The sequence below is a fragment of the Jiangella alkaliphila genome (assembly GCF_900105925.1).
Taxonomy (GTDB): domain Bacteria; phylum Actinomycetota; class Actinomycetes; order Jiangellales; family Jiangellaceae; genus Jiangella; species Jiangella alkaliphila.
Genome location: NZ_LT629791.1, coordinates 3,113,878 through 3,344,563, shown reverse-complemented (window position 1 = coordinate 3,344,563; position 230,686 = coordinate 3,113,878). Strand labels below are relative to the sequence as shown.

The 230,686-nt window shown below is 72.3% G+C and carries 192 protein-coding genes, 1 tRNA gene, 3 rRNA genes and 3 pseudogenes (2 of these 199 running past the window's edge); 91 read left to right on the top strand and 108 right to left on the bottom strand.

The annotated features are described in order from the left end of the window. On the bottom strand, positions 1 to 497 hold the 5' end (the start) of the coding sequence (gene hrcA / locus BLV05_RS15370; protein ID WP_046769873.1) for a heat-inducible transcriptional repressor HrcA. The gene continues 526 nt to the left of window position 1, outside the view; only the first 497 of its 1,023 coding nucleotides appear in the window; the start codon lies at positions 495 to 497; its stop codon lies off the left edge, out of view. A gap of 357 nt (positions 498 to 854) precedes the next feature. On the opposite strand from hrcA, the gene BLV05_RS15365 reads away from it, so the two are divergent. The 3 genes from BLV05_RS15365 (at position 855) to BLV05_RS15355 (ending at position 4,050) form a co-directional block, all read left to right on the top strand. Further along, positions 855 to 1,499 carry a TetR/AcrR family transcriptional regulator gene (locus BLV05_RS15365; RefSeq protein ID WP_046769874.1) on the top strand — a complete coding sequence of 215 codons (645 nt, stop codon included), beginning with the start codon at positions 855 to 857 and terminating at the stop codon, positions 1,497 to 1,499. Between the two features lie 71 nt (positions 1,500 to 1,570). Then, complete coding sequence (locus BLV05_RS15360) at positions 1,571 to 3,070, top strand: MFS transporter (RefSeq protein ID WP_046769966.1); 1,500 nt, start codon at positions 1,571 to 1,573, stop codon at positions 3,068 to 3,070. A 140-nt stretch (positions 3,071 to 3,210) separates the two neighbouring features. Further along, positions 3,211 to 4,050 (top strand): DUF3097 domain-containing protein, encoded by an 840-nt coding sequence (locus tag BLV05_RS15355; RefSeq protein ID WP_046769875.1) that lies wholly within the window; start codon positions 3,211 to 3,213, stop codon positions 4,048 to 4,050. Between the two features lie 14 nt (positions 4,051 to 4,064). Here the strand turns inward: BLV05_RS15355 and hemW are convergent, their stop codons facing one another. The 3 genes from hemW to BLV05_RS15340 all read right to left on the bottom strand — a co-directional run bounded on the left by hemW (position 4,065) and on the right by BLV05_RS15340 (position 8,395). Beyond that, positions 4,065 to 5,291 (bottom strand): radical SAM family heme chaperone HemW, encoded by a 1,227-nt coding sequence (gene hemW, locus BLV05_RS15350; protein ID WP_046769876.1) that lies wholly within the window; start codon positions 5,289 to 5,291, stop codon positions 4,065 to 4,067. 63 nt (positions 5,292 to 5,354) lie between these two features. Next, complete coding sequence (locus BLV05_RS15345; RefSeq protein ID WP_046769877.1) at positions 5,355 to 7,187, bottom strand: AMP-dependent synthetase/ligase; 1,833 nt, start codon at positions 7,185 to 7,187, stop codon at positions 5,355 to 5,357. Between the two features lie 59 nt (positions 7,188 to 7,246). Beyond that, positions 7,247 to 8,395, bottom strand: coding sequence for a glycosyltransferase (locus BLV05_RS15340; protein ID WP_046769967.1), 1,149 nt, complete (start codon positions 8,393 to 8,395; stop codon positions 7,247 to 7,249). 307 nt (positions 8,396 to 8,702) lie between these two features. Between BLV05_RS15340 and BLV05_RS15335 the strand changes: the two genes are divergently transcribed. After that, complete coding sequence (locus BLV05_RS15335; protein WP_083421325.1) at positions 8,703 to 9,446, top strand: hypothetical protein; 744 nt, start codon at positions 8,703 to 8,705, stop codon at positions 9,444 to 9,446. Next, on the top strand, positions 9,412 to 10,044 hold the full coding sequence (locus BLV05_RS15330) for a hypothetical protein (protein WP_052762650.1): 633 nt from the start codon (positions 9,412 to 9,414) through the stop codon (positions 10,042 to 10,044). Before BLV05_RS15335 ends, BLV05_RS15330 begins: the two co-directional genes overlap by 35 nt. On the opposite strand, the gene BLV05_RS15325 is transcribed toward BLV05_RS15330, so the two are convergent. The 13 genes from BLV05_RS15325 to BLV05_RS15265 form a co-directional block, all read right to left on the bottom strand. Beyond that, the gene (locus BLV05_RS15325) at positions 10,031 to 12,835 is read right to left on the bottom strand and encodes a glycoside hydrolase family 2 TIM barrel-domain containing protein (RefSeq protein ID WP_046769879.1); all 2,805 of its coding nucleotides are present in this window, start codon (positions 12,833 to 12,835) and stop codon (positions 10,031 to 10,033) included. The genes BLV05_RS15330 and BLV05_RS15325 overlap by 14 nt on opposite strands. Next, the gene (locus BLV05_RS15320) at positions 12,832 to 15,114 is read right to left on the bottom strand and encodes an FAD-dependent oxidoreductase (protein WP_046769880.1); all 2,283 of its coding nucleotides are present in this window, start codon (positions 15,112 to 15,114) and stop codon (positions 12,832 to 12,834) included. Before BLV05_RS15320 ends, BLV05_RS15325 begins: the two co-directional genes overlap by 4 nt. Before the next feature lie 8 nt (positions 15,115 to 15,122). Continuing rightward, complete coding sequence (locus BLV05_RS15315; protein WP_046769881.1) at positions 15,123 to 16,496, bottom strand: hypothetical protein; 1,374 nt, start codon at positions 16,494 to 16,496, stop codon at positions 15,123 to 15,125. An 11-nt stretch (positions 16,497 to 16,507) separates the two neighbouring features. Further along, entirely contained in the window at positions 16,508 to 18,646 is a 2,139-nt protein-coding gene (locus BLV05_RS15310) for a DUF6351 family protein (protein WP_046769882.1), read from the bottom strand. Positions 18,647 to 18,710: 64 nt separating this feature from the next. Continuing rightward, complete coding sequence (locus BLV05_RS15305) at positions 18,711 to 20,189, bottom strand: cellulase family glycosylhydrolase (protein ID WP_052762651.1); 1,479 nt, start codon at positions 20,187 to 20,189, stop codon at positions 18,711 to 18,713. Between the two features lie 81 nt (positions 20,190 to 20,270). Continuing rightward, positions 20,271 to 22,661 carry a glycoside hydrolase family 3 protein gene (locus tag BLV05_RS15300; RefSeq protein ID WP_046769883.1) on the bottom strand — a complete coding sequence of 797 codons (2,391 nt, stop codon included), beginning with the start codon at positions 22,659 to 22,661 and terminating at the stop codon, positions 20,271 to 20,273. A gap of 10 nt (positions 22,662 to 22,671) precedes the next feature. Beyond that, entirely contained in the window at positions 22,672 to 24,261 is a 1,590-nt protein-coding gene (locus tag BLV05_RS15295) for an FAD-dependent oxidoreductase (RefSeq protein WP_046769884.1), read from the bottom strand. 26 nt (positions 24,262 to 24,287) lie between these two features. Then, a complete protein-coding gene (locus BLV05_RS15290; protein ID WP_046769885.1) occupies positions 24,288 to 25,334 on the bottom strand; it encodes a LacI family DNA-binding transcriptional regulator in 1,047 nt (348 codons plus the stop codon). Next, on the bottom strand, positions 25,331 to 26,341 hold the full coding sequence (locus tag BLV05_RS15285; protein ID WP_046769886.1) for an ABC transporter ATP-binding protein: 1,011 nt from the start codon (positions 26,339 to 26,341) through the stop codon (positions 25,331 to 25,333). The genes BLV05_RS15290 and BLV05_RS15285 overlap by 4 nt, the downstream gene beginning before the upstream one ends. 5 nt (positions 26,342 to 26,346) lie before the next feature. Further along, a complete protein-coding gene (locus BLV05_RS15280) occupies positions 26,347 to 27,378 on the bottom strand; it encodes an ABC transporter ATP-binding protein (protein WP_046769887.1) in 1,032 nt (343 codons plus the stop codon). Next, a complete protein-coding gene (locus tag BLV05_RS15275; RefSeq protein ID WP_172860655.1) occupies positions 27,378 to 28,277 on the bottom strand; it encodes an ABC transporter permease in 900 nt (299 codons plus the stop codon). The genes BLV05_RS15280 and BLV05_RS15275 overlap by 1 nt, the downstream gene beginning before the upstream one ends. 6 nt (positions 28,278 to 28,283) lie before the next feature. Beyond that, positions 28,284 to 29,348: an ABC transporter permease gene (locus BLV05_RS15270; RefSeq protein WP_082155388.1), complete on the bottom strand. Its 1,065-nt coding sequence runs from the start codon at positions 29,346 to 29,348 to the stop codon at positions 28,284 to 28,286. An 89-nt stretch (positions 29,349 to 29,437) separates the two neighbouring features. Next, entirely contained in the window at positions 29,438 to 31,111 is a 1,674-nt protein-coding gene (locus BLV05_RS15265) for an ABC transporter substrate-binding protein (protein WP_152690844.1), read from the bottom strand. A gap of 207 nt (positions 31,112 to 31,318) precedes the next feature. Here BLV05_RS15265 and BLV05_RS15260 point away from each other — a divergent pair, with 207 nt between their 5' ends. The 3 genes from BLV05_RS15260 (at position 31,319) to BLV05_RS38210 (ending at position 32,351) form a co-directional block, all read left to right on the top strand. Further along, the gene (locus BLV05_RS15260; RefSeq protein ID WP_046769889.1) at positions 31,319 to 31,870 is read left to right on the top strand and encodes an NUDIX hydrolase family protein; all 552 of its coding nucleotides are present in this window, start codon (positions 31,319 to 31,321) and stop codon (positions 31,868 to 31,870) included. A 20-nt stretch (positions 31,871 to 31,890) separates the two neighbouring features. Beyond that, the gene (locus tag BLV05_RS37015; protein WP_197683665.1) at positions 31,891 to 32,046 is read left to right on the top strand and encodes a hypothetical protein; all 156 of its coding nucleotides are present in this window, start codon (positions 31,891 to 31,893) and stop codon (positions 32,044 to 32,046) included. A 170-nt stretch (positions 32,047 to 32,216) separates the two neighbouring features. Then, positions 32,217 to 32,351, top strand: coding sequence for a hypothetical protein (locus tag BLV05_RS38210; protein ID WP_267884887.1), 135 nt, complete (start codon positions 32,217 to 32,219; stop codon positions 32,349 to 32,351). Here the strand turns inward: BLV05_RS38210 and lepA are convergent. Beyond that, positions 32,348 to 34,207, bottom strand: a complete 1,860-nt coding sequence (gene lepA, locus BLV05_RS15250) for a translation elongation factor 4 (RefSeq protein WP_046769890.1) — start codon at positions 34,205 to 34,207, stop codon at positions 32,348 to 32,350. The two genes, BLV05_RS38210 and lepA, sit on opposite strands and share 4 nt — an antisense overlap. Before the next feature lie 283 nt (positions 34,208 to 34,490). Between lepA and BLV05_RS15245 the strand changes: the two genes are divergently transcribed. Beyond that, the gene (locus tag BLV05_RS15245; RefSeq protein ID WP_046769972.1) at positions 34,491 to 34,910 is read left to right on the top strand and encodes a type II toxin-antitoxin system PemK/MazF family toxin; all 420 of its coding nucleotides are present in this window, start codon (positions 34,491 to 34,493) and stop codon (positions 34,908 to 34,910) included. Positions 34,911 to 35,117: 207 nt separating this feature from the next. Next, the gene (gene rpsT / locus BLV05_RS15240; protein WP_046769891.1) at positions 35,118 to 35,378 is read left to right on the top strand and encodes a 30S ribosomal protein S20; all 261 of its coding nucleotides are present in this window, start codon (positions 35,118 to 35,120) and stop codon (positions 35,376 to 35,378) included. Between the two features lie 190 nt (positions 35,379 to 35,568). Here rpsT and holA read toward each other — a convergent pair whose 3' ends face one another. From holA to leuS, 6 genes and pseudogenes are all read right to left on the bottom strand, one after another. After that, a complete protein-coding gene (gene holA, locus BLV05_RS15235; protein ID WP_046769892.1) occupies positions 35,569 to 36,546 on the bottom strand; it encodes a DNA polymerase III subunit delta in 978 nt (325 codons plus the stop codon). A 146-nt stretch (positions 36,547 to 36,692) separates the two neighbouring features. Beyond that, positions 36,693 to 39,140, bottom strand: a pseudogene (locus BLV05_RS37685) (DNA internalization-related competence protein ComEC/Rec2); the annotation flags it as partial. Beyond that, entirely contained in the window at positions 39,137 to 39,790 is a 654-nt protein-coding gene (locus tag BLV05_RS15225) for a ComEA family DNA-binding protein (RefSeq protein WP_046769893.1), read from the bottom strand. The pseudogene BLV05_RS37685 and the gene BLV05_RS15225, both read right to left, overlap by 4 nt. 805 nt (positions 39,791 to 40,595) lie before the next feature. Then, complete coding sequence (locus BLV05_RS15220) at positions 40,596 to 41,054, bottom strand: VOC family protein (protein ID WP_172860653.1); 459 nt, start codon at positions 41,052 to 41,054, stop codon at positions 40,596 to 40,598. A gap of 44 nt (positions 41,055 to 41,098) precedes the next feature. Further along, on the bottom strand, positions 41,099 to 41,989 hold the full coding sequence (locus BLV05_RS15215; RefSeq protein ID WP_046769894.1) for a DegV family protein: 891 nt from the start codon (positions 41,987 to 41,989) through the stop codon (positions 41,099 to 41,101). Between the two features lie 6 nt (positions 41,990 to 41,995). Then, complete coding sequence (gene leuS, locus BLV05_RS15210) at positions 41,996 to 44,860, bottom strand: leucine--tRNA ligase (RefSeq protein ID WP_046769895.1); 2,865 nt, start codon at positions 44,858 to 44,860, stop codon at positions 41,996 to 41,998. 208 nt (positions 44,861 to 45,068) lie between these two features. Between leuS and BLV05_RS15205 the strand changes: the two genes are divergently transcribed. Beyond that, complete coding sequence (locus BLV05_RS15205) at positions 45,069 to 46,283, top strand: TerC family protein (protein WP_046769975.1); 1,215 nt, start codon at positions 45,069 to 45,071, stop codon at positions 46,281 to 46,283. Between the two features lie 16 nt (positions 46,284 to 46,299). Here the strand turns inward: BLV05_RS15205 and BLV05_RS15200 are convergent, their stop codons facing one another. After that, the gene (locus BLV05_RS15200) at positions 46,300 to 46,935 is read right to left on the bottom strand and encodes a vitamin K epoxide reductase family protein (protein ID WP_046769896.1); all 636 of its coding nucleotides are present in this window, start codon (positions 46,933 to 46,935) and stop codon (positions 46,300 to 46,302) included. 118 nt (positions 46,936 to 47,053) lie between these two features. Between BLV05_RS15200 and BLV05_RS15195 the strand changes: the two genes are divergently transcribed. From BLV05_RS15195 to BLV05_RS15175, 5 genes are read left to right on the top strand one after another with little or no spacing between them, the layout of a single operon-like run. After that, a complete protein-coding gene (locus BLV05_RS15195) occupies positions 47,054 to 47,779 on the top strand; it encodes a DUF4129 domain-containing protein (protein ID WP_052762652.1) in 726 nt (241 codons plus the stop codon). After that, positions 47,776 to 48,240 (top strand): hypothetical protein, encoded by a 465-nt coding sequence (locus tag BLV05_RS15190; RefSeq protein WP_046769897.1) that lies wholly within the window; start codon positions 47,776 to 47,778, stop codon positions 48,238 to 48,240. Before BLV05_RS15195 ends, BLV05_RS15190 begins: the two co-directional genes overlap by 4 nt. Continuing rightward, the gene (locus BLV05_RS15185; protein WP_046769898.1) at positions 48,237 to 49,214 is read left to right on the top strand and encodes an AAA family ATPase; all 978 of its coding nucleotides are present in this window, start codon (positions 48,237 to 48,239) and stop codon (positions 49,212 to 49,214) included. The genes BLV05_RS15190 and BLV05_RS15185 overlap by 4 nt, the downstream gene beginning before the upstream one ends. Further along, on the top strand, positions 49,211 to 50,542 hold the full coding sequence (locus BLV05_RS15180; protein ID WP_046769899.1) for a DUF58 domain-containing protein: 1,332 nt from the start codon (positions 49,211 to 49,213) through the stop codon (positions 50,540 to 50,542). The genes BLV05_RS15185 and BLV05_RS15180 overlap by 4 nt, the downstream gene beginning before the upstream one ends. Continuing rightward, positions 50,539 to 50,970: a hypothetical protein gene (locus tag BLV05_RS15175; protein WP_046769900.1), complete on the top strand. Its 432-nt coding sequence runs from the start codon at positions 50,539 to 50,541 to the stop codon at positions 50,968 to 50,970. Before BLV05_RS15180 ends, BLV05_RS15175 begins: the two co-directional genes overlap by 4 nt. Before the next feature lie 464 nt (positions 50,971 to 51,434). Here BLV05_RS15175 and BLV05_RS15170 read toward each other — a convergent pair whose 3' ends face one another. Further along, positions 51,435 to 53,162, bottom strand: coding sequence for an aminotransferase class V-fold PLP-dependent enzyme (locus tag BLV05_RS15170; RefSeq protein WP_046769901.1), 1,728 nt, complete (start codon positions 53,160 to 53,162; stop codon positions 51,435 to 51,437). Positions 53,163 to 53,322: 160 nt separating this feature from the next. Here BLV05_RS15170 and BLV05_RS15165 point away from each other — a divergent pair, with 160 nt between their 5' ends. The 3 genes from BLV05_RS15165 to BLV05_RS15155 all read left to right on the top strand — a co-directional run bounded on the left by BLV05_RS15165 (position 53,323) and on the right by BLV05_RS15155 (position 58,680). After that, positions 53,323 to 55,434 (top strand): PhoX family protein, encoded by a 2,112-nt coding sequence (locus tag BLV05_RS15165; RefSeq protein WP_046769902.1) that lies wholly within the window; start codon positions 53,323 to 53,325, stop codon positions 55,432 to 55,434. 248 nt (positions 55,435 to 55,682) lie between these two features. Continuing rightward, positions 55,683 to 57,818: a PhoX family protein gene (locus BLV05_RS15160; protein ID WP_046769903.1), complete on the top strand. Its 2,136-nt coding sequence runs from the start codon at positions 55,683 to 55,685 to the stop codon at positions 57,816 to 57,818. A gap of 127 nt (positions 57,819 to 57,945) precedes the next feature. Then, positions 57,946 to 58,680 (top strand): cupin domain-containing protein, encoded by a 735-nt coding sequence (locus BLV05_RS15155; RefSeq protein ID WP_046769904.1) that lies wholly within the window; start codon positions 57,946 to 57,948, stop codon positions 58,678 to 58,680. On the opposite strand, the gene BLV05_RS15150 is transcribed toward BLV05_RS15155, so the two are convergent. Beyond that, positions 58,669 to 59,553: an NAD-dependent epimerase/dehydratase family protein gene (locus BLV05_RS15150; RefSeq protein ID WP_197683664.1), complete on the bottom strand. Its 885-nt coding sequence runs from the start codon at positions 59,551 to 59,553 to the stop codon at positions 58,669 to 58,671. The genes BLV05_RS15155 and BLV05_RS15150 overlap by 12 nt on opposite strands. Before the next feature lie 101 nt (positions 59,554 to 59,654). On the opposite strand from BLV05_RS15150, the gene BLV05_RS15145 reads away from it, so the two are divergent. Next, positions 59,655 to 61,520 (top strand): glycerophosphodiester phosphodiesterase, encoded by a 1,866-nt coding sequence (locus BLV05_RS15145; protein WP_046769906.1) that lies wholly within the window; start codon positions 59,655 to 59,657, stop codon positions 61,518 to 61,520. 1 nt (position 61,521) lies between these two features. Here the strand turns inward: BLV05_RS15145 and BLV05_RS15140 are convergent, their stop codons facing one another. From BLV05_RS15140 to BLV05_RS37010, 3 genes are all read right to left on the bottom strand, one after another. Further along, on the bottom strand, positions 61,522 to 64,623 hold the full coding sequence (locus BLV05_RS15140) for a M14 family metallopeptidase (protein WP_052762653.1): 3,102 nt from the start codon (positions 64,621 to 64,623) through the stop codon (positions 61,522 to 61,524). A 141-nt stretch (positions 64,624 to 64,764) separates the two neighbouring features. After that, the gene (locus BLV05_RS15135) at positions 64,765 to 65,136 is read right to left on the bottom strand and encodes a DUF2203 domain-containing protein (protein WP_046769907.1); all 372 of its coding nucleotides are present in this window, start codon (positions 65,134 to 65,136) and stop codon (positions 64,765 to 64,767) included. 43 nt (positions 65,137 to 65,179) lie between these two features. After that, on the bottom strand, positions 65,180 to 65,344 hold the full coding sequence (locus BLV05_RS37010) for a hypothetical protein (protein ID WP_197683663.1): 165 nt from the start codon (positions 65,342 to 65,344) through the stop codon (positions 65,180 to 65,182). Between the two features lie 239 nt (positions 65,345 to 65,583). On the opposite strand from BLV05_RS37010, the gene BLV05_RS15130 reads away from it, so the two are divergent. From BLV05_RS15130 to BLV05_RS15120, 3 genes are read left to right on the top strand one after another with little or no spacing between them, the layout of a single operon-like run. Further along, the gene (locus BLV05_RS15130; RefSeq protein WP_046769908.1) at positions 65,584 to 66,090 is read left to right on the top strand and encodes a (2Fe-2S)-binding protein; all 507 of its coding nucleotides are present in this window, start codon (positions 65,584 to 65,586) and stop codon (positions 66,088 to 66,090) included. Continuing rightward, positions 66,087 to 68,501, top strand: a complete 2,415-nt coding sequence (locus BLV05_RS15125) for a xanthine dehydrogenase family protein molybdopterin-binding subunit (protein ID WP_046769909.1) — start codon at positions 66,087 to 66,089, stop codon at positions 68,499 to 68,501. The genes BLV05_RS15130 and BLV05_RS15125 overlap by 4 nt, the downstream gene beginning before the upstream one ends. Beyond that, entirely contained in the window at positions 68,498 to 69,352 is an 855-nt protein-coding gene (locus tag BLV05_RS15120; RefSeq protein ID WP_046769910.1) for an FAD binding domain-containing protein, read from the top strand. The genes BLV05_RS15125 and BLV05_RS15120 overlap by 4 nt, the downstream gene beginning before the upstream one ends. 118 nt (positions 69,353 to 69,470) lie before the next feature. Here BLV05_RS15120 and BLV05_RS15115 read toward each other — a convergent pair whose 3' ends face one another. Continuing rightward, positions 69,471 to 71,396, bottom strand: coding sequence for an HNH endonuclease signature motif containing protein (locus BLV05_RS15115; RefSeq protein WP_160312765.1), 1,926 nt, complete (start codon positions 71,394 to 71,396; stop codon positions 69,471 to 69,473). Positions 71,397 to 71,529: 133 nt separating this feature from the next. Between BLV05_RS15115 and BLV05_RS15110 the strand changes: the two genes are divergently transcribed. The 3 genes from BLV05_RS15110 to BLV05_RS15100 all read left to right on the top strand — a co-directional run bounded on the left by BLV05_RS15110 (position 71,530) and on the right by BLV05_RS15100 (position 72,964). Then, positions 71,530 to 72,018 carry an anthrone oxygenase family protein gene (locus BLV05_RS15110; protein WP_046769911.1) on the top strand — a complete coding sequence of 163 codons (489 nt, stop codon included), beginning with the start codon at positions 71,530 to 71,532 and terminating at the stop codon, positions 72,016 to 72,018. 58 nt (positions 72,019 to 72,076) lie between these two features. Beyond that, positions 72,077 to 72,565, top strand: a complete 489-nt coding sequence (locus tag BLV05_RS15105; protein ID WP_197683662.1) for a MarR family winged helix-turn-helix transcriptional regulator — start codon at positions 72,077 to 72,079, stop codon at positions 72,563 to 72,565. A 69-nt stretch (positions 72,566 to 72,634) separates the two neighbouring features. Then, the gene (locus BLV05_RS15100; RefSeq protein ID WP_046769912.1) at positions 72,635 to 72,964 is read left to right on the top strand and encodes a putative quinol monooxygenase; all 330 of its coding nucleotides are present in this window, start codon (positions 72,635 to 72,637) and stop codon (positions 72,962 to 72,964) included. Here BLV05_RS15100 and BLV05_RS15095 read toward each other — a convergent pair. Further along, positions 72,939 to 73,361: a DUF2000 domain-containing protein gene (locus BLV05_RS15095; protein WP_046769913.1), complete on the bottom strand. Its 423-nt coding sequence runs from the start codon at positions 73,359 to 73,361 to the stop codon at positions 72,939 to 72,941. The genes BLV05_RS15100 and BLV05_RS15095 overlap by 26 nt on opposite strands. Positions 73,362 to 73,410: 49 nt before the next feature. Here BLV05_RS15095 and BLV05_RS15090 point away from each other — a divergent pair, with 49 nt between their 5' ends. Next, positions 73,411 to 74,202, top strand: coding sequence for a helix-turn-helix transcriptional regulator (locus tag BLV05_RS15090; protein ID WP_046769914.1), 792 nt, complete (start codon positions 73,411 to 73,413; stop codon positions 74,200 to 74,202). A 34-nt stretch (positions 74,203 to 74,236) separates the two neighbouring features. Then, positions 74,237 to 75,310: an aldo/keto reductase gene (locus tag BLV05_RS15085; RefSeq protein ID WP_046769915.1), complete on the top strand. Its 1,074-nt coding sequence runs from the start codon at positions 74,237 to 74,239 to the stop codon at positions 75,308 to 75,310. Between the two features lie 12 nt (positions 75,311 to 75,322). On the opposite strand, the gene BLV05_RS15080 is transcribed toward BLV05_RS15085, so the two are convergent. Continuing rightward, a complete protein-coding gene (locus BLV05_RS15080) occupies positions 75,323 to 75,664 on the bottom strand; it encodes a YciI family protein (protein WP_231948850.1) in 342 nt (113 codons plus the stop codon). Positions 75,665 to 75,809: 145 nt separating this feature from the next. Here BLV05_RS15080 and BLV05_RS15075 point away from each other — a divergent pair, with 145 nt between their 5' ends. The 3 genes from BLV05_RS15075 to BLV05_RS15065 all read left to right on the top strand — a co-directional run bounded on the left by BLV05_RS15075 (position 75,810) and on the right by BLV05_RS15065 (position 78,685). Next, complete coding sequence (locus BLV05_RS15075) at positions 75,810 to 76,181, top strand: VOC family protein (RefSeq protein WP_046769917.1); 372 nt, start codon at positions 75,810 to 75,812, stop codon at positions 76,179 to 76,181. 590 nt (positions 76,182 to 76,771) lie between these two features. Then, positions 76,772 to 77,578, top strand: a complete 807-nt coding sequence (locus BLV05_RS15070) for a DUF5134 domain-containing protein (protein WP_082155393.1) — start codon at positions 76,772 to 76,774, stop codon at positions 77,576 to 77,578. A 252-nt stretch (positions 77,579 to 77,830) separates the two neighbouring features. Next, positions 77,831 to 78,685, top strand: coding sequence for a trypsin-like serine peptidase (locus tag BLV05_RS15065; RefSeq protein ID WP_197683661.1), 855 nt, complete (start codon positions 77,831 to 77,833; stop codon positions 78,683 to 78,685). A 75-nt stretch (positions 78,686 to 78,760) separates the two neighbouring features. On the opposite strand, the gene BLV05_RS15060 is transcribed toward BLV05_RS15065, so the two are convergent. Further along, complete coding sequence (locus BLV05_RS15060) at positions 78,761 to 80,092, bottom strand: 6-phospho-beta-glucosidase (protein ID WP_046769919.1); 1,332 nt, start codon at positions 80,090 to 80,092, stop codon at positions 78,761 to 78,763. Then, complete coding sequence (locus BLV05_RS15055; protein ID WP_046769920.1) at positions 80,089 to 80,841, bottom strand: DeoR/GlpR family DNA-binding transcription regulator; 753 nt, start codon at positions 80,839 to 80,841, stop codon at positions 80,089 to 80,091. The genes BLV05_RS15060 and BLV05_RS15055 overlap by 4 nt, the downstream gene beginning before the upstream one ends. A 196-nt stretch (positions 80,842 to 81,037) precedes the next feature. Between BLV05_RS15055 and BLV05_RS15050 the strand changes: the two genes are divergently transcribed. The 6 genes from BLV05_RS15050 to BLV05_RS15025 all read left to right on the top strand — a co-directional run bounded on the left by BLV05_RS15050 (position 81,038) and on the right by BLV05_RS15025 (position 88,928). Next, on the top strand, positions 81,038 to 82,135 hold the full coding sequence (locus BLV05_RS15050) for a PfkB family carbohydrate kinase (RefSeq protein WP_231948823.1): 1,098 nt from the start codon (positions 81,038 to 81,040) through the stop codon (positions 82,133 to 82,135). A 45-nt stretch (positions 82,136 to 82,180) separates the two neighbouring features. After that, on the top strand, positions 82,181 to 83,542 hold the full coding sequence (locus tag BLV05_RS15045) for an extracellular solute-binding protein (protein WP_046769922.1): 1,362 nt from the start codon (positions 82,181 to 82,183) through the stop codon (positions 83,540 to 83,542). After that, complete coding sequence (locus BLV05_RS15040) at positions 83,542 to 84,432, top strand: carbohydrate ABC transporter permease (protein WP_172860651.1); 891 nt, start codon at positions 83,542 to 83,544, stop codon at positions 84,430 to 84,432. The genes BLV05_RS15045 and BLV05_RS15040 overlap by 1 nt, the downstream gene beginning before the upstream one ends. Further along, the gene (locus tag BLV05_RS15035) at positions 84,429 to 85,232 is read left to right on the top strand and encodes a carbohydrate ABC transporter permease (protein WP_046769923.1); all 804 of its coding nucleotides are present in this window, start codon (positions 84,429 to 84,431) and stop codon (positions 85,230 to 85,232) included. The genes BLV05_RS15040 and BLV05_RS15035 overlap by 4 nt, the downstream gene beginning before the upstream one ends. A 38-nt stretch (positions 85,233 to 85,270) precedes the next feature. Next, the gene (locus tag BLV05_RS15030; protein WP_046769924.1) at positions 85,271 to 87,976 is read left to right on the top strand and encodes a sugar-binding protein; all 2,706 of its coding nucleotides are present in this window, start codon (positions 85,271 to 85,273) and stop codon (positions 87,974 to 87,976) included. Positions 87,977 to 88,076: 100 nt separating this feature from the next. Next, a complete protein-coding gene (locus BLV05_RS15025) occupies positions 88,077 to 88,928 on the top strand; it encodes an SDR family NAD(P)-dependent oxidoreductase (protein WP_046769925.1) in 852 nt (283 codons plus the stop codon). A 5-nt stretch (positions 88,929 to 88,933) separates the two neighbouring features. Here BLV05_RS15025 and BLV05_RS15020 read toward each other — a convergent pair whose 3' ends face one another. Then, positions 88,934 to 89,662 (bottom strand): TetR/AcrR family transcriptional regulator, encoded by a 729-nt coding sequence (locus BLV05_RS15020; RefSeq protein ID WP_046769926.1) that lies wholly within the window; start codon positions 89,660 to 89,662, stop codon positions 88,934 to 88,936. Positions 89,663 to 89,759: 97 nt separating this feature from the next. Here BLV05_RS15020 and BLV05_RS15015 point away from each other — a divergent pair, with 97 nt between their 5' ends. Beyond that, positions 89,760 to 90,755, top strand: a complete 996-nt coding sequence (locus tag BLV05_RS15015; protein ID WP_046769982.1) for an aldo/keto reductase — start codon at positions 89,760 to 89,762, stop codon at positions 90,753 to 90,755. Positions 90,756 to 90,909: 154 nt separating this feature from the next. Beyond that, complete coding sequence (gene mptB / locus BLV05_RS15010) at positions 90,910 to 92,403, top strand: polyprenol phosphomannose-dependent alpha 1,6 mannosyltransferase MptB (RefSeq protein ID WP_046769927.1); 1,494 nt, start codon at positions 90,910 to 90,912, stop codon at positions 92,401 to 92,403. Positions 92,404 to 92,406: 3 nt separating this feature from the next. Here the strand turns inward: mptB and BLV05_RS15005 are convergent, their stop codons facing one another. Continuing rightward, entirely contained in the window at positions 92,407 to 93,963 is a 1,557-nt protein-coding gene (locus BLV05_RS15005; protein WP_046769928.1) for a M28 family metallopeptidase, read from the bottom strand. 137 nt (positions 93,964 to 94,100) lie between these two features. Here BLV05_RS15005 and BLV05_RS15000 point away from each other — a divergent pair. Both BLV05_RS15000 and BLV05_RS14995 read left to right on the top strand, forming a co-directional pair. Continuing rightward, a pseudogene (locus BLV05_RS15000) lies at positions 94,101 to 94,328 on the top strand (transketolase C-terminal domain-containing protein); the annotation flags it as partial. A gap of 30 nt (positions 94,329 to 94,358) precedes the next feature. Next, on the top strand, positions 94,359 to 95,276 hold the full coding sequence (locus BLV05_RS14995) for an AEC family transporter (RefSeq protein WP_046769930.1): 918 nt from the start codon (positions 94,359 to 94,361) through the stop codon (positions 95,274 to 95,276). A gap of 15 nt (positions 95,277 to 95,291) precedes the next feature. On the opposite strand, the gene BLV05_RS14990 is transcribed toward BLV05_RS14995, so the two are convergent. From BLV05_RS14990 to BLV05_RS14975, 4 genes are all read right to left on the bottom strand, one after another. Next, positions 95,292 to 96,428, bottom strand: a complete 1,137-nt coding sequence (locus BLV05_RS14990) for a Y-family DNA polymerase (protein ID WP_052762656.1) — start codon at positions 96,426 to 96,428, stop codon at positions 95,292 to 95,294. A gap of 175 nt (positions 96,429 to 96,603) precedes the next feature. Then, a 5S ribosomal RNA gene (rrf, locus tag BLV05_RS14985) occupies positions 96,604 to 96,720 on the bottom strand. A gap of 193 nt (positions 96,721 to 96,913) precedes the next feature. Continuing rightward, positions 96,914 to 100,024, bottom strand: a 23S ribosomal RNA gene (locus BLV05_RS14980). Positions 100,025 to 100,430: 406 nt separating this feature from the next. Continuing rightward, positions 100,431 to 101,967, bottom strand: a 16S ribosomal RNA gene (locus tag BLV05_RS14975). The 16S, 23S and 5S rRNA genes sit together here, the layout of an rRNA operon. Positions 101,968 to 102,642: 675 nt before the next feature. Between BLV05_RS14975 and BLV05_RS14970 the strand changes: the two genes are divergently transcribed. The 10 genes and pseudogenes from BLV05_RS14970 (at position 102,643) to BLV05_RS14925 (ending at position 111,735) form a co-directional block, all read left to right on the top strand. After that, positions 102,643 to 103,290 (top strand): DUF4389 domain-containing protein, encoded by a 648-nt coding sequence (locus tag BLV05_RS14970; RefSeq protein WP_046767291.1) that lies wholly within the window; start codon positions 102,643 to 102,645, stop codon positions 103,288 to 103,290. Positions 103,291 to 103,339: 49 nt separating this feature from the next. After that, positions 103,340 to 104,059 carry a response regulator transcription factor gene (locus tag BLV05_RS14965; RefSeq protein ID WP_046767292.1) on the top strand — a complete coding sequence of 240 codons (720 nt, stop codon included), beginning with the start codon at positions 103,340 to 103,342 and terminating at the stop codon, positions 104,057 to 104,059. Further along, entirely contained in the window at positions 104,056 to 105,486 is a 1,431-nt protein-coding gene (locus BLV05_RS14960) for a HAMP domain-containing sensor histidine kinase (protein WP_046767293.1), read from the top strand. The genes BLV05_RS14965 and BLV05_RS14960 overlap by 4 nt, the downstream gene beginning before the upstream one ends. 75 nt (positions 105,487 to 105,561) lie before the next feature. Beyond that, positions 105,562 to 106,116: a hypothetical protein gene (locus BLV05_RS14955; protein WP_052762194.1), complete on the top strand. Its 555-nt coding sequence runs from the start codon at positions 105,562 to 105,564 to the stop codon at positions 106,114 to 106,116. After that, positions 106,113 to 107,249 (top strand): peptidoglycan-binding protein, encoded by a 1,137-nt coding sequence (locus tag BLV05_RS14950; protein ID WP_046767294.1) that lies wholly within the window; start codon positions 106,113 to 106,115, stop codon positions 107,247 to 107,249. Before BLV05_RS14955 ends, BLV05_RS14950 begins: the two co-directional genes overlap by 4 nt. Then, the gene (locus BLV05_RS14945; protein WP_046767295.1) at positions 107,246 to 107,983 is read left to right on the top strand and encodes an ABC transporter ATP-binding protein; all 738 of its coding nucleotides are present in this window, start codon (positions 107,246 to 107,248) and stop codon (positions 107,981 to 107,983) included. Before BLV05_RS14950 ends, BLV05_RS14945 begins: the two co-directional genes overlap by 4 nt. Then, the gene (locus BLV05_RS14940; RefSeq protein WP_046767296.1) at positions 107,980 to 109,173 is read left to right on the top strand and encodes an ABC transporter permease; all 1,194 of its coding nucleotides are present in this window, start codon (positions 107,980 to 107,982) and stop codon (positions 109,171 to 109,173) included. Before BLV05_RS14945 ends, BLV05_RS14940 begins: the two co-directional genes overlap by 4 nt. A 103-nt stretch (positions 109,174 to 109,276) precedes the next feature. Beyond that, the gene (locus BLV05_RS37005) at positions 109,277 to 110,791 is read left to right on the top strand and encodes a carboxypeptidase regulatory-like domain-containing protein (protein ID WP_083421324.1); all 1,515 of its coding nucleotides are present in this window, start codon (positions 109,277 to 109,279) and stop codon (positions 110,789 to 110,791) included. Between the two features lie 21 nt (positions 110,792 to 110,812). Further along, positions 110,813 to 111,163, top strand: a pseudogene (locus BLV05_RS14930) (DNA polymerase ligase N-terminal domain-containing protein); the annotation flags it as partial. Positions 111,164 to 111,243: 80 nt separating this feature from the next. Continuing rightward, positions 111,244 to 111,735 (top strand): VOC family protein, encoded by a 492-nt coding sequence (locus BLV05_RS14925; RefSeq protein WP_046767297.1) that lies wholly within the window; start codon positions 111,244 to 111,246, stop codon positions 111,733 to 111,735. Between the two features lie 224 nt (positions 111,736 to 111,959). Here BLV05_RS14925 and BLV05_RS14920 read toward each other — a convergent pair whose 3' ends face one another. From BLV05_RS14920 to BLV05_RS14865, 12 genes are all read right to left on the bottom strand, one after another. Then, entirely contained in the window at positions 111,960 to 113,093 is a 1,134-nt protein-coding gene (locus BLV05_RS14920) for a zinc-binding dehydrogenase (RefSeq protein ID WP_046767448.1), read from the bottom strand. Positions 113,094 to 113,104: 11 nt separating this feature from the next. Continuing rightward, positions 113,105 to 113,935: an amidohydrolase family protein gene (locus tag BLV05_RS14915; RefSeq protein ID WP_046767298.1), complete on the bottom strand. Its 831-nt coding sequence runs from the start codon at positions 113,933 to 113,935 to the stop codon at positions 113,105 to 113,107. 8 nt (positions 113,936 to 113,943) lie between these two features. Then, a complete protein-coding gene (locus BLV05_RS14910) occupies positions 113,944 to 114,810 on the bottom strand; it encodes an IclR family transcriptional regulator (RefSeq protein ID WP_046767299.1) in 867 nt (288 codons plus the stop codon). Further along, positions 114,807 to 116,396, bottom strand: coding sequence for an N-acyl-D-amino-acid deacylase family protein (locus BLV05_RS14905; protein WP_160312717.1), 1,590 nt, complete (start codon positions 116,394 to 116,396; stop codon positions 114,807 to 114,809). Before BLV05_RS14905 ends, BLV05_RS14910 begins: the two co-directional genes overlap by 4 nt. After that, on the bottom strand, positions 116,393 to 117,439 hold the full coding sequence (locus BLV05_RS14900; RefSeq protein ID WP_046767300.1) for an ABC transporter ATP-binding protein: 1,047 nt from the start codon (positions 117,437 to 117,439) through the stop codon (positions 116,393 to 116,395). Before BLV05_RS14900 ends, BLV05_RS14905 begins: the two co-directional genes overlap by 4 nt. A 23-nt stretch (positions 117,440 to 117,462) precedes the next feature. Beyond that, positions 117,463 to 118,479 carry an ABC transporter ATP-binding protein gene (locus tag BLV05_RS14895; protein ID WP_046767301.1) on the bottom strand — a complete coding sequence of 339 codons (1,017 nt, stop codon included), beginning with the start codon at positions 118,477 to 118,479 and terminating at the stop codon, positions 117,463 to 117,465. Then, positions 118,479 to 119,426 carry an oligopeptide ABC transporter permease gene (opp4C, locus tag BLV05_RS14890; RefSeq protein ID WP_197683659.1) on the bottom strand — a complete coding sequence of 316 codons (948 nt, stop codon included), beginning with the start codon at positions 119,424 to 119,426 and terminating at the stop codon, positions 118,479 to 118,481. The genes BLV05_RS14895 and opp4C overlap by 1 nt, the downstream gene beginning before the upstream one ends. Further along, positions 119,423 to 120,385, bottom strand: a complete 963-nt coding sequence (locus BLV05_RS14885; RefSeq protein ID WP_083421323.1) for an ABC transporter permease — start codon at positions 120,383 to 120,385, stop codon at positions 119,423 to 119,425. Before BLV05_RS14885 ends, opp4C begins: the two co-directional genes overlap by 4 nt. Before the next feature lie 67 nt (positions 120,386 to 120,452). Beyond that, positions 120,453 to 122,057, bottom strand: a complete 1,605-nt coding sequence (locus BLV05_RS14880; RefSeq protein WP_046767302.1) for an ABC transporter substrate-binding protein — start codon at positions 122,055 to 122,057, stop codon at positions 120,453 to 120,455. Positions 122,058 to 122,104: 47 nt separating this feature from the next. Then, positions 122,105 to 122,995 (bottom strand): fumarylacetoacetate hydrolase family protein, encoded by an 891-nt coding sequence (locus BLV05_RS14875; RefSeq protein WP_046767303.1) that lies wholly within the window; start codon positions 122,993 to 122,995, stop codon positions 122,105 to 122,107. Then, positions 122,992 to 123,942: a Gfo/Idh/MocA family protein gene (locus BLV05_RS14870; RefSeq protein WP_082154997.1), complete on the bottom strand. Its 951-nt coding sequence runs from the start codon at positions 123,940 to 123,942 to the stop codon at positions 122,992 to 122,994. Before BLV05_RS14870 ends, BLV05_RS14875 begins: the two co-directional genes overlap by 4 nt. Next, on the bottom strand, positions 123,939 to 124,985 hold the full coding sequence (locus BLV05_RS14865; protein WP_082154998.1) for a Gfo/Idh/MocA family protein: 1,047 nt from the start codon (positions 124,983 to 124,985) through the stop codon (positions 123,939 to 123,941). Before BLV05_RS14865 ends, BLV05_RS14870 begins: the two co-directional genes overlap by 4 nt. A gap of 188 nt (positions 124,986 to 125,173) precedes the next feature. On the opposite strand from BLV05_RS14865, the gene BLV05_RS14860 reads away from it, so the two are divergent. Then, positions 125,174 to 126,526: an aspartate aminotransferase family protein gene (locus tag BLV05_RS14860; RefSeq protein WP_046767306.1), complete on the top strand. Its 1,353-nt coding sequence runs from the start codon at positions 125,174 to 125,176 to the stop codon at positions 126,524 to 126,526. Between the two features lie 159 nt (positions 126,527 to 126,685). Here BLV05_RS14860 and BLV05_RS14855 read toward each other — a convergent pair whose 3' ends face one another. Together BLV05_RS14855 and BLV05_RS14850 are read right to left on the bottom strand one after the other, a co-directional pair. After that, a complete protein-coding gene (locus BLV05_RS14855) occupies positions 126,686 to 127,324 on the bottom strand; it encodes a hypothetical protein (RefSeq protein ID WP_052762198.1) in 639 nt (212 codons plus the stop codon). Between the two features lie 540 nt (positions 127,325 to 127,864). Continuing rightward, positions 127,865 to 128,680 (bottom strand): IclR family transcriptional regulator, encoded by an 816-nt coding sequence (locus tag BLV05_RS14850; RefSeq protein ID WP_046767307.1) that lies wholly within the window; start codon positions 128,678 to 128,680, stop codon positions 127,865 to 127,867. 234 nt (positions 128,681 to 128,914) lie between these two features. Between BLV05_RS14850 and BLV05_RS14845 the strand changes: the two genes are divergently transcribed. Then, complete coding sequence (locus BLV05_RS14845) at positions 128,915 to 129,745, top strand: amidohydrolase family protein (protein ID WP_052762199.1); 831 nt, start codon at positions 128,915 to 128,917, stop codon at positions 129,743 to 129,745. 4 nt (positions 129,746 to 129,749) lie between these two features. On the opposite strand, the gene BLV05_RS14840 is transcribed toward BLV05_RS14845, so the two are convergent. Genes BLV05_RS14840 through BLV05_RS14805 form a run of 8 tightly spaced genes read right to left on the bottom strand, consistent with a single transcriptional unit; the run spans position 129,750 to position 138,517 of the window. Further along, entirely contained in the window at positions 129,750 to 130,940 is a 1,191-nt protein-coding gene (locus tag BLV05_RS14840; RefSeq protein ID WP_046767308.1) for an NAD(P)/FAD-dependent oxidoreductase, read from the bottom strand. Further along, positions 130,937 to 131,131, bottom strand: a complete 195-nt coding sequence (locus BLV05_RS14835) for a ferredoxin (protein ID WP_046767309.1) — start codon at positions 131,129 to 131,131, stop codon at positions 130,937 to 130,939. Before BLV05_RS14835 ends, BLV05_RS14840 begins: the two co-directional genes overlap by 4 nt. Then, positions 131,128 to 132,345 carry a cytochrome P450 gene (locus tag BLV05_RS14830; RefSeq protein ID WP_052762200.1) on the bottom strand — a complete coding sequence of 406 codons (1,218 nt, stop codon included), beginning with the start codon at positions 132,343 to 132,345 and terminating at the stop codon, positions 131,128 to 131,130. The genes BLV05_RS14835 and BLV05_RS14830 overlap by 4 nt, the downstream gene beginning before the upstream one ends. Then, positions 132,342 to 133,340, bottom strand: coding sequence for a C-terminal binding protein (locus BLV05_RS14825; RefSeq protein ID WP_052762201.1), 999 nt, complete (start codon positions 133,338 to 133,340; stop codon positions 132,342 to 132,344). The genes BLV05_RS14830 and BLV05_RS14825 overlap by 4 nt, the downstream gene beginning before the upstream one ends. Continuing rightward, positions 133,337 to 134,266 carry a dihydrodipicolinate synthase family protein gene (locus BLV05_RS14820; protein WP_046767310.1) on the bottom strand — a complete coding sequence of 310 codons (930 nt, stop codon included), beginning with the start codon at positions 134,264 to 134,266 and terminating at the stop codon, positions 133,337 to 133,339. The genes BLV05_RS14825 and BLV05_RS14820 overlap by 4 nt, the downstream gene beginning before the upstream one ends. Further along, a complete protein-coding gene (locus BLV05_RS14815) occupies positions 134,266 to 134,829 on the bottom strand; it encodes a carbohydrate binding domain-containing protein (RefSeq protein ID WP_046767311.1) in 564 nt (187 codons plus the stop codon). The genes BLV05_RS14820 and BLV05_RS14815 overlap by 1 nt, the downstream gene beginning before the upstream one ends. Beyond that, on the bottom strand, positions 134,814 to 136,385 hold the full coding sequence (locus BLV05_RS14810) for a hypothetical protein (protein WP_046767312.1): 1,572 nt from the start codon (positions 136,383 to 136,385) through the stop codon (positions 134,814 to 134,816). Before BLV05_RS14810 ends, BLV05_RS14815 begins: the two co-directional genes overlap by 16 nt. Positions 136,386 to 136,399: 14 nt before the next feature. Beyond that, positions 136,400 to 138,517, bottom strand: coding sequence for a hypothetical protein (locus tag BLV05_RS14805; RefSeq protein ID WP_046767313.1), 2,118 nt, complete (start codon positions 138,515 to 138,517; stop codon positions 136,400 to 136,402). Between the two features lie 166 nt (positions 138,518 to 138,683). Between BLV05_RS14805 and BLV05_RS14800 the strand changes: the two genes are divergently transcribed. From BLV05_RS14800 to BLV05_RS14790, 3 genes are all read left to right on the top strand, one after another. Next, positions 138,684 to 139,904, top strand: a complete 1,221-nt coding sequence (locus BLV05_RS14800; protein WP_046767314.1) for a mandelate racemase/muconate lactonizing enzyme family protein — start codon at positions 138,684 to 138,686, stop codon at positions 139,902 to 139,904. Positions 139,905 to 140,028: 124 nt separating this feature from the next. Further along, positions 140,029 to 141,048 carry an NAD(P)-dependent oxidoreductase gene (locus BLV05_RS14795; RefSeq protein WP_082155003.1) on the top strand — a complete coding sequence of 340 codons (1,020 nt, stop codon included), beginning with the start codon at positions 140,029 to 140,031 and terminating at the stop codon, positions 141,046 to 141,048. Next, entirely contained in the window at positions 141,045 to 143,852 is a 2,808-nt protein-coding gene (locus BLV05_RS14790; protein WP_197683658.1) for an FAD-binding and (Fe-S)-binding domain-containing protein, read from the top strand. Before BLV05_RS14795 ends, BLV05_RS14790 begins: the two co-directional genes overlap by 4 nt. Here BLV05_RS14790 and BLV05_RS14785 read toward each other — a convergent pair. Beyond that, entirely contained in the window at positions 143,827 to 146,064 is a 2,238-nt protein-coding gene (locus tag BLV05_RS14785; protein WP_046767315.1) for a discoidin domain-containing protein, read from the bottom strand. The two genes, BLV05_RS14790 and BLV05_RS14785, sit on opposite strands and share 26 nt — an antisense overlap. A gap of 145 nt (positions 146,065 to 146,209) precedes the next feature. Here BLV05_RS14785 and BLV05_RS14780 point away from each other — a divergent pair, with 145 nt between their 5' ends. After that, positions 146,210 to 147,400: a sialidase family protein gene (locus tag BLV05_RS14780; protein ID WP_046767316.1), complete on the top strand. Its 1,191-nt coding sequence runs from the start codon at positions 146,210 to 146,212 to the stop codon at positions 147,398 to 147,400. A 37-nt stretch (positions 147,401 to 147,437) separates the two neighbouring features. Continuing rightward, on the top strand, positions 147,438 to 149,687 hold the full coding sequence (locus BLV05_RS14775) for an exo-alpha-sialidase (RefSeq protein WP_046767317.1): 2,250 nt from the start codon (positions 147,438 to 147,440) through the stop codon (positions 149,685 to 149,687). Between the two features lie 18 nt (positions 149,688 to 149,705). Here BLV05_RS14775 and rhmD read toward each other — a convergent pair whose 3' ends face one another. The 4 genes from rhmD to BLV05_RS14755 form a co-directional block, all read right to left on the bottom strand. Continuing rightward, positions 149,706 to 150,902 carry an L-rhamnonate dehydratase gene (gene rhmD, locus BLV05_RS14770; RefSeq protein ID WP_046767318.1) on the bottom strand — a complete coding sequence of 399 codons (1,197 nt, stop codon included), beginning with the start codon at positions 150,900 to 150,902 and terminating at the stop codon, positions 149,706 to 149,708. Next, positions 150,899 to 151,825 carry an amidohydrolase family protein gene (locus BLV05_RS14765; protein ID WP_197683657.1) on the bottom strand — a complete coding sequence of 309 codons (927 nt, stop codon included), beginning with the start codon at positions 151,823 to 151,825 and terminating at the stop codon, positions 150,899 to 150,901. Before BLV05_RS14765 ends, rhmD begins: the two co-directional genes overlap by 4 nt. Before the next feature lie 4 nt (positions 151,826 to 151,829). Then, on the bottom strand, positions 151,830 to 154,070 hold the full coding sequence (locus BLV05_RS14760; protein ID WP_046767319.1) for a sialidase family protein: 2,241 nt from the start codon (positions 154,068 to 154,070) through the stop codon (positions 151,830 to 151,832). A 135-nt stretch (positions 154,071 to 154,205) separates the two neighbouring features. After that, complete coding sequence (locus tag BLV05_RS14755; RefSeq protein ID WP_052762202.1) at positions 154,206 to 155,039, bottom strand: helix-turn-helix transcriptional regulator; 834 nt, start codon at positions 155,037 to 155,039, stop codon at positions 154,206 to 154,208. Positions 155,040 to 155,167: 128 nt separating this feature from the next. Here BLV05_RS14755 and BLV05_RS14750 point away from each other — a divergent pair, with 128 nt between their 5' ends. Further along, positions 155,168 to 155,953: a phytanoyl-CoA dioxygenase family protein gene (locus tag BLV05_RS14750; protein ID WP_052762203.1), complete on the top strand. Its 786-nt coding sequence runs from the start codon at positions 155,168 to 155,170 to the stop codon at positions 155,951 to 155,953. Here BLV05_RS14750 and BLV05_RS14745 read toward each other — a convergent pair. From BLV05_RS14745 to BLV05_RS14730, 4 genes are read right to left on the bottom strand one after another with little or no spacing between them, the layout of a single operon-like run. Continuing rightward, positions 155,921 to 156,730, bottom strand: a complete 810-nt coding sequence (locus tag BLV05_RS14745) for an SDR family NAD(P)-dependent oxidoreductase (RefSeq protein WP_046767320.1) — start codon at positions 156,728 to 156,730, stop codon at positions 155,921 to 155,923. The two genes, BLV05_RS14750 and BLV05_RS14745, sit on opposite strands and share 33 nt — an antisense overlap. Then, entirely contained in the window at positions 156,727 to 158,130 is a 1,404-nt protein-coding gene (locus BLV05_RS14740) for a hypothetical protein (RefSeq protein ID WP_197683656.1), read from the bottom strand. The genes BLV05_RS14745 and BLV05_RS14740 overlap by 4 nt, the downstream gene beginning before the upstream one ends. A gap of 7 nt (positions 158,131 to 158,137) precedes the next feature. Continuing rightward, entirely contained in the window at positions 158,138 to 160,171 is a 2,034-nt protein-coding gene (locus tag BLV05_RS14735; protein WP_046767321.1) for a glycoside hydrolase family protein, read from the bottom strand. A gap of 60 nt (positions 160,172 to 160,231) precedes the next feature. Further along, positions 160,232 to 162,466, bottom strand: coding sequence for an alpha-galactosidase (locus BLV05_RS14730; RefSeq protein ID WP_046767322.1), 2,235 nt, complete (start codon positions 162,464 to 162,466; stop codon positions 160,232 to 160,234). Positions 162,467 to 162,574: 108 nt separating this feature from the next. Between BLV05_RS14730 and BLV05_RS14725 the strand changes: the two genes are divergently transcribed. Genes BLV05_RS14725 through BLV05_RS14710 form a run of 4 tightly spaced genes read left to right on the top strand, consistent with a single transcriptional unit; the run spans position 162,575 to position 168,344 of the window. After that, positions 162,575 to 164,680, top strand: a complete 2,106-nt coding sequence (locus BLV05_RS14725) for an alpha-galactosidase (protein WP_052762205.1) — start codon at positions 162,575 to 162,577, stop codon at positions 164,678 to 164,680. Between the two features lie 57 nt (positions 164,681 to 164,737). Next, complete coding sequence (locus tag BLV05_RS14720; RefSeq protein ID WP_046767323.1) at positions 164,738 to 165,580, top strand: PIG-L deacetylase family protein; 843 nt, start codon at positions 164,738 to 164,740, stop codon at positions 165,578 to 165,580. Between the two features lie 5 nt (positions 165,581 to 165,585). Continuing rightward, complete coding sequence (locus BLV05_RS14715; protein ID WP_052762206.1) at positions 165,586 to 166,743, top strand: alanine racemase; 1,158 nt, start codon at positions 165,586 to 165,588, stop codon at positions 166,741 to 166,743. A gap of 35 nt (positions 166,744 to 166,778) precedes the next feature. Then, positions 166,779 to 168,344: a glycoside hydrolase family protein gene (locus BLV05_RS14710; RefSeq protein ID WP_046767325.1), complete on the top strand. Its 1,566-nt coding sequence runs from the start codon at positions 166,779 to 166,781 to the stop codon at positions 168,342 to 168,344. A 28-nt stretch (positions 168,345 to 168,372) separates the two neighbouring features. Here the strand turns inward: BLV05_RS14710 and BLV05_RS14705 are convergent, their stop codons facing one another. The 7 genes from BLV05_RS14705 to BLV05_RS14675 form a co-directional block, all read right to left on the bottom strand. Next, on the bottom strand, positions 168,373 to 169,377 hold the full coding sequence (locus BLV05_RS14705) for an EamA family transporter (RefSeq protein ID WP_046767326.1): 1,005 nt from the start codon (positions 169,375 to 169,377) through the stop codon (positions 168,373 to 168,375). Between the two features lie 14 nt (positions 169,378 to 169,391). Next, positions 169,392 to 170,003 (bottom strand): mismatch-specific DNA-glycosylase, encoded by a 612-nt coding sequence (locus BLV05_RS14700; RefSeq protein WP_046767327.1) that lies wholly within the window; start codon positions 170,001 to 170,003, stop codon positions 169,392 to 169,394. A gap of 9 nt (positions 170,004 to 170,012) precedes the next feature. Next, entirely contained in the window at positions 170,013 to 170,816 is an 804-nt protein-coding gene (locus BLV05_RS14695) for an alpha/beta fold hydrolase (protein ID WP_046767328.1), read from the bottom strand. A 98-nt stretch (positions 170,817 to 170,914) separates the two neighbouring features. Then, a complete protein-coding gene (locus BLV05_RS14690) occupies positions 170,915 to 173,578 on the bottom strand; it encodes a M64 family metallopeptidase (protein ID WP_046767329.1) in 2,664 nt (887 codons plus the stop codon). A gap of 160 nt (positions 173,579 to 173,738) precedes the next feature. Continuing rightward, complete coding sequence (locus BLV05_RS14685) at positions 173,739 to 174,143, bottom strand: type II toxin-antitoxin system VapC family toxin (RefSeq protein ID WP_046767330.1); 405 nt, start codon at positions 174,141 to 174,143, stop codon at positions 173,739 to 173,741. Beyond that, positions 174,140 to 174,373, bottom strand: coding sequence for a FitA-like ribbon-helix-helix domain-containing protein (locus BLV05_RS14680; RefSeq protein ID WP_046767331.1), 234 nt, complete (start codon positions 174,371 to 174,373; stop codon positions 174,140 to 174,142). The genes BLV05_RS14685 and BLV05_RS14680 overlap by 4 nt, the downstream gene beginning before the upstream one ends. 32 nt (positions 174,374 to 174,405) lie before the next feature. Further along, positions 174,406 to 176,340, bottom strand: a complete 1,935-nt coding sequence (locus BLV05_RS14675; RefSeq protein WP_231948821.1) for a primary-amine oxidase — start codon at positions 176,338 to 176,340, stop codon at positions 174,406 to 174,408. A 307-nt stretch (positions 176,341 to 176,647) separates the two neighbouring features. On the opposite strand from BLV05_RS14675, the gene BLV05_RS14670 reads away from it, so the two are divergent. Both BLV05_RS14670 and BLV05_RS14665 read left to right on the top strand, forming a co-directional pair. Beyond that, complete coding sequence (locus BLV05_RS14670) at positions 176,648 to 177,271, top strand: GOLPH3/VPS74 family protein (protein WP_052762208.1); 624 nt, start codon at positions 176,648 to 176,650, stop codon at positions 177,269 to 177,271. Between the two features lie 55 nt (positions 177,272 to 177,326). Continuing rightward, positions 177,327 to 178,817 carry an APC family permease gene (locus BLV05_RS14665; protein WP_052762241.1) on the top strand — a complete coding sequence of 497 codons (1,491 nt, stop codon included), beginning with the start codon at positions 177,327 to 177,329 and terminating at the stop codon, positions 178,815 to 178,817. Positions 178,818 to 178,880: 63 nt separating this feature from the next. Here the strand turns inward: BLV05_RS14665 and BLV05_RS14660 are convergent, their stop codons facing one another. From BLV05_RS14660 to BLV05_RS14645, 4 genes are all read right to left on the bottom strand, one after another. Continuing rightward, the gene (locus BLV05_RS14660) at positions 178,881 to 179,897 is read right to left on the bottom strand and encodes a fibronectin type III domain-containing protein (protein ID WP_046767334.1); all 1,017 of its coding nucleotides are present in this window, start codon (positions 179,895 to 179,897) and stop codon (positions 178,881 to 178,883) included. Positions 179,898 to 179,994: 97 nt separating this feature from the next. Beyond that, complete coding sequence (locus BLV05_RS14655) at positions 179,995 to 180,804, bottom strand: phytanoyl-CoA dioxygenase family protein (RefSeq protein ID WP_046767335.1); 810 nt, start codon at positions 180,802 to 180,804, stop codon at positions 179,995 to 179,997. A 68-nt stretch (positions 180,805 to 180,872) separates the two neighbouring features. Beyond that, positions 180,873 to 181,271: a type II toxin-antitoxin system VapC family toxin gene (locus BLV05_RS14650; RefSeq protein ID WP_046767464.1), complete on the bottom strand. Its 399-nt coding sequence runs from the start codon at positions 181,269 to 181,271 to the stop codon at positions 180,873 to 180,875. Between the two features lie 44 nt (positions 181,272 to 181,315). Continuing rightward, positions 181,316 to 181,552 (bottom strand): type II toxin-antitoxin system Phd/YefM family antitoxin, encoded by a 237-nt coding sequence (locus BLV05_RS14645; protein WP_046767336.1) that lies wholly within the window; start codon positions 181,550 to 181,552, stop codon positions 181,316 to 181,318. Positions 181,553 to 181,752: 200 nt separating this feature from the next. On the opposite strand from BLV05_RS14645, the gene BLV05_RS38205 reads away from it, so the two are divergent. From BLV05_RS38205 to BLV05_RS14635, 3 genes are read left to right on the top strand one after another with little or no spacing between them, the layout of a single operon-like run. Then, positions 181,753 to 181,887: a hypothetical protein gene (locus BLV05_RS38205; protein ID WP_267884845.1), complete on the top strand. Its 135-nt coding sequence runs from the start codon at positions 181,753 to 181,755 to the stop codon at positions 181,885 to 181,887. Then, positions 181,884 to 182,663, top strand: coding sequence for an amidohydrolase family protein (locus BLV05_RS14640; protein WP_052762209.1), 780 nt, complete (start codon positions 181,884 to 181,886; stop codon positions 182,661 to 182,663). The genes BLV05_RS38205 and BLV05_RS14640 overlap by 4 nt, the downstream gene beginning before the upstream one ends. Next, entirely contained in the window at positions 182,660 to 183,484 is an 825-nt protein-coding gene (locus BLV05_RS14635; protein ID WP_046767337.1) for an AraC family transcriptional regulator, read from the top strand. The genes BLV05_RS14640 and BLV05_RS14635 overlap by 4 nt, the downstream gene beginning before the upstream one ends. Before the next feature lie 407 nt (positions 183,485 to 183,891). Here BLV05_RS14635 and BLV05_RS14630 read toward each other — a convergent pair whose 3' ends face one another. Next, on the bottom strand, positions 183,892 to 184,290 hold the full coding sequence (locus BLV05_RS14630) for a winged helix-turn-helix transcriptional regulator (protein WP_231948820.1): 399 nt from the start codon (positions 184,288 to 184,290) through the stop codon (positions 183,892 to 183,894). A gap of 106 nt (positions 184,291 to 184,396) precedes the next feature. On the opposite strand from BLV05_RS14630, the gene BLV05_RS14625 reads away from it, so the two are divergent. From BLV05_RS14625 to BLV05_RS14585, 9 genes are all read left to right on the top strand, one after another. Beyond that, positions 184,397 to 185,191, top strand: coding sequence for an NAD(P)H-binding protein (locus BLV05_RS14625; RefSeq protein ID WP_046767338.1), 795 nt, complete (start codon positions 184,397 to 184,399; stop codon positions 185,189 to 185,191). Between the two features lie 87 nt (positions 185,192 to 185,278). Further along, positions 185,279 to 187,690: an ATP-binding cassette domain-containing protein gene (locus tag BLV05_RS14620; RefSeq protein WP_052762210.1), complete on the top strand. Its 2,412-nt coding sequence runs from the start codon at positions 185,279 to 185,281 to the stop codon at positions 187,688 to 187,690. After that, positions 187,683 to 188,378 carry a response regulator transcription factor gene (locus BLV05_RS14615; protein WP_046767339.1) on the top strand — a complete coding sequence of 232 codons (696 nt, stop codon included), beginning with the start codon at positions 187,683 to 187,685 and terminating at the stop codon, positions 188,376 to 188,378. The genes BLV05_RS14620 and BLV05_RS14615 overlap by 8 nt, the downstream gene beginning before the upstream one ends. Then, positions 188,378 to 189,466: an ABC transporter substrate-binding protein gene (locus BLV05_RS14610; RefSeq protein WP_046767340.1), complete on the top strand. Its 1,089-nt coding sequence runs from the start codon at positions 188,378 to 188,380 to the stop codon at positions 189,464 to 189,466. Before BLV05_RS14615 ends, BLV05_RS14610 begins: the two co-directional genes overlap by 1 nt. Then, a complete protein-coding gene (locus BLV05_RS14605) occupies positions 189,463 to 190,614 on the top strand; it encodes a sugar ABC transporter permease (protein WP_046767468.1) in 1,152 nt (383 codons plus the stop codon). The genes BLV05_RS14610 and BLV05_RS14605 overlap by 4 nt, the downstream gene beginning before the upstream one ends. A gap of 52 nt (positions 190,615 to 190,666) precedes the next feature. After that, the gene (locus BLV05_RS14600) at positions 190,667 to 191,833 is read left to right on the top strand and encodes an ROK family transcriptional regulator (RefSeq protein WP_046767341.1); all 1,167 of its coding nucleotides are present in this window, start codon (positions 190,667 to 190,669) and stop codon (positions 191,831 to 191,833) included. A gap of 296 nt (positions 191,834 to 192,129) precedes the next feature. Then, positions 192,130 to 193,215 carry a sugar ABC transporter substrate-binding protein gene (locus BLV05_RS14595; protein WP_046767342.1) on the top strand — a complete coding sequence of 362 codons (1,086 nt, stop codon included), beginning with the start codon at positions 192,130 to 192,132 and terminating at the stop codon, positions 193,213 to 193,215. Between the two features lie 80 nt (positions 193,216 to 193,295). Then, a complete protein-coding gene (locus tag BLV05_RS14590; protein ID WP_082155012.1) occupies positions 193,296 to 194,129 on the top strand; it encodes an ATP-binding cassette domain-containing protein in 834 nt (277 codons plus the stop codon). Beyond that, complete coding sequence (locus BLV05_RS14585) at positions 194,122 to 195,384, top strand: sugar ABC transporter permease (RefSeq protein ID WP_046767343.1); 1,263 nt, start codon at positions 194,122 to 194,124, stop codon at positions 195,382 to 195,384. The genes BLV05_RS14590 and BLV05_RS14585 overlap by 8 nt, the downstream gene beginning before the upstream one ends. A 25-nt stretch (positions 195,385 to 195,409) precedes the next feature. Here BLV05_RS14585 and BLV05_RS14580 read toward each other — a convergent pair whose 3' ends face one another. Further along, a complete protein-coding gene (locus BLV05_RS14580; protein WP_052762212.1) occupies positions 195,410 to 195,610 on the bottom strand; it encodes a hypothetical protein in 201 nt (66 codons plus the stop codon). A 99-nt stretch (positions 195,611 to 195,709) separates the two neighbouring features. On the opposite strand from BLV05_RS14580, the gene BLV05_RS14575 reads away from it, so the two are divergent. The 5 genes from BLV05_RS14575 to BLV05_RS14555 all read left to right on the top strand — a co-directional run bounded on the left by BLV05_RS14575 (position 195,710) and on the right by BLV05_RS14555 (position 200,691). Beyond that, complete coding sequence (locus BLV05_RS14575; RefSeq protein WP_046767344.1) at positions 195,710 to 196,054, top strand: VOC family protein; 345 nt, start codon at positions 195,710 to 195,712, stop codon at positions 196,052 to 196,054. Positions 196,055 to 196,169: 115 nt separating this feature from the next. Continuing rightward, the gene (mftG, locus tag BLV05_RS14570; RefSeq protein WP_046767345.1) at positions 196,170 to 197,675 is read left to right on the top strand and encodes a mycofactocin dehydrogenase MftG; all 1,506 of its coding nucleotides are present in this window, start codon (positions 196,170 to 196,172) and stop codon (positions 197,673 to 197,675) included. Between the two features lie 29 nt (positions 197,676 to 197,704). Next, positions 197,705 to 198,040, top strand: a complete 336-nt coding sequence (locus BLV05_RS14565; RefSeq protein ID WP_046767346.1) for an ArsR/SmtB family transcription factor — start codon at positions 197,705 to 197,707, stop codon at positions 198,038 to 198,040. Continuing rightward, positions 198,037 to 198,501 carry an SRPBCC domain-containing protein gene (locus BLV05_RS14560; RefSeq protein WP_046767347.1) on the top strand — a complete coding sequence of 155 codons (465 nt, stop codon included), beginning with the start codon at positions 198,037 to 198,039 and terminating at the stop codon, positions 198,499 to 198,501. The genes BLV05_RS14565 and BLV05_RS14560 overlap by 4 nt, the downstream gene beginning before the upstream one ends. A 132-nt stretch (positions 198,502 to 198,633) precedes the next feature. Further along, complete coding sequence (locus BLV05_RS14555; protein ID WP_046767348.1) at positions 198,634 to 200,691, top strand: glycosyl hydrolase family 28-related protein; 2,058 nt, start codon at positions 198,634 to 198,636, stop codon at positions 200,689 to 200,691. A 217-nt stretch (positions 200,692 to 200,908) separates the two neighbouring features. Here the strand turns inward: BLV05_RS14555 and BLV05_RS14550 are convergent, their stop codons facing one another. Next, complete coding sequence (locus BLV05_RS14550; RefSeq protein WP_063932502.1) at positions 200,909 to 203,368, bottom strand: lamin tail domain-containing protein; 2,460 nt, start codon at positions 203,366 to 203,368, stop codon at positions 200,909 to 200,911. 177 nt (positions 203,369 to 203,545) lie between these two features. On the opposite strand from BLV05_RS14550, the gene BLV05_RS14545 reads away from it, so the two are divergent. The 3 genes from BLV05_RS14545 to BLV05_RS14535 all read left to right on the top strand — a co-directional run bounded on the left by BLV05_RS14545 (position 203,546) and on the right by BLV05_RS14535 (position 205,907). Then, on the top strand, positions 203,546 to 204,508 hold the full coding sequence (locus tag BLV05_RS14545) for an NAD(P)-dependent alcohol dehydrogenase (protein ID WP_046767349.1): 963 nt from the start codon (positions 203,546 to 203,548) through the stop codon (positions 204,506 to 204,508). Positions 204,509 to 204,645: 137 nt separating this feature from the next. Further along, a complete protein-coding gene (locus BLV05_RS14540; RefSeq protein ID WP_052762213.1) occupies positions 204,646 to 205,176 on the top strand; it encodes a DUF1772 domain-containing protein in 531 nt (176 codons plus the stop codon). Positions 205,177 to 205,196: 20 nt separating this feature from the next. Next, complete coding sequence (locus tag BLV05_RS14535; protein WP_046767350.1) at positions 205,197 to 205,907, top strand: helix-turn-helix domain-containing protein; 711 nt, start codon at positions 205,197 to 205,199, stop codon at positions 205,905 to 205,907. On the opposite strand, the gene BLV05_RS14530 is transcribed toward BLV05_RS14535, so the two are convergent. The 4 genes from BLV05_RS14530 to BLV05_RS14515 all read right to left on the bottom strand — a co-directional run bounded on the left by BLV05_RS14530 (position 205,889) and on the right by BLV05_RS14515 (position 209,595). After that, positions 205,889 to 206,467 carry a dihydrofolate reductase family protein gene (locus BLV05_RS14530; RefSeq protein WP_046767351.1) on the bottom strand — a complete coding sequence of 193 codons (579 nt, stop codon included), beginning with the start codon at positions 206,465 to 206,467 and terminating at the stop codon, positions 205,889 to 205,891. The two genes, BLV05_RS14535 and BLV05_RS14530, sit on opposite strands and share 19 nt — an antisense overlap. Before the next feature lie 81 nt (positions 206,468 to 206,548). Then, complete coding sequence (locus BLV05_RS14525) at positions 206,549 to 207,670, bottom strand: baeRF11 domain-containing protein (RefSeq protein ID WP_046767352.1); 1,122 nt, start codon at positions 207,668 to 207,670, stop codon at positions 206,549 to 206,551. 12 nt (positions 207,671 to 207,682) lie between these two features. Continuing rightward, complete coding sequence (locus BLV05_RS14520) at positions 207,683 to 208,396, bottom strand: response regulator (RefSeq protein WP_046767353.1); 714 nt, start codon at positions 208,394 to 208,396, stop codon at positions 207,683 to 207,685. After that, the gene (locus BLV05_RS14515; protein ID WP_197683654.1) at positions 208,393 to 209,595 is read right to left on the bottom strand and encodes a sensor histidine kinase; all 1,203 of its coding nucleotides are present in this window, start codon (positions 209,593 to 209,595) and stop codon (positions 208,393 to 208,395) included. The genes BLV05_RS14520 and BLV05_RS14515 overlap by 4 nt, the downstream gene beginning before the upstream one ends. 174 nt (positions 209,596 to 209,769) lie before the next feature. Here BLV05_RS14515 and BLV05_RS14510 point away from each other — a divergent pair, with 174 nt between their 5' ends. After that, positions 209,770 to 211,077 (top strand): pectin acetylesterase-family hydrolase, encoded by a 1,308-nt coding sequence (locus BLV05_RS14510; protein ID WP_082155015.1) that lies wholly within the window; start codon positions 209,770 to 209,772, stop codon positions 211,075 to 211,077. A gap of 81 nt (positions 211,078 to 211,158) precedes the next feature. Next, positions 211,159 to 211,305: a hypothetical protein gene (locus BLV05_RS14505; RefSeq protein WP_157524255.1), complete on the top strand. Its 147-nt coding sequence runs from the start codon at positions 211,159 to 211,161 to the stop codon at positions 211,303 to 211,305. On the opposite strand, the gene BLV05_RS14500 is transcribed toward BLV05_RS14505, so the two are convergent. From BLV05_RS14500 to BLV05_RS14485, 3 genes are all read right to left on the bottom strand, one after another. Then, positions 211,295 to 211,651 carry a hypothetical protein gene (locus BLV05_RS14500; protein ID WP_152690618.1) on the bottom strand — a complete coding sequence of 119 codons (357 nt, stop codon included), beginning with the start codon at positions 211,649 to 211,651 and terminating at the stop codon, positions 211,295 to 211,297. The two genes, BLV05_RS14505 and BLV05_RS14500, sit on opposite strands and share 11 nt — an antisense overlap. 1,025 nt (positions 211,652 to 212,676) lie before the next feature. Next, positions 212,677 to 214,134 (bottom strand): MFS transporter, encoded by a 1,458-nt coding sequence (locus BLV05_RS14490; RefSeq protein ID WP_152690619.1) that lies wholly within the window; start codon positions 214,132 to 214,134, stop codon positions 212,677 to 212,679. Next, positions 214,131 to 214,868 carry an SDR family oxidoreductase gene (locus BLV05_RS14485; protein ID WP_231948819.1) on the bottom strand — a complete coding sequence of 246 codons (738 nt, stop codon included), beginning with the start codon at positions 214,866 to 214,868 and terminating at the stop codon, positions 214,131 to 214,133. Before BLV05_RS14485 ends, BLV05_RS14490 begins: the two co-directional genes overlap by 4 nt. A 93-nt stretch (positions 214,869 to 214,961) precedes the next feature. Between BLV05_RS14485 and BLV05_RS14480 the strand changes: the two genes are divergently transcribed. Beyond that, positions 214,962 to 215,567 carry a TetR/AcrR family transcriptional regulator gene (locus BLV05_RS14480; RefSeq protein WP_046767476.1) on the top strand — a complete coding sequence of 202 codons (606 nt, stop codon included), beginning with the start codon at positions 214,962 to 214,964 and terminating at the stop codon, positions 215,565 to 215,567. Here the strand turns inward: BLV05_RS14480 and BLV05_RS14475 are convergent. The 8 genes from BLV05_RS14475 to BLV05_RS14445 all read right to left on the bottom strand — a co-directional run bounded on the left by BLV05_RS14475 (position 215,507) and on the right by BLV05_RS14445 (position 220,512). Further along, positions 215,507 to 216,793, bottom strand: coding sequence for a tyrosine-type recombinase/integrase (locus BLV05_RS14475; RefSeq protein WP_152690620.1), 1,287 nt, complete (start codon positions 216,791 to 216,793; stop codon positions 215,507 to 215,509). The genes BLV05_RS14480 and BLV05_RS14475 overlap by 61 nt on opposite strands. Next, entirely contained in the window at positions 216,790 to 217,188 is a 399-nt protein-coding gene (locus BLV05_RS14470) for a helix-turn-helix transcriptional regulator (RefSeq protein ID WP_152690621.1), read from the bottom strand. The genes BLV05_RS14475 and BLV05_RS14470 overlap by 4 nt, the downstream gene beginning before the upstream one ends. A 22-nt stretch (positions 217,189 to 217,210) precedes the next feature. Continuing rightward, positions 217,211 to 217,283 (bottom strand) — tRNA-Ala (locus BLV05_RS14465). Between the two features lie 113 nt (positions 217,284 to 217,396). After that, a complete protein-coding gene (locus BLV05_RS14460) occupies positions 217,397 to 218,032 on the bottom strand; it encodes a histidine phosphatase family protein (RefSeq protein ID WP_046767358.1) in 636 nt (211 codons plus the stop codon). Next, complete coding sequence (gene rsfS / locus BLV05_RS14455; RefSeq protein WP_046767359.1) at positions 218,029 to 218,427, bottom strand: ribosome silencing factor; 399 nt, start codon at positions 218,425 to 218,427, stop codon at positions 218,029 to 218,031. Before rsfS ends, BLV05_RS14460 begins: the two co-directional genes overlap by 4 nt. A gap of 49 nt (positions 218,428 to 218,476) precedes the next feature. After that, positions 218,477 to 219,073: a nicotinate-nucleotide adenylyltransferase gene (gene nadD, locus BLV05_RS14450; protein WP_231948818.1), complete on the bottom strand. Its 597-nt coding sequence runs from the start codon at positions 219,071 to 219,073 to the stop codon at positions 218,477 to 218,479. 27 nt (positions 219,074 to 219,100) lie between these two features. Continuing rightward, on the bottom strand, positions 219,101 to 219,247 hold the full coding sequence (locus tag BLV05_RS35805; RefSeq protein WP_157524253.1) for a hypothetical protein: 147 nt from the start codon (positions 219,245 to 219,247) through the stop codon (positions 219,101 to 219,103). A 17-nt stretch (positions 219,248 to 219,264) separates the two neighbouring features. Further along, on the bottom strand, positions 219,265 to 220,512 hold the full coding sequence (locus BLV05_RS14445) for a glutamate-5-semialdehyde dehydrogenase (RefSeq protein WP_046767360.1): 1,248 nt from the start codon (positions 220,510 to 220,512) through the stop codon (positions 219,265 to 219,267). Between the two features lie 83 nt (positions 220,513 to 220,595). Here BLV05_RS14445 and BLV05_RS14440 point away from each other — a divergent pair, with 83 nt between their 5' ends. Continuing rightward, positions 220,596 to 220,931: a DMT family transporter gene (locus tag BLV05_RS14440; RefSeq protein ID WP_046767361.1), complete on the top strand. Its 336-nt coding sequence runs from the start codon at positions 220,596 to 220,598 to the stop codon at positions 220,929 to 220,931. After that, on the top strand, positions 220,912 to 221,487 hold the full coding sequence (locus BLV05_RS14435) for a TetR/AcrR family transcriptional regulator (RefSeq protein ID WP_046767362.1): 576 nt from the start codon (positions 220,912 to 220,914) through the stop codon (positions 221,485 to 221,487). The genes BLV05_RS14440 and BLV05_RS14435 overlap by 20 nt, the downstream gene beginning before the upstream one ends. A gap of 52 nt (positions 221,488 to 221,539) precedes the next feature. Here BLV05_RS14435 and BLV05_RS14430 read toward each other — a convergent pair whose 3' ends face one another. From BLV05_RS14430 to BLV05_RS14400, 7 genes are all read right to left on the bottom strand, one after another. Continuing rightward, entirely contained in the window at positions 221,540 to 222,748 is a 1,209-nt protein-coding gene (locus BLV05_RS14430; RefSeq protein ID WP_052762218.1) for an LPXTG cell wall anchor domain-containing protein, read from the bottom strand. A 126-nt stretch (positions 222,749 to 222,874) separates the two neighbouring features. Continuing rightward, entirely contained in the window at positions 222,875 to 224,017 is a 1,143-nt protein-coding gene (gene proB, locus BLV05_RS14425) for a glutamate 5-kinase (RefSeq protein WP_046767363.1), read from the bottom strand. After that, positions 224,014 to 225,357, bottom strand: coding sequence for a GTPase ObgE (gene obgE / locus BLV05_RS14420; RefSeq protein ID WP_046767481.1), 1,344 nt, complete (start codon positions 225,355 to 225,357; stop codon positions 224,014 to 224,016). The genes proB and obgE overlap by 4 nt, the downstream gene beginning before the upstream one ends. A 100-nt stretch (positions 225,358 to 225,457) precedes the next feature. Continuing rightward, the gene (gene rpmA, locus BLV05_RS14415; protein WP_046767364.1) at positions 225,458 to 225,718 is read right to left on the bottom strand and encodes a 50S ribosomal protein L27; all 261 of its coding nucleotides are present in this window, start codon (positions 225,716 to 225,718) and stop codon (positions 225,458 to 225,460) included. Positions 225,719 to 225,732: 14 nt separating this feature from the next. Next, positions 225,733 to 226,047, bottom strand: a complete 315-nt coding sequence (gene rplU / locus BLV05_RS14410; protein ID WP_046767365.1) for a 50S ribosomal protein L21 — start codon at positions 226,045 to 226,047, stop codon at positions 225,733 to 225,735. A gap of 125 nt (positions 226,048 to 226,172) precedes the next feature. After that, complete coding sequence (locus BLV05_RS37000) at positions 226,173 to 229,331, bottom strand: Rne/Rng family ribonuclease (RefSeq protein WP_052762219.1); 3,159 nt, start codon at positions 229,329 to 229,331, stop codon at positions 226,173 to 226,175. Between the two features lie 464 nt (positions 229,332 to 229,795). Beyond that, the gene (locus BLV05_RS14400; RefSeq protein WP_046767366.1) at positions 229,796 to 230,518 is read right to left on the bottom strand and encodes a TIGR03936 family radical SAM-associated protein; all 723 of its coding nucleotides are present in this window, start codon (positions 230,516 to 230,518) and stop codon (positions 229,796 to 229,798) included. A gap of 122 nt (positions 230,519 to 230,640) precedes the next feature. Between BLV05_RS14400 and BLV05_RS14395 the strand changes: the two genes are divergently transcribed. Next, on the top strand, positions 230,641 to 230,686 hold the start of the coding sequence (locus BLV05_RS14395) for an FAD-binding oxidoreductase (protein WP_046767367.1). It continues 1,337 nt past the right edge of the window; 46 of the gene's 1,383 nt are visible here — the first part of the coding sequence; its start codon is at positions 230,641 to 230,643; its stop codon lies beyond the right edge, outside the window.

Below are 230,686 nucleotides of genomic sequence, written 5' to 3'. Positions count from 1 at the left end.
GGGAGGTCGACGACGCGCTGCTCGACCCGGCCGGTGTCGGTGATGAGCACCACCAGCACCCGCGCCGGCGCCAGCATGACCAGCTCGACGTGGCGCACGGTGGACCGGCTCAGCGACGGGTACTGCACGACGGCGGCCTGGCGGGTCAGCTGCGCGAGCAGCCGCACCGTCCGCGACACGACGTCGTCGAGGTCGACCGCGCCGTCGAGGAAGGTCTGGATGGCCCGCCGCTCCGGCGAGGACAGCGGCTTCACCGTCGACAACCGGTCGACGAACAGCCGGTAGCCCTTGTCGGTGGGCACCCGGCCGGCGCTGGTGTGCGGCTGGGCGATGTAGCCCTCGTCCTCGAGCGCGGCCATGTCGTTGCGGATGGTGGCCGGCGACACACCGAGGTGGTGCCGGTCGACCAGCGCCTTCGACCCGACCGGCTCCTGGGTGGCGACGTAGTCCTCGACGATCGCCCTGAGGACGTCGAGCTTGCGATCATCGACGGACAACCGAGCACACCTCCCGCCGCGCTTTGGCACTCGACCCTGGCAAGTGCCAATTCTACGTGGTTGCGGCCCCTTCCGTCTTTCCTCGCAGGTCACGGGACAGGGCGGGTCGCACCGTCGCGTGCGGGCGCCGACTTTGTCAGTGGCGGCGCGTAGGTTGAAGGTGCTGGACATCCGGGTTGCGGCCCACCGCGGCGGGCCACTATCGGCAGATGTGATGCAGGTCACATCTGGCGCGGGAAATATGTGGGGATGCCTTCCCCGTTTGAGATTACGTCAGGCTGATCCGGGGATGCAGTCCCCGGTTCGGGAAACGGGGAGAAGATCTCCGTTTCGTCGGTACGACTCGAAAGGGGAATCATGGGCGGCATGGCGACAGCCGAGCGCAGGGGACAGCCGGCACGCGTCGACGCCACCCGCAACCGTGAGCGCATCATCGCCGCGGCCCGTGAGGCGTTCGTCGAGCAAGGCCCCACCGTGCCGCTGGACGCCATCGCACACCGGGCGGGCGTGGGCAACGCCACGCTGTACCGGCACTTCGCCGACCGGCACGAGCTCATCCATGTCGTCGCGTCGTACTCGCTGGCGCGCATCACCGAGCAGGCCGAATCGGCGCTGGCCGAAGAGACCGACGCGTTCGAGGCGCTGCGGCGCTTCGTGCACCGCGCCGCCGACGAGCGGGTCGGGGCGCTGTGTTCGCTGCTGTACGAAGGCTTCGACAAGAACGACCCGCACGTGGTGGCGGCCCGGCTCCGCATGGAGGCGGTGGTCACCGAGCTGATGGACAACGCGCGCGAGTCCGCTCAGCTCCGTCCCGACGTCGGCATCGGTGATCTCATGGTCGCGATCACCCAGCTGACCCGTCCCGTCGCCGGCACCGCATGCGTTCACGTCGAACGCTTCATGCACCGGCATCTCCAGATCTTCCTCGACGGCCTGCGTGCACCTGCCCGCTCGGAGCTGAGCGGCACCGCAGTCACGTTCGAGGAGCTCGAAACCCGATAGCTCGCAGCCGGGCCGACGACGGTCCCGACCCTCGATCAGCAACTTCTCGCACACCTTGATTGGACTTCGTCATGCCTGAAACACATCTGCCTGATCCCAGGCGGTGGAAAGCGCTCGCGTTCATCTCCATCGCGCAGCTGATGATCGTGGTGGACGGCACGATCGTGAACATCGCGCTCCCGTCCATCCAGTCCGACCTCGGCATCTCCGACGCCAACCGGCAGTGGGCCATCACGGCGTACGCCCTGGCCTTCGGCGGGCTGTTGCTGCTCGGCGGTCGCATCGCCGACATGTGGGGGCGTAAGAACACGTTCCTGGTCGGCCTCATCGGCTTCGCCGGCGCCTCGGCTCTCGGCGGCGCGGCGGTCAACGAGCTCCTGCTGTACGCGTCGCGCGCCCTGCAGGGTGCCTTCGGCGCGCTGATGGCGCCCGCGGCGCTCTCACTGCTGGCCGTCATGTTCACCGACGGCAAGGAACGCGCCAAGGCGTTCGGCATCTTCGGTGCCATCGCCGGTGGTGGTGCGGCCCTCGGCCTCATCCTCGGTGGCGCGCTCACCGAGTACCTCGACTGGCGCTGGGTGTTCTTCGTCAACCTGCCCATCGCGGCGGTCGCCTACATCGGCACTCTCGCTCAGGTGCAGGAGCCCGAGGGCACCCGGAACCGTTCGCCGCTCGACATCCCCGGCACGCTGCTGGGGACGCTGGGCCTGGTCGCGCTGGTCTACGGCTTCACCCGCGCCGAGTCCGAGAGCTGGACCGAGTCCGGGACCGTCGCGATGTTCGTCCTGACCGCCGTGCTGCTGGTCGCGTTCGTCCTGGTGGAGCGGAAGGTGAAGGCGCCGCTGCTGCCACTGCGGGTCGTCCTCGAGCGCAACCGCGGCGGTGTCTACCTCTCCCTCGGTCTGGCCATCATCGCGATGTTCGGCCTGTTCCTGTTCCTCACGTTCTACATGCAGGCCGTCAAGGGGTACAGCCCGATCCGCAGTGGCGTCGCGTTCCTGCCGATGGTCGCCGGCATGATCATCGGCTCCACCCAGATCGGCACCCGGCTGATGACCCGCGTGCCGGCGCGCTACCTCATGACGCCCGGCCTGCTGCTCGCCGCCGTCGGTATGCTGATGCTGACCCAGATGGAGGTCGACAGCTCGTACGTCGCGCTGCTGTTGCCGGCGCAGATCCTGCTGGGTATCGGCCTCGGCACCACGTTCATGCCGGCCATGAGCCTGTCGACCTATGGCGTCGAGCCGCGCGACGCGGGCATCGCCTCGGCGATGATCAACACGTCGCAGCAGGTCGGCGGCGCCATCGGCACGGCGCTGCTGAACACCATCGCGGCCAGCGCCACCACGGCCTACATCAGTGCGAACATCGGCGGCGCGACGTCGCCGGAGCTGGTGCAGCTCGAGGGCATGGTCGACGGCTACACGACCGCCATCTGGTGGGCCGTGGGCATCCTCGTGGCGGCCGCGGCCATCGCGTTCGCCGCGGTCAACGCCAGCCCTGACAGCGAGCAGGCGGCGTTCGACGAGCTCGACGGCGAGGGTGAGGCCGCGCCGGCCATGATCCACTGACCGGCACACCCACGCCGACCCAAGACTGGGGCCCCGCCGGATACCGGCGGGGCCCCTGCCATTCCTGGCGCGGTTCCCTGCCATGTCCGATACGTGTCGTTCCCCGCCCCGCGGCCGGCGAGCGGCTAGCGTCACGACCCGTGAGCCCCTTCAACGACCGCTACGGCCGCGACGTCCTCACGAACTCGCCGCACCCGAAGCGCCCGGTCAGCACGCCGGAGCCGGCCGTGCCCGGACTCGTCGTCGAGGACGTGCAGACGGGGTACGTCGGCGCCGTCGTCGAGGTCGACAAGCACGGCGTGATCCTGGAGGACCGGCACGGCAAGCGGCGCGCGTTCCCGCTCGGACCCGGCTTCTGGATCGACGGCAAGCCGGTCGAGCTGGTCCGCCCGACGGCGCCCGCGGCCACCGGCCGCATGGTGTCCGCCTCCGGCTCCGTCGCCGTGCTGGACCACAGAGCCCGCACCGCGCGGGCCAGCCGCATCTACGTCGAAGGCAAGCACGACGCCGAGCTGGTCGAGAAGGTGTGGGGCCACGACCTGCGGGTCGAGGGCGTCGTCGTCGAGGAGCTGGGCGGCGCCGACGACCTCGCCGCCGTTGTCGCCGAGTTCGAGCCCGGCCCCGGCCGGCGCCTCGGCGTCATGCTCGACCACCTGGTCGCCGGCAGCAAGGAGACCCGGCTGGCCGACGCGGTCCGCGGCGGCCCGCACGCCGCCAACGTCCTCATCGTCGGGCACCCGTACATCGACGTCTGGCAGGCGGTCCGCCCGGCGGTGCTCGGTCTGAAAGCGTGGCCGGACGTCCCCAAGGGCGAGCCCTGGAAGGAGGGCGTCATCGCCCGGCTCGGCTGGCGGCTGGAGTCGTGGGAGGCCTGGCAGCGCATCCTGGGCAAGGTCTCGACCTACACCGACCTCGAGCCGGCTCTGCTGGGCCGGGTCGAGGAGCTGATCGACTTCGTGACGGAGCCCGGCTCGGCCTGACCGGAGCTGGCCGGCTACGGCAGCAGGTCGCGGACGACGGCGTCGGCGAGGAGGCGGCCGCGGCGGGTCAGGACCAGCCGGCCGTCGGCGAACGCGCCGGGCTCGGCCAGGCCGTCCGCCACCACCTTCGCCGCCGCCTGCCGGCCGTCGTCGTCGAGAACGGAGAGGTCGAGGCCGGCGGCGAGCCGGACCTCGAGCAGCACCCGTTCGACCCGCCGGGTCTCGGGGTCGAGGACCTCGCGCGCGTGCGCCGGGCTCTCCTCCGCCGCCAGCCGGGCCGCCCAGGCCGCCGGGTGCTTGACGTTCCACCAGCGAGTGCCGCCGACGTGGCTGTGCGCGCCCGGGCCGGCGCCCCACCAGTCCGCGCCGGTCCAGTACAGCTCGTTGTGCCGGCACCGCCCGGCCGCCGTCCGCGACCAGTTCGACAGCTCGTACCACTCGAACCCGGCCGACGACAGCAGCGAGTCGGCCAGCACGTACTTGTCGGCCTGGTCGTCGTCGTCGGGCAGCGGCAGCTCGCCGCGGGCCATGCGGGCGGCCAGCCGCGTCCCCGGCTCGACGATGAGCGCATAGGCGCTGACGTGGTCGGGCCCGGCCTCGACGGCGGCCGAGACGCTGGCCCGCCAGTCGTCGGCCGTCTCGCCCGGCGTGCCGTAGATGAGGTCGACGCTGACGTGTTCGAAGCCGGCCGCCCGCGCCTCGGCGACGACCTGAGCCGGCCGGCCCGGCGTGTGCACGCGGTCGAGGACGGCGAGGACGTGCGGCCGGGCGCTCTGCATGCCGACGGACACTCGGGTGAAGCCGGCCGCCCGCAGCTCGGCCAGCGACCGCGCGTCGACGGACTCGGGGTTGGCCTCGGTGGTCACCTCGGCGCCGGGGACCAGCCCGAACTCGTCGTCGATGAAGCGCAGGACCTTGCCGAGATCGGCCGGCGGCAGCAGCGTGGGCGTCCCGCCGCCGACGAACACCGTCGACACCGGAACGTCGGCGTCGCCGAGGACCCGGCGGGCCAGCCGCAGCTCGGCGACGGCGCCGTCGGCCCAGGACGCGCGGGAGGCGCCGGGCGCGGCGCCGAGCTCGTCGGCGGTGTAGGTGTTGAAGTCGCAGTAGCCGCACCGCGTGGTGCAGAACGGCACGTGCAGGTACACGCCGAACGGGCGGCCGCCGACGCCGTCGAGCGCGCCGGCCGGCAACGCGCCGTCAGCAGGCGCGGGCGAGCCGTCGGGCAGGGTGGAGGGCACATCCCATTGTCCCCGCCCGGCGGCCCTGGAACGAAACCGCGAACGAAACGCCCTGCGAATCCGTCAGGTGTACATGCTGTCGAGGACGTCCATGTACTTCTTCTCGACCGCCTTGCGCTTCACCTTGAGGCTCGGCGTGATGTCGCCGCCCTCGACGGTGAGGTCGGCCGGCAGGATCTCGAACTTCTTGATCGTCTCCCACCGCTCCAGCCGCGCGTTGAGCTGATCGATCTGGCCCTGCAGCAGCGCCCTGACCTCCGGCGCCCGGGTCAACTCCTCGTACGAGCGGCCGGGCAGCTCGTGGTGCTCGGCCCAGTCGGCGATGGCCTCGGGGTCGAGCGTGATCAGCGCGACGCAGTAGTTGCGGGTGTCGCCGTGGACGACGATCTGGCTGGCGTGCGGGCTGACCGCCTTGAAGATGATCTCGATCTCCTGCGGTGCCACATACTTGCCGCCGGAGGTCTTGATGAGGTCCTTCTTGCGGTCGGTGACCCGCAGGTAGCCGTCGACGACCTCGCCGATGTCGCCGGTGCTGAACCAGCCGTCGGCGTCGAGCACCTCGGCGGTGACATCGGGCAGCTTGTGGTACCCGCGCATGACGCCGGGGCCGCGCAGCAGGATCTCGCCGTCGTCGGCGATCTTCACCTCGGTGCCAGGCGCTGGCGGGCCGACGGTGCCGAACCGGCAGTCGAACGGCATGTTGACGAACGACGCGGCGCTGGTCTCGGTGAGGCCGTAGCCCTCGAGGATGAGCATGCCGGCGGCGTGGAACCACTCGGCGACGTCGCGGGACAGCGCCGCCGCGCCGCTGACGAAGAACCGGATGTTGCCGCCGAGCCTGGCCTTGATCTTGCTGAACACCAGCCGGTCGGCCAGGCCGTACTGGAACTTCAGCAGCCCGGTGGGCTCCTGGCCCTTCTGCCGCAGGTTGGACACCTTGGCGCCGACGCCGAACGCCCAGGCGAAGATCTTGGCCTTCGGGCCGCCCTCGTTGTCGACGCCGGTGATGACCCGGGCGCGCACCTTCTCGAAGATGCGCGGCGCACCGGCCATGAAGGTCGGCCGGACTGCGCCGAGGCCCTCGACGATGTTGTCGAGGTTGCCGTCGACGGCGGTCGCGAAGCCGATGCGCAGCTGGATGGCCTCGAGTGCCTTGCCGAACGAGTGCGACAGCGGCAGCCAGAGGTACTGGACGTCGTCGACGGAGAGGATCTTGAACGCGTCGACCGCGACACCCTCGTAGACCCAGTTGTCGTTGACCAGCCGGACGCCCTTGGGCCGCCCCGTGGTGCCGGAGGTGTAGATGAGCGTGGCCAGCGTCTCGGGGCCGACCGCGGCGAGCGCGTCGTCGACGGCGTCGGGGCGCTCGGCCAGCAGGGCGCGGCCGCGCTCGTCGAGCTCGGCCAGGCTGATCACGAGGCCCTCGTGGCGGTCGACGCCGCCGTCGTCGAAGACCACGATGCGGGTGAGCTGCGGCAGCTCGGCCCGGTGCTCGACGATCTTCGCCACCTGCTCGGCGTTCTCGGCGAACACGACCCGGGTGTCGGAGTCGCTGAGGATGTAGGAGACGTCCTCGGGCGTGGTGGTCGGGTAGACGGTGGTGGTGGCCGCGCCGATGACGTTGATGGCGAGGTCGGCCAGGATCCACTCGATGCGGGTCGACGACGCGATGGCCACCCGCTGCTCGTGCTCGACGCCGAGGTCGAGGAGTCCCGCCGCGAACACCCAGACGCGGTCCTTGGTCTCGTCCCAGGTGAGCGACGACCAGCCGGAGCCACTCGGGTAGCGGTAGGCCTCCCGGCTCGGGGTGGCCTCGACTCGGTCCAGGAACATCCGGCCGACCGAGACCGGTCGCACCGCGACGAGATCAGCCTTGTCTGTGGTGCCGAGGCTCATGCGTTTCCTCCCAATCGCCCTTGACGGGACCGGCCGGTAACCGACCAGGTGGAGGAAGGTTACGACCTGGTAGCTTCCAGCGACAGTCTCCGCGGCGCACGGGTTTCCAGACCGTGTACCGCAAGCATCCCCTCAACGGTATCCGACCAGGAGAAATCCTGGGCACGACGGCGGGCCGCGCCCCTCGCGGCGGGGCCGTCGGCGACCACCTCCAGCAGCGCCTCGGCCATCGCCACGGGGTCTGACGGGGCGGTCCGCCCGGACCCGCCGATCACCAGCTCGGGCAGCGCGCCGCGGGCGCTCGCGACCACCGGCGTGCCGCTGGCCATCGCCTCCAGGGCGGCCAGCCCGAACGTCTCGTACGGGCCGGGCGCCACGACGACATCGGCACTGGCCAGCACCGCGGCCAGGTGTGCGCGGTCGTTGACGAAGCCGGCCATGGTGACGGGCTTGCCCTCGGCCTGCTCGGCGACCATGTCGCGGACCGAGCCGTCGCCGCACACGACCATGCGCACGTTCGCGCCGCGCCTCACCAGCTCGTCGACCATCGGAACGAGCAGGTCGGGGCGCTTCTCCGGCGACAGCCGGACGGCGGTGACGATCAGCACGTCGGCGCCGCGGGCCAGCTCCGCGCGCAGCCGCAGGTCGCGTCGTCGCGGATGGAAGGTCTCGAGGTCGATGCCCAGCGGCACGTGCGCGAGGTTGTCGACGCCGAGCCGGACGAACTCCTCGGCGGCCCACTGCGTGGTGCAGACGACGGTGTCGAACGACTCGGCCAGCCTGCGGTTCCAGCGGTCGGCGATCTGCTTGGTCGGCAGCGCCCGGCCGAGGTGGAACTGGAGCAGCGCGTCGAGCCGCTCGTGCGAGAAGACGGCGGACGGGACCTTGCGGCGTGCGGCCCACTGCCCGATGCGGGCCAGCGTCAGGCGGTCGGACACCTCGACGCGGTCGGGCGCGATGATGGCGAGCAGGTCCTCGACGGTGCGCCACTTGGTGATCATCCGGTACCCGCCGGTGGACGGGATGGTGGGCGCGGCGATCTCGATGATGCGTCCGTACGACGTGGCCCGGGTCGCGTTGCGCTCCCCCGGCACCACGGCCACGACCTCGTGCCCGGCAGCGGCGTAGCCGTCGGCGAGGTGCCCCATCATCGTCCGGATCCCACCTGAGTGCGGCGCGACGAAATTGGCGGCCTGAAGGATGCGCACGGCCGTCACTCTGTCCGCCCGGATCAGCGCCGAGGCGACGCCGACGTGTCCAGACGGTGAATTCCAGCGTCCGCTTTCGCCCCATCTTCACGATGCGTCAAGTCCGCATTCACGGATTGCGGCAATAGGGACCGCGAACGGGAACGTCACCCGATCATGATCAAGAAATCCTCTGGCGACGACCCCGCCACACCAGAGAATCCCCAGCTCACAAGATCGATATGTCCGTATTCTCCGCTGATATGGCGGACTATGTATTTGATCACGCTTATATGGAAAAATGCCCGGGGATTGAAGGGGGGCACCTTTGCCACGGCAACGAAAGCGCCAACGACGCGGTTCGGCTGGGCTCATCATCGCGGCCGTACTCGTCATCGGTCTGCCGCTGCTCGGCTGGGCCGGCGTGAATGCGCTGACCCGCGACGACACCGGCGATGACTCAGTGGCCGCCGACGACGACTCCCGCACCGACGCCGCCGGCGAGGCGTCACGCGGCGAGGCGACCGGCTCGTTCGAGATCGCCCAGGCCGCCCGCGACACCGTCAACGCTTGCGTCGACCGCCTCGCCGCAGGCGACGCCTACGTCGCGAGCGCTGGAGTCGGCATCGGGCACTGGGGCGAGCACGTCCAGGCCCGCACCGACATGCTGAACGGCACCATCGCGCAGGAGGACATGAAGGCCATCTGGAAGCGCACCCGCCTCTCCGGCCCGGACGACGTCGCCCAGGCCACCGCCGCCCTGGAGGCGTACGAGGCGCTGCCCGGCTGCGGCGACCTCGCCACGCTCGAGGACGCGCCGGACAACGTCCTCGACCAGGCCGCCGCCTGCCTCGAGCGAGAGACCGCGATGACCACCGCCGTCGCCGCCTCGACCGCCGGGCTGCAGGACTGGGCCAACCACCTCAACGCGATGGCCGCGCACGCCGACGGCGAGATGACCGCGGCCGCGGCCCAGGACCTCTGGGTCGCCTCCTGGGAGGCCGCCCCGGCGAACATCGGCGCCTACAACGACGCTCATGCGCTCCTGGTTGCGGCGTCGGCCTGCGAGTGACGGCGCGGCGCTGACGCTCCCGGCGGTCGCCGGCACCCTGCCGGCGGTCTCCGGGGCCGGCGCCGTCGTCGTCGCGACGCCGGAGCGCGAGCCGATCGTCACCAGGGCCGAGGTGGCGCTGGCGTTCTCGACGCTGATCGTGCTGGCCGGCGTCGTCGTCGGCAGCGCGCTGGTGGAGCCGCCGGCGATCGTGCACAGGGTCGCGCAGTTCGTGCATCTGGCCTGCGTGGTGCTCGGGCTGGGCAGCGTGCTGGCGGTCGACTGGTTCGGCCTGCGCTGGCAGCTCGGCCACGGCACGCTGCGCGAGGTCGTGACGACGGCGACCGCCCTCGCGGTGCCGATCTGGCTGGGGCTCGGCGGGCTGATGCTGTCCGGCATGCTCCTCTCGCCCGACTACGGGTCGACGATCACGCTGGTCAAGGTCGGGATGGTCGGCGTCGCCGGCGTGGTCGGCGTGCTGGCGCTGGCGGTGAGCCGCCGGCTGGCCGCCCGCACGTTCCCGTCGCGGCGGCTGCTGCGGGCCGGCCTGCTGATGGCCGCGATGTCGCAGCTGGCCTGGTGGACGGCGACGGTGATCGGCTTCCTCAACCGGAGTTGACCGCCGGCCGGTACCGCAGCGTCACGGCGAACTCGGCCGGTTCGACGGCCAGCCGGTACGCCGGCAGCGTGCCCGGCCCGCACGACGCGCTGCCCAGGCCGTGCTGGGCGAGGTCCAGCGTGACGAAGACACGGTCGCGGGGGCGCAGCTCGGCGTGGTGCCGCGCCTCCTCCAGGTCGGCGGTCGTCCAGCGCCGGACGGTCAGCCCGAACACCGCCGCACCGTCGACGGCGAGGCCGGAGCCGTCGGCGGCGTGGACGAAGGCCGAGCGGACGTCGGTGCGGTGGCCGTTCTCCTGCGGGTACACGTACGGCGTCTGCAGCTCGTCGACCCCGCGGTGGAAGCGGCCGACGCGGGCGGCGGTGCGGGAGTCGGGGTACGCCTCCCCCGGCCCGCACCCGAACCACGTCACGCGGTCGTACCGGGCCGGCAACTCGAGCACCACGCCGAGCCGGGGCAGCGGCACGTCGGCGGGCCAGTCGCCCTCGGGGGTCACGCCCAGTGCCAGGTGGACGGCGTCGTCGCCGGCCGGCGTCCACCGGTACACGGCCCGCAGCGCGAACGTCCGCGCTGCCGGGGCCACCCGGGTCTCGACGACCAGCGCGTCGCCGTCGGCGCGGACGGCGTCGGTGCGGTGGGTCATCCGGTCCAGGCCGAGGTCGCGCCAGGTGGCCGCCAGGGTGGCCATGCCGCTGGCGTCGTTGTCGATCGGCGCCCGCCACACGTCGAGCGCCGCACCGGTCACGTCCAGCCCGCCCAGGCCGGCCAACCGGCCGGTGACCGGGTCGAGCCGCGCGGCGCCCGGCGACCCCACCGGCGCCGCGGCGGGCGCCGCGACCGGCGCCTCCCGCACGCACACCTGCCCCCAGGCCACCTCGTGGCCGGCCGCCGCCCACGGCGTGTCCGCGGCGAGCACCGCGCTCACCGTCAGCCACCCCTCGCCGGCCGTCTCGGGCAGGGCCGGCAGCTCGACGTCCACCTGCCCGCCCGCGGCCACGACGGGCACGGCCAGCGTCCCGGACGCCACCTCGGCGCCGTCGTCGGTCAGCGTCCACCGGAACGCGTACCGGCTCGTGTCCAGCACCTCGTGCAGGTTGGCCACGATCAGCCGCTCGCCCCAGGTGAGGCGCAGCGGCTCCACCACCTTCTTCAGCTCCACCAGCCCCGGCGACGGCGTCCGGTCCGGGAACACCAGCCCGTCGGCGACGAAGTTGCCGCCGTGGAACCGCTCGCCGAAGTCGCCGCCGTACCCGTAGTACTCGCGGCCGGACGCGTCGCGGGTGCGGATGCCGTGGTCGATCCACTCCCAGACGAAGCCGCCCTGGCAGCGCTCATGCCGCTCGAACAGGTCCTGGTAGTCGCGCAGGCCGCCGGGCCCGTTGCCCATCGCGTGCGCGTACTCGCACAGCACGAACGGCTTGCCCTCGCCGCGGCCGATCTCGTCGACCTCGGCGTGCGACGCGTACATCCGGCTGTAGACGTCGGAGCAGGACGGGTCGCCCTCGTAGTGCACCGGCCGCGACGGGTCCCGCTCCTTCGCCCAGGCGTACATGGCCGCCAGGTTCGCGCCCGCGCCGGCCTCGTTGCCGAGCGACCACATGATGACGCTGGGGTGGTTCTTGTCCCGCTCGACCATCCGGGCCATGCGGTCCAGGTACGCCGGCCGCCAGCGCTCGTCGCCGCTGGGGTTGCCGCGCCAGTCCTCGTAGACGAAGCCGTGCGTCTCGACGTCGCACTCGTCGACGACGTACAGCCCGTACTCGTCGCACAGCTCCAGGAAGTACGGATGCGGCGGGTAGTGGCTGGTCCGGACGGCGGTGAGGTTGTGCCGCTTCATCAGCAGGACGTCGTCGAGCATGTCCTGCCGGGTCACCGCCCGGCCACGATCGGGGTGGAACTCGTGCCGGTTGACGCCGCGGAACAGCACCCGTGTGCCGTTGACGGTGAGCACGCCGTCGCGGATCTCCACCCGGCGGAAGCCGATGCGCAGCCTGATCCGCTCGGATTCCGTGACCAGCTCGCCGTCGTACAGCCGCGGCGACTCCGCGCTCCACGGCTCGACCGGGCCGACGGCGATCTCCTCGCCGGCCGCCGCGTCGACGCCCAGCGACGGGACCAGCACGCGCGCGGCGCCGTCGACGTCGACCCGCAGCGTCCCGAGACCACCGTCGTAGTCGGCGTGCACCGCGAAGTCGTCGGCCGACCCCACGGGGCGGGCGACCAGCGAGACGTCGCGGAAGATCCCGGACAGCCACCACATGTCCTGGTCCTCGAGGTAGCTGCCGGCCGACCACTGGTGCACCCGGACGGCGAGGACGTGGTCCGCACCCGGCCGCACGAGCTCGGTGACGTCGAACTCCGACGGCAGCCGGCTGCCGGTCGCCCACCCGAGCCGGTGCCCGTCCAGCCACACCGTGAAGAACGAGTCCACGCCGTCGAAGCGCAGGATCGTCCGCCCGCTCCAGGACGGCGCCCGGAAGGTCAGCCGGTACTCGCCGGTGGGATTCTCATCGGGCACGTGCGGCGGGTCGACCGGGAACGGGTACGGCGAGTTCGTGTACCAGGGCGCGCCGTAGCCGTGCAGCTGCCAGTGCGACGGCACCGGCAGGATCGCCCAGGCCGAGTCGTCGAACCACGGCTCCTCGAAACCCTCGGCGACTTCATGGACGGACGGCGACCAGCGGAACCGCCACGCCCCGTTCAGCGAGAGCACCGGCGCGTCCGAGGCGAACGCGGCGCGCGGCGGCAGCGTCCCCTCGCTCGGCGCGTAGCCGGTGAGCGACGAGGTCATGCGCGGCCTCCGTAGCAGCGGACCTCGAAGACCGCCGCGGGCACGTCGCCGTGGCTCGCGACGACCTCGACGGTCAGCTCGTCGGTCTCCAGCGGCGGGTCGAACACCAGCGTGTCCCGGGTCTGGTGGTTCCCACTCCGTTCCGCCACCACGGTGCCTCCTGCGCGCACGCGGTAGTCGCGCACGCAGAACGGCATCGCGTGCTCCGGGTGCGGCCAGAGCACGGTCTCCAGCGCGTGGTCGAAGTCGGTGTCGAAGCTCAGCTCGATCCGCTCGATCACCCGCGGCGACGCCCACCGCAGCGTTGCGGCCGGCGCGGCGTCGCCACGCGCCGCCGCCCAGGCATTCGGCTGAGCGGCCGGCCGGGCACGGCCGTTGCGCAGGTTCTCGACGTCCCACGCGCGCAGCGGCGGGTCCACCGTCACGGCGAGGTTGTGCCCGCCGGGCCGCCGCTCCGGCGTCCAGAACTCCACCCGGGGCCGCCCGACGGCGGGGTCGGCCTCCTGCGTCCCCGGGTGCCGGACCGACACCAGGCCGGTGACCCGGGTGAGCGTCGTCCGCACCGCGACGTCGTCGTTGGCCATCAGCGCGACGAACACGTAGCGCGGCTCGTCGATGGTGACATCGAGATCCAGCTCGATCCGCTGCGCCGGCCCCGGCTCGAGCGCGAACTCCTGGGCGCCGAGCACGACGTCGGGCGTGTAGTCGTCCGGCCGGTTCCCGGTGCGCAGCTCCGCCCGCAGGGTCGTCGGCGCGGCGACGTCGACGGTCAGCGCGATCCGCGGGCAGCGGCCGGCCGGCACCGGCAGCAGCTGCGCTCGCGGCGCGTCCAGCGGCACAGCCGGGCCGTCGGCGGGCAGCTCGGACAGCACGAACGAGCTGGACGCCGACAGCGTCGCGCTCCGCACCAGGTCGTCCGGGTCGTCCAGCCGGTGACCCGGGATGTGCTGCCCGGCCCGCAGCAGCTCGCGCTGCAGCTCGCGCATCCGGTCCGGCTTGACGACATCGGCCGGCGCGAGTGCCGAACGAGTGCACAGCGCGGCCGCCATGCCGACGGCCTGGCCGAGCTGCGCGCAGGTGGCCATGACCCGGGTCGAGGCGAACGCGACGTGCGAGACGCTGATGATCCGCCCGGCCAGGAACAGGTTGCCGACGTCACGGCTGACCAGGCAGCGGTAGGGCACCTGGTAGACGCCGCGGGTGTGCAGGTGGCTGCTGCCCGCGTGCTCGCTGAACACGCCGTCGGCGGGGTGCAGGTCGATGGACCAGCCGCCCGACGCGACGGCGTCGTCGTGCGGGCGCTGCTCGACGAGGTCCTGCTGGCGCAGCAGGTAGAGGCCCTCGAACCGGCGGCTCTCGCGCTTGCCCGGGATCAGCCCGACCCACTCCAGCGTCAGCGTCTCCGCCTCGGGGAACTGCCCGGAGTTCTTCAGGTGGTTCCAGACGCCGTAGACGACCTTCCACAGCTCCCACTTGATCGCCTCGGTGTCGTGGACGGTGTCCAGCCGGCCGCCGTACTCGATCCACCACAGGCGGCAGCCCTGCACCTTGGTGTCGAAGCTGCGCCAGCGCGGGATCTTCGTGATGTCGGTCAGCGCATAGGCCGGCGGCGTGAACGTCACCGGCTGGCCGACGTCCTTGCTGTAGAAGTAGATCGACTGGCCGAGCAGCCCGCCGTAGGACTCCTCCGGCGCGAACAGCTCGCCGAACTCGTCCTTCGACTCCGCGCCCATCCGGTAGGCCGCGCCGGCCAGGTACCCGAGCACACCGTCGCCGGACGCGTCGCAGAACAGCGGCGCCGTCAGCTCGTAGCGGGTTGAGTTCTGGCTGCAGAACGCCGTCACGGAACGGATGTCGCCGCCGTCCTTCTCGACCGCGATCGCCGCGGTGTTCAGCAGCAAGGTGATGTTCGGCTCGGACACGACCTTCTCCAGCAGCACGCTGTCGAACAGGACGGCGTTGCCCTCGCGGTTGCGGAACGTGTTCTCGACGAGGAGCTCGTCCAGCACCCCGCCCTCGCGCGACCACCGGTTGTTGTTGAACATGTGCGCGGTCGCGCCGAGCGCCCACAGCCGCACCTCGCTGGAGGCGTTGCCGCCCAGCACTGGGCGGTCCTGCACCAGCACGACCCGGATGCCGGCCCGGGCGGCGGTGACGGCGGCGCAGCTGCCGGCCAGTCCCCCGCCGACGATGACGAGGTCGGCGGCGAGGTGCTCGGTGCGGAACGGACGGTCGGCGGTGGCCGGTTCGGTGACGAGCAGCGGACGTTCCTGGCTCATGTGAATCCTCAGGTGTAGAAGAACTGCGCGCTGGCAACGGTGTCGGTGTCGCTGACCAGGCGCACCCAGTGGGCGCTGAACCCGGTCGGGAAGACGTGCGTGACGGTCTGGCCGGGCTCGACGACCAGCGTCTGGCTCGCGGCGAACCGGCCGTGCCCGTGGGCGTCGATCTCGACGGTGAACCGGGCGGTGGCGTCGCCGGCGTTCTCGAGGTGCACGCACTTGTGCTCGAACCCGGTCATCAAGTACGGATCAGACGGCTCGCCGGCGCGGACCTCGTCCAGCCACCACGGCCCGCCCCAGCCGGCCGGCTTGCCGAACCCCCACAGGTCGTCGGTCTTGCCGAACCACAGCCCCGACTGCGGCTCGGCCGTCGTCGGGCTCATCCCACGGCTCGGCGACGCGTTGTCCATGCCGGCCACCAGCAGGCCGCGCCACGAGCAGAAGTCCCCGAGCACCCACAGGTGCGTCGACACCGGCCGCACGCCCCAGACCCGCCCGCCGTACGCCCACGGCGACAGCTCGTAGAACATGCCGTGGTGGTCGAGCAGGAACCGCTCGTGGTCGACCTCGCGGATGCGCGGCCACTCGGTCTGCCACTTGTGGTCGAAGGTGTGCGACGCCTTCGGCAGCCGGTAGCGGGTCCACCGGCCGTCGGCGTCGGTGTAGACGGACAGCAGCGCCGACGCGCGGTCCCAGCCGGTGGCGAAGATCGTCCCGGCGAACTCGTGCCGGCCGCCGATCGCGGTGTACGGCGCGCGCTCCAGGACGCGCCACTGTTCGCCGTCGAACTCCGCCAGCCGGCCCTCGGCCTGCTCGCCCCGCCAGTCCGGCTCGTGGTACTCGTTCGAGCAGACCACCAGCCGGCCGTAGGCGGTGTAGCAGTCCTTGTAGTGGACGCGGAACTCGCCGGCCGAGCCGAGCTCGTCGTTGAGGTCGGCCACCTGCCGGCAGGCGAGCGTCCGCACGTCCAGCTCGAACAGCTCGCCCTCCATGCACAGCACGTAGACCAGGCGGTCGGAGTCGGTCAGGTGCCGCGACGTGCCGCAGACCCGCAGCGGCTCCAGCTCCGGCACGGTCCGGATCTTGTGCTCCGAGTCGATCACGTGCGGGCCGATGACCAGCTGGTTCGACGGGAAATGCACGAACCGGTTCGTGTAGGTCCCGTCGACGCCCAACGCCTCGGGGACCACCTCCATGGTGAAGTCGGCGTCGATGCGGCGCAGGCTGGTCCCGCTGCCGCTGGTCCGCTTGTGCGACAGGTAGTTCTGCACGTAGAGCTTCCCGGCCCACGGCATCAGCGCGCCGATGCCGATCTCGCTGCGCGGCGGGCCGAGGTCGGCGACCTGCGCGAGGCCGGGGGCGACACCGGAGATGTGCATGTGTGCTCCTCTCAGAACCGCAGCCAGGTGCCGGCGAGGCCCTGCTGCCCGGCGCCGGGGACCGTGTAGTCGCACACGCCGCCGGCGAAGATCGTCGCCAGCCGCTCCCATTGCGCGGACGTCCACTCGACGGCGTAGTCGTCGCGCTCCGGCTCCTTCAGCCGGCACTTGACGACGTCGGCCGCCACGCTCTCGCCGGCCACCTCACGGGGGAACGAGGCCGACGGGTACAGCCGCTCGCACTCCCCCGCCGGGTCGCGGTCCAGCGTCTCGGCGACGAACTCCGGCGCGGCCGCCCGCGTCATGCACCCCTCCACCAGCTCGGCCGGGCGGGCCGCGACGATCTGGTCGATGCGGTCGGCGCCGGAGTCGTCCGCCGCGAGCGTCGTCAGCCACGCGTCCATCTGGGTGATCGCGTGCTGGAGCAGCGGGCTCCCGGTGCTGAACAGCCCGTAGCGGGCGTCCTCCAGCAGGCTGACGTGGTTGGCGGCCGTGCCGTTCGCGTTCTCCAGCCGCTCCCGCAGCGAGTTCGTGTGGTAGCGGACGTGGATGTCGCCGGCCGGCTGGTCGTCGAAGTAGGCCCGGTAGTCGATGATCGGGACGTCCGCCAGGCCACCGCCGCCGTTGGTCAACCGGCCGGTCCGGTACGCGATGCGGGTGGCATCGAGGTCAGCCACGGTCCGCTCGGCCACGATGTTCGCGTCGGCGTCGAAGCCGCCGATCCGCTCGTTGAGCTCCAGGAACTGCTCCGGGCTGATGGTGCCGTCGTTCAGGGTCGCAAGCCCGTACTGGATGCCGACGTTGTCCAGCGGCCGCCGCGCGAACCCGGTCTCGGGGTCGGCGCCGTAGACGTTGATCGCGTGGTCGTAGACGTCGCAGCGGGCGCCGCCGGGATTGGTGACGGGGTCGTAGCGCTGCTCGGCCGGCAGGACGCCGCAGAACCGGCGCGGGTCGATGCGCCCGGCGCTGACCGCCATAGCCGGCAACGTGGCGTAGGTGGCGAAGCCCGCCACCTGACGCTGCTGCTCCTGCGACCACGTCAGGGTGGCGTCGTTGGTGAAGTACTCGTGCAGCAGCCAGGCGTCGCTGATGAAGTCGACCGTCCCGAACCCGACCTCGGGGAAGGAGCAGCCCACGACAATGCCGTCGAAGATGCCGGGGTAGTTGTCGGTGATCTGGTGCGCCTGGTACGAGCCGCCGGAGCAGCCGAACCCGATGGTGTGCTCGACCGGCCCGTAGCGCTCGACGAACAGCTCCTTGGTCATCATCGCCGACTCGGCCGCGGTGAGGTCGTGGCAGTTGTTGCCGAAGACGTTGAGCGAGGACGACATCAGCGCGTAGCCCTGACCCAGCAGGAACGCGTCGGTGACCCCGCCCGTCCCGGCGCCGGAGCGGTACCAGCCACCGGAGCAGCCGCCGCCCAGGGTGAAGACGGCCCGGCCGTTCCAGCCGCCGGCCCGCAGCGTGGGCGTCGGCTCGGGCTCGCCCAGCGGGTCGTGCAGCAGGCTGGTCTGCACGACGGCCCGGTTGGCACTGTCCGTCTCCATCCGGACGATGAACGGGACGGTCACGCCCGCCGACGTGGTCGTACTCGCCAGGTCGGCCGGGTACGACGTCGCGCCGTCCGGCCACGGCGCGTACGCGCCCGCCGTCGTGCGATAGAAGTAGTCGACCCGAGGCGCGACGGTGCAGTGCTCGTCCAGCGGCGGGCCGAGCGTCCCGCCGATCACCGGCACGGTGAACTGCGCGGTCTCGCAGACGTACGGCTGCTGGTGCGGCCCGGAGAACACCGGCCCTTCCTGCGGATGGTTGACGACGTCGAGGCGGTCGCCGTAGCGCCCGGGAGCGCTCGCGACCAGCGTGTTCGGCCCGAGCCGCAGGCCGTCGACCAGTCCGGTGAGGGTCCGCCGGGCGGGGTCGGCGACGAACGCCTCGGTCACGTCGTCGCCGTTGAGGCGCACGGTCACCCGGTGCAGCGGGACGTCCCGGGGCACGTCGACACGCAGCAGCGTGTCGACGCCGGTGACGGTGTCCGCCCGCCCGGACAGCGTGCTGAGCTCGAGCCCACGCGGAGCTGCTGGGGCGGCGGCGGAGACGAGCGCCAGGGCGAGTACCGAGGCGGCGATCGCGGCGACACTGAAGCGATGCATATTCCGTTCCTCTCGACGGCGGTGGCGCGGGGCGGGTGCCCGCCGCCCCGCGCCATGGAGTGGGCTAGTGCAAGGCCACCTCATAGACCCGGGCGATGTCGACGGCGTTGTTCGACGGGTCGGTGATGACGAGACGGACCTGGTCGATCGAGGCGGCCGGCGCGGCCACCGAGACGACCGCCTTGGTGTTGTCCGCGATCGTGGCCGCCGTCACCCAGCCGGCCGAGGTGTGCGCCTCGACCCGGAAGTCGACGAGGATGGTGTCGGCCACCGTGGCCGGCCAGCGGTAGCCGCTGTAGACGTCGATCTGGTCGACGCTGCGGTACTGGCCCAGGTTGATCGTCAGCGTCGGGGTGGCGTCGCCCTCGGCGGACATCCAGCGCCCGTCGTCGGTGCAGGACCCGTCCACGGCCCTCGCCGCCGCCGCGTTCGCGTTGAGCGTCGACGACGCGGTCGCGGTCGCCCCGCGCGCCAGGTGGGTGTTGCACGGCGACGTCGCCGGCGCACCGGCCAGCCAGTCGCGGACGAACGCGCCCTGGTGCTCGCCGCCGAGCAGGTTCCAGTTCTTGTCGAACATCACCGGCGCCCAGAAGTTGTCGAAGATCCAGGCGGTCCAGCCGATGTGCGGACGGGCGTCGAGGTACTGCCGCAGCGGCAGCCCCCAGCCCGACGTCGTCCCGCCGGTGACCGGGTGCGGTGGCTGCACCGGGTCCCAGCCGAACTCGGTGAGCACGACCGGGATCTCCGCGGCGGCGTTGCCGAACTTCGGGTCGAGGTTCGCCGCGCTCGCCGGGCCCTGGTTCGGGTAGAGGTGGTAGACGTAGGCGATGTTCCCGCCGGTGATCGGGTTGGTGCGGGCGCCGTTGAGCCGGGTGCTCCAGGCCGGGCTGCCCATGAGGATGACGTTGTCCGACACGGTCCGGATCGAGTCGACCACGGGCTGGATGTAGGTCTTCCAGGTGGCCCAGCTGTCGGGGTTGATCGGCTCGTTGAACACCTCGAACAGGACGTTCGGGTTGTTGCCGTAGCGCGGCGCGATGTAGTCCCAGAACTGCTTGACCTGCGACTGCGGCACGGCGCCGGCGGTGTCGCCGTAGTTGCGCACCAGGTGCAGGTCGATGATGACGTACAGGCCCTTCGACACCGCGTAGTCGACGTAGGGCCGGATGTACTGGGCGTCGTAGGCCGCCAGGTCCTTGCCCAGGACCTCGGTGACCAGCAGCCGCAACACCTTGGACTCCCAGCCGTCGCTGATCGTCATGTCGATCAGCTCGTTGATCGGCTTGGAGTTGCAGTCGGTGCAGACGTCGTTCTGCTCCGGCGCGAGGATGGACAGGCCGCGCAGCGTCACCGGCGTGCCGGCTGCGTTGACGATGCGATTGCCCTGCGTGTGCAGGGCCGGCAGTGCGGCGGCAGGTGCGGCCGCGGCCTCCCCGTCCGCCTGTGGTGCCGGCGCTGCGGCGGCGCCGGTGAGCAGCCCACCCGCCAGCGCGAGCGCGGCCGCCGTGGCGAGCAGGGCGGTTCTCGGTGATCTCCCGAACATGCGTTTCTCCTTCGGAACTCGTTCGGCCCCAGGACCCCCGTCTTGCTGCTCCTCGACCTCCTTCCCGGCCCCCAGGTCCGCTCAGCCCGCGACGATCTCGGTGCTGAGCGGGAGATCGAGGACGCTCGAGCCGGCGCGCACGGTGAACGTGCCCGGCTCGGTGCGCCAGCCGCCGTCCCAGTGCTCGAACGCGCGCGGCCGGAGCCGCACGCTCGCCGTCACCGCCTCCCCCGGCGCCGCCTCGACGACGGCGAACCCGGCCAGCCAGCGGGCCGGCCGGTCGACGGCGGACTCGGCGCGGGACAGGTACACCTGGACGACGTGCTTGCCGGGCCGCGTCCCGGTGTTGCGGACGCTGACGGTGACGTCGCGGCCGTCGGCCGCGAGCTCGTCGAACGACCAGGTCGTGTAGCCCAGGCCGTGCCCGAACGGGTACGCGGGCTCGGCGCCGGCCCGCAGCCAGGCGCGGTGCCCGACGTGGACGCCCTCGTCGTAGCGGACGGCGCCGCCGACCGGCGTGGTGTCCAGGACCGGCACGCCCGCCTCGGTGGCCGGCCAGGTCGTCGGCAGCCGGCCGCCCGGCTCGACCAACCCGAGCAGCACGTCGGCCAGCGCGTGTCCGTACTCCTGGCCGCCGAACCAGGTGAGCAGCACCGCGGCGACGTCGTCGCGCCATGGCAGCAGCACCGGCGCGCCCGCGTTGACCACGACGACGGTGCGCGGGTTCGCGGCGGCGACCGCGCGGACGAGGTCGTCCTGCCGGCCGGGCAGCGCCAGCGACGTGCGGTCGGCGCCCTCGCGCTCGACCTCCGCACTGGTGCCGACCACGACGACGGCGACGTCGGCGGCCCGCGCCGCCTCGGCGGCGCGCGCGAGCTCGGTGTCCGCGTCGGCCGTGGCGAGGTCCGCGCCGAGGACGAGCGTGACGCCGCTGTCGGCGTTCTCGCGCGGCGGCAGCTCGACGGTGACCCGCAGGTCCACCGGCGTGCCCGCGGTCAGCTCGACCTCGGCGGTCGCCGACGGCGGCGCCACCAGCCCGCCGCCGAACTCCTCGCCGGCGTGGACCAGGGTGGTCGCCAGTACGACGGCGCCGCCGACGCTCAGCTCGACCGTCCCGGCGCCCGCGACGCCCAGCCGTGTCGCGCCGCCGGCCGCGGGCAGGTACCGGGTGGTGAGCTCCAGCGTCGTGGTAGCGCCCAGCCGCGCCGACCCGAGCCGGGACAGGTTCGCGGTGCGGCGGTTCTCGTCCAGCACGACCGACCCGTCGGCGGCCCGGGCCACCAGCCGGACGCCGGGCTCGCCGGAGACCGGGTCGGTCAGCGCACCCAGCGGCAGCGGCTCGATGCCCGGCTGGACGACCGCGCCCAGCATCCAGCGCACGTCCGCGTCCGGCAGCGCCGCGCGCAGGCCGTCCAGCGGCGACACCACCCGCTCCGGCTCGACGTGCGCGCTGCCGCCGCCCTGGGTGCGGGCGGCCAGCGCGTTGTGCCCGATGACGGCGACCGACCGCAGGGCCGCCGCGTCCCACGGCAGCTCGTTCTCGTTGCGGACGAGCACCGTCCCGGCCGCCGCGACCTCGCGGGCGAACCCGGCCCCGTCCCCGACGACCGGCGGGGCGGCCGCGGCGAACCCGTCCAGCGCGCCGACCCGCTCGGCCAGCCGGAGCAGCCGCCGCACCTTCTCGTCGACCGCCTCCTCCGGCACCTCGCCCGCCCGCACCGCCTTGACCAGCGCGTCGCCCCAGGGTCCGTCCGGCCCCGGCATCACCAGGTCCAGCCGGGCGCGGGCCGCCGGTTCCGTCGTCCGCGCCGCCCACCAGTCGGAGACGACGACGCCGTCGAAGCCCCACTCATCGCACAGCGGCGAGCCCAGCAGCGCGTTCTCGGTCATCGTCGTGCCGTTCACCGAGTTGTAGGCGGCCATCACCATCCAGGGCCGCTCGTCGACGACGGTGTCCTCGAACGCCGCCAGGTACAGCTCACGCAGTGCGCGGTCCGAGACCACGACGTCGGCGGTGAACCGCTCGGTCTCGAAGTCGTTGGCGACGTAGTGCTTCGGGCAGGCGCCCACGCCGCCGTCCTGCACGCCGCGCACGTACGCCGCCGCCAGTCGCGACGTCAGCAGCGGGTCCTCCGAGTACGCCTCGAAGTGCCGCCCGCCGAGCGGGCTGCGGTGCAGGTTGATGGTCGGCCCGAGCACGACGTCGACGCCGCGGCGGCGGGCCTCGGCCGCCAGCACCGCGCCGTACCGCTCGGCCAGGTCGACGTCCCAGGTGGCGCCGAGCGCCGTCGCCGACGGCAGGTTGAGTGCCCGCTCGCGGTCGTCCCAGCTCTCGCCGCGGATGCCGGACGGCCCGTCGGAGAGCACCATGCGGCGCAGGCCGATCGCCGGCTCGTCGTAGAGCCCCCAGGTGTCGGCGCCGGTCAGCAGCCGGACCTTCTGCTCCAGCGTCAGCTTCTCGATCAGAGTCATGCGGATCCGTTCAGTCGCGGTGGGTGCGGATCTCGTCCGGCCAGGCGAGGGTGACGCCGAGCGCCCCGGTCAGCAGCCGCTGGAAGTCCGCCAGATGGGTCTGGTCGGAGCGCACCTTGCGCGGCGGCAGCCCGTGGCTGAGGCAGAACGCGGCCAGCGCGCCGGCCGCCGCGCCGATGCTCCACTCGACCGGGTGCAGCCGGTAGCAGCCGTTGGTGATGTGCGTGGTCCCGAGGTTCTTGTTCGCCGGCAGCAGGTTGTCGACCCGCTGCGGGATCAGCGCGCCGAGCGGGATCTGGAACGGGTACGCCTCGATGTCGACGTAGGTCCGCCCGGCCGTGCTGGGGTGCAGGTCGATGCGGTAGCGGCCGAGTCCGACGCTGTCGGCGAACACCTCGCTGCCCGCGCCGTCCGGGCGGGCGTCGACGCCGACGTGCTGCTCGAGGACGGTGAACTCGGCCCGGATGCGCCGCGACTCGCGGATGTACGCCGACTTCGCCAGGCCGTCCGCGGTGCCGGAGACATCCGGGCGCAGCCGCAGCCCCGGGTAGCCGGTGCCGCCGTCCGGGCGCGGCGCCTCGGTCTGCATCCAGTGCAGGAACGACAGCGACAGCTCCCGGCTGGCCGCCAGCGCGGCCGCCCGCTCGTCCGGCCCGACGCCGAGCAGCGGGCGCTCCCAGTAGTCGATCTGCGGCCAGTTCACGACCGTGACGTCGGAGTCGACGCCGGTCAGCTGCTCGCGGGCCAGCACCCGGCGGAACCGCCACAGCGAGAACGGCGCCTGCGCGCCCGGGTTGCTCTCGAACAGCCGCCACTCGCGCTCGCGCAGGGTGATCGGAACGACGTCGCGCCAGGACAGCTGCGGGCCGGGCCAGAACGGCGCGACCGTGTCGCGCCAGTGGTCGTAGCCGGCCGGCCGGTCGACGGTGTGGTCCTCGCCCGGCCGGTGGTCCAGTGCGAAGCACCACGAGACCGCCTGCTGGTCCAGCGGGTCGGCGACGGCGGGCGCGTGCGGCTCGCCGGTCGCGTCCTGTCCCTCGGCGCCGATGACGTGCTCGACGCCGGCCAGCTCCAGCAGGTCGCCCAGCTCGGTGGCGTCGAGCACGTAGCTCGCGCCGACGGTGACCTCGGCGCCGGTGCGGGCGTCGCGCAGCGTGACGGCGTCGACCTCGTCGCCGCTGGTGTGCGCCGCGACCGGTGCGTGCTCCAGCAGGACGGTGAGCCGGCCGGCCGCGCGCAGCGGCGCCAGCAGCTCGTCCAGGACGGCGACCGCCACGCGCGGCTCGTGGCAGAACCGGCTCACGATGCCGAGGCCGGGGTCGAGCAGCGGGTCGGCCGCGGCGTCCGGAGTCAGCGGGTAGTTGCGCCGGTAGTAGTCGCGGACCCGGCGGCGCAGGTCCGCGTAGCCGGCGGCGGTGTGCGCCGTCTCGATCCACGGGTGCTCGTCCGGCGGCACGGCCTGCGCGGTCAGCTGCCCGCCGAGCCAGTCGGTCTCCTCCGTCAACACCACCCGATGGCCGAGCCGGGCGGCGGCGAGCGCGGCTGCGACGCCGCCCAGCCCACCCCCGACCACGAGGACGTCGGTCTGGAGTTCAGGCATGCGGTGCGGGCTCCTTCGGTCGGCGATCAGGGTCGGGCGGGCGCGGTGGTGACACCGTCGACGATCGAGCAGGGGACGACGATGCTCTCGTTGCGCGCGTCCGGGTCGTCGACGATGGCGACCAGGGCGTCGATGGCGATGCGGCCGATCTCCTTGCGCGGGATGTCCAGGTGCTCCCAGCGCAGCGACGCGTCCGGCCCGATGCCCTCGAGCACGACCACCGACACGTCGGCGGGGACGTCGCGGCCGCGCGCCCGCAGCCCGCGCAGCAGCGACTCGGCCAGCCGCTCGCTCTCCGAGACGACCGCTGTCTCGGGGCCGCCGGCCAGCTGGTCGAGCCAGGCGTCGTCCAGCCCGGGGACGCCGCGGAAGCCCGGCGACCGGTCGATCAGCCCGAGCCGCTCGACGGCGTCGGCGTACCCGCGCCGGCGGTCCTCGTACGGCTCCAGCTCCAGGTCCTCGCGCAGGTAGGCGACGTGCTGGTGGCCCAGTGCGGCCAGCCGGCCGGCGATGTCGCCGGTGATGCCGAAGTAGTCCGGCACGATGCACGGGATGTCCGCGGCGCCCGGCACGTCGCGGCGGCCGATGTGGATGAACGGGTAGCCCTCCTGCCACAGCCGGGCGAGGTCGGCCTTGTCCGTCGCGACGCCGAGCAGGACGGTGCCGTCGGCGACGTTGAGCCGGTTCGTCCCGTCGCGGTACACCCGGCGGCGGCCGTCGCTGGCTCCCGTCGACGTGAACAGCACGAGGTCGTAGCCGATCTCCTCGGCCCGCTCCTCGATGCCGAGCAGGAACTCGAAGTAGAAGCTCTCGCGCGCGTGCGGGAACACCGGCTCGAACGTGTGCACGCCGAGCAGCCGGTTGGTCTTGTTGCGCAGCTTCCGGGCGGACAGGTTCGGCACGTAGCCGAGCTCCTTGACCGCCTCGAGGATGCGCCGGCGGGTGTCCTCCGGGATGCGGGCGGCGGCCTCCGGGTCGCCGCCGATCACCCGCGACACCGCGGACTGCGACACCCCCGCCAGCCGCGCGACGTCGGCCTGGCGCGGCGCCCGTTCTCGTCGCTGGGTCGTCACGACTCCCCCTGGTTCTTGTCGCGTTGCTGCAGCCAGCAGTGCGTCCACTGGCCATTGGGCAGCTCGGTCCGCGGCGGCGCCTCGGTGCGGCAGACGTCCATCACGACCGGGCAGCGCGGGTGGAACCGGCAGCCGGCCGGCGGGTCGATGAGGCTCGGCGGCTCGCCCAGCTCGCCGGCGTCGGCGCCGAACAGCTCGGCCCGGTCACCGGCCGCCCTTGCCGGGTCGAGCGACGAGTCGATCAGCAGCTTCGTGTACGGGTGCTGCGGGTTCCCGATGACGTCCTCCTTCGGGCCGCCCTCGACCATGCGGCCCGCGTACATCACCACGATCCGGTCGCACAGGTACCGCGCGCTGGCGATGTCGTGGGTGATGTAGAGCAGCGCCAGCCCGTCCTCGGTGCGCAGCCGGTCCAGCAGGTTGAGCATCTCCAGCCGGATCGACACGTCCAGCATCGAGATCGGCTCGTCGCCGAGCAGCACCTTCGGCTCGACGGCGAGCGCCCGGGCGATGACGACGCGCTGCCGCTGGCCGCCGGACAGCTCGTGCGGGAACTTGTCGATGAACTGGTCGACCGGCGTCAGGCTGACCCGTTCCAGCAGCTCCTCCACCCGGCGGGTGCGCTCGGCCTTGTCGCGGACGCCGTGGTGGAGCCGCAGCGCCCGCTCCAGGTTGTAGCGGACGCGGTGCAGCGGGTTCAGCGAGCCGAACGGGTCCTGGAAGATCAGCTGGACGTCGCGGTGGTACTCGCGGCCGGCTCGCCGTCCGCCGCCGCCGACCGGCGTGCCGTTCAGCCGGATCTCGCCGGTGGTCGGCTCGTAGAGCCGCGACAGCAGCCGGGCCAGCGTCGTCTTGCCGCTGCCGCTCTCGCCGACCAGCGCGACGATCTCGCCCGGCTCCAGCGCGAGGGTCGCGTCCTCGACCGCCCGGACGACCGCCGAGCTGCCGAGCGCGCTGCGCACGGTGAAGTGCTTTGACACGTCGCGCGCCTCGAGCACCGGCGCCATGGCGGTCAGCTCCCTTCCGGGTACAGGTGGCAGGCGACGTCGTTGCCGCCGACGTCGCGCAGGACCGGCAGCCGCTCGTCGCAGCCGTCGAAGCGCTCGCGGCAGCGCGGGTGGAACGGGCAGCCCGACGGCGGGCGGCGCAGGTCCGGCGGGCTGCCGCTGATGCCGGTGAGCCGGCGCAGCGGCGCATGCAGCGGCGGGAACGAGTCGCGCAGCCCGCGGGTGTACGGGTGCCGCGGCTGCGCGTACAGCGACGCCGCCGTGCCCAGCTCGACGATGCGCCCGGCGTACATGATCGCGACGCGGTCGGCCAGCTCCAGCAGCAGCGACAGGTCGTGCGTCACGAAGACGACGGCGAAGCCGAGCTCGCGCCGCAGCCGCAGCACCTGGGCCAGGATCTGGCGCTGCATGACGACGTCGACGGCGGTGGTCGGCTCGTCCATCACCACGAGGTCGGGCCGGCAGGCCAGCGCGAGGGCGATGCTGGCGCGCTGGCGCATGCCACCGGACAGCTCGTGCGGGTAGGCCCGGGCGCGGTCGGCCGAGACGCCGACCATGCCGAGCAGCTCGGCGGCCTGCTCCCAGGCCGCCCGCTTGTCCAGCCGCCGGTCGTGCGTCCGCAGCGCGTCGACGAACTGCGCGCCGACCCGCATCACCGGGTTCAGCGCGTCCATGGCGCTCTGCAGCACGATCGACAATGTGGTCCAGCGCAGCCGGCGCAGCTCGCGGCCGGACAGCGTCACCAGGTCGATCGGCGGCGCGCCGTCGCGGCCGTGGTACAGCAGCTGCCCCGCCGACGTGACGGCGGGCGGGCGCTGCAGCCGGGTCAGCGCGGTGATCAAGGTCGACTTGCCCGAGCCGGACTCGCCGGCGACGCCGAGAATCTCGCCGCGGCGCAGCTCGAACGACACGTCGACGCAGGCCCGCACCGGACCGTCGGCGGTGGCGTACTCGACGTTCAGGCCGCGGACGTCCAGGACGACGTCGGACGGCGCGGCCGCCGGGTCCGTCACGGTGCCGGACAGGGTCTCCGTCATCAGGCCTCACTCCCCGCCGCGCGCAGCGTCCTGGTCCGCTTGACCACCGAGCGCCGGGCCTGCCGGAGCTTGGGGTTGGACAGTTCGTCGACGCCGAAGTTCACCAGCGTCGCGGCGGTGCCGATCAGCGCGATGCACAGGCCGGGCGGCACGAACCACCACCAGAAGCCGCGCAGCACCGCGCTCTGCTGCTGCGCGGCCTGGATCATGGTGCCCCAGCTGATCGCGCCGGAGTCGGAGATGCCGAGGAAGGCGAGCCCGGCCTCGGCCATGACGCCGCCGATGATGCCGTGCAGGAACATCGCCGCGATCCAGCCGGTGAGGTGCGGCAGCACCTCGAAGAAGATCAGCCGCCGGTGCGGCTCGCCGAGCATCCGCATGGCGAGGACGAAGTCGCGGCTGCTGACGCTTAGCGCCTGCGCCCGCAGCGTCCTGGCCCCGCCGGACCAGCCGAACAGGCCGACGATCAGCGCGATCATCCACAGCCCGGTGCCCTGCATGTAGCCCGCGACGATGAGGATCAGCGGCAGCACCGGCATGACGAGGAACAGGTTCGTCAGGAAGTTCAGCCCGTTGTCCGCCGAGCCGCGGAAGTACCCGGCCGGCACGCCGACGAGCACCGCGATCAGCGTGCCGACGGTCGCCGCGAGGAATCCGACGAACATCGACCCGCGGGCGCCGGCGATGGTCTGCGCCAGCACGTCCTGGCCGAACTGCGTCGTCCCCAGCAGGTGCTCGGTGCTCGGCGGGGCGGCGATCGCGTCGAGGTCGTTGGCCCGCGGGTCGACGCCCAGCAGGTGCTCGTTGATCAGCGGCCCGAAGATCGCCAGCAGCACGAAGAAGGCGAGGACGGCCAGGCCGAACCGGACCTTCCAGCCACGCAGCAGGTCAGCACGCACGGCCGGTCACCCCTGTTCCCTGATGCGCGGGTCGAGCAGCACGTACACCGAGTCGGCCACCAGGTTCGCCAGCAGCACCGCCAGCGTGATCAGCAGGAAGACGCCCTGCATCATCGGGTAGTCGCGCTTCTGCAGCGCCTCGTACATGAGGTAGCCGATGCCCGGGTAGCTGAAGACGATCTCGGTGAGCAGCGCCCCGCCGACGACGCCGCCCAGCGCCATCGCGAACCCGGTGAAGCTCGGCAGCATCGCGTTCCTGGCGGCGTAGCGCAGCATCACCCGGCCCGGTGCCAGTCCCTTGGCCTGGGCCAGCAGCACGTAGTCCTCGCGCACCGTCGTCACCATCATGTTGCGCATGCCGAGCAGCCAGCCGCCGAACGCGGAGAAGACGATCGTCGTCGCCGGCAGTGCGCCGTAGTGCAGCACGCTGGCCAGGAACGGCAGGTTGAGCCCCTCGGTGAGGTTCGGGTCGTAGCCGCCGGAGAGCGGGAACCAGCCGAGCAGGAACCCGAACACCCACAGCGCCAGCAGCGCCACCCAGAAGTACGGCACCGACGAGAGGAACGTCGTCAGCGGCGTCACGACCGCGTCGAAGCGGCTGCCGGCCTTCCACCCGGCCAGCACGCCGAGCCCGGTGCCGAGCAGGAACGCGGCCACCGTCGTCACGCCGACCAGCAGCAGCGTCCACGGCAGCGCCTGCCAGACCAGGTCGCCGACCGGCACCGGGAAGTTCACGATCGACACGCCGAGGTCGAACCGGGCGAGCTGGCCGAGGTAGCCGGCGAACTGCTCGCCCAGGTTCTGGCTCGGGTCGCCGAAGATCGCCCGGATGGACTGGAGCGTCTCCGGCGGCACCTGCTGGCCGCTGACCCGTTCCAGCTCCTCGACGATCGCCGACGACGGGTCGCCGGGCATCAGGCGCGGGAGCAGGAAGTTCAGCACGATCGCGGCCGCGGCGGCCACGGCGTAGAAGCCCAGCCGGCGGGCCAGGAACCCCCACCGGCGGCGGGCCCTGGGCGGCTTCGCGGCCGGCCCGGCCGGTGTCGCCGCGGGTGCTGTCGTCGTCGCCATGCGTGTCCCTCCTCTCGTGTCCTTCGCCGGCCCTGCTGGCCGCTGGCCGCGGGGCGCGTCCGGGGCCGCTGGACGCGCCCCGCGGCGGCTCAGCTCTCGCCGGTCGGCTCGAGGTCGAGCAGGGTCAGCGTCATGTCCGGGCCCATGCCGATGAACGGGATGTGGTCGAACGACTCCGGCGTCGGCCAGTTGCTCCACCGGGTCGCGTTGATGTCGACGAACCAGTAGTTGTTGTAGATCGGGCTGAACGGGACCTCGTCGACGACGATGTCCTGCAGTTGCTCCCCCAGCTCGCGCAGCTGCTCGACGTCGTCGGTCCGCTCCATCTCGGTGATGATCGCGTCGGTCTCTGGGTCGTTCCACCGGCCCGCGTTCAGCGACGCCGACTCACCGATCGGCATGAGGAACGCGCTGCTCAGGAAGTTGTAGACGCCGTAGACCCCGGCGCCGCCGGTGGTCGCCGCGACCATGTCGAACGTGCCCAGTTGCTGCTGGTCGTAGTAGCCGGCCGTCGGCTGCCCGGCCGGCTGGACCTCCAGGCCCAGCGTGTCGCGCCACGTGTTGATGAGGATGTCCGCGTAGCTGCTCCAGGCCCAGTCGGCGTTGAACAGGATCGACAGCGGGTAGCTCTGGCCGTCCTTCACCAGCGCGCCGTCCTCGACGCTCCAGCCGCCGGCCGCCAGCTCGGCCAGCGCGTCGTCGGCCGCGACCGGCTGCACCTCGGTGTACTCGGGTCGGATCCAGTCGGCGTAGAGCTGTTCGGACAGCCCGGTCGGTGCGGCCTCCGTGCCGGGGCGCTGCAGCGTCGTCACGACAGCGGTCCGGTCGATCGTCATCGACAGCGCACGCCGCACGTGGACGTCGTCGAACGGCGGCTTGCCGGTGTTGAACAGCAGCGACATGGCGCCGCCGTTGGAGTACAGCTGGTACAGGTGGCGTTCGGGGTCCTGCGCGACGTACTCCTCCTCGCCGTTGGCCCACGACGCCGTGCCGAGGTCGACCTCGCCGCGCAGCAGCTGCGCCTTCAGCGCCTCGCCGGTCGGGATGATCTTGAAGTAGGTCATCGGCAGCTCGCCGCCCCAGTAGTCGTCGCGCGCCTCCATCGTCACCTGCTGCGGCTTGAAGTCGCCGAGCGTGAACGGGCCGGTGCCGACCGGGTCGGGGTTGGTCCACGTGTTGAGGTCCTGCTCGGCCCACACGTGCTCGGGCACGATCGGCAGCAGGACGCTGGCGAACTGCTTGAGCGTGGCGAAGGACGGCTCGGCGAAGGTGACCGTGACCGTGCTGTCGTCCACCTTCTCGACCGCCGTGTACGTGACGCCGGCGATGCTGAACTCGGGCCGCTCGAGCGGCAGGCTCAGGCTGTAGACGACGTCGTCGGCGCTGAACGGCTCGCCGTCGGAGAACGTGACGTCGTCGCGCAGCACGAGCGTCAGCACCGTGCCGTCCTCGTTGAACGTCCAGCTGTCGGCCAGCCAGGGTTCGATGACCGCGCCGTTGCCGTAGTCGATCCGCATCAGCGGTTCGTAGATCAGCTCGGGGTGCGGCGCCTTGTCGGTGGCAGGCCCCATCACGTTGTAGTTGCGCACGAACGTGGTGCCGCCGTCGGTCTTGCCGTAGATGATGGTGTCGGAACCGTCGCCAGAGGAGGCTCGGTTCTCGCTCGCCGCGCCGGCGGTGCACGCGGCCACGCCGAGCGTGAGCACGACGGCCGCGGCCGCTCGCAGCGCGGCGGCCCGGAGGTGACGTCTCGTGGTTCGCATGTCAGGACTCCCAGCGGTGGGTTCCAGCGAAGGTCTGCGCATACGTATGAGCATTCGTCCGAAAAAAATGCGCTGGCGCGCTCCTACGTATGACCGATGAATTTAGGGACGTTACGGACACGTGTCAAGAGGGTTGCCCGACCGGTCGTCGGTCACACCTTGCGTGGCCGTCGACGCGACGTCACCTCGACTGTGTAGAACAGTCCCATGGACACCGCGGTCGACTCCCACGAGAACTGGCTCACCCCCGACGAGCTCGCCGCCGCGCGTCGCCGGCTCCCGATCCTCTACGTCAACGCGGTGCCCGTGCGGGTCGACGACACCGGCGTCGTGACGTCGGTCGGCCTGCTGCTGCGGTCGACCGCCGAGGGCGAGATCAGGCGCGAGCTGGTGGCCGGCCGGGTGCTGTTCCACGAGCGCATCCGCGACGCGCTGCTGCGGCACATCGAGAAGGACCTCGGGCCGCTGGCGCTGCCGCGCATCCCGGTGTCGCCGTCGCCGTTCACCGTCGCCGAGTACCTGCCGACCCCGGGCGTCACGCCGTACCACGACCCGCGCCAGCACGCCGTCGCGCTGGCCTTCGTGATCCCGGTCAGCGGCGACTGCGCACCCCGTCAGGACGCGCTCGACCTCATCTGGCTGTCGCCCGCCGAGGCCGCCGACGACGGCCTGCAGAAGGAGATGCTCGGCGGCCACGGCATCGTGCTGCGGCAAGCGCTGGCGCACCTCGGCTTCCCGCCCGGACCGCCGGTCGGCTGATGGCAGCGACGGGTCCCGCCGTGTCCCCCGAACCGACCTCGGTTCAGCGGCTGTTCGTGCGCCAGAAGCTCACCGCGATGGTGAACCGCTACGCCGTGCATGCCGTCGACGACGCGGGCGGCGAGGGTCCGCTGATCGCGTTCGCGCAGCAGAAGGGGAGTTCCGCAAGTCCCTGACCCGGTCGACCTGGCGGCTGGGCTACCCGGCGCTCGGCCTGGAGGCGACCGGCACCGAGCGCAGCGGGCGCGTCGCGATCGTCCGCCGCGCCTGGAATCTCCTGCTCGAGGACGTCCCCAGCCCATGGCGGTTCCACTTCGACTTCCGCACGGCCGACGGCGCGCTGGTCATGTCGTCCGAGCGTCGCCGGGCGCTACGCGACGCGTACGACGTCAACGTGCCCGCCCTGCCCGACGGCTCCCGGCTCGACTGGCGCCTGGCCGCCGCGATGGCCGTCGCCCTCGACGCGCTGCAGTCGCGCTAGCTCGAGGCGCCGCCGCCGTCGGACGAGAGCGCGGCGATGAACGCCTCCTGCGGCACCTCGACCCGGCCGACCATCTTCATCCGCTTCTTGCCCTCTTTCTGCTTCTCCAGCAGCTTGCGCTTGCGCGTGATGTCGCCGCCGTAGCACTTGGCCAGGACGTCCTTGCGGATGGCGCGGATGTTCTCGCGGGCGATGACGCGGGCGCCGATGGCGGCCTGGATGGGCACCTCGAACTGCTGCCGCGGGATGAGCTCCTTGAGCTTGCCCGCCATGGCGACGCCGTAGGCGTACGCCTTGTCCTTGTGGACGATGGCGCTGAACGCGTCGACGGGGTCGCCGTGCAGCAGGATGTCGACCTTGACGAGGTCGGCCTCCTGTTCGCCGGTGGGCTCGTAGTCGAGGCTGGCGTAGCCGCGGGTGCGCGACTTCAGCGCGTCGAAGAAGTCGAACACGATCTCGGCCAGCGGCATGGTGTAGCGCAGCTCGACGCGGTCCTCGGACAGGTAGTCCATGCCGAGCAGCGTGCCGCGGCGGGCCTGGCACAGCTCCATGATCGTGCCGACGAACTCGCTCGGCGCCAGCAGCGTCGCCCGGACCACCGGCTCGCGCACCGACGCGATCTTGCCCGACGGGAACTCGCTGGGGTTGGTGACGATGTGCTCGACGCCGTCTTCCATCGTGACCTGGTAGACGACGTTCGGCGCCGTCGAGATGAGGTCGAGGCCGGACTCGCGCTCCAGCCGCTCGCGGACGATCTCGAGGTGCAGCAGGCCGAGGAAGCCGCAGCGGAAGCCGAAGCCCAGCGCCACCGACGTCTCCGGCTCGTACACCAGGGCGGCGTCGTTGAGCTTGAGCTTGTCCAGCGCCTCGCGCAGGTCCGGGTAGTCCGAGCCGTCGACCGGGTAGAGCCCGGAGAACACCATCGGCTTGGGGTCGCGGTAGCCGGACAGCGCCGTGGTGGTGGGCTTGGCGGCGTCGGTGACGGTGTCGCCGACCTTCGACTGCCGGACGTCCTTCACACCGGTGATCAGGTAGCCGACCTCGCCGACGCCGAGCCCGCCGCCGGGGCGCATCTCCGGCGAGATGACGCCGATCTCGAGCAGCTCGTGCGTGGCCCGCGTCGACAGCATGAGGATGCGCTCGCGCGGCGTCAGCTTGCCGTCGATGACCCGGACGTAGGTGACGACGCCGCGGTAGGAGTCGTAGACGCTGTCGAAGATCATGGCGCGGGCCGGGGCGTCGGGGTCGCCCACCGGCGCCGGCACCTCGGCCACCACGCGCTCGAGCAGCTCGAGGACGCCCTCGCCGGTCTTGCCGCTCACCCGCAGGACGTCGCCGGCGTCGCCGCCGATGAGGTGGGCCAGCTCGGCGGCGTACTTGTCAGGCTGGGCGGCCGGCAGGTCGATCTTGTTCAGCACCGGGATGATCGTGAGGTCGTTCTCGAGCGCCATGTACAGGTTGGCCAGCGTCTGCGCCTCGATGCCCTGTGCGGCGTCGACCAGCAGGACGGCGCCCTCGCACGCGGCGAGGCTGCGGCTGACCTCATAGGAGAAGTCGACGTGCCCGGGGGTGTCGATGAGGTTGAGCGCGTAGGTGGTGCCCGCGGCGTCGCCCTGCTGCGAGGTGAACGGCAGCCGGACCGCCTGACTCTTGATGGTGATGCCGCGCTCGCGCTCGATGTCCATGCGGTCGAGGTACTGCGCGCGCATGTCACGGCCGTCGACGACGCCCGTGAGCTGCAGCATCCGGTCCGCCAGCGTCGACTTGCCGTGGTCGATGTGGGCGATGATGCAGAAGTTCCGGATCAGCTCCGGTGGGGTCGCCGAGGGGACGGGCGAGTTCGCGGCGGGCGGCACGCAGGGCTCCTCTTGACTTCCTGGCAATGTGGGGACTGTCGCGGCGACGAGCGGCGCCGGACCTGTGCCTGCCATCATCCCATGCCGGGGTCGCGACGCACGAACGGCCGAAGACGTGCTGAACGGCCGGACGGTCGCGCGAGCGGGCGGTAGGGTGCGGAACGTGGCCCTCCTCCGTGACCTGGTCCGGACCCTGCTGACGCCGTCCAAGCGCCGCCGCGACGGCGATCGTCAGGCCCGGCCGCCGGCTCGTCCGTCGGCCCCGCCCGGTGACGACGGCGAGGTGTCGCCCGGCCAGTTCGGCCCGAACGCGACCGCCGAGGCGCACTCCGTCGGCGCCGTCCACACGTCGTACAACCCGAGCACCGACGGCGACGCCGACCCCGGCGAGATCGTCTGGACCTGGGTCCCGTACGAGGAGAACGACGGCCGCGGCAAGGACCGGCCCGTCCTCGTCGTGGCGCGCGAGCCCGGCGGCACGCTGCTCGCCGTCCAGCTGACCAGCAAGAACCACGACGGCGAGCACGACTGGGTCGGCGTCGGCTCCGGCCGCTGGGACGGCGAGCACCGCCCGTCCTGGGTCGACATCAGCCGCGTCCTGCGCGTCCACCCCGACGGCATGCGCCGCGAGGCGTCGGCGCTCGGCCGCGACCAGTTCGACGCGGTCATCGTCGCGCTGCGCGAGCGGTACGGGTGGGCCTGAGCGCGTCCGCGCCCGGCCGCGGCCGGCGGCAGCGGCGCCGAATTGGCTGGTGAGCCGCGCGCTGGTATTGTTGGCGGCTGCGCGTCGGCCCAGGTCGCGGACGCGCCCGGCCGACTCCTTGCCGCCGCGACGGTTCCCCACTGCCGCGTGTCCCGGAGAAGACCGACGCCCTCACGACCTATCCGAACCGACCAAAGGCATCTGTTCGTGGCGAACATCAAGTCCCAGAAGAAGCGGATTCTCACCAACGAGAAGGCGCGGCTGCGCAACAAGGCCGTGAAGTCGTCGCTCAAGACGGCCATCCGCAGGTTCCACGAGGCCGCCGACGCCGGCGAGACCGAGAAGGCCACCGAGGCCGCTCGCGCCGCCACTCGGCAGCTCGACAAGGCCGCCTCCAAGGGCGTCATCCACAAGAACCAGGCGGCCAACCGCAAGTCCTCGATCTCCAAGCGGGCCGCCGCGCTCTGAGGCCGAGCCCACTCCGTGCCCGATCTCCACGTTCGGTTCGCCGACGGCGTCGTCCTCCACTCCTGGAGGGCGGCGCCGTCGTCGTGCGCCCGGTCGAGCGCCGTGCTGTTGATCTTGGAGTTCTTCGGCAGTTGCGGGGCGAAATGTCCGCCTGATACCCGAACAGCTCCAAGATCAACACGAGCCGTCGTCAGGCGGCGCGGGCGGAGCCGATGGCGACCAGCGCCGTCGTGAGGGCGAGCGTCGCGTCGTTGCCGCCGCCCTTGACCGCGAGGTCGGCGTCGGCCACGGCGCGGATGGCGCGGGCCAGCCCGTTCGGCGTCCAGCCGCGCAGCTGGCCGCGGAGCACCCGGACCTTCCACGGCGGGATGCCCAGGTCGCGAGCGACGTCGGCGTCGCGCATGCCGCGCGGGGCGCCGGCCAGCCGGGCCAGCGACCGAAGCGAGGTCGCCAGCGAACCGGTGACCAGCACCGGGTCGGTGCCGGTCTCGAGCGCCCAGCGCAGTTGCTCGACCGCCTCGCCGGTCTTGCCCTCGACGGCGCGGTCGGCGACCACCCAGCCCTTCACCTCGGCGCGACCCTCGAAGTACATCGAGACGACCTGGGCGGTCACCTGACCGTCAGGTGCGTCGACGGCCAGCTGGCCGGCCGCCGAGGCCAGCCCGCGCAGGTCGCCGCCCACCGACTCGACCAGCTGCCGCGCGGCCGCCTCGTCGATGCGGCCGCCGTTGCGCCGGACCTCGGCGCGCACGAACGAGACCTGGTCGTCGGGGCGGGTCAGCCGCTCGGCCGGGACCTCGTGCACGCCGGCCTTGCGCAGTGCCGTGAGCAGCTTCTTCCCCTTGACCCCGCCAGGATGCAGCAGCACCACGTGAATACCGTCGATGGGCGTGTTCACGTAACCCACCAGCACGTCGCCGACCGACTCGCTGACGTCCTGGACGTCGTTGACCAGCAGCACACGGCGGGTGGCGAACAGCGACGGACTGACGTGCTCGGCGAGGGCTCCGGCGGTCAGCTCGGAGCCGGACACCTGCGACACGTCGGCGTCGGCATCGGCGGCGCGCGCCGCCCGGGCGACGGCGCCCGCGGCACGCTCGGCCAGTAGCGTCTCCGGACCGAAGACGAGGGTGACCGGGACGAGGGGGTCGGTCGATAGCGCAGCCATGTCGCCACCCAGCATGACACGTCCCGCCGACAACGTCCGCGCCCCCGCACCGGTCGCCGCGGAGCCGGTCCCGCCCGCGGCCCGCCGGTCACCACGCCGAGGCCATCGTCACCGGTCCGGACGACGGCGATGCTGCCGTGCTCGTCGGTCCGGTAGACCCGCACGCCGCTCCCCCGCAGCGCGTCGAGCACCCGCGGTGACGGGTGACCGTACGTGTTCTCGCCGACGCTGACCAGCGCCACCCGCGCGTCGACGCCGGTGAGCAGGTCGGTGTCCTGGTGCGGCGAGCCGTGGTGGGCGACCTTGAGCACGTCGACGTCGAGCGCGGGCGCGGACCGCAGCAGCGACCGCTGCGCCGTCGGCTCGATGTCGCCGGTGAGCAGCACGCTGACGCCGTCGACCTCCGCCTCGACGACGATGCTGGAGTTGTTCGACTCGGACTCCGAGGTCTCGACCAGGCGGCCCGGCGCGAGGACGTCCAGCCAGAGCCGCTCACCCACCTGGAGCCGGTCGCCGACCCGCGGCACCGTGGCCGGGACGCCCGCCGCGGCGAGCCGGCGCCGGACACCGCCGGCCGACTCGGGCGGATCGTCGAGCGGTGACACGAAGACCCGGCCCACCTCGCGGCCGGCCAGGACGCCGTCGAGCCCGCCGACGTGATCGGCGTGGAAGTGCGTGAGGATCAGCAGCGGCACCTGCCGCACGCCGAGGCCGTCGAGGCAGCGCCGTACCAGCCGCGGCTCCGGCCCGGCGTCGACGACGACCGCGGACCGGTCGCCGGCCCGCAGCACGAGCGCATCGCCCTGGCCCACGTCGCAGGCGACGACCAGCCACCCGGGCGGCGGCCAGCCCGGCGTCGGGAGCGCCTTCAGCAGGCCGATCACCAGCACGGTCGCGGCGGCCGCCGTGACGAGCGGACGGCGCAACAGCATCGGCAGCGCCAGCAACCCGACCACGGCCAGCGCGACGGCCGCCGCGATGCCGCCGGCGCCCGGCGGCCACGGCACGACGGCGCCGGGCTGATCGGCGAACCAGCGCGCGACGGCGGCGATCCACCAGGCCGGGAGCGCGGCCAACCAGGCGCACGCCGTCGCGACCGGCGGCAGGACCGGGCTCACGACCGCGGCGGCCGCACCGAACACCGTCGCGGGCGCCACCGCGGGCGCGGCGAGCAGGTTGGCCGGCAGCGCGGCCAGGCTGAGCTGTCCGGACAGCCCGAGCACGATCGGAGTGCAGGCCACCTGCGCGGCGAGCGGCACGGCGATGGCGACCGCCAGCGGGCGTGGCAGCCACGCCAGCGAGCGCGTCCAGGCCGGGACGAGCAGCAGGATCCCGGCCGTCGCCAGCACCGACAGCGCGAACCCGGCGCTGCGGGCCAGCCACGGGTCGAGCAGCACGAGCACGATCACCGCCGCGGCCAGCGTCGGCAGCCCACGCCGGCGCCCCGCGACCGCCAGCCCGACGACGGCGACCAGTCCCATCGCGGCGGCCCGCAGGACGCTCGGCTCGGGCCGTGCGAGCAGCACGAACCCGAGGACGCACACCACGCCGACGACCGGCAGCGCGTAGCCGCGCACGCCCAGCCAGCGGGCCAGGCCGAGCGCGACCACCAGCACGATCGCGACGTTCGTGCCGGACACGGCGGTCAGATGGGTCAGCCCGGCGATCATCATGGCGTCGCGCAGGTCGTCGGACAGCAACGACTCGTCGCCGATGACCAGGCCCGGAACCAGGCCGCGCGGGTCGGGCGGCACGCCGGCGACAGCCTGGCGGAGGCCGGCGCGGAACGGCTCGGTCGCGCGGCTGGCGGCGCTCGGCGGGCCGGTCGAGCGCTCGTCCGGCCCGGCGTAGGGGCGGAACACGGCGGCGATGTCGTCGCGCGGGTGGTCGGTGGACTCGAGCCGGCCGGGCACGCTGATCCGCTGGCCTGGGAGCAGCTCGGCCCAGCCGACGTCGCCGCTCACCAGCAGCACCGGCACGGAGACGTCGTGGGCGCGGCCGCGGCCGGTGACGTGGTCGACCTGGATGCGGCCGACGACGTACTCGGTGGCGGCGGCCTCCTCGCCGGCCGGGCCGCTGCTGCGCACGAGGAGATCCCGGGCGACGACGCCATCGAGCTCGACGTGCGCTCCGGCCGCGGCGAGGTCCGTGACGGGTCCGTCCCAGACCGGCGCCGCCCTGGCCGCGCCGGCCGCGAAGCCGGCGAGGAGGCACAGTGTCGCGGCGACGATGGCTCGCCGCCCGGCCGACGACAGGCGGCTCGCGCGTCGCCGCTCGCCGCCGCGCGGGCGAGTGTGGAGCAGGATCGACGCGGCGACGACGACGGCGATCGTGCAGCCGGCGAGGCCGACCGGCCAGTGCACCAGCACGCCGGCCAGTGCGCCGAGCCAGAGGCCGAGCGCGGCCGGAACGAGGCGCAGATCCAGCGGCTCGGCAGCCACCGTGCCGGCGGCGGGATCGGCCGTCGCGGCTGCTGGGCTCGCGAACGGCGGATGGCCCTTGGTGTTCGCCCGTCGTGCCTGTGGAAGCGACGCGCCTACGAGCGCTTCCGCAGCCGCCGGGGTGGGCGTGCGTGGGTCCCGGGTGCGGCTCATAGCGTCACCAACGGTTCGAGTTGGGCGAACCGCTGCTCGCCGATGCCGGAGACCTCGCGCAGCTCGTCGATGCTGGTGAAGCGGCCATTCTGCTCGCGCCAGTCCAGGATCCGGCCGGCGAGGGCCGGGCCGATGCCGGGCAGAGTCTCGAGCTCGGCCGCGGTCGCGGTGTTGAGGTTCACCGGCGCGGACGCCGTCGGCGTAGCGGAGTCGCCGGCCGCTGGGGGCGGCGGCGCGGCGGCCGGCGGCGGATCAGCGGTGACGAGCACCTGCTCGCCGTCGGTGAGGACGCGGGCGAGGTTGATGGGGGTCAGGTCGGCGTCGGGGGTGGCGCCCCCGGCCGCCTCGATGGCGTCGACGACCCGAGAGCCGGAGGGCAGCTCGACGATGCCGGGGCGGGCCACGAGGCCGGCGACGTGGACAACGATCGGAGCGGACGGGGCCGTAGGCGCGGCGTCGGCGGGCGGATCGGCAGGCTGCTCGGAGGCGGTTGCGACGGGTGTGCCGGTGGCGACGAGCTCGGGCTCGATCGGCACGACCTCAGGCCTGGCCAGCAGGAACAACACGGTCGCGCCGATCGCCCCGACGAGCACCACCAGCACGATGACGGCCAGGTGGATCCGGTCCAGCCCCAGCCGCCAGGACCGCACCGACGTGGTGTTCGCGGGTTGCTCGGCCGGCGGCGCCGCGGCGGTTGGTCGAGGCGTTCGGGGAGCGGCGCCCGTGGATCGTCCCGCCGGTGGCGCGGAACCTGCCGATCGTGCCGCCCGCGCCGCCGAGTCGGAGGGCTGCGCGACTGGATGGTCACCTGGCGGAGGCGGACCGTCCGGATCCGCCCACGGTTCAAGCATGTCGTCCGGCCAGGCGGGCGGCGGCTCGACGTCGTGCGCGGCAGGCTCGGTTCCGCCGGCCCAGCGTCGACCGGCGACGTGCGCCACCCGGGCACGGGCGAGCGCCGCCGTGTGGTCGTCGACGGAGTGGGAGCGGAACGATCGCATGCCTGCGACGCTAAGCCGCCGCACCGACCGAGACGGCCGCCGAAACCGGGTTCTGTGGACAAGTGAAGGAAGTGGTCAGGGCTGTGGACAGACCGGTCGACGTGCGCTGGCTGATTGAGTCCGAATCGCGGCTCAAGATCATCGATCACGGCCGACCTCGATAGCGAGGCTCGCGTTCCGGGCACCGTTGAGGCGTGCGAAGCGCCGTTCTGCCTATTGAAGTCGGCTGCGGCCGTTGAAGACCGGCGAACGCGACGGGCATCCTTGCCAAGGATCACCACCTCACTGTGTGAGTTCGCTGCGCCGGGTGGGGTGGATCACTGTTGCTCCGGCGACAGCAGCGTCGCCCGGCAAGCGCAGCGGCGTCGTGCTCATCGGGACATGATCGCTACCAGGTTTGTCTCTATGATTGGGGGACAACGGGACAACGGGACAACGGGACAACGTCGAGGCGCGGTCAGACGACGCAGAACTCGTTGCCTTCGGGGTCTTGGAGGACGGTCCAGGCGTTGCCGTACTGCTCGACGGTGCCGACGGTGGTGGCGCCGGCGGCGACCAGCTCGGCGACCTTGGCGTAGATGGCTGCCTGGACGTCGGCCTCCGGCGGCCGGCCACCGTCGGGGGCGGTGTAGCGCCAGGCGCGGACGTCGAGATGGACGCGGTTCTTGGCCGACTTGGACTCCGGCACCCGCTGGAAGAAGATCCGCGGCAGCACGCCGTTGGGATCGATGATGGCGCTGGCGGAGTCCCACTCGTCCGGCGGGACGTTCCAGGCGGCGAGCGCCTCTTCCCAGGTCGCGAATCCGTCGGGCGGCGGCTCGAGCCGATACCCGAGCGCCAGCGCCCAGAACTCGGCCAGCCGGCGCGGGTAGGCGGCGTCGAAGGTGAGGTTGAAGATCTCGGATGCGATCGGCATCCCGGGATCCTGCCAGCCGCCACCGACAACGTCAGCGCATCGGGTCAGTGCGGGCTGACGACGGCGGCCAGGAGGCCGGGCCCGACGTGGGCGCCGATGACGGCGCCGACCTCGGTGACGATGACGGAGCCGACGGAGGGGAGGCGGTCGGAGAGGCGGGCGGCGAGCTCGTCGGCGCGGCCAGCGTTGTCGAGGTGGTGGACGGCGAGGTCGACGCGGCCGGCGGCGGCCAGGGCGCGCTCGACGGCGAGGTCCTCGAGGCGGGCGCGGGCCCGGGCGGACGTCCGCACCTTCTCGAGGAGGTCGACCCAGCCGTCGCGGAGGTGGAGGAGCGGCTTGATCGCGAGCGCCGTCCCCACGACCGCCGAGGCGGCGCCCACACGGCCGCCGCGGCGCAGGTACTCCAGCGTGTCCACGTAGAAGAACGCCGACGACCGGACGGCGCGGTCCAGGGCCAGCGCGGCCACCTCGTCGGCCATCAGCCCACGTGAAGCCGCCGACGCCGCGACGAGCACGGCGAAGCCGAGGCCCATGCCGAGCGACCGGGAGTCGACGACGTGGACGGGCACGGGCGCGTCGCGGGCGGCGAGCCGGGCGGCGTCGGCCGTTCCGGAGAGGCTGCCGGAGATGTGTACCGACACGACGTCGGTGAAACCCTCAGCGGCCGCCGACTCGTACACGTCGAGGAACGCCCGCGGGCTCGGCCGCGACGTCGTCACGGGGACGTGCCCGCGCAGCGCCTCGGCCACCTCCCGCGGCCCGAATCGCGACGGGCCGACGGCGGCCGGCTCGAAGCCGCCCCCCGCCGTCCACTCGTCGACGGCGACACCGTCGACGACCACCTGCAGCGGCACCACCCGGATGCCGTGCGACTCGACGTCGCCGGCGGCCAGGTGGGCCGTGGAGTCGGTGACGACCGCGACCCGCCCCGTCAAGGGACGTCAGCCCGGTACGACGTTGACCAGCTTGGGCGCCCGCACGACCACCGTGCGGACGGGACGGCCGTCCAGCGACCGCTGCACCGCCTCGGACGCCAGCGCCAGCGACCGCAGCTCGTCCTCACTGATCGACGGCGGCACCTCCAGCCGGTCGCGCACCTTGCCGGCCACCTGCACCACACAGGTGACGGTCTCTTCGACCAGGTAGGCGGGGTCGGCGACGGGGAACGGCTCGCGCACCAGCGAATCCGGGTGACCCAGCCGCGACCACAGCTCCTCGCCGATGTGCGGGGCGATGGGCGCCATCATCAGCACCAGCGCCTCGGCCGCCTCGCGCGGGACGGTGTCCAGCTTGGTCAGGTGGTTGTTCAGCTCGATCATGCGGGCGATGGCGGTGTTGAACCGCATGGCCTCCATGTCGGTGCGGACGGCGTCGATGGTGCGGTGCAGCACCCGCCGGGTCTCGTCGTCGGCAGGAGCGTCGCCGATGACGACCGAGCCGGACTGCTCGGAGACGATGTTGCGCCAGACCCGCTGCAGGAACCGCAGCGACCCGACGACGGCGCGGGTCTCCCAGGGACGGGACAGGTCCAGCGGGCCCATCGACATCTCGTAGACGCGGAAGGTGTCGGCGCCGTAGTCGCGGTACATGTCGTCGGGCGTGACCATGTTCTTCAGGCTCTTGCCCATCTTCCCGTACTCACGGGTGACCGGCTCGCCCTCGAACAGGAACCCGTCGCCGGACTCCACCACCTGGTCGGCGGGCACGTACTGACCGCGCGCGTCGACGTAGGCGTAGGCCTGGATGTAGCCCTGGTTGAACAGCTTGTGGAACGGCTCCTCGCTGGACACGTGGCCCAGGTCGAACAGCACCTTGTGCCAGAACCGCGAGTACAGCAGGTGCAGCACGGCGTGCTCGACGCCGCCGATGTACAGGTCGACGCCGCCGGCGTCGCCGTTGGCGCGCGGGCCCATCCAGTACTTCTCGACCTCGGGGTCGACCAGCCGCTCGGTGTTGGTGGGGTCCAGGTAGCGCAGCTCGTACCAGCAGGACCCGGCCCAGTTCGGCATGGTGTTGGTGTCGCGCCGGTAGGTCTTCGGGCCGTCGCCCAGGTCCAGCTCGACGTTCACCCAGTCGGGCACGCGGGCCAGCGGCGGCTCGGGCTCGCTGTCGGCGGCGTCGGGCGGGTAGGTGCGCGGCGAGTAGTCGGGCACCTCGGGCAGCTCGATCGGCAGCAGGTCGTCAGGGATCGCGACGGGCTGGTCGTTCTCGTCGTACACGACGGGGAACGGCTCGCCCCAGTAGCGCTGCCGGCTGAACAGCCAGTCGCGCAGCCGGTACGTGACGGTGCCCTCGCCGGCCCCCTTCGCCTCCAGCCACGCGATGATCGCGGCCTTCGCGTCGGCGACGCCCATGCCGTCCAGCGAGATCTCGTCGTTGGCGGAGTTGACGGCCGGACCCTCACCGACGTATGCCTCGCCGTCGAAGCCGTCGGGCGGCTGCACCGTCCGGATGATCGGCAGCTCGAACCGCTCGGCGAACTCCCAGTCGCGCTCGTCCTGGCCGGGCACCGCCATGATGGCGCCGGTGCCGTAGCCCATCAGCACGTAGTCGGCGACGAAGACGGGGATGCGCTCGCCGTTCACCGGGTTGACCGCGAACGACCCGGTGAACACGCCGGTCTTCTCGCGTCCTTCGGTCTGCCGCTCGACCTCGGTGCGCGCGGCGGCCTGCGCTCGATAGGCGGCGACGGCGTCGGCGGGCGTCGCGTGCCCGCCGGTCCACGCCGGCCGCGCCTCAGCGGGCCAGGCCGGCGGCGTCAGCGCCTCGACCAGCGGGTGCTCGGGCGCCACCACCATGAACGTCGCGCCGAACAGGGTGTCGGGGCGGGTGGTGAAGACCTCCAGGTCACCGGCATCGGTCGCGAACCGCACCGACGCGCCGGTGGACCGGCCGATCCAGTTGCGCTGCATCGTCTTGACCTTCTCGGGCCAGTCGATGCGGTCCAGGTCGTCGATCAGCCGGTCGGCGTAGGCGGTGATGCGCATCATCCACTGGCGCAGGTTGCGCTTGAACACCGGGAAGTTGCCGCGCTCGCTGCGGCCGTCGGCGGTGACCTCCTCGTTGGCCAGCACCGTCCCCAGCCCGGGGCACCAGTTGACCGGCGACTCGGACACGTACGCCAGCCGGTGGTCGTCGACGATGCGCCGCTGCTCGACCGAGCTCAGCGACGACCACGACGCGCCTCCCGGCACCGGCCGCGAACCGCTCTCGAAGGCCGCGACCAGCTCGGCGATCGGCCGCGCCCGGCCCCGTCCGCCGTCGGCCGACTCGTCGTACCACGACTCGAAGATCTGCAGGAAGATCCACTGCGTCCACCGGACGTAGCCGGGGTCGATGGTCGCGAACGTGCGCCGGTTGTCGTGCGCCAGCCCCAGCCGGCGCAGCTGCCGGCGCATGGTGGCGATGTTCTCTTCGGTGGTCTTGCGCGGGTGCTGGCCGGTCTGGACGGCGTACTGCTCGGCCGGCAGCCCGAACGCGTCGTAGGCCAGCGCGTGCAGGACGTTGTCGCCGCGCATGCGCCGGTAGCGGCCGAACACGTCGGTGGCGATGTACCCCAGCGGGTGGCCGACGTGCAGGCCCTTGCCGGACGGGTACGGGAACATGTCCATCACGAAGAACTTGTGCCCGGGCAGCTCGGCGCCGGGCTCGGCCAGCGGGCCGGTCGGGTTGGGCGCGTCGAAGGTGCCCTCGTGCTCCCAGCGGTCCTGCCAGCGCTGCTCGATCTGGCCGGCCACCTCGGCGGTGTAGCGATACGGCGCGTCGTCGACGGGCGTCGGCGTAGGGCCGGTGTGCGTCTGGCTCATCGGAATTCGTCCCTCATCTGTGGGTGTCGGGCCCGAACATGAGAAAACCCCTCACGCAGGAGGGGTCAGCCGCGCCGACGTGACGCCGCTGGAGGGCGTCCGCTACCAGTCAGCGCGGCCCGATAAGGAGCAGCAGGCCTCGCACCTGTCCAGGATAGCGCACTCGATCAGGCCCCGGCTCTGAGAAGCCAGCCCTAGGGTGTTCGCCATGGAGGTCCCCGGCTGGGTATGGGCACTGACGGTCACCGGCGTCGTCGGGCTGCTCGTGTTCGACTACGTCTTCCACGTCCGCAAGGCGCACGTCCCGACGCTGCGCGAGTCCGCCACCTGGTCCGCCCTGTACGTCGGCATCGCGCTGCTCTTCGGCGTCGGCGTGCTGATCTTCGGCGGCACGACGGAGGGCACGGAGTACTTCGCCGGCTACCTCACCGAGAAGGCGCTGTCGGTCGACAACCTGTTCGTCTTCCTGGTCATCCTGCACAGCTTCCGGGTGCCCCGGGAATACCAGCAGAAGGCGCTGCTGTTCGGCATCACGTTCTCGCTGATCGCCCGGACCGCGCTGATCTTCGTCGGCTCGGCGCTGATCACCACGTTCGCCTGGGTGTTCTACCTGTTCGGGCTGATCCTGCTCGTGACGGCGGGCAACATGCTCAAGCCGCGCGGCGGCGAGCCCGAGGAGGGCGAGAACATCGCCGTCCGCCTCGCCCGGCGGGTCTTCCACACCACCGACGACTACGAGGACGGCCGGCTGTTCACCGTGCGCGACGGACGCCGCGCCATGACGCCGCTGGTCCTGGTGATGGTGGCGCTGGCCGGCACCGACGTGCTGTTCGCGCTGGACTCCATCCCGGCGATCTTCGGGCTGACCCAGAACGTCTACGTGGTCTTCACCGCCGTCGCGTTCTCGCTGCTCGGCCTGCGGCAGCTGTACTTCCTCATCGACGGCCTGCTGGACCGGCTGATCTACCTGGCGTTCGGGCTGGCGGTGATCCTGGCCTTCATCGGCGTACGGCTCATCCTGCACGCCCTGCACGAGAACAACCTGCCGTTCATCAACAACGGCGAGCCGGTCGAGGTGGCCGAGCTCAGCACCGGGCTGTCGCTGGGCGTCATCGTCGTCGTCCTCGTGGTGACGGTGCTCGCCTCGGTGTTCAGCCGCACCGGCCGGGCCCAGACAGCGATCGCCAACGCCCGCCGGCACGCGACCGCCTACCTGGACTCCGAGTACACCGCCGACCCGGGCGAGCGGGAGCGGATCTTCCAGCTGCTGGTGGACGAGAAGGCGGACATCATCGCGCTCGGCCCGAGGTACCGGCAGATGGCGCGCGACGCCGACGGCCTGCTGGAGCTCGTGGAGCGGGCCAAGGCCAGCCACGACGCGGCCGTCGCACGCGGCCAGGCGCCGACCGGCCCGCACCACTGACGCGGGCGCCGCAGCGTCAGAACACGAGGTACCAGCGGTCCCAGAACTCGATGGTGATGAGGATCGCGAGGATGAGGAACCAGACCGTGACGATGAGGCCACGGCTGTCGACGACGGCCCGGCGCAGCCAGCCCGGCGCCTTGAGGTGTCCCTCGGAGAGGTTGTAGCCCGTCGTGTAGACGAAGATCGGGATGGTGACGACCCAGACGACCATGCAGTACGGGCACAGCGCGCCGATGAAGTAGGTGGTCTGGGTGAACAGCCAGGTGACGAACGCCGCGCCGCCCAGCGCGCCGGCGTTGAGGCCGAGCCAGAACCAGCGCGGCAGCTGGACGCGGCTCAGCGCCAGCACACCGACCGTGACGACGATCGGGAACGCCGCGACGCCGATGACCGGGTTCGGGAAGCCGAACAGCGACCCCTGCCAGCTCTCCATGACCGTGCCGCAGGTGACGATGGGGTTGAAGCTGCACGACGGCGTGTAGTCGGGGTCCTCGAGCAGCCGGACCCGCTCGATGATCAGCATCGCCGACGCGAACAGGCCGATCGAGCCGCCGACGGCGAGCAGCCAGCCGAGGACCTTGAGTGAGGCCCGGGTCTCGGGCAGCTCGAACTCGGTCTCCTCGAGGTGTTCCTTCTCCTGCACGGCCATGACTCACCCGGTGTTCGTAGGGATCCGACGGACCATCAACGTACGCTACCCGCCCTGGGTGCCCGGCAACAGATCACGAATCGGTTGCGCACCCCGCCGATATGCGAGGATTGCAGCAATGCACTGGTCAGAGCGACGTCCCACCGGCGGGCCGCTGGCGGCCGCGGTGGTCGCCGTGGCCGCGCTCGTCGTCGTGCTGGCGCTCGCGGCCGGGCCGGTCGACGTCGTGGAGCCCGGCTGGTTCAGCGTCGACGAGCCGTCCACCGAGATCGAGCTCGACCCGCTGCCCACGGCCGAGATGGAGCAGACGGCGCCGCCGCGGTCCGGCGACGAGCCCGGCGGCGTCGACGTGCCGTGGCCGATCGTCCTGGCCATCGCGGCGGCCGCGGCCGCGTACCTCGCCTACTACGTGCTGCGCCGGCTGGTGCCCGAGCTCCGGGCCCGGGCCGCGCGCCGGCGGGCGGCGCTCGGCGGCCACGTCGAGGCGCTGGGCGACCCGGCCGACGAGGCGGCGGAGCTGCGCGACGGCGCCCGCTCGGCCGCGACGGCGCTGGCCGGGCCGGCCCCGGACGCGGTGGAGGCGATCGTCGCGGCATGGCTGGCGCTGGAGTCGGCGGCGGCCGGCAGCGGCGCGCCGCGCGACCCGGCCCAGACGCCGACCGAGTTCACCGCCGCCCTGCTGCGCCGCCACCACGCCGACGAAGACGCCGTCGCCATGCTGCTGGCGCTGTACCACCGGGCCCGGTTCGCGCTGCGTCCCGGCCTCGGCGACGAGGACGTCGCGGCGGCCCGGCGGGCGCTCGAGACGGTGGTCGGGACCCTCGGCACGGCGGATGCACGGTGACCCGCGGGGCGATCGTCCGCGGCCTGCTGCTCGGCGCGGCCGCGGGCGGCTTCGCCTGGCTGTTCGGCGTCCAGGGGCTGCGACCGGCGCTGATCGCCGTCTGCGTGGCCGCGGCGACGGCGGCGGTGCTGAGCATCGCGCCCGGCTGGTACGGCACCTGGCCGGCCCGGCCGCGGACGGCGACCGGCGGCGGCTCCGGGCAGGTCTGGCGGCTGGCCAACCGGCTGCGGCGCTTCGACAACGAGTACGACCCGGCCCTGCAGCACCGGCTGCGCGCGCTCGCGGCCACCCGGCTGCGGCGCCTGGGCATGGAGTGGGACGACCCGCGCGCCGCCGAGGCGCTCGGTCCCGCCGTGCACGCGGCGCTGTCGGAGCCGGTGCGGGCCGGCCTGCGCGACGTCGACGCCGTCGTGACCGCGATCGAACGACTCGACCCACCCCGAGAAGGAGCCGGCACATGACGACGTCCAGCAGCACCGCACTCTCAGTCGCCGAGGTGGCCCGGGTCGGGTCCGCCGTCCTGGACGGCGTCGGGACCGCGGTCGTCGGCATGCGGCGGACGCTGCGCCTGGCGCTCGCGGCGATCCTGGCCGGCGGGCACGTGCTGTTCGAGGACGTGCCGGGCCTGGGCAAGACGCTGGCCGCGCGTAGCCTGTCCGCCGCGCTGGGGCTGGAGTTCCGCCGCCTGCAGTGCACGCCGGACCTGCTGCCCGGCGACGTCACCGGGTCGTTCGTCTGGGACCCCGGCACCCGCGAGTTCGACTTCCGGCCGGGCCCGGTCTTCGCCGGCCTGCTGCTGGCCGACGAGATCAACCGGACGCCGCCGAAGACGCAGTCGGCGCTGCTGGAGGCGATGGCGGAGCGGCAGGTGACGGTCGAGGGCCGGACGTTCCCGCTGCCGCAGCCGTTCCACGTGCTCGCGACGTCGAACCCGGTCGAGTACGAGGGCACCTATCCGCTGCCGGAGGCGCAGCTGGACCGCTTCATGCTGCGGCTGTCGGCGGGCTACCTGGAGCCGCCGGACGAGGCGCAGGTGCTGGCCCGGCGCATCGCCCGGCGGCAGGAGGCGGCCGAGGTCGAGCCGGTCGTCGACGCCGAGACGGTGCGCGGGCTGCAGGCCGGGGTCGAGAGCGTCGACGCCGACCCGTCCGTCGTCGCGTACTGCGTCGACCTCGCCGCCGCGACCCGGCGGCACCGCGCGGTCGAGGTGGGCGCGTCGCCGCGCGGGTCACTCTCGCTGCTGCTGGCCGCCCGGGCGCTCGCCGTGCTGGACGGCCGCGACTACGTGCTGCCCGAGGACGTGAAGGAGGTCGCGGTGTCCGCGCTGGCGCACCGGCTGACCCTCACCCCGGAGGCGTGGACCACCCGCCTGAGCACCGCCGACATCGTCGCCGAGGTGCTCGCCCAGGTTCCCGGCCCGGCCTCGGGCCGATGACCCGCGACTACGTCTGGCGGGCCAGCCCGGCGCTGGCCCGCTCGCTGCTGCTGCCCGCGGTGCTGGCGGCGGCCGGCCTGGCGCTCGGCCGCGCCGACCTCGTCCTGTTCGGCGTCCCGCTGGTCGTGGGCACCGCGCTGGCCCTGGGGACGGCGGCGGAACGGCGGGCGCGGCGGCCACCGCCCGAGGTGCGCGCCGTCGGCCCGCGGATCCTCGACGCCGGCCACCCCGCCCCCGTCGCGGTCCGCATCGGGCCGTCCGACGCGCAGCTGGTCACGGCGGTGCTCCCGCTGGCCGAGCCGGACCGCGAACCGGACGTCGTCGCCGTCGCCGCGCCCGCCGCCGAGCCGCGCCAGCTGGTCGTCGAGGTGACGGCGCCGCGCTGGGGCGCGCAGGAGCTGGCCCGGCCGGACCACCTCGCGGCCGCCGCCGACGGGCTGCTGGTCGCCGGACCGGTCCCCGGGCGGCCGTACACCGCGCAGGTGCTCCCCCGCATCGCGGCCGCGCTGCCGCCCGGGGCACTGCCGCCGCGCCCGGCCGGCATGGTCGGCGCCCACCGCACCCGCCGGCCCGGCGACGGCACCGAGCTGCACGACGTGTCGCCGTTCCTGCCCGGCGACCGGCTGCGGCGCATCGACTGGCGGGTGACGGCGCGCCAGGCCGGCCCGCGCGAGACCCTCTACACCCGGCACACGCTGGTCGACGCCGACGCGGACGTCGTCTGCTGCCTGGACAACCGCTACGACCTGCCCGCCGACGTCGCCGCGTGGCTGGAGCTCGGCGAGCACACGGCGCGGACCGGCCGCACCAGCATCGACGTCGCCGTCGACACCGTCGCGTCGGTCGCGGCCGCCTACATCGACCACGGCGACCGCGTCGGCGTGCTCGACCTCGCCCGCCCGCTCGACCCGGTGCACCTGGGCAGCGGCCGCCACCACCTGCTGCGGCTGCGCACGCACCTCGCCCGGCACACCCACCGGCCCGGGTCCGGCGACGCGCTGCCGGCGCCGCGGCACGCCCCGCGGCTGCCGCCGGGCGCGATCATCGTCGTCACCTCGGTCTTCCTGGACGACGCGCCGGGCACGCTCGCCGTCACGTGGCGGCGGCGCGGGCACCCGGTGCTCGCGGTCGACGTGCTGCCGGCGCCGCTGGTCCTCGACGCGGCCGACGCCGCCACCACGGTGGCCGCCCGGCTGGTGCTGGCCGAACGGCAGGAGCGGATCCGCGCCCTCGAGGCGGGCGGGGTGCCGGTGGGCATGGCCGATCCGGCGGCGCTGGCGCTCAGCCTGGCCCGGCTGCGGCTGATCGCCCGCGGGGTGCGACGGTGACCGCGGCTGCCGTCCCGCCCGGTGCCCTCGGCCCGGTGCTGCCGGGATGGGCGCTGCGCCCGGTGCTGGCCGTCGCCCTGGCGGTGACGATGCTCGGGGTCGCCGGCTGGGCGTCGGCGTCGCCGTTCGCGCTGCTGGTCGCGGCCCTGATCGGTGTCTCGACGGTGGCGCTGCCGGCCTCGCACGCGGCGACGGCGTTCCTCGCGGTGTGCGCGCTGTGCGGGCTGGCCGCCGACGGGGCGATCACCGGCTGGCTGAGCCTCGCCGTCCTCGGCGCCCACGCCACGCACGTCACGGCCGCGCTGGCCGCCGTCGTCCCGGTACGCGCAAGGGTGGAGCGGGCGGCGCTGCTGCCCACGCTGCGGCGCTTCGCCATGGCCCAGGCGGCCGGCCAGCTGCTGGTCCTGCTCGCCTGGGCGGTCTCCTGACGGCCGACCCCGCCGGGTGTTGCCGAGTTGGCCGTCCCCCTGCTGCCCATCTTCTTAGCCGCGACGGTGCGCCTCAAGCGGAGTATGGAGGCGCTTCGCGCCGATGTGGGCCGCTTGAGGCGCACCCTCGCGGTCTAAGTGCCGGCAGCTATCAGGGGGACGGGGAAGAGCGGGCACAGCCCACTCCATTTGCGCCGTTCGCCGGCTCTACGCGTCGGCGTCCTGGGTGTGAGGCGCGTCCTGGGCGTGACGCGCGGGTTCGGGCCTGAACCGGCCGTCGGGCGCGCCTGTGGCCCAGGACGCGCCTCAGACCCAGGACCAGGGCGGGCTGGGTGCTGGTCTGATGTCACGTCCTGGTCCTGTGTCACGCACGAGGCCTGGTAAACGTTTGCGGGCGTGACGGTGGACCAGGACGTGACCTGAGACCAGCACGCGGGCGCAGGCGACCGAGTGAACCGGCCGGATCAGTCCCGCGCGCAGCGGTCGTCGACCAGGACCTCGACCGAGGTGTCGGCCGCCACCACGCACGACGGCGGCAGGACGAACCAGCGCAGCGCCTCGAACTCCTCCGACAGCCCGGTCGGGCCTTCCTCGACGACGTCGGGGCGGGCGGCGAGCACGGCCCGCGCGTCGGAGAGGTGCGCGGCCAGCACGTCCTCGCCGACCCGCTCGTGCCGTTGCGCCCCGACCAGCTCGCCGTCGTCGCCGTAGCGCAGCCCGGTCAGCCGGACCGGCGGCCGCGACGTCCCCTCGCGGTGCCGCCACAGCCCAGTGTGCGGGTCGAACCCGTAGTCGGGCAGCAGCCGGTAGCCGTCGCGGGCGATCAGCTCGACCGCCTCGACCAGGTAGTCGCGCACGGTGTCGGAGACGAAGTAGTTGAAGTTCAGCCGGGTCCAGCCGGGCTTGATGCCCTCGCAGCCGACGCCCACGACGTCGCGGAAACCGCGCGACTCGTCCGGGCCGACGGACAGCAGCCGGTGGCCGTACGGACCGGCGCACGAACAGCCGCCCCGCGCCTGGATGCCGAAGAGGTCGTTGAGCAGCGCGACGACGAAATTGTGGTGCAGGAAGCGGTCACCGTGGCGCAGGCGGAACGACACGATCGACAGCCGGGGCACGTCGCGGTTGCCGAGCACGTCGATCTGCGCGACGTCGTTCCACCGCCGCAGCGCGTAGCGCCAGAGCGCCTCCTCGCGCTCCTGGATGAGGTCGGTGCCGACGGCGTCCTTGAGTCCGAAGACCAGCCCGGCGCGGATCGACTCGACGATGGCCGGGGTGCCGCCCTCCTCGCGGGCGACCGGGTCGTCGAGGTAGCGGTGCTCGTCGGGGCTGACGAACTCGACGGTGCCGCCGCCGGGGACGGTCGGGACCTCGTTCTGCACCAGCGCGCGGTCGACCACCAGCACGCCGGGCGTCTGCGGCCCGCCGACGAACTTGTGCGGCGACAGGAAGATCGCGTCCTTGTGGTCGCCGGCGCCGGGCGCGCTCTCGGCCATGCGGATCGGGACGTACGGCGCGGCGGCCGCGTAGTCCCAGAACGACAGCGCGCCGTGCTCGTGCAGCAGCGCCGCGATGCGCTCAGTGTTCGTCAGCACGCCGGTGACGTTCGACGCGGCGGAGAAGCTGCCGATGCGCAGCGGCCGGTCGGCGTGGGCGCGCAGCAGCTCGTCCAGCTGGTCGAGGTCGATGTGGCCGTCGGCGTCGGTGTCGACGGCGACGACGTCGGCGATGGTCTCGCGCCACGGCAGCTCGTTGGAGTGGTGCTCGTACGGCCCGACGAACACGACCGGCCGGTTCTGCGGGACGTCGTACAGGACGCCGTGCCGCTTCGGCGCGCCAGCCGGCAGCCGCAGCTCCAGGATCGCGATCAGCTTGTTGACCGCGGACGTGGCGCCGGACCCGGTGAACACGACCAGGTGGTCGTCCGTACCACCGACCGACGATCGGATGGTGCGGCGGGCGTCCTCGCGCAGCAGGGTGGTCTGCAGCCCGGTGCCGGAGCTCTCGGTGTGCGTGTTGGCGTACAGGGGCAGCACCTGCTCGCGGACGAAGTCCTCGATGAAGTCCAGCGACCGGCCCGAGGCCGTGTAGTCGGCGTAGGTCATGCGGCGCGCGCCGTACGGCCCGTGCAGCACCTCGCCCTCGCCGATGATGCCGCTGCGGATCCGCTCGATCAGCGACGTCGTGATCATGCCGGCCCCCTCTCCCGTGTCTCCAGCATGCACGCTCGGCGGCCGGCCGCGCACCTGAGAAACGGTTGGCCGACGTTTCGTGACTTTCTGGTAGCCAACGGGTGAATGTTTACCTACGCTGTGACACCACGTCGTGCGCCGCCGGTGGAGGGAGTCACCCATGCCCACTCGTGATGACGGCCCCGGCCGGCGGCCGCTGCTCCCGCTGGCCGACGCCAACCGCGGCGGCCGCAGCGCCATGACCTGCCGGTATCGCTGCGCCGACGCGTGCGCACACGAGCCGCCCAACACCAGCGACAACGCCTATTTCGGCGACGTCGTCGAGCAGGCGGTGAGCCGCCGGGGCCTGCTCCGGGGCGGTGCCGCGGCAGCCGCCGTCGTCGTGGGGTCCGGGGCTACCGGCGCGCTCAGCGCAGTCGCGGCGGACGTCGCCACCCCGCCCAGGCCGGACCACCCGCACGGCCCCGAGTACGGCCGTCCGGTCGGCTTCCGCCCCGTCGGCGACAACACCGTCGACGCCGTGGTCGTCCCCAACGGCTATGACTGGTCGGTCACCGTCGCGTGGGGCGAGCCGGTGCTGCGCGGCGCCCCGGAGTTCGACTTCGAGGCCCAGACCGCCGCCGCCCAGCGCGAGCAGTTCGGCTACAACTGCGACTTCGTGGCCGTCCTGCCGCTCGACCGCCGGTTCGAGCGTGCGCTGCTCTGGGTGAACCACGAGTACACGAACGAAGAGCTGATGTTCCGCGGCTGGACCGACGCGGCCGGCGCCACGGAGGAGCAACTGCGCATCGCGATGGCCGCACACGGCGGGTCGATCGTCGAGATCGAGCGGGTCGGCGACACCGGCGAGTGGCGGCCGGCCGGCGGCAGGCGGCGGCACAACCGGCGCATCCACGCGGGCACGACGTTCCGGGCCACCGGGCCGGCCGCGGGCAGTCCGCTGCTGCGCACCGGCGCCGACCCGTCCGGCGCGACGGTCCTCGGCATGCTCAACAACTGCGCCGGCGGCACCACGCCGTGGGGCACCGTCCTGACCGGCGAAGAGAACGTCAACCAGTACTTCGGCGCCTCCGCCGCCGTCACCGACCCCACCACGGCCGCGCGGTACGCCCGCTACGGCATCCGCACGGCCGCCGGCACCGAGCGCGCCTGGGAACGGGTCGAGCCGCGCTTCGACGTCGCCCGCGAACCGAACGAGCCGAACCGGTTCGGCTGGGTCTGCCAGATCGACCCGTACGACCCCCGCTCGACCCCGCAGAAGCTGACCGCACTGGGCCGGTTCAAGCACGAGGGCGCGACGACGGCGCTGACGGCCGACGGCCGGGTCGCCGTCTACATGGGCGACGACGAGCGGTTCGAGTACGTGTACAAGTTCGTCTCGTCGGGCCGGTTCCGCGACGGCGGCTCGTCCCGCGACCGCCGGCACAACCTGACCCTGCTCGAGGACGGCGACCTCTACGTCGCGCGGTTCACCGGCGACAGCCCGCCCGCGGAGATCGACGGCTCCGGCCGGCTGCCCTCCGACGGGCTGTTCGACGGCACCGGCCAGTGGCTGCCGCTGGTCGTCGGCGGTGCGAGCCGGGTCGACGGCATGAGCGTCGAGGAGGTGCTGGTGTTCACGCGGCTGGCCGCCGACACCGCCGGCGCCACCAAGATGGACCGCCCCGAGGACGTCGAGCCGCACCCCGTCACCGGCACCGTGTTCATGGCGCTGACCAACAACGACCGCCGCACCCCCGCCCAGGCCGACGAGGCCAACCCGCGGGCCACCAACCGCTTCGGCCACGTCCTCGCCCTGGACGAGGACGGCGGCGACGCGGCGGCGCTGACGTTCACGTGGTCGATCGTGCTGGTCGCCGGCGACCCCGACGACCCGTCCACCTACTACGCGGGCTTCGACAAGACGCAGGTCAGCATGATCAGCTGCCCCGACAACATCGCCTTCGACCCCTCCGGCCGGCTCTGGCTCGCCACCGACGGCATGCCCGGCTCGGTCGGCGTCAACGACGGCATGTACGTCATGCCCCTCGACGGCGACGACGCCGGCCACCTGCGCCGTTTCGCCTCCGTCCCGGTGGGCGCGGAGTGCTGCGGGCCCTGCCTCACCCCCGACGGCCGCACCGCGCTGCTCGCCGTCCAGCACCCCGGCGAGGAGGACGACGCCTCCCCCGAGGCGCCCGCCTCGACCTTCCCCTACGGCGACCAGCCGCGCCCGTCGGTCGTCACTGTCTGGCGGACCAGCCCCACCGGCGGGCCCTTCATCGGCGACTGACGGTTCGCCCCGAGCCCCGGGGGTGGGAGGGGCGTGGGCCGGCGCCCCTCGTCCGCGGCGCCGGCCCCGTCCCACCCCTCCCGAGTCAATGCCATCACTTCGGGCAAACCTGCTGGTCAGAGGTTTAGCGAAGGCTTGCCTAACTCATGCGCCCTTTACCTTCTGTTCGTTCCGATGTGGTGGCTCCAGCTCGCACCTGTTCCTAGGTTCTGGTGAGTACGTGCCGCAGAAGTGACGAAGGGACTCCCATGCCCGAACCCGAAGGCGCCGAGCGCCGCCGCCTGTTGCCCCTGGTCGGCGGTGTTCACGGCGGCCGCAGCGCCATGACGTGCAAGTACCGCTGCGCCGACGCCTGCTTCCACCCGGTGCCGAACGAGAGCGACAACGAGTACTTCGGCGACATGGTGAACAAGGCGATGTCGCGACGCGGCCTGCTGCGCAGCGGCGCGGTCGCCGCGCTGGTCGTCGGGTCGGGTGTCGGGAGCGGTGCGCTGGCCGCGGCCGCCGCGCCGGCGAGCGCCAGCACCACGTCCTCGGGCCCGAAGCCGCCGAGCCCGCACTTCCCGGACCTGCCCGAGCGCGGCCACCCCGTCGGCTTCCGCTCCGTCGGCGACAACACCCTCGACACCATCGTGGTGCCCAACGGCTACGACTGGTCGGTGACGGTGGCCTGGGGCGACCCGATCCTGCCGGGCGCGCCGGAGTTCGACTTCGACAACCAGACCGAGGCCGCCCAGCTGAAGCAGTTCGGCTACAACTGCGACTTCGTGGCGATCCTGCCGCTGGACCGCAACTTCACCAAGGGCCTGCTCTGGGTGAACCACGAGTACACCAACGAGGAGCTCATGTTCCGCGGCTGGACCGGCGTCGCCGGCGTCACCGTGGACCAGCTGAAGATCGTCCAGGCCGCGCACGGCGGCTCGGTCGTCGAGCTCGAGCGGGTCGGCGAGACCGGCGAATGGCTGCCCGTCGACGGCCGCCGCCGCTACAACCGCCGCATCCACACCAAGACCGAGTTCCTGGTGACGGGCCCCGCGGCCGGCAGCGACCTGCTGAAGACCAGCGCCGACCGCACCGGCAAGAAGGTCCTCGGCATGCTGAACAACTGCGCCGGCGGCACCACCCCGTGGGGCACCATCCTCTCGGGCGAGGAGAACTTCAACCAGTACTTCGGCGCGTCGGCGGCCATCACCGACCCGACCGTCGCCGCCCGGAACGCCCGCTACGGCCTGCGCACCACCGCCGGCACCGAGCGCGCCTGGGAGAAGACGAACAAGCGCTTCGACCTCGCGCAGGAGCCGAACGAGCCCAACCGGTTCGGCTGGATCGTCGAGATCGACCCGTTCGACCCCGACTCGACTCCGCGCAAGCACACCGCGCTGGGCCGCATGAAGCACGAGGGCGCCACCATCTCGCTCGCCGAGGACGGCCGCGCCGTCGCCTACATGGGCGACGACGAGCGCTTCGACTACGTGTACAAGTTCATCTCGAAGAACAAGTACCGCTCGGGCAGCAGCAAGCGCGACCGCGACTCGAACCTGCGCCTGCTCGAGGAGGGCGACCTCTACGTCGCCAAGTTCACCGGCGACAGCCCGGCCGGCGAGATCGACGGCTCCGGCCGGGTCCCCTCGGACGGCGCCTTCGACGGCACCGGCCAGTGGATCCCGCTCGTGGTCGGCGGCCAGAGCAAGGTCCAGGGCATGTCGGTCCAGGAGGTCCTCACCTTCACGCGTCTCGCGGGCGACCGCGTCGGCGCCACGAAGATGGACCGCCCCGAGGACGTCGAGCGCAACCCCGTCACCGGCACCATCGTGATCGCGCTGACGAACAACACCTCGCGCAACGCCACCACCGGCGTCGACGAGACCAACCCGCGGTTCGCCAACAAGTGGGGCCACGTCGTCGGCATCGACGAGACCGGCAACGACGCGGCGGCGCTGACGTTCACCTGGAACGTCATCATGCTCGCGGGTGACCCCAACGACCCGTCGACCTACTACGGCGGCTTCGACAAGACGCAGGTCAGCCACCTGTCCTGCCCGGACAACGTGGCCTTCGACCCGGCCGGCAGGCTGTGGATCTCCACCGACGGCATGCCCGGCGCCAGCGGCATCGCCGACGGCCTGTTCGTCGTGCCGGTCGAGGGCGACGACAAGGGCCACGTCCGCCGGTTCGCCTCGGTGCCGCGCAACGCCGAGGCCTGCGGCCCGTTCATCACGCCCGACGGCCGCACCGCCACCATCGCGGTGCAGCACCCGGGTGAGGGCAGCGGCGCCTCGCCGGACAACCCGATCTCGACGTTCCCGTACGGCGACCAGCCGCGGCCGTCGGTCGTCACCGTCTGGCGCAAGAGCCCCGGCAACGGGCCGTTCATCGGCGACTGACGCCCAGCACCAGGAACCATCCGCAGGCAGAGAGCCCCGGCGCCATCCAGGCGTCGGGGCCCTTTCGCGTCGGTCACTCGCCAACTAGGGTGGAGAGCGCTTTCCATCTGACGTCAGGAGGTTCCGCATGGGTGCAGGGCGGCCGGGGTTCCCGGGCGGTACGGCGGTCAGCCACCTGACGGTCTACGACTGGCCGGGGACGGACGGGCTGGCCGGCGGGTCGCCGCACCTGCACACGGCGTCGGGCGAGGGCTACGTGGTCGTCGGCGGCAGCGGCCGGCTGCAGACACTGAGCCGCGACGGCGCCGCCGACCACCCGCTGGCGGCCGGCACCGTGCTGTGGTTCACGCCGGGGACGGTGCACCGGCTGGTCAACGACGGCGGGCTGCAGATCGTCGTGGTCATGCAGAACGCCGGGCTGCCCGAGGCCGGCGACGCCGTCTTCACCTTCCCCGACGACGTGCTGGCCGACCCGGACCGGTACGCCGCGGCCGCCGCGTTGCCGGGCGGCGACGGGGACGGCGGCGAGGACGCCGTCGCCACCGCCGCCCGGCGCCGCCGCGACCTCGCGCTCGAGGGGTACGCCGAGCTGCGCGCCGGCGGTCCGGCCGCGCTGGACCGCTTGCACGCCCGTGCCGGTGCGCTGGTGGCGGCCAAGGCCGCAGGCTGGCGGGCGACGTGGGAACAGGCCGTCCTGGCCGGCGTCGACGAAACCGGCCGTGCGCTGACGGCGCTGGCGCGCGGCGACGCGTCGCACCTGGCCGGCGCGTCCGTGCACGTCGGCGAGCGGCGCGAGCAGCCCTACCGGTACGGCATGTGCGGCCGGCTGCGCACCTGGGACGTCGCCGCGCTAACGGGGTAGGTCATGCACCGGCAGGTCGGCCAGCCGCGTCGCCGTGAACCCGATGAGGTCGCGGGCGGCGGACAGGTCGACCGGCGCCTGCCGCCCGGCGAACGTCGCCCGCCGCGGCACATCCGGGTGGAACGCGGCCAGCAGCTGCTCCGTCGGATACGGCGTGGAGTTCTCCGGCGCGGCGACGAAGACCGTGTGCGCGCCCGGCCGGGTCGGCCTCAGCGCCAGCTCGGCCGCCCGGGCGGCGTCGCGGGTCTCGAGGTAGAGCCACAGGTCGGGCGCGGCGTGGCCGGGGTCGGCGGCGATCTTGTCCAGGTAGCCGGGCAGCCGGTCGTCGTCGGCCGCGTCGTCGCCGAACCCGCCGACCATCGGGAACCGCAGCGCCACGACGTCCATGCCGTGGCGGCGGTGCATGGCCTGGGCGGTCAGCTCGTCGACCACCTTGGACAGCGAGTACGGGTCGGCGGCGCGGCTGGGCAGGCGTTCGTCCAGCGGCAGGTACTCGGGGTGCGCGGGCTGCTGCGGCCCGTAGCGGTAGCCGAGCGCGTTGATGCTGCTGGCGATGACGGCGTTGCGCACGCCCCGCTCCCCCGCGGCGTCGAGGACGGCGAACGTGGCGGCGGTGTTGCCGGCGAAGACCGCGTCGGGCGAGCCGAGCTCCGGCGCCGGGATCGCGGCCAGGTGCACGACGGCGTCGACGCCGTCGAGGGCGGCCAGCACCACGTCGCGGTCGGTCGCGTCGCCCACGACGACGCGGCCCGCCCGCAGATCGCCGGGGTCTTCGAGCACCAGCGCGGTGACCTCGTACCCGGCCTCGGCGAAGTGGCGGCAGGCGGTGCGGCCGATGAGGCCCGCGGCGCCGGTGATGAGTACTCGGGTCACGAGCGCCCATCCTCTCATCCGGCGTTCTCACCCTGTGTTCAACCGGCATTCAGTGACGATCCGTAGCATCCCGGAGACCCCCAACCCTCCCAGGAGGATCCGTGCGACTCCCCCGCCTGTCCGTACTGCTCGCCGCGGCGCTGCCCGCGGCGGCGCTCGTCGCCCTGCCCGCCGCGGCCGAACCCGCGACTGACGAGCCCGCGGTCGTCCTGACCGAGGACTTCTCCGGCGGGACGATCCCGGCCGGCTGGACCGCCGTCGAAGGCCAGTGGACGGTGACCGACGGCCGGCTGGTCGGCGTCAGCACGTCGTCGAACCAGCTCTCGCGCATCACGTTCGGCCCGCACCTGCGCAACTACCGGGTCGAGGCGACGGTCCGGTTCGAGCAGGTCATCAACGCCGCCCGGTGGGCCGCCGTCGGCCTCGACATCGCGCCTCACGGTGCCACGCCCTGGTGGATCGCGACGATGCGCAGCGGTTCGACGGCGTCCAACGGCCTCGAGTTCGCGCAGCGCACGACGTCGGACGCGTGGAACGTCACCAACACCGCCGCCGCGCCGCACGCCGCCGGCACCGGCCGCGACGTGCGCGTCGCCGTCGAGGTGCGGGGCAGCCGGGCCACCTGGATCTTCGACGGCCAGGAGGTCATGCGCACCAGCGCGCTGCAGCGCTCCGAGGCCGGTGTGCTGGGACTGCTCGCCAACGGCGGCACCGTATCCTTCGACGACGTCGTCGTCACGGAGCTGGAGGAGGAGCCGGTGATCCGTCCGGTCGGCCCGGAGTCCACGCCGGCCGTCGTGGCGCACCGCGGCTACTCGTCGGTCGCGCCCGAGAACACCCTCGCCGCGGTCGAGTCCGCGCTGCGCACCGGCGCCGACTACGTCGAGGTCGACGTCGCCAGCAGCGCCGACGGCGTGCCGATCATCCTGCACGACAACACGCTGGACCGGACGACCGACGGCACCGGCGCGCTGCCGACCGTCACGTCGGACTACATCGACGGCCTCGACGCCGGCTCGTGGTTCTCGACGGCGTTCACCGGCCAGCCGGTGCCGACGCTGCTGGACGTGCTGGAGCTGATGAAGGGCCGGGCGCCGGTCCTGCTGCTGGAGGTCAAGGGCCCGGAGACGTACGCCGAGCTGGAGCTCATCGTCGGCCAGCTGCGCGAGGAGGGGCTGATCGAGCAGACCCTGCTGCAGAGCTTCGACGTGCAGGTGCTGCGCGACGTGCGGGCGATCGAGCCCGAGCTGCGGCTGGGCCTGCTGCGCTCCAGCCTCGACGCCGACCCGGTGGCGATCAGCCAGGAGCTGGGCGTCGTCGCCTACAACCCGGCCTGGACGGCGCTGCAGACCCGCACCGACGTCGTCGAGGACCTGCACGCCGCCGAGATCGCCGTCATGCCGTACACGATCGACGACCCCGCCCAGTGGGCGATCCTGCGCGACCTCGGCGTCGACGGCGTCATCACCAACAAGCCGGGCGAGCTGGTCGGCTGGAACGCGCGGCACGTGCAGACGGTGCCTGACGAGCCGACCGTCGCGTTCGCGGCGCCGGCCGACGGCGCGGAGCTGACCCGCGGCGACGTGCTGGTGCCGGCGGTGACGTCGGAGCGCGCGGAGTCGATCGTGCTCACGCTGGACGGCGATGAGGTCGCCGAGGGCGCCGCGATCGCCGTCGACACCCTGGCCGCCGGCGAGCACACGCTCGAGGTGACGGTCACGGGCGTCAACGGGACCGCCACCGCGACCACCACGGTGACGGTGCAGCCGTCGGCGGCCGGCCTGGTGCGGCTGTCCACCGGCCCGGACGTCGTCCGCACGCTGCGCGACCAGCTGCTGCGCGCGATCGACCGGTCCGACTGGATCAGGGTCGCCTCGATCGCCGAGAGCGGCGTCGGCGGCGACCAGCTGCCGGCCGAGCTGGCCGCGCTGATCGCCGCCGACGCACGTTCGCTCCAGGCGCTCTAGGTCATCGGAGCAGGTGGTCGAGCGCGGCGCCCATGACGGCGGCGCGCTCGGCCGCGCTCTCGATGCCCTCCAATCCGAACCCGGCGTAGAGCGAGCCGGGCGTCGCCGTCACCGCCGCCTCCGGGAAGCCGCCGGCCGTCGTGCGGACGTAGTCGTTGGCGTTCGGCGCGCTGCCCTCGGGCGGGCCGGGCACCGCCCAGCCGCCGAGATCGGTCTCGAACGACGTGTTCCCGTCGCCGGTGCTGACGGCGATGTCGTCGACGAACACGCCCAGGCCCTGGACCGCCCAGTCGCTGGCGTAGCTGATCGACACCTCGACGTCGCCGCCGGCGTACGCGGACAGGTCGACCTCCCACTCCTGCCAGCCGCCGGAGTTGCCGGACGCGGCGTTCCACTCGCCGGTCGTGCCGGTGGGCAGGCAGGTCTCGTCGTCGACGATGGTCTGGTAGTGGTCCAGCCTCGGGTGCAGCGTGTTCCAGCCGGCCGGGCAGCTGCCGTTGGCGGGAAGGTCCTGCGTCGTGTGCCCGTTCGCGTCCGGCAGCGTGGTCCAGTCGTCGGTGCCGGCCGGGCGCGCCTCGACGAACAGGTGGTCCCAGACGGTCTCGGTGTCGTACGACGTCCAGAACGACAGCGTGGCGCCGCCGGCCGGGACGCTGATCGTGTTCGTCAGCCGCTTGAACGAGACGTCGCCGATCTGCGAGTAGGCGTAGAAGTCACCGGTGTGCGGCTCGAACGGTCCGCCCTCGCGGTCCCAGCGGGCCGCGACCCAGCTGTCGAACTGCGGGTAGGCGTCGGGGTCGAGGACGCCGCTGGTGACGACCTGCGAGTTGCTGTGGTCCTGGTTCCCGGCCGGGTCGAAACCCCAGGCCAGGCCGTCGAACGGGCCCTCCTCGGAGCCGAGGACGTCGAGCAGGCCGTCCTCGGTCGTGCCGGCGTTGTCGACCACCAGGTAGGCGCCGAGCCAGTACTGCAGCACGTCGTTGGTGAGGTCGCCGGAGCCGGCCAGCACCTTGCACCGCGCGCGGACCACCGGGTCGGCGGTGCACTGGGCGTTCGCCGCCGTCGGGTCGTACGCCTGCAGCCCGAGGTTCTGGGTGTACTGACTACCGGCGTACTTGCCGGTGTAGAGCACCCGGCCGCCCTCGTTGAGGAAGTCGCGGACCTCCAGCAGCTCGTCCATCGCCAGCCGCGACGCGTTGGTTGCCGCCCAGCCCGGCTCGCGCGTGACGACGTCGTCGCCGGTGTACCAGACGACGGCGTCGTAGTGCGACAGCACACCCAGGGCGTCTGGCGCGATCCGGCCGCGGGCGTCGACGTCGTACACGTCGTAGCCGACGCCGTTCGCCGTCAGCGCCTCCTCGTAGGCGGCCAGGTGGTGCGGCCCTCCGGGCGGCTGCACCGGCGACGCGCCGGTGTAGTCCTCGGCGGCCAGGACCAGCACGTCGTTCGCCGACTCCTCGACCGCGGCGTAGGTGAACGAGTCGCTGGTCTCGCCGCCGCCCTCGAACCACACCTCGACGGAGTCGCCCGGGTCGGTCCCGGTGACGATGCCGCTCATGACCCGGTAGTAGACGGCGGTGCTGCCGCCGTAGCGGTCGCCGCCCTTCCACTCCTCGGTGGGCGCGCTGATCACGGCGCCGCCGTTGACGCGGTACTTCAGCGTCACCTCGCCGAGGTCGCGCTTGGCCAGCACCCGCACCTCCTGCGGGTCGCCGTAGGAGTAGTCGAAGGTGAAGTTCGCCTGCGGCAGCCCGGTCTTGTAGGTGTCCTCGCTCTGCAGGTAGAACGGCTTGGTGGTCAGGCCGAGGTGCGACACCGGGTCGTCCGGGTCGGCCGCGGACTTCGCGACGTCGAGGGCGAACGGCAGCACCTTCTCGAACTCGGCCTGGATCAGCTCCTCGTCGTCGGGGAAGACGAACCCGCTGCCGGGGATCCCCTCGCCCAGCTCCGGCGTCCAGGCCAGCGTGCCTTGCTGCGCGTGCGCGAAGTCGGTGGTCTCGCCGTTGGTCACGTAGAGCACGTCCGACGACAGCCCGGGCTCCCAGCCGGGAATCGCCGGCTGGTCCCAGTTGCCGGACAGCGCGTAGTAGATCGGGTCGTCCGCGCTGGGCGTGCCGATCTGCCAGCCCTCCGGGTAGATGAGCCACTCGCCGGTGGAGTGCCAGTTCACCTGGAAGGCGAAGCCGACCCGGTCGTGCAGCGCCATCATGGCCTGCGTCTCCGGCTCGGAGCCGGCCGCCGGCCCGCGGTAGGTGTCGCTGGAGATCAGTGACGACGAGCCCTCCTCGTCGTAGCGGAAGTGCTCGGGGTAGTTGCGGTTCGGGTCGACGCCGTCGAGCACGGAGACGGCGCCGTCGCCGTCGTTGTCGCGCAGGTTCTTCCGCCACAGCCGCTCGGCGTCGAACGTGTGCTGGTAGCCGTCCGGGTTCGAGACGAGCACGAACCAGTACTCGTTGCGGCGCAGCATGCTGCGGACCTCGCGGTCGTTGGACCGCCAGCGGTCGACCAGGTGGTGCATCAGCCGCCGGTTGACCTCGCCGGAGATCCACTCGCGGGCGTGCTGCAGCGAGCTGTAGAGCACGGCGGGGCGGGTGCCGTCGGCGATGCCGCGCGCGCCCTGGGTCAGCTTGATCGCCAGGATCTCGCGGCCGTTGTACGTCTCGCCGATGACGACCAGTTTGGCGATCTGCGGGTTGCGCCGGGCCAGGTCGTACAGCTCGTCGCTCAGCCCGCCGTCCTCGTCCCAGGACCGCCAGACGTTGTAGCCGGCGGCGGCCTGCCGGGCGGCGGCCTCGCTCGCGCTGAGCCCGTCGGCGTTGCGCTTCACCTGGACGTCGACGCCGCGGCCGCGCAGCGCCCGCACCTCGTCGTCGGTGAGCACCAGGTCCATGCTGACGCCGGTCGCGGTCGGCTCCGCCGCGGTGACGTCGAGGCCGTCGGCGCTGATCTCGGCCGCCTGCTGGGCGGTGACGTCGGCGGTGTACGCCTCCAGCTCACCGCCGTCGTCGGCGTCCGCACCGCTGGTGACCAGCAGCGAGACGGCCAGCGCGGCGGCGGAGGCGGCGGCGAGCAGACGGCGTGGCGCGATACGGCGTGGAGGCATGCTGGACTCCTTCGTCCGAGACGACCGTGGTCGTGAACGAACTCGAGAGCCGGGGCCGACTGCGGTCAGGCGCCCCCCGGGCCCGCCCGTCCGGACCGTACCGGCCCCAGGCGATCTTGTGAAGCCGCTGGTCCGGACCGCTCAGGGCGGCGGCGGGAGCGGCCGGCGCCCGGCGAAGCCGAGGTCGGCCCGGTGATACCAGTCCAGGCCGGCGTCGCCCTCCAGCCAGCACAGCAGCACCGGCTCGCCGTCGAGCACCGACGGGAAGTCCAGCAGCAGCGGCGCGATGCCCTTCACCTCCGGGCCGGCGGCCACGACGGCCGACAGCAGCTCGTCCAGCCGGGCCTGGGCGGCCTTCAGCTCCGGCAGCCCGCCCAGCGCGGTCGGGGTGCCGCCCTGGACGGCGGCGCCCAGCTCGGCGAGGTCGGCGCGGACCTCGATCAGGCCGGCCAGGACCGGGCGCAGTTCTTCCAGCACAGCCCGCGCCTCGGCGGCGGTGTAGACGTCGCTCACCCCTCGATTGTCCCGGAGGTTCCGGAGTTTCCGGCGCGCGCCGTCAGCGCTGGGGCAGCAGCACCCGCAGGGTGTCGGCCGGGCCGAGGAACCGGTGCCCGCCCACGCAGTGGACGGCGACGTGCTCGACCGGGCCGGACGTGCCGGCCAACGTGCCATGTGACGTGACGGTCGCGGGCAGCGCGCATTCGGGGCAGTCGAAGAGCATGGTGACTTCAGCGTGCCGAATCGCCCGCCGTGATCGCCAGATCCCCGTGATCGGGGTCACATGTGCGGTCGGTCACACGGGTTCGCCGGAAACCCTTGCGGTGTCAGCTTCCGCAGACTTTGCTGGAGGCAGCAAGCGCGCATCGGGACCGGACGGTGAAGCGCCCACGTGTGCTCCCGTTGCGCTCGGGTCGGGCCGGTGGAGCCTGCGTGCCGGTCCCAGGCGTAGGCGGGAGTCCCATGACCAGCATCAGCCTGATCGTCGACGGCGTCCGGTACGACGACGACGTCGAGCCACGCACTCTGCTCGTCCAGCACCTGCGCGACAACCTCGGCAAGATCGGCACGGTCGTCGGCTGCGACACCAGCAACTGCGGCGCCTGCACCGTCCTGCTGTCCGGCAAGAGCGTCAAGGCTTGCTCCGTCCTGGCCGTGCAGGCCGACGGCGCCGACGTCACCACCGTCGAGGGCCTGGCCGGCGCCGACGGCGAGCTGCACCCCGTCCAAGCGGCCTTCCACGAGAAGCACGGCCTGCAGTGCGGCTTCTGCACGCCCGGCATGATCATGTCCGCCGTCGACCTGCTCACCGAGAACCCCGACCCGACCGACACCGAGATCCGCGAGGGCCTCGAGGGCAACCTGTGCCGGTGCACCGGCTACCAGAACATCGTCCTGGCGGTCCGCTCGGCGGCGGAGTCGATGCGGCCGCAGCCGGTCGAAGCGCAGCCGGTGGAGGTGACGACGTGACGGTCACCGAGCAACGCCCCACCGGCGAGGTCGGCCGCGACCGCCGCCGCAAGGAGGACGCCCGGCTGATCACCGGCCGAACCTCCTGGACCGACAACCTGTCCCTGCCCGGCATGCTGCACCTCGCCATCCTGCGCAGCCCCATGGCGCACGCGCGCATCACCGGCATCGACGTCACGGCGGCCCGTGGCGCGCCCGGCGTCGTCGACGTGTTCACCGGCCAGGACGTCGCCGACCTGCAGGGCAGCATGCCGTGCGTCTGGCCGGTCACCGAGGACACCGTGCTGCCCGCCTATCCCCCGCTGGCGCTGGACGAGGTCCGGCACGCGGGCGAGCCGGTCGCCGTCGTCGCCGCCCGCGACCGCGCGAGCGCCCTCGACGCGCTGGAGCTGATCGAGGTCGACTACGAGCCGCTGCCGGTCGTGCTGGACATGGAGGCCGCGCTGGCCGACGGCGCGTCCCTGGTGCACGAGGCCAACGGCACGAACAAGTGCTACACGTGGATCCTCGACTCGGCGGCAGCCGGCACCGGCGGCGACGTCGCGCAGGCGGAGGCCGAGGCGGAGGTCGTCGTCAAACGTCGGTTCGTCCAGCAGCGGCTGATCCCGGCGTTCATGGAGCCGCGCAGCACCGTCGTCGACCCCACCGGCGACCAGATCACCGTGTGGTCGTCCACCCAGGTGCCGCACATCCTGCGGATCCTGCTGTCGCTGGGCACCGGCACGCCGGAGCACAAGATCCGGGTCATCGCGCCCGACGTCGGCGGCGGCTTCGGCGGCAAGCTGGAGGTCACGCCGGAGGAGTTCATCGCGTTCGCGGCGGCCCGGCGGCTGAACAAGCCGGTGAAGTTCACCGAGTCGCGCTCCGAGGCGATGCTCTCGGCGCACCACGGCCGCGACCAGCTCCAGGACATCACCGTCACGGCTCGCCGCGACGGCACCGTCACCGGCATGTCCGCCCGGCTGACCGCCAACATGGGCGCCTACCTCGGCATCATCACGCCGGGCATCCCGATCCTGGGCGCGTTCATGTACGGCGGCATCTACAAGTTCCCGGCCTACCGATTCGAGTGCACCGGCGTCTTCACCAACACCACCAAGACCGACGCCTACCGCGGCGCCGGCCGGCCCGAGGCGACGTTCGCGCTCGAGCGGATCATGGACGAGCTCGCGGTCGAACTGGACATGGACCCGCTGGAGCTGCGGCGGCGCAACTGGATCGACAGCTCCGAGTTCCCGTTCACGACGTCGGCCGGGCTGACCTACGACTCCGGCGACTACGCGGCGGCCACCGACCGGGCGACGGAGCTGTTCGACTACGACGGGCTGCGACAGGAGCAGGCGGCGCGGCGGGCGTCCGGCGACTCCGTCCAGCTGGGTCTCGGCGTGTCGACGTACACGGAGATGTGCGGGCTGGCGCCGTCGCGGGTGCTGGGGCAGCTGCGGTACGCGGCGGGCGGGTGGGAGTCGGCGTCCGTGCGGGTGCTGCCCACCGGCAAGGTCGAGGTCGTCACCGGCACGTCGCCGCACGGCCAGGGCCACGAGACCGCGTGGAGCCAGATCGTCGCCGACCAGCTCGGCGTCGCCTTCGAGGACGTCGAGGTGCTGCACGGCGACACCCGTACGTCGCACAAGGGCCTGGACACCTACGGCTCCCGTTCCCTGGCGGTCGGCGGCATCGCGCTGGTCAACGCTTGCCAGCGCGTCGTCGAGAAGGCGATGCCGGTGGCGGCGCACCTGCTCGAGGCCGACCCCGCCGACCTCGAGTTCGCCGGCGGCGCGTTCCGGGTGAAGGGCGCGCCCGGCGCGGCGACGAAGTCGCTGGCCGACTGCGCGTTCGCGGTGTTCCAGTCGCACGACCTGCCCGACGGCGTCGAGTCCACGCTGGACGCCGACGCGACGTTCGACCCGGAGAACTTCTCCTACCCGCACGGCACGCACCTGTGCGCCGTCGAGGTCGACACCGAGACCGGCATGGTGCGCATCCGTTCCTATGTCGCGGTCGACGACATCGGGCGGGTGATCAACCCGATGATCGTCGACGGCCAGGTGCACGGCGGCGTCGCGCAGGGCATCGCGCAGGCGCTGTTCGAGGAGGCCCGCTACGACGAGGACGGCAACCTCACGACCGGGACCTTCGTCGAGTACACCATCCCGAGCGCGGCCGACCTGCCCGACCTCGTCACCGACCGCACCGAGACCCCGGCGCCTGGCCACCCGCTCGGCGCCAAGGGCGTCGGCGAGGCCGGCACCATCGCCTCGACGCCGGCGGTGGTGAACGCCGTGGTCGACGCGCTCCGACCACTGGGCGTGACGGACGTGCGGATGCCGTGCACGCCGGAACGGGTGTGGTCGACGATCGCGGCGGCGCGCGCCGCTTCTGCTGGTTCGAATGGAGGTGAGCCCCGATGATCCCCGCGGCGTTCGACTACACCCGGGCGGCCTCGGTCGAGGACGCCGTCACCGCGCTGGCCGGCGCCGGCGACGACGGCAAGGTGCTGGCCGGCGGCCAGAGCCTGCTGCCGTTGCTGCGGCTGCGGCTGGCCGCGCCGGCCCTGCTGGTCGACCTCGGTGGCCTGGCCGAGCTGCGCGGCGTCCGCGACGACGGCGACGCGCTGCTGATCGGCGCCATGACCACGCACGACGAGGTCATGAAGCACCCGCTGGTGCGCGAGCACGCGCCGCTGATCGCGCAGGCCGCCGAGACCGTCGGCGACCGGCAGATCCGGCACCTGGGCACGTTCGGCGGGTCGCTTGCGCACGCCGACCCGGCCGGCGACCTGCCCGGCGTCGCGTTGGCGCTGGACGCGGTGATGTCGGTGGCCGGCCCGTCGGGTGTCCGCGACATCGCTGCGGCGGACTTCTTCGTCGACTACTTCACGACGGCGCTCGGCCCCGGCGACGTGCTGGTGTCGGTGCGGGTGCCGAAGCTGACCGGCTGGACCACCCACTACGAGAAGTTCCACCAGCTGGCGCAGTCGTGGTCGGTCATCGGCGTGGCGGCCGCGGTGCGCCGGTCCAACGGCAGCATCGCCGAGGCGCGCGTCGCCCTCACCAACATGGGCATCACCCCCGTCCGCGCCCGCGGCGTCGAGGAGGCACTGACCGGCGTCCCGGCGACCGCCTCGTCCGTCGAAGCCGCAGCCGGGCGCGCTCTCGAAGGGGCCTCGCCGCTCACCGACGGCACCGCGTCGGCGGAGTACCGCACCCACCTGGCGCCGGTCCTCACCCGGCGCGCCGTCATGGCGGCGAGCGGCCTCTAGCCCGTCGCCTCGTCCGCACGCGACCGACAGGGGTCGCCACCGTTGCGACGGTGGCGACCCCCTCGGCGCAGCCTTGCTCGGCCCGATGCGCTGCCGGACGGCGCTGGCCCTGGTGGCGCTAGCCGGGCGGCCGGGGTTGTCGCGCCGTGCTGGGGTCGAGGCGTACAGGTGGCAGGCCGAGGCGTTCGGGCGGCTTCTCGTATCGGTGTCCGGTGGGACTTCGCCATCGGGTGGTGCCGTCGCGATCTCGTTGGACTGACCAGCCGCCGTGGTGTTTGAGCAGATGGTGCGTCTCGCACAGTGCGTGGCAGTTGGCCGGGTCGGTGGTGCCGCCGTCCGCGAACGGCACCAGGTGGTCGATATCGGCGGCCTTGGCGGATCGGTGGCAGCCCGGTGTGCGGCAGGTCCGGTCGCGGGCGACGATGAACTCGGCCAGCGCCTTGGTCGGCCGATATCTCGTGCGCCCGAGGTCGAGCAGCTGTCCGGTGCCGGGATCATGGGCCAGCCAGGTCCACACGCCCTCAGCCGCCAGCGCCCGGGCAACGTGGGCGGGGATCGGTCCGTAACCGTCCAACTCCCCCGGCTGGTCGGTCAGCCCGGCCAGCGTCGCGAACGGGATGGTGACGTGCACACTGACCGGCCGCCGCCGCGGCCTCGACCCCACAGCAGACGGAAGAGATACGTGGTCGCCGGGCGGGCCGCCACTGGCCGCGTCCTCGGCGGGGCGGGCGTACCCGGCCGGCCCGGCCGTGACGGTGCGGTCAGCGCCGCCGCCGACGGCGGCGGGGGCGGAGCGGGCCCCGACAGCGGGCTCAGGCCAAGCGGTGCGATCAGCTCCGGGGCGGGCCGCGCGCACCGCAGGCTCAGGCGCGGCGTCGGCCGGGGCGGCGGACGCACGCCCACTGCCGCTGACGGCGGAGCGCGCCCCGACGTGGGGCTCTGGCGAGCCGGTGCGGGCGGCGCCGCTGCCGCCGACGACGGCGGAGCGGGCCCCGACGGCGGGCTCAGGCGTGCTGGTGCGGTCAGCGACGGTGCGGGCAGCGCGCCCGGCCGGCTCAGGCGTGGCGGCGTCGCCTGGGGCGGCGGACGCGTGCCCGGTGCCGGCGGTGGACGCGTACCCGGTGGCGCCGTCGGCGCACGCACCCAGCGCGGCCCAGCCCAGCTCGGCCAACGCGTCGGCGCGACGCTGATCCCGCGTCCGCGCCGGCACACCGGCCGCCGCGTCCGCCCGCTTCGCATCCGCAGCGGCCACGTTCAGGACCGTGTCCCAGGCGGTCGCGTCCTCGGCCGGGATCAGCGCCTCCAGGAACGCCATCCCATCCGACGCGGGCGTCACCGCCACATACCGGCCATCACGCGCACGCCGATGCCGCTCGGCCGTCTCCACCGGCGCCAGTTCCTGCAGCAACTGCCGGATCAGCTTCCGCAACGCGACCGAATCCAACTGCGGCGCCCGTGGCAACACCGCGGCCTCCACCCGCTCGCGGACGGCCGGGTCCTGTCCACCGAGCTCGTCAGTGATCACGCGAGCACGGCGCAGATCGATCAGACCGGCCGAGAGCAAGGCGTGGGTGTCGGGGAAGTCCTCCACCAACTGCAGGGAGTGACCCACCTGGTACTCCGCCTGCCGGGTGGTGAGGTGGCAGCGTCCGGCGATCGCGACCGCGGTGTTGGTGACCGGGTTCACCGACCGGTACCCCGACGTGTCCGGGCGCATCTCGGCCCGGGAGGCGAGCGCGGCCGCGACCCGCGCCTTGTTCGCCTCCACCCACGCCGCCAACCGCTCCCACCCGGCCGACGCCTCCACCAAGTCGTAGCCATCAGCCACCGACGGATCGAACCCAGCCAGCAGCGCCGCCAACTGCGCACCCACCGCGACCTCGTCCGCCCCGAACGGCAACACCCCAGCCGCCGGCATCGCGGCATACTCCGCGGCCAGCCCGTCCAACAGCGCCCGCACCTCCGCGTCGACCACACCATCAGGCTCCACCGCCACCGGACCAACACCCGGCAACGGAGCAGACAGCAGCGCTTCTTCGAACATGCACACCACCCTACCCACCCCCACCGACAAGATCAACTCGACGCCGCACAACCGAGCCGCCTTCGGCGCGGGACCAGCCATCTGTCGGGGCGAGCCTCTAGGATCACCATCCACCGTCGTCTGGAGGCTCCGCATGCCCGACAGCGTCTTCTTCGGCCTGACGCTCGCCTCGGCCGTCTCCGCCGGACTGATGGCCGGCGTCTACTTCGCCTGGTCGAGCATGGTGATGCCCGGCCTGCGCCGCCTGCAGCCGGGCGAGGCCATCCGGGCGATGCAGAGCATCGACGTCGCGCTCATGAACGCGTGGTTCCTCACCGCGTTCGTCGGGTCGGCGGTGCTGTCGGGGATCTCAGTGGTCTACTCGTTCGCGCGATGGGGCGAGGAGGAGGCGATCTACCTGCTGATCGCCGGCCTGCTGCTGATCTTCGGCTCAGTCGTGATCACCGGCGGCTATCACATCCCGCGCAACAAGGCGCTGCATCTCGTCGACCCGGACGGGCCGGAGGCGAAGGAGCGCTGGGAGCGCTACGACGCCGAGTGGACGTCGTGGAACCACATCCGCGCGGTCGCCAGCCTCGCCTCCGCAATCCTGTTCGCCGCCGGCCTGGCCGCCGTCGAGTAGGCAGATCGTCTGCGGCACAGATCGTCTGTCCGGCCACCGATCGTCGTAGCATGGGCGCGTGACCACGACGCAGGGCATCGAGGACGATCTCGGCTGGCGGCTCGGCGTGCTGTTCCGCGCCTTCGTGCGGGCGGCCGACGCCGCGACGGCCGGCATTCCGGGCGACCACCGCGGCCGCCAGGTGCTCGCCGTCGCCGCGCGTGAGGAGCCACGCACCCAGGCCGCACTGGCCCAGCGGCTGGGCATCGACAAGACGGTGCTCACCTACCTGCTCGACGCGCTGACGGAGGCCGGCCTGGTCGAGCGGCATCCCGACCCGGACGACCGCCGCAACCGCCGCGTCGTCACCACCGCGCGCGGGCGCGAGTTCCTCGCCGAGGCCGACGTCCGCATGGAGCTGGCCGAGGACCACGTGCTGAGCAGCCTCGGCGACTCGGACAGGGCGACGCTGCGGGCGCTGCTCGGCCGGCTGGCCGCCGGGCTGCACGCCGCCGACCCCGTCGACGACCCGTGCCGCCTGATGACGGACATCGGCGAGCGCGCCTGAGCGGCCCGAGCGCCTCAGGCGTCCGATCCGTACAAGCGCAAGCCGCGCACGCGATGCGAGGCTGACCCCGTGACGTACGCATGCCAGGGCACCATGCGCATCCGGCCGGGCCGACGCGATGAGGTCGTCGCGATCCTGCTGAGCGGCACCGACGGGCTGCGCGCCGCCGGCTGCCACCTCTACGCCGTCGGCGTCTCCGAGACCGACCCCGACCTCGTCGTCGTCAGCGAGCTGTGGGCGTCGAAGGAGCACCACGACGCCTCGCTCGAGCTGCCGGAGACGAAGGCCGCCATCGAGGCGGCCATGCCGATGCTCACCGGCGAGTTCACCGGCGCCGAAGCGCGCGTCGAGGGCGGCCTGGGCGTCGACGTGCTCACGGGTGCAGCTTCGCGCCCTTGACGATCTTGTCGACGGTGTTCTTCGGGCCGTGCAGTGCCAGTCCGGCGAGGTCGAGGTCGGCCCGCTTGACGGCGCGGACGGCGGCCCGGTTGTCGCGGTCGTTGCCGGTGCCGAACAGGTCGCGAGTGAAGACGGCCGGCCGCAGCCCGCGGTCCAGCGCCCGGCCGTGCGCGGCGGTCAGGACGGCGGCGTCGCCGGCGAAGACGAGCACCGGCTGACGGAACATCGGCAGGTAGGTCGTGCCGTCGGCGTCCTCGTACGGCTCGCCGATCAGCTCCGGCCCGGTGGCGGCCACGCCGCTGACCAGGAACGCGGTCACGTTGAGGCGTTGCCAGACGGCGAGGTCGTCGGCGAGCAGCACGGCGATCTTGGTGGCGAAGCGGATCTCGTCGGTCACCCCTCCAGCGTGCGCCGGGCGGCCGCCGCGGGTCTTGTACGGTGTTAGCGTGTTCGCCCCCGCCGGCGCGACGGTCCGCGCCTGGCGTCCCGACGTGCCCGGGCTGGTCGAGGTCTTCCACGCCCGGTTCACCCATCACGCCTACCCGGCGCACACGCACACCGCCTGGACGCTGCTCATCGTCGACGACGGCGCCATCCGCTTCGACCTCGACCGCCACCACCACGGCGCCGCCGGGTCCGCCGTCACGCTGCTGCCGCCGCACGTCGCGCACGACGGCCGGGCCGCGACGCCGGCCGGGTTCGGCAAGCGGGTGCTCTATCTCGACCCCGACGTGCTGGGCGAGGAACTGATCGGCGCCGCCGTCGACCACCCGACGTTCGCCGACCGGCAGCTGCGGCTGCGCGTCGACCAGCTGCACCGGGCACTGGACGGCTCCGGCGACGCGCTGGAGGCGGAGAGCCGGCTGACGCTGATCGGCGCGCGGGTGGCGCGGCACCTGTCGCCGTCGGCGCGCACCGAACGGCCACCGCCCGACCTGGCCGCACGGCTGCGGGAGCTGCTCGACGCGCACGTCGCCGACGGCGTCACGCTGCGGGCCGCGGCCGCCCAGCTGCACGCCCACCCCACCCACCTCGTGCGGTCGTTCACGACGGCGTTCGGCCTGCCGCCGCACCGCTACCTCACCGGCCGACGAGTCGAGCTGGCCCGCCGGTTGCTGCTGGCCGGGCAGCGTCCGGCCGAGGTCGCGACCGCCGCCGGCTTCTACGACCAGGCGCACCTGACCCGCCAGTTCAGCCGCTACCTCGGCGTCAGCCCGGGCCGCTACGCCAGGGCTTGACCTGGAGCGCGCTCGAAGTGGCAGCGTGTCGGACATGACTGCGACGACGCGCACACTGGGCCGCAGCGGCCTCGAGGTCAGCGCCCTGGGCATGGGCTGCTGGGCCATCGGCGGGCCGTTCTGGGCCGGCGACCAGCCATGCGGCTGGGGCGAAGTGGACGACGACGAGTCGGTGGCGACGATCCGCCGGGCGGTCGAGCTGGGGGTCACCCTGTTCGACACGTCCGACGCGTACGGCACCGGGCACAGCGAGACGATCCTGGGCCGCGCGCTGGCCGGGCGCTGGGACGAGGTCGTCATCGCGACCAAGTGGGGCAACACCATCGACCCCGCGACGCGGCAGCTCACCGGCACCGACCCGTCGCCGGCGTACCTGCGCCGGGCGCTCGAGGGCTCGCTGCAGCGGCTGGGCACCGACCACATCGACCTCTACCAGCTGCACCTCAACGACCTGCCGATCCCCGTCGCCCAGGAGCTGCTGGGCACGCTGGAGGAGCTGGTCGGCGAGGGCAAGCTGCGCTGGTACGGCTGGAGCACCGACCACGCCGACCGCGCCGCGGCGTGGGGTGGCGCCGACCGCGAGGTCCCGGGCAGCAGCGAGTCACGCAAGGGAACAGGAAACCAAGGCGAGGCCGGCCCGCACTGCACGGCCGTCCAGCACGCCTTCAACGTCCTGCACGACGCCGCCGAGGTACTGGCGGCGTGCGAGGCGCACGGCCTGGCCAGCCTGAACCGCAGCCCGCTCGCGATGGGCCTGCTGACCGGCAAGTTCACCGCGTCGTCGACGCTCGGGCCGGACGACGTGCGCGGCATCGCCCCGGACTGGCTGCAGTACTTCCGCGGCGGCCGGCCGGTCCCGCTCTGGCTGGACCGCGTCGCCGCCGTCCGCGAGGTGCTGCGCAGCGGCGGGCGGACGCTGGCGCAGGGGTCGCTGGCGTGGATCTGGGCGCGCAGCGAGGCGACGATCCCGATCCCCGGCTGCCGCACAGTCGCGCAGGTCGAGGAGAACGCCGGCGCGCTGGCGCACGGGCCGCTCGCCCCGGCCGAACTGGCCGAGGTCGAGCGGCTGCTGGCGGACCTGCGCGCCGAGCCGGTCGCGGCGATGTAGCCGAGGGCTCCGTCAGCCGCCGCTGATGACCTCGCGGACCTCCATCGCCCAGCGGCAGGCGTCAGGCCAGCGGGCGGCGATCTCGACCGCCCGCTCCTGCGACGCGACGTCGACGGTGAGGTAGCCGGCCAGGTGCTCCTTGGCCTCCAGGTACGGCCCGTCCGTGATGACGGTGCCGCCGTCGCGCACCTTCACCGTCGTCGTCCGCGCCGCGTCGACCAGCGCCTCGCCGCCAGCCCACTCGCCGGACTCCTGGAGCTCCTTCATCAGCGCGTCGACCTGCGCGAAGACGGTGGACTTCTCGTCCTCGGACATCGCCTCGAACGCGGCGACGTTGTTGTAGATGAGCAGCATGTACTTCACAGGTGCACCCTTCGTGCCGCGGCGTCCCGGGCGGACGCCACTCGTGCGAGACGTCGGAGCCGGCGCGCACGTTTCGACATCCTCGTCCGAGCTCGCTCCACGTGGGTAACGTCACACGTGAAGAGAGAGGAGCGACATGTTCTCGAAGACGAAGGCCTTCAGCGGGTTCTCGGTCGACGACATCCCGCGGGCCAAGCAGTTCTACTCGGAGACGCTCGGCCTCGATGTCAGCGAGGAGCACGGCATGCTCACGCTCAACATCGACGGCAGCAACGGCGTGCTCGTGTACCCGAAGGGCGACGCGCACACCCCGGCGTCGTTCACCATCCTCAACTTCCCGGTCGACGACATCGACGCCGCCGCCGACGAACTCGCGCGCCGCGGCGTCGAGTTCCTGCGCTATCCGGGCATGGAAGCCGACGACAAGGGCGTCCACCGCAACGACGGCCCGCCGATCGCCTGGTTCACCGACCCCGCGGGCAACGTGCTGTCGGTCCTGCAGGAGTAGGCCTGTAGACGAAGGCCCCACACACGAAGGGTCCGGCTCCCCCGGAGCCGGACCCTTCGTGTCCTGCGGTGACTCGTCCACCCCCGTCACGGGACGAGCGACCCCAGGACGATGGAGCGCAGCGGCGTCACCTGGCGACCACCACCGCATCCGGATCATCCCCACGCCCGCGCGAGGCGCTCTTCAACCAGCTGAGCGGCCAACTCTTGCGCGACCTGGTGGGACGCCGCCGCCTGTGCCTGCCCTTCATCGTTCCTCCCTTGTCGGTTGGAATGACCCCCGAGAAGCGTTGACACAGCCGCTCGGAGGCCGACGTAGTGCCGGTCGTCCCGAGCGGGACTCCACGTTCTGTTGTAACTGCCTGTTGTGACTCCACTATGACACTTGCTGTGACAGTTCTTCAAGAGGATTGGCGATATTGTTTGTGGCCGTTGGTAAGCGGCTCGAACACACGATGACTGGTAAATTACTGGCTGTCTTGACATAGATCAAGACTGTTGTGGCGCAGTTGCGTGTAATACCGTGAACCTACGGCGCCGCCTGCGCCGGAGCACGGCTGGCGTGCGAACATCGAGCGGGATGTGAGGCCGATGTCCCCGATCGAAATGGCCCGCGTCGTCGCCGTGGTCGTGTTCCTGGCAGTCGCCGGGTATTCGGCCGCTCGATTCGTATGGTCGGTGACACGACGGGGCTCGCGCACCGGCATCCTCGCGGCGGACGTGCCCGACCTGTCACACGCGCTCATGGGCGTGGCGATGGCACTGATGGTCAGCCCGGCCGGTCCGGCCGTCCCAGAGCCGCTCGGCATCGCGGCGTTCACCCTCCTGGCCGCCTGGTTCGCCACCCGGCTGCGCCATGACGGCCTGCTGAGCCGGGCCGCCGTCCCCGCCCTCGCCACGGCGAAGCACCGTCTCGCCGATCTCGGTGACCGAGACGGCCGCGCGCGGGGGCACGGGGGTTACCACCTGCACCATCTGGCCGGCTGCGCCGCGATGGTCGTCATGTACCTGACCGGCCACGGCGCGCTGGCAGCCGGCGCGCTGGCCACCGGGGCCACGGCGACGGCCGCCGGCGTCGACGCCGCGAGCACGGGCACGGGCACGAGGGCCGGCCTCGACGCGCACGGGGCGCTGGGGGCGCACGACGCCCTGCCGCCGCTGGCCGCGCTGTGCTGGGTGCTCGGCCTGTACTTCCTGGTCGCCGCGACGTCGCTGGGCTTCCGGGTGGGCGAGTCCACCGTCCAGCTCGCCCACCACACAGCCCACCAGGCAGGCGACGAGGCGGGCGCCACCCCGAACGCTTCGGCCGCCCGGCTGCTGACCTCGCCGGCCGGCGCCTGCGCCACCGAGGTGGCCCTCAGCGCCGGGATGGCGGTGCTGTTCTTCAGCGCGCTCTGAGTCTCACCAGGTCCACACAGCGGACATGACCACATCATGACTTTCGGTCCCGCCCGTTGTCCTGGTGAACTCTCGGAAAGTCAATTCAGACATACCTGTACATGACAGGAGGATGACTGTATGTTGAGGCATCTCGTCGAACCCCGACGAAGTGCCTCATCCAGGGAGGAATGGGCAATGAGGAGACCCGTCATTCGATCTCTCCTAGCCGGAGCCGCGCTCGTGGTGTCCGGCATCGCTGCCACTCCGGCGTTGGCCGGAACGGATGTCACGCCGGCGACCGCCGACGGTGTCCGGGCGTCCGAGGTCGTGCACCAGGAACTGGCGACGACACGGGCCCAGCAGCGCGCCGCGGAGGCCTATTGGACGCCCGAGCGCATGCGCTCGGCGATCCCGGCCGACGCCACCCTGCCAGGCGACGCGAGCACCGCGTCGGCGACGGCGCAGGACATCGCGCCGGCCGCCGTCCCGGAGAACCCGCGCCCGCAGCTCGGCAAGGTCTTCTTCACCATCGGCGGCGTCAACTACGTCTGCTCCGGCACCGCCACGAACAGCGGCAACGGCGACGTCGTCACGACCGCCGGGCACTGCCTGCACGAGGGCGGCGGCGGCTCGTTCGCCTCGGCGTTCACCTTCGTGCCCGCGTACAACAACGGCTCCGCGCCGTACGGCCAGTGGTCGGCGTCGGACCTGTACACGACCAGCGGCTGGGCCAACAGCGGCGACTTCAACGTCGACGCCGGCTTCGCGGTCATGAACGAGAACTCGTCCGGCCAGAGCCTGACCAGCGTGGTCGGCTCCTACCCGATCGCGTTCAACCTGTCCCGCGGCCTCACCTACACGTCCTACGGGTACCCGGCAGGCCCGCCCTTCAACGGCCAGACCCTCTACTCGTGCACCGGCGCCGCCCGCCTCGACCCCGGCGGCCAGACCACCCAGGGCATCACCTGCGACATGACCGGCGGCTCCTCCGGCGGCGGCTGGATCACCGGCGGTCAGCTCAACTCGGTGAACAGCTACAAGTACACGAACGACCCCAACACCATGTACGGACCGTACTTCGGCAGCACCATCCAGTCCGTCTACAACGCGGCCGCGGCCGCCTGACGGCGAGGTAAGACCAGCGTCGCTCCACCGGCGTCCCCCGAGCGCCGGTGGAGCGGCGCTGCCGCGGGTGTGGACTCAGTCGTGCTTGAGGACGGCGCGCAGATCGGGCAGCGCGCCCAGCTCGGCCTCGACCAGCCGCTCCGCCGTCGTGACGGAGTCGACCAGCGGGTGGCTGGCCAGCGCCGCCACCGCCGCCCGGCGGGAACCGGACCGGGCCGCCGCGATGGTGGCCCGCTCGGTCGCCTTCACCGACGCCACCAGCGCGGCCGCCGCAGGGTCGAGCGCGCCGGAGGCCAGCGGGTGGGCGCCGTTGCGGCCGACCAGGCAGGGCACCTCGACGACGGCGTCGGCGTCGACGCCGGGGATGGCCGAGCGGTTGCGGACGTTGAGCACCAGCGTGGCCCGCTCGTCGGCGGCGATGGCTCGCATGAGCGCCAGCGCGACGCGGTCGTAGCCGCCGCCGTCGAGGTCGGCGGTGTCGCGGTCGCCGACGCCGGCGGCGTCGCGGCTCTCGGCCATGTAGGTGGCCTCGCGCTCGCGCCGGACATCGTCCCAGCGCCGCGCGGCGCCGTCGCCCGCGGACGCCGTGTAGAACTCGGCCTGCTGCGCCAGCAGGAACTCCCCGCGGGTGGCCGGCGCCGCCTTCGCCGACGCGATCGCGTCGCGGGTGAAGTAGTAGTAATAGAGGTACTCGTTCGGGATGGCGCCGAGCGAGCGCAGCCACGGCGCGCCGAACAGCTTGCCCTCCTCGAACGAGCCGAGCGCGTCGTCCGAGGCGAGCAGCTCAGGCAGCACGTCGCGCCCGCCGACCAGCACCCGCCACAGCCAGCCCAGGTGGTTGAGCCCGGCGTAGTCGAACCACGCGTCGCCCATCGGGACGTCCAGCGCACGGGCGACCCGGCGGAACAGCCCGACCGGTGAGTCGCAGATGCCGATGACGCGGTCGCCGAGCACCGAGCTCATCGCCTCGGTGACCATGCCGGCCGGGTTGGTGAAGTTGATGACCCACGCGTCGGGCGCCTCGGCGGCGATCGTCGATGCGATGCGCAGCGCGACCGGCACCGTCCGCAGCCCGTACAGCACGCCGCCGGCGCCGGTGGTCTCCTGGCCCAGCACACCCGACTGCAGGGCCGTCCGCTCGTCGCAGGACCGCCCGGCCAGCCCGCCGACCCGGATCGCCGAGAAGACGAAGTCGGCGCCGCGCACCGCCGCCGCGAGGTCGCTCTCGACCACCAGCGCCGGACCCCGGCCGCCGGAGCGTTCCTCGAGCACCGCCCGCACGGCCCGCACCCGTTCGGCGTCGGTGTCGTGCAGGACGACGGTGTCGACGCCGGACTCCTCACTGGCCAGGGCGCGGTGCACCAGCGGGACCCGGAAACCGCCGCCCCCGAGGATCGTCAACCTCATACGAGAACCACCTTCACACCGCTCTCCCGGAGCGCGCCGAGGGCTTCGGTGCCCTCGGCCGCATCGGTCACGACGACGTCCAGGGCGTCGGGTCCGCACACGGTGGCGAACCCGGTCCCGGGGAACTTCTCCGCGTCGGCGAGCAGGATGACCTGGTCGGCCGCCGCGATCATGGCCCGGCGCACCGGCACCTCGACCACCGTGGTGTCGACGACAGCGCCGTCGGTGCGCACCCCGCTGGTCCCCATGAACAACTTGCCGGCACGCAGCTGGCGGACGGCGTCCTCGGTGAGGAAGCCGACCAGCGACTTGTAGTTGCGCCGCACCACCCCGCCGAGCAGGATCAGCTCGATCTCGGGGTCGGGCAGCAGCTCTTCGTACACGGCCATGTTGGCGGTCATGACGGTGACCTTGCGGCCGCGCAGGTGCACGGCCAGCCGGTGCACCGTCGTGCCGATGTCGAGCAGCAGCACGTCGCCGTCCTCGACCATCTCGGCAGCGCGCCGGGCGATGGCGTCCTTGGCCTGGTGCGCCTCGGTGGCGACGGCCGCGAAGGACGGCTCCAGCGACGGGCTGGCCGCCGCGCCGCCGCGGACCCGGGTGAGCAGACCCTGCTCCTCGAGCCACGCGAGGTCGCGCCGGATGGTCGCCTGACTGACGCCCAGGCGGGTGCCCAGCACGGTGACCGACACGGGACCCTCGGCACGGAGGGTCTGCATGATGAGCTCGTATCGGCGCTGGGCAAGCACGGCTGCACCATATCAGTCATCTTCGCTCAATCGAACAGTAGTCGCGCCGAAACGTGCGCGGAACTGAGCGATATGACCGGTTGAGGCAGGTCGCGACACGAGCGATGCATCACAACCGCTCATATCTTGTCATTTACGCGCAGCGCCACTAGGGTTCGACCCAACCTGCGACACAGGGGACTGGGGAGGATTGGTCGTGTCGAACATCGCTCGTGACCCGTACCGCGCACCGTCGCGGCACGACCCGCTGGCCGGGCTGCGCCCAGGCGGCGGTCCCGAGCTCGACGTCTTCCTCACCGGCACCGTCTTCTTCGACATCATCTTCATCGGCATGGAGGGCCCGCCGAAGCAGGGCACCGAGGTGTGGGCCGACGGCATGGGCTCCAGCCCGGGCGGCGTCGCCAACCTCGCCGTCGCCGCCGCGCGCCTGGGGCTGCGCACCGGCCTGGCCGCCACGTTCGGCGAGGACCTCTACGGCGACTACTGCCGGCAGACGCTCGGCGTCCAGGAGGGCGTCGACCTCACCTACTCGCGCTACGTCACCGGCTGGCACTCGCCGGTCACGGTGTCGATGGTCTACCAGCGCGACCGCGCCATGGTCACTCACGGACACCGGCCCGAGGCGCTGGACCGGCTGGTCAGCCACCCGCCGCAGGCCCGGTCCTGCTTCGTCGACCTCGGCGGCGAGCGGCAGCCGTGGGTCGACTCCGTCACGGCGTCCGGCGGCCGGGTCTTCGCCGACCTCGGCTGGGACCCGGAGGACCGCTGGGACCTCGGCCGGCTGCGCGAGAGCCTGTCCGGCTGCTACGCCTTCTCCCCCAACGCCGTCGAGGCGATGAGCTACACCCGCACCGACAGCCCCATGGCCGCGGTGGAGAAGCTGGCTGAGCTGGTGCCGCTGGCGGTCGTCACCAACGGCGCCGACGGCGCGCTCGCGTTCGACAAGGACGCCGGCCGCCCGGTCAAGGCCGCGGCGGTCCCCGTCGAGGCGCTCGACCCCACCGGCGCCGGCGACGTGTTCGTGGCCGGCCTCATGGTCGGCACACTGGCCGGCTGGCCGCTGCTGCACAGCCTCCGGCTGGCCAACCTGGGCGCCGCGCTCTCGGTGCGGCACTTCGGCGGCGCGCTGGCCTCGCCCGGCTGGGGCGACATCGCGCTGTGGTACCGCGAGACGGGGTCGAAGGACCCCGCGCTCGCTGAGGACTACGAGTTCCTGAACACGATCGTCCCGGACGACGCCGTCCCGGAGGTGTCGCGCGCCATCGCGACGCTCGGCTTCCGGGCCGGTCGCTGACCGGGCACCTGGGCACACCGACATTTTCCGAAAGGGCCGACTCTCATGACGCTGTCGATCACGAGGACCAGCACCCGGCTGTGCGCGGCTGCCGCCGTGGCACTGCTGATCGGGGCCTGCGCGCCGGGCGACGACGGTGACGACGACGCGAGCAGCGCTCCCACCGCGGGCGACGTCGCCACCGACCCGTCCGAGCTGGGCGACATCACGCTGACGGTGTGGGACCAGGAGGTCCGCGAGGGGCAGACCGAGCAGATCGAGGCGCTCAACGCCGCGTTCCAGGACGCCTACCCGAACATCACCATCGAGCGGGTGTCGCGCTCCACCGACGACCTGCGCACGACGCTGCGCCTGGCGCTGTCCGGCGACGACGCACCCGACGTCGTCCAGGCCAACAACGGCCGCCCCGAGATGGGCCAGTACGTCGCGTCCGGCCTGCTCACACCGCTCGACGGCTACGCCGACGCGTACGGCTGGTTCGACCGCTTCCCCGAGTCGGTGCGCGCGCTGGCGTCGTACAGCGAGGACGGCGCCACCTACGGCGAGGGCGACCTCTACGGCCTGCCGCAGATGGGCGAGATCGTCGGCCTCTACTACAACAAGACCAAGCTCGACGCGCTGGGCCTGGAGCCGCCGACGACCACCGAGGACTTCGAAGCGGCCCTGCAGGCGGCGCAGGCGGCCGGCGAGGTGCCGATCCAGTTCGGCAACTCCGAGCCGTGGGCCGGCATCCACCAGTTCGGGTTCATCCAAAACCAGTTCTCCGACGCCGAGACCATCCGCAACCTCGGCTTCGGCCGGCCGGGCTCGTCCTGGACGTCCGACGACAACGTCGCGGCGGCCGACGCCACCGTCTCGTGGGTCGACAGCGGCTTCTTCGTCGACGGCTTCAACGGCGTCACCTACGACAGCGCCTGGCAGGCGTTCGCCCAGGGCACCGGCGTCTTCTTCACTGGTGGCACCTGGCTGATCGCCGACCTCACGTCGGCCATGGGCGACACCGTCGGCTTCGTGCTCCCGCCGGCCGGCGCCAGCGGCCAGCACCTCGTCACCGGCGGCATCAGCATCCCGTGGGCCATCCCGGCCAACAGCGACGCCCAGGAGGCCGCGGCCGCCTACATCGACTTCATCACCAGCTCCGACGCCATGACGGCCGTCACCGAGGCCGGCAACGTGCCGGTCATCGAGGCCGACCAGCAGACCACCACGGGCCTGCAGGCCGAGGTCTTCACGGCGTGGGCGCAGGCCGGCGAGGAGGACCTGCTGGTTCCGTACCTCGACTACGCGACCGAGACGTTCTACGACACCATCACCGTCGCCGTGCAGAACCTCATGGGCGGCCAGAGCGACCCGCAGCAGTTCCTCGACACGCTCGAGGCCGAGTACACCGCGGCAACTGGCAGCTGATGGCCCTTGCCGCAGGTAGGGGGCCCGGCGAACCGCGCCGGGTCGCCTACCTCTACATCCTGCCGGCGCTGCTGGTCTTCGGCCTGTTCGTCCTCGTCCCGCTGGCGCGGACGGCGCAGTTCTCGCTGTATGAGTGGAACGGCCTGGGCTCCAGCACGTGGGCGGGACTGTCGAACTACCGCGACGTCTTCAGCGAGCCGCAGCTGCGCGGGGCGTTCGGCCACGCGCTGGTGCTGATCGTGTTCTACGCGGTCGTCCCGGTCGTGCTGGGGCTGCTGCTGGCCGCCGCGATGAGCCGGGCCGTGCTGCGCGGCATGGGCTTCTTCCGCGTCGTGCTGTTCCTGCCGCAGGTCATCCCGATGGTCGTCGTGGCCATCGCGTGGCGGCAGATCTACGAACCGGACGGGCCGCTCAACGACGTGCTGCGGTTCGTCGGCCTGGACTCGCTGGCGCGGCCGTGGCTGGGCGACTACACCTGGGCGCTGCCGTCGGTCGGCATCGTGGGCACCTGGGTCGGCACCGGCCTGTGCCTGGTGCTGTTCCTGGCCGGCATGTCCCGCATCCCGCGCGAGCTGTACGAGGCGGCCAGGCTCGACGGCGCCGGACCGCTGCGGGAGTTCCGGGCCATCACGCTGCCGTCGCTGCGTGGTGAGCTGGCGGTCGCGCTCACGCTCACCGTCATCGCCGCGCTGAAGACGTTCGACCTCGTCTACGTCATGACCAGCGGCGGGCCGGGCACCGAGACGACGGTCCCGTCGTACCAGGTCTACAACAACGCGTTCCTGCTCGGCCGGGTCGGCATCGCGACGGCGCTGGCCGTCGTGCTGACGCTGATCGTGTTCGTGGCGACGGTGCTCATCAACCGGGTCGGCGAACGGGGGCAGCGATGATCTCGCGCGGCGAACGGCTGGCGAACTACGCGGTGCTGGCGCTGTTCGCGGTCATCGCGGTGTTCCCGGTGCTGCTGATCCTGCAGACCGCGCTGTCGAACGACCAGATCGGCGGCGGCGGCTCGTTCCACTTCGAGAACTTCGCCGACGCCTGGGACCAGGGCCACTTCGGCTCCTACCTGCGCACCAGCATCGTCGTGGCGATCTTAGTGGTGGGGCTGTCGACGCTGTTCTCGGTGCTGGCCGGCTACGCGTTCGGCACCATGCGCTTCCGCGGCTCCGAGGTGCTGTTCTACGTCATCCTGCTCGGCATCATGGTGCCGGCCGAGGCGCTGGTCATCGCGCTCTACTTCGACCTGCGCGAGCTGGGGCTGACGAACACGCTGCTGGCGATCGTCGCGCCGCAGGTGGCGCAGTCGACGGCGTTCGGCACGTTCTGGATGCGCGCCTACTTCCGCGGCAGCTCGCGCGAGGTGGTCGAGGCGGCCCGCATCGACGGCGCCGGGCACTGGGCCACGCTGTGGCGCATCCTCGTCCCGATGGGCCGGCCGGCGGTCACCACGATGATCGTGCTGATCTTCATGTGGACGTGGAACGAGTTCCTGATCCCGCTGATCATGGCCACCGACGAGGGTCTGCGCACCGCACCGCTGGGCCTGGCCTTCTTCCAGGGCCAGTACACGTCCGGAACGGCGCTGCTGGCCGCCGGCGCGACGCTCGTCGCGCTGCCGGTCGTCGTGCTCTACCTGTTCCTGCAGCGTCACTTCATCCGGGGAATGGTCGAGGGCGCCGTCAAGTAGCGCCCGAAGTGTCCGTCAACAACTCGAGAGGAGTCACCATGCGAGCAGCCAGATCCGCTGCTGCAGCCGCCACCGCAGCTCTCCTCGCGGCGACGCTCACGGCGACACAGCCCGTGGCCGCCGCACCTGCCGCATCGGGAGCATCCGCTCCCAGGTCCGATGCCGTCGACCTCGACGTCCTGTTCGTCGGGGCCCACCCCGACGACGAGGCCGGCGCGCTGGCCGCGTTCGGCCAGTGGAACGAGGCCGCCGACCTCACGGCCGGCGTCATCACCGTGACCCGCGGCGAGGGCGGCGGCAACGCCGTCGGCCTCGAGGAGGGTCCGGAGCTGGGCATGCTGCGCGAGGCAGAGGAGCGCAGCGCCGTCGCCAACGCCGGCATCGAGAACGTCTACAACCTCGACGAGCTGGACTTCTTCTACAACGCCAGCGCGCCGCTCACCGACCAGGTGTGGGGCGACGACGCTCTGGAACGAGTCGTGCGCGTCGTCCGGAGCACCCGGCCCGAGGTCATCGTCACGATGAACCCGTCGCCGACGCCCGGCAACCACGGCCACCACCAGCAGGCCGCACGGCTGGCCGTCGAGGCGTACGAGGCGGCCGCCGACCCCGAGGCGTTCCCGGAGCAGCTGTCCGAGGAGGGCCTGTCGACCTGGCGGGTCTCGCGCATCCTGCGCAGCGGCGCCACCGGCACCGGCGTCGGCGGCTCGGCCTGCGAGACCACGCCCTACACGCCCGCCGACCCGACCGACCGCGTGTTCGGCGCCTGGCAGGGCCGGACGTCGACGGAGACCGGCGAGCTGTGGGCGCTGCGCGAGCGCAAGGCGCAGTGGGAGTACGTCAGCCAGGGCTGGGCGGTGTTCCCGCCGCCGCCCACCGACCCGGAGCAGAACGGCTGCGACTGGTTCACGCTGATCGCCAGCCGCACGCCGTACCCGATGCCGGGGACCGGCCAGACCGCGGCGCTGCAGGGTGCGCTGCTGCCGATCGGCGGCGGGCTGCCGCTGGGCACCGAGGTGACCATCGACCCCGAGCCGTTCCTGGTGCTGCCGGGCGAGTCGTTCGAGGCCACGGTCACGGTCCTGGCGCCGGCCCGCAAGCCGCTGGTGTCGCCGACGCTGACGGTGACCGGCCCGGACGGCTGGACGGCCACGGTGCCGGCGGGCGCCCTCCCCCGCACGCTGCGACCCGGTCGCGAGGTGAGCGTCGACGTCGTCGTCACCGCCCCGGCCGGCGCCGCCGCGGGCCAGCGGGCCGCCCTGAAGGCCACCCTCGCCACCCGGACCGGCAGCGGCTCGAACGAGGCCGCCGTCGAGGTCACCACCGACGTCCGCGGCGAGCTGGCGCAGCGCCCGGAGGCCGAGGTGTTCGCCGCCTGGACCGGCGACGTCGACCTGCCGAAGCTGGAGAGCCTGATCGCGCCGATCGCCTCGGTCGGCGTCGGCCGCACCCAGCCGGTGTCGGTCGAGGTCAGCAACGACGGCGCCGCCGCGGCGTCCGGGTCGGTCGCGCTCGACCTCGCCGACGGGTTCACCGCGTCGCCGGCGTCGGCTCCGTTCGACGGACTCGCGCCCGGCGCCACGACCACCGTCACGTTCGACGTCACCAACACCGACACCGCGCTGCCGACGTCCAACCGCGCGCCGAACGGCGGCTACCCGTTCCAGATCGTCACCGACTACGGGTCCGGCACGGACACCCAGAACGCGGTGCTCGAGCTGGTGCCGTCGACGCAGATCCCGCAGGTCTCGGCCGAGCCGGTGCTCGACGGCGTCGCGAGCGAGGGCGAGTACCCGGGCGAGGTCATCGACTCGTCGACCATGTGGGAGGGCCAGGCGGTCCCGCCCGCGGACGCGTCGTCGACCACGCGGCTGGCCTTCACCGACGACGCGCTGTACGTGCTCGTCGAGGTCACCGACGACACGCTCGGCACGGTGCTGCCGCTGGAGGACTGCAAGCGGCACTGGCGCACCGACTCCGTCGAGATCACCGTCGACCCGCGCGGCACGTCGTCGAACACCTCGACGACGTTCAAGACCGGCATCTTCCCCACGACGGTGGAGGGCGAGCCGTGCTTCCAGCGCGACGCCGACAACCACCAGGGACCGGGGGCCGAAACGGCGCCCGGCATGGAGGTCGCGTCGGTCGTCAATGAGCCGTACGACGGCTACACCGTCGAGGCGAAGATCCCGTTCGACGTCCTGCCCGACGCCGTCGACCCGGCGCGGATGGGCCTGAACGTGCTGGTCTACGACTCGGACACGCAGGACAAGACCGGCCAGACGCGGATCGGCTGGTCCACCTTCAACGGTGTGCAGGCCGACCCGTTCCGGTGGTCGCTCGCGACGCTGCCGGGGCTGGCCGCCGCGCCGTCCGACCCGGTCGCGCCTACCATGCCCGACACCGCAGCCCTGAGCGTCGACTCGCCGCAGAGCATCGCGCAGTCGGCCGCCGACGGCGTCGGTCTCGGCGGCGGGCCCGAACTGCCGGCCCGCACGGCGTCGATCACGTCGGCGCGGGAGACCGGCGGCGAGGTGGAGGTGCGGCTGCGGACCCGCGAGTCCGGCCGGGCGAACGTCTTCCTCTGGGACGGCGAGAGCGTGGCGGGCTCGGTGTCGGTCGACGTCGGCTCCGGCCGGACGACGGTCGACGTGCCGGTGACCGGCGGGTCTGACGACCTCACGGCGCTGGTCGCGTTCATCACCGACGACGGCACGCTGGCCCTGGCCGAGCCGGTCGACTGAGAAGACGTCCCGCTCCACCGGTGCTGGTCGCCCGGTGGAGCGGGACTCTCAGCTCAGCTCCGTTTGACACTCAGTCTCATTCGAGACTTAGACTCACACCATGAGTCTCCCCCGCTCCCGCTCCGTCGTCGTCACCGGCGCGTCGACGGGCATCGGCCGCGCGACGGTCGCCGCGCTGGTCGCCAAGGGCATGCACGTGTGGCCGACGGTGCGCCGCGAGGCCGACGCCGACGGGCTGCGCGACGAGTTCGGCGCCGCCGTCACGCCGCTGCTGGCCGACCTCACCGACGACGCCGCGGTGGCCGCCGCCGGCAAGAAGGTCTGCGCGGCCGGCCCGCTGCACGGCCTGGTCAACAACGCCGGCGCCGCGCTGACCGGCCCGCTGGAGCACCTGCCGCTGGACGTGCTCCGCCGCCAGTTGGACATCAACCTGGTCGGCCAGCTCGCGGTGACGCAGGCGATGCTGCCCGCGCTGCGGGTGGCGCGCGGGCGCGGTGAACGGGCCCGCATCGTCATGATCGGCTCCGTCGGCGGGCGCATCGCCAGCCCGATGATCGGCCCGTACCACGCCGCCAAGTTCGGGCTGGCCGGGCTGTCCGGCAGCCTGCGGGCCGAGCTGGCGCCGTGGGGCATCGGCGTCGTGCTGCTCGAGCCGGGCAGCATCGCCACCCCGATCTGGGACCGCGCGCTGCGCAGCGCCGACGAGGTCTTCGCCGCGATGCCGCCGGAGGCGCAGCGGTACGAGAAGCAGGTGCGGGCCGCCCGGGCCGACGCCGAACGGACCGCCGCCCGCGGCATCCCGCCGGCCCGCGTGGCCGAGGTCGTCGTGCGGTCCCTGACCCGCCGCAACCCCGCGCCCAGGCGGATGATCGGCCGCGACGCCCAGCTCGTCGGCGTACTCACCCGGCTGCTGCCGCACCGGGCGATCTTCCGCCTCACGGCCGCCCGCTGAGGTGATCAGCGCCCGTCGGCGAGGCGGTCCAGCCACTGCTCCAGCAGCGCCCGCTCGGCCGCGGTGAGCGGGCCGTCGTCGTCGGCCCGCAGCGTCTCCCGCAGCGTCTCGCGCAGTGCGACCGCCCGGCCGGCCAGCGGCGGCAGGCCCTCGCCGGGCGAGGACGGCGCGGCGTCGGTGACCAGCGTGCGCAGCACGGCGTCGCGGGCGAGGTCGGCCACCGACCGGTCGCGCTCGGCCTCGGGGGTGGCGATCAGCGTCAGCACGATGCCGACCCCGGTGGCATGGGCGAACTGCGCGGCGCGCTCGACGCTCATGGTGAGCCGCCCGGCGGCGGCGACCCGGCCGATCAGCCGGCGCAGGATGCCCGCCGCCTCACGCCCGGCGGCCGACGCGCCGGCGGGCCGGCCGTTGCCGTACATCAGGACGTAGAACGCGGGCCGGGTCAGCCCGAACTCGATGTGGTGGTCCCAGCCGCGGCGCAGGTCGGCGACCGGGTCGTCGGTCTCGCCCTGCTCGCGCTTGTCGCGCAGGTACTGCTCGAAGCCGTAGCCCGCGACGGCGTCGAGCAGCCCATCCATGTCGCCGAACAGCCGGTAGAGCGTGGGCGCCTGTACGCCCGCCGCGGCGCTGACGGCGCGCGTCGACACCGCCTCGCGGCCGCCGCGTTCCAGCAGCTCCGCGGCCGCGCGCACGATGCGCCCCCGCGTGTCCGTGCTCTCCGCCGTCGTCATGGAATCAACGATAACGAATCGGCGTTAGCATTGCTACCAGATCACTGCTAACGTCGAAGTGTTAGCAGCGGAAGCATGCATGACGAAGGAGCTCTCCATGCGCACCACCACCCTCGGCAGCACCGGACCCGCCGTCTCCGCCCTCGGCCTGGGCCTGATGGGGATGTCCGACCTCTACGGCCCGGCCGACCGCGACGAGTCGGTCGCCACCATCCACGCCGCCCTCGACGCCGGCGTCACACTCCTCGACACCGGCGACTTCTACGGCATGGGCGACAACGAACTGCTGCTGCGCGACGCCCTGCGCGGCCGCGACCGCGACGACGTCGTCATCAGTGTGAAGTTCGGCGGCCTGCGCGGCCCGGACGGCGCGTGGCTCGGCTTCGACGCCAGCCCCGCGGCCGTCAAGACGTTCGCCGCCTACAGCCTGCGCCGGCTGGGCACCGACCACATCGACGTCTACCGGCCCTCGCGGCTGGACCCGGCCGTGCCGATCGAGGAGACGGTCGGCGTGATCGCCGACCTCGTCGAGGCCGGCTACGTGCGGCACATCGGGCTGTCCGAGGTCGGCGCCGACACGCTGCGCCGGGCCGCCGCCGTCCACCCGATCACCGACCTGCAGATCGAGTACTCGCTGCTCTCCCGCGGCGTCGAGGAGCGCATCCTGCCGGTCGCGCGCGAGCTCGGCATCGGCGTGACGGCGTACGGCGTGCTCTCGCGCGGGCTGCTCAGCGGGCACTGGCGCCCCGACCGCGAGCTGCCGGCCGGCGACTTCCGCACCACCAGCCCGCGGTTCCAGGACGGCAACCTGCAGCGCAACCTCGAGCTGGTCGAGGCGCTGCGTGGCGTCGCCGAGCAGAAGGGCGCGACGGTCGCGCAGGTGGCCATCGCCTGGGTCGCCGCCCAGGGCACGGACGTCGTGCCGGTGGTGGGCGCGCGCACCCGCGAGCGGCTGGCCGAGTCGCTCGGCGCCACCGATCTGACGCTCGACGCCGACGACCTCGCGCGGATCGAGCGGTCGGTCCCGGCCGGCGCGGCCGCGGGCAACCGGTACGCCGACTACGCCTACGCCCACCTCGACAGCGAGCGCTGAGACCGGGCCGACGCCGCCCCATTTCGGGCGTTTCGGGCGGGGCGGCGGGACCATTCACCCGGCCGCCCCGCACCGTTCATCGATCCGCCGTCCGCTCCACGCCGTGGTCTGGCTTCGTGTCGGTTGACGTCCAGGATCGAGCGGCAGGAGCCCGATGTCCCTCACGTCAGCCGCCGTCGCGCTGCGCGACTCGCCGCGCGCCACCCTCGTCGCCGGCACGGTCGCGTCGGCGACGATCGCGGTCGCCGTCACCAGGGCCGGCCCGATCCCGGGCGTCGTCCTGCCCGACGGGCCGCTGGGACTGTGGCGCGCCGCCGACGAGGGCCGGCCGGCGTGGAGCGTGCTGGCGGCCGTCGGGATCACCGGGCTGTCGCTGGTCTTCGTCCGGCTGTACCTGCTGGCCCGCGACCACGTCGTCGACGTCCGGTACGTCGCCCGGACGGCGGTCGTGTGGACGGCGCCGATGCTGCTGGCCCAGCCGATCCTCAGCCTGGACGCGTATTCGTACGTCGCACAGGGCCAGTTGCTGGTCATGGGCATCGACCCGTACGTGACCGGCCCGATCGTGTTCGGCGCCGGCCCGCTGCTGGACCCGGTCGCGCCGGTCTGGCGGATGACGCCGGCGCCGTACGGGCCGCTGTCGCTGAGCCTGCTGGGCTGGTCCGCCGACGTCACCGACGCCGACCACGTGCCGTTCGTGTTCATCCTGCGGGTGCTGGCGATCGCCGCGGTGGTGGTCGCGACGGTGGCCGCGGCGCGGCTGGCCCGGCCGGACGCGCGGGCCGCCGCCGTCGCGCTGGTCGCCGCGAACCCGATCGTCGTGCTGCACCTGATCGGCGGCGTGCACCTGGACGTGCTGGTCGGCGCGCTGGCGCCGGTCGTGCTGCTGGCCGTGCGCAAGCGCTGGTGGTGGCTCGCGGCGCTGCTGGCCGCGGCGGCGTTCGCGATCAAGCTGCCCGGCCTGATCCTGGTCGGCTACGTGCTGTGGGCCCGGTTCCGGCTGGCGGAGCGGCGCTGGGCCGGGACGGCGCAGGTGCTGGCGGTGACGGCGGCGGCGACGCTGGCCGCGGCAGCCACCGTGCCGGACGGCTGGGGCTGGATCGCCACGCTGGACACCCCGGGCCACGTGGAGCAGCTCTACAACGTCCCGGCCGCGGCCGCCGGAGTCGGCTACGCGCTCGTCGGGCTGACGGTGGGCGGGGTGGACTTCGCGGAGCTGCTGAACGTCACCCAGGTGCTCTGCGCCGCCGCCGGCGCCGCGATGATCGGCTGGCTGATCGTCCGCGGCGGCGACCCGTCGGCGCCGGTGCGCCGGACCGGCGCGCTGGTCGGCAGCGCGATGGTGGTGCTGGCGCTGGCCGCTCCGGTGATCCACGCCTGGTACCTGGCGTGGGCGCTGGCGCTGCTGGCGGCCTGCGCCGGCGTCGTCGGGCACCGCTGGCTGATCGGCCTCAGCGTCGCGCTGTGCTTCACCGCGCTGCCCGACCCGCTGACCCGCTGGCACCACGGGCTGCTGCCGCTGACGCTGCTGTTCCTGGTGGTCGCACTGGCACTGACGTTCTGGTGGCTGGCCGACGCGCGCACCCCGGCGACGCCGCGCGCCGGCACCCGCCCGGCGAGCGAGCGGGTGCCGGCGCGGCCGGTCTGACGGTCAGCGACGCGGCTTGACGCCGTTGACGGTCGAGGTGTCGTAGGCGAAGGTCAGCACGACCGAGCCGATCACGTCGGCGTTGATGTCCAGCGCCTCCGTGTTGACGTTGCCGACGAGGTCGTACTCCGCCCGCAGCGCGTCGTAGATCGCGTCGTCCTGGCCGTCGCCGGTGAGGTTGTCGCAGAACCCGTGGTAGCAGGGGTCGTACGGCACGTTGGCCAGGCCGCCGTACATCGCCACCTGCTCCTCCGTCTTCGCGATCTCGGCGCCGGTGAACAAGCCGCCCGCCGGGATGTCCGCGGCGATGAACGCGCCGTAGTCGGACCGCCCGGAGAACTCGCTGTCGTTGAACGGCTGGTTGCGGCGGGTGTAGATCCGCTCGAACACGTCCTCGATCTGGGCCGAGCCCTCCGGGATGAAGTCGGGCGGGGCGGTGCCGCCGGAGTTGTCGCCGTCGTAGATGCCGAACATGTAGTTGGGCGAGGCGACCATGTCGAAGTTCAGGTAGAGCGCGATCTTGTCCCGCTCCGCCTGCGGCAGGTCCGGCACGTAGAAGTTCGAGCCGAGCAGGCCGGACTCCTCCGCGCCCCACCAGGCGAAGCGCACCTGGTTCTTCAGGTTCTGCCGGTTGATCTGGATCGCGGTCTCCAGCAGCGCCGCGCTGCCGCTGCCGTTGTCGTTGATGCCCGCGCCGTCGTGGACGCTGTCCAGGTGTGCGCCGGCCATGACGACGTTGTCCGGGTTGCCCTTGCGCGTCTCGGCCAGGACGTTCCACGTCGTGCGGGTGTCGGCGGTGAAGTCGACCTCGACCCGGACGCTGGCGCCCGGCGTGTTCGCCAGGTTCACGCCGACGGAGAACTGCGAGAAGACCGCCGGGATGGTGAGGCCGGTGGCGTCGCCGATCATGCCGACGAGGCCGGTGTCGCGGCCGGGCTGGCCCTCGTTCATGACGACCACGCCGGCCGCGCCGGCCGCCTGGGCGTTCAGGACCTTGACGTTGAAGCCGCAGGTGCCGCGCTGGACCAGCGCGATGCTGCCCGCCGCCATGCCGGTGAAGTCGGCCGCCTCGCAGCCACTGGTCGACGTGTTCGCCGGCAGGCCGGGGGTGTCGAGCCGGACGTCGGCGGGGAACAGCGGCCCGGTCGCCTCGCCGATCGGGGTACCGGTGTCGAACTGGTTGCGGATGAACTCGCTGCCCTCCTCGAACGTGTGCGGCTCGGGCGAGAGGCGCTCGAGCTCGGACCGCTCGTCGAAGTACTCGAACTCGAACGCCTGGACCTCGGGCGTGTACCCGGCGGCCTCGAGCTGCTCGACGATGTAGTCCCTCGACGCCTCGAAGCCCGAGTGGCCGGATGCTCGGTTACCGCCGTGCTCGTCGCTGATCTCCTGCAACGCCTCGATGTGGCCCATGACGGCCTCGAGCGTGATGAGCTTGTTCATCTGCCGGATCGTGACGGTGTCGTTCGCCGCCTCGGCGGGGACGGTGAGCAAACACGTCGCGGCGAGTACGCCAGCGCTGGCGACGGCGGCCGTACGCCTGGTCGGTCGTCTCGTCATCGGGCAACCTCCGTTAGCTCAGGTCCAGGACCTACTACGCGAGTTAGGAGGCACACTCTAGACGGCGCGGCGTCCGGTCAGAAAGATCTCGACGGTGTCGACTTAGTGACGGTTCGCGCGGTTCAGCCGCGGCGCAGCTCGACGCCGTGAGCGTGCGCTGCACCGTCATCGACGCGCGTACGCTGGTGCCGTTCGACGACGAGACCGTCCTGGCGAGCCTGCGCGAGACGTCCAGGCTGGTGGTCGTCGCCGAGGGCCCGGCCACCGGCTCGTGGGGATCAGCGTTGATCGCCCGGGTGGCGCAGCACGGTTTCGAACTGCTCGACGACATCGTCGCGGAAGTGCGCTCGGCCGTCGCCTACTGACGGTCGTCCGGAGGGAGTGACGCGAACCCGATGACCAGCGTCGTCACCGGATTCGCCGTCATCGTCTCGATCATCGCCATCGGCTACCTCCTGGGCCGGACGGAGCTGCTCGGCCCGGCCGGCCCCATGGTGCTGACGCGGCTGGCGTTCTGGGTGGCCAGCCCGGCGCTGATGTTCCACACCGTCGCCGAGGCCGACCTCGGCGTGATCGTCGCCCAGCCGCTGATCGCGACCGGCGGCAGCGTCGTCGTCGTGATGGCGGCCTTCGCGCTGATCGGCTGGTGGCGGCGGTGGGACGTCTCGTACACCGCGCTGGGCGTGTTGTGCTCGGGTCTGGTGAACGCGGGCAACCTCGGCATCCCGATCGCCGCCTACGTCCTCGGCGACGCGTCGCTGGTGGCGCCGATCCTGCTGATGCAGAGCATCGTCATCGTCCCGGTGGCGCTGACGGTCCTGGACCTCGCCGGCCGCGCCGCGTCGATGCCGGTGTGGCGACGGTTCCTCACGCCGCTGCAGAGCCCGATCACGGTCGCCTCGCTGGCCGGTGTCGTCGTGGCCGCGACCGGCGTCACCGTGCCCGAACCCTTGATGGAGCCGTTCGTGCTGGTCGGCGCGATCTCGATCCCGTCGGTGCTGATGGTGTTCGGCATCTCGCTGCGCGGCAGCAGCCTGCCGGGACGGGGTCCGGACGGCGGGCCGATGGCGCTGGCGGTCGGTCTGAAGACGCTGGTGCATCCGGCGGTGGCGTACGGGCTCGGCCTGGCGCTGGACCTGTCGTCGGCCGAGCTCCTCGCGGTGGTCGTGCTGTCCGCGTTGCCGACGGCGCAGAACGCGCTGACGTTCGCGCTGCGGTACGGGCATGCGCAGGTGCTGGTGCGGGAGGCGATCCTGGTGACGACCGTGTTGTCGTTGCCGGTGCTGGTGGTCGTGGCGGCGCTGCTCAAGTAGCGGGCTCGTGCCGGACTACGCGACGCCCATGTCGAGCGTCAGCTGCACGGCGGCGTCGGCTGGGTGCAGGCCGGTCACCGTGATGCCGGCCTTCTCGACGCGCACGCCGTCGGCCGGCAGCAGCGCGTGGACCGCCGCCGCCAGCCTGCCGGCGTCGGCGGTGGGCTCGGCCAGCCGGGTGCGGTCGCGGTGCTCGAGCCGGTTCGCGTACTTCAACCCGACGGTGACGATGGTGCAGGTGAACCCGCCGTCGCGCAGCCGGCCGGCCAGCTCGGCCGTCAGTCCCTCGACGTCGATGCCGGCGCCGCGCGGTACGACCCGCTGGACGCTGTAGGAGCGGCGGGGTCGTTCCGGCCGCACGGTGGCGTCGTCGTTGCCGTTGGCGATGGCGGCGAGCCGGCGCGCCATCAGCGTGCCGGCGATGTCGCGCAGATGCTCGGGATGCACCACGGCGAGGTCGCCGACGGTGCGGATGTTGTGCTGCCGCAGCCGTTCGCGGGTCACCTCACCCACGCCCCACAGCTCTTCGATCGTCAGGGCGGGGCGGAGGTAGCGTTCCTCGGCCGGCTGGATGACGCGCAGGCCGCGGGGCCTCACGGACCGCGACGCGAGCTTCGCCATCAGCTTCGTCCGCCCGGCACCGACCGTCACCGGCAGCCCGGTCTCCTGCCAGACCGACCGCTGCACGACCGCGGCCAGTTGGTCGATCGTCGCCCACGGGGTGGCCCGGGTGTCGAGGAATGCCTCCTCCATCGAGCCGGCCTCGACGCTGGCGGCGAACCGGCCGAACACGGCGAACAACGCGGCGCTGGCCGCGGTGTAGGCGTCGGACCGCAACGGGACGACGCGCAGCCGCGGGCACACGGCGACCGCTTCGGCCACGGACATGCCGGCGTGGACGCCCCAGTCGCGCGCCTCGTAGCTCGCGCACGCGATGACGACCTCGCCGGCGGCCATCGGGATGCCGCGCAGGGCCGGATCGTCTCGCTGCTCGACGGCCGCGAAGAACGCGTCGACGTCGACGTGCAGCAGCGGTCCGCCCGGGAGCGCCCGGACGAACTGATCTCCCTCGCTCGGCAGCGCGACGAGGGCCTCAGGCTCGGCATCGATGACTCCAAGCCTAGGCGGAGGGTCTGACGACGTCGCACCCACGGACCGTTGTCCAGACGTGGCGAAGGGCTGCCCACGACGGGGTAGCCCTTCATTGGGTGAACTCTCCGCAACCCGCGCCGGGTTCCCAGCGAACGGGCCGAGTTCGCGGCGCCTGAGGGGTGCAGACGTGCGTGAGGCCCCAACCGTTGATGGGTTGGGGCCTCACTGGGTGTGTGTCCGGCGGTGTCCTACTCTCCCACCCCCGCTAGAGGGCAGTACCATCGGCGCTGGTGGGCTTAGCTTCCGGGTTCGGAATGGGTCCGGGCGTTTCCCCGCCGCTATGACCGCCGGCACGTCTATGGAGTTGTGTCACCGGCCCCGCACCATCCACCCCTTTGGTCCACGTGTGTGGAGTGTGGGGGTGTGTGCTGGGGTTGGTGCCCGTTCGTTGGTCGGGAACCGTATAGTGGACGCGTTTTGGTGTTCTTCATCTGTTACCGCAGCCCCGACACGCCTGTGAGGGGGTGTTGGGATGTTTGGTGTGTGTGGTCAAGTCCTCGGCCTATTAGTACCGGTCAGCTTCACCCATTGCTGGGCTTCCACGTCCGGCCTATCAACCCAGTCGTCTAGCTGGGGGCCTTACCACCTCGCGGTGTGGGAGACCTCATCTTGAAGCAGGCTTCCCGCTTAGATGCTTTCAGCGGTTATCCCTTCCGAACGTAGCCAACCAGCGGTGCTCCTGGCGGAACAACTGGCACACCAGAGGTTCGTCCGTCCCGGTCCTCTCGTACTAGGGACAGCCCTTCTCAAGTCTCCTGCGCCCGCAGCGGATAGGGACCGAACTGTCTCACGACGTTCTAAACCCAGCTCGCGTACCGCTTTAATGGGCGAACAGCCCAACCCTTGGGACCTGCTACGGCCCCAGGATGCGACGAGCCGACATCGAGGTGCCAAACCATGCCGTCGATATGGACTCTTGGGCAGGATCAGCCTGTTATCCCCGGGGTACCTTTTATCCGTTGAGCGACAGCGCTTCCACAAGCCACTGCCGGATCACTAGTCCCTGCTTTCGCACCTGCTCGACCTGTCGGTCTCACAGTCAAGCTCCCTTGTGCACTTGCACTCGACACCTGATTGCCAACCAGGCTGAGGGAACCTTTGGGCGCCTCCGTTACCTTTTAGGAGGCAACCGCCCCAGTTAAACTACCCACCAGGCACTGTCCCTGATCCGGATCACGGACCGAGGTTAGATATCCAGTACGACCAGAGTGGTATTTCAACGTTGACTCCACCGACACTGGCGTGCCGGCTTCACAGTCTCCCACCTATCCTACACAAGCCGAACCGAACACCAATACCAAGCTATAGTAAAGGTCCCGGGGTCTTTCCGTCCTGCTGCGGGTAACGAGCATCTTTACTCGTAGTGCAATTTCGCCGAGTCCGTGGTTGAGACAGTGGGAAAGTCGTTACGCCATTCGTGCAGGTCGGAACTTACCCGACAAGGAATTTCGCTACCTTAGGATGGTTATAGTTACCACCGCCGTTTACTGGCGCTTAAGTTCTGAGCTTCGCCGTGAGGCTAACTCGTCCCCTTAACGTTCCAGCACCGGGCAGGCGTCAGTCCATATACATCGTCTTGCGACTTCGCATGGACCTGTGTTTTTAATAAACAGTCGCTTTCCCCTGGTCTCTGCGGCCTTCAACGCTCCCGGAGCAAGTCCGTTCACGTATCGGGCCCCCCTTCTCCCGAAGTTACGGGGGCATTTTGCCGAGTTCCTTAACCACGGTTCACTCGATCGCCTTGGTATTCTCTACCTGACCACCTGTGTCGGTTTGGGGTACGGGCGGCTATGGAACTCGCTAGAGGCTTTTCTCGACAGCATAGGATCACCCACTTCGCCGCAATCGGCTCGGCATCCAGCCTCGGGCGCTACTGTGGCGGATTTACCTACCACGGCCCTGCACTGTTACCCCGGGACTACCATCGCCCGGGATGGGCTACCTTCCTGCGTCACCCCATCGCTTGCCTACTACCGGTTCGGATCCCACGCTCCCCCACCAGCCACCCCGAAGGGTGAAGAGGTAGGTTCGGGTGGTTAGCATCACCGGGCTCGGCATGGTCGCGCCACAACCGGTACGGGAATATCAACCCGTTGTCCATCGACTACGCCTGTCGGCCTCGCCTTAGGTCCCGACTTACCCAGGGCGGATTAGCCTGGCCCTGGAACCCTTGGTCATTCGGCGGACGGGTTTCTCACCCGTCTTTCGCTACTCATGCCTGCATTCTCACTCGTGTAGCGTCCACGACTGGGTCACCCCGCCGCTTCAACCGCCACACGACGCTCCCCTACCCAACCACACACCTGAACCACGAAGGCTTAGTTGATTGTGTGATTGTCACAGCTTCGGCGGTGTGCTTGAGCCCCGCTACATTGTCGGCGCAGAATCACTTGACCAGTGAGCTATTACGCACTCTTTCAAGGGTGGCTGCTTCTAAGCCAACCTCCTGGTTGTCTTCGCAACTCCACATCCTTTTCCACTTAGCACACGCTTAGGGGCCTTAGCTGGTGATCTGGGCTGTTTCCCTCTCGACTACGAACCTTATCGCCCGCAGTCTCACTGCCGCGCTCTCACTTACCGGCATTCGGAGTTTGGCTGACGTCAGTAACCTTGTAGGGCCCATCTGCCATCCAGTGCTCTACCTCCGGCAAGAAACACGCGACGCTGCACCTAAATGCATTTCGGGGAGAACCAGCTATCACGGAGTTTGATTGGCCTTTCACCCCTACCCACAGGTCATCCGCCCACTTTTCAACGTAGGTCGGTTCGGGCCTCCACGAAGTCTTACCTCCGCTTCACCCTGCCCATGGGTAGATCACTCCGCTTCGGGTCTAGAGCATGCGACTAAAAACGCCCTATTCGGACTCGCTTTCGCTACGGCTCCCCCACACGGGTTAACCTCGCCACATACCACTAACTCGCAGGCTCATTCTTCAAAAGGCACGCCATCACAACCCCCGAAAGGACCGCTCTGACGGCTTGTAGGCACATGGTTTCAGGTACTATTTCACTCCCCTCCCGGGGTACTTTTCACCATTCCCTCACGGTACTTGTCCGCTATCGGTCACCAGGGAGTATTTAGGCTTAACGGGTGGTCCCGCCAGATTCACACGGGATTTCTCGGGCCCCGTGCTACTCGGGTATCACGTCACTGGAGTCGCCTGTTTACGTCTACGGGGGTAACACCCTCTACGCCGGACCTCTCAAGTCCTTCGACTTCGCAGGCGATTGATCACTCCAGACCACACTCGGCAGAATGCAGTCGACATAACCCCACAACCCCGCACACGCAACGCCTGCCGGCTATCACACGCGCACGGTTTAGCCTCATCCGCTTTCGCTCGCCACTACTCACGGAATCACATGTTGTTTTCTCTTCCTGTGGGTACTGAGATGTTTCACTTCCCCACGTTCCCTCCGACCACCCTATGTGTTCAGGTGACGGTGACGGCACATGACTGCCGCCGGGTTTCCCCATTCGGACACCCCCGGGTCGTAGCTCGGTTGCCAGCTCGCCAGGGATTATCGCAGGCTCCCACGTCCTTCATCGGCTCCTGGTGCCAAGGCATCCACCATGTGCCCTTACTAACTTGACCACAAAGATGAAGATGCTCGCGTCCACTATACAGTTCTCAAACAACGACCAGACACCAACCACAAACCCCAACTCACGCCAACACGAAGTGGCGCAGTATCAGGTACGGCCGGCCCTGAAAGGAAACCCGGACACCAGAACACCCCACCAAAGCAGGAAACCCTCACGAAGAGAAGCCTCGAACTCTATGGGGTGTGCGTGGCCCGATTCCTCAGGACCCAACAGTGTGCCTAAATTCTCACCCACCCCAACTCCACCAACCGCTAAGGGCTGCACGAGTTCACGTGGACTGCGTTTGGTTGATGTTCCACCCATGAGCAAAACCACCCACCGGACATACGCCGGTAGCGTGGTCAACCACCATCACCAGCCTTCAGGGCCGAGACAGTGTGCTGAATGCTCCTTAGAAAGGAGGTGATCCAGCCGCACCTTCCGGTACGGCTACCTTGTTACGACTTCGTCCTAATCGCCAGTCCCACCTTCGACCACTCCCTCCCACAAGGGGTTAGGCCATGGGCTTCGGGTGTTACCGACTTTCATGACGTGACGGGCGGTGTGTACAAGGCCCGGGAACGTATTCACCGCAGCGTTGCTGATCTGCGATTACTAGCGACTCCAACTTCACGGGGTCGAGTTGCAGACCCCGATCCGAACTGAGACCGGCTTTTTGGGATTCGCTCCACCTCACGGTATCGCAGCCCTTTGTACCGGCCATTGTAGCATGCGTGAAGCCCTGGACATAAGGGGCATGATGACTTGACGTCATCCCCACCTTCCTCCGAGTTGACCCCGGCAGTCTCCCATGAGTCCCCACCATTACGTGCTGGCAACATGGGACGAGGGTTGCGCTCGTTGCGGGACTTAACCCAACATCTCACGACACGAGCTGACGACAGCCATGCACCACCTGTACACGACCCTAAAAGGACCCGACATCTCTGCCGGATTTCCGTGTATGTCAAACCCAGGTAAGGTTCTTCGCGTTGCATCGAATTAATCCGCATGCTCCGCCGCTTGTGCGGGCCCCCGTCAATTCCTTTGAGTTTTAGCCTTGCGGCCGTACTCCCCAGGCGGGGCGCTTAATGCGTTAGCTACGGCACGGATCCCGTGGAAGGGAACCCACACCTAGCGCCCAACGTTTACGGCGTGGACTACCAGGGTATCTAATCCTGTTCGCTCCCCACGCTTTCGCTCCTCAGCGTCAGTACCGGCCCAGAGACCCGCCTTCGCCACCGGTGTTCCTCCTGATATCTGCGCATTCCACCGCTACACCAGGAATTCCAGTCTCCCCTGCCGGACTCTAGCCTGCCCGTATCCACTGCAGACCCGGGGTTAAGCCCCGGGCTTTCACAGCAGACGCAACAAACCGCCTACGAGCCCTTTACGCCCAATAATTCCGGACAACGCTCGCACCCTACGTATTACCGCGGCTGCTGGCACGTAGTTAGCCGGTGCTTCTTCTGCGCCTACCGTCACCCCAAGAGGCTTCGTCAGCGCTGAAAGAGGTTTACAACCCGAAGGCCGTCATCCCTCACGCGGCGTTGCTGCGTCAGGCTTTCGCCCATTGCGCAATATTCCCCACTGCTGCCTCCCGTAGGAGTCTGGGCCGTGTCTCAGTCCCAGTGTGGCCGGTCGCCCTCTCAGGCCGGCTACCCGTCATCGCCTTGGTAGGCCACTACCCCACCAACAAGCTGATAGGCCGCGAGTCCATCTCCAGCCGCCAACTACAATGTAATCGGCTTTCCACACACGCACCATGCGGTGGCGCGTCATATCCGGTATTAGACCCAGTTTCCCAGGCTTATCCCAGAGCTGAAGGCAGGTTACCCACGTGTTACTCACCCGTTCGCCGCTCGAGTACCCCGAAGGGCCTTTCCGCTCGACTTGCATGTGTTAAGCACGCCGCCAGCGTTCGTCCTGAGCCAGGATCAAACTCTCCATCAATGAATATGCGATCACCCGAAGGTGGATCAACCATCATCAGAAGAAACTCAACCCCAGCAACACAACAACCCCCGGTAAGAAGCTGTCGCGTCACCAAAGGAACCCCAAACCAACCCCCCAAAGAGGATCAGCCCGAGGACACAAACAATTGGCATCAACCAAACATCATCAGGCACACTGTTGAGTTCTCAAAAATCGGACGCACCCACTCGATTTCCTCTCGGAAATCTCAGTGAGACGCTGGTGTTACTTTAGGTTTTCCCGGTCTTCCGAGTCAAATTCGCGTCTTTCTCGAATTCGACTGGCTGTCGATCGAACGATCCTCGCCCGGGCAACCCTGCTAGCCTACCCCACCGCACTCTGCGGATCAAGCCATCAGGCTGATCTCGTGTCGCTCGGCTGGGAGGCCAGCACCCCATGCTCCTGACACCGGCAACGGACACAAGTCCACCGCGGTAGGCCGTTCGTACGGGGTGACTCCGCGAGTCCGGACCGCCTTGCGGCGTCCCGCGCTCTCACGAGCCGACGGGAAACCTACAAAGATCGGCGGGCCTGAGTCAAGTCGGACCCGCGCATCTGGTTCCCCCGTAACCGCCCACAACCCGCCGCGACGGGAGTAGACCTGGTCAGAGCCCTGATCAACGGGCTCATGTTGCCGACCCAGGACGGTGTGTCATGCAGGAGTACCAGCCGTACGAGCCACCTTCGTATCCCGTCACGTTCTCCGTCGACTACCCGGACCGGCCGTTGAACCGCGTCACGACGTTCTTCCGCCTGTTCGTCGCGATCCCGATCCTCATCGTGCTGGGCAGCGTGGCGGGCGGCACCTGGCAGTGGAGCTACGAACAGGGCGAGGCGGCGGCCGCGGGCGCCGGCGGGCTGCTGTTCTTCGGCCCGCTGCTGTTGATCCTCTTCCGGCAGAAGTACCCGCGCTGGTGGTTCGACTGGAACCTCGAGCTGCAGCGGTTCGCCAACCGGGTCGCGTGCTACCTCGCGCTGATGGACGACCACTACCCGTCCACCGACGAGCAGCAGTCGGTCCGCCTGGACTATCGCTACCCGGACGTGCCCACCGAGCTCAACCGGTGGCTGCCGCTGGTGAAGTGGCTGCTGGCCATTCCGCACTACATCGTGCTGTTCTTCCTCCACATCGGCCTGATCGTCGCGGTGGTCATCGCCTGGTTCGCGGTGCTGTTCACCGGGCGCTACCCGCGCGGGCTGTTCGACTTCGTCGAAGGCGTCATCCGCTGGCAGAACCGGGTCGCCGGGTACGCCTTCACCCTCGTCACCGACACCTACCCGCCGTTTCGGCTGAGCGCCTGACCGGCCGCTTCTCAGGCAGTTCTTAACCTCGCACCGCACACTGAGGAACGTGCGGGTCCTTGTCGTCGACGACGAACCGGTGCTCCGGGAGTCCCTTGCGCGGTCGCTGCGCTTCGAGGGCTACGCCGTCACGACCGCCGCCGATGGGGTCGAGGCGCTGCACCGGCTGCCCGACGTGCGCCCGGACGTGCTGGTGGTGGACGTGATGATGCCGCACCTGGACGGCATCGAGGTGTGCCGGCGGCTGCGCCGCGACGGTGACAAGACGCCCGTCCTCATGCTCACCGCGAGGGACGCCGTCCGCGACCGGGTGCTGGGGCTGGACGCCGGCGCCGACGACTACCTGGTGAAGCCGTTCGCGCACGAGGAGCTGCTGGCCCGGCTGCGGGCGATGCTGCGACGCACCACGTCGACGGGTGACGAGGCGCCGCTGCTGGTCGGCGACCTGCGGCTGGACCCGCAGACCTGGCAGGTCCGGCGGGCGGACCGGGAGATCTCGCTGACGCGCACCGAGTTCGGCCTGCTCGAGCTGCTCATGCGCCATCCCCGCCAGGTGCTCACCCGCGCCCAGCTGTACGAGGGCGTGTGGGGCTGCGACCTGGACGGCTCCACGAACTCCCTGGACGTCTACATCGGCTACCTGCGCAAGAAGCTGGAGGCCGGCGGCGAGCCGCGCATGCTGCACACCGTCCGCGGTGTCGGCTACAAGCTTCAGGGACTGACGTCAGACCTCGCGGTCGGCGACCGGCGCACGCGCGCGGAACCGTGACTCTCCGAGCGCGGCTGGCGCTGCTGACGTCGGCCGCCGTGGCGCTGGCGGTGGTCGCGGCCTCCATCACCGCCTGGCTGCTGATCCGCACCAGCCTGCTGGACGAGATCGACCAGCGGCTGCTCGCCCGCGTCCCCGACCTCGAACAGATCCAGCAGCAGGCCAGCGAGCTCCCCGAGGGAACGCGACGCTCCGGCCTGTTCCTCGCGAACGACCCACTCGGCGTCCAGACCATCACGCCGGACGGCCAGGTGGAACCGGGCCTCCCACCGGGCAACGAGGCCACGGCGCTCGTGCTCGACGAGGAGGAGCAGCGGATGGTCGACGGCGAGATCGACGGCCCGCTGCTGCGCAACCTGGAGATCGACGGCGCCGATCACCGGGTGATGACCGCCGCGCTGTCCGGCGGCGACGGGTTCAACGGAGCGGTGCGGCTGGTCCAGCAGCTGGAAGGCGTGGAGAACACACTGACGCGGATCGCCTGGCTGCTGGCCGGCATCACCGGCGTCGGGGTGGCCGCGGCGGCCGCGCTGGGCTGGACCACGGCCCGCACCGGGCTGCGTCCGATCGACAAGCTGGTGGACGCCGCCGAGCAGGTCGCGACGACCAAGGACCTCGCGCACCGCATCGACCCGCCCGGCAACTCCCGCGACGAGGTCGCCCGGCTGGCCGGCTCCGTGAACGCGATGCTGGCCGCCCTGGACGACGCCCGCACCCAGCAGCGGCAGCTGATCGAGGACGCCGGCCACGAACTGCGCACCCCACTGACCACGCTGCGCAACGACCTCGGCGTCCTGCTGCGCAGCGAGCAGCACTCGGACCGCCGGCTGGAGCCATCCGACCGGGCCGGCCTGCTGCGCGACCTGGAGGACGAGGCTGCGGCGCTGTCGGTGATGGTCGGCGAGATCGTCGAGCTGGCCCGCGGCGGCACCGAGCCCGAACCACCCTTGGAGACGGACCTGCGCGCGCTGGTCGAGCGTGCCGTCGCCCGCACCCGCCGGGTCGACCCCGCCGTCTCCGTCGCCGTCGCGGGCCGCCCGTTCGAGGCGGTCGTGCGCCCGGGCGTGCTGGAGCGGGCCGTCGCCAACCTCGTCCGCAACGCCGTCCAGGTCAGCCCGCCCGGCGGCGTCGTCGACGTGCTGCTGGACGAGACCGGCGCGGGCGCCCGCATCCGCGTCCTCGACCGCGGGCCGGGCATCGCCGCACCCGACCTGCCGCGGATCTTCGACCGGTTCTACCGCGGCCAGGCCGCCCGCGAGCGGCACGGCTCCGGCCTCGGGCTGGCCATCGTCGCGCAGGCCGCGGAGCTGCACGGCGGCTCCGTCACGGCCGGACGGCGCAAGGGCGGCGGCGCCGCGTTCACCCTGCGGCTGCCGCTGCCCGACGCCGAGCCGGCGATTCTCAGCCCGCTCTTAGATCGGCCCTAACGAGGTCTCATCCCGCGCCAGGAACGTGGTGGACGCACGGCAGAACACCGACATCCACTCGTCCCGGAGGACAACATGACCCGATCCACCCGGCGCGGTATCCGCCTGCTGCCGGTCATCGCCCTGCTGCTCACCGTCACGCTGACGGCCTGCGGCTCGGACGACGGCGACGACGACGTGTCCGCGGCCGGCACCGGCGACAGCACGTCCGACAGCGGAGGCGGCAGCGGAGGCGGCGAGACCGACCCCGAACAGGCCGAGCTCGACTTCTACGAGTGCATGCGCGAGAACGGCGTCGACATGCCGGACCCGGACCCGGGCCAGCCGGGCATCCAGCTCCAGGTGCCGCCGGGCGCGGAGGCGGCCATGGAGGAGTGTCGGTCGCTGCTGCCCAACGGCGGTGACATGGCGCAGACCGACGCCGACGACCTGGAGTCGCTGCGCGCGTTCACCGCGTGCATGCGCGAGAACGGCATCGACATGCCGGACCCGGCGGCGGACGGCGGCCTGAGCATGCCCGAGGGCGTCGACCCGCAGAGCGCGGAGTTCCAGACCGCGATGACCACGTGCCAGCCGGAGCTGAACGGCGCACCGATCCGGATCGGCCCGGGCCCGGGCGGTGGGCAGTGACCGCGACGCTCGACCACCAGGACGATCTCGACGCGGAGTTGGACCGGCCGCGCCGGGGCCGCACCCGGCTGCTCTGGCTGACGCTCGGCGTCATCGGCGTGGCCGGAGCCGGCGGCGCGTACTGGTACACGACCCAGGAGGACGGCGGCGAGCCGGCCGACGCGGCCACCGGGCCGGCCGCGACCGCTGAGGTGGTGCGCGACACGATCGCCGCCACCGAGACGTGGTCGGGCACGCTCGGCCACGGCGACGCGCTCGGCATCCCGGCCGCCCAGGGCACGCTCACGCGGGTCGCGGCGGCCGACACCGAGGTCACTCGCGGCACCGAGCTGTTCCGGCTGGACGAACGGCCGGTGACCGCGTTGCTGGGCGTGATCCCGATGTACCGCGACCTCGGTCCGGGCGACGAGGGCATCGACGTCGAGCAGTTGGAGGCCAACCTGGCCGCCCTCGGGTACGAGGGGTTCACCGCCGACGACGAGTACACCGACAACACCGCCGAGGCGGTCGAGGAGTGGCAGGAGGACATCGGCGCGACCGAGACCGGCACCGTCACCAAGTCCGACGTCGTGTTCCTGCCCGAGGGCGGCCGGGTCGGGACGGTGTACGGGGACCTCGGCGCCCCGGTCACCCCGGGGTCGCCGGTGCTCGACATCACCGGCACCGACCAGGTGGCGACGCTGGAGGTGGACGTCGCCGACCGCGACCTGCTCGCCGTCGGCACCGCCGTCACCGTCGTCCTGCCGGGCGGCACCGAGACGACCGGGACGGTGACCGCGGCGACGGTGGTGGAGTCGGCCCCGACGGCCGGCGCGCCCGGCGAGGAGGAGGAGCCGAGCGCCGAGGACGCCGTCGTCGAGGTCGAGGTGGCGCTGGCCGAGCCGGTGGACGCCGCGCTGGTCGGCTCGCCGGTCGACGTGGTGCGGCCGGTGGACGAGCGGGCGGACGTGCTGGTGGTGCCGGTGACGGCGCTGCTGGCGGTGTCCGGCGGCGGTTACGGCCTGGAGCTGGTCGGCGCCGACGGCTCGACGTCGGTCGTCCCGGTCGAGCTGGGGCTGTTCGCCGACGGCCGGGTCGAGGTGACCGGCGACGGCATCGCCGAGGGCGACGTCGTGGGGGTGGCCGGGCGATGACCGTCTCGACGGCGGAGCCGGTGATCCGGCTCCGCGACGTCCACCGCCGCTACCCCGGCCGGCCACCGGTGCGGGCGCTCGACGGGGTCACCCTCAGCGTCGCGCCCGGCGAGCTGGTCGCGATCGTCGGGCCGTCGGGGTCGGGCAAGTCCACGCTGCTCAACATCCTGGGCACGCTGGACCGGGCCGACGCCGGCGAGGTGCACATCGACGGCCGCGACGTCGGCTCGCTGTCGGACAAGCAGCTGTCGGCGCTGCGGGCGCACCGGATCGGCTTCGTGTTCCAGCAGTTCTTCCTCTCCCCCGGGGTGAGCGCGCTGGACAACGTCGCCGACGGGCTGCTGTACACCGGGCTGTCGCTGCGCGAGCGGCGGCGCCGGTCGGCCCGGACGCTGGCCCGGGTGGGGCTGGCCGACCGCACCCACCACAAGCCGAACGAGCTGTCCGGCGGGCAGCGGCAACGGGTCGCGGTCGCCCGGGCACTGGTCGGTCGGCCGTCGTTCCTGCTGGCCGACGAGCCGACCGGCGCGCTGGACTCCGCGTCCGGCGCGGCGGTGCTCAAGCTGCTGCACGAACTGCACGACGGCGGCACCACCGTCGTCGTCATCACCCACGACCACGGGGTGGCGGCCGAGCTGCCGCGTCAGGTGCACATCCTGGACGGGCGGATCGAGTCCGACGAAACGACGACCTACCCAGCGTGGCAGCGCGACGGCAGAACGGAGCTCGTGTGAGCGCGGCACGGTCGCGGCTGCGGCCGCGCGACACCGTCCGGGTCGCGTTCTCCGGGCTGCGGGCACGGCCGCTGCGTGCGGTGCTGTCGGCGCTGGGCATCGCGGTCGGCATCGCGGCGATGGTCGCCGTCGTCGGGATCTCCGCGTCCAGCCGGGAGCAGGTGAATCAGCAGCTCGACGCGCTGGGCACCAACCTGCTCACGGTCGCGCCGAGCCAGTCGTTCGTCAGCGAGGCGGAGCTGCCGCAGGAATCCGTCGACATGGTGTCGCGGCTGGAGGACGTCAGCTCGGTCAGCGCGGTAGGGATCGTCCCGGACTCGGCGGTGTACCGCAACGACGAGATCGACCCGAACCAGACGAACGCGATCGCCGTCAGCGCGGCCCGGACCGACCTGCTGGACACCGTCAGCGCGACGGTCGCGTCCGGGCGCTGGCTGGACGACGTGCTCAGCGCGTTCCCGGCGGTGGTGCTCGGTTCGGACACCGCGGAGCTGCTCGGCGTCTCACGCACCGACGGCGACGTGCAGGTGTGGCTGGGCGGCGAGTGGTTCACCGTCGCCGGCGTCCTCGACCCGGTGCCGCTGGCGCCGGAGCTGGACACGTCGGCGCTGATCGGCTGGCCGGTCGCGGAGTCGCTGCTCGGATTCGACGGCGCGCCGACGACGGTGTACCAGCGGGTGGCGGAGGGCGCGATCGACGAGGTCCGGGACCTGCTGCCGGCCACCGTCGACCCGGCGGCGCCGGAGGAGGTCGCCGTCAGCCGGCCGTCGGACGCGCTGGCCGCGCAGGCCGCGACCGACGAGACGCTGACGACCCTGCTGCTCGCGCTGGGCGGGGTCGCGCTGCTGGTCGGCGGCATCGGGGTGGCCAACACGATGGTCATCGCGGTGCTGGAGCGGCGGTCGGAGGTGGGCTTGCGGCGGGCGCTGGGCGCTACCCGGGCGCACATCCGGCGGCAGTTCCTCGGCGAGTCGGTGCTGCTGGCCGCGCTCGGCGGCGGCGGCGGAGCGCTGCTCGGCGGCGCGGCCACGGCGGCGTTCGCGTCGAGCCGGGACTGGCCGTTCGCGCTGCCGGTGTGGGTGCTGGCCGGCGCGGCCGGCGCGACGATCGTCGTCGGGGCCCTCGCCGGCGCCTATCCCGCGGCCCGGGCCGCCCGGATGCCACCGACGGCGGCGCTGTCGGCGGTGTGAGCCCTGCCCCGCCCGTTTGCCGGAATCGGTGGCGGCGGGCGGGGACCGCCGGTTGAATGACCCCGTTCACCTGCTGGAATGCTGTGAAGGGACAAACGGGGACATGCGACGCGGGGTGGGAAGGGTCGCGGCTGCCGCGGCAGTGGCGACGGCGCTGACGCTGGCGGCCGTCGGGACGGCGCACGCGGAGGCGTCCTACGGCGAGATCGCGCTGACCGGGAGCGGCGGCGACTACTCCGGCACGGTGACGCTGCCGCCAGGGTTCCCGTCGGTGACGTTCACCAGCGACTCGCGTGCCGCGGCATCGGTGCCCAGCGGCGCGTCGAACTGGCTCCCGGCGGCGACGCCGTGGGGCGAGGTGTTCGGCTCCAGCCAGAACCAGCAGTACCTCAACCTGCGCCCCGCCGCCGACTCCGCCGGCTCGCCGTCGACCACCACGTACGTGTTCGACACGCCCACGCCGGCCGGCGGCTGGGGCTTCGCGCTCGGCGACATCGACTCCGACCTCGCCGTCGTGACCGCGACGGACGCCGACGGCGAGCCCGTCTCCGGGACGGACCTCGGCTTCGAGGACGTCTTCAACTACTGCGACGCGTCGCCGCGGCCGAGCGGCGTGTGCTCGTCCGGCCCGCCCGCCGGCGGCACCGGCTTCGACCTGCCGACGTCCGCCGTCGGCGCCTCGGACGTGACGCTGACCGGCAACGGCCCGGACACCGGCGGCGCGGCCGGCTGGTTCCAGCCGACGGTGGCGCTGTCGTCGCTGACGGTCGAGTTCGAGTGGCAGACCGGCTTCCCCGTCTACCACACCTGGTTCGCGACGCAGCTGCGCGCCGTCGCCGGCACCGTCACGCTGGACGGGACGACGCCGCAGGCCGGGGTGGAGATCACGCTGACCGGCCCGTCCGGCGAGGTCGTCGCGACCACCACGACCGGCGACGACGGCAGCTACGCGTTCGACGGCATCGCGCCGGGCGAGTACGAGGTCACCATGACGGTGCCGGACGGCCTGACCGCCGCCGGCCCGGAGGAGCTGCCCGCCGACGTCGTCGCCGAGAACGCGACCGGCGTCGACTTCGACCTCACCGCCGACGAGCCGGAGCCCGAGGTGTTCGAGGTGCCCGGCACGGTCACCGACCCCCAGGGCGAGCCGATCCCGGACGCCGACGTCGTGCTGGAGACCCCCGACGGCGACGTGGTGGCCGAGACCACCACCGACGAGGACGGCGACTTCGTGCTGCCCGACGTCCCGGCCGGCGACTACGAGCTGATCATCACGCCGCCGGGTGGTGCGCCGACCGAGATCCCGGTGACCGTACCGGTCGAGGAGCCGCTGGAGATCACGGCCGACCCGACGCCGACGCCGACGCCCACGCCGACCCCGACGTCCTCGCCCACCTCGTCGCCGTCGCCCACCTCGTCGCCGTCGCCCACCTCGTCGCCGTCGCCCACCTCGTCGCCCACCGGGGAGCCGAGCCCGACGCCGTCCGCGTCGCCCACCGAGGAGCCGGGCGAGGACCTGCCCGACACCGGCGCCGGGGCCGGACCGGCGGCGATCGCCGTCCTGCTCGCCGCCGCTGGTGTGGGGGTCCTGGCGCTGCGCCGCCGCGTCACGGAGTGATCGACGGGGTATACCCGTCACATGGGGGATGAGGCGCGGCCGGCGTTCGTGCTGCACGAGCACCGCCGGCCGCGGCACCACTACGACCTGCGGCTCGAGGAGGACGGCGTCCTGCGCTCGTGGGCGGTGCCGCGCGGCCTCCCCCAGGCGCCGGGCGAGAACCGGCTCGCCGTCGAGGTGCCCGACCACGACCTGGACCACCTCGCCTACGAGGACGAGGACAAGTCGGTCGCCGACACCGGCTGGTGGGAGGAGCACGACCGCACCGAGCGCCGGATGATCTTCACGCTGCACGGCCGCGACGCCGCCGCGCGGTACGCGCTCATCCGCACCGGCGAGGGCTGGCTGCTGCGCCGGACGCTCGATCAGCCGGACCTGTCGAGAACCGCGGACCGGCTCCGACCCACTGACGAAGAGCCGGGGAGGCCGGCGCCAGAGCGAAGGGCAGAACCATGAACCAGAAGATCACGCCGTACCTGTGGTTCGACGACAACGCCGAAGAGGCGCTGACCCTCTACACCTCCGTCTTCGACGACGCCCGCATCACGTCGCTGAGCCGCTACGGCGAGGGCGGCCCGTTCCCCGCCGGCACCCTGCAGTCGGCCACGTTCGAGCTGGCCGGGCAGGAGTTCATGGCCCTCAACGGCGGCCCGCACGACCCCTTCAACGACGCCATCTCGCTGTTCGTCGCGTGCGAGACGCAGGACGAGATCGACCGCTACTGGGACGCCCTGCTCGCCGACGGCGGCACCGCGACCCAGTGCGGCTGGCTCAAGGACCGCTTCGGCGTCTCGTGGCAGGTCACGCCGGTGCAGCTGCTGCGCTACCTCAGCGACCCGGACCCGGAGAAGGCCGGCCGCACCGCGGCAGCGATGCTGAAGATGGTCAAGCTCGACCTCGCCGCGCTCACGGCCGCCTACGAGGGCACGGCCTCCGGCTCCTGAACGAGCGCTCGGGCAGCCCAGATCTGCGGTTCGTCACCTGATCATCTCCAGCATGTGGAGGCTCGATGATCAGGTGACGAAGCGGCGTCTCTCGCATGCGTTTGGTCACCTGATCGTTTCGCGTCCACATCGTGGAGACGAAACGATCAGGTGACCAAACCGCCGCCGCAATCGCGCACTTCGTCACCTGATCGTTTCCGGCAAGATGATCAGGTGACGAAGCGTCAGGTGGCGGAGGGGTGGAGGAGCTGGCGGACGGCGCGGCCGGCGGCGAGTTCGTCGAAGGCGGCGGGGAGGCCGTCGAAGGTGAGGTCGCCGGTGCGCAGGCGCTCGACGGGCAGTTTGCCGGCCTCCCAGAGCCGGAACAGCCGCGGGATGTCGCGCGCCGGTGCGGCCGAGCCCATGTAGGAGCCGCGCAGCACGCGGCCCTCGCCGGTCAGGGTGACGGCGGGGAGGGCGGCGCGGTGGGACGGGTCGGGGAGGCCGACGGCGACGGTGCAGCCGCCGCGGGCGGTCGCGGCGAAGGCGGTCTCGAGGACGGCGGCGCTGCCGACGCACTCGAAGGCGTGGTCCGCGCCGCCGCCGCTCGCCGAGCGGACCGCCGAGACGACGTCCGGCGACGAGGCGTCGACCACTGCGGTCGCGCCCAGAGACGCGGCCAGGGAGAGCTTGGACTCCACGGTGTCGACGGCGACGACGGGGTGCGCGCCGGCCAAGGCGGCGGCCATGACCGCGGACAGCCCCACCCCGCCCAGCCCGAACACGACGACCGAGTCCCCCGGCCGCAGACCGGCGGTGTTGACGACGGCGCCGAAGCCGGTCAGGACGGCGCAGCCAAGCATCGCCGCGACATCGAACGGCACCGACGGCGGCACGACGACCACCGAGCCGCGCGACACGACGGTCCGCTCGGCGAACGCCGACACGCCGAGGTGATGCGCGAACTCGACCCCGTCCCGGGTGAACCGGGTGCCGCCCGCGACCAGCCGGCCCGCGCCGTTGGCGGCCGCCCCCACCACACACATCGCCGGCCGGCCGGAGGCGCACTCCACGCAGTGCCCGCACGACGGCACGAACGTCATAACGACGTGGTCGCCGGGCGCGACGTCGATGACGCCGGGGCCGATCGCCTCGACCACGCCGGCCGCCTCGTGGCCCAGCACCATCGGCGTCGGCCGCGGCCGGCTGCCGTTGATGACGGACAGATCCGAGTGGCAGAGCCCGGCCGCCTCGACGCGAACCAGCAGCTCACCGGCGGCCGGCGGCGCGAGCGTCAGCGACTCGACCGTCAGAGCGGAACCACCGGCGTACGGCGGCGCGTCACCCAGCCGCCACAGCACGGCTGCCCGTGTCTCCATCGGCGACGCGCTCACCGCAGCCCCAGCGCCTCGCGCGGGTCGCCGTCGAGCAGCCACTCGATCGTCGACGGCAGCACGTACGGCAGCGTCGGCGGGCGCATCGCGGCGATCTCGCGCAGCCCGGCGACGGCCTGCGCCGGCGTCCAGATCGGGAAGTCCGACCCGAACAGCAGCTTGTCGACGACGCCCCACTCCTGGGCGCGGACCAGCGCGTGGTACCCGTCGAACGGGCGCGCCCACGACGCGGACACGTCGGTGAAGACGCGCCGGTTCTTCCGGCAGACCACCATCGCCTCGCGCTGCCAAGGGTGCCCCATGTGCGCCATCACCATGGTGAGGTCCGGGTGCCGCCGGGCCACCTCGTCGACGACCAGCGGCTGGCTGACCATGAGCGAACCGGCCGGGCTCGGCGTCGCGCCCATGTGCCACAGGATGACCAGGCCGGCCGCCGTCGCCGCCTCGTAGAACGGGTCGAACCGCTCGTCGCGGGCGTCGAACAGGGACAGGACGGGGTACAGCTTGATGCCGCGCAACCCCCGCGCCACGCCGTCCGCCAGCTGCGTCAGCACGTCGTCGTCCGTCGGGTCCAGCGCCATGAACCCGATGGTCTCCGTGCTGGTCGACGCGCAGAACCACTCGACGTACTCGTTCGGCGTCGCCACCCCGGCCGCCGTCGCCCGCAGCCCGAACACGCACGCCACCGAGACGCCCTTCATCGCCTCGTCGTACTCCTCGGGCGTGAACGAGTGTGCCTCCGCCTGGCCGTAGACCGGCGCCCAGTTGGCCTTCCACTCCGGCCCCCAGTGTTCGGGCTGGTGGCAATGGGTGTGGACGTCGAACATCCGGCCTCCTAGCTGACGAAATGGGCGGGACGCAGCGAGCTGTGGACGATGCGCATGGCCGCGGCGGTGTCGGGGTCACCGGCCAGCTCGGCCGCCGTCTCCGTCAGCCGCTCCAGGTAGAACTGCTGGCGGTCCGGGCCGAACTCGCCGGACGGGCCGGACACGCTGACCGCCGCCAGCGTCTCGCCGTCGACCTCGACGGGGACGGCGACGCAGCGCAGGCCGACGCTGCGCTCGTTGTCGTCGAACGCGTAGCCGCGCCGCTCGATCAGCCGCAGCTCGCGGGTCAGCTCGTCCATCGTGGTGATGGTGTCGTCGGTGAACCGCGTGAACGGATCGGCCGGGACGTGGTCGGCCAGCCGCTCCGCGGGCAGCCGCGACAGCAGCAGCTTGCCCAGCCCGGTGCAGTAGGAGTGGTCGCGCACGCCGGGGCTGGCGTGGAACCGGATCGGCCGGTCCGGCTCGTGCACGCCGACGTGGATCACCTGATCGCGGTCGAGCATGCCCAGGTTCGCCGTCTGCCCGGTGCGGTCGGCCAGCGGCGCGAGGTACCGGTCGGCGACGACGGACAGGTCCAGCGACGACATGTACGCGTTGGACAGCCGGAGCACCTTGTGCCCCAGACGGTACGACGGCCGCTCGTCGACGCGGACGATGTACTCCATCTCGGCCAGCACGGCCAGCAGCCGGACCAGCGTGCTCTTCGGCAGCCCGGTGGCCTCGCTGATCTCCACCAGCGTGAACGGCTCCGCGCCGGTGGACAGCAGTTCCAGCAGCGCGAGGCCGCGCGCCAGCGCGTTCGCGTGGTAGTTCGCCGACGCCGGCCGATCGTCGTCGACCGAAGTGCGGCGGGTAGTTCTGGCGACGGGTCTCATGATCGCTGCCCCTTGTCCTTCGTCCCTGCTCTGAGTACCTGTCCGGCGCGGGCGCCGGTGTGCTGCCCGTGGCTGATCGTCGGCTCGCCGTTGACGATCACGGCGTCGACGCCCGCGGGGTACTGCCGGGGGTCGGCGAACGTGGCGCGATCGGCGAGCCTGCCGACGTCGAGGATCACGATGTCGGCGGCCTGCCCTGCGGTGATGGTGCCACGGTCGGTGATCCCCGCCCGGCGTGCCGCACCCGAGGTGCACTTGCGGATCGCCTCGGGCAGCGTGAGCGTGCCGCCGGCGACGTGTTCGGACAGCAGCCGCGGGTAGGCGCCGTAAGCCCGGGGATGCGGCATGCCCTTCCCGGTCGGCCCGTCGATGTCCAGCGCCTGGCCGTCGGAGCCGATGACGCCGGCCGGGTGCGACAGGACGGCGCGCAGGTCGCCGGCGTCGCGGCCGCCGGCCACCATCGACACCGCGTTGCCGTACCGGGCCAGCAGGTCGATCGCGACGGAGTCCGGGTCGGTGCCGCGGTCGGCGGCCAGCTGGGTGACGGTGTGCCCGACGACCTCCGGGTCCGGTGCGGAGTTGACGGTGATCTCGTCCCAGCCGAGCGCCTGGACCGACCAGTGCGCGCGGATCCGGGCGACCGCCTCGGGGTCGGCCAGCCGCGCCCGCATCGCGGCGTCGCCGCCGGCCTGCGCCCACGCGGGCAGCCGCTGCGCCAGCGGGGCGTTCCCGGCGAGGTACGGGTACATGTCGACGGCGACGTCCAGGCCGTCGGCACGGGCGGCGTCGATCAGCTCGAGCGCCGCGGTGACGCTGCCCCAGTTGCGCCGGCCGACGGCGGTGAGGTGCGACAGCTGGGTGCGCACCCCGGTCGCCGCGGCGACGTCCAGCGCCTCGCGCACCGCCGGCAGCACGTCGTCGCCGTAGTCGCGCAGGTGCCAGGCGAACAGCGCGTCGCGGGCCGCGACCACCTCGGCCAGCGCGACCAGCTCGGCCCGCCCGGCGAACGTCAGCGGCGCGTACATCAGCCCGGTCGACAGGCCCGCCGCACCCGCGTCCAGCGCGCCGGCCAGCAGCGACGTCAGCTCGTCCAGCTCGCCCGGCGTCGGCAGGCGGTCGTCGAACCCGACCACGCCCGCGTGCAGCGGCAGGTGCCCGACCAGCCCTGCGACGTTGAGGCTGGGCCGGGCGGCGGCGACGGCGTCCAGGTACTCGCCGTAGGACCGCCAGCTCCAGTCGACCGCCGGGTCGAGGTCGAGGTAGCCGACCGCGGCCCGCACGCCGCCGACGTCGGCACCGGCCGCCAGCGGCGCGACGCCGAGCCCGCAGTTCCCGACGACCGTCGTCGTGATGCCCTGGTGGACGGCGCTGCGTGCCTCCGGCGCGGACAGCAGCGTGAGGTCGGAGTGGGTGTGCAGGTCGACGAAGCCCGGGCACACGACCTTGCCGGTCGCGTCGATCGTCCGTGCGGCGGGCCCGCCGGCCGCGACGATCGCCCCGTTCGCGACCGCCACGTCGGCGCGGACGCCGTCGGCGCCGGTGCCGTCGATCACCGTCCCGCCCGCGATGAGGAGATCCACGGTCACGATGCCGCTCCCGACGGCAGCACGGTCAGCAGCTCCGGGAAGTGGCAGGCGCTCGGGTGCCCGGCGCCGAGCCGGTCGGTCAGCTCGGGCACCTCCTCGGCGCACTTGGCCTGCGCCTTCCAGCAGCGGGTGCGGAACCGGCAGCCCGACGGCGGGTTCGCCGGGTTCGGCACGTCGCCGGTCAGCGTGATCCGCTCGCGGGCGCCGCGCAGCCGCGGGTCAGGCACCGGCACCGCCGACAGGAGCGCCTGCGTGTACGGGTGCTGCGGCGCGCTGAAGATCTCGTCGCGCGTGCCGGTCTCGACGATGACGCCGAGGTACATGACGGCGATGCGGTGCGACACGTGCCGCACGATCGACAGGTCGTGCGAGATGAACAGGTACGCCAGCCCGAGCCGCTGCTGTAGCTCACGCAGCTTGTTCACCACCTGCGCCTGGATCGACACGTCCAGCGCGCTGACCGGCTCGTCCAGCACCAGCAGCTCCGGGTCGAGCGCGAGCGCGCGGGCGATGCCGATGCGCTGGCGCTGGCCGCCGGAGAACTCGTGCGCGTACCGGTTCGCGTGCTCGGGCTGCAGGCCGACGAGGTCGAGCAGCTCGGACACCCGGTCCGCGCCGCCCTGACGGTAGCGGCCCTGCACCCGCAGCGGCTCGGCGACGATGTCGTGCACCGTCATGCGCGGCGACAGCGAGGCGTACGGGTCCTGGAAGACGATCTGCGTCTTGCTGCGCCACGGCCGCAGCTCGTCCTCGCTCATCGTGGCGAGGTCGTGGCCGCGGTAGAGGATGCGCCCGGCCGTCGGCTCGAGCAGCCGCACCACCATGCGCCCGGTGGTGGACTTGCCGCAGCCGGACTCGCCGACCAGGCTCAGCGTCTCGCCCTGGTCGATGGCGAACGAGACGCCGTCGACCGCCCGGACCGCGCCGACCGGCCGGCGGAACACCCCGCCGCGGACCGGGAAGTGCATGGTGAGGTCCTCGACCCGCAGGACCTCTTCACCCAGGCGCTCGAGCCGGTCGGTGGCCGCCGTCTCGACGGTCATCGGGGGTTCGGCGGGGTGGGATGTCACCGGGTCACCTCCGTAGGCACGGCCGCGAGCTCCTCGGCGAAGTGGCAGGCGGTCCGGTGGACCGTCGTGCCGTTGCCGACGACCCGCAGCTCCGGCCGCTCGGTGCGGCAGCGGTCGCGGGCCAGCGGGCAGCGCGGGTGGAACGGGCAGCCCGGCGGCGGGGCGAGCAGGCTCGGCGGACTACCTGGGATCGGGTGCAGCTCGTCGACGTCCCGGTCCAGCCGCGGCAGGCTCTCCAGCAGCCCGACGGTGTACGGGTGCCGCGGCGCGGTGAAGACGGTGATGACGTCGCCCTGCTCGACCACCCGGCCGGCGTACATGACGACGACCCGGTCGGCCAGCTCGGCCACCACGCCGAGGTCGTGCGTGATGAGCAGCGTCGCCGCCTGAGTCTCCTGCTGCGCTACCCGGAGCAGGTCGAGCACCTGCGCCTGGATGGTGACGTCCAGCGCCGTCGTCGGCTCGTCGGCGATGAGCAGGCTGGGCCCGTTGGCGATCGCCATCGCGATCATCGCGCGCTGCCGCATGCCGCCGGAGAACTCGTGCGGGTACTGCTTGAACCGGGCCGCGGCGTCGGGCATGCCGACAAGCGCGAGCAGCTCGATCGCGCGGTCGCGGGCGGCGTCCTTGGAAAGCTTCTTGTCGTGCAGCCGCAGCGCCTCGACGATCTGCCGGCCGATCGTGACGACCGGGTTGAGCGCCGTCATCGGGTCCTGGAAGATCATCGCGATCTCGGCGCCGCGGATCGACCGCAGCTCCTTGGCCGGCAGCGTGGCGAGGTCGCGGCCGCGGAACCGGATCGCCCCGCGGACCCGCCGGCCCGTCTTCACCAGGCCGAGGATCGACATCGCGGTGACGCTCTTGCCGGAGCCGGACTCGCCGACCACGCCGACGATCTCGCCCTGGTCGACGGTGAGCGCGGCACCGTCGACGGCCTTGACCACGCCCTCGTCGGTGCGGAACTCGACGGCCAGGTCCTCGATGACCAGCAGCGGTTCGGTGTACTCGACCACTACGACCTCCCCGACTGCCGCGGGTCGACGGCGTCGCGCAGGCCGTCGCCGACGAAGTTGACCGAGAGCACGGTCGTGGCGATGGCCAGGCCCGGCGGCAGCCACAGCCACGGCATCGACTGGATGACCGTCAGGCTCTGCGCGTCGTTGAGCATGTTGCCCCAGCTGGCCTGCGGCGGCTGGACTCCGAGGCCGAGGAACGACAGCACCGCCTCGGCCAGGATCGCACCGGCCACCGAGATGGTGCCGACGACCACGATCTGTCCCATGGCGGCCGGCACGATGTGCTTGCGTAGCATCCAGCCCCGCGACGCCCCGGCGACGCGCGCGGCGTGCAGGTACTCGCGTTCGCGCACCGCCAGCGTGACGCCGCGGACCAGCCGCGCCGTCGTCGGCCAGGTCGTGATGGCGATCGCGATGATGAGGATCGGGATGCTCGGCCCCAGGATGCCGGCCAGCACGATGAGGATGACGATGCTCGGGAACGACAGCATCATGTCCGCCGTGCGCATGAGCACGGTGTCGACCCAGCCGCCGAACAGCCCGGCCACCGCGCCGACGATCGTGCCCAGCAGCACCGCCAGCAGCGCCGCGAACACACCGACCAGCAGCGAGACCCGAGCGGCGTAGATGAGCCGCGCGAACACGTCGCGGCCGGACGCGTCGGTGCCGAGCCAGTGCTCACCCGACGGCGCCTGCCGGATCGCGCCGAGGTCGACGGCGTTCGGCGACTGCTGCGCGATCAGCGGCGCGAGGAGCGCCAGCAGCAGGATGAGCAGCAGGAACACGCTGCCGGCCACCGCGATCTTGTTCCGCCGGAACCGGCGCGCCGCCATGGCCAGCGGCGAGCGCCGCCGGGACCGTACGGCCATGCCGGTCTCGGTCGCGACCACCTCCTCGGCGGCGGCGACGCCGGGGGTGTCGAGGGACGGGCGCAGGTCGCTCATGTGACCTTCACTCTCGGGTCGACGGCGGCATAGGCGATGTCGGCGAGCAGGTTGCAGATCAGCACCAGCGCGGCGACGTACAGCGCGAAGCCGACGATCACCGGGTAGTCCTGCGCCGTCACCGCGCGCACGGCCAGCTGACCCATGCCCGGCCAGGCGAACACCTGCTCCAGGACCACCGCACCGGCCAGCATCTGCGGGATGTTGATCATGATGATAGTGATGAGCGGGATCAGCGAGTTGCGCAGCGCGTGCCGCGTCACCACCCGCCCGGGGCTCGCGCCCTTGGCCTCGGCCGTACGGACGTAGTCGGCGGACAGCTCGTCGATCAGGCTGCCGCGCACGTAGCGCGTCAGTGGGCCGGCGCTGGCCAGCCCGAGGATCGCCGCGGGCATGATCAGATGCCGCAGGACGTCCACCCCGCCCCCGCCGCCGCCCGGCGTGGACATGCCCGACGACGGCAGCCAGCCCAGCTGCAGCGAGAAGACGTAGATCGCGATGATGCCGAAGAAGAACGACGGCACCGAGATGACGCCCAGGCTGAGCGCCGCGGCCGCGTAGTCGACGCCGGTGTTGCGCCGGACCGCCGCGATGGTGCCCAGCGGGATCGCGATCAGCAGCGAGATCACGATCGCGGTCGACATCAGCAGGACGGTCGGGCCGAGCCGCTCGAGGAGCAGGCCGCTGACCGGCTGCCGATTGACGAACGAGTCACCGAGGTTGCCCGTGATCGCGTCGAGGAACCACCTGCCGTACTGGACGAGGACGGGGTCGTCCAGTCCCAGCTCCGCGCGCCGGGCCTGGATGAACGCCTCGCTGCCCTCTTGCAGGTCCTCGGGCCTGATCATCATCCGCACCGGGTCGCCGGGGGCGGCCCTGACGAGCAGGAAGACGCCGATGCCGATCAGGACGAAGACGACGATGTTCACCAGGATCCGTCTGACGACGAAGGCCGCCACCACTCACCTCCTCATCCGAGAGCGGCGTGCCGGGCGGTCGCCCGCCCGGCACGCCAGGACGTCTGAACTACCCGTCGAGGGACCACTCCTGGACGTTCCAGAACGGGTTCGTCTGGTCGCCGATCGGCTCGAAGCCGGTGAGCCGGTCGGTGTAGGCCCAGATGGTGTTGGGGTTGTACAGGTAGATCATCGGAACCTCTGCGTTCTCGATGCGTGCGGCCTGCTGGAACAGCTCGTACCGAGCGGCCTCGTCGACCGTGGAGTTGGCCTCCAGCATGAGCGCGTCGAACTCCTCGTTGCACCAGAACGTCAGGTTGGCGCCGTCCGGGAACCACGTGGCGCACCCGTTGATCGGGTACACCGAGAACGGCTCCGTCGCGTAGTTGCCACCGCCATAGAGCGTCATGTCGTAGGACTGGGCGTTCATCATGTCGGTCAGCTCGCCCGGCTGCACCTGGTTGAGGACGAGCTTGATGCCCACCTCGTTCAGCTGGGCCTCCACGATCGTCGCGGCGGTGTCGCGGTCGCGCTGGCCCGGGATCCAGGAGAGCTCGACGACCTGCTCGGGGTCCCAGCCCATCTCGGCCAGCAGCTCCCTGGCCCGGTCCGGGTCGTAGTCGTAGGCCTCGAGGTCGTCCGGCAGCGCCTCGTTCATGAAGCTGCCGTTCACCCGTTGCGCCTCGCCTGCCATCGCCTCGTCGATCAGCCCCTGGCGGTCGATCGCGTACATCATCGCCTGGCGCAGCCGCACGTCCTGCAGGTACGGCTTCTTCTCGTTGACCGACGTCCGGATGTAGCCGGCGCCCGGGCCTGAGCCCACCTCGATGCCGTCCAGCGCCTCGACCGTCTCCAGGTCCGGCGGCGCGATCTGGGCCAGATCCATCTCACCCGTGCCCAGCTGGGCGGTGGCGACGTCCGACGTCACCGGGCGGAGGAAGATCTCGTCGATGTCGACCTCGCCCTCCCGGAACGCGGGGTTCTTCACGAGGTGGATGTACTGGTCGGTCTGGTACTCGACGAACGTGTACGGCCCGAGCCCGACTGTGGGGCTCTGGGTGAAGAACTCGGTGGTGTCCATCTCGTCCAGCGGCACATCGGCCAGCACGTGCTGCGGGACGATCCAGATGTTCTGGGTCAGCCCGACGATGCCCACGTTCGGCTTGGTGAGCTGGATCTGGAAGGTGTGCTCGTCAGGCGCGGTGAAGCCGGAGACGGTGTCGGCGGTGCCGGCCGTCACCTCCGGACCGCCGACGACGTCGACGAACCGGGCGGACGCGGTGCTGCCGGTGTCGGGGTTCGCCATCAGGTTGTAGGTGAAGACGACGTCCTCGGCGGTGAACGGCTCACCGTCGCTCCACGTCAGGCCCTCCTGGAGGGTGTACGTGATGGTCAGGCCGTCCTCGGAGATCTCCGGCAGGTCGGTGGCCAGCCGCGGGTACAGCTCGTAGTCGGGGTTCACACCCAGCAGCGAGTCGTAGATGAGGTTCATGACGACGCCGTCGGGGCCGTTGGCCGGGGCCATCGGGCTCCAGTTCGCGGCCGGCGGCTGGTAGAGGTACGCGTTGAGGGTGGTGTCCTCGGCCGCGCCGTCGGTGCCCTCGTCGCCGGCACTGTCGGTGTCGTCGTTCTGGGTCGGATCGGAACAGGCCGCGACGGCGAGGACCATCGCCATGCCGGCGGAGATCAGGGCTGCGTGTTGCGCTCGGGAACGTCTCACAGCTACCTCTCAGAGTTGGGTTGAACCACGCGATTCGTGAGGGCGCCGAGGCCGGCGATGCGCACCGTCATCTCGTCGCCCGCGGCGAGATAGGTCCCCGACGCCGCACCGACCCCGGCCGGCGTCCCGGTCATGATGATGTCGGTGGGTTCGAGGGTCATCAGCCGCGAGGCGAACGCGACCAGTTCGGCGACGGTGAAGATCATGCCGGCCGTGCTCCCCTGCTGGCGGAGCGTGCCGTTGACCTCGAGCTCGATGCCGAGGTCCTGCGGATCGGGCACCTCGTCGGCCGTGACGAGGTACGGGCCGTACGGCGCGAAGCCGTCCGGCCATTTCCCGGCCAGCCAGTCGAAGTAGCCGACCGCCGGAGACGAGGTGTCGCGCTGGTAGCCGTAGTCGACCGATCGGGCCGACACGTCGTTGCCCACGGCGTAGCCGGCCACGTGGTCGAGGGCCTTCTCCACCGGGATGTCCCGCCCGCCCCGGCCCACGACGACGACCAGCTCGGCCTCCCAGTCGACCTGGGTGCTGACCACCGGCAGGGCGATGTCCGCGCCCGGGTCGGCGACGGACGTGCCGGGCTTGAGGAACAGCCGCGGCGCCAGGGTGCTCTTGTCCAGGGGCGCGCCGCCGCCCTCGGCGACGTGGTCCTGGTAGTTCGCGGCCACCGCCAGCACCTTCGTGGGGCGCGTGATCGGGGCACGGAACGTCAGCTCAGCCGGCCCGTGGGTGGCCGACGGCGGGCCCGGGCGCCAGCCGGCGTCGGTGCCGGCGCCGGCCGCGATCACTGCGGCGAGGTCGCCGTCGCCGAGTTCGGCCACCGTGCCGGCGGCCTCGTCGGCGACGTACCCGTGCCGGGTCGCACCGTCGCGGGTGTAGCTGACCAGCTTCATCGGGTGCCTTCCTGAAGATCGACGGGATGTCCGGACGCGGCCGACGCGCGGGCCGCGTCGACGATCTCGGCGACCTGGACAGCGTCGGCGGCGGACGGGCTGCTCGGGCGGCCCGCGACGACGGCCGCGTGCAACTCGTCGAGCAGCCGGTCGACCGTCGAGGGGCCGTGCCACGTCGGGCTCGACGCCTCGGCCCGGCGGAGGACGACAGCCGGGCGCGAGGCGTCGATGTCGAGGACGCCGTGCGAGCCGCTGACGCGGTAGCGGTGCACGGCCAGACCGGCCGGCCGGGTGTCGGCCAGCTCACGGAGGCGACCGACGCTGATCGTGCTGGTCAGGCCGTTCTCGTGGGTGAGGAACAGCAGCGCGAAGTCGTCCGCGTCACCGTCGCTCCAGTGCGTCGAGAGCCGCGCGAACACCCGCCGGACCCGCAGCCCGGTGAGCGCGAGCACCACGTCGATCGGGTAGACGGCGAAGTTGGCCAGCTCGCCGGCCGGCGACGGCGTGCCGCCCGCGACCAGGAAGTCGGCCTGCACGTTCCACGGCAGCCCGACCTTCCCCCCGGCGACGGCGCCGCGCGCGGCCGCGATCATCGGGTGGAACCGCTGGTGGTGGGCGGGCAGGCAGACGTTGCCGGTCTCGGCGGCGACGGCGGCGACCCGAGCGGCGTCGGCGGCGGTCAGTGCCAGCGGCTTGTCGACGAGCACGTGCTTGCCGGCTCGAAGTGCGGCGATGACGGCGTCGGCGCGGCGGTCCGGCGCGACGCAGACGCTGACGACGTCGACGGCAGGGTCGTCGAACCCAGTGGTCCCGGGCAGGACCTCGAAGCCTGGATGCGCCTCGAACGCCGGCCGGTACATCGAGGTCTGGTGGTCCTGGTCCGGGCCGAGGCCGGCGAAGCCGAGCAGCGCGACGCCGAGGGTGGTGTCAGTCGCTGGCACACTCATTGGGTCACCCCCTGCATGACCTCGTCGAGGGTCACCGGCTCGCCGCGCTCGATGGACAGCTCGGTCGCGACGCCCAGCGCGACCGCGCGGACGCCGTCGGCCGGGGTCATCGCCCGCTCCGCGCCGGGGTCGGCGATCGCGTCCAGCCAGGCATCCAGCTGGACGGCGAACCCGTTGGCGGCCTGCGGGTGCAGCAGGCTCGTCCCGGACTCCGTCACGACGGTCGATCCCCAGCCCTCGGCCGGCAGCTGCAGCACGCCGTCGGTTCCGGCCACCAGCACGTCGCGGCGGTCCAGGGTGGACGGGCGGTGGCCACGGCTCATCTCGCACACCGCGTCGGCGCCGCCGGCGTAGCGCACGTGCATCTCCAGATAGTCGTGGATGCGCAGCTCGGCGGCCGTGCGCTTCGCGCCGCGCGCGTAGACGGAGACCGGCTCGTCGCGCAGCCACCAGCTGACCAGGTCGAGCAGGTGGACGCCGTTGTGCAGGGCATGCCCGCCGGACTTCGCCGGGTCGAGCACCCAGGCCCGCCAGTCCGGCCAGATCCAGCCGCCGAGCAGCGCGAGTCTGGCGAACACCGGCCGGCCGATCGCGCCGCCGACGATGGCGTCGTTCACCGCCCGGGCGTAGTCGTAGAACCGGTGGGTGTGCGCGGCCATCACGACCGTCCCGGCGGCGTCGAAGGCCTCGGCGACGGCCCGAGCGGACGGCACCGTGATGGTCAGCGGCTTCTCCATCAGCAGGTGCTTGCCCGCGGCGGCCACCTGGAGCGCGATCGGCTCGTGCGTCATGTTCGGCGTGCACACGATGGCCGCGCCGACGTCCGGACGGGCCAGCGCCTCGGCCAGGTCGGTGGTCCAGGGCACGCCGCCGGCGGCGGTCGCGGCGGCGCCGGCCCGGCCCGCGTCGACGTCGACGACGCCGGCGAGGCGGGCTCGCGAACTGGCGCGCAGCGCGGCGCCGTGGTGGTCGGCGATGAAGCCGGCTCCGACGATCACGACGCCGAGCGGCGACGTGTCGTCAATCACGGAATGGCGTGCCATGCCGAGTCATCTTTGGGTCGCGACCGTGGCCCTGTCAAGGCCCGTCGCTGTGACGATCGCGTAACGCGGCGCGAAATGGAACGTCTTGCCATGCTTGACGAAGCAACCTACGCTTCCGGGCAACGACACCACCAAGAGGCGTCGCGAGACGGCCGTCGAGCCGGCCGCGGCGCGGGAACAGGAGTCCGATGTCCCCGGGGATCGGCACGGCAGCCTCCGACCACGACCCACGCGGCTCGTCCACCCGCGGCTGGGCACTGCAGCAAGCCGCGGCGGAGGTGCTGCCCGGCGGCGTGAACTCGGCGACGCGGTACGTGGGCCACCCGTACGCGTTCGGCGGCGGCGACGGCGCCTACGTCGTCGACCTCGACGGCAACCGGTACCTGGACTACCACGCCGCGTTCGGCGCGATCCTGCTCGGGCACAACTCCCCCGTGGTCGACGACCCGGTCCGGGCCGCCGTCGGCACCCTGGACCTGTTCGGCCTGGGCGTCACCGAGCTCGAGGTCGAGCTGGCCACCCGCGTGATCGAGGCGATCCCGTCCGCCGAGATGATGATCGCCACGATGAGCGGGTCCGAGGCGACCGCGCAGGCGGTGCGGCTGGCCCGCGCGGCCACCGGCCGGCAGCTGCTGGTGAAGTTCCAGGGCGGCTTCCACGGCTGGCACGACGCCGTCGCCCGCAACGTCATCTCCCGCCCGGAGCTGGCCTACGGTCACGACCCGCTGTCGGCCGGCATCCTCGACACCGCCCTCGAGTCGACGCTGATCGCCGAGTTCAACGACCTCGACTCCGTGCGAGCGCTGTTCGAGCAGTTCCCGGAGCGGATCGCCGCGGTCATCATGGAGCCGATCCCGCACAACGTCGGCGCCCTCGTCCCGACCCAGGAGTTCGTCGACGGCCTGCGCGCCCTGACCAGCGAGCACGGGTCGCTGCTGATCTTCGACGAGGTCATCACCGGCTTCCGGCACGCCCTCGGCGGCTACCAGGAAATCTGCGGCGTCCGGCCCGACCTCACCACCTTCGGCAAGGGCATGGCCAACGGCTACCCGATCGGCGGGCTGGCCGGACCGCGCTCGCTGATGGAGCGGTTCGACGGCCAGAAGGGCGACGTGCTGCTGGCCGGCACCTTCAACGGCTACGCCATCGGCGCGACGGCCGCCATCGCCACCATCGACCACCTGCGCGCGAACCCCGACTTCTATACCCGCACGCACGCGCTGGGCGAGCGGATGCGGTCCGGGCTGGCCTCGATCGTGGCCGAGCTGGGCCTGGAGGCCACGGTCGCCGGGTTCGGCGGTGTGTTCTCGCTGTACTTCGCCGCCGGCCCGATCCGCGGCTACCGCGACCTCATGCGCAACGACGACCAGGCCTACGCCGGGTTCCACCGCCGGATGACCGACAAGGGCTTCCTGATGATCCCTATGTCGCTCAAGCGCAACCACGTCTCCGGCTCGCACACCGAAGAGGACGTCGACCGGACCCTGGACGCCGCCCGCGACGTCCTCGCCGGCATGAAGGCCGACGGCACCGCCCACTAGGGCGTGTCTCCCAAGTCTCGGCCATAGCGAGCGGCGTCCAGGTGGATGCCTCGCAAGGCCGAGGAGGGAGTCATAGCGGGGTTCTATGACGACTGACGAGAACGCAGCGAGGCGCCGCCTGGGCGTCGCGCAGTAGGCCATGGACTTGGGAGACGCGCCCTAGCCGCTGCGTTCACCGGGTCGCGCGGTCGTCGCGTCCTCGCGCAGGACCCGCAGCACCCGAGTCACCCGCGGGTCGGTGCTCTCGATCTCGTGCAGCGGTGCGACCCGGACCACGCCCTCAGGGGTGGCGACCTCGACGTAGGACCCGACCTCGTCGGGCGGCACCAACCGGACCCGGGCGCGGCATCCGGCGTTGGCCATCCAGAACGTGCCGTCGGGGCACTCGTCCCGTAGCACGTCGCGCAGCCCCGCGACCGCCTTGGCGATCTCCCGGTCGTCGGCTCCCAGCCGCAGCCGTGGGTACCCGAACGACCACGTGTGTCGCCTGACCGAGAGCCGCGCCCAGAACTCCGAAGGCGGGCACACCAAGGTGGCAAAGGCGGCCGGCTCGTCGGCGAGCGCGATGTCGAGGTGATCCACCGGCAGCGGCGCACCGAGCAACTCCGCAGCGGCGACGCCCTCGACCCGGTAGTCCGCCCCCACGTACCCACGCAGCCAATACCAGTGCATGACCGCCTTCCGGTCCGCGATCGGCTGCGCCGCCACCCGGGCGATCGCCGCCCGCACGTCAGCGTCCAGCGGCTCGAGCTCGGCGTGCAGCTGCTTGCCCGCCGCCGCCAGCACCGCCCGCAGCACGCCAGCTCCCGCTGCGAGAGCCCGGCCGCGACTCTGGCCTGGAGAATCAACGCACCGACATCCATGCCGCCATCGTCCCGCGCCGGACCGACGCCGCGGCCGCCTACAGACCCGATTGTGGACAACCTCCACCCCCTCGCCAGCCTGTGGACGCCCGATCAGACGGACAGCCGGACGGCCGGGCGGCTCGGCGGGATCGCGGCGCGATCGTGGTGGGGACCGCGGTGTGCCTGCGCTCGATTCGAAGGGTTGACTTGAGCGCCAACAGTTGGTGCTCAAGTCAACCCTTCGATTCGAGAACGCCCACCCAGGAGCGAACCCGGCCGTGGTCCACGGCCAGCGGCGCGCCGATGGCCGGCGGTACGAGGTCGGCGGACCAAGATCGGCGACCTGTGCCCAGCGGCCGGTGGTCGGATGTCAGCGGGCCAATGGGCCGGGGTCGGCGGGCCTGAGGCCTGTGGCCGGCGGGTTGTGGGTTGTGGGCTGTGGCCCGCGGGCCGTGGCCGGCGCGCTGTGGGCAGAGTGCGGCGGTGTGTGTGGTCAGCGGCCGCGGGGGATCGCGCCGCGGGCGAACATCGCGAGCACCGGTTGGACGCGGGCGTCTGCGGCGAGTTCGGCGGCGACCTCGTGCAGGGTCGCGGCGATCTCGGTCTCGCGGTCGGCGGTGAGTTCGGCGGCCGGGCCGGAGACGCCGAGGGCGCCGCGCGGCTCGCCGTCGACGCGGACGGCGACGGCGACGCAGCGCAGGCCGCGGGCGCACTCCTCGTCGTCGATGGCGTAGCCGCGGTCGCGGATGCGGCGCAGTTCGGCCTCGAGGGCCCGCTCGGTGACGATGGTGCGCTCGGTGAACTGGTGGAACGGCTGGGCCGGCAGGTGCTCGCGGGCCTGGTCGAGGGTGAGGCCGGCCAGCATCGCCTTGCCGACGCCGGACGCGTGGGCCGGCGAGAGGCCGCCCTCCTTGCCGGTGAAGTGCAGCGGCCGGTCGGGGAACTCGACGCACAGGTCGGCGGCGTGCTGGCCGTCGAGGGCGGAGTACTTGGCGGTCCAGCCGACCTCGTGCGCGAGCGCCCGGACGTAGGGGCGGAGCAGGTCGACCGGTGTGCCGCTGTCGAGGTAGGCGGTGACGATCGGCAGCACGCCGTGGCCGAGTGTGAACGCCGGTCGCTCGTCGACGCGCAGCAGGAAGTCCTGCTCCTCGAGCACCGCGAGCAGCCGGACCAGGGTGCTCTTCGGCTGCGCCGTCGCCTCGTGCAGCTCGGTGAGCGTGACCGGGCGACCGGCGGCCGCGATGTGCACGAGGACGCGCAGCCCGCGCGTGAGCGCCTGCGAGTGGTAGTGGGCGGTCGACGTCTCCATGGGCGCACTCCCTCTCGCCGGATCGTGGAAGCAGCTTCCATATTTGCTGGGCATCAGCGGCACCGTCACCCCGCCCCGGCCCTGCGCGCAGACTAGCACCGCCGCTGTCGCACGACCGATCAGCGCAGGACAGGCACGTGATGTCGATGCCAGCACGTCCCGGCCCAGCCGTCCATTGACATGGCACGAGATTCCATATAGTCATGATGCACGCGCACGCAGGAGGAGACCCCGTTGATCGTCGACGTGCACACGCACTGCAACACCTCGGCCCACCACGGCCGCTACGAGAAGGACCGGGCCCGCATCTACGGCGACCGCCCGGAGAACCCGCCGGACGCGTACAGCGAGGCGATGAAGGACGTCGACGTCTCGATCGTCGTGGGGCTGCGGGCCACCCGGCTGGGCGTGGCGACGCCGAACGAGTACATCGCCGACTTCGTTCGGCAGACGACCGGGCGGACGATCGGGTACATGGCGCTGGACCTGTCCGACGACGACGTCATGGACCAGCTGGAGGACGGGCTGGCGCGCGGTCTCAAGGGGGTGAAGCTGTACCCGATCCTGGCCGGCTTCGACGTGCGCGAGCCGCGGCACGACGACTTCTTTCGCGAGGTGGCCAGGCTCGGCGTCCCGCTGCTCATCCACACCGGCACCAGCGCGTCGGCCGACGCGATCCTCGAGCTGAGCCACCCGCTGGTGTACGACGGGCTGGCCCGCCGGCACCCGGACGTGCGGATGGTCCTGGCGCACATGTCGCACCCATGGCAGCGCGAGTGCGTGATCGTGCTGCGCAAGCACGCCAACGTCTACGCGGACGTGTCGGCGATGTGGCTGCGCACGATGGAGGGCTACCAGGCGATGGTCCGGGCACAGGAGTGGGACGTCGTGCACAAGCTGGTGTTCGGCTCGGACTACCCGATCTGGACGCCGCGGCAGGGCATCGACGGACTGCGGGCCATGGCGGCGCGCGACTGGTCGCCGTTCCCGGCGATCGAGACCGAGACGATCGAGAGCATCCTCGACCGCGACAGCCTGGCGCTGCTGGGGCTCGAGGCGCCCTGACACGTCAGGCCGGGACGACGTCGGACCACCGCGTGGCATCGGCCACCAGAGCCCGCGCGCGCAGCAGCTCGCGCGGCGAGCGCCAGCCGAGCACGCCGGTCACGCGGTCGTCGCGTCCATACAGGGCGACGAACCGCCGCTGCGCCAGCGAACCGCTCGCCACGGCGAACCGGTCCGCGCCGGCCAGGTGCCCGTACGCCTGGATCTTGGTGTCGTACTGGTCGCTCCAGAAGTACGGGACCGGCGCGTACGGCTCGTCGCCGCCGAGCACGGCCCGAGCCGCGGCCATCGCCTGCTCGGTGGCGTTGGTGCGGTGCTCGACCCGGATGGTCTCGCCCAGCGCCGGATGGAACCACCGCGCGACGTCGCCGGCGGCGAACACCCCGGGCGCGGCCCGGCAGGACGCGTCGCAGCCCACGCCGTCGGCGAGGTCCAGGCCACTGCCGGCCAGCCACTCGGTCACCGGCACGCAGCCGATGGCCACCAGCACGCAGTCCGCGGCGACCACCGTCCCGTCGCCCAGCCGGACGCCGGTGACTCGGCCGACGTCGCTGGTCAGGCCCGCGACCGTGACCCCGGTCCGCAGCTCGACGCCGTGCTCGGTGTGCAGGTCCGCGACCAGCGCCGACACGGCGGGGCCGAGCTGGCGCACCAGCGGGCCGGGCAGCGGGTCGACCAGCGTGACGGAGACGCCCAGCCCGCGCAGGGTCGCCGCGGCCTCGGCGCCGAGGAAGCCGGCGCCGACGACGACCACCCGGCCGGCGGCCAGCGCGGCGGCCTGGAACGCGACGGCGTCGTCGACGGTCCGCAGCACGTGGACGCCGCCCAAGCCGGCGGCGCCCGGCAGCGTCCGGGGCCGGACGCCGGTCGCGATCAGCAGCGCGTCGTAGGGCAGGTCGGCGCGGTCCACCCGCACGGTTCGGCGCGCGAGGTCGGCGGCGGTCGCGGGCGTGCCCAGCCGGCGGGTGATCCGCAGGTCGTCGTAGCGCTGCCCGGACAGCAGCTCCAGCCGGGCCGGCTCCCACGTGCCAGCCAGCACCTGCTTCGACAGCGGCGGCCGGTCGTAGGGCGCGTGCGTCTCGGCGCCGATCAGCGTGAGGTCGCCGTCGAACCCGTCGGCCCGCAGCGACTCGGCGGCGGTCAGCCCGGCGGCTCCGGCGCCGACGACGACCACGCGCCGGACCGCGGCGGTCAAGCGTCCTCCACCTGGATCGCCCGCGCGGGACAGAGCCGGGCCGCCAGCCGGACGTCGTCGGCCCGCTCGGGCGCCGGGTCGTCGTCGAGCACGACCACCAGCCCGTCGTCGTCCTGGTCGAACACGTCCGGCGCGGCCATGACGCACTGCCCGCCGCCGACGCAGGCGTCGACCTCCAGGGTGATCTTCATGGCTTCACCTCCCACGTCAGCGGCAGCGCGGCCAGGCTCAGGAACGCGTACTCCTTGATCTCCAGCGCATCGGGGTCGCCGGCGAACCGCAGCGACGGGATGCGCCGGAACAGCGTCTCGACGACGGTCTGCAGCTCGACCCGGGCCAGCGGCTGGCCGAGGCACTGGTGCACCCCGTAGCCGAACGCGACGTGATGGCGCGCCTCGCGGTGGACGTCGAAGGTCGCGGCGTCCGGGAAGGCGGCGTCGTCGCGGTTGGCGCCGGCGACCGCGGCGATGACGCCGTCGCCGGCCTCGAGGCGCTGCCCGGCGATGTCGATCGGCTCGACCACGACTCGGGTCGGCGAGATGTGGAAGATGCTGATGTAGCGCAGCAGCTCCTCTACGGCCGCCGGCACCAGCGCCGGGTCGGCCCGCAGCTCGCGCAGTTGCGCGGGATGGCGCAGCAGCGTGGCGATGCCGAGCCCGATCATGTTCGTCGTCGTCTCGTGGCCGGCCGTGATGAGCAGCCGCACCGCCGCGACCAGCTCGTCCCGGCTGATCGTGTCGCCGCCGAGCTGGTCGGCGACCAGCCGGCTGATCAGGTCGTCGGCCGGCTCGCGCTGCTTCCGGGTGATCAGCTCGTCGGCGTAGGCGAGCATCTCGTTCGTCGCCCGGATCACGTTCTCGGGCGAGGTCGTGAGGGTGTTCCGTTCGTGGTCGAGGGCCTGGAACCGGGCCCGGTCGGCCAGCGGCATGCCCAGGACGTGGCAGATCGTCCGCGACGGCACCTCCCCCGCGAGTGCGGTGACGAAGTCGGCCGGCGGCCCGTCCTCCAGGATGCCGGTGACGAGGTCGTCGACGATCCGCTGGACCACCGGGCGCAGCGTCTCGATCCGCTTGACCGCGAAGTACTTGGTGAAGACGCGGCGCAGCCGGGTGTGGTCGGGCGGGTCAAGGCCGACGAACGTCGTGGCGCCGGAGCGCTCGAGCGCCTCGCGGCCCGGCGTCGGGAACGGGAACCCGGCCCGGCTGCGGTCGACGCTGATGCGCGGGTCGCCGAGCAGCGAGCGCACCTGCTCGTACCCGGTGACCAGCCACGCGGTGCGCCCGTCCCACAGCCGCACCCGGGCCAGCCCGCCGGCGTCGCGGACGGCGGCGTAGCCGGGCGGCGGGTCGAACGGCGTCAGCCGCGTCATCGGGAAGGCGGGCGGGGAGTCGGTCACGTCGGTCACGGTGTCACCTCATCGGTCGGCCGGACGGCGACGTCCGGGTTGAGCAGCCGGGGCCGGCGGCCGTCGCGGACGAAGTCGAGGGCGAGCTGCGCCGCGGTGCGGCCGAGCTGTTCCTCGGAGCCCTGGGAGTACCAGGCGACGTGCGGCGTGACGACGACATCGTCGCGGCCGAGCAGGGCTTCGTGTGCCGTGACGTCCGGCTCGCCCTCGAGGACGTCCAGCCCGGCGGCGCCGACCAGCCCGGTGTCCAGCGCGTCGGCGAGCGCCGCCGTGTCCACCAGGCCGCCGCGGGCGGTGTTGACGAGCACCGGCGTCCGGCGCATCCGGGCGAACGCCGCGGCGTCGAGGAGGTGGTGGGTCTGCGGGGTGAGCGGCGCGTGCAGGCTGATCACGTCGCTGGTCGCCAGCAGCTCGTCCAGCGAGGTCGCGGCCACGCCACGCGGGGCGAAGTCGCCGGGCCCGATCAGCGGGTCGTACGCCACGACCTCCAGGCCGAACGCCGTGGCCCGCGCCGCCACCGCCGAGCCGATCCGGCCGAGACCGACGATGCCTAGCCGCCGGCCGTGGATCCGCGTGACCGGGAGGTGCCGGACGGACCGCCAGCTCCCGTGCGCCTCGGCGGTGAAGTGCCCGAGCCGGCGGATCGCGGCGAGCATCAGCAGCATCGCGTGGTCGGCCACCTCGTTCGTCCCGTAGTCGGCGACGTTGGTGACCATGACGCCGAGCCGCGTGGCGGCCGCCAGGTCGATCCGGTCGAACCCCACGCCGCCCCGGACGACGAGGCGCAGCCGCGGGAACGACCCGAGCACCTCGGCGGTGACCCAGTCGCCGCCGACGACCAGCGCCTGCGCCGCGGCGGCGCCGGCGAGGGCGGCATCGTCGAGCTCGGCCGGCAGCAGCACGTACGGCGCCGCCGCCTCGTCGAGCGTGCGGGTGGCGGCGGGCACGAACGGCGATGCCGCCGCCCACACCGCGATCGTCGCCGGCTCCGTCACGGGTCCTCCAGCCACTCGGGGTGGCGCTCCCGCAACGCGGTCAGGAACGCCTGGTAGGCGTCGTCGGAAGCGCTCTGGTACGGCGGCAGCAGCGCCAGCGGGAACCGCGGGTCGCGCACCTTGGCGAACATCTTGTCGAACGCGCCGTCCATGTGCGGGCCCGGCCCGACGGCCCGGTGCAGCTCGCCGCTCAGCTCGAGCAGCTGCGCGCAGGTCGCCATGAGCGTGCCGACGTCGCGCGCGACCCCGGCGTCGAAGTACTCGCGGGCCCGCCGGGGGTGCACCGACGCGATCGACACCAGGAAGCCGGCCGGGCCGGCCAGGCTGGCGTAGCTGTACGTGGACTCGGTGAAGAAGTGCCGCACGGTCGGGACCAGCGCGAACAGGCGGTGCACCGTCGCGTAGTCGGCCCGGGTGTGCTTGACGGCGACCAGGTTCGGGTGCTCCGCGGCCAGCCTCGCGTAGTCGTCCGGCGTGAGCAGCCGGCCGGCCCGGCCCAGGTTGTAGTGCAGGAAGTCAGCCTCCGGGAACCGTCCGCAGGTCTGCGCGAAGAACACCGCCAGCTCGGCGTCGTTGAGCGCGCCCCACGACGGCAGCGACAGCTGGAACGCCCTGATCCCGCGGTCGAGGCAGCGCTCGATCCGGCCGATCACCGCCGGCAGCGACAGACTGATCAGCCCGATCATCGGGTCGACGCCGTGCCGGCCGGTCTCGTCGGCGAACACGTCCACGACCTGGTCGAAGCGCCGCTCGTCGACCGCGTGGCCCTCGCCGGCCGTGCCGAAGACGTAGAGATGACGCAGGCCGTGCGCCACCAGGTCGGCGACGCTGTCGCGGAACACCGGCTCCATCAGGCCGCCCGCGTCGTCCCACGGGACGCAGCAGGCGGCGAGGACGGTGTGCGGGTACCGCGGCTCGTCGGCCATCAAGCGTTCACGACCCCGTCGATCCAGGCGGCGGACAGCTCGGGCGCGCCCGGCGGTGTCGTGTGCCCGCGCGGTTCGGACAGCACGTGCAGCTCGACCTCGCTCGGCACGCTGCGCGTCAGGACGACGTCGTCGTGGAACGAGACGCCCTCTGCCGCGACGGCGCCGTAGATCAGCACGTCCAGCGTGGCCGCGCCGGCCGGGGCCAGCGCGCTGACCGACGCGTCCTCCCAGGTGCTGTTGGCCGCGGGCGCCACGAACTCGTAGCCGATGCGCGTTCCGGACGCGTTGAAGAACTCCAGGAACATCGTCGCGGGCTCGCCGGACTCGGTGTACACCCAGCTCGTCGCCGTGTACTGCGAGCCGGGTACGGCGGGCAGCCGCGGCGTGCGCACCCCGACCGCCGTGCCGCTCGCGTTCTCCACCCGCAGGCTGCGGGTGCCGGTGTGCGCCTGGGCGGTGCTCGGCCCCGCGGTCTGCGTCTTGGGCAGCGGGTCCAGCGTCCACGGCGCCGGCCAGCCGCCGGTGAGGTCCTCGAAGGACGGGTTCACGACGTCGGCCACCAGTCGACCGGCGTCACGGCGATGTCGTCGTGGTAGGACACCCCTTCCGCGGCCGTCGTGCCCCAGACCATGGCGTCGAGGGTCTCGGTCCCGGGCGGCGCCGTCTCGGTGACGGTGACCTGCTGCCACGTCCCGCTCGCGGCCGGCTGGACGAACTTCGAGCCGATGCGCGTGCCGGCGGCGTTGAAGTACTCCAGGAACAGCTGCGCCGGGACGCCACTCTCGGTCAGCACCCACATCGACGCCCGGTACGGCGTGCCCGCCTGGGCCGGCAGCCGGGCCGAGCGCACGCCGATGGGCGTGCCGGCGACGTTCTGCACCCGCAGGCTCCGGGTGCCGGTGTGCGCCTGCGCGGTGCTGCTCGCCGCGGTCTGGCCGCGCGGCGGCGGGTCCAGCGTCCAGTCGGCCGGCCAGCCGCCGGCCAGGACCTCGAACGACGGGTTGCCGACCGTGACCGGCGGAGCCAGCCCGCCGCGCTGGAGGAAGGTGAACTCGTGCGCCGGCTCGCGGAAGTTCACCCCGTCGTTGCTGATGACGAAGCCGAGGTCGATGCTGACATCGTCCCAGTCGGCGGCGCCGTGCCAGCGGCCGACGGTACCGATCAGCACGTTGCCCCGGTTCCAGACGCTGACGCCCTCGTGCTGCTGCTCGCCCTCGAGGCTCCGCCCGGCGCCGAGCAGCGTGTGCTGGTCGGTGCGGGCGTAGGCCATGACGTTCGTCTGCGACCAGGTGACGAAGTCGCCGGAGATCCAGCCCCGGGCCACCCGCCCGTGGTACGGCCGCACCGACGGGTTCCCGTTCTGCCCGGACAGGTGGTAGTTGCCCTCCCACCGGTACAGGCCGCCTACCGGTTCGGCGTGCAGCGCCGGGATGACCAGGTCGATCTCCTCGAGCATGGAGTCCACCGGCGTGATCCCGGTCAGCGAGGTCCAGCTGAGCCCGTCCGGGCTGCCGAACAGCGCCAGCGTGCCGTGGTTGTTGCCGCGGTTGTCCCAGTAGACGTGCGCCGCCATCTTGTAGCGCAGGTCCGGGTCGGGGTCGTCCGGCTCGTACAGCACCTTGACGTTGAGGACGCCGATGCCGGGGTCCATCGCCACCAGGTTGTTGGCGGTGTTGCCGCGGTAGCTGACCAGGCCGAGGTCCGGCTTGACCCACGTGACGCCGTCGGTGCTCTCGGCGTAGGCCACCTTCCACCACTCGGGCCGGCCGCCGAGCTCGTTCCGCTCGTCGCCCACCGCGCAGTACCACATGCGGTAGACGCTGCCGACCTTGATCACGGAGCCGTAGAACTGCGCTGCCCACGAGTCCGGCTCGCCCGGCCCGCCGCGCGGGACGACCGGGTTGGCCGGGTGCTTCACCGGCGTGCGCAGCTCCACCTTGAGGTTCTGGACGAACGGGATCGACACCTGGTCGAAGGCGAAGATCGTGATCTCGTCGCCGGCGGCTGCCGTCGCGGTGGGCGCCGTCGCCGCCGCGGCCCGGACGCCGGCCAGCGCGAGGCCACCGGCGGCGGCGCCGGCCAGCCCGGCTCGGCGGGTGAACCGTACGGACTCCATCTCCGTCACCGCCCTCAGTCGACGTAGATCGCGCTGAGCTTGATGTTCGTGTTCTGCTCGCCGTCGAAGTAGCCGCGGATGCGGATCCTCTCGGGCAGCCGGCCGCGGCCCCACGAGAGCGGCGTGCGGAACCCGTCGGTGCTGACAATCGCCGCATCGGCGCCGGAGTAGCCCGGGATCGGGGTGAAGTCGTGCTCCAGCAGCTCGAACCGGAGCGTCGCGCCGTCGCCCAGGCCCTCAGCGTTGACGTGGAACCGCGGCCGCCGGTGCCGTGCGCCCAGCACGATCGTCGCCGTGATGAACTCGCTGGTCACCTCTGGGATCTGGTAGTCACCGTCGCCCTCGGCCCGGAGATCGACCATCAGGTCGCCGAAGCGGTCCTTCGGCAGGACGGCGATGCCGACACCACCGCGCGGCGGCAGCGGGACGCCGGGGATGTTCACCCGCGGGTCCCAGGCGCCGTAGTAGACGAACGTCTCGTCGCCGATGTTCTCGAAGCCCTGGCCCTGGATGACGCCGCCCCGGTCCCACTCCGCCTCGCCCTCGCCGGAGCCGGGCCAGCTGACGCTGACGTCGTCGTGGAACGACACCCCGGTGGCCGCAGTTGCGCCGTACACCGCCACGTTGAGTGTCACCGTACCGGCCGGCGCGACGGCGGCCAGCATCACTTCCTGCCAGTCGGGGGAGGCATCGGGCTGGACGAAGTGGTTCACGAGCCGCCGGCCGCCGGCGTCGAAGAACTCCAGGAAGAGCTGAGCCGGTGTGCCGCTCTCGGTGAGTGTCCACACCTTGGCGGTGTACTCCACGCCTTCCTCGGCCGGCAGCTTCGGCGTCCGGACCCCGACCGACGTGCCGCTGACGTTCTCGACCCGCAGGCTGGTGGTGCCCGTGCGGGCCCGCTCGGTGCTCGCCGCCGCGGTCTGCGCCCGGTTGGCGTCGAGGATCCACGGCGCCGGCCAGCCGTCACCGTCGAGCGTCTCGAACGACGCGTTCACGACGAGCTCGGGCGGTGGGCCGTCGCCACCCCGCGGGATGAACGTCCACTCGTGCGCCGGCTCGCGGAAGTGCAGTCCGTCGTTGCTGACCAGGAAGCCCAGGTCGATGGTGACGTTCTGCCAGCTCATGTCGCCGTGCCACTGCCCCACCACGCCGAGCAGGATGTTGCCGCGGTTCCACACGCTGATGCCCTCGTGATGCTGCTCGCCGTCGAGGCTGCGACCGGGGCCGAGGAGGGTGTGCTGCTGGTGCCGGACCCACGCCACGGTGCTGGTCTGCTGCCAGTGGCCGAAATCGCCGGACTCCCACGCCCGGGCGACACGCCCGTGGTGCGGCCGGATCGACGGGTTGGCGTTCTGGCCGGACGCGTAGTAGGTGCCCTTCCACTTGTACAGTCCGCCGACCGGTTCCGCGTGCAGCGCCGGCAGCAGCAACTCGTCGGGAACCATCTCGGCATCGACCGGCGCGATGTCGGTCAGCGAGGTCCAATTCAGGCCGTCCGGGCTGGCGTAGACCGCGAGCGTCCCGTGCCGGTTGCCCTTGTTCTGCCAGTAGACGTGGCAGCCCAGCTTGTACCGGCGGCTGGGGTGGTCATCAGGCTCGTACAGGACCTTGAGGTTGAGCACGCCGATCGCCGGGTCGAGCCGCACCAGGTTGTTGTCCGTGCCGCCCTGGAACTCGACCAGGCCGAGGCTCGGCTTGACCCAGGTGACGCCGTCGGTGCTCTCGGCGTACGCCACCCGCCAGAGGGCGGACGTGCTGCCGGTGTGCTGCTCGCGCTCCTCGGCGCTGACGGCGCAGTACCACATGCGGTAGGTGTCGCCGACCTTGATGACCGAGCCGTAGAACTGCACCGCCCACGAGTCCGGGTCGCCGGGCCCGCCGCGCGGGACGACCGGGTTCGCCGGGTGCTTGACCGGGTCGCGCATCTCCAGCTTGAGGTTCTGCACCGACGGGATGGACACCTGGTCGAACGCGAAGAGCGTCAGCTCGTCCAGGTCGTCCGTCCAGTGCACCTCCGCCGCCGACGCCGCCGACGCTGTCGTTGCGGTGAGGGCGCCGGCACCGGCCAGCGACAGCCCACCGGCTGCCGCTCCGACCAGCCCCGCGCGCCGGGAGAACGTGATCTCGCCCATCGACACTCCTGTTCGTCGAACCGGATATCGCGGAAGGTGGGGACGAGAATTCATGGAAGCTGGTTCCATGTCAAGGGCGACGAGGCGGCCCGGCTGCACTGAAGGCGGTCAGCGCGGCGCCGGTTCCGGTCTTGACATGGCACCGGATTCCATATCAGATGGCGGCATGCGCATCACCGAGGTCGGCACGGTCCTGCTCACCGGGCCGTCGAGCAACGATCCGTGGATCACCTTCGCGAAGCGGACCCGGACGGCCGGGTTCGTCGAGGTCCGCACCGACGCGGGACTGACAGGCGTCGGCGAGACGTACGCGGGGTACTTCGCGCCCGAACTGATCGGCCCGGTGGTCGACTACGTCCGGCCGATCCTCGTCGGCGCCGACACCACCGACCCGCGCGTGCTCACCACCCGGATGCGGCAGAGCCTGGCCTACTTCGCGCGGGTCGGCGTCGGCGCCGCGATCCTGTCCGGGGTCGAGGCGGCGCTGTGGGACCTGGCCGGCAAGGCCGAAGGCGCCCCCGTCCATCAGTTGCTCGGCGGCGCCCGGCACGACCGGCTGCTCGCCTACGCCACCGGCGGCCCGTCGCCGTGGCCGCCGGACCAGCTGAAGCGCAAGGTCGACCGCTATCTCGAGCTCGGCTTCACCGCGGTGAAGGTCGCGTCGGGCTACCTGGACATGGACGAGCGGCGCCCGGTCGAGGCGCCGGGCGGCCCGGACGGCGCGGCGCAGGTCGAGGTGGACAAGCTGGAGCTGCTGCGCGCCCACGCCGGCAAGGACGTCGGCATCATGCTCGACGGCCACATGGGCCACCGCAGCGGCCAGGCCCGCTGGGACCTGCAGACCGCGACGGCCGTGCTCACCGCGCTCGGGCCGTACGACCTGACGTTCTTCGAGGAGCCGCTGCCCTACCGCGACCCGGACCAGTACGCCGAGCTGACCCGGGTGTCGCCGGTCCCGGTGGCCGGCGGCGAGCAGCTGAGCAGCTACGACGAGTTCCTGCTGTGGATGAGTCGCGACGCGTTCGCGGTCGCCCAGCCGGACGCGTCCTGGCTGGGGCTGTCCGAGTTCGCCGACGTCGGCCGGCTGGCCGCCGAGCGCGGCGCGATGGTCGCCTCGCACGCCTGGAGCGCCGGTGGCGGCGTCATGCAGAACCTGCACGCGGCGTTCGCGTCGCCGGCGACGCTGATCGTCGAGATCCCGCCGGACGCCGGTGAGCTGCACACGCTGCTCTGGGGCGACAACCTCGTCATCGAGGACGGCCACGTCCTGCGGCCCGAGGCGCCCGGGCTGGGCGTGACGCTCACCGACGAGCTCAAGGACCGCTTCCCGTTCCAGCCCGGCATGGAGGAGTTCTCCAGCGTGCCGGGCAAGCAGCTGCGGAGCTGACCCGTGGAGTGCCGGGCACGCCGGCGGCGACTGGGGGCCGGAGGCTCCCACGAGTCGTCGGCCCGTCACCGATGGAGGGCTGGACATGCAGGATGTGCCCGGCGCGACACATGAGGAGCTGACTATGGCCGAGCACCTCGTGGTGGCGCAGCCGGTCGACGACGACGGCCTGCGCCGCGTGCGCGACCTCGCCGGCGGCGCGCGCATCGACATCGTCGCGCCGTACGGGGCCGGCGACCGGCTGCCGGACGAGCTGGCCCGCACCGCGACCGTCCTGTTCGCCGACCAGTGCCCCGCCGGCGTCGAGGACCTGACGGCGCTGCGCTGGCTGCAGCTGGGGTCGGCCGGCTACGCCCAGCTGGCCGGGCAGCCGCTGCGGCCGGACGTCGCGGTGACCAACGCCAGCGGCGTCAACGACGTGCCGATCGCCGAGTGGTGCCTGTTGATGATGCTCACGTTCCGGCGTCGCTTCCCGACGATGCTCGCCGAGCAGCGGGCCCGGCGGTGGAACCGCGACGCCGCGTTCCAGGCGGAGCTGCGCGGTTCACGAGTGGGTTTCGTCGGCTACGGCAACGTCGGCCAGGAGGCCGCCCGGCTGGCCCGGCTGGCGGGCCTGGAGATCTGGACGCTGACCCGCTCCGCCCCCGGGCCGCGGACCGGCCGGTTCGACCCGTTCGACCGGCCGGAGTCCGACTGGCCGGAGCCGGACCGCGCGTTCGGCTTCGACCAGCGCGCCGACTTCTACGCCGGCCTCGACTACCTGGTGGTCGCGACGCCGTCGACGTCGTCGACGCAAGGGCTGGTCGACGCCGCGGCACTGGCGGCGCTGCCGTCGCACGCGGTGCTGCTCAACCCGGCGCGGGCGCAGGTCGTCGACGAGCCGGCGCTGCGCGACGCGCTGGTCTCGGGTGCGATCGCCGGCGCCGCCCTCGACACCCACTACCGCTCGCCGCTGGACCCCGCCGACCCGACCTGGGACCTCCCGAACGTCGTGGTCACGCCGCACATCTCCGGGTCCACCGGCAGCACGTACTTCCGCCCCCGGCTCTGGGAGCTGTTCGGCCGCAACCTCGCCCGTCATCTCGCGGGCGAGCCGCTGCTCAACCTGATCCCCACGGCGGAGCTCGAATTGGGACGGCGGTGAGCGACCTCGTCCGCCGGCTGGAACGGGCCGTTCCGGGCGGGGTGGACGCGTCGTCGCGGCGGCTGGCGGAGTACTCCTCGGACGCGTCGAACTACCGGGTGCCGCCGCGGGTGGTGGTGTTCCCGCGGCACGTCGACGAGATCCTGGCGGTGGCCGAGGTGGCCCGGGAGTCCGGGGTGCCGCTGACCGCGCGGGGTGGCGGCACGTCGGTGGCCGGCAACGCCGTCGGGCCGGGCATCGTCGTGGACTTCTCCCGGCACCTGGACCGGGTGCTGGAGCTCGATCCGGCGGCCGCGACGGCGCTGGTGCAGCCGGGGGTCGTCCTGGCGTCGCTGCAGGCCGCGGGCGCGCCGCACGGCCTGCGGTTCGGGCCCGATCCGTCCACGCAGGCCCGCTGCACCATCGGCGGGATGATCGGCAACAACGCCTGCGGCCCGCATGCCGTCGCGTACGGCAGCACCGCCGCCAACGTCGTCGAGCTGGACTGGCTGGACGGCGCCGGGCGCCGGTTCGCCGCCGGTCGCGGGCTGGACCCGGTGGAGGGCCTGGCCGACCTGGTCGGCTCGCAGCTGGCGGTGCTGCGGACCGAGCTGGGCCGGTTCGCCCGCCAGGTCTCCGGCTATTCGCTCGAGCACCTGCTGCCGGAGCGGGGACACGACCTGGCCAAGGCGCTGGTCGGGACGGAGGGGACGTGCGGGCTGCTGCTCGGCGCCCGGGTCCGGCTGTTCCCGGTCACGCCCGCGCGGGCGCTGGTGGTGCTCGGCTACCCGGACATGCCGGCCGCCGCCGATGCCGTCCCCGCCCTACTGGCGCACCGGCCGCTGGCGGTGGAGGGCCTGGACGCCCGGCTGGTCGACGCCGTGCGGCGCCAGCACGGTTCGGCCCGGGTGCCGCCGCTGCCGTCGGGCGCGGCCTGGCTGCTGGTGGAGGCCGGCGGGGACGATGACGCCGCCGCGCTGGCCGCCGCGGCTGCCCTGGTCGCCGACGCCGATCCGTCGGACAGCACGGTGCTGACGGCCGGGCCGGAGGCGGCGGCGTTGTGGCGGATCCGCGAGGACAGCGCCGGCCTGGCCGGACGCACCGCCACCGGCGCGCAGGCCTGGCCCGGCTGGGAGGACGCCGCGGTCCCGCCGGAGCGGCTCGGCGCGTACCTGCGCGACTTCGACGCGCTGCTGGCCGAGCACGGTCTCGACGGGCTGCTGTACGGGCATTTCGGCGACGGCTGCGTGCACGTCCGCCTCGACCTGCCGCTGGTCGACGCGCCGCGGCGGCTGCGTCCGTTCCTCACCGACGCCGCCCGGCTGGTCGCCGCGCACGGCGGGTCGCTGTCCGGCGAGCACGGCGACGGCCGGGCCCGCGGCGAGCTGCTGCCGTTGATGTACTCGCCGGCCGCGATCGGGCTGTTCGAGCGGTTCAAGGGCCTGCTCGACCCGCCCGGGCTGCTCAACCCGGGCGTCGTCGTGCGGCCGGCCCCCGTCGACGCGGACCTGCGCCGCCCGGCGGCCCGTCCGCTGCCGGCCGCCGGCGGGTTCGCCTTCGCCGCGGACGGCGGCGACCTCACCACCGCCGTGCACCGCTGCGTCGGAGTCGGCAAGTGCCGCGCCGACCTGTCGTCGTCCGGCGAGTTCATGTGCCCGTCGTACCTGGCCACCCGCGACGAGAAGGACTCCACCCGGGGCCGGGCCCGGGTCCTGCAGGAGCTGGCCGCCGGCTCGCTGCCCGGCGGCTTCGGGGCGGCCGAGGTGCGCGAGTCGCTGGACCTGTGCCTGTCCTGCAAGGCCTGCCGGTCGGACTGCCCCACCGGCATCGACATCGCCACCTACAAGGCCGGGGTGCTCTATCGCAGCTACCGCCGCCGGCTCCGGCCGCGCAGCCACTACCTGCTCGGCCGGCTACCGGCCTGGGCGCGCCTGGCCGGGCGGGCGCCCCGTCTGGTCAACGCGGTCCTGTCGGTCCGGCCACTGCGACGTGCGCTGCTGCGACTGGGCGGCCTGGACCCACGCCGCGACCTCCCCCGCTTCGCCAGCCCGTTCCACCGCCAGCACCGCCGCCGGGCCGCACCGGCGACGGCCGGACGCCGGGGACCGGTGCTGGTGTGGGTCGACTCGTTCACCAACGCCTTCGCCCCGGACGTCGCCCACGCCGTCATCCGGGTGCTCACCGACGCCGGGTACGCCGTCACGGTGTCCGCCGGGGACATCTGCTGCGCGCTCACCTGGATCAGCACCGGCCAGCTCGACCAGGCCAAGGCGCGGCTGCGCCGGTTGCTGGCCGCGTTCGAGCCGTATGCGCGGGCCGGCACCCCGATTGTCGGCGTGGAGCCGTCCTGCACCGCGGTGCTGCGCAGCGACCTCGTCGAGCTGCTCGGCGACGACCCCCGCTCGCACGCGGTCGAAGCGGCGACGCACACGCTCGCCGAGCTGCTCGACGACGCCGCCGGGTGGACGCCGCCGGACCTGACGGGCGCGACCGTCGTGGCCCAGCCGCACTGCCACCAGCACGCCACCGCCGGCAACGACGCCGATCTGCGCGTGCTGCGCCGGTCAGGCGCCGAGGTCACCACCATCACCGGCTGCTGCGGCCTGGCCGGCAACTTCGGCATGGAGGCCGGGCACTACGACGTCTCGGTCGCGGTCGCCGAGAACGGCCTCGTACCCGCACTACGAGCCGACCCCGACGCCGTCCTCCTCGCCGACGGGTTCTCCTGCCGCACCCAGGCCGAGCAGCTCGCGGGACGGCGCGGCGTCCACCTCGCCGAGCTGTTCGGGCAGCGTCGTCTCAGGACTGCTCCACGTCGTCGATAAGGAAGTGGTCGTACTGGCTGGCCGTGCCGCTGGAGGAGAACTGGTGGCCGGTCAGCGCGGTGAGGCCCGGCGTCGACGGGCGGACCGTGCCGAGCGACCGGCCGCCCAGGAGGACCTCGGCGCCGTCGAGGGTGGCCTCGACTCGCAGCTCGTGCCAGACCCGCTGGGGTGCGGTGCCGGCCGGCGCGATCTTCGTCCAGCTGCTGGTCTCGTAGGAGTACCAGCCGATGCTGCCGTCGGCGCCGATGTTGAGGTGGTACGCGGGCACGTTCGACGCGTCGTTCGTCGAGCCCAGCGAGGTGAAGGCGAACCCGCGCGCGTAGCCGATGGAGTTCACCCGGAACGCCAGCGTCTGCTCGTCCGCCGCATCCGACAGCCACCGCGCGGTCGCGATCTTGTCGGTCCAGGCGTCGGCCAGCCGCAGGACGTGGCGGGAGTCGTCGACGTCGAAGTCGGTGACGGTGGCGCCGATCGCGTCGGTGTAGCCGCGCGGCACCTGGCCTCCAGGTTCGTTCTCGAACGAGTCGACGGTGGAGTAGAGCTCGAGCTCGCCGAGGAACTCCGGGCCCTGCGGGTCGGTGTCGGCGACGGTCACCCGGACCTGCCGGGCCCGGACGTCCGGCACCGGGTAGTAGGTCTGCGTGTACGACGTGGTCGTGCCGGTGTCGACCACTTCGGTCCAGGTGGAGCCGTCGGCCGACACCTCGACGCGGGCGGCGCCCGGCGCGCCGTACTGCAGCGCCAGCCCGACCTGGTTCAGCGTGTACTCGCGGTCCAGGTTCACCGTGTAGACGCCTTCGCCGCGCACGGATCGGAACACCGCCGCCGACGCCCAGTCGGTGCTGCCGTCGATGGCGCCGCGCGGGCCGGTCTCGGGCAGCCGCGGGGTCGTGTGCGTCATGGTCGTGTCGACGGTGACGGTGCCGGCCTCGACCTTGCCGAGCAGGTCGATCCTGCCGACGTTGGGCCGCACGACGTCGACGAACTTCTTCCAGACGCGGTACTCGCCGTCCACGGTGAACCCGGCGTCTGTCTCGGGGCAGCCCCAGCTGGGCGCGCAGTTGTCGCCGACGACCAGCACGCGGTTCGCGGCCACCACCGCGTGCGCGCCGTTGCCGGACGAGCCGTGGTTGCGCTGGAACGCCTGGTTGACCCGCGGGTGGTTCACGTACGTCGTCTGCGCCTGCTCGAAGCCGCGGCCGAGGCCGTCGGGTGAGATGGCGAGCCAGTTGTCCGGGCGGCCGAACGTCAGCGTCATGATCCCGTTGGGCAGCAGCCGCAGCACGGGCATGACGCCGGTCGTCGGCGCGGGCTCACCGGACGCCGTCGTGATCTCCAGCGGCTCCGGGCGCGACCAGGTGCGGCCGTCGTCGCTGGACCGGTTCGTGTAGAGCGGGCCGATGTTCGCGCCGCCGGGTGTGCCGGTGCGGTGGACGGCGACGAGGTCGCCGTTCGCGGCCCGCTCGATGCCGGACTCGCCCATCCACAGTCCGTCGGTGAACGACGCGACCGTCGCGTACCGGTGCCAGGTCGCGCCGCCGTCGGTGCTGCGCGCGAGCTCGGTGCGGTAGCCCGGGTCGCCGGCGTAGGTCGTGTAGTAGGTCATCAGCAGCGCGCCGTCGGCGGCGTAGAAGATGTCGCGGTGCACGCGGATGCCGCGGTCGAACTTCGACGGATCGAACGTGAGGTCGGTGGTGAAGGTCGACGGCAGGTCCCTCCACGTGCGGCCGTCGTCGGTGGAGCGGCGGGCGATCAGCTCGACGGTGTGCGCGTCGACCACGCGGCTCGGGATGAACTCGACGCCGATGATCGACCCGTCGCGCAGCTTGGAGAACCAGCCGGCGCCGGTCTCGGCGTTGACACCGCTCGGGAACGTGTAGCCGCCGTCGTCGGAGTGGATCATCGATGCCGCGCTGTCGGCCGACGCGACGTCCTCGTTCGACTGCCAGGTCAGCTGCACCCGGCGCACCGGCAGGCCGTCGGCGTCGACCGCGTCGAACGCCTCGACCAGCGCGTTGCCGCCGATGACGCCGGGCGGCGGCTCGTACACGGTGCCGGGGTCGTGCTGGGCGACGACGTAGCCGTCCGGGTCGCCACCGTCGGTCGGGACGTCGACGTCGCGGGCCGACGGTGCGGTGGCGGGGATCAGCGCGGCGGCGACGCCAGCGAGGGTGACGCCCGCGGTGAGCAGGAGCGGCCGGGACACGCGCATGGGCTGCCTCCAGGAGTCGATGCCTGACAGCAGACACAGAAGGTCATTCCATGTCAAGAGCCGCATCGCGAACCTTCCAGGCCATTGACATGGAATGCCGTTTTGGGTTTCCTCGTGCCACTGACTCGGCGTCGGAGGTGCGGTCATGACACGACTCGATCCACGCAGGTCCCTCTCGCTCGTCGCCGGACTGGCGGCGATCCTCGCGGTCGTCCTCGCCGGGCTCCCGGCCACCGCCGGCCCAACCACGGTCAAGGCCCCGCGCGACCTGGCGCCGGCCGCGATCGTGCAGTCGGTGGCGGTGCCCGGCGGCCCGTGCGGCGACCCCGTGCTCGGCACCACCTGCCGGGCGTACTTCCCCGACCTGACCCGCGACCCGCACGGCGACGCGGACGACCTGCTGATGGTCTACCGCTGGTCCAGCGCCCACTCACAGCAGCCCAGCCAGCTGCGGATGATGCGCAGCCGCGACGGCGGCGCCACCTGGCAGCAGGCCACGCCGTTCATCGTCGCCGACCTCGAGGACTACGACTACCGCGACCCGTCGCTGACCACGCTGCGCAGCGGCCGGCTGCTGCTGTCGTACTTCGTGGCCGACGGCACCACCGGCGGGTTCGTGCAGACGCAGGTGAAGCGGCGCGACGCCGACAACGCCGCGTTCTCGGCGCCGGTGCAGGTGTTCTCGTCGACCATGCCGCGGCCGATCAACAGCGCCAAGATCGCCGAGATGTCCAACGGCCAGCTGCTGATCCCGCTCTACGGCACGCCCAACGGGGCCAGCACGCACGCCTCGATCGTTGTGGCCAGCGTCGACGGCGGCGTGACCTGGGACGGACGGGTGACCGGCCGGCAGAAGACCATCGCCAGCAGCGCGTCGGTGAACTACCAGGAGCCGGCCATCACCGAGATCGAGCCCGGCCACGTCCGCGCGATCATCAGGACCGCGTCGACGTCGGGCGCCAGCACCGCCGGCGTGCAGAGCGACTCCTACGACAACACGTACATGACGACGTGGACGGCGCCGACCTCGCTGGGCGTGCCGATGCACGGGCCGGAGGTCGAGTTCATCCCGGGCACGAACCTGGTGCCGACGCTGTGGAGCCAGCCGAACGCGAACACGTCGCCGACGAACCGGCCGACGATGATCGCGCTGCGGCGCACCGACGTGCTGTGGGGCAACACGCCGAAGCACGTGCTCTACAACCCGGGTTCGAACTGGGACTCCGGCTATCCGGGCACGGCCGCCATCGGTACGACGCGGCTGGTCACCGTCGTCTACGACACCGACCGCAACGCCGCCATCGCGCTGCGCTACAACACCACCGACGTCGACTGACCGCACGCGTCCAGGCACGGACCCCCAGGAGAGCGCGATGCCACGTCCCACTCGCAACCGGCTGTCCAACGTCGTCAGCGGCCTCGTCGGATTCACGGCCGCGGTCGTTCTGCTCGCCACCAACCTCGGGCCGGACGGCGGCGACGTCGATCGTGCTGCCGACCTGCCGTCCGGCGCGGAGAACCCGCTGCCGGCCGGCGACGGACCCGACCCTGACGCGTACTCCGTCGGGGTCGGCCCGGAGTGGAACGTGCTCAACTGGGGTCCTGGGCCGCGCGCGGCCGTGCCGTCGACGTTCGCGATGGACACCGTCGTCGCCGGCGTCACCGAGCAGAAGGTGCTCGTCACCACCGGGGCGAACGACGACGTCGCCGGCGCCGACCAGGTGCTCAACCTGTCGACGTCGCTGGACTCGGCCGTCTCGTTCCTCATCACGGAGCGCAACGCGCCGGTCAGCGCGCTCAACATGATCCGGCTCGAGGACGGCTCGTTGCTGTCGGTCGACTTCATCCCGGAGTGGACCGACAGCACCCAGACGGCGGTGAACCTGCTGGTCCGGCGGTCGCGCGACGACGGCGCCACCTGGCAGGTGTCGCGAGCGCCGTTCACTCCCCCGCCCGGCAAGGTGCTGGGCCCGATGAACCGCGGCCTGCGGGTGCACCGCGAGCCCATGCTGCTGGCCGACGGCACCATCGTGCAGCCGGCCTACACCGCCTACCGGGGCGAGCCGGGGTCGAGCATCATCCTGCAGTCCACCGACGGCGGGGCCAGCTGGACCCAGCGCGGCCAGATCCCGGCGACGGCGCCCGGCACCAACGAGGTCGGCTGGTCCTACACCACCGAGGGCGACCTCATCGCCGTCCTGCGCACCGCGGAGAGCCCGCCGCGGCTGCGGGTGAGCCGGTCGGCCGACGACGGCGTCACCTGGACGCCCGCGGTGCCCCTGCTCGGACCGGACGGCCAGCAGGTGGTCGGCATCTACCCGGGCGTCGTGCTGCAGCCCAACGGCGTCCTGCTGCTGAGCACCGGCCGGCCGGACGACCGCCTCTATGTCAGCCGCGACGGCACCGGACGCACGTGGGACGAGGAGCAGTCGGTGCTGGTGAAGTACCCGTCCGAGACCGGCAACGGGCGGTACGACGGCAGCAGCGGCAATACCAGCCTGGTCAACGTCGACTCCGACCGCACCGTCTACATCGGCGACTACTGCCACGTCTGGGGGTGCAAGGCCTACGACGAGCAGTACGGCGTCTTCGCCTCCTACGTCCACGCCGTGACGCCGGGCACCGGGAGGATCGACCTGGAGACGAAGATCCACAACGGGACGGCGAGCGTGACCGGCACGTTCGTCAAGCGTCCCAACCTCCGGTTCCCGGAGCAGCGGCCCGAAGGCGCCTTCGACGGCAGCTCCCGGCCGCACGCGGCGGCCGTCCTCGAGGCCCGGCGCGGCGCGCCCTCTATGACGATCGAGCTGGACCGCGAATACGCCCTGGACCGGATCGGCCTCATGCTCGGCTCCGGGCAGCCGCTCGATGCCACGGTGTCGCTCTCCGTCGATGGCACCACGTGGTCCGAGCCGGTGGTCGTGGCCGAGGGCACGCGCGACCACGCCATGCGCTACACCGACATCGAGCCGCAGCAGGCCCGCTACGTCAGGGTGACCGGTGCGGCCGGCGTGACGACGCCGGTCACCGAGCTGGAGCTCTACGCGGCCGGCGTCGACACGTTCGAGAACGACCCCCTGTACGGCATCCCGCGCGGCTTCGTCGACTCCAAGAACACCACGGTCTCCGACCAGGAGCTCGGCGGCTCGGACAGCTCGTCGGCGCTGCGGCTGTGGGACAAGTTCCTGGACGACAACGCCGTCGCGACCACCGTCACCCCGGACGCCGACCACCAGATGACCTCGTTCAGCTTCGCCACCAACGACTATCGCGGTCCGTTCACGTTCGCCGTCAACGGCCGCGACGGCGACCAGGCGACCCAGCCGTGGCGGTTCCGGCTGGTGCCGGGGACCACCGCGCAACCGGCGCAGACCCTGGAGGTCAGCGACGGGTCGGCGTGGACGGCGCTGGGCCGGCTCACCACCCCGATCGCGCTGAACACCTGGGTGCCGATCTCGGTGGACACCTCCGCCGACGAGGCGACCGTGACGATCGGCGGGCAGGCGTTCACCACGACCACGACCGCAGCACCGGCGGACGTGCTGTCCGGCGTCACGTTCACCACCGGCGATCCGATCGCCTACGGCATGACCTTCCTGATCGACGACCTCGCCATCCACTGATCCCGCAGATCCCGACGGTCACGGCGAGGGGCGGCGGTACGGGCGGCGCAGCTCGCACGACGGGTCCAGCCGCACGCCGAACCCGGGCCGGTCCAGCTCCGACACCGCCAGCCGCCCACCACGCGGCACCGGCTCGTCCAGGAGCAGCGGCCGGAACATCGGCACCACCTCGGTGCCGTCCGGATGCATCATCAGGAACTCGGCGAACGGGCTGTTGTGGCGGGTCGCGACGAAGTGGTACGAGTACACGCTCGATCCGTGCGGCACGACCAGCGCGCCGTGCGCGTCGGCCAGCGCGGAGATCTTCAGCAGCTCGGTCAGCCCGCCGCACCAGCCGACGTCGGGCTGCAGGATGTCGACGGCGCCCAGCTCGAGCAGCAGCCGGAAGCCGTACCGCGTCGCCTCGTGCTCGCCGCTGCTCAGCAGCATGCCGGCCGGCAGCCGCTTGCGCAGCGCGGCGTGCCCCCAGTAGTCGTCCGGCAACAGCGGCTCCTCCAGCCAGCGCAGCCCGACGGCGTCCAGCGCGTGCGCCAGCCGGGCGGCGTGACGGACGTCCAGCGACATCCAGCAGTCGAGCATCAGCCAGAACTCCGGGCCGACGGCGTCGCGCAGCTGCGCCAGCGCGGCGACGGTGCGGGCGATGCCGGCCTCGCCCTCGGCCGGGCCGTGCCGCAGCGGCACCTTCCCGCCGATGAAGCCCAGGTCGCGGGCGACGTCGGGGCGCGGACCGGTGGCGTAGAAGACCAGCTCGTCGCGGACCGCGCCGCCGAGCAGCGCGTGCACCGGCTCGCCACGGAGCTTCCCGGCCAGGTCCCACAGCGCCAGGTCGACGCCGCTGATCGCGTTCAGCGCCAGGCCCTTGCGGCCGTAGTGCAGCGTCGACAGGAACATCCGGTCCCAGATCCGCTCCAGCTCGGTCACCGGCGCACCCTCGACGAGCTTCGCCAGGTGGTTCTCGACGATCCACGCGGCCGGCTCGCCGCCGGTGGTGGGCGCGAACCCGACGGTGCCGTCGGACGCCTCCACCTCGACCACCACCGTGCCGAGCAGGTGCAGCCCGAACGACTGCCGGCTGGCGCGGTACTCCGCGTACTTCGCCATCGGGCTGGCGATGTGGTCGTCGATCCAGTGCCCGGCCGGCTGGTCGTGGTAGTCGGCGCCGCCGCCGGCGTCGGGCAGGTACGCCCGGACCGCCCTGACCGTCAGCGGGCTCACGCCGGCGCTGCCCGGTCGGCCAGGCCGTAGACCCGGCGGGCGGTCCCGGCGAAGAGCGCGGCGCGCTCGCCGGCCGAGAAGTCCGCCGTGATCGTGTCGAACGCGTCGTAGAGCTGGGCGTACGTCGAGTACAGGCCGTCGACCGGGAAGTTGCTGGCGAACATCGCGCGGTCCGCGCCGAACGCCTCGATGCACTCGAGCACCACCGGGCGCAGCGAGCCGAGGGTCCACCGGTGGTCGGTCATGCCCAGGCCGGAGATCTTCACCGCGGTGTTCGGCCGGGCGGCGAGTGCGTCGAGGCCGCGGCGCCAGTCCAGCAGGCTGTCCGGGTCACGGCCGAGCGGCATCCCGGCATGGTTCAGCACCACCATCGTGTCCGGATGGCCGGCTGCCAGCTGCGCCGCCTCGGCGAGCTGCGCCGGGTACACCTGCAGGTCGAACGAGAGCCCGTGGTGCGCCAGCCGGGCGAAGCCGGCCAGCCAGGCCGGGTCGGTGATCAGGTCCGGCCGGTCGGTGTAGCTCATGGCCGGGTCGGGGTGCCAGTTCAGGATGTGCCGGACGCCGCGGACGTTCGGCAGCGCCGCCAGCTCGTCCAGCACCTCGTCGACGTCGCCGGCATCCAGGCGGGCGCCGGCCACGATCGCCTGCGGGTACCCGGACTCGTCCGCCACCTGCTGCAGCCAGCGCGCCTCCTCCAGCGGGTCGGCCGCGCCGGCGTCGACGTGCACCGACGCGACCAGCCGGAGCGGCTCGGCGTCCCGCCGGAAGTCGTCGACCAGGTAGTCGCGCCGGATCGCGGCATCGTCGCCGTGTACCTGCAGCTCACCGGCCGTCTCCTGCAGCCACGGGTAGGACCGGGCCAGGTCCCACAGGTGGTGGTGCGCGTCGACGATGTCGAGGTCGAGCACGTGTTCCCACTTCACGAGGTCAGCCGCCGGTGATCCGGACGTCGTCGATGAACCAGGTGTTGCCGGTCGCGGCGGTGCCGGCCGAGGTGAACGCCACGCCGGCCAGCGCGGTCGCGCTCTGGAAGGTGACGTTCGTGGTGAACGACTGGCCCGCGATCGTCACCGTCGCGCTCGACAGCGTTGCGTCGACGGTGACCGGCCGCCAGCTCTGCGGCACGATGGGCTGGGCGAGACTGCCGACCACGATCCAGCTCGACCCGTTCCACGCCGAGAGCGTGGCGACGCCCGGTGTGCCGCCGGCACCCGGCGCGGGATGGCTGCCGGGGGTCAGCATGAAGTGCCAGCGGTTGGTGAGCGTCGTGCCGGAACGGCCCTTGATGTCGAAGAGGAACTGCCCGCGGTAGTTCCACTCCGAGCTCCCGAGATCGAACGTCGTCACCTGCCGGCTCCGGTCCGGCGTGACCTTGGTGATCTTCGCGACCTGGTCGGTGTAGTTGTCGAAGAGCCGCAACGAGCGCCGGCTGTCGCTGCCGGCCAGGTCGACGTCGGTGGTGGTGGCGTTGAGCGCGTCGGTGTAGCCGCGCGGGATGCCGAAGACCGCGTCGTTCTCGAAGGTGTCGACGTCGGCGGCGTAGACCTCGAGCTCGGTGACAGGCGTGTCCGTTCCCGCCGGCCCGGTCACCCGGACGTACCGCACCTGCTGCGCCGTGAAGTTGGTGTACCGCAGCGCCCGGTCGCGGGTCCCGCTCGCGGTGACGACCGGCGCCGACCAGGTCGTGCCGTCCATCGAGAGCTGGACCGTGGCACTGCGTGGCTCGCCGCTGCCGAGCATCAGCCCGATCCGGCTCACCGAGTACGCCTGGTCCAGTTCCAGGACCATCGACGGTGCACCGGCGCCGGCGCGCAGCACCGCCGCGGCGTGCTGTTCGGAACTGCCGTCGAACGCGCCCTCCGGCCGGGTCTCCGGGTAGACCGGGTCGGCCGGGCCGAAGCTGCCGCTGACCGTTGCCGAGCCGGAGTTCAGCTTCGTCGCCACGTCGATCTTCCCGGTGCCGGGCGTGACCGCGTCGACGTAGGCGCCCCAGATGCTGTACTGCTCGTTGTACGGCTTGCACAGGTTGTTGCTGTGGCACCGGTCGTAGAAGAAGATCGACCGGTTCGACTCGACGTTCGTCAGGGCCGTGTTGCCGCTCGATCCCATGATGGCGGCCGGCCCGGTGGTCGCCGGCGCGTTGCCGAAGACGAACGCGTGCTGGTCCCAGGTCCGGCCGGTGCCGTCGGTGCTGACCAGCAAATGGTTGTCCGGGCGCCCGTAGCTGAGCAGCAGCATGCCGTTCGGCTGCAGCACGAGCACCGGGCTGATGCTGGCGGCCGGTCCGTCCGGCCCCGTGACGATCTGCGGCGCGGACCAGGTGAGGCCGTCGTTGCTGGAGAAGACCTGCCGCAGGTCGAAGGGCTGCGGAGCGTTGTCCGGCCGCAGCACGGCGGTCAGGCGGCCGTCGGTGGTGTAGGACATGCCGACCTCGTTGGTGCCGAAGTCCGTCGTGGCCGGGATGATCGTCGAGCGCAACGTCCAGGTCCGGCCCTGGTCGCGGGTCTGCAGGATCAGGCTGCTGCCTCGGGTGTCGCTCGCGTACTCGGTGTAGGCGGGAACGATGACCGACCCGTCGGACGCGAGCTGGATCGGCCCGCGCCACACCCGCAGGTAGCCCATCGGCTTCGGCGCTGTATAGCTGCCCCTGGTCAGCTGCCAGGTCTCGCCCTGGTCGGTCGAGCGCCAGGTGCGGATGGTCACGTGCGTGGTGTCGATCCACTCCGGGATGAACTCGATCGACAGGAACGAGCCGTCGTCGAGCCGCACCATGTTCAGAGCGGTCCACGGCGTCTGCTCGGAGGTCAGGAACCGCTGGCCGGCGTCGTCGGACGTCGCCGTGTAGAACACGGACGCGGCGGTGGAGACGTCCGGCTGGGCGCCGAAGCTCAGGAAGATGCGCTTCGTGGTCTCGCCGTCCACGACGGTGTCGTAGCCGAACGGCTGCGGAACAGCTGCGATGTGACCCGGCGCGTACCCGACCATTCCCCACGTCGGGCCGATCGAGGTGACCATCGCGCTCGGCGCCGCGCCGTCGCCCGACGGAGCGACGGCGGCCACCTCGGGCGCGACCGGCGTCGGTTCCGGGTTCGCGACGACGGACGCGGCCAGGAACGCGGCCACCGCCGTGGACAGGTAGGGCAGCAGCTTCCGCGACGACGTCGCCATCGTTTCCTCCAGGTCCGAGCCGGAGCGAACACGCGGAACGGTGTTCCGTGACCGCCATCACACCGTGGCCCGGATCATCGGCTCAATACACAGCCCGCCACCGGCGTTGCACGCTCCGCTGCCCCGCCACGACGATCAGGGCAGCAGGTGGCCCCGCCGGCGGATCTCCCCCGGCGTGGACGACAGCGCGGCCTTGACGTGCCGGCTCAGGTGGCTGGCCGAGTGGTACCCGCAGCGCTCGGCGACGGAGGCCAGCGTCAGGTCCGACGTGCGCAGCAGCGCCACGGCGTGCCGGAGGCGGATCTCCAGCAGCCGCGCCTGCGGCGACATGCCCAGCTCGGCGGCGAAGTAGGCGCGCAGCGTCGACCCGGACACCCCCACGTCGCGGGCGACGGCGTCGAGCCGCACCTGCTCGGCGTACCGCTCCTCCAGCAACTGGTCGACGGCGTTGACGATCGTGCGGGCCGCCGAGTCGTGCCGCCGGGCATGGTCGCGTCGCAAGGCGATGTCGACCTGCTGGACCAGCGCGTCGACCATCGCGAGGGCATGCTCGTCCGGCGCCGACTTCTCCCGCACCAGGGCGGCGAACACGCCGCCGAGCCGGTTCGCGCCGTCGTCGGTCGTGATCAGCGGCCACGGCCAGTCCGGCCGGGCGTTCACCAGGACGAAGTAGTTCGAGTAGGCGGTGTGCGCGACCTCGGCGTGGTCGGCGTGCGGCGGGACCACGAGCACGGTGCCGGCCGTGATCGGGTAGCTCACGCCGTCGACCAGTGCATCGATGGCGCCGGAGCGGTAGTAGGCCAGCTTCCAGACGGCGTACCGGTGCGGCGCCGCGTGCTGCAGCCGCCGGGCCGAGTACGCGCCCGCCGAGACGAACATCGGCCGCTGCGGGCTCGGCCACTGCCGGGCTGCCGCTTCGGCCCTGCTCAGCGCCGACCCGGCGAACCGTTCGACCGTCTCACCGTTCATGGACGCCGGATGCTACGGCGTAGGCGTCGATCCGTGCACTCACCGGGTCGATCGCTGCATTGAGCCGGTGGCGTCGCCCGGAGTCGAATGGCCGTGGCGACACACTCGACTGTTGGAAGGTGCACACGATGACCGCAACACCCGCCACGACCCACCGGCCGGCGCTGCACACCGCGCTGGCCGAGCTGGGCGCGACGAGCGACGCGCTCACCGATGACCAGCGGGCCCGGCTCGATGCCGACGGCTTCCTGGCACTGCCCGGCCTGTTCGCCGGCGAGCGGCTGGCCGCACTGCGGGCGCGGATCGGTGAGCTGCAGGAGTCCGAGGGATCGGCGGCCGGCCACGAGGTGGGCGGGCAGCGGGGCGCCGCGATGCTGGCCGACCTGATCAACAAGGGCGAGGTGTTCGAGTCCGTCTTCACCGAGCCCGCGGTCCTCGCCGCCGCGCACCACGTCGTCGGGAACGTGCGGGTGAACTCGCTGAACTTCCGCGCGGCGCTGCCGGGCGAGGGCCACCAGAACCTGCACTCGGACTGGGGCCGGCCGGTGGCCGACGGCGACTTCCATATCTGCAACTCGATGTGGCTGCTCGACGACTTCACCGCCGACAACGGCGCCACCCGGGTGGTGCCGGGCTCGCACCGGTGGGGCCGCGTGCCCGCCGACGACCTGCCCGACGCGGCCGCGCCGCACCCGGACGAGCGGCTGCTGCTGGGCGAGGCCGGCACCGTCGTCATCTTCAACGCCCACGTCTGGCACGGCGGCACGCTGAACCGCACGGGCGTACCGCGGCGCGGCCTGACCATGTCCTACAGCCGCCGCGACGAGCCGCAGCAGCTCGACCAGGCCGCGTACGTCCGCAAGGTGGTCCACGACCGGCTCTCACCCGCGGCCCGGTTCGTCCTGGACGTCTGACCGGCCGGTCGCGAACAGCCGCCGCAGCTCCGGGTCGTCGGGCGGGTTCGAGAACGCCGCCGTCCAGGCGCCGTCGACGGCGACCGACTGCCCGCTCACGTACGACGCGTCGTCGGAGAGCAGGAACGCCACCACGGCGGCGACCTCGCCCGGCTCGGCGATCCGGCGCAACGGCGGGCCCTGGGCGAGCTCGCGCTCGGTCGCCGCGGGGTCGGCGGAGGCGGCGATGTGCGCCTGCAGGTGCGGCGTGCGCACGCCGCCCGGGGCGACGGCGTTGGCCCGGACGCCGTACGGCCCGTAGGTGACGGCGACACTGCGGGTGAGCGCATCGACGCCGCCCTTGGTGAACTCGTAGGCGGCGTGCTGCGGGTAGCTGACCCGGCCGTGGATCGAGCCGATGTTGACGATCGCGCCCGGGCGCCCCTGCGCGGCGAAGGCCTCGACGGCGGCAGCGCAGCCCCAGAGGTAGCCGAGCCCGTTGATCGCGACCACGGCGCGGACGGCGTCCTCGTCGAGCGCGTGCAGCGGGGTCGGCTCGGTGATGCCGGCGTTGTTGACCCAGCCGCCCAGCGGGGCCAGCGCCAGGGCCCGCCGCGCCGCCTCGGCATGCGTGCCGCGCTCGGCGGTGTCGCCGGTGACCACGTCGGCGCAGGAGCCGGCGTCGGCGGCGGGGTCCCGTTCGACCCCGACCACCACCCAGCCGTCGGCGGCGAGCCGGTCGGCGATCGCGCGCCCGATGCCCATGCCGGTGCCGGTCACCACCACGCTGCGGCTCATGCGCCCTCCTCCAGCAGCACGTCGAGCAGCCCGGCCGCGTGCGCCTCCAGCCGCTCGAGCGACCCGGCCGCCAGCGGCGTCTGCCACGACTGGTACGCGCCGCGGCGGTACGCCTCGCGCGTCGGCAAGTACACGAAGCCGGGCCCGTTGGTGAGGTTGAGGACCAGGACCGGCCGGTCCGGGAACCGGGCCCGCAGACCGCGCTGCAGCTGCGAGTACGCCTCCCCCGGATGGGCGACGAGCAGGGCGTCGCCGAGCCGCCAGGCCCAGACCGGGTGCTCGACGACGTCGCCGCCGTCGAGGTAGCCGTCGCGCAGGTGGCGGGCTCGGCGCAGGCGCTCGTCCCGGCTGCGCTCGTCGATGCCGGCCCACTCGGCCGCCAGCTCGGCGATCGTCGGCAGCGGCCGGACCTCCAGCTCGGCGACCGACCGCCGGACGGCCAGCTCCGTCGACGGCGACGACGGCACCGGCCGCCACACCGCCAGCGGCGCGCCGGACTCCACCAGCTCGGCCAGCCCCAGCTCCGTCCCGGGCGGCGGCAGTCCGTCGAGTGCGGCCAGCACGGCGTGGCCGAGCGCGCGGCCGTGCCGGTCGGCCACCTCGGTGTCGCCGGTGTACTGCTCGGCGGGCGCCAGCTCCCCGGAGGCGCCCTGCAGGAACAGGCACGGCGCGCCGGTGGCCGCCTCGACGAGCCGGCGCATCGAGCCCACGTAGTCCGGTGAGACCAGCCGGTTCTGCCAGGCCAGGGTGGTCGGGTGGCACGCGTAGTTGACCACGGTGGCGAGCGTCCGGCGCACACCGTCGGCGCCCGTGAGCCGCCCGACCACGACGGTGTCGTCGGCGGCGGCGGGGTTGGCCCCGACCACGGCCCGGCCGCCGAGGTCCAGCTCACGGTCGGTGGCGAGCGTGCAGCGGCCGGCCGTCCACTCGAGAACCGCGGGCGCCAGCGCGGCGATCGCCTCGGCGCCCGCGTCCACCGCCGCGGCCGCGAGCCGGTCCAGGTACGCCGGGACCAGCGCACCGCCGTCGAGGTCGGCGTCGGCCGCGCACAGCACCGGTCCCGCGTGCGTGTGGGAGAGCGCGATGAGCAGCCGGCCCGGGTCCAGGCCGAGCCGGTCGAGCACCGCGAACCGCAGCCGCCGTTCGTCGTCCACCCGCCGCCACCACGTCGCGTCGACGGCCAGCAGCAGCATCGGTCCGCCGTCGCCGCCTGGCCCCTCGTGCACCGCGAGGGCCAGGGCGGTCAGCGTCAGCGGCCGGTGCACGCCGTCGGCGACATCGGTCTCGGCCGGGCCCCAGTTGCGGGTCCGGATGCCGGGCGGCGGGGTGACGTCGCGCCGGGCCACACCGGCCCGGCCGGCGAACGCCGGAACCCGCAGCCGGTCACCGAGCGCCGTCACCACCCCGTCAGCCCTGCCCCACCCAGTAGGAGTACAGATCGGTGTTGACCAGGTGGAACCGGAACTTGACCTGCTGGCCGGCGAGGTTCGCGAGCCGGGCTCGGCCGCGCCAGTTGACCGGCGCCGACAGCCGGTCGCCGTTGATCGGCAGCACGTCGGCGGCGGTGAAGCCGGGGATGGGCTCGCCGTCGGCGGTCAGCACCTCGACCTGCAGGCTGCCGCCCTCGTGGACGACGGCGTTGACGTTCAGCGACGCGCCGTCGAAGACCACCGGCTTGGTCGTGATCTCGCCGGGGTCGCCGAGGCCGGGCAGCGACGCGTTGGTCATCGACGCGAAGCCGTCGCGGCGCCACGTCGCGAGGCCGACGTTGCCGAAGTGCCGGTCCCGGTTGGGGTCGTCGGCGTCGGCGCCGCCGTGCCCGTTCTGGAAGCCGGCGTAGTACATCGTGATCTTCTCGTCGTCGACCAGGATGTTCGAGGCGGTGTAGAGGGCGCCGTCGTCCCAAGCGCCACCCCGGCTCGGCTCGAGCAGCGGATCGCGGACCGGACGCTCCCAGCGCAGCAGGTCGCGCGAGGTCGCCAGCTGCGGGAGCACCGGCCCGTCGGCGGCAGTGGCGTACTCGCCCGAGGTGTAGTCGGTGGTCAGGAAGACCCATGGGACGCCGACGTAGGTGCTTTCGTACGGATGCACCGGCATGCCGTAGATCTGGGCTTCGAGCCCGCCGATCGCCTCGGCGGCGCCGTCGTCGGCGGAGTCGCCCATGACCGCCAGCTGCGGTGTCGTCCAGGTCACCAGGTCCGGGCTGGTGGACACGAACGCCGACCGCTCGTAGATGCCGGGCGTGCGGGAGGTGAACATCCGCTTCTTGATCGTCGCGATATACAGCTCGGCCCGGGGATCCCAGGTGGTCTGGACGACGTCGCCGTCGTTCAGCAGGTGCGTGGACGACAGCGGCGTCCAGTTGTACCCGTCGGGAGACTTCCAGCCGTAGTAGCCGTTGCCGCCCGGCACGCCCGGTGCCGGCTGCGACTTCATCAGGAAGTACTTCCGGTCCGCGGGAGCGTCCGGGTTGTAGGCGACGTGCGCGCCGCTGCCGGCCATCACGATGTTCGTCTGCGACGCCGGGATGTCCTTGTAGCCGACCCCGGAGACGGTGGAGCGGCCCAGCGGCTTGTCCCAGGTGATGCCGTCGGCGCTCTCGGCGTAGCAGAGGTGGTAGTGCGGCGCCTGGTCGTTGTAGCACGTGTACCACATGCGGTAGAGGCCGTCGATCACGTAGACCGAGCCGTAGGTGTAGGCGCTGTCCTCCCACGGCTGGTCCGGTCGAAGCACCGGGCGCTGGAGCTTCTCACCGGGATGGACGACGCGCTCGACGTCGTGCGCGGACTCGATGCGGTAGTCGTCGAGGAACAGCTCGCGCTCGGCGCCCAGGTGCGGGTCGTAGGCCGGCGGTGCCGCGCTGAGCACCACCTCGTCCCAGTACGAGATCCCGGCGGCCGCCTGCGAGCCGTAGACGTGCGCCGTCACGTGCGCGGTGTTCGGCGGGGCGACGCCGGTGACGGTCACCGTCTGCCAGTCGGTGCTGAAGGCGGGCTCGGCGTTGGTGGCGCCGATGCGGTTGCGGTCAAAGTCCCAGAACTCCAGATAGAGCCAGGCCGGTGTGCCGCTCCTGCCCTTGACGTTCGCCGTGAGGGTGTAGTCGTCGCCCGCCGTCGCGACGATGCGCTCGCTGCGCACCGAGACGGCCGAGCCGGCGACGTCGTTGATCTCCAGTGAGCCGAGCCCGGCGGTGCGGTACGCGCCCAGGTTGACGATGTTGGCACCTTCGGCGTTGCCCTCGACGCCCCAGCCGATCGGGTGACCACTGCGGTTGCCGGCGTCGAACGCGCCGTTCTGGAGCAGCAGCCCGGGCTTGCCGACGATGGGCTGCGGCAACGGCTGGGCCGACACCAGCAGCGTGGATGACAGCGCGACGCCGGCGACGGCCACGCCGGCGGCGGTGACGGCTCGGCCCAAGCGGCGGCGGTTCTGGTCGGCCATGGCGACTCCCTGCTTCGGGGCGGACGAGTGCTCGCACAATGAACAGAACGCCGTTCCATGTCAACGCCTGACAAGCTCGATCCAGGTGACCGGGACACCGTCGACCGCGGTGGACAACGGGATGGCGAGCTCGCCGTCGCGCGCCTCCGGTGAGGACTCGTGCCGCCCGCCGTCGAGCGTGTGTACGACGACCGCGACCGATTCGCCGGCGGGCACGAAGCGCAGGATCAGCTCGCCGTCGCCGCGCGGGACGACACCGATCCGGCGTGCCGTCGCCAGCCCGCCGGTGTCGAGCGAGCCGACCGCGACGTCCGCGTCCGTGCTGAGCAGGCCGCCGTACTCGCGCACCCCCGGTGCGCCCAGGAACCCGGCCACCCGCAGCACGACCAGCACCGGCGCACCGTCCTCGAGCCGCACCCACGACGACGACCGCGCACCCGTGACCGGGCCGAGCCCGGACGCGCCGATCGCTTCGACCCGGAACCGGGTGGAGCGGCGCGCGAGCCGTACCAGGCCGTTGTGCGCCGCGACGTGCTCGGGGGTGCAACTGCTGTCGGAGAGGTCACCGGTGAAGCTGCTCAGCATGCCCAGCGGGCCGGCGGCGACCGAGTCGAACCAGATGTCGACCTGGTTGACCCAGTCGTAGCCACCGGACCCGTAGGTCGGCGTGCCGAGCTCGCCGAGCAGCCGGCTGAAGTACAGCCGGCGGTTGGCCTCCGCGTGGTACTCCTGGGCGTTCATCCAGGGGTCGTCCAGGCTGTGCAGGTCGACGTACGGTGCGAACAGCGGCGACAGCGAGTAGTACATGACCACGATGTCGGGGTCGGCGGCACGGAGGGCTCCGACCACCACGTCGAGCGCCAGGCCCAGCAGCCGCTCACCGGCGAAGCTCAGGTCGGACGGCGCGCATTGCGACAGGTCGGGGATCTCGTAGCCGAAGTCGAACTTCACCATGTCGGGCCGGTAGTGCGCGACGAACGCGGCGATCCGGTGCCGCAGCACCTCACGCACCCCGGCCCGGGTGACGTCGAACAGGAAGTACGGCGCCTCGGCCGGCCCCAGCACGATCGGAGCGCCATCGGGACCGCTGAGCAGGTCCGCCGCCGAGAGCCCGTGGGTCGCGGGGTCGTCACAGCGCAGGAACGCCGCCCACAGGCCGATCCGATGACCGTGTCCGCGGACGTCCGCCAGTGCCCGCTCGAACTCGGGGAAGCGATCCGGTGCGTGTTCGAGCTTGCCGTACTCGCCCTCCCACTTGTCGTCGATCACGAACATGCCGACGTCGAGGCCGGAGCCGAGCAGCTGGGCGTGGATCGCCTCCAGGCCGGCCTGGTCGAAGCGCTGCGACGCCTTCCCCGCCGCAAGCTGGGCACCCCAGGTGTTGAACTGCGACGACGTGGCCGCCTCGGCCTTCCGCCGTGACGGTGCCGGTACCGAGACGATGCCCGACTCGACGAGCGCGCGCTGGTAGGCCCGGATCGCGTCCGGATAGGCGGGTCCGACGGTGAACACCATGGGCGCACCCAGCGCGAAGGTCGCCGGACCGCGCAGGTGGCCCCAGAGGTCGCCGTGCATCTGGAGTACCGGCGAGAACCGCTCGTCCTGGAACCGCAGCAGCAGATCGCCCGCCGGGAGGTCGCCGAGTCCGAGACAGAACGCATCGCTCAGCTTCGACGTCATCGCGCCGACCTCGACCGGGTGCGCCGACGAGCCGATACCGGCCACGTAGTGCACCGGCAGTCCCCACTGCTGGCGCATCGGGACCGCACCGCCGCCGCCACGGCCGAGCCAGGTCAAGGTGTCGAGCTTGGCCTGGGTCTGGATCACCGGGCTCACGGCCGCCGAGCCGGAGATGCCCGGGTGGATCAGGTAGCGGCAGAGGAGGCCAGGCCGGGGCTGGTCACCGGCCCGCTCGGGCGCGCGGGCGAAGTAGACCAGCGAGATGACGTCGGCGTCGGCGGCCATGGAGTACTCGACGGGGTCGATCCAGCACCGCTCGGCCTCGAACCGCCAGCTCACCGTGGTGACGTCGGCGCCGTTCACCCCCGAGTAGGTCACGGTGAGCCGCTCGCCGTCGACGTCCACGCCGTCGAGCCGGCCGGGCATGTACCGGGCGGCTCCGTCGCGACCGGTCACCACGGCCGGCTGCATCGGGCCGGACACGATCGTCCGGCCCCGTCTGTCGGCCAGGGTCAGCAGGTCGCCGGCCGCGGTCCACGTCCAGGTGTAGGACTGCGTGGTGACCTGGACCCGATCGTCGTCGCGGACCAGCCGAACTCTCGCCGATGTGGACATGACACGTGCCTCCCTGGCCGGCCGAATGGGGCCACAGCCGGAAGACCTTGACATGAAACGTCGTCCCACGTCTAGTAGTTGGCGACTGACCCGTCCGTGAGGAGCGACGTGCCTGACGACTCTCCGATCCAGCACCTGGGCGAGCAGAACGCGTTCCTGCTCAGCGGCGCCGGCTTCGCGTACGTCCTGGCCGTCGAGCCCGGCGGCGGGGTGCGGCACGTGCACTGGGGCGGGCCGGTCGCGCCGTCCGACGTCGCGACGCTGCTCGCCGAGGACGCCGGCGACTTCGGCTCGAACACCTGGTCGTCGCCGCGCGCGCACGCCGAGGAGTTCGTGCAGCACGGCGGGCGGCGGTTCGACGAGAGCGCGCTCGGGGTCGAATTCGCCGACGGCGTCCGGGCGCTCGATCTGGCCTACGCGGACCACACGATCGGACCCGGCCGCGACACGCTCGCCGTCCGGCTCGAGGACCGGCACTACCCGTTCGCCACCGAGCTGCACTATCGGGTCCGCGGCGGCGCGCTGGAGCGCTGGTGCGAGGTGATCAACGACGGCGACGAGCCGCTCGTGCTGGACCGCGCGTACTCGGCCGGCTGGGCACTGCCCTGGCAGCCGAGCTGGGCCGCGACCTGGCTGGCCGGCATGTACGCCGCCGAGACGCAGGTGGTGCGGCGGCCGCTCGGGCCCGGCCGGCTCGTGCTGGAGTCGCGCCGCGGCATCCCCGGTCACGCCGCCCAGCCGTGGCTGGCGCTGGACCGTGCCGCGGGCGACGACGCCGGCGAGGTGTGGAGCGTCGCGCTGGCCTGGAGCGGCTCGTGGCGGCTGGCGGCCGAGCTGGCCTACGACGGCCGGCTGCACGTGACCGCCGGCGTCAACGACTTCGACCTTCGGCACCCACTGGCCCCGGGCGCGTCGTGGACGACCCCCGTCTCGGTCGGCGTCTTCGCGGGTGCGGGCCACGACGATCTCACCGACCGCTGGCACGCCTACGAGCGCCGCCACGTCGTGCCCCGATCCGGCACCGTCCGGCCGGTCCTCTACAACAGCTGGGAGGCGACGTTCTTCGACGTTCGCCCCGACTCGCAGCTCGAGCTGGCCCGGCGGGCGGCCGGACTGGGCGCCGAGCTGTTCGTCGTCGACGACGGCTGGTTCGCCGGCCGGAACGACGAGAGCGCCGGCATCGGCGACTGGACCCCGGACCCGGAGGCGTTCCCCGATGGCCTGACGCCGCTGGCCGACGAGGTGCACGGCCTTGGCATGCGGTTCGGCCTGTGGGTCGAGCCCGAGGCCGTCAGCCCGGACAGCGCCCTCTTCCGGGCCCACCCGGACTGGATCTACCAGTGGCCGACCCGCCCGCGCACGCTCGCCCGGCAGACCCACCTGCTGGCGCTGAGCCGTCCGGACGTCCGCACCCACCTCGTCGAGGCGCTGGACGCCCTGCTGTCGTCGGCGCCGATCGACGCGCTGAAGTGGGATCTCAACCGGCCGTTGACGGAGGCCTCCGATGGGCTCGACGAGTCCGGCTCGGTCTGGATCGGCCACGTCGAAGGGTTCTACGACGTGCTCGACCGCGTCCGCGCCCTGCATCCGGACGTCTGGATCGAGAGCTGCGCCTCCGGCGGCGGCCGGGCCGACCTCGGCGTTCTGTCGCGCACGGAGTGGGTGTGGCCCAGCGACAACACCGACGCGCTGGAACGGCTCTCGATCCAGCACGGGTACGCCTACGTGCACTCGCCGCACACGATGATGGCATGGGTCACCGACTCCCCCACCTACCTCACCAAGCGCGACATCCCGCTGCGGTTCCGCTTCCACTCGGCGATGACCGGGCTGCTGGGCATCGGCGGCGACCTGGTGTCGTGGTCGTCGTCGGACCTGGCCGAGGCGGCGCAGTACGTCGCGCAGTACAAGCGGGTGCGCGCGACGGTGCAGTACGGGGTCATGCGCCGGCTGAGCGGGGCGCCCGACGACGTGACGGCGGTCAGCTACCTGTCGCCGTCGGGTCACCAGCTCATGGTGTTCGCGTTCGCGCCGTCGGTGCGGCACCTGCGGCGGACGGTGCTGCTGCGGCTGCGCGGCCTCGACCCGGCCGCTGTGTACGTCGACACGGCATCGGGCACCCGGTACAGCGGGGCGCTGCTCATGCACCACGGCCTGCGGGTGCCGCTGGTCGGCGACTACGCGAGCGAACTCGTGGTGCTTGACATGGAATGAGGTTCCGTGTGTGCTCGTTCCCAGGCGCTGGCGCATCCCGGACCCCGGAGACCCTCCATGAAGATCATGACGATCTACGCCCACCCGGCCGACACGATCACGAACTGCGGCGGCACGCTGGCGCTGCACGCCGAGCGCGGCGACGAGGTCGTCGCGCTGATCCTGAGCCACGGCGGGCGCATCCACGCGAACAAGTACGCCGAGGAGTGGCGCAAGGACCACCCGTCCGACGACATCGCGACCGCGGGCCTCGACGCCATCGTCGCGAACAAGAAGGACGAGCTGGACCGGGCCGCCGACATCATCGGCATCAGCAAGATCATCACGCTGGACCACGAGGACACCTACGCGACCGTCCGCGAGGACGTCGTCGAGGAGATCGCGGAGCAGATCGCGGCCGAGCAGCCCGAGATCGTCATCGCCGACCACCCGCGCAGCCCGGCGTACTTCGACCCGCACTCCGTCGCCACCGGCATGGCGCTGGCCGCGCTCTCGCGGGCCGGCACCTACCTGCGCAACCTCGACGGCCGCGACGAGGTGCCGGTGCGGCAGGTGTTCCTCACCGGGCTGCCGGTCTACAACCTCGACGCGCTCAGCCTGAACGGGCTGCGCAACGACTGCTACGTCGACATCACCGACGTCGTCGGGACGAAGCTCGCGGCGATGGACCAGTTCGTCAGCCAGGGCTACCACGGCGTGTTCGCCCGCAAGCTGGTGGAGTCGTACAACGGCGAGGCCGGCCGGGCCGCCGGCGTCAACTTCGCCGAGTCGTTCGTGCGGCTGTACAACGAGACGCACGCGCAGCTGCCGGTCACCGACGCCGCACTCGCGGCCGACCCGCTGACCAGGCACATCGCGTACTCCTCGGTCAACCTGCGGGGCACCTTCCCGGTACCGTGACGCCCGTGACTCCTTCGACGCCCTCGATCGCCGGCCGATCCGTCCACGACCTGCCCACCCCGTTCGCGGTCCTCGACGACGCCGCGCTGGAGCACAACCTCGCCACCATGGCGGCGTGGTGCCGCGAGCACGGCGCCGAGCTGCAGCCGCACGGCAAGACCACCATGGCGCCGGCGCTGTTCCACCGCCAGCTGGCCGCCGGCGCCACCGGCATCACGGCCGCGACGCCGGCCCAGGTGCGGGTCATGCGCGCGCACGGCGTGCCGTCGGTGCAGCTGGCCAACGAGCTGGTGCAGCCCGGCGAGGCGGCCTGGGTGGCCGGCGAGGTCGCCGGCGGCGGGTTCGCGTTCCGCTGCTGGGTCGACTCCCCCGACGGCGTCGAGATCCTGCAGACGGCCGCGGCCCGGGCGGGCGCCGTCATGGACGTCCTGCTGGAGGTCGGGCTGCCGGGCGGGCGCACCGGCACCCGCACGAAGGCCGATCGCGACGCCGTCCGGGCCGCGATCGGGCGGTCGCCGAACGTCCGTCTGACCGGCGTCGCCGGCTACGAGGGCTCGGTGGCCGGCGACCGCACGCCGCCGTCGATGGCCGCGGTACGGGCCTACCTGGAGACGCTGCGGGCGGCCGGCGACGACCTGCGCGACGACGTGAACGGCAACCTCGTGCTGTCGGCCGGCGGAAGCATGTTCTACGACGTCGTGGCGGACGTGCTGGCCGGCGGCGGGCGGGTGGTGCTGCGCAGCGGCTGCTACGTCACGCATGACTCCGGCATGTTCCGCCGCAACTCCCCACTCGACGGCCCGGACGCGCCGGCCCGGCTGCGCGCCGCGCTCACCGTGTGGGGCACCGTCGTGTCGGCGCCCGAGCCCGGCCGCGCCTTCCTCGACGTCGGCCGCCGCGACGCCTCGTTCGACCAGGGGCTGCCGATCCCGCTCGCCGTCCTCCCCCGCGGCGCGACGGAGACTCGCTCGCTGGACGCCGAGGTCACCGCCCTGAACGACCAGCACGCCTTCGTCTCGCTGCCCGCCGGCACCGCGCTCGCCGTCGGTGACCGCGTGCAGCTCGGCATCTCGCACCCGTGCACCACCTTCGACAAGTGGCGGCACCTCGCACTGGCCGGCCCGGACGGCGTCGTCACCGACGTCGTCGAGACCTGGTTCTGACCTCGGGAGCAGCGTATGAGTGCCAATGAGTGCCGATGAGTGACTGGATCGACCCAGCGCGCGTGATCCGGTTCGAGGGGCCGACCGCGTTCTCGCCCCGGTTCGTCGGGCCACCGTTGCTCCGCTGGGCGTGGGTGCCGCTGGCCTCGCGGTTCGAGGTCGCCGTCGCCGACCGCGAGCGGGTCGTCTGGACGGGGTCCGTCGACGCACCTGCGGCCGACCTGTCCGCCGCCTGGCCGCTACTCCCGCTCGGCCCGGTGGACGTGCTGATCCGCGGCTTCGACGGCGACCGCGAGGTGGCCGTCCGCAAACACCGCCGGTTCTGGAAGGTCCCCGGGTTCGACGGCGTCCGGCCCGCCCCCGCGGACTGGGCCGGCGCCGTCCACCGCACCGTCGGCTACCTGCTCCAGCCGGCCCGCGACGAGGTCTTCGGCTACGAGGACGGCTATCCCCGCAGCGCGTGGAGCTCGTTCGAGGACAGCGTGTCGGGGCTGCGCGGCCGGCTGGCGTTCCCGGCCCAGCACCATGCCAGCTACATCCATGCCTACCTGACGTACGCCGACCGGTTCCCGGACCACCCGCAGGCCGCCGACGCGGAACGGCAGGCGCTGGCGTACGGACGGTGGCTGCTCGAGCACCACCTCCCGGACGACTGGCGGCTGGGCGGGCTGGCGCCGTCGACGGTGCTCGAGGGCGGGTTCGGCGGGTGGGTCGAGGGCGACCACATCACCGTCTTCCGGGCCGCACGCGTCGGCGAGGTGATGCTGCGCCTGTTCGAGCGCACCGGCGAGTCGCGGTACCTCGAACGGGCGGCGCGCATCGGCGACGTCCTGACCGACCTGCAGAACCCGGACGGCTCCTGGCCGTTCCGCGTCGACCCGCGCACGGGCGAGCCGAGCATCGGCTACACCTCCGCCGTCGTGACCCCGATCTGGCTGCTCACCCTGCTCGGCGAGGTGTCCGGTGCGCCGGGGACGCCACCGCAGCTGGCCGCCCGCGCGTCGGCCGCGGCCAAGGGCGAGGCCTGGCTGCTGGCCGGCCCGGTGGCGGACGGCCGCTGGGAGGGGATGTACGAGGACATCCCGGAGACGCCGCCGTGGAGCAACCTGCAACATTGGGACACCAACGAGACCATCCGCTACCTGCTGTCGGGTCGCTGCGACGTGCCCTCGCGCGCGGAGTTGGCGGCGCGGCTGAACGCCTACATCGAGGACCAGTTCGTGGTGTGGGCGCCGGAGGAGTCACCCGTCCCGCCGCACTGCCCGACGCCGACAGTGCTCGAGCAGTACCGCTGCTACTGGCCGATGGAGGTGCACACCGGACACTGGCTGGTGTCGCTGCTCACGCTGCACCGCGAGACCGGCGACGACCGCTACGTCGACAAGGCGTTGGCCGCGGCCAACGCCATCGTCGCCGGCCAGGACGAGCAGGGCTCGCTGTCGACGTGGGGCCTGGACACCCGGTTCGGCACCCGCCTGGTGACGATGGACTGGCCCGGCTGCAACGCGGTCGCCGTCAGCGCCCTGCTGCACTGGTCGGCGTACCACGAGGCCCTCACCGACCCCGCCGCCGAGTCCGTGCCCGCCTTCGCGAGTCTGTGACGTCGCCGGCCGTCGCCGTCAGTGATCGTCAATGCGGCGCGGCGGCGGCCTCGGGCGACAGCGGTACGCGGTCCACGTCGTCCTCAGCGGGAGAGTCCGGCGGCGGCGACGCTGCCGCCGTGCCGCCGGTCTCGGCCAGCGCGATGCCGGCCAGCACGACCAGCCCGCCGACCACCTGGGGCGCGCTGAGGCTCTGCTCGAGCCACACCCACGCGACCACCGCGGAGCCGACCGGCTCGGACATCCCGATGACGCCGCAGGCGGTCGGCGAGATGTGCCGCAGCGCGGCGAGGTTCAGGCCGTACGCCACGACCGTCCCGAACACGATGATCCACAGCACCGTCGACCACGCGGGCACCGACACCGAGTCGAAGGCGCCCAGCAGCGACGTCTCGCGGCCCAGTGGCGCGAGGTCGACCGTCCACCACGGCTGCGCGACGGCCCAGAACAGCGCCGCGAACGCGAACATCCAGAACGTCAGCGACAGCGAGTCGCGGTCGCCGGACAACCGCGAGCCGACCAGGTAGTAGCTGGCCAGGCAGGCGGCCGCGCCGAACCCGGCCAGCACGCCGACGGCGTCGAGCCCGATGTCCGTCCACACCTGGGCGACCAGCGCGAGCCCGATCAGCGCGACGCCGATCCCCAGCCAGGTCTGGCGGCGGATCCGCTGCCGCAGCACCGACCAGCTGAACAGCGCGACCATGGCCGGCGCGGTGAACTCCAGCAGCAGCGCGATGCCCACCGGCAGCCGGTCGATCGCCATGAAGTACAGCCATTGCACCAGCGCGCCGCCGGCGACGCCGAGTGCGACCAGGAACGGCAGCTCGCGCAGCCCGATCCGCAGCCGCCCGGGCGCGATCGCGGCGACGGCGACCAGCAGGACCACGGCCGCGCCGGTCGATCGCAGCGCCGCCAGCACCGACGGCTCCACCCCCGCCTCCAGCGCGACCTTCGACATCGACGCGTTGACGGAGAAGAACACCGCCGCGAGGATGACGTACGCGACGCCGCGCGCCGGGTTCTGACGACTCATCCGGGCGACAGTAGTCAACGACCCGTTTGCTCCTCAAGAGCTTTCTCACCTGGTGGTATGGCAGGGACGACACCGGCTGCCACGGCCGCCGTCCGGTAGGCCGCGGCCAAGCTGTCCGGGGTCTCGTGTGCGTTGAGCCCGCTCGGGTTCGGCAGCACCCACAGCCGCGCGCCGCCGAGGCCGCCGGGCTGCTCGCCGGCCATGGCGCGCGGCCGCCGGAACGCGGTCCGGTACGCGGTGATGCCGAGCACCGCCACGACCTCCGGCGCCAGCCGGGCCACCTTGTCCGCCAGGGCGGCGGCCCCGGCCGCCAGCTCCGCGGCGCTCAGCTCGTCCGCCCGCGCCGTCGCCCGGTCGACGAGGTTGGTGATGCCCAGACCGCGGCCGGTCAGGTACGCCTCGTCCGAGGCGGACGTCCCGCCTGAGACGTCGATCGGCCGGTCGATGATGCCGGCCCGCAGCAACGCCGGATAGAACCGGTTCCCCGGCCGGCCGAAGTGCGTCTGCACCGCCACGGTCATCAGGCCGGGGTTGATGCCCACGAACAGCAGCCGCAGGCCCGGCCCGACGAGGTCGGGCAGTGTGCCGTCGCGGAACGTCTCCAGCTCCGCCCGGGTGAACCCCACACGGGCACCTTAGGGTTCGGTCAGCGGGCGGACGAACTCCAGCACGACGGGGGACGCGGGATCGATGAGGTGGCCGCCCGCGACGACGGCGGCGGACGCGCGGGGCAGCCGGGCGGCCAGCCGCGGCACCACGCGGCGCAGCGGGGCCGGTGACCCCGCCGCCGACACCAGCAGCGTCGGGACCTCGATGCCGGACAGCTCGGCGTCGCTCAACTCGAGCGGCTCCGCGCTGAGGTCGAGGCCTCGGCCGCGGATCTCGGCCAGGACGGCGCGGCCGCCGGCGCGCAGCAGGTCCCGGACGCCGGCGTCCATCGCGTCCCAGGCCTCGTCGCCGAGCGCGATGCGGACGACGGCCTCGGCGGCTCGAGCCGGGTCGTCGCCGGCGGCCGCGAGGACCTCCGCGCGCAGCTGCGCCGCCCACGCGCGAGTGTCGCCGTCGACGGTGAACAGCGCGGGCTCGAGCAGCACCAGACCGTCGACCCGATGCGGCCGCGAGTGCGCCAGCTCCAGCGCGATCAGCCCGCCGGTGCTGCGGCCGATGACGATCGCCGACTCCGCGCCGAGGCGGTCCAGCAGCGCGGCGGCGTCGGCCACCTGGTCGTCGAGGTCGGTCGCCTCGAACGGCTCCGGCGCGGTGCTGCGGCCGTAGCCGCGGCGGTCGTAGACGACGCAGGTGCCGAGCGCTCCCAGGCGGACGGCGGCGGGCTCCCAGAGGACGGCCGAACTCGGGCTGCCGTGGATGCCGAGGATGACCGGACCGTGTCCGTGTGCCTCGTAGTACAGATCGACGCCGTTGGCGATCGCACTCGGCATGCCGTCACCGTACGCCCGCCCACCGGACCGGACCAGACCGTTGTGACCAGGTAGGACGGGGCCCGGGCCGCCATGCGCGACCCGGGCCCCGTCGCCACTCACAAGGCCGAGCACTCCCCTGTCGCGACGCCACGCAGCTCGTTCGCCGCGCCGAAGTCGCGCACCGGCGCGCTGCTGCTGGAGCAGCTGAGCCGGCCGGCGAACGAGTTGCCCGCCAGGATCGGCCCGTACGCCACGCCGTATTGCGTGTACCGCTGCTCCGACGCGTTGCCGGGGACCCGCCCGTTGCCGGTCAGCGCGACCGAGCCGCGGAACGACGACCCGGCGGCGGTGACGCCGTTGACGGTGCCGGTGATGCGCACCTGGCCGGCCAGCGTCGATCCGATCACCTGGATCTCGCCCGCGCCGTCGGCCAGCAGGCTGCCGGCGACGGTGCTGTCCTTGACCACCAGCGACCCGCCGGAGCGCACCGTCACCGTGCCGGCCACTGTGGCGTCCTCGATGCAGGTGACGCCGCTGGTGACCAGCAGGGCGCCGGCACGGACACCGGTGATGGTCCGGGTGCAGGCCGCTTCCGCGCCCGGCAGCACGGTCGCCGTGTACGAGTCGGGCGTGCTGATGTTGCCGGCCGGGTCGACCGCGCGGTGCTCGACGGTGTGGGTGCCGTAGCCGGGCACGAACGGGCCGTTCGGGTCGTCCGGGCCGTAGTCCTGCTCGAACGTCGCCTTCGACAGCCCGCCGGTGCCGAGGTTGCCGTACGTCAGCGCCTTGACGCTGGTGCCCGAGTGGCGGAACTCGAACGGCGAGACCGGCATCGGCTCCTCCGGGAAGCCGAAGTAGTTGAACCAGCCGTCGCCGTCGAGCCGGAACTCGCCGACGATGTACGGCTCGCCCTCGTAACCGGTGCGGTCGTCCGACGGCGTGAGCAGCATGTCCCAGCCGTCGAAGTAGATGCCGTGCCCGTCGTCGGACGTCATCGTGGTCAGCGGCTCGGACAGTGTCCGCGGCGCCGTCGGCATGGCGTTGTCGACGGTCCACGTCACGGTGTCGGAGGCGCCCGGCGCGGCCGGGTCGGTCACCGTCGCCGTGAGCTCGTGCGTGCCGGCCGGCAGGTCCAGCGCGCCGAGGTCGAGCGCCCGGCCGTCGCCCGTGGCGGCCACGGCGGCGCCGTTCACCGTCCACGCGACGTCGAACACGCGGTCGGCCGCGTGGGTGGTCTCGACGAAGACGACCTCGTCGCCGGCGACCGGCCGGACGTCCGGGGTCGACCCGGTGAACTCCGGCGCCACGGTGTCAGGGGCGGCCGACGCGTCGCCCACCGTCCAGGACCGGGTCTGCACGAACCGGGGGCCGTTGAAGCCGGAGTCGGTCGCGGTGTTGTTCGTCGACGGGTTGCGCACCCAGTCGTTGCCGTCCGGGCCGACGGGGTCGCGGACCTCGACGTGGACCGTGGTGCCCGGAGCGAGGCCCAGGCCGGCGAGGTCGAGGTGGCGGGTGCCGGTCGCGATGACCGGGCCGGCCGGCCCGCCGCTGCGCCAGGTGATCTGCAGGTCGTGGAACCGCGGGTGCGTGGTCTCCAGCCAGAGGACGCCGTCGCCCGCGACGGTGCCGGCGGGCGTGCTCAGCAGGCTCATCTGACCCTTGTCGCGCTGGCCGGTGATGCGGGCGACCATGTGCTCCAGGCCGGGCTGGTCCCAGTGGAAGCCGATCCAGCGCATGATCGAGTGCGAGCTGGGCCGCCAGATGTCGGAGCCGCGGGTGTTGCCGCTCTCGTGGCCGTCGGGGTCGGCCGCCCGGATGATGCCGCCGGACAGGCTCTCCTCGCCGAGCCAGCGCCACCACTTGACCTGGTTCGCGATCATCTGCGCCGACGTCAGCCGGGTGTGGTGGAACGACGGCGGCTCCGGGTTCGGCACCGGGTTGTACGGATCGCCCGGCTCCGTCCGGCTGCTGTACGGGTACTCGTCGGCCATGGTGCCCAGCGAGTGACCCAGTTCGTGCAGCGAGATCAGCGGCGACTGCGGGCTGCCGCCGGACGCCGTCGCGTCGCGGCCGCCGATGCCGCCGTAGGTGAACGTGTTCGAGATGGCCAGCGTCTGCACGTTCTGCGGGCCCGAGCTCGCGCCGCCAGAGGGCAGGAAGACCCCCGCTTGCAGCCCCAGGACGGGCGCGACGTACGAGTTCAGGTACATGGCCCGCTGCTGGTTGCCGCTGCAGCGCAGGTCGCCGAGGATGCCCGGAGCGAGCGGGTACGACGGCCCGCCGCCGCCCGTCGTGGGGTGGCCGGGACAGCCGCCCGGGTCCAGCGCCGAGCCGTACGTGATGCCGCGCGCCAGCGGGTTCGTCAGCCCGTCGGAGTACCAGAGCCGCAGCGGGGTGTTCTTGCGGTCCTTGACCTCGTCGGACGCGTCCTCCTCCGGGTCGCGCCGCACGCCCGAGTCGGGCGACACGATCTGCAGCAGGTAGACGTTGATGTAGTCGCGGTAGGTGCGGAACGGCTCCACGCCCCGCTGGATGGCCTGGTTGCGGTCGACGTCCTCCTCGCACCGGTCGATCTCGTCGGCCTGGTAGCCGTCGCAGATGACGATCAGGTTGAGGCGCTCGTTCGGCGACCCCGTCTCCTGGAGCGGGACGACCCGCGCGCTGCCCACCTCCGGCCACTGCGGCAGAGCCTCGTTCGCCGACGGGACGCCCGCCATGGGCACCGTCAACAGTCCTGCCGCCAGTGCCGTCGGCGCGAGCGCGGCGACGATCTTCTTCATGCGGTCTCCGTCTCACCCGTGCACGTGACATCGCGGGCCGGAAGACAGTCCGGCCCGTGATGAGAATGGTGTTCAGCGACGGTACCGGTGGCACGGTGACATTGCACCCGTCAAATGACGGAAGCTCGTCCGCCCCGCTCCGTCCTCCGTCGAACGCCGGTCACGCCGGATACGTGTGGATCTCGGCGCGGTGGGCGCCCTTCGGCGCCCTGGCGACCTTCGTGTCGCAGGTGAGCAGCGGGCAGCCGAGGGTCTCGGCCAGCACGAGGTAGGCCGCGTCGTACACCGTGAAGTTGTCGCGGAGCTTCAACAGCCGCCGGCCGAACTGCGCGACCGGATGGCGAGTGATGCGCAGCAGGGCGAGCTGGTCGGCCATCCGGGCGGCGCGGTAGGCATGGACCTTGCCGCCCCTCGCCAGACCGCTGATGGCGGAGAGCACCTCGATGTCGAGGTGCGCCGGCGCGTGCAGACCGCGATCGGACGTGGCGATGCGCTTGCGGAGCAGCTCATCGTCCTCGCGGGCCTGGAGCAGCCGGACGACCACCGACGCGTCGACCACCGTCACCAAGAGCGTTCAGCCTCGATGTAGCGGCGCACCTCGTCGAGATCGGCCTCGACCGGCTCTTCGCCCGCGATGGCCTCGACCACCTCGGCGTTGGTCGGCGACATCGCCTCGTCGTGCAGCAGGTCGCGCACGTACGCCGACAGCGACTTGCCCTCGCGCGCGGCACGTTCGCGCAGCACCGCGAGGTCGTCGCTGTCGACGTCGCGGACCTGGAGGATCTCACCGGCCATGCGGCGAGTGTACTGCAACCTGCATGCAAGGGCTAGCCGTGGTGGTGGTCGCCGTGCCCCTCGTGGCCGCAGTGGGCGGACGTGGTGGCCGGCACGTCGAGCGTCGGGTTGCGGTCGAAGAAGCCGACCGGGCGGAGGGTGAAGCCGCTGTACTCCACCGGCATGACCGGCCAGTCCTCGGGCCGCGGGAAGTGCACGGCGCCGAAGGTGTGCCAGACCACGATGTCCTGGTCCTCGATGGCACGGTCGGCCGCGACGTACTGGGGCAGGCCGGCGCCACCGGGGTGCTGGTTGATGAGGTCGCCGGCGGGGTAGCGCTCGGCCGGGTCGTAGCGGGTGACCCACAGCGACTTGGTCGCGAACGCCGCGCGGTTCGCCGTCGCCGACGCGGGGTCGGCGAGCAGCATCGGCTTGCCCTCGGGACGCAGCTCGTACGCGACCGGACGGCCGAGCCGGTTGGTCGCGTCCGAGCTGGAGATCTGCCACGTGCGCCCGGCCAGCGGGTCCGCCGCGCGGGACGCCTCGGCCTCGGTGCGCAGCCGGGTGGTCCGCCGGGTGAACGCGTTGCCGTTCGGGTTGGCCGGGCCGATCGGCAGCGGCTGCACCTCCAGCTCGTCGACGGCGTTGTCGAGGCCGTCGACCATCATGTCCAGGCGGACGCAGTACAGGTGCTGGTGGTAGGGCGCGCCGAGGCCGGGCGCCACCTCCGAGGCATACGAGCTGTCCGGCCGGTACGACGAGGTGGACACGACGCCGGTGGCCTTGACCTCCAGCTGGATCGTCCCGTCGAGGTACAGGTACCAGTAGAAGCCGTAGTCGTAGTTGCCGACGGTGACGAAGAAGGAGATGACCAGCCGCCGCTGCCGCCGCGTCTCGGCCGACTCGGTGAAGATGTCGGTGTGCTTCCACAGCACGCCGTAGTCCTCTTCGTGCAGGCAGATGGCGTTGCTGACCTCGCGCGGCGCGCCGTCGCCGTCGGCCAGGACGGCGTCGAAGTAGTGGATCTCGCCGAGGCAGTCGCAGCCCAGCTCCAGCGAGTTGACCTGCTGGCCGAGCAGGTACTCGCCGGCGTCGAAGTAGGCCTGCCAGAACCGCACCGGGCTCGGGTCGGCGTACGGGACCACCATCTCGGCCAGCGACGCCCGGTAGATCACCGGCCGGACGCGGTCGCCGTCGCGCCAGCCGAGCTGGTGCAGGACCAGGCCCTCGCGCGGGTCGAAGCCGACCCGGAAGGTCCAGTTCTCCCAGCTGACGACGTCGCCGTCGACGGTGAAGCTCGGCCCCTCGGGCTGGGTGATCTCGATCGGCCGCAGCGTGGTGCGCGGCGGCCCGGTGTAGGCGGGGTCGTCGTGGTTGGCCTCCTCCTCCGGGATCGGGAGGACGACGTCGTCGATCAGCTCGATGACCTTCTTCTCGATGAGGTCGACGTAGGCCACCACGCCGTCGATCGGGTGCGCCCAGGCGTGGTCCTCGGGCCGGTTCTGCCGGAACGACAGCACGTGCAGCACCCGGCGGCCCCGCTCACTGGGGATGCCGAAGTTGCCGGCCGCCAGCGGGCACGGGCGGACGAGGTCGAGGTCGGCGTCGGTGATGCCGCGACGGGCCATCGCCGCGCGCCAGCCGGCGTCGGCCTTCACGATCTCGTCGACCGTGATCAGCTCCTCCAGCAGGATCGCCGGCTGGCCGTCGGTGACGGGATCGATCGTCTCGACGGAGTCGACCGCGCCGCGGGTCAGCGACGCGATGACGGTGCGCGCGGCGCCCGTCTCGAGGTCGAGGAGGACGGCCCGCACGCGGCGATCGACCGGATCGCCGTCGCGGTGGCCGAGCACCGCCAGCTTGTCGGGCTCTTCCAGACCGAGCAGCGCGAACCTCGTCGCCGCGCTGACCAGGCCGTTGTCGTCGAAGAGGGCGCGAGCCGCGCGGATCTCGTCCGCGGACAGGCGCTGGAGCGGGTGCGTGCGCACGGGCGTGACCGTCACAACGCCATAGACTCGCCGCCCGGAACCGATGCCGTCAAGACATTGCGCCGTAAAGCGACTATGTAAGGCGTCTCGGACCTCCAGCCCCATTACCGCCGAAATTGCCTCTTGTCTCAGAGGACAAAGGCCGACAAACTACCGGGCGTGAATCGGAACGCGGCATCGCGAGCACCGCAACCGGTCCGAAACGCGCGTCTCAAGGGTGGGGACGCGCACATCATCCATGTCCCGTATGGCCCCGGCCGTCCGTTCTCATCCCGGTCCTCGCACCCGGGGTGGAGGTGCAGGCGGAGTGCTGCTGGCCAATGATTTCTTCCACATCGTCCACGACGTCGGCAGCGGCAAGCTCCGGCTGAACGCTCGAGCCGCAGGGCTCGGGCTGGCCGGCGCGCTGCTCGGCGAGCTGATCCTCAACAACAACCTGCACGTCGCGTCGGGCACCCTGTCATTGACCGGCGCCCAGCCGCCGGCCGACGACCTGGGCTACCGGATCGTCCGTCAGCTCGTAGCCGACCAGCAGAGCCGGTCGCTGCGCACCTGGCTGGCGTTCCTCTCCCAGAGCGCGCTCGAGCGGGTCGCGGTCCGGCTGGCCCGCGAGGGTGAGATCGAGCCGGTCAAGACCCGCAAGCTGTTCGGCTCGTCCGTCCGGTACCTGCCGGTCGATCCGAAGGTCGCCGCCTGGCCGACCGACCGGCTGTACGGGCTGGTCAACCGCGGCGACCCGCTCGACTTCCATGACGCCATGCTGGCCGGCCTGGTCGCGGTGACCGGCTTCACCAAGGGGGTGTGGTGGGACGGCGACGCCGTCACGTTGCGCCACATCGCCGCCGCGGTCGGATCGATGCCCATGTCGATGCGAGAGGTTCTGGCCCATACAGAAGCAGCTGTGGGTGACGCCACCCTCAGCCCCCGATAGCTCCACATCCCGAGGAGTCCCCGTGTCCCATTCGAGCCGCCTGGGCGCCGACCGCGTGTCGCGGACGCTCGCCAGCAACAGGCTCGGCGTTCCCGCCGTCGTGTTCTTCGTCCTCAGCGCCGCGACGCCGCTCACCGTCGTCGCCGGCGTCGTGACCACCGGCTTCGCGGTCACCGGCATCATCGGCCTGCCCGTGGCGTTCGCCGCGATCGGTCTGTTGCTGGCACTGTTCGCCGTCGGCTACGTCGCGATGTCCCGGCACATCACCAACGCGGGCGCGTTCTACACCTACGTGACGCACGGCATCGGCCGGCCGGCCGGTGTCTCCGCGGCGTACATGGCGCTGCTGGCGTACAACCTGCTGCAGGTCGGGCTCTACGGCATCATCGGCGTCGCGGCCGCCCCGCAGCTCGACGACTGGTTCGGCATCAGCGTCGACTGGTGGGTCATCGCGCTGGTCGCCTGGGCGATCGTCGGCATCCTCGGCGTTCTGCGCATCGACGTCAACGGCACCATCCTCGCGGTGCTGCTGCTCGCGGAGATGGCGATCATCCTCATCTACGCGTTCGCGAGCCTCGCGAACCCGGCCGGCGGCGACGTCTCCTTCGAGGCGTTGGAAGTCGGGAACCTGTTCGAGTCCGGCGCCGGCGCGATCCTCGTGCTCGCCGTGCTCGGCTTCGTCGGCTTCGAGGCGTCGGTCGTGTACTCGGAGGAGTCGCGCAACCCGAAGCGGACCATCGCGCTGGCCACGTACATCTCCATCGCGGTCGTCGCCGTGGTGTATGTGCTGGCGTCGTGGGCGATGACGGTAGCGGCCGGCCCGGACAACATCGTCCCGTTCGCGCAGGAGTTCCAGAACGGGGTGATCTTCATCCAGGCCGACGAGTTCCTCGGCGCCACCTGGGTGGACATCGGCGAGACGCTGTTCGTCACCTCGGTGTTCGCCGCGATGATCTCCTTCCACAACACCGTCGCCCGGTACGTGTTCGCGCTCGGCCGCGAGCGGGTGCTGCCCGCCGCGCTGGGCCGGACGTCGCCGTCGTCGGGCGCGCCGGTGGCCGCGTCGGTCGTGCAGAGCGTCATCGGCCTGGTCGTCATCCTCGTCTACGCGATCTTCGACCTCGACCCGCTGGTGCAGCTGTTCTTCAACCTCGGCACCACGGGCGGGTTCGGGGTGCTGGCGCTGGTGGCACTGACCTCGGTGGCGGTGATCGTGTTCTTCGCCCGGCACCCGTCCGGTGAGAACACATGGCGCCGGGTCATCGCGCCGGTGCTGGCGATGATCCTGCTGGTGATCGTGGTGATCCTGGCGATCGCGAACTACGACATCCTGATCGGCGTCGCATCGGACGCGCCGGAGCGGTGGATCCTGCCCGGCCTCTTCCTCGTCGCCGCCGTCATCGGGCTGCTCTGGGCGCAGTTCCTCAAGACGACCCGGCCGGAGGTGTACGACGCGATCGGCCGTGGGGCGAACGCGGCCACCGGCATCTCCGTCCTCGACCTGTCCGCTCAGGAGGACGAGCCGGGCCAGCCGTCGCTACGCTGACCTCGTCACACACGCGCGCCCCTGCCGCACCGGCCTGATGCGGCAGGGGCGCGTGTCGTCAGGTCAGGCCGGGCACTCGGTGCCCCACTGGACGTTGACGGTGATCGGGTTGCTCGGGGCCGACGCGTTGCCCGCGCGGTCGACGGCGACGATCGTGACGACGTTGGCGCCGGCGACGTCGGTGTAGGTGATCCAGCTCGTGGCGCCGCGCGCGACGTCGATGATGGTGCCGTTCACGCGGACCTCGTACTCGATCGCCGTGGCCGCGTCGGCGTCGTCCGACGAGCCGGTCCAGCGCAGCCACAGCTCCTCCGGGCAGTAGCTGGTGCCGCCGTCGCCGGCGGAGATCAGCGTGGGCCGGGTCGGCGCGACGGTGTCGCCGCTCGCGTCGGTGCTGACGGTGACGAGGTTGCTCACCGCCGACACGTTGCCGGAGCCGTCCCTGGCCCGGACGGTGAACGTGTAGGTGGTGCCGGGTTCGAGCTGGCGGACCCAGGAACCCTGCGCCGTCCGTGCCGGGCTGCCCGCCGGCGCGATGGACCACGCGTCGTCCGTCGGAGCGCCGTTCACCAGCACCTCGTAGTCGACCGGCCCGAAGTCGTCGGTGGCCAGGTCCCAGCGCAACAGCGCCGTCGACGCCGTCACGCCGTCGACCGGGGTGCCGAAGACGTTGTCGCCGAGCCGCAGGTTCCCCGGCACCGTCGGCGCCGTCGTCTCCCGCGGGGTGGTGATGGTCCGCTCGCTCGGGAACGACCAGTTCCAGCCGTCCCACGCCTGGACCTTGAACGTGTACGACGTGTTCGGGTGCAGCCCGGTGACCTGCGCGGTGGTCTGATTGCCCGGCACCCGCACGATCGGCAGGCCGGGCGCCCACAGCGCGTACTCGGTGACGCGGACGTTGTCGGTGGACGGGTTCCAGGCGAAGTTCGCCGTCGTCTGCGTCACGGCGGTGGTGCGCAGGTTCGCCGGCGCGGTCGGCGGCTTGGTGTCGCGGGCGGCCTGCGCGACGCCGGTCGCGCCGGCGGCCAGGACGAGCGTCAGGGCCAGGCTCGCGAACGTACGGCTGCGGATGCTGAGCATGGGTCTCCTCCTTCGGTCCAGAGGAGTACGGCGACCGGCCCGCGATGGCTTGCGCCGACGTGATTTGTCTCACACAGCGGACATCACGCTGGGGACGTCAGAGCCCGTCGCGGTCGTGCCAGTGCTGCTGCCAGCGCCAGTCGATCGGGTCGGCGGCCCGCTGGTAGCGGATGTCCGTCGACAGCCGGTAGTCGTCGTCGACGTTGTCCAGTGCGGCATGCACCGTGTAGGCCGAGTGGACGACCATGTCGCCGGCCTCGTAGTCGGCGACCAACCAGCGCGCGTCGTGCTCGTCGGCCAGCCCCGGCAGGTCGGCCGTGATGGACGTCGCCGGCAGCTTCAACGTGCCGGCCCGCTCCTGCGCCATGACCCGGTGGTGGCAGCCCTCCAGATACGTCAGCCCGCCGCGCGGGACCGGGCAGTCGCCCAGCGGGATCCACGACGACAGCACCCGATCGGTGCCCTCGCGCAGGTAGACGAGGTCGTAGTGGGCCTGCGTGGCGGTGCCGACGCCGGACTCCCCCGGCCGAACGTGCCGGATCAGCTTGCGCCGGTGCAGGAACGTCTCGCCGCCGAGGAACCACGCGTACCAGTCACGCACCGCCGGCTGGGCGCAGAACGCCGCGTACTCCGGCCCGGGCACGACCTGCCGGAACAGGATGTGCCGGTACTCCGCGCGGTCCTCGGCGCCGGTCCAGACACCGGACGGCGCCACCGAGCGGCCGTAGTAGGCGCGGAACCCGTGCACGTCGCCCGGGTCGAGGGCGCCGCGCAGGAACAGGTACCCGTCGCGGCGCAGCCGGTCCCACAGCGCGTCGCGGTCGTGCCGCTCGGCGTCGGGGACGGGCTGGAGCTCGCCCAGCCGCCGCGCGGACTCGTCGAGCACGTAGCCGTTGGAGGTGAGCATGCGACCACTCTCGCCCGCCACGGGACGCCGCCGCCATGGACAAACGGCCCGGCCGCTTGGACTTCCGGTCAGCCGCCGGGCTCGGTCGCCGCGGCGGCCGGCTCTGCAAAGGGCACGGCAACGACCTCCAACCCGTCGATCCCCTCGAAGTCGCGGGGGTTACAGGTGAAGACCGGAAGCTCGTTCGAGAGCGCGGTGGCCGCTATCATCGCATCGTACGCACGGGCCGCCGGCTTACGGCCGGCGCGACGCAACGAGGCCGCCACCCGGCCGAACGTCCGAGCCGCGGCACGGTCGAACGGCAACGGATCGAAATCGGCCTCGGCCTGCTGGACGTGCGCCTGACGTTCCGCGCGCTCTCGCTCCGTCGACGCGACCAGCGGACCGACGGACAGCTCCGCGAGTGTGACCGCCGTGATCAGCGGCTCGGCTGGAAGCCGCGTCGGCTCCGTCAGCTGCGGCAGCATGATGACCGTGCTGGTGTCGAGCACACCGCGCAGGTGCCGTGCGCTCACAGCGACGGGTCCAGGACCGCGTCGATGTCGTCGCGCAGCCGCTGCGGGTCGACGTCGGGAAGCCCTCGCCAGCGTCGGAGCAACTCGCCGGCCGGCAGCGGCCGCTTCGGCAGCGGCCGGAGCTCGGCGACGGGGTCGCCGTCGCGGGTGACCGTCACCGACTCTCCCGCGGCGACCCGGCGCAGCACGTCGCCGCCGTGATGCCGGAGGTCTCGGATGGTGACTTCGCTCATAGACCAACGGTATCACCGGTGACACGAAGCGCCTGCGCTCGAGCGGGCGCGTCGCCGAGGAGGACGGAGGCGCGGTCGTCGGCGATGGGGCCGGATCGGACGCCGGTGTTCGTGCACACCGGCGGCCTGCCGGCGCCGTTCGCGAATCCTGAGACGGTACTGGACGCGGTGCACCACCGCTCCGGTACCGTGACCGCCCGATGACGGCATCCCTGTTCCGCGCGGACCGGCTGGTCGACGGCACAGGCGCGCCTCCGGTCGCCGGCGCCGCCATCCTCATCGAGGCCGGGCGGCTGGCGGCCGACCGTGGAAGGCTGGTGCTCACCGGACGATGATCGTCGACGCGCACGCCCACGTCTGGTCCGCTGGACCGTACGCACCGGTCGGCGGCGTGCCCGAGCCGTCGCAGGCGCATCCGGCGGAGGATCTGCTCGGCCTGATGGACACCGCCGGCGTCGACGCGGCCGTGCTGGTGCAGCCGCGGGCGCACGGCTACGACCACACGTACCTGTCCTCCGTGCTGGCCGGCGGGAACGGGCGGCTGGCCGGCGTCTGCCTGGTCGAGCCGGAGACACCCGGCGCCGCGGACACGCTGCGGGCGCTGGTCGGCGAGTACGGCTACCGCGGCGTCCGGCTGGTCGGGCCGGTGGACGACCCGGCGCTCTGGGCGGCGGCGGCCGAGCTGGACGTCGTCGTCGGGCTGCTGGTGCAGCCGGGCGAGCTGGGCGCCGTCGCGCCCCTGGCCGAGCGGCACCCGGACGTCCGCGTGGTCGTCGACCACCTCGGGCTGTGCCCGCCGGACTCGCCGTCGGTGCGCGACCTCGTGGCGCTGGCCCAGCTGCCGAACGTCTGGGTCAAGGTGTCCGGGCTGTACGCCCTGTCGGCGTCCGGCCCGCCCTACGCCGACCTCGGCTCGCTGGTGCGGGCCTGCTGGTGGGCGTTCGGCCCGGGCCGGCTGCTGTGGGGCACCGACTACCCGCACGTGCTGGGCGTCGGCCCGTATCCCGCGCCGGCCGAGACGCTGACCCGGCTGCTCGGGCCGCTGCCCGAGACGGAACTGGCGCGCGTCACCGGCGCGACGGCGGCGGAGCTCTACGCTCTGGAGTCATGAGCGGCGTCGCGTCGTGGACGCGGTACCTCACGCCGGACGCCCGGCATCGGCGGCTCGGCTTGGTCTGCCTCGCCGCCGGCACCATGGCCGGCCGGGTGTCGACGCTGCACGGCCGCACGCTGGACTGCTACGCCCTCGTGTTCCTGTCCAGCGGCGCCGGGTGGCTGCGGTGGGGAGGGCGCGAGCAGCCGCTGGTCGCGCCGACGCTGTTCTGGCTGCTGCCCGGCGTCGAGCACGGGTACGGCCCGGACGCCGGCGGCTGGAACGAATGGTGGGCGCTGTTCGACGGCCCGGCCGCCCGCGCCTACCAGGACCTCGGCTACCTCCCCCGCGACGAGCCGGTCACCCCGGTGGCCGACGCGGCCGGGCTGGAGGTGGCGTTCGGCGCGCTGGCCCGCGCCTGCCGCCCTGACGACCCGTCGACCGACGTCCTGGCCGCGGCGGCCATGCACCAGCTGATCCTCGCCACCCGCCGCGCGGCCGTCCCCGACCCCGTGGCGGACCCCGTCCTGGCCACCCTGCTGCGCGACGCCTGCCTGCCGGTCACCGTCGCCGCTCACGCCCGCACGCTCGGGCTGACGGAGGCGGCGCTGCGCGAGGCGACCCGGCGCGCGGCCGGCTGCAGCCCCAAGGAGTTCGTGCTGCGCGCCCGGCTGACCCGCGCGAAGGAACTGCTGGCCACCACCGACCTGCCCGTCGTCGCCGTCGCCGCCCGCACCGGCTACGACGACCCCGGCTACTTCACCCGCGTGTTCACCCGCCGGGTCGGGCTGCCGCCGACCCGGTTCCGCGACCAGGAACGCCGCGGCCCGCTCCCCTGACGTCCCTCCGTCCCTCCCCGCCCGCCTGCCCCGCCGGCCCGCCGATCCCGCGGCGAAGTTGATCTTGGAGAAAGGCCGGAATTGCTGGGTGAAATGTCCGATAGATGGCCGCAGAACTCCAAGATCAACGAGGGCCGGGCGGGCGGGGTGACTGTTTCGGGCGGCGCCATCCGGGTACCCGGCAGTCGGCGGGATCGAGAGAGGGGCATTCCCATGACAAACCACGAAGGCTCGGAATCGCCGGGCGTCCCGGCCACCCCACCGGAGCGCGGCTCGGAATCGCCGGGAGTCCCGACCACTCCACCCGGGCGCGGCTCGGAATCGCCAGGCGTCCCGACGAGCCCGCCGGGGCGCGGCTCGGAGTCGCCGGGCATCCCGCCCGAGGATGACGAGGAGGACGAGGACCGCTAGGGGGTGTCGGACGGCGCCGGCTGGCCCTCGCGGGCGGCCAGGATGGCGGGCAGGTTCTGCTCGATCCAGCCCACCAGCCCGACCACGTGCGCGGCGACCTGGTCGCCTGACGCGGTCAGCCGGTAGCTGACCTGCGGCGGCGCGGCCGGGATGACCGTCCGCTCGACGAAGCCGTCGGCGGCCAGCGCGCGCAGCGTCTGGGCGAGCATCTTCTGGCTCACCCCGCCGATGCGCCGGTGCAGTTCGCCGAAGCGCTGCTCGCGCTCCCCCAGCGCGGCCAGGACGAGCACGCCCCACCGGCTGGTGACGTGCTCCAGGATGCCGCGCGACGGGCAGTTGCTGTCGAACACGTCACCTTGCAGCGCCTGCAGGCCCTTGCTGACCTCGATGCTCACGCCCACCTCCGTTGGTTACCTCAAGGTACGTACTTTCGCTGGGTGAGTCTCCAGCGTAACGTCGCGATCGTCGCGAGAACAGACCCTTGAGTGAACGGAGACAGTCATGATCGTGGTGACCGGGGCGACCGGCCGGTTCGGGCCCGTCGTGGTCGACGACCTGATCGCCGAACTGCCGGCCGGCGAGGTCGCCGTCGTGGCGCGCGACCCGGAGAAGGCGCGGCCCTTCGCCGAGCGCGGCGTCGAGGTGCGCCAGGCCGACTACGACGACCCGGCCAGCCTCGGCCGCGCGTTCGCCGGCGCCGATCGGCTGCTGTTCGTGTCGGCGTCGGACACGTCGCCGGGCGTGCGGCCGCGCCAGCACGCGAACGTGGTGGCAGCGGCCGAGACCGCCGGCGTCGGGCACATCGTCTACACCAGCGCCATCACCGCCGAGGACGGCGCGAGCTTCCTGGCCGACCACACGACGACCGAGCGGGCGATCCGCGACACCGGCATCGCGTACACGTTCCTGCGCAACACCTTCTACACCGAGGAGCTGGTGACGGCGGACCTGGCGGCGGCCGCGGTGAAGGCCGGCGAGCTGGCAGCGCCGGCGATCGGGCAGCCGCTGGTCACCGCGCCGATCGCCGACCTCGCGCTGGCCGCGAGCGCCGTCCTGACCGGGACCGGCCACGAGAAGGCCGTCTACGAGCTGCGCGGCCCCGGCTGGACGTATCCGCAGCTCGCCGAGGCCCTCGGCGTCACCTTCCGGGAGCTGGCCGACGACGAGACCGGCGGCATGGCCTTCATCCTGCCGCTGCTGCGGCTGCCGCAGTTCGGCACGCCGACGCCGGACCTCGAGCGGCTGCTCGGCCGTCCCGCCGCCCCGATCGAGGAGTTCGTCCGCACGCTGCGCTGACGCGCCGATGGCACGGTCGGCCGTCGTCGGCGAGTCACGATGGCGGCCGACCGCGAGGTCTCGCGCCAGCGGGGGGATGATAGTGGCATGACCGACGGCGACGGCCGCCGCGGCACGGCCGGGCCGATCCTCGAGCTGCGTGGCGTGACGAAGCGCTACGGGCGGCTGCGAGCGCTCGACGGCGTGTCGCTCAGCGTGCGCGGCGGCGAGATCGTCGCCGTCGTGGGCGAGAACGGCGCCGGCAAGTCGACGCTGGTCAGGTGCATCACCGGCGACACCGACGTCGACGAGGGCCAGGTCGAGGTGCAGGCCACCGCCGGCGTCGCCCGGGCGCCGGTCGCGGTGGTCTGGCAGGACCTCGGGCTCTGCGACGACCTCGACGTCGTGGCGAACATCTTCCTCGGCCGCGAGCACTCCCGCGTCCTGCTGGCCGAGGGCCGGATGGCCGCCGACGCCCGGCACGCGCTCGAGCGGTTCGGCTCGCAGCTCACCGACGTCCGGGCCCGGGTCGACACACTGTCGCGCGGCCAGCGGCAGGAGGTGGCGCTGGCCCGGGCGCTGTCCACCGGCGCCGACCTGTTGGTGCTGGACGAGCCGACGGCGTCGCTGAGCGTGCTGCGCCGCGCGGAGATCATGCGCGTGCTGGGCGGCCTGCGCGACGACGGCCGGGCGATCCTGCTGGTCAGCCACGATCTCGACGAGGTCTTCGCGCTGGCGGACCGCATCGTGGTGCTCCGCCACGGCCGCATCGTCGCGACCGTGTCGCCGGCCGAGGTCCACTCTGACGACGTCGCGGCGCTGATGTCGGGCATCGAGACCGAGTCGGCGGCGCGCCGTCAGCTCAACCGTCTGAAGAGCCTGGTCGAGCAGCTCTCCGCCGCCGACCCCGCCGCGTCGCTGCCGCTCGTGGTGTCGGCCACGGCGGCCGCCCTCGACCAGGACATGCTCTGCGTGCACCTGCTCGACCGCGCGCCGCGCGGGCCGCTGCTGCGCCGCACCGCGGCCATCGGCGTGCCGCCGGCGCTGGCCGAGGACGCCGCGCTGGTGCCGGTCGGGTCGGCCGGCGGCCTGGTCGGGACGGCGGCGGCGCTCGGCCAGCTGGTGGTCATGGACGACCTGAGCGACGAGTCGTCCTGGACCGGCTACCTCGAGCAGGCCTCCGCCGCCGGGGTGCGCAGCGCGTGGTCCGCGCCGATCGTCGGCTCCACCGGCGTGCTGGGCACCATCACCGGGTTCAGCACCTCCGCCGGCCGCCTCGACGCCGACCGCCGCGAGCTGGTCTCGCTCTACGCCGGCCACGCCGCCAGTGCGATCGAGCGCGAACGGCTGATCGAGGAGGTCAGCCGGCGCAACGAGATCCTCGAGTCGCTGCGGGCGATGCTCGAGACGCTGGCCGGTCCCGACCGCGTCGACGGCGGGCTGTCCGCCGCGCTGCTCGCGCTCTGCCGCGGCCTCGGTGCCCGGGCGGCCGGCATGCTGCTGACCGACGTCTCCGAGCTCACCGGCGGCGGGCCCCGGTGGGTGCACATCGACCTCGACGAGTCTTCTGAGTCCGACCCGCACGGGCTGCGCGAGCTGGCCGAGGCGGCGCCTGCCGGGATCGACCGGCCGCGGCGCCTCGGCGACGGTCTGGCCATCGCCGGGCTGCCGATCCCCGGCGGCACCGGGCTGCTGCTGGCCCGCTGGGACGACCCCGCGGAGCCGTCCCGCGACGCCGTCGAGCTGCTCGACGACGCGCGCCGGTCGCTCGCTCTCGCCCTGGAGCGGGAGATGCTCGAGAGCGCGCGCCGCGAGGCGGCCGCCGCCCGGCGCTCTCAGCAGCTGCAGCGCGAGGTGCTGCAGCACCTCAGCCACGAGCTGCGCACGCCGCTGACCGCGATCCACGGGTACGCCTCGACGCTGCAGCAGCGCGACCTCGTCTGGGACCCCGACTCCATCGACCGGTTCCTCGCCGCCATCACGACGGAGTCCGCGCGCATGGAGCGCCTGGTCGGCGACCTGCTCGACTCCTCGGCCATCGAGTCCGGCCTGCTGCGCCTGCGCCCCGACTGGACCGACGTGCGGCTCGTCCTCGAGGCGGCCCGCAGCTGCGTGCCGCACCCCGACCGCGTCAAGGTCGCGGTCGCCGCCGACCTGCCGCCGATCTGGGCCGACCACGACCGCCTCGAGCAGGTGTTCGTCAACCTGCTGGAGAACGGGGTCCGCCACGGCGGGCCCGACGGCGCGGTGCGCGTCACCGCCGCGGCGGTCAGCGGCGGCACGTCGGTCGAGGTGCTGGTCAGCGACGACGGCCCCGGCATCCCGCCCGAGGTCGCGGAGCGGATCTTCGAGCCGCGGGTGCGCGGCGAGGGCAGCACCGGCGCCGGGCTGGGACTGGCCATCGTCCGCGGCATCGCCGCGGCGCACGGCGGCCGAGTCGAGCTGGTGGCCGGGCCCGAGTCGAGCTTCCGCGTGACACTGCCGGTCGAACCGGCCGACGACGAGGAGAACGATGGCTGAGGCTCCCGGCGTCCTCATCGTCGAGGACGACCGCATCATCGTCGACGTCCTGCGGTCCAACCTCACCGCCCGCGGCTACCGGGTCGTCGTGTCGACGGACGGCTCCGACCTGCTCAGGCTGCTCGACGAGACCGCGCCCGACGTCGTGCTGCTCGACCTCATGCTGCCCGGCCACGACGGCTTCGACCTGTGCTGGGCGGTGCGCGACCGGTCCGACGTCGGGATCATCGTGCTGTCGGCGCGGCGGGGCGAGACCGACAAGGTCCGGGCGCTGAACCTGGGCGCCGACGACTACCTCACCAAGCCGTTCGGCATCGAGGAACTGCTCGCCCGCATCAACGCCATGCTGCGCCGGGCCCGTCCGGCCGAGCCGCGCCCGGTGGCGCCGCAGGTGCGGGTCGGCGACGTGCGCATCGACTTCGACGCCCAGCTGGTCACGAAGGGCGGCAAGCGGGTGCACCTCACCCGCACCGAGTACGCGCTGCTGCGCGAGCTGGCGATGAACCCCGGCCGGCTGCTGTCGCACGCCGAACTGCTGCGCCGGGTGTGGGGGCCGGGCTACGAGACGCAGACGGAGTACACGCGCGTGTACGTCGGCCGGCTGCGGGCCAAGCTCGAAGGACCCGAGGGCACCGAGCTGATCGTCACCGAGCCGCGGGCCGGCTACCGCTTCACGACGGACCGGTGATGGGCCGCCGACGCCTGCTCGCCGCCGCCCTGCCCGCGGTCCTCGCCCTGGCGCTGGGGGCGGCGGCCTGCGGCACGGCCGCCGGCGGGTCCGACGAGCTGCAGATCGCCCTGCTGCTGCCGGAGAACAAGACCGCCCGCTACGAGTCGCACGACCGCCCGGCGTTCGTCGACCGCGTCCAGGAGGTGTGCGCCGACTGCGAGACGCTGGTCAGCAACGCCGACCAGGACGCCGCCCACCAGCAGGCCCAGGCCGAGGCCGCGCTCACCAACGGCGCCGACGTGCTCGTGCTCGACCCGGTCGACTCCAGGTCCGCCGCTGTCATCGTCCGCCTGGCGCACGCGGCCGGCGTCCCGGTGGTCAGCTACGACCGGCTCGTGCTCGACGTCCCGGTCGACTTCCACGTCACGTTCGACAACGAGCAGGTCGGCGTGTTGCAGGCCGAGGTCCTGCTGGCCGCCGTCGGCGACACCGGCGGCGAGCTGGTGGTGCTGAACGGCTCGCCCACCGACGACAACGCCGCGCTGTTCCGCCGTGGCGCGCACAGCGTCCTCGACACCGCCGGTGTCACCGTCGGCGCCGAGGTCGACGTGCCCGACTGGTCGCCCGACCAGGCACAGGAGGCGATGGACCGGGCCCTGACGACGCTGGGCCGCGACCGCGTCGCCGGCGTCTACGCGGCCAACGACGGCGTGGCCGGCGGCGCCATCGCCGCGATGAAGGCCGCCGGGCTCGACCCGCTGCCGCCGGTGACCGGGCAGGACGCCGAACTGGCGGCGATCCGCCGGATCCTCACCGGCGACCAGTACATGACGGTCTACAAGGCGGTGCGCACGCAGGCCGAGATGGCCGCCGACGTCGCCGTCAGCCTGGCGCGGACCGGCGAGCCGCCGGACGACCTGCGCAACAGCTGGGTCGACAACGGCCAGGGACGCATCCCCGCGCTGATGCTGGAGCCGGTCGCCGTCACGCGCGAGACGATCGCCGCGACCGTCGTCGCCGACGGCTTCTGGTCGGTGGACGAGATCTGCGAGGGGCTCGAGCAGGAGTGCGCCGTCGCCGGCCTGACCGAGGGCGGGGCGCCGTGAGCGGGTCGGTGTCGCCGGCGCGCCTGGGCCGCTGGGCGCCGCCGGCCGCGCTCGCCATCATCTGGCTGGTCATGAGCCTGAGCAACCCGCGCTTCCTGTCGGCGGTGAACCTCACGAACCTGATGCTGCAGATCGTCGCGGTGGGCGCCGTCGCGGTGGCGGTCGTGCTCGTGCTGCTGATCGGCGAGATCGACCTGTCCGTCGGCGCGGTGTCGGGCTTCGGCGCGGCCGTCACCGCCGTGCTCAGCGTGAAGCAGGACTGGCCGGCCGTCCTGGCGATCCTCGCCGGGCTGCTGACCGGCGCGCTGGTCGGGCTGCTGCACGCGGCCATGGTGACGCGGGTCGGCGTCCCGTCGTTCGTGGTGACGCTGGCCGGGCTGCTGACGTGGCAGGGCGCGCTGCTGCTGGTCCTCGGCGACACCGGCAGCGTCAACATCGACGACCCGCAGCTGGTGGCCATCGCGGGGACGTTCCTCGCGCCGGGGCTCGGCTGGCTGATCGCCGCTGTGGCGAGCGGCGGCGCCGTCCTCGCGATCGTCGGGTACCTGCGCAACGAACGGCCGCGGCCGGCGCGGCGGGTCTGGCCGTGGGTGGTCGCCGCCATCGGCGCGCCGGTGGCCGTCGCGGTGTTCAACGCCGACCGCGGCGTGCCGCTCGCCGTGGTGGTGTTCCTCGTGCTGCTCGCCGGCGGCGACCTGGTCGTGCGCCGCACGAAGCTCGGCCGTCACGCCGTCGCGACCGGGAGCAACGCGTCGGGGGCGCGCCGGGCCGGCATCGCGGTCGACCGGATCCGCCTGGTCGTGTTCATGCTGGCCTCGGTGCTGGCCGTCACCGGCGGCATCCTCGCCGCGTCGCGGCTGCTCGCCGTCAACCAGTCGTCAGGCAGCACCGACCTGATGCTCACCGCGGTCGCCGCCGCCGCCATCGGCGGGACCAGCCTGTTCGGCGGCCGCGGCACGGTGTGGTCGGCGCTGCTGGGCGCGCTGGTGGTCGGCTCGCTGGCCAACGGCCTGGACCTGCTGGGCGCGTCGTCGGCGATCCGGCTGATCGCGACCGGTCTCGTCCTCGCCGTCGCCGTCGGGCTGGACACGCTCGCGCACCGTGCCGAAATAACGCCGTTCCGCGAGCATTCGCGGCCCGGCCGCTAGGGGCACGCGACCGCCCACGGGGCGGCTTTCAAGAGGGTGTAGCGTTCACACTATGACGTCAAGGGGCGATCTGCGTCCCGGGTCGCTGTCCGCCCTGCGGCTGGCGAACCGGCAGCGGCTGCTGCTCGCGCTGCCGGCCGGCCAGCCGGTCAGCCAGGCGGAGCTGGCCCGGCTGACCGGCCTCGCCCCCGCGACCATCTCCGGACTGGTGCACGCCCTCGTCGACGAGGGCGAGCTGGTCGTCAGCCAGGGCGTCGCCAACGGCCGGCGCAGCCGCCTGGTCCAGCGCGCGCCGGCGCGGCAGCGGTACGGCATCGGCATCGACCTCGGCCGCACGCACGTCAAGGTCGTCGCCGGCGCCGAACCCGGCGAGGTGCTGGCCGAGTCCGCCACGGAACTCGCCGGCGGCCTGCGCCCGGACACGCTGATCGAGACGATCGCCTCGCTCGCGGCGGCGGCCCGTGAACGGGCCGGCCTGACCGCCGGCCAGATCGCCGGAGTCGCGGTGGGCGTCCCGGCGCCGATCGACGCCGCGACCGGCTCCGTCACCGAGACGGCGATCCTGCCCACGCTGGTCGGCTTCCCGCTGCGCGACGAGATCGCCGCCGTCCTGGGCCGGCCCGTGGTGGTCGAGAACGACGCGAACCTCGGCGCGCTCGCGCTGGCCCGCCGGGCCGGCGCCGGCCCGGGATCGGTGGTGTTCGTCAAGGTCGGCTCGGGCATCGGGGCGGGGGTCGCGGTCGGCGGCGAGCTGCTGCGCGGCGACTCCGGCGCGGCCGGCGAGATCGGCCACCTCGCGCTGGACCCCGGCCTGTCGGTGGTGTGCCGGTGCGGGCGCCGCGGCTGCCTGGAGACGGTCGGCTCGGCGGAGTCGGTCCGTTCCGCGCTGAGCTCGGCGCTGCAGCGCGACCTCGGGCTCACCGAGGTGCTCGCGCTGATCGGCGACGGGCACCCCGTCGCGGTGCACGTGCTCGAGGACGCCGGCGAGCTGCTCGGCCGGGGCCTGGGCTGGCTGGCGATGATCCTCAACCCGGCCGAGATCGCCCTCGGCGGGCCGCTGATCGCCGCCGGCGACGCCTGGCTGCGCCCGGTCCAGCAGGGCTTCCGCCGGGCCGTCCTCCCCGGCGTGGCGGAGCGGACCCGGGTGGCGATCTCGCCGCTCGGCGAGGACACCGAGGCGGTCGGCGCGCTCATCGCCGGCCTCGATGCCGCGCAGTAGGCCTGACCCGAGTTGATCATGGAGAAGGTCAGGCCTTGCCGCGCCCGGAAGCCTCCCTTCTCCATGATCAACGCGACGCTGGAGGCAGCGTACGGCGGCGCCCGGACCAACCGGCCGTTCTGGTCCGTACCGCGATTCACGGGCGATGTCCGTATATTTGCTGTCGAAATACGAACGCATAAACAAGTTGTAAACGCGTAATGTATTTGAGCCTTGACGACAACGCGCAGGCGTTCGACACTCTCCCCAGCCGGCCGATCTATCGGCGGGCCAAGAACCCAAAGGAGGGTTTCACTGTGCACCAGCCCAATCGACGGGCTGCCGTCTTCGCAGTCCTCGCCCTGGCCGCCGGCGCACTGGCCGCCTGTGGCGCCAACGAGGACGACAACGACAACGGCGGCGGGAGCGACGAGACCGCGAGCGGGGGCGCCTCGATCGCCCTGCTCCTGCCGGAAGCGGCCACCGCCCGCTACGAGGCGTTCGACCGGCCGCTGTTCGAGGCCAAGGTCGCGGAGCTGTGCGCCGACTGCGAGGTCGTCTACTTCAACGCCGACCAGGACGAGGCCCAGCAGGCCGAGCAGGTCGACTCCGCGATCTCGCAGAACGTCGACGTCATGGTGCTCGACCCGGTCAACGGTGTCGCCGCGGCGTCGCTGGTGGCCGACGCGCAGGCCGCCGACATCCCGGTCATCGCCTACGACCGCTTCATCGAGGGTGCCGACTACTACACCTCGTTCGACAACGAGCGGGTCGGCGAGCTGCAGGGCCAGGCCCTGGTCGACGCGGTCGGCGCGGCCGGCGACATCCTCATGCTGAACGGGTCGCCCGACGACCCCAACGCCGCGCAGTTCAAGTCCGGCGCGCACAGCATCATCGACGCCAGCGACCTCACCGTCGTCGGCGAGTACGACAACCCCGACTGGAGCCCCGACAACGCCCAGTCGTGGACGACGGACCAGCTCAACACCATCGACCCCGCCTCGCTGGCCGGCGTCTACGCCGCCAACGACGGCCAGGCCGGCGGCGTCATCGCGGCGCTGACCGGTGCGGGCATCGCCGCCGACGCGCTGCCGCCGGTGACCGGGCAGGACGCCGAGCTGGCCGCCATCCAGCGCATCGTCGCGGGTGAGCAATACATGACGGTCTACAAGCCGATCCCGGTCGAGGCCGAGGGCGCCGCCGAGGCGGCCATCTCGATCGTCAACGGCGAGGAGGTCGCCGACACCGTCGACTTCCAGGGTGTGCCGTCGCTGATCCACGACCCGATCGTGGTCACCGCCGACAACGTGGCCGACACCGTCGTAGCCGACGAGTTCTGGAGCGTCGACGAGATCTGCACCGCTGACTACGCGGACGCCTGCGCGGCCGCGGGCCTCAGCTGATCCCGTCGAGACAACGTCGAGGGTGGCACTGGAGCCGGAATCTCCCGGCCGGTGCCACCCTTGACTCTGGAACAGAGGAGATGGTGCCGATGAGCGTCGCCACAGAGGAGAGCGGGTCCTCGGCCCGCACGACCCAGCCGGTCCTGGAACTCACCGGGATCGGCAAACATTTCGGCGCCGTCCAGGCGCTGGCCGGCGTCGACTTCCAGGTCCACGCCGGCGAGGTGGTCGCCCTCGTCGGCGACAACGGCGCGGGGAAGTCGACCCTGGTCAAGATCATGTCCGGCGTGTACCAGCCCGACTCCGGCAGCATGCGGGTCGAGGGCCGCGAGGTGCACGTCGGCAGCCCGGGCACCGCACAGTCGCTGGGCATCGCGACGGTCTTCCAGGACCTCGCGCTCTGCGACAACCTCGACGTCGTGGCCAACCTGTTCCTCGGCAGCGAGCTGGGCTCGCAGGCCTGGATGGACGAGGTGGCCATGGAGAAGGAGTCCTGGCGGCTGCTGCGCGAGCTGGGCGCGAAGATCCCGACCGTGCGCATCCCGGTCGCCAGCCTGTCCGGCGGCCAGCGGCAGACCGTCGCGATCGCCCGCAGCCTGGTCGGCCAGCCCAAGGTGGTCATGCTCGACGAGCCGACCGCCGCCCTGGGCGTCGCGCAGACCGCCGAGGTGCTGAACCTCGTCGAGCGGCTCCGCGAGCAGCGCCTCGCCGTCGTCCTGATCAGCCACAACATGGCCGACGTGCAGGCCGTCGCCGACCGCATCGTGGTGCTGCGGCTGGGCCGCAACGAGGCCGAGTTCCGCACCGTCGACGTCACGACCGAGCAGCTCGTCGCCGCCATCACCGGCGCGTCGGACAACGTCGTGGCCGAGCGCAACGCCCGCCGCGAGGCGTCAGGGGGCACCGATGAGTAGGACCCGGACGGCGCCGGCCGACGAGACCGCGGCCCGCGCCGACCTCCTCGACGAGCGGCTGGCCCAGGACGCCGGCCTGCGCGGCGCGGTGGACGCGTTCCGGCGGCGCGTCCGCGACGGCGACCTCGGCATGCTGCCGGTGGTCGTCGGCCTGTTCATCATCGGGCTGGTCTTCTACCTGCAGGACGTCACGTACCTGTCGTCGAGCAACCTGGTCAACATCACGCTCACCGCCGTGCCGTACGGCATCATCGCGGTCGGCATCGTGCTGGTGCTGCTTCTCGGCGAGATCGACCTGTCCGTCGGCTCGATCAGCGGTCTCGCGGGGTCCATCACGGCCGTCCTGGTGGTCCAGCAGGAGCAGCCGCTGGTGCTGGGGCTGGCGGCCGGCGCCGGGACGGGCGCAGTCATCGGCATCGTCTACGGGCTGATCTTCACCAAGATCGGCGTGCCGAGCTTCGTCATCACATTGGCCGGCCTGCTCGGCTTCGTCGGCCTGCAGTACGTCGTGCTCGGCGACACCGGCACGATCAACCTGCCGCGCACGTCGCCGCTGGCGCAGTTCGCCCGCGAGGACTTCCTCAGCCCGGCGGTCTCGTACGTCGTCGTGGTGGCGGTCGTCGCGCTGTACGCGCTGGTCAACCTCATCGGCATCCGGCGGCGGACGGCGGCCGGGCTGCCCGCGCAGTCGGTGACGCTGGTGCTGATCAAGGCGGGGGTCATGCTGGCCGGCCTCGGCTTCCTCACCTACTACCTGAACATCGACCGCGGCTGGGGTTTCGCGGTGGTGTTCTTCGTGGGGCTGGTCGTGCTCCTGGACCTCGTCCTGCGCAAGTCGACCTGGGGCCGGCACCTGTACGCCGTCGGCGGCAACGTCGAGGCGGCCCGCCGTTCCGGCATCAACGTCACCTGGATCTACATCTCGGCGTTCTCGCTGACCGGCCTGCTGGCCGCGACCGGCGGTCTGTTGTTCCTGGCCCGGCTGACGTCGGTGTCGCAGGCCAGCGGCAGCAACGACGTCAACCTGACCGCGATCGCGGCGGCGGTCATCGGCGGCGTCAGCCTGTTCGGCGGCCGCGGCTCGGCCTACTCGGCGCTGCTGGGCGTGCTGGTGCTCATGTCGATCAACAGCGGCCTCAACCGCATCGGCGTGGACTCCTCCGTGCGTTTCATCGTCACCGGAGCGGTGCTGCTGCTCGCGGTGTCGATCGACGCGATCGCCCGGCGGGCCCGCGCCAGCAGCGGCCGAGGTTGACCCCAGGGAGATGTCCCGGTAGGCGTCAGGCGAGATCGCCGTACACGAGACGGCGGTGCTTCTCGTACTGACGCCTCCCGTCGGCCTGGTAGAGCACCCGGGCGGGGAGCGGCAGGAACTCGCGCATCCAGCGCGCCCGTTCCCCCTCCGGGATGGCGTCGAGCAGGAAGCCGAGCTGGATGAACAGCCGGTCGCGCGGGACCGAGGCGCGACCGGCCTCGCTCATCTCGTCCCACTCCCGCTGGTCTCCTCCGTACTCATGATGTCCCCCTCGGTGTGAGGTCACCGTAGACCGCTAGGGTGCCGGACTGGCTAGCATCGCCACATGACTCTCGACCTATTCGCCGTGCTCCCGGTGACCGACTTCGCCGCCTCGGCCGCCTGGTACGAGAAGCTGTTCGGCGCGCCGTTCACGTTCCGCGCCCACGACACCGAGGTGGTGTGGGAGCTGGCCGAGCACCGCTCGATCGCCGTCAACCAGCGCCCCGAGACCGCCGGCCGGAGCCACGTCACGATCTTCGTCGACGACCTCGACGCGGTGGTCGACGGCATCACGTCGCGCGGCATCGAGCCGGCGCTGCGCGAGACGTATGGCAACGGCGTCCGCAAGATCACCTACCACGACCTGGACGGCAACGAGATCGGCTATGGCGGCGCGCCGGCACCCTAGCGGCAACCCTGCGGCTCGGTATTGCGCAGGTCGGTGATGTGCGCTCGCCCGGGCGGTGACGGAACGCCGTGCCCCGGCCCGGTCACGCCGCCATCCTCGCAGATACGGTGCGACCGTGTTCTACGACGTCGTCGTGGTGGGTGCGGGCGCGACCGGAGCACCGCTGGCGGCCCGGCTCAGCGACAACCCGGACCGCCGGGTGCTGCTGCTCGAGGCCGGCCCGGACGAGCAGCCGGCCGAGCTGCTCGACCCGGCCACGATGCCCGCGGCGGCGCTCGGTCACCCGGCGGCCTGGGCGTTCCCGGCCCGGCTCACCACGGACGTGACGGCGGTCGTGCCGCGCGGCCGGATCGTCGGCGGGTCGACCGCGATCAACGGCGGCTACTTCGTCCGCGGCGCGCCGGCCGACTTCGACCGGTGGGCGGCGCTGGGCAACCCGGCGTGGTCGTGGGAGCGGGTCCGGCCGTTCTTCGCGGCGCTGGAGGACGACCGCGACCACGGCGACCGGCCGGGGCATGGGCACGGCGGGCCGGTGCCGGTACGCCGCGACGCCCCGCCGCACCCGGTGACGACGGCGTTCTACGCCGCCTGCGCCGAGCTGGGATTCCCGGCGCAGCCGGACCAGAACGACGGCGGCCGGCCCGGGTACGGGCCGGTGCCGCTCTCCGTCGCGGACGGGCTTCGGCACAGCACCGCGCGGACGCACCTGGCGGCGGCGCGCGGCCGGCCGAACCTGACGGTGCTCGGCGGCGCGGTGGTGCGGCGGGTGCTGTTCGCGGGCGCCCGGGCCGTCGGCGTGGTGGTCTCGCGGGAGGGCCGCACTGAGGAGGTACAGGCCGGCGAGGTGATCCTGTCCGCCGGAGCCGTGCTGTCGCCGCAGCTGCTCATGGTGTCCGGCGTCGGCCCGGCCGCGCGGCTGGCGTCGCTCGGCGTGCCCGTGGTCGCCGATCTGCCCGGCGTCGGCCGCGGGACCAGCGATCACCCCGAGATCACCGTCGGGTACCGGCCCGCGGGCGCCGCGCTGACGCCGTCGGCGGCGCTGCCGCTGCAGGGCCGGCTGGCGTTCACCGCGACCGGGTCGCCGTACGAGGGCGACCTGGAGATCCTGTGCTGGACGCGGCCGCTCGGCGTGGTCGTCCCCGGCGCCGGCGACGACCTGGCACTGCGGGTCGCGCTGCAGCAGGAGACCAGCCGCGGCACCGTCGAACTGGTCTCGGCCGACCCGGCGGTGTCGCCGCGCCTGGACCACCACTTCCTGTCCACGCCGGAGGACCGGGCCCGGCTGCGGGACGGCGTGCGGGTGGCGGTGCGGCTGCTGACGACGGCGGCGTTCCGGCCACTGGTCGCGGCGCGGACGACGCCCGGCCTCGACGACGACGTCCTGGCCGACGACGCGGCGCTGGACCGCTGGCTGGCCGCGCACGTCGGGACCGCGATCCACCTCAGCGGCGGCTGCGCGATGGGCCCGGACGGCGTCGTCGACGAGCACGGCCGCGTGCACGGCGTCACCGGCCTGCGCGTCGCCGACACGTCGATCTTCCCGGCGGTGACGTCGAGCGGGCCGGCCGCGACCGCCGTCATGGCCGGTGAACGGATCGCGGCGCTGATCGAGACGGAGTAGCAATGGTTGCTGTAGAGTAACCGTTGCCCATGAGTAACCAATCAGCGGATGCGGCGTTCGACGCCCTCGGCGAGCCCGTGCGGCGGCGCATCCTCGAGTTGTTGCGCGACGGCCCGACGCCCGTCGGCAAGCTGGCCGAGCGACTGCCGGTCGGCCGGCCCGCCGTGAGCAAGCACCTGCGGGTACTCAGCGGCGCCGGGCTGATCGAGCACCGCAGCGTGGGCACCCGCAACCTCTACGCGCTGGCGCCGGACGGGCTGGCGGCCGTGCAGGAGTGGCTGGTCGGCACCTGGGACGTCGCGCTCGACGCGTATGCCGCCGAGGTCGCCCGCGCCACGCCCGAACCGGAGGAGGACGAGCGATGAGTCCCGTACCCGAGATCCGCCGCGAACTGCTGGTCGAGGCCGCACCGGCGGTCGCGTTCGACGTGTTCACCGCCGGCATCGGGCGCTGGTGGCCGCTGGCCCGGTTCAGCGTCTACGGCGAGGCCGCGACCGTCGCGTTCGAGGACGGCGTCATCGTCGAGCGCTCCGAGGCAGGCGACGAGGCGGCCTGGGGGACGGTGACCCGGTGGGAGCCGCCCGCGGTGGTCGCGTTCACCTGGCACCCGGGCCGGCCGGCCGACGCCGCGGGGCTGGTCGAGGTCTCCTTCGCCGCGGTCGACGGCGGCGGCACGCTGGTGACGTTGCGGCACAGCGGCTGGGAGAGCTACGACGACCCGTCCACCGCCCGCGCCGACTACGACCGCGGCTGGCCGCTGGTGCTCGGCCGGTACCGCGACGAGCTCGGCCGCACGACCGCGAGCCGCGCCCCCGACCCGAGTTGATCATGGAGAAACTCGGCTCTGGCGGCGATCTGGAGCCGACCTTCTCCATGATCAACTCGGGTGGGTAGATGATGGCGGATTGTTGAGTTCTTTCGTATTCTTACACCTTATTTTGCTGTACTTTGACCGAGTATGCGCAGCCGTCTCATCGTCGCCGCGGCCGCCGTCCTCGCGACCGCCATTGCCGCCGTCATGCCGGCCGCCCAGGCCGAGCCGTCTCCGTCCGCCACCGCCGCCACGCCTCGTGAGACCCGGGCCGGCCTCGACCCCGAGCTGGTCGAGGGCCGCGGCGCCGACGTCGCGTTCGCCGAGCAGGAGGCCGAGTTCGCCGTCCACACCGGCGAACCGCTCAGCGCGTCGTCCACCGGCGACATCGCGCTCTACTCCCCGGACCGGCGCGGCGCCGAGCAGCGGGCCGCCTACACGCTGAGCGCCGAAGCGTCCGGCCGCGACGCCGTCAGGCTGGACCCGGGCGCGTACGTCGAGTTCACGCTGACCCGCCCGGCCAACGCGATCACCGTCCGCGCCAGCATCCCGGACGCGCCGTCAGGCGGCGGCATCGAGTCACCGCTGGAGGTCACCGTCGACGGCCGGCACCGGAGCACCATGACGCTGACCTCGCGGTACTCCTGGCTGTACGCCGACTACCCGTTCTCGAACGACCCCGGGACCGGCTGGCTCAACCCGGACTGGTGGCGGCCGCCGACGGAGAGCCAGGCCAAGCCGCACCGGCCCAGCCACGCCTACGACGAGCAGCGGCTGCTGCTGGACCGCACCCATCCCGCCGGGTCGACGCTGCGGCTGACGGTGCCGCGCCGCGCGGCCGCCGCGTGGACCGTCGTCGACCTGCTGGACTACGAGCAGGTGGCGCCGCCGGCCCGCAAGCCCGCGCACTCGGTGTCGATCCTGCAGTTCGGCGCCGACCCGTCCGGCCGCCGCGACTCCTCGGCCGCGTTCGACCGCGCCATCGCGCACGCCCAGCAGCGCCACCCCGGCCGCGACGCCGTCGTCTACATCCCTGCCGGCACGTTCCTCGTCACCCGGCACATCGTGGTCGACGAGGTCGCGATCGTCGGGGCGGGGAACTGGCACTCGATCGTCACCGGCCCGGTCACGCCTCGCGCGACGCAGGCGCCGGACGGCTCGAGGCACGACTCCCCCGGCTTCTACGGCCGCTGGGCGGACGACGCCGGCGGCAGCCACGACGTTCGGCTGGCCGACTTCGCGATCGTCGGCGAGGTGGCCGAGCGGATCGACAACGACCAGGTCAACGGCGTCGGCGGCGCACTCAGCGACTCCGTCGTCGAAGACCTTTACATCAAGAACACCAAGGTCGGCATCTGGCTGGACGGGCCCGGCAGCGACCTGCTGATCCGCGACAACGTCATCGTCGACCAGATCGCCGACGGGCTGAACATCCGGCGCGGCTGGACCGGCGTGCGCGCGACGAACAACTTCGTCCGCAACACCGGCGACGACGCGATGGCGATGTGGTCGCACTACGTCAGTGGCGACGCCGCGAAAGAGCTGGACAAGAACTCCGGCAACACCTTCGACCACAACACGATCCAGTCGCCGGTGCTGGCGAACGGCATCGCGATCTACGGCGGCCGCGACAACACCGTGTCGGACAACCTGATCGCCGACCCGGTCCGCGAGGGGTCCGCGCTGCACGCCGGCTACCGGCACGGCTCGACCGACTTCCAGGGGCAGCTGACCTTCGCCCGCAACACCACCGTCCGGGCCGGGACCCGCGAGCTGAACTGGGACATCGGCGTCGGCGCGATCTGGTTCTACGCGCTGGAGGGCCCGCTGGACGCCGACTTCCGCGTCGTCGACTCCGACTTCCTGGACGTCAGCTACAACGCCATCCAGTTCGTGTCGGAGTGGGCGGTCAAGGACCTGTACGGCATCTCACACGTGACGGTGCGCGACGTGCGGGTCGACGGCGCCGGGACGAACGTGCTGAACGCGCGGGCGTTCGGCAGCGCGACGATCGAGAACCTGGACGCCCGGGGCGTCGGCCACGCGTTCACGAACAACTGCGGCTCGTTCAACTTCCCGCCGACCGGCCCGGAGTTCTCGATCGACCTGCTCGGCGGCAACGACGGCGGCTGGGACGCCTGGGGCACCTGGTGCGACGACCGTCCCGTCCCGGTGGAGCCACCGGAGCCGTCGGCCTGGCTCTGACCTCGAGCGCTGGGCGCCTCGTGCGCCGTGGGCCCGTCAAGGGCGAGTTACTACGGCCAGGGCAGCAGTAACCCGGCCTTCACAACGCCAATGGACTTGACGCAGAGCCTCCGTCGGCCCGGACCGCCGCTGCGGACCGCGTTCCGGACCGGGCCGGACCGTCGCCGCCCGGACCGCCGTCCCGGGGAGGGCGGCGGTCCGGGCGGCGCTGGCCGGATCAGCTCACGCCGAGCCCGCCGCGCCGGCGCTGGATCATGACCAGCCCGAGCCCGGCCAGCGCCAGCAGCACACCTGCGGCGACGAGGGTGCCGGCCGCGCCACCGGTGTCCGGCAGCGCCTCGCCGTCGCCGTCATCGGTGCCTGCATCCGCGCCGCCGCCGTCGTCCGTACCGTCGGCACCGCCGGCGCCGTCGTCCGTGCCCGCGTCGGAGCCGTCGTCCGATCCGTCCTCCGCGCCGTCCTCCGCGCCGTCCTCGGCGCCGTCGTCGCCGCCCGGCTCCTCCGGGTCCGGGCAGGGCAGCGTGCCCGCCCGCAGCGAGTGGCCGTCGGTGTCGTTGTCGTCGGTCCAGTAGACCGGCCGCACGCCGTCGGCGCAGCGATCGACCGGGGTGATCGCGAAGCCCTCGGTGTTGAGGTTCGCCATCCCCTCGGGCCGGGCCACCTGGCCGGCCGCCGTGAACGCGCCGTCGGCGCCCACCCGCAGCAGCGACGACGTGCCGTCGCACCCGTCGTCGCAGACCACCCAGAGCGTGCCGGTGGCGGCGTCGAAGTCCAGCGCCATGACGCCGGCCAGCTGCGGGTCGAGCTCGGCGAGCTGGTGGACGTCGCCGTCGTCGAGCAGCAGGTAGGCGAAGACCAGCCCGGTGCCCTCGATGCCGACGAAGTACACGCCGTCGCCGTGCTCGGCGTAGCCGTCCGGGTCGTAGGCCTCGCCGGTCGAGGCGTCGGCGAACCCGAGCTCGGTCAGGACGTCGTCAGGCACCCACTCGACCGCCTCGATGCCGGCGTTCGGGCCGGTCGGCGGCAGCTCGGCGGTGAGGTCCCATTCGGTCGACGCCGTCAGGCTCGCCTCGGCACCGGAGACGTCGAAGCGCAGCAGGCTGAGCTGGCTGAGGTCGTCGGCGTCGTTGTCGCGCTCGGTCCCGACCACGACGGAGCCGTCGCCCGTCACCGTCACGCCCTCGCTGTCCGGCGCGCCGACGCCGCCCGGGTAATGCAGCGGCTTGCCGGCCGCCCAGCCGTCGTCGCTGTTGTGCCAGACGGTGCCGTCCCACTCCAGCTTGTGCAACTGGCCGCGGCCGTTGTCGACCGCCCACAGGACGCCGTCGTCGTAGTCGATGCCGCTGAGGTCGCCGTCGAAGGCGTCCTCCTCGTCGACGACGGTGACGTCCGGGCCGCCGGGCCACGGGTCACCCGGCTCCGGCTCCGGCTCGGGCTCCGGGTCGCCGTCGCAGGCGTTCGGCGCGCCCTTGGTCGGCGTGGTGGTGGCCCGGAACTCGCCGGTGCCGTCGGGGCAGCGCCCGTACGTGGTCAGCGCGTGCTCGTCCCAGGCGTAGGAGTCGGCCAGCGTGCCGTTCGGCGTGTACAGGCGGGCCATGTCGCCGCCGCCCAGGCCGAACCCGAGCGCGGTCTCCTCGTGGACGTAGAAGCCGCCTGCTTCGACGACGGTCCCGGCTGGGATGGTCGAGAACCGGGTGTCGTCGTTGTCGCGGACCAGCCAGCCGGACAGGTCGACCGCCTCGGCGCCGGTGTTGACGAACTCGATCCAGTCGCCGGGCACGCCGTCGCTGGACTCGACCTCGTTGACCTTGACGACGTCCTGGCCGGCGACCGGCACGCAGTCGTTCGGGGCGCCCGGCGTCGCCGACGCCGTCACCGCGAACGCGCCGGTGCCGTCCGGGCAGCGGCCCGTGCTCGGCTCCGGCAGCGCGTCCCAGCCGTGCTCGTCGGCCACCGCGCCGTTGCCGTCGACCAACTCGACGCCGTCCACCTCGGCCGGCGCGAAGCCGAGCTCGTCCGCGTCGATCAGCAGCAGCCCGCCCGGCGCCAGCTCACCGGCCGGGACCTCGTAGCCGTCGTCGGCGCCGGCCGCGCGCAGGACGTGCCCGCCCAGCTCGAGCGCGGCACCACCGGGGTTGGCCAGCTCGACGAACCCGGCCGCGACCTCGTTGATGCGGGCCGGCGACGTGCAGTCGTTGGCCTCGCCACGGGTCGGCGCCGCCGTCTGGCGGACCTCGCCGGTGCCGTCCGGGCAGCGCCCGTACGTCGTCGTCGCGTGCTCGGTCCAGCTGAGGCTGTCGACCAGCTCGCCGCCGGCGTCGGACAGCCGGACGGTGTCGGCGGCGCCCAGCCCGAACTCGAACCCGGGTGTCTCGCCCTCGGCCGCGTCGAGGACCAGGTACCAGCCGGCCGGGATGACCGTGCCCGGCGGGAACACATAGTCCTCCGGGCCGCGGTCCTGATCGTCCTGGACCTTCCAGCCGGACAGGTCCACCGGCGCGTCGCCCGGATTGTGGAACTCCACCCAGTCCGGGTTCACCCGCTGCGAGACCTCGTTGACGACGACGCTCGCGACCTCGGTGTTCGCCGCCGCCGGTACTCCGGCCGCTCCCAGTGGGACCAGCCCCGCGACCGCCAGAACGGCGACCGCGGCTCTATGCGCTCTCCGCGCGCTCATGCCTGATTTCCCCCTCGTCGATGACGGCGGCCCCCAGCCGCCCCGCACAGCCAAGTGGGGCGACCTGTCCGGATCCGCAAGAACGGATGAACACCGGGCGAACTCGGGTACGCCGTACGCGTCGGTGGGTATGAAGGAGGATTGTCTGCTGGTCAGGGCCGGTGTTACGGTGCCGCGGTGAGGGCGGTGGTGTACGACCGCTACGGCCCGCCGGACGTGCTGCGCGTCGAGCAGGTCCCGGTGCCGTCGCCGGAACGCGACCAAGTGCTCGTCGAGGTCGTCGCGACCTCGGTGAACCTGTCCGACTGGGAGTGCCTGCGCGGCACGCCGCTGTACGCACGCCTGGGCGGCCCTCGCCGGCCGGCCCGCCGGGTGCTCGGCTCCGACATCGCCGGACGGGTCGAGGCGGTCGGCGCCGGGGTCACCCGGTTCCGCCCCGGCGACGAGGTGTACGGCGACAACCTCGCCCTCATGGGTGGCTTCGCCGAGTACGCCGTCGCCGCCGAGTCGGCGCTCGCACCCAAGCCGGACGGACTGACCTTCGCCCAGGCCGCGACGCTCCCCCAGTCCGGCGCCATCGCCCTGCAGGGGACGGCCGGCGGACGGCCCGGGCAGCGGATGCTGATCAACGGGGCCGGCGGCGGCACGGGCGCGTTCGCCGTCCAACTCGCCGAGCGCGCCGGGCTGCACGTGACCGGCGTCGACAACGCCGGCAAGCTCGCGTTCATGCGAACGGCCGGCGCCGACGAGGTGATCGACTACCGCAGCAGCGACTTCACCCGCGGCGGGCCGTACGACCGCATCCTCGACCTCGTCGCCCACCGGTCGGTGTTCGCCTACCGGCGAGCGCTCGCCCGTGGCGGCCGGTACCAGTGCGTCGGCGGGTCGACGCGCGCGCTGCTGCGCGTCCTCACGATCGGCGCCGTCGCCGGCCGGGTCACCGGGCGCCGGCTCGGCGTCCTCGTGGTCAAGCAGGGACCGGCGCACTTCCAGCCGCTGGCCGACCAGTGCGTGCGCGGCGACGTCCGCATCCACATCGACCGGACCTTCGACCTCGACGGCGTGCCCGAGGCGCTGGCCCGCGTCGGCACCGGGCTGGCGCTGGGCAAGGTCGTCGTCGAGGTGCGGCCGGGCGGATGACCGGCCGAGGGCGGGTTCGAGCGTCCACCTTGGCTGGACGAATGAGCATGAATCGACGACGCAGAGGCATTGTTCCGCCGGAAGTGTCGCGAGACAGTGGACGGAAGGTACTGAGACCGCAGACGAGGAGATCCGCTATGAGCGAGACGATGGGAACGACCGAACGCCGGGAGGCCGGGCGAGGTGACGGCTGGACCGGGCTCGTGCTCGGCGTGACGCTGCTGGCCGTGGTGCTGGTCACCGGGCTCAACTTCACCTTCTCCGCCGCCGTCATGCCCAACCTGGCCGACGTCGACGACCAGACCTTCGTGACCACCCTCCAGCGCTACAACGACAACCCGGTGTTCCCCGTCACCTTCACCCTGGCGCTGCTGCTGGCGATCGTGGCGCCGCTGGTGCTGCGCCGCTACGGCCCGCCGGCCGCCGTGCGCTGGTCCGTCGTCGCGCTCGTGCTCGTCGCCGTCGTCTTCGCCCTGACCATGATCGTCAACGTCCCGCTGAACACCGAGATCGACCAGCTCGGCGACCTCGGCGACGCCGCGGCCGTCACGGACGTCCGCGACCGGTTCGAGACGCAGTGGGTGGTCTCCAACGCCGTGCGCACCGTGCTCTCGATCGCGGCCGTGGGCGCGCTCACCCAGGCGCTCGTGCTGCGGAAGGCCCGTTGACGGCGGCGTATCCTGCGTCTGTGGGACTGCGGTTCGGGACGCGCGGCTCCGACTCGCCGTGGGTCGACGAGGTGTGGACGTGCACCAGCGAGCAGGTCACGCAGATGACCTCCGTCGCCGGGGTGCGCTGGGGCCTGGTGTTCTGGGCGGACGAGCGCGGCACCTACGCGGGCGTCTCCGGCCCCGAGACGAGGACCGGCACCGCGCCGGTGCCCGACGCCGCGACGTTCATGGGCATCGAGTTCGCCGTCGGCACCTCACTGCGGGCCGTGCCCACGGCGGCGCTGGTCGACGGCGGCATCGAGCTGCCCGACACCACGAACCGGACGTTCCGGCTCGACGGTTCGCGCTGGGAGACGCCGGGCGCCGACGACGCCGAGGCGCTGGTCCAGCGGCTGGTCCGGGCCGGCATCGTCGTCCGCGACCCGCTCGTCGCCCAGGTGCTGCACGGCCACCGTCCGGACGTCTCGGGACGCACGGTCGAGCGCCGGTTCCGCGGAGCGACCGGGCTGACCCGCGGCGCCGTCCGCCAGATCGAGCGGGCCCGGACGGCGGCCGAACTGCTGGCCGGTGGCGAGCCCGCCGCCGACGTCGTCGTCAAGCTCGACTACTTCGACGAGCCGCACCTGGCCCGGGCCCTGCGCTCGTACGTCGGACGGACCGCCCGCCAGCTGCGCGAGGGCGCCGGCGGTGCCATCGCGCTCGACCTGGATCAGCGCTTGACGTCGTAGACCAGCTTCATGATCCCGTTCGAGTAGGTCTCGGACTCGCGCAGACTCAGCAGCTGCTTCGCGCGGTCGGCCCGACCGAAGACGCTCTTGCCGGCACCGAGCAGCACCGGGAAGACGAGCAGGTTGTACTGGTCGATGAGGTCGGTGTCGGACAGCCGCTGCGCGAGCACGGCGCTGCCGTGGATGTAGATCGCGCCGCCGTCGCCCTCCTTGAGCGCCGCGACGTCATCGGTGGAGCGCAGGAACGTGATGGGTCCCCAGTCGTCGACGACGGCGTCGTCGGGCAGCGTGGACGAGACCACGTACTTGGGCAGCTCCTTGTAGGAGACGTGGTCCTGCGACGTGGGCCAGGTCGGCGCGAACAGCTCGTAGCTGCGACGGCCGAACATCAGCGCCGACGTGTCCTCGAGCTCCTCGCCCTTGAGCGTCCACGCCTCGGGGACGAACTCGAGGTCCTTGAACACCCACCCGGCGCTGCGGTGCTCCTCACCCGGGCCGCCGCCCGGGGAGTCGACGACGCCGTCGAGCGACATGAACCCGGTGTAGACCAGCTTGCGCATCGTGCTTCTCCTCGTGGTCGGTGTCGCGCCCACGCTAGACCCGGGCCTGCGCCGTCGTCTTGGACGGAAACGACAGCGGGCTCAGAACGCGAACCGGAACACGGCCGCGACCGGCCCGCCGCCGGGCACGTCGTCGGCGCGGACCGCCAGCACGCGGCCGCCGGCCAGCAACGCGCGCCGGGCGATCTCGTCGACGATGCCGTAGCTGGCGGCATCGTCGGCGGCCGGCGTCACCGCGCCGGACTCGTCGTCGACGTAGCCGGGCAGCTTCTCGTCGATGTCGACGATCAGGGTGTCGACGACGCCGTAGGTCGCGGCGCGGGCGACGGTCGCGACGTCCGCGGACGAGCGGCCCTGATCGAAGCGCAGCTCGTACAGCTCGCGGAACTCGGCGAGCTGCCGCGCGTAGACCTCGTCGAGGACGGCCCGCGCGTGGTCGGCCAGTTCCGCGTCGGTGCTGCCCTCCGGGCTGCCCGCGATGCCGTGCCCGGCCAGGTGCGGGTAGCTGTTCACCGAGCGGTAGATGGCGTCCAGCGGCTCGGTGGCGGCGAGGATCAGCGGCAACTCCAGGCCGGTGAGCACACCGCGCAGCGCCTGGTCGATCTTGCGCGCGTACTGGCGCAGCCGGACCTTCTGCCCCTCCGAGCCCTGGATGCGGCCGACCGGCGCGCGGTCGGCGATCGACGACTTGCCGGCCGCCGACGCCGCGTCGGACGGCAGCCCCGGAACGTCGACCGTGAACGGCGGCCCGTCGCGCGTGACCTCGACCAGCCGCACCGAGCCGGCCGCGAGCGCGAGCACGAACGCGGCCTGCGGGAACGTGACGGCGCGCAGCAGCGGCTTCACGTAGAAGCGGTCGCTGACCTCGACGACGCCGGTCAGCTCGTTCGGCAGCCTGAACACCGTCACCCCGCCCGGCGAGGCGAACACCGCCAGGCTGCGCGCCTGCTCGGCCCAGAAGTCGTCGTCCTCGACGAGGTCGTCCAGCGACTCGCGGACGTCGGCGACCGCGCCGCGGCCGGCCCCCGCCTCGTCCAGCTGCCGCGTCGCCTCGGCGGCCAGGTTCTTCAGCTCGATCCGGCCCGCCTGCGCCTGCTGCGTGACCGGACTCGTCGGCACGTACACCGACACGCTCGCCTCGTGCCGCGCCGCGATCAGCCGCTCGAGCTGGGCGCGCGTCGGGATGTCCGTATGGAGCGTCACCTCACCACCGTCTCACAATGCGGATGGCGGGCCAAGCCGTTCGCCGGAAGGCCGCGCGTCGTGGTCGCCGACACTCACCAGACCGGTTTCATAGGCGGCGATCACGGCTTGCACGCGGTCACGAAGGCCGAGCTTGCCGAGTATCCGCGCAACATGGGTCTTCACCGTCGCCTCCGACAGGTGCAGTCGCGACGCGAGCTCCGCATTGCTCAGACCACGTGCCAGCAGGGCCAGCACCTCCAGTTCGCGCGGCGTCAAGGCGGCCAGGTCGCGGTGCAGCGCCGCGGCGTCATCGTCGCGATGGGCGAAGCGCTCCACGAGCCTACGAGTGATCGATGGGGCCAGCAGGGCATCGCCGTCGCGGACCATCCGCACGGCCGCGACGAGCGCCTCAGGGGTGACGTCCTTCAGCAGGAACCGGCTGGCGCCGGCCGCCAAGGCCGCGTACACATATCGGTCGAGGTCGAAGGTGGTGAGGACGATGACGCGCGGTTGCGGACCGTCGCCACTCAGGATGCGGCGCGTGGCTTCCAGCCCGTCGAGCTCAGGCATCCGAATATCCATCAACACCAGGTCGGGACGTACCGAGCGCACCGCAGCGACAGCCTCCTCGCCGGTGGCGGCCTCGGCCACGACCTCGATGCCGTCGGCATTGAGGATCATCCGGAACCCGGTACGGACCAACGTCTGATCGTCGGCGATCACCACACGCAGCGGGTCGGTCACGAGTCCTCCACGGGAATCGATGCGGTGACACGGTAGCCGCCGGTGGGCAGGCGAGCGGCTTCAACGGTGCCGTTGTACACCGCCACGCGCTCGCGCAGCCCGATCAGTCCCCGCATGTTTCCGGACGACGCCGACTCCCCCGCCGTTCCTCCGGTGTCGACGACCTCCACTCTGAGTTCGCGCTCCCCGTAGACGACGTCGACGGAGGCGGACGCCCCGACGGCGTGCTTGACGCTGTTGGTCAGCGCCTCCTGCACCACCCGATACGCCGCGAGTTCGATTCCTCGCGGCAACGGGCGTTCAGCTCCGGTGATGGTCAGGTCGACGTCCAACCCGGCGTCGCGCACCCGCGACACGAGAGACGGCAACGACGACACGCCCGGCTGCGGTTCCAACTCTGCCGCGTCGCCTTCGTCGCGGCCGTCACCGTCGGTGGTCAGCAGCCCCATGGCTTGCCGCAGCTCGACCATGGCCGCCCTGCCACCGGACTCGACCGCGAGCAGCGCCTCGCTGGCTTCGGCGGGCGAGGTGAGCATCACTTTCCGCGCGGCGCCCGCCTGGATGATCATGACGGCGACATTGTGCGTGACCACGTCGTGCAGCTCGCGAGCGATTCGCGCGCGTTCTTCTTCCGCTGCCCGCCGTAATGCTTCCGCCTGCCGCCGTTCGAGGTCGGCGAGCTCGGTGCGTCGTTCGTCGGCTCGAAGCTTCCACCGCCGCAGTCCGTCGGCCGCCACGGCGATCGGCACCATGACCACGAGCGGTATGTACTGGGTGGGGGCGACGGGCAACACCGAATCGACGGCAGTGCTGAAGATCAGTACGGCGACGCCGACGGTGGCGAGAGTCGGAATCCGGTACGGGCTGTACGCCGCAGCCGAGTACGCGGCGATGACGCACGCGTAGAACGTCAGTCTCGGCTGATCTGCCGACGCCACCAGTGTCGCCGCGATCACGACCCACAGGACCGCCAGCGGGTAGCGACGGCGCACCACCAGAGCTGCCGCAGCGATCACCGCGCCGATCAGCAACACTGCAGAGTCGTCGGAGGAGATCTCCGTGCGTGCGTACTGCACCATGGCTGTACCCAGAACCACCGCCAACGCGACGTCGAACAGCAGATTGCGCCGCGTGGGCTCGGGCGGCTGGCCGGCCGAGCGCGTCAGCAGCCGCCAGCCGGTCCGTATGTGGTCGCGCACCTGTCCATTCTCGCCCGCCACCTCCCCGGCCGGCGTCGTCAGTGATGACGAGGCAGGGTCATTCTGCGGACTACATCGCGGGGATGACCCAGCACGAGGTCAATCGAACGCGGTACCGAAAATGCGCCGTGCGGCGGACGCGCACAGATAAGTCGTGTCCATAGTGTTCCCACCATGGACGAGAAGCCACCTGACCCGAGCCACGATGACGAGCCGAAACGCTGGGCACCACCATTCAGCGGCCGGGTCGCCGCTGCCATTGCCGTCGTTTTAGCGCTCCTGTTGGCCGGCGGCGCATACGTCCTCACCGGCGGCAACGACTCGGCAGCGGATGGGTCCGACCCGCTCGCCTTCGCGCAGTGTATGCGTGACAACGGCATCGCCGATTTCCCCGAACCGAACGCGGACGGAATCGCCCTTCCGGAGAGTATCGACATGGATTCGCCGAAGTTCCAGGCCGCCGAGAAGGCGTGTGAAGACCTGATGCCGGTGCCGGACCACACCGAAGCGAACGAATCGGATGCTTCGGACAGCGCGTCCGCCTGGGAGAAGGTCGTGCCGGGCGGCGACTGCGAGTGCGCCGACGGCTCCGAGTACAGCTTCTACGCGCGCGAAGCCAGCACGGAGAAGGTCGTCCTCTTCCTCGACGGCGGCGGCGGATGCTGGTCGGCAGCGACGTGCGCACCGGACGGAACGAACGACTACCAGACGACGGTCGAGACACCCAGCGGCTCAGGCGTCCTCGACTTCGCGGACGAGCGCAACCCGTTCGCCGACTACTCCATGGTGTTCGTGCCGTACTGCACTGGTGACGTGCATCTCGGCAACGCCGTCACCGAGTACACCTCCGACCTGACAGTCCATCACAAGGGGTACGTCAACGGCACCGCCGCCCTGGATCATCTGGCCGACACGTTCCCCGACGCCGAAGAGATCGTCGTGATCGGTGCCAGCGCCGGATCCGTCAGCGCTCCCCTCTATGCCGGGATGGTGGCAGATCGTTTCCCCGACGCCGAGATCACGTCGATCGCGGACTCCTCGGGCGCCTATCCCGACGCACCCGAATTCAACGACGACATTCTCACCGCTAGCGGATGGGGCACCACCGACGCCCTGTCGACCGTCACATCGGACCTGCGCAGCATGCCCGAGCTGTACATCTCCGCCGCGCAGCGCCATCCCGACATCACGTTCGCGCGATTCGACCACGCCTACGACGAGGTGCAGGCGTACTTCGTCTTGCTCGCCGCGGCGTCCGCGGACGACCTTCTCGCCCTCATCGACGCCAACGAGACGCAGATCGAAGAGGCCGGAGTGAACCTGCTCAGCTACACCGCACCCGGCGACCAGCATGTCGTGCTGGACGACGACGCCTTCTTCGACGAAACCGTGGGCGCAACCGCACTGGTCGACTGGGTCGCCGACGTCGTCGAAGGAAGCCCGGTCGAGGACGTGCATTGCACCGACTGCACCGCCGGCTGACGCCGGATGAGCCGGCCATGCCCGATGTGGCCCGGCGCGGGCAGCAGAACGGCCTGGCCCGGGGCCGCGGTCGCGCATCAGGTGCGCCTCATCACCGGACTGCACACCGGGTCGGGGGCCTTCACCGTCGCCTGGTCACCCACCGAACCGCCGCTGGACGACCAGTGGGATGAGGTCGTCGAGGTCTCCCTCGACGTCGCCGAGACGACGGCGGCGCTCACCAGCTGACGACCTGCACCCGCTCACGCTGCCCGCCGTCGGGCCGCACCGGGTCCGCTTCAGCGCCGCGGGCTTCGAAGCCGGACGGCAGATCGACAACGCGCGCCCTGGCCCGGACCGGTATCTCCTGCAGCTCTGGCCGGCGCCGCCGGTGCCCGACCGGATCATCCGTCAGACCAGCGCGCACGCTGCCCACTTGGCACAACGTCGCCTGGAAAAGCTGACGTCGCCGGGCACCCGACAACCTGGCGATCATGGGCGCTGAAACGTGCCGGAAGGCGAGCTCCCCCTGACGGTGGGCGGGGACCGCCAGGCCGGCTTCACGGCCGCCACGACCGTACACGGGGAACCGCATGCGGTCACGTGACCTGGTGGTCATGCCCACGGCCGTCCCGACTGCGACACCAGTCCTGTCGACACCGCCACTACCGAGCGTGGTCGAGGGCCTGTCCCGGGACCATAAGCGGCGTCCGGCCGGAGCAAATCCACCCAACCTGGCGTGGTGTGACCCGCGATGGTCAGGTGCTCCTACGAGCTTGAGCCCGTGCGCGCCAACCGATGATGTTGGATGGCGAGGGCGCCGTCGCCCCGGACGGACATCTGTACGCTTTCAGGTGTAGCCATCGCCGTCACGCCAAGGTCGGCGGCGACTTGCGGCGGCCGTCGCGGTCGTAGAGGCGGACCGTCCGTAGGCCCGCCTCCCCTGCCGTCGACGAACGACCTTTCTGTCCGGGCCGCCCAGTACCTTGCCGCGCCGGGTAGTCTCAGGGAGCCCCACGCCGGCCATCGTAACGGCCAGTTGCCGCCCGGTCGCCCCACGGCCACGACTGGTGGCGGAACCACTGCTGACCTGCAGACAGGAGCAGCATGACTGCGGCACTCGCGCGGCACGGTTCGCGGTCCGCAGCCGCCAGGCCGTCTTCGTCGCCGGCCTCGCCCTCGAGGTTCGCCGAAGGATCGGGACGGTCAGATCACCGTGCAGGGCGGGCTCGGCCCCAGGACCTCCTGGGAAGACGCGGTCATGATCCGCCCCGCCGACGCCAAGATCCCGGTGTTCACCGTCCTGCGCAACCACGACTGGCGCCCATGCCTCGACTGGTTCGACGCCCGGCTCTTCGAGAAATAGCGACATCGACGCGCCTTCTCGCTCACCGCCATCCGATCGGGCAGGCTCACCATGTCGCCACCATCCCCGATCATGCACACCCCCACGGACGTCTCGACCACCACCGCGCCTGCACGCCCGGTGAAGACCAGAACACCTCACGTACTTCGAACCACCGCGACGCGCTCCCGTAGCTGACCGGACAGTCCCCGCCGCGGGAGGGGCGCCTCGCGACCCCACGCCAAGGCCCGGTCTGGAAACCTCGGCATGGAGGATCAGCCCGTGGTGGGGGTATCGGGGTTCTCGAGGGCGGCCGGTTCCTGCTGGCTCCTCGGCAGCGCCCGGGTGAGGGCGGCCCCGATGAGCGCGGTGCCGGCCAGTGCCCAGATGCCCCAGTGGTAGCCGCTGAGCTGCGCGGCCTGCGTCAGGCCCGGTGACCCGCTGCCGGCGTCGCCGGTTGCGGCGGCGAGGGCAGCGACGAGGGCCAGACCAACGGCGCCGCCGCCTTGGTAGGCGGTGGTGGCCAGGCCGGACGCGGCACCGGCGACGGATCCGGGGACTGCGCTGGTGCAGACGACGAAGGAGCTGACGATCGAGACGCCCATCCCCACTCCCCAGGGGACGGTCGGCGCTACCAGCGCGATGGAGAGTGGCCCGCTGGCATCGCCGACGATCGCCCAGATCGCGAGTGTCGCGGCCTGGACGAGTAGCCCCATGCCCAAGGCGTTGTGCGGGCCGAGTCGCCCGATGATCCAGGGAGCCAGCCGGGTGCCCGTGAAGGCGGCCAGGGGGATCGGCACGTAGGCGAGTGTCGCCTGCAGCGGCGCGAGTCCGCGGGTCTCCTGCAGGTACAAGGTGACGAAGAAGAAGGTCCCCAGCAGTACGGTTCCTACGAGCGCGAAGATGCTGTTGCCGACGGTGATCGACCGGATCCGCAACAGTGCGGGCGGTATGAGGGGGTTGGCTGCGTACCGTTGCCGGAGCGCGAGGATGAGCGCGAAGACGACCGCGCCCACGGTCGCGGCGATCGTGGTTGCCGCCGATGGTCCGCTGGCCTCCAGCGACACCGCAGCCAGCGCGGCCAGGCTCAACGTGCCGGTGGCCGCGACGGCGCCCAGGAGGTCGACCGGCGTCGGCGTCGGCGGTGGTGCTGGTAGGCCGGTCAGCGCGATCGCGGTGATGATCACACCGAGTGGCACATTGGTCCAGAAGATCAGGTGCCAGTCGAGTTCGGTGAAGAACCCGCCCACGGTCAGCCCGATGGGCGCGGCCACGGCTCCCAAGCTGGCGAAGATGCCCAGTGCACGAACCCTGGAGGGGCCCTCGGGAAAGATGTCGGTGATCAGCGCCAGAGCTGCCGGCATCACCAACGCCGCGCCCACACCCTGGACCGCGCGGCCGATCAACAGATGCCACGGTTCGACCGCCAACCCGCAGCCGACCGAAGCGGCGGTGAACAGCGCGGTCCCGGCGACGAACAGACGTCGGCGCCCGAGCGCGTCGGCCAGGCGGCCGGCCGCCAGGAGCAGTCCGGCGAAGGCGATGAGATAGCAGTTCACCACCCACGAGATCTCGGTGTGGCTGTAGCCGAGGTCGTCCTTGATCACCGGCAGCGCGATATTGACCACGGCGGCGTCCATCACAGTGAGGAACTCGATGCCGACCAGGGCGCCGAACGGCACCCAGCTCGGCAGGCGTGTGCGCGTCCCGGCAGGAGGGGCCTCCTGGGTCACAGCAGCGCCCCGCCGGACGTGTCGATGTGCTGCCCGGTGACCCAGCGGCTGTCGTCCGAGGCCAGGAAGGCGACCACGTCGCCGATGTCCGACGGCTGAGCGACGCGGCCCAGAGGTGACTGCATGGCCACCATGTCGCGTGCGTGATCGAGCCAGGCAGCGTTCATGTCGGTGTCGACGACGCCGGGTGCCACGGCATTGACGGTGATACCGCGTTCCCCGAGCTGTTTGCCCAAGGTGGCGGTGAAGACGTCGATGGCGCCCTTGGTCATGGCGTAGCCGATCAGGTCCGGCTGCGCGGCGCCCCGCGTCAGGTGCGTGGAGACGTTGACGATCCGGCCGCCGTCACTGATGCGTGGCAGGGCGAGCTTGGTGACGAAGAACGGGGCCAGGGTGTTGACCGCCAGCAGACGCGCGAGACTGTCGAACTCGACGTCGTCGATCGTGCCCCGGCCGTCGGCGATGCCGGCGTTGTTGACCAGGACGTCGAGCCGGTCGCTGATCGCGTCGAACCCCGCCCAGAGCGCGGCGGCGTCCTGCTCGATGTCGTGGCCACCCAGCGTGGCACCGAGGATGTCGGCCCGGCCACCTGCTTGCCGGATTGACGTGGCGGTCGCCTGGGCGGCCTCCTGGTTGGCGCCGTAGTGAACCACCACGTGCGCCCCCTCGGCGGCGAGACGCCGCGAGATCGCCTGGCCGATACCACGCCCGCCGCCGGTCACCAGTGCCGTCATTCCGTCCAGTTTCATATCCCACCCTCGTTCCATAGCGATCGATACGGAAATGACGATAACACGTTCCAGAGCGATCGCTATAGAATGCCGGACATGGCCGCCAGGACAGGACGCCCGAGAGGCTTCGACCGCGACGCCGCCCTCGAACAAGCGATGCTGCTGTTCTGGGAGCGCGGCTACGACACCGTGTCGATCCGCGACCTCACCGAGGCGATGGGGATCACCGCACCGAGCCTGTACACAGCCTTCTCCGACAAGCAGAGCCTCTTCGAGGAAGCGGTCGAGGCCTATGCGCGCCGGTACGGCGCCTACATCCAGGAGGCCATCGAGACAGAACCCACCGCATACCGAGCCGTCCGCCGACTGCTGGCGCAGGCGGCGATTCAGCAGACTCTGCCCGGCCGTCCCGCCGGATGCCTCATTCTCAACGGTGCCACCAACCACACCACCGCTTCCGGGTCGATCGCAGCAGACCTGCGAGCGCGCCGCACCCAGACATCAAGCCTGATCGAGGGCATGATCCTGGCCGATATCGAGCGGAGAGAACTCCCTGCCGACACGGACGCTCACGCACTCGCCACGTTCTCAGTCGCCGTCTGGCAAGGGCTCTCACAACTCGCTAGAGACGGGCACGACCGTCAGGACCTCGAAGACGTCGTGGCTACAGCGATGACCACCTGGCCCACCGGCAACCCGTGAAGATCGGCCGAGGAACTCTGCGACACCATCGCTGAAGAGCGGTCGCGGGGTCGGAGCGTCTTCTCCAGCACGGCGGCCGCCTGGTAGTCGATCGACTGATCCGGCTCGACGTAGTGACCCTCGGTGATCGCTTTCGAGGTATGCCCCAGGTGAGTCGCTGCGGCTTCCATGCCGAGCCCGCGGGCCAGCACAGTTGCCCCCGTGCGGCGGTACCAGCGCGGGGTGATGCCGGTGTCTTGCAGCCCAGCGAGTACGAGGAATTCCCGGAACGTGCGCCGGAAGTTGTGCTGGCTCAGCGGGCCTCCGGTCCGGTTGGCGAAGATGGTGCGCTCCCGCTGCTCTGGACCCATGAGCGCGATGCGGCGCCGCAGCACCTCAGCCGCGAACGCCGGCACGGGGATCTGCCGGATCGACGCGTCGGTCTTGGGATGATCTTGGCGGAAAGTGCCTTTGCCCTGAACGTAGACGACCGTCCCTCGCACATGCGCCACCATCCCGCGCTTGCCGTCGACGATGTCGCAAGGTCGCAGCGCAAGCGCCTCCCCAGGTCGCATGGACGTGCCGAGCAGAACCTCGATCGCGTCGCGGACCTGCCCGTCCGGCTTGGGACCCTTCACGCCGGGGCCGGTTCGCCATGTCGCCGCCGCTGCACGGATGGCCTGCACCTGCTCGAGCGTGAGCGCTTGGATCTGGCTCTTCGGCTTCGCCAGAGGCGACGTGCCCTCGACCGGATTGCGGGGCATGGCGTCGTTGCGCAAGGCGAATGTGAAGAGCAGGTTGAGGACGGTCCTGGAGTGCTTGGCCCGCGAGTATGAGACCGCGAGTTCGGACTTGAGGAAGGACTCGACGCGCCCGGTGGTGATCTCGCCCAGCGTGTAGTGCTCGAAGAATGGCCGCACGTGCAGCCGCAGGTCATCGCGGTAGTTGTTCTTGGTGTTCTCCGAGATGTCGCGAAGTGCGAGATCGGCTAGCCAGAGCTCGACGAGGTCGCCTAACGGGCTGGACATGCTCAGCAGACCGCCTGTGCCGTATCCGGGCCGGCACACCAGCCGTTCTTTGAGTTCTGCCTGAGCGGCCGTGCGAGAGCCCGCGGTGGCGGTCACCTCACGCAGCTGGCCATCGAGGTCACGGAATCTGGTGCGCGCCACATAGCGGCGATGCCCACAGGTCCGGACGTTGATCGTGCCGTAGGTGCCGATCGCCGTGCGCGGCCGTCCCCCGCTCACCGGGAGCCTCCACGTGGGTGGCGCTTGGCATCGGCCCCCTCCATCCACGCCAGCCAGGCGTCGATCTCGCTGCGTCTGAACTGGAGTTCACGGCCCACGCGGAAGCCTCGCGGCCCGCGGCCTTGGCTACGAAGGTCGTAGAGCGTCTGGACGGTCACCCCCAGCTGGGTGGCCAGATCCTGCAAGGTCAGCGTCTCGCCGACGACGTTGCCCAGGCCGGGTGCCGCTGGTGGTTCGTCGTGTTCGTCGGAGCGTGTCTCGGAGTTCATGCCGGACAGGTGCACGAGACGCGCCGAGCGGCGCAGAGTCCGGCCAAGACAGGCCGAAGCCGCTGGTGAAGTGGTGAGTTTGTGGTGAGCGGCCATGCGGTCCTCCTGGATGAGGACTTCGAACATGGCCACTGACCAGCGGATTGGGTGGAGCTGAGGGGACTCGAACCCCTGACCCCCTCCATGCCATGGAGGTGCGCTACCAGCTGCGCCACAGCCCCGTGCCGAACGGCTTCGTAAGCTTAGCCGACGGCGAGGTGAACCACATAATCGGACCCACCCGCGGCAACCGGCCCCGAAAAGCGGGCCGATCGACCTCGGAGAGGCTACCAGTTCACCCCTCTTCGATCACCACTGGAGTGGGCAGGGTGCCGGCGTTGTGCTCGACCAGGATCCAGCCGTCGTCGCCCTCGCGCAGCATGGACCACGAGCAGTTGGACAGCCCGCCGACGTTGGTGAAGCGGTGCAGCGGCATGCCGATGAGGGCGGCGATGCCCAGCCGGGCCGCGCCGCCGTGGGAGGTGAGGACGGCGAGGCCATTCTCGGGCAGCCGGGCGGCGGCGTCGGTGACGGCGGCGAACATCCGCTCGGCGACTTCCTGGCGGGTCTCGCCGCCGCCGACGCGCAGCAGCGGGTCGCCGCCGCGCCAGGCCTTGTACTCGTCGGGCCAGTTGGCGGAGATCTCGGCTGACGTCAGGCCCTGCCAGTCGCCGGCGTAGGTCTCGCGCAGCCGCTGGTCGAGCTCGACGTCCAGGCCGACCAGGGCCGCGAGCGCGGCGATGGTGTCCTGGGCGCGCCGCAGGTCCGACGAGACCAGCAGGTCGGGCGCGAGCGCGGCCAGCCGGGCGGCGGCCTCGCGCGCCTGCTCGCGGCCGAGCTCGTCGAGATCGACATCGGTCTGGCCCTGGAAGCGCCCGGCGGCGTTCCACTCCGTCCGGCCGTGGCGCCAGAGCACGATGCGCCGGCTCACGCCCCGTCTCCGGCGCGGGGGCCGCGACCGGCGTTCACCTCGGCGGGCAGCTCGATGGTCGGGCAGTCCTTCCACAGCCGCTCGAGGGCGTAGAACACCCGCTCCTCGGCGTGCTGCACGTGCACGACGATCTCGACGTAGTCGAGCAGCACCCAGCGGCCCTCGCGCTCGCCCTCGCGACTGACGGGGCGGGCGCCGAGGTCGCGCAGCTTCTCCTCGACGGCGTCGACGACGGAGCGCACCTGGCGGTCGTTGGACGCCGAGCACACCAGGAACACGTCGGTGATGGCCATCCGCTCGGACACGTCGAATGCGACGATGTCGTCGGCCAGTTTGTCGGACGCGGCCTCCGCGGCGGCGACCGCCAGCTGGATGGCGCGATCGGTTGCGGTCAAGCGGCGTTCCTCCTCTTCCTGGGACCGGGACGTTGACCGGTCCAGCGTCTCATGCCTCGACGTAGAGGCCGCGTTTGTTGATGTACTGGACGATGCCGTCGGGCACCAGGTACCAGATCGGCTCGTCGCCCCTGACCCGGTGCCGGCACTCGCTGGACGAGATCGCCAGCGCCGGCACCTCGACCAGCGTCACCTTGTCCTCCGGCAGCCCGACGGCGGAGAGGTCGTGCCCGGGCCGGGTGCAGCCGACGAAGTGGGCCAGCTCGAACAGCTCGTCGTGGTCGCGCCAGGACAGGATCTGCCCGAGCGCGTCGGCGCCGGTGATGAAGAACAGCTCGGTGTCGTCGCCGTAGTGCGCACGGAGGTCGCGGAGCGTGTCGACGGTGTAGGTGGGGCCGGCGCGGTCGATGTCGACCCGGCTGACGGAGAACACCGGGTTCGACGCCGTCGCGATGACCGTCATGAGGTAGCGGTCCTCGGGCGGCGTGACGACGCGCTCGGTCTTCTGCCACGGCTGGCCGGTGGGCACGAAGACCACCTCGTCGAGGTGGAACCAGTGCTGCACCTCGCTGGCCGCCACCAGGTGGCCGTGATGGATGGGGTCGAACGTCCCACCCATGACACCGAGCCGCTTCGGGTTGCTCACCGACACACCGTAGTGCGCGCAGCCTGCTCAGGCGTGCGGCCGCCCCCTGCCGAAGCTCAGCACGATGTACAGCAGCAGGAGGAGAATGCCGAACGCGGAGAGGCCCCAGGCCCACGCGGGAAACCCCTCCGACGAGGAGTGCGCCTCCTCGGCCAGCAGCACGACGGTGTCCATGCTGCGCAAGCCTACCGTCAGCCTCTGACGTGCCCGTCACCGGTGACGACGTACGTGGTGGTGGTGAGCTCCGGCAGGCCCATCGGGCCGCGGGCGTGCAGCTTCTGCGTCGAGATGCCGATCTCGGCGCCGAAGCCGAGCTGCTCGCCGTCGGTGAACCGGGTGGAGGCGTTGACCATGACGGCGGCGGAGTCGGTCGTGGCGGCGAACCGGCGCGACGCGTCGAGCGACCGGGTGACGATGGCCTCGGTGTGCCCGCTCCCCCACCGCCGGATGTGCGCCACGGCGTCGTCGAGGGTGTCGACGACGGCGGCGGCGAGGTCGAGCGAGAGGTACTCGGCGGCCCAGTCGTCGTCGGTGGCCGGCGCGACCGCGTCGTCGTAGCCCCGGACCCGCTCGTCGCCGTGCACGGTGACCCCGGCGTCGCGCAGCGCGGCGAGCGCGGCCGGCAGGAACTCGGCCGCGACACCGGCGTGCACGAGCAGCGTCTCGGCGGCGTTGCACACGCTGGGCCGCTGCGTCTTCGCGTTGAGCAGGATCTGCAGCGCCATGGCGAGATCGGCGTCGGCGTCGACGTACACGTGGCAGTTGCCGACCCCGGTCTCGATGACGGGGACGGTCGACTCCTCGACGACGCTGCGGATCAGCCCGGCGCCGCCGCGCGGGATGAGCACGTCGACCAGGCCGCGCGCCCGCATGAGCTCCTTCGCCTGGTCGTGCCCGCCCGCGACCAGCTGGACGGCGGCGCCCGGCAGCCCGGCGGACTCCACGGCGGCCGACAGCACGCCTACGATCGCCTCGTTGGACGCCGCGGCACTGGAGGACCCCTTGAGCAGGACCGCGTTGCCGCTCTTCAGCGCCAGCCCGGCGGCGTCGGCGGTGACGTTGGGACGGGCCTCGTAGATGATGCCGACGACGCCCAGCGGCACCCGGCGCTGGGTGACCTGCAGGCCGTTGGGCAGCGTGTACCCACGGCACACCTCGCCGACGGGGTCGGGCAGGCCGGCGACCTGCCGCAGCCCGCTCGCCATGCCGGCGATGCGCTGGTCGTCGAGCCGCAGCCGGTCGATCATCGCCTCGGCGGTGCCGGACTCGCGGGCCCGCTCGACGTCGGCGGCGTTGCGCTCGATGATCGCCGCGGCGTTCGCGACCAGCGCGTCGGCCATGGCGTGCAGGGCGGCGTCCTTCTCGGCGCGGGTGCGGACGGCCAGCTCGGCGGCGGCCGTGCGGGCGGCGCGGCCCAGGTCGGCGACGGTTGTGGTCACCCGCTCAGTCTAGTGGCGGGGTTGCGCCGACATCTTCTTGAACTATCATTCAATTTGAATGTTGGTTCAAGAAAGGTGGATCGATGGCGTACGTCTTCCTGACCGGCGCGATCATCGCGGAGCTGATCGGCGCGATCTCGACCCGGTACAGCGACGGCTTCACCCGGCCGGTCCCCACGACCATCACCGCGGTGGGCGTGCTCGCCGCCTACTTCCTGCTGTCGCGCGCGCTGCGCGAGGGCATGGGCATCGGGGTCGCGTACGGCATCTGGGCGGCGACCGGCGTGACGCTGGTGGCGATCATCGGGATCGCGCTGGGCGACCGGCTGACCTGGATCCAGGCCGGCGGCGTGGCGCTGGTGATCGGCGGGGTGCTGGCACTGGAACTGGGAGCGGCGCATGCACCGGCCGCCGGCTGACCCCGCGGCCGCCGACGGGCGGCTGGCGCGCGGCGAGCGGCGGCGCGCGTCGATCATCGCCAGCACGCTGCGCGACATCGAGGAGCGCGGGGTCGCCGGGGTCACCCACCGGACGGTCGCCGAGCGGGCCGGCGTGCGCCCGTCGCTGGTCGCCTACCACTTCGCGACCCTCGACGACCTGCTGGTGGCCGCGCTGGAGTCGGCCGCCGCGCAGTATCGCGAGCAGTACGAGGCGCTGGTCGCGGCCGGGACGACACCGCTGGCCGCGATCGCCCGGATCGTCGCCGACGCCAGCGGCCCGGGCCGGGCCCGCGCCCTGGCCGAGCGGGAGCTGATCCTGCTGGCCGCCCGTCGGCCGGCGCTGCGGCCGCTCACGACGCACTGGTCGGAGCTGGTGGCCCAGGCGGTGTCGGGCCACACCACCGATCCGCAGGCCGTCCAGGTGGTCATCGCGGTCACCGACGGCATCTGTACCCGGATCCTGCTCGGCGAGACCGACATCGACGCCGACGCGATCCACGCCCGTCTGGAGCGGCTGCTCGCCGCTCTGTGGTGAAGGGCCCGGCCCGCCTCGACCAGGTGGCGGACCGGGCCCCGTTCCGGACGGGTCAGGCGCTCGCGCGCCGGGCCCGCAGGACGACCAGCCCGACGCCGACGCCGAGCAGGACGACGGCCACCAGCGGCAGCAGCGTGTCGCCGGCGCCGGTGTCCGGCAGGTCCTCACCGCCGGAGCCGTTCGCCGCGCCGTCGTCGTCGGCGTCCTCGGTGGCTCCGTCGTCGGCGGCCCCGTCGTCGGCGCCTGCCTCGGCCCCGTCGTCGGCACCGTTCTCGGCGGCACCGTTCTCGGCAGCACCGTTCTCATCGGCGCCGTTCTCGTCCGAGCCGGCCTCGGCAGCACCGTTCTCGTCCGTGCCCGCCTCGGCGGCGCCACCGTCGGCACCGTCGTCGGAGCCGCTCTCGTCCGCACCGACGTCGGTGCCGCTCTCGTCCGAACCGTTCTCGTCGGAACCGGACTCGTCCGAGCCGCTCTCGTCGGAGCCGGACTCGTCGCCGCCGGCGCCCGGGATCACGGTGAACGGCGCGCTGTTGCCCTGGTCGAGGTCACCCTCCGGGGTGATCAGCCAGGTGTCGACCAGGTACTCGCCCTCGGCCAGGTTCTCGGCCGGGTCGAAGCTCCAGTCCTTGTAGGTGAACTGGTTCGGCGGGAAGGTCCAGGTACCCTCCCAGACCGTGACCTCGGGGTAGATCGGCTCGCCCTCGGTCTGCGCGAGCCACTCGACCTCCTCGCCGTCGGCAGTGGTGCCGGTCAGCCGCAGCAGGACGATGCCGTCGAAGTTCTGGTTGCCGCTGAACACGAAGTCGCCGGTGATCTGGTCCGTTTGGCCCGGCAGCGGCAAACGGATGTGCGAGCCGTCGATGTCGACGTGCAGGTCGGCGATGACGACCTCGGTGACCGAGGCGCCGTCCTCCTGCCGGACGTCGGCGTCGAAGTGCTCGCCCTCGGGCGGCAGGTCCTCCGCCGGGACGGGGAGGTACCAGGCGCCGGCGCCGTCGACCGTGGTCGAGCCGACCGGTGCGCCCGCGACGGAGACGGTGACGGTGGCGCCGGGCGCCCCGGCGCCGTGGAACACGGGCGGGTCGTAGAAGCGGGCGCCGTCGCTCGGCCACCGGACGTCGAGGGGTTCGCCCTCGCGGGTCTCGGCCACGACGACGGCGGGAACGATGGCATCGGCGGGCGCGACGGCCGCGATGCCGGCGAGGGCCGTGGCCGCCAGCACGCCGAGGGCGCGCGGCAGTACGGCTCGGATTCGGTTCATAACGGGTACTCCAGAGCTCAGCAGTTCATCGATGGGTGTGGTGTGCCCGTGATGTGCCCGAGGTGGCGTGCCCGAACCGGTGCGGATCTCCCGATTGCCGGGGAAAAGCTAACACATAGGGACGAACTAGCGGCGCGGCCGGCCGAGCAGCACGAGGTCGTCGCGGTGGACCACCTCACGCTCGTACTCCGGCCCGAGGTCGCGGGCCAGGTCCTTGGTCGACCGGCCCAGCAGCGCCGGCAACTCGGCGGCGTCGTAGTTCACCACGCCGCGGGCCACCGTGCGGCCGATCTCGTCCAGCAGGTCGACCGGGTCGCCGGCGGTGAACGTGCCGGTGACGGTGGTGATGCCGGCCGGAAGCAGGGACGCGCCGCGCTCGACGACGGCCCGCACCGCGCCCGCGTCGAGCGTGAGCGAGCCGCGGCCGTCGGTGGCGTGCTCGAGCCAGAGCAACCGGGTGGCGCGGCGCCCGGCGCGGCGGTGGAACCAGGTGCCGGCGGGGTCGCCGGCCAGCACGGCCGACACCTCGGGCGCCGACGCCAGCACGACGTCGATGCCGGAGCCGGTGGCGATGGAGGCCGCCTCGACCTTCGTCACCATGCCGCCGCTGCCCAGCCCGGACCGGCCGGCCGCGCCGATGTCGATGCCGTCGAGGTCGGACAGGCTGTGCACGTCGGCGAGCCGGGTGGCGCCGGCCTTGTGCGGGTTGCCGTCGTAGAGGCCGTCGACGTCGGACAGCAGCACCAGCAGGTCGGCATGGACCAGCTGGGCGACCAGCGCGGCGAGGCGGTCGTTGTCGCCGAAGCGGATCTCGTGGGTGGCGACGGTGTCGTTCTCGTTCACGACCGGCACGACGCCGAGCTGCAGCAGCTGGTGCAGCGTCCGGTAGGCGTTGCGGTAGTGCGCGCGGCGGGTGACGTCGTCGACCGTCAGCAGCACCTGGCCGACCCGCAGGCCGTGACCGGCGAACGCGGACGTGTAGTTCGCCATCAGCAGGCCCTGCCCGACGCTCGCGGCGGCCTGCTGACGGGCGAGGTCGCGCGGGCGCGTGGCCAGGCCCAGCGGCGCCAGCCCGGCGGCGATGGCGCCGGACGACACCAGCACCACCTCGCGGCCCGACGCGCGCGCCTTCGCCAGCGCGTCGACCACCGTGGCCACGCGGGCGTCGTCGATGCCGCCGTGCGTCGTGGTGAGCGACGACGACCCGACCTTCACGACCACCCGCTGCGCGGTCGCGAGGGCGCCGCGCGTGCCCGCCCCGCCGCTCATGACAACCGGGAGTCCGTCCCGCGCGGCCCGAGGTGCTCGCCGCCGGCGCTGACGCTGGGCTCCCAGTCGAACACGACCGCGTCCTCGCCGCCGATGACCACTTCGTCGCCGGCGTGGGCGCCGGCCCGGATGAGCGCCTCCTCGACGCCGAGCCGCGCCAGCCGGTCGGCGAGGTAGCCGACCGCCTCGTCGTTGGTGAAGTCGGTCTGCCGGATCCAGCGCTCCGGCTTCAGGCCGCGGATGCGGTAGCGCTCGCCCTCGTCGGTGACGGTGAACCCGGAGTCGTCGACGGCGGCCGGGCGCAGGACCAGGCGGGTCGGCTCGGGCGCGGGCGCGGCGGCCCGGGCCGAGGCGACCAGCGAGCCCATGGCGTACGTCAGCTCCCGCAGGCCCTCGTGGGTGGCGGCGGAGATCGGGAAGACCTCCCAGCCGCGGGCCTCGACGTCGGCCCGGACGAGGTCGGCCAGCTCGCGCGCCTCGGGAACGTCGATCTTGTTCAGCGCGACCATGCGCGGCCGCTTGTCGAGGCCGCCGTACTTCTCCAGCTCGGACTCGATGAGGTCGATGTCGGTGAGCGGGTCGCGGCCCGGCTCCATCGTGGCGAGGTCGACGACGTGCAGCAGCGCCTTGCAGCGCTCCACGTGGCGGAGGAACGCGTGGCCGAGCCCGCGGCCCTCGCTGGCCCCCTCGATCAGCCCGGGCACGTCGGCGACGGTGTAGCGGACGTCGCCGGCCTCGACGACGCCGAGGTTCGGGACCAGCGTCGTGAACGGGTAGTCGGCGATCTTCGGCCGGGCCGCGGAGATGGCCGCGATGAGGCTGGACTTGCCGGCGCTCGGGAAGCCGACCAGGCCGACGTCGGCGACGCTCTTCAGCTCGAGCACGACGTCCTTGGCCTCGCCCGGCTCGCCGAGCAGCGCGAACCCGGGCGCCCGGCGGCGCTTGCTGGCCAGTGCGGCGTTGCCCAGCCCGCCGTGGCCGCCCTGAGCCGCGATGAAACGGGTGCCGGCGCCGACGAGGTCGACCAGGACCTCGCCGTCGCGGGTGCTGACCACGGTGCCGTCGGGCACCTTCAGCTCGATGTCGCCGCCGTTGGCGCCGTCGCGGTTGCTGCCCTCTCCCTGGCTGCCGTTCGTCGCCTTGCGGTGCGGCGAACGATGGTAGTCGAGCAGCGTGGTGGTGTTGGGGTCGACGACGAGGACGATGTCGCCGCCGCGGCCGCCGTCGCCGCCGTCGGGCCCGCCCAGCGGCTTGAACTTCTCGCGGTGGACCGACACGCAGCCGTGTCCGCCGTCACCTGCTGCCAGATGCAGCACGACGCGGTCCACGAACGACGGAATGGCCATGTCTCTTTGTCCTCAGAACAGAAAAGGGCGGGCCGGTCGAGTGACCGGCCCGCCCTGATGCTTCAGGTGTACTGCTGCTCGCGTGGAGCGGGGGTCACTCCCCCGCCGGCACGACGATGTTGACGACCTTGCGGCCACGCTTGACGCTGAACTCCACAGCGCCCGCCGACGTGGCGAACAGGGTGTCGTCCTTGCCGCGGCCGACGTTGTCGCCCGGGTGGAAGTGGGTGCCGCGCTGACGGACGATGATCTCGCCCGAGTTGACCAGCTGGCCGCCGAAGCGCTTCACGCCGAGTCGCTGAGCGTTGGAGTCGCGCCCGTTCTTGCTGGACGAGGCGCCCTTCTTGTGAGCCATCTCGAGGTACCTGCCTACTTCGTCTCGATGCCGGTGACCTTGACCTGGGTGTACTTCTGGCGGTGCCCCTGGCGCCGCCGGTACCCGGTCTTGTTCTTGTACCGGAGGATGTGGATCTTCGGGCCCTTGGTGGCGCCGACGATCTCGGCCGTGACCGACACGCCGGCCAGCTTCTTGGCGTCGGTGGTCACGGTCTCACCGTCGACGAGCAGGACCGCCGGCAGCGTGACGGTGGCGCCGACCTCGGCGTTGTTGAGCTGGTCGACGTCGATGACGTCTCCGACGGAGACCTTTCTCTGGTTACCGCCGCTGCGGACGATCGCGTACACCGCGGACTCACTCTCTCACTCGGGCTTCGGGCGCGCATGCCGACGCTCGTGGAGCGGGCACGCGGGTACGGGCGCGAAGAGCGCCGACGCCCTAGGGTACGGAATTGGTCAGGGTCGGGTCAAACTCAGGGGACGGGGCTGCCGGCCGGGCGTTCGGCCCGGCGCCGGGTACGACGCGGGCGCGTCGGCTCCGGTGCGGACTCGTCCGCCGGCTCGGTGGACTCGGACGCCGGGTCCGGCGCCGTCACCAGCGACTCCGCGGGCGGCGGAGGCGGCGGTGGCGGCGTGGTGACCGGCGCTGCGGCGGCGGGCGCCGTGGCGTCGCGGGCGTCCGTCGGGTCGGAGCCGGCCCAGCCCGTGGGCGTGGCCGGTGCCGTGGCGTCGCCGGCGCTCGCCGGGTCCGAACCCGCCCAGCCGGTCTCGCCGGTGGCGGCGGCCGGCTCGGCCGTCTTCGCGGAGCTGCCGGCGGCGCGCACCGCCCGCCGGCGACGGGAGGACGTGCGGGTCGCGCCGGCCTCGGGCGTCGTCGCGGCGGCCTCGGTGGCCGCGGCGGGCTCGGCCGGCCGCTCACCGCCGTCGTGACCGTTGCCGTGGTCGTCGCCGTGCCCGTTGCCGTTGGCGCCGACCGGCATGAGGTCGGCCGGCGATGCCTCGCCGGGGCTGGCCAGGGCCTCGAGCTTCGGCGTCAGAGCCTCGACCGGCTGTGCCACCGGCGCGGGCGCCGGGTCGGCCTTGCGGCGCCGGCCACGGCGCTCGGAGCGGCTGGACGAGCGGCCCTCGTCGGAGCCGGAGGAGCCCGACGACCCGCCGGAGGAGGAGCCGTTGCCGGACTCGACCGGGTGGGTGTGGATGAGCAGGCCGCGGCCCTTGCAGTGCGGGCACGGCTCGCTGAACGCCTCGAGCAGGCCGGTGCCGATGCGCTTGCGGGTCATCTGCACCAGGCCGAGCGACGTGACCTCGGCGACCTGGTGCTTGGTGCGGTCGCGGCCGAGGCACTCGACCAGGCGGCGCAGCACGAGGTCGCGGTTGGCCTCGAGCACCATGTCGATGAAGTCGATGACGATGATGCCGCCGATGTCGCGCAGCCGCAGCTGGCGCACGATCTCTTCGGCCGCCTCGAGGTTGTTCTTGGTGACCGTCTCTTCGAGGTTGCCGCCGGAGCCGGTGAACTTGCCGGTGTTGACGTCGACGACGGTCATGGCCTCGGTGCGGTCGATGACCAGCGAGCCGCCGCTGGGCAGCCAGACCTTGCGGTCCATGGCCTTGGCGATCTGCTCGTCGATGCGGAACGCGGCGAAGACGTCGTCGGTGCCGGTCCACTTCTCCACGCGCTCGCGCAGCGAGCCGGCGACGCTGGAGACGTACTCCTCGATGGTGTCCCAGGCGCGGTCACCGGAGACGACCAGCTTGGTGAAGTCCTCGTTGAAGAGGTCGCGGACCACCTTGATGGCGAGGTCGGGCTCGCCGTGCAGCAGCTGCGGGGCGTTGCCGGAGGACTTCTTGCGCAGCGCCTCCCACTCGGCCTTCAGCCGCGCGACGTCGTTGGTGAGCTCCTCCTCGGAGGCGCCCTCGGCGGCGGTGCGGACGATGACGCCGGCGTCCTCGGGGACGACCTGCTTGAGGATCTTCTTCAGCCGGGTCCGCTCGGTGTCGGGCAGCTTGCGGCTGATGCCGTTCATCGACCCGCCGGGGACGTACACGACGTAGCGGCCGGGGAGGCTGACCTGGCTGGTCAGCCGGGCGCCCTTGTGGCCGATGGGGTCCTTGGTGACCTGCACCAGCACCGCCTGGCCGGACTTGAGGACGTCCTCGATGCGCTTCGGGCCGTCGGACTTGCCCAGGCCGCTCCAGTCGACCTCGCCGGCATACAGGACGGCGTTGCGGCCGCGGCCGATGTCGACGAACGCCGCCTCCATGGCCGGCAGCACGTTCTGTACCCGGCCGAGGTAGACGTTGCCGATCAGCGACTGCTGCGAGGCGCGGCTGACGTAGTGCTCGACCAGCACGTCGTCCTCGAGGACGGCGATCTGGGTGAGGTCGCCGGACTGCCGGACCGCCATGACGCGGTCGACGGCCTCGCGGCGGGCCAGGAACTCGGCCTCGGAGAGGATCGGCGGACGGCGCCGGCCGGCCTCGCGGCCCTCGCGGCGGCGCTGCTTCTTCGCCTCGAGACGGGTCGAGCCCTTGACCGAGGTGACCTCGTCGTCGACCTCGCGCCCGTCGCGGACCCGCACGACGGTGTTCGGCGGGTCGTCCGCGCGGGGCTCGTCGCCGTCGTCGTTGCGGCGGCGACGGCGCCTGCGACGACGGCGGCTGCCGCCCTCGTCGGAGTCGCCGTGGTCGTCGCCATGGTCGTCGTCCGCGTCGCCCTGGGCGTCGTCGGACTCGGCCTGGTCGTCGTCGGAGTCGTCGTCGCCGGAGGCGTCGGGGCCGTCGTCGGAGCGACGGCGGCGGCCGCGGCCACCGCGGCGGCGGCGCCGGCGGCGGGTGGCGTCGCCGTCGTCGTCGGAGTCGTCGTCACCGGAGGCGTCGGCGGTGGCCTCGGGCTCCTCCTCGGCCTCCTCGGCCTCGACCTCGGCCTCGACCTCGGGCTCGGGCTCGGGCTCGGGTTCCGGCTCGGGCTTCGCGCGCCGGCGGCCGCGGACCGGCTCGGCGGCCTCGGGGTCGGGCGCGGCGAACAGCGGCGCGGCGGAGAACGTCGGGGGCTGGAACAGGACGGCCGAAGCGCTCGCCTCGGTGGCCGCGCTCTCGGCCCCGGACGGCGCGAACGCCGGGCTCGGGTCGGCGAAGGCGGCGGCGGAGGTCTCGTCGTCGGCGGCGTCGTCGACCGGCAGCGGCTCGAAGGCCGGCTGGGCGGTCTTGCGCGACCGGGATCGCTTGCGCGGCGCGGGCGCCTCGGCCACGGCGGCGGGCGCCTCGACCGGGTCCGGCGCCTCGGCGGCGACCGGCGTCTCGGCGGCCTCGTCGACCGCGAGCAGCCCGGCGTCGGCCTCGGCGGCCACCGCCTTGCGGCCGGCGGCCTTCTTCGCCGGGGCCTTCTTGGCGGTCTTCTTCGCGGCCGCCTTCTTGGCAGCGGCCTTCTTCGCCGTCTTCCTGGCCGGTGCGGCCGGGTCGTCCTCGCTGGTCACCGGCTCGCCGGCGTCGTGGAGGGTGGGCTCGACCGGCGGGCCAGCGGCCCGGCTGGCGGCGCGACGACGGCGCGGCTGCGCCGGCTCGGTGCTGACGGTGCCGGCCTCGGCCGGCGAGGTGGTATCTCCGGACGAGCCGGGGCTGTCTTCCTGCATATGGTGCACTCCTGTCGGCCCGGTGGATGGGGCGCCGCGCCTTGCTCGGCGCGCTGCCGCCCATCTGCCGGGGCACTACATCGGGCCATCTGCGGCGACCGCACGGTCGCTACAGGTGGAAAGCCTGTGATCGGCGACGTCCTCCGGACCTGTGCGTCGTCGGGCCGTGCTCAGCGCCCGCCGCGGCGGCGCACCCTGGACGGGGGCCTCGCGGCTGGGCGGTCTGGCGGACCCAGCGTGCCGAGCGACTCCGCGGCAACCGTGGTCGACCACACGGGACGTCGGCGAGAACGTCGTCGGACCGAGCGGCGTGTACCGCCCGACCAGTTCCGAGTATCGCACATGTCAGCCCGGAAACCGTGACGACGGCCGCCCGCCACCCCCGCGGCGACCCCGAAACGGCCCATATCACCGCAGGTCAGAATGCAAGCCTTACCGTGTGCCATAGATCACGTCACGCTGTGTCACGTGTCGCGCCCGGGCGCGTCCGCCAGCGGATCGCCCAGCACGCCGGTGTCGTCGTCCCACTCGCCCTGGGCCAGCCGGACGGTACGCGGCGGCTGCGGCGGGGTGAACCCGGCCACCAGGCGCAGCCCGGCCAGCACCTCGTCGGGCCGCACCGTCGGCGACTGGTGCCGGACGACGGCCCGCAGCGTGACCGGGTCGGCGTCGGTGTCGGCGGTCAGCCGCAGCACCGCCGCCCGCGGGTCCAGCTGCCGCACGCCGTTCTTCGTCAGCCGCTCGACCGGCACCGACGCGGCCGCCAGGAACGTCGTCACCGCCGCCGCGGCCTGCCCGGGCACCGCGCCGGGCAGCTCGATCGCCCAGCTCGACGCCTGCAGCCGGTCGGCCAGCGCGCCGGGACCGGCCTCGACCACCTCGACGACGTCCAGGCCGGGCGGCAGCGCGGCGTCCAGCGCGGCCCGCACCTGCTCGGGGTCGCAGACCCGGGTGACCGCCAGCTCGAGGTACTCGGCCTCGCTGGCGGCGCCGGTGGGCGCGGCGCCGGCGTAGGACACCCGCGGGTGCGGCGTGAACCCCTGCGACCAGGCCATCGGCACGTCGGCGCGGCGCAGCGCCCGCTCGAACGCGCGCTGGAAGTCGCGGTGGCTGGTGAACCGCAGCCGGCCGCGCTTGGCGAACCGGACGCGGAGCTTCTGGACGGCGGGAAGCTGCTGGTGCGGCACGGTGCTCAGGGGTCGGTCCTCTCGGCACGGGCCGGCGGAATCGCCGGTCGGACACCCATTGTCGCGCGCGGGCGGCGGGCGTACGTTCGAGCCAGTCATTCGCTGTTCCGGGGGGCAGAACGATGACCGACCTGCGCGACGACCCGACGTTCGACGGCCTGCGGTCGC

Bases quoted from the DNA above. Each gene is read 5' to 3' on its own strand.
- BLV05_RS14755 (WP_052762202.1), bottom strand. From the start codon at position 155,039: ATGAACGGTGAGACGGTCGAACGGTTCGCCGGGTCGGCGCTGAGCAGG.
- BLV05_RS15265 (WP_152690844.1), bottom strand. From the start codon at position 31,111: ATGCGAACCACGAGACGTCACCTCCGGGCCGCCGCGCTGCGAGCGGCC.
- BLV05_RS14710 (WP_046767325.1), top strand. From the start codon at position 166,779: ATGAGTGACTGGATCGACCCAGCGCGCGTGATCCGGTTCGAGGGGCCG.
- BLV05_RS14470 (WP_152690621.1), bottom strand. From the start codon at position 217,188: ATGTTCGAAGTCCTCATCCAGGAGGACCGCATGGCCGCTCACCACAAA.
- BLV05_RS14655 (WP_046767335.1), bottom strand. From the start codon at position 180,804: ATGCTCACCTCCAACGGCTACGTGCTCGACGAGTCCGCGCGGCGGCTG.
- BLV05_RS14795 (WP_082155003.1), top strand. From the start codon at position 140,029: ATGGCCGAGCACCTCGTGGTGGCGCAGCCGGTCGACGACGACGGCCTG.
- BLV05_RS14690 (WP_046767329.1), bottom strand. From the start codon at position 173,578: ATGAAGAAGATCGTCGCCGCGCTCGCGCCGACGGCACTGGCGGCAGGA.
- BLV05_RS14910 (WP_046767299.1), bottom strand. From the start codon at position 114,810: ATGAGACCCGTCGCCAGAACTACCCGCCGCACTTCGGTCGACGACGAT.
- BLV05_RS15200 (WP_046769896.1), bottom strand. From the start codon at position 46,935: ATGGCCGTGCAGGAGAAGGAACACCTCGAGGAGACCGAGTTCGAGCTG.
- BLV05_RS15345 (WP_046769877.1), bottom strand. From the start codon at position 7,187: ATGAGCCTCGGCACCACAGACAAGGCTGATCTCGTCGCGGTGCGACCG.
- BLV05_RS14530 (WP_046767351.1), bottom strand. From the start codon at position 206,467: ATGCGCAAGCTGGTCTACACCGGGTTCATGTCGCTCGACGGCGTCGTC.
- BLV05_RS15025 (WP_046769925.1), top strand. From the start codon at position 88,077: ATGAGTCTCCCCCGCTCCCGCTCCGTCGTCGTCACCGGCGCGTCGACG.
- BLV05_RS14915 (WP_046767298.1), bottom strand. From the start codon at position 113,935: ATGTTCGACGTCCACACCCATTGCCACCAGCCCGAACACTGGGGGCCG.
- BLV05_RS15310 (WP_046769882.1), bottom strand. From the start codon at position 18,646: ATGCATCGCTTCAGTGTCGCCGCGATCGCCGCCTCGGTACTCGCCCTG.
- BLV05_RS14835 (WP_046767309.1), bottom strand. From the start codon at position 131,131: ATGAAGATCACCCTGGAGGTCGACGCCTGCGTCGGCGGCGGGCAGTGC.
- BLV05_RS37010 (WP_197683663.1), bottom strand. From the start codon at position 65,344: ATGCTCTTCGACTGCCCCGAATGCGCGCTGCCCGCGACCGTCACGTCA.
- BLV05_RS38210 (WP_267884887.1), top strand. From the start codon at position 32,217: ATGTCGTCCGAGCGTCGCCGGGCGCTACGCGACGCGTACGACGTCAAC.
- BLV05_RS15295 (WP_046769884.1), bottom strand. From the start codon at position 24,261: ATGCCTGAACTCCAGACCGACGTCCTCGTGGTCGGGGGTGGGCTGGGC.
- BLV05_RS14730 (WP_046767322.1), bottom strand. From the start codon at position 162,466: ATGTCCACATCGGCGAGAGTTCGGCTGGTCCGCGACGACGATCGGGTC.
- BLV05_RS14660 (WP_046767334.1), bottom strand. From the start codon at position 179,897: ATGCTCAGCATCCGCAGCCGTACGTTCGCGAGCCTGGCCCTGACGCTC.
- BLV05_RS15035 (WP_046769923.1), top strand. From the start codon at position 84,429: ATGATCTCGCGCGGCGAACGGCTGGCGAACTACGCGGTGCTGGCGCTG.
- BLV05_RS15060 (WP_046769919.1), bottom strand. From the start codon at position 80,092: ATGAGGTTGACGATCCTCGGGGGCGGCGGTTTCCGGGTCCCGCTGGTG.
- BLV05_RS15270 (WP_082155388.1), bottom strand. From the start codon at position 29,348: ATGGCGACGACGACAGCACCCGCGGCGACACCGGCCGGGCCGGCCGCG.
- BLV05_RS14435 (WP_046767362.1), top strand. From the start codon at position 220,912: ATGCACCGGCCGCCGGCTGACCCCGCGGCCGCCGACGGGCGGCTGGCG.
- BLV05_RS14500 (WP_152690618.1), bottom strand. From the start codon at position 211,651: ATGCGGTTCCCCGTGTACGGTCGTGGCGGCCGTGAAGCCGGCCTGGCG.
- BLV05_RS14880 (WP_046767302.1), bottom strand. From the start codon at position 122,057: ATGGCGATGGTCCTCGCCGTCGCGGCCTGTTCCGATCCGACCCAGAAC.
- BLV05_RS14805 (WP_046767313.1), bottom strand. From the start codon at position 138,517: ATGGGCGAGATCACGTTCTCCCGGCGCGCGGGGCTGGTCGGAGCGGCA.
- BLV05_RS15205 (WP_046769975.1), top strand. From the start codon at position 45,069: ATGGAGGTCCCCGGCTGGGTATGGGCACTGACGGTCACCGGCGTCGTC.
- BLV05_RS14720 (WP_046767323.1), top strand. From the start codon at position 164,738: ATGAAGATCATGACGATCTACGCCCACCCGGCCGACACGATCACGAAC.
- BLV05_RS15305 (WP_052762651.1), bottom strand. From the start codon at position 20,189: ATGTTCGGGAGATCACCGAGAACCGCCCTGCTCGCCACGGCGGCCGCG.
- BLV05_RS15020 (WP_046769926.1), bottom strand. From the start codon at position 89,662: ATGACGACGGCGGAGAGCACGGACACGCGGGGGCGCATCGTGCGCGCG.
- BLV05_RS37000 (WP_052762219.1), bottom strand. From the start codon at position 229,331: ATGCAGGAAGACAGCCCCGGCTCGTCCGGAGATACCACCTCGCCGGCC.
- BLV05_RS14745 (WP_046767320.1), bottom strand. From the start codon at position 156,730: ATGAGCCGCAGCGTGGTGGTGACCGGCACCGGCATGGGCATCGGGCGC.
- BLV05_RS15260 (WP_046769889.1), top strand. From the start codon at position 31,319: ATGGACACCGCGGTCGACTCCCACGAGAACTGGCTCACCCCCGACGAG.
- BLV05_RS15085 (WP_046769915.1), top strand. From the start codon at position 74,237: ATGACTGCGACGACGCGCACACTGGGCCGCAGCGGCCTCGAGGTCAGC.
- BLV05_RS15075 (WP_046769917.1), top strand. From the start codon at position 75,810: ATGTTCTCGAAGACGAAGGCCTTCAGCGGGTTCTCGGTCGACGACATC.
- BLV05_RS14635 (WP_046767337.1), top strand. From the start codon at position 182,660: ATGAGCGGCGTCGCGTCGTGGACGCGGTACCTCACGCCGGACGCCCGG.
- BLV05_RS14760 (WP_046767319.1), bottom strand. From the start codon at position 154,070: ATGGCGACGTCGTCGCGGAAGCTGCTGCCCTACCTGTCCACGGCGGTG.
- BLV05_RS14510 (WP_082155015.1), top strand. From the start codon at position 209,770: ATGGACGAGAAGCCACCTGACCCGAGCCACGATGACGAGCCGAAACGC.
- BLV05_RS14870 (WP_082154997.1), bottom strand. From the start codon at position 123,942: ATGAGTGTGCCAGCGACTGACACCACCCTCGGCGTCGCGCTGCTCGGC.
- BLV05_RS15220 (WP_172860653.1), bottom strand. From the start codon at position 41,054: ATGCCGATCGCATCCGAGATCTTCAACCTCACCTTCGACGCCGCCTAC.
- BLV05_RS15040 (WP_172860651.1), top strand. From the start codon at position 83,542: ATGGCCCTTGCCGCAGGTAGGGGGCCCGGCGAACCGCGCCGGGTCGCC.
- BLV05_RS14780 (WP_046767316.1), top strand. From the start codon at position 146,210: ATGACACGACTCGATCCACGCAGGTCCCTCTCGCTCGTCGCCGGACTG.
- BLV05_RS14555 (WP_046767348.1), top strand. From the start codon at position 198,634: ATGCGCAGCCGTCTCATCGTCGCCGCGGCCGCCGTCCTCGCGACCGCC.
- BLV05_RS14565 (WP_046767346.1), top strand. From the start codon at position 197,705: ATGAGTAACCAATCAGCGGATGCGGCGTTCGACGCCCTCGGCGAGCCC.
- BLV05_RS14600 (WP_046767341.1), top strand. From the start codon at position 190,667: ATGACGTCAAGGGGCGATCTGCGTCCCGGGTCGCTGTCCGCCCTGCGG.
- BLV05_RS15280 (WP_046769887.1), bottom strand. From the start codon at position 27,378: ATGACGGAGACCCTGTCCGGCACCGTGACGGACCCGGCGGCCGCGCCG.
- proB (WP_046767363.1), bottom strand. From the start codon at position 224,017: ATGAGCGGCGGGGCGGGCACGCGCGGCGCCCTCGCGACCGCGCAGCGG.
- BLV05_RS15070 (WP_082155393.1), top strand. From the start codon at position 76,772: ATGTCCCCGATCGAAATGGCCCGCGTCGTCGCCGTGGTCGTGTTCCTG.
- BLV05_RS14430 (WP_052762218.1), bottom strand. From the start codon at position 222,748: ATGAACCGAATCCGAGCCGTACTGCCGCGCGCCCTCGGCGTGCTGGCG.
- BLV05_RS37005 (WP_083421324.1), top strand. From the start codon at position 109,277: ATGCGACGCGGGGTGGGAAGGGTCGCGGCTGCCGCGGCAGTGGCGACG.
- BLV05_RS14580 (WP_052762212.1), bottom strand. From the start codon at position 195,610: ATGAGCGAGGCCGGTCGCGCCTCGGTCCCGCGCGACCGGCTGTTCATC.
- BLV05_RS14575 (WP_046767344.1), top strand. From the start codon at position 195,710: ATGACTCTCGACCTATTCGCCGTGCTCCCGGTGACCGACTTCGCCGCC.
- BLV05_RS14590 (WP_082155012.1), top strand. From the start codon at position 193,296: ATGGTGCCGATGAGCGTCGCCACAGAGGAGAGCGGGTCCTCGGCCCGC.
- BLV05_RS15115 (WP_160312765.1), bottom strand. From the start codon at position 71,396: ATGTTCGAAGAAGCGCTGCTGTCTGCTCCGTTGCCGGGTGTTGGTCCG.
- BLV05_RS14680 (WP_046767331.1), bottom strand. From the start codon at position 174,373: ATGGCCGGTGAGATCCTCCAGGTCCGCGACGTCGACAGCGACGACCTC.
- leuS (WP_046769895.1), bottom strand. From the start codon at position 44,860: ATGAGCCAGACGCACACCGGCCCTACGCCGACGCCCGTCGACGACGCG.
- BLV05_RS14585 (WP_046767343.1), top strand. From the start codon at position 194,122: ATGAGTAGGACCCGGACGGCGCCGGCCGACGAGACCGCGGCCCGCGCC.
- BLV05_RS15005 (WP_046769928.1), bottom strand. From the start codon at position 93,963: ATGACGAGACGACCGACCAGGCGTACGGCCGCCGTCGCCAGCGCTGGC.
- BLV05_RS15195 (WP_052762652.1), top strand. From the start codon at position 47,054: ATGCACTGGTCAGAGCGACGTCCCACCGGCGGGCCGCTGGCGGCCGCG.
- BLV05_RS15130 (WP_046769908.1), top strand. From the start codon at position 65,584: ATGACCAGCATCAGCCTGATCGTCGACGGCGTCCGGTACGACGACGAC.
- BLV05_RS14440 (WP_046767361.1), top strand. From the start codon at position 220,596: ATGGCGTACGTCTTCCTGACCGGCGCGATCATCGCGGAGCTGATCGGC.
- BLV05_RS14735 (WP_046767321.1), bottom strand. From the start codon at position 160,171: ATGGCCGACCAGAACCGCCGCCGCTTGGGCCGAGCCGTCACCGCCGCC.
- BLV05_RS15110 (WP_046769911.1), top strand. From the start codon at position 71,530: ATGCCCGACAGCGTCTTCTTCGGCCTGACGCTCGCCTCGGCCGTCTCC.
- BLV05_RS15300 (WP_046769883.1), bottom strand. From the start codon at position 22,661: ATGACTCTGATCGAGAAGCTGACGCTGGAGCAGAAGGTCCGGCTGCTG.
- BLV05_RS14900 (WP_046767300.1), bottom strand. From the start codon at position 117,439: ATGACCGTCGAGACGGCGGCCACCGACCGGCTCGAGCGCCTGGGTGAA.
- BLV05_RS15160 (WP_046769903.1), top strand. From the start codon at position 55,683: ATGCCCGAACCCGAAGGCGCCGAGCGCCGCCGCCTGTTGCCCCTGGTC.
- BLV05_RS15080 (WP_231948850.1), bottom strand. From the start codon at position 75,664: ATGCTGCTCATCTACAACAACGTCGCCGCGTTCGAGGCGATGTCCGAG.
- BLV05_RS15315 (WP_046769881.1), bottom strand. From the start codon at position 16,496: ATGCACATCTCCGGTGTCGCCCCCGGCCTCGCGCAGGTCGCCGACCTC.
- BLV05_RS14485 (WP_231948819.1), bottom strand. From the start codon at position 214,868: ATGACGGCACTGGTGACCGGCGGCGGGCGTGGTATCGGCCAGGCGATC.
- BLV05_RS14750 (WP_052762203.1), top strand. From the start codon at position 155,168: ATGACCGCAACACCCGCCACGACCCACCGGCCGGCGCTGCACACCGCG.
- BLV05_RS15365 (WP_046769874.1), top strand. From the start codon at position 855: ATGGGCGGCATGGCGACAGCCGAGCGCAGGGGACAGCCGGCACGCGTC.
- BLV05_RS14875 (WP_046767303.1), bottom strand. From the start codon at position 122,995: ATGAAGCTGGTCAGCTACACCCGCGACGGTGCGACCCGGCACGGGTAC.
- BLV05_RS15285 (WP_046769886.1), bottom strand. From the start codon at position 26,341: ATGGCGCCGGTGCTCGAGGCGCGCGACGTGTCAAAGCACTTCACCGTG.
- BLV05_RS14610 (WP_046767340.1), top strand. From the start codon at position 188,378: ATGGGCCGCCGACGCCTGCTCGCCGCCGCCCTGCCCGCGGTCCTCGCC.
- BLV05_RS15165 (WP_046769902.1), top strand. From the start codon at position 53,323: ATGCCCACTCGTGATGACGGCCCCGGCCGGCGGCCGCTGCTCCCGCTG.
- BLV05_RS15360 (WP_046769966.1), top strand. From the start codon at position 1,571: ATGCCTGAAACACATCTGCCTGATCCCAGGCGGTGGAAAGCGCTCGCG.
- BLV05_RS14615 (WP_046767339.1), top strand. From the start codon at position 187,683: ATGGCTGAGGCTCCCGGCGTCCTCATCGTCGAGGACGACCGCATCATC.
- BLV05_RS15120 (WP_046769910.1), top strand. From the start codon at position 68,498: ATGATCCCCGCGGCGTTCGACTACACCCGGGCGGCCTCGGTCGAGGAC.
- BLV05_RS14560 (WP_046767347.1), top strand. From the start codon at position 198,037: ATGAGTCCCGTACCCGAGATCCGCCGCGAACTGCTGGTCGAGGCCGCA.
- BLV05_RS15320 (WP_046769880.1), bottom strand. From the start codon at position 15,114: ATGAGCCAGGAACGTCCGCTGCTCGTCACCGAACCGGCCACCGCCGAC.
- BLV05_RS14785 (WP_046767315.1), bottom strand. From the start codon at position 146,064: ATGCGCGTGTCCCGGCCGCTCCTGCTCACCGCGGGCGTCACCCTCGCT.
- BLV05_RS14925 (WP_046767297.1), top strand. From the start codon at position 111,244: ATGAACCAGAAGATCACGCCGTACCTGTGGTTCGACGACAACGCCGAA.
- BLV05_RS15140 (WP_052762653.1), bottom strand. From the start codon at position 64,623: ATGCCTCCACGCCGTATCGCGCCACGCCGTCTGCTCGCCGCCGCCTCC.
- BLV05_RS15170 (WP_046769901.1), bottom strand. From the start codon at position 53,162: ATGATCACGACGTCGCTGATCGAGCGGATCCGCAGCGGCATCATCGGC.
- BLV05_RS14625 (WP_046767338.1), top strand. From the start codon at position 184,397: ATGATCGTGGTGACCGGGGCGACCGGCCGGTTCGGGCCCGTCGTGGTC.
- BLV05_RS38205 (WP_267884845.1), top strand. From the start codon at position 181,753: ATGACGGCATCCCTGTTCCGCGCGGACCGGCTGGTCGACGGCACAGGC.
- BLV05_RS14695 (WP_046767328.1), bottom strand. From the start codon at position 170,816: ATGCCGAGTGCGATCGCCAACGGCGTCGATCTGTACTACGAGGCACAC.
- BLV05_RS14775 (WP_046767317.1), top strand. From the start codon at position 147,438: ATGCCACGTCCCACTCGCAACCGGCTGTCCAACGTCGTCAGCGGCCTC.
- BLV05_RS15325 (WP_046769879.1), bottom strand. From the start codon at position 12,835: ATGACCTCGTCGCTCACCGGCTACGCGCCGAGCGAGGGGACGCTGCCG.
- BLV05_RS14995 (WP_046769930.1), top strand. From the start codon at position 94,359: ATGACCAGCGTCGTCACCGGATTCGCCGTCATCGTCTCGATCATCGCC.
- holA (WP_046769892.1), bottom strand. From the start codon at position 36,546: ATGGCTGCGCTATCGACCGACCCCCTCGTCCCGGTCACCCTCGTCTTC.
- BLV05_RS14645 (WP_046767336.1), bottom strand. From the start codon at position 181,552: ATGAGCGAAGTCACCATCCGAGACCTCCGGCATCACGGCGGCGACGTG.
- BLV05_RS15185 (WP_046769898.1), top strand. From the start codon at position 48,237: ATGACGACGTCCAGCAGCACCGCACTCTCAGTCGCCGAGGTGGCCCGG.
- BLV05_RS14810 (WP_046767312.1), bottom strand. From the start codon at position 136,385: ATGGAGTCCGTACGGTTCACCCGCCGAGCCGGGCTGGCCGGCGCCGCC.
- BLV05_RS15045 (WP_046769922.1), top strand. From the start codon at position 82,181: ATGACGCTGTCGATCACGAGGACCAGCACCCGGCTGTGCGCGGCTGCC.
- BLV05_RS14480 (WP_046767476.1), top strand. From the start codon at position 214,962: ATGGCCGCCAGGACAGGACGCCCGAGAGGCTTCGACCGCGACGCCGCC.
- BLV05_RS15015 (WP_046769982.1), top strand. From the start codon at position 89,760: ATGCGCACCACCACCCTCGGCAGCACCGGACCCGCCGTCTCCGCCCTC.
- BLV05_RS35805 (WP_157524253.1), bottom strand. From the start codon at position 219,247: ATGGACACCGTCGTGCTGCTGGCCGAGGAGGCGCACTCCTCGTCGGAG.
- BLV05_RS14640 (WP_052762209.1), top strand. From the start codon at position 181,884: ATGATCGTCGACGCGCACGCCCACGTCTGGTCCGCTGGACCGTACGCA.
- BLV05_RS14620 (WP_052762210.1), top strand. From the start codon at position 185,279: ATGACCGACGGCGACGGCCGCCGCGGCACGGCCGGGCCGATCCTCGAG.
- BLV05_RS14945 (WP_046767295.1), top strand. From the start codon at position 107,246: ATGACCGTCTCGACGGCGGAGCCGGTGATCCGGCTCCGCGACGTCCAC.
- opp4C (WP_197683659.1), bottom strand. From the start codon at position 119,426: ATGAGCGACCTGCGCCCGTCCCTCGACACCCCCGGCGTCGCCGCCGCC.
- BLV05_RS14650 (WP_046767464.1), bottom strand. From the start codon at position 181,271: ATGCTGCCGCAGCTGACGGAGCCGACGCGGCTTCCAGCCGAGCCGCTG.
- BLV05_RS15030 (WP_046769924.1), top strand. From the start codon at position 85,271: ATGCGAGCAGCCAGATCCGCTGCTGCAGCCGCCACCGCAGCTCTCCTC.
- BLV05_RS14820 (WP_046767310.1), bottom strand. From the start codon at position 134,266: ATGGCCGACGAGCCGCGGTACCCGCACACCGTCCTCGCCGCCTGCTGC.
- BLV05_RS14705 (WP_046767326.1), bottom strand. From the start codon at position 169,377: ATGAGTCGTCAGAACCCGGCGCGCGGCGTCGCGTACGTCATCCTCGCG.
- BLV05_RS14850 (WP_046767307.1), bottom strand. From the start codon at position 128,680: ATGGAGACGTCGACCGCCCACTACCACTCGCAGGCGCTCACGCGCGGG.
- BLV05_RS14920 (WP_046767448.1), bottom strand. From the start codon at position 113,093: ATGGAGACACGGGCAGCCGTGCTGTGGCGGCTGGGTGACGCGCCGCCG.
- BLV05_RS14800 (WP_046767314.1), top strand. From the start codon at position 138,684: ATGCGCATCACCGAGGTCGGCACGGTCCTGCTCACCGGGCCGTCGAGC.
- BLV05_RS14865 (WP_082154998.1), bottom strand. From the start codon at position 124,985: ATGGCACGCCATTCCGTGATTGACGACACGTCGCCGCTCGGCGTCGTG.
- BLV05_RS15330 (WP_052762650.1), top strand. From the start codon at position 9,412: ATGCGCTCCTGGTTGCGGCGTCGGCCTGCGAGTGACGGCGCGGCGCTG.
- BLV05_RS14955 (WP_052762194.1), top strand. From the start codon at position 105,562: ATGACCCGATCCACCCGGCGCGGTATCCGCCTGCTGCCGGTCATCGCC.
- BLV05_RS15180 (WP_046769899.1), top strand. From the start codon at position 49,211: ATGACCCGCGACTACGTCTGGCGGGCCAGCCCGGCGCTGGCCCGCTCG.
- BLV05_RS14860 (WP_046767306.1), top strand. From the start codon at position 125,174: ATGTCCCCGGGGATCGGCACGGCAGCCTCCGACCACGACCCACGCGGC.
- BLV05_RS14970 (WP_046767291.1), top strand. From the start codon at position 102,643: ATGCAGGAGTACCAGCCGTACGAGCCACCTTCGTATCCCGTCACGTTC.
- rpmA (WP_046767364.1), bottom strand. From the start codon at position 225,718: ATGGCTCACAAGAAGGGCGCCTCGTCCAGCAAGAACGGGCGCGACTCC.
- BLV05_RS14550 (WP_063932502.1), bottom strand. From the start codon at position 203,368: ATGAGCGCGCGGAGAGCGCATAGAGCCGCGGTCGCCGTTCTGGCGGTC.
- BLV05_RS14540 (WP_052762213.1), top strand. From the start codon at position 204,646: ATGAGCGAGACGATGGGAACGACCGAACGCCGGGAGGCCGGGCGAGGT.
- BLV05_RS15155 (WP_046769904.1), top strand. From the start codon at position 57,946: ATGGGTGCAGGGCGGCCGGGGTTCCCGGGCGGTACGGCGGTCAGCCAC.
- mptB (WP_046769927.1), top strand. From the start codon at position 90,910: ATGTCCCTCACGTCAGCCGCCGTCGCGCTGCGCGACTCGCCGCGCGCC.